Genomic DNA, 230,686 nt, shown 5'->3' with positions numbered 1-230,686 from the left:
GTCGTGGAGAACGCGCCGGAGAACCTGGAACTCAAGCAGGAACTCTTCGCCCGCATCGGCAAGGCTGCCCGGCCCGACGCGCTGCTCCTGTCGTCCACCTCCACCCTGAACCCGGACGACATGGGTGCCCTGATGGCCGACTCCGCCCGTCTGGTCGTCGGGCACCCGTTCAACCCGCCGCACGTCGTGCCCCTCGTGGAGGTCGTCGCCGGTGAGCGCACCTCCCCCGAGGCCGTGCGCGAGGCGGTCGCGTTCTTCGAGTCGGTGAGCCGGGTCCCGGTGGTGCTGCGCAAGCCGGTCCTGGCGTTCGCGGCGAACCGGCTGCAGTCCGCGCTGCTGCGCGAGTCGATCCACCTGGTGAAGGAGGGCGTGGTCTCCCTGGAGGAGCTGGACCGCGTCGTCACGCACTCCATCGGGCTGCGCTGGGCCACCGTCGGCCCCTTCCTCGCCTTCCACCTGGGCGGCGGCACCGGCGGTCTGCGCAAGTGGCTCGGCACGCTCGGCTCCGGCCTGGAGAAGGGCTGGGAGCTGCTCGGCCGCCCCACCCTGGACGAGGCGACGATCCAGTCCCTCATCGAGCAGGCCGAGCAGGTGTACGGCGGCTCGTCCTACGAGGACCTGGTGCGCGAGCGCGACACCCGGCAGACCGCCGTCCTCAGGGCGCTGGCGGAGGTCGGCGACCGCCAGTCCTGAACGACGGCCGCGCGGGCCGCACCGGCCCGCGCCCCCCACCGGCGGGTGCCACCACGGCACCCGCCGGTCCTGTTTCTCCCTGAGAACCCCAGGTCGTTCGCCGCGCCCCGACCTCGAGCCCCCTTCTACCGCCGTGCCGAATGCTGGCGGCACAGCAGCCGACCGGGAGGGCCCCACCGTGTTCCCCACTGTGTTCCGCTTCCGACAGACGTCGGAGTTCCTCGACTGGTTCGCCGAACGGAACCGCACCCACCGGCACCGCGTGACGCCCGTGCCGCTCGACGCCCTGGACGGCTGGGCGGCCGACCCCGAGACCGGCAACCTGCGGCACCGCACGGGGAGGTTCTTCACCGTCGAGGGCGTCGAGATCACCACCGGCCGCCGCGAGACCCGCTCCTGGACCCAGCCGATCATCGTGCAGCCCGAGGTCGGCGTCCTCGGCGTCCTCGTCAAGGACTTCGACGGCGTACGGCACTTCCTGCTCCAGGCCAAGATGGAGCCGGGCAACATCAACGTCCTGCAGATGTCCCCGACCGTGCAGGCCACCCGGTCCAACTTCACCCGCGTCCACCAGGGCGGCGCCGTCCCGTACCTGGAGTACTTCCTGGCGCCGCCCCGGCGGCGGGTCCTGTTCGACGCGCTCCAGTCCGAGCAGGGCTCCTGGTTCCACAGCAAGCGCAACCGCAACATGATCGTGGAGCTGCCCCCCGACGAGGACGTGCCGCCGCGTGACGGCTTCTGCTGGCTGACCCTGGAGCAGATCGGGGACCTGCTCGCCCTCGACAACATCGTCAACATGGACACCCGCACCGTCCTGTCGGGCCTGCCGCAGCCCTGGCCCGACGACTTCGGCGGGCCCGGCGCCGAGGACCGGGGCCGGCACTCGATGACCGAACTGCTCAGCTGGTTCACCGACGTCAAGGCTCCGCAGGACCTGCACCGGCGGCGCGTTCCGCTCGCCGAGGTGAAGGGCTGGACCCACACCGGGGACCGTATCGTCCACGAGGAGGGCCGCTACTTCTCGGTGATCGGCGTGGACGTCGAGGCGGACGGCCGCGAGGTGGCCCGCTGGTCGCAGCCGATGCTGGCCCCCGCAGGGCGCGGTGTGATCGCCTTCCTCACCCGGCGGATCGACGGCCGCCGCCATGTGCTGGTGAACGCCCGCACGGAGGCCGGCTCCCGCGACGTCGCCGAGATGGCGCCCACCGTGCAGTGCAACCCGGCCAACCACGACGGCCGCCCCGAGGAGGAGCGGCCCCGCTTCCTCGACACGGTCCTGACGGCGGACCCGTCGCGGATCCTGTTCGACGTGGTGCACTCGGAGGAGGGCGGCCGCTTCCACCACGCCGAGAACCGCTACCTGGCCGTCGAGGCCGACGACACCGTGCCGCTCGACGCGGGCGAGGACCACGTCTGGATGACGCCCGGACAGCTCGGCAGCCTCCTCAGGTACTCCAACCACGTCAACGTCGAGGCCCGCAACCTGCTGACCTGCCTGCGCTTCCTGCGGCAGCGGGACCGATGACCGGGCGCACCGTACGGCTCGGCCTGCTGGGCGCCGCCGACATCGCCGTCCGCCGGATCCTGCCCGCCGTGTCCCGCGCGCCCGGCATCACCCTGACCGCCGTGGCGAGCCGCGACCCCGACCGGGCGAGGACCCTGGCCGCCGCGTACGGCGCCGACGCGCTGCCCGACTACCGGGCGGTCCTCGCCGACCCCGGCGTGGACGCGGTGTACGTGCCCGTGCCGGCGGCGCTGCACGCCGACTGGGTGCGCGCCGCCCTGGAGGCCGGCAAGCACGTCCTCGCCGAGAAGCCGCTGACCACCGATCCCCGCACGACCGCCGAACTGGTCGCCCTGGCACGGCGGTCGGGTCTGGTGCTGCGGGAGAACTACCTGTTCGTCCACCACCCGCAGCACACGGCCGTCCTCGACCTGATCGCGCGGGGCGCCGTCGGCGAGGTCCGCGCGGTCTCGGCCGCCTTCACCATCCCCCCGCGGCCCCCGGCCGACATCCGCTACCGCGCCGACCTCGGCGGCGGCGCCCTCCTCGACGTCGGCGTCTACCCGCTGCGCGCCGCGCAGTTGCTGCTCGGTCCACGGCTGCGGGTCGCGGGCGCGGTGCTGCGCACCGATCCCGGGCGGGGCGTGGACGTGGCGGGCGCCGCCCTGCTGTGCCGGGACACGGACGGCGCCACCGCCCAGCTCACCTTCGGGATGGACCACCGGTACACGTCCCGCTACGAGGTGCTGGGCAGCACCGGCAGGCTCCGCCTCGACCACGCCTTCACCCCACCCCCCGACCACCGCCCCGTCCTGCTGCTGGAGGGCCCGGACGGCGTCCGGCGGCACGAGTTGGAGCCGTACGACCAGTGCCTCGGCGGGGTCGAGGCGTTCGCCCGCGCGGTCGGCGGCGCGAACGGCGAACCGACCGGCGTCCCGACCGGCGACGGCGCCGGGACCGGTACGTCCGGCGCGACCAGTACCCGACAGGCGGAGCTCACCGCCGACATCCAACGACAGGCCCAGTACGCCGTGGGAGGCGATGCACGATGACCGAGACCCTGGTGACCGGTTCCCCCGAGGCCAAGCGGGAACGGGCGACGGCCAAGGCCCGCATCCTGGAACAGGTCCGGGACTACCACGCCCACGGCGACCAGCACGGCGGCGGGGGAGGCGCGTTCGTGCCCGGCGAGACCGAGGTGTGGCCCTCCGGCGCCGTCTTCGACGCCGAGGACCGGGCGGCGCTCGTCGAGGCCGCGCTGGAGATGCGGATCGCGTCGGGGGTCAGCTCCCGCCGCTTCGAGCGGGAGTTCGCCCGCTACTTCAAGCTGCGCAAGGCGCACCTCGCCAACTCCGGTTCCTCCGCGAACCTGCTGGCGCTGTCCGCGTTCACCTCGCACCTGCTGGAGGACCGCCGGCTGCGGCCCGGCGACGAGGTGATCACCGTCGCGGCCGGCTTCCCGACCACCGTGAACCCGATCATCCAGAACGGCCTGGTGCCCGTCTTCGTCGACGTCGACATCCCGACGTACAACACCACACCGGAGCGGGTGGCCGCGGCCATCGGCCCGCGCACCCGGGCCATCATGATCGCCCACGCCCTGGGCAACCCGTTCGCCGTCGAGGAGATCGCCGCGCTCGCCGAGGAACACGACCTGTTCCTGGTCGAGGACAACTGCGACGCCGTCGGCTCGACCTACCGCGGCAAACTCACCGGCACCTTCGGCGACATCGCCACGACCAGTTTCTACCCGGCGCACCACATCGCGATGGGGGAGGGCGGCTGCGTCCTCACCAGCAACCTGTCGCTGGCCCGGATCGTGGAGTCACTGCGCGACTGGGGCCGGGACTGCTGGTGCGAACCGGGCGAGAACAACCGCTGCTTCAAGCGGTTCGACTACCAGATGGGCACCCTGCCGCACGGCTACGACCACAAGTACATCTTCTCCCACGTCGGTTACAACCTGAAGGCCACCGACCTGCAGGCCGCCCTCGGTCTGAGCCAGCTCCGCCGGCTGGACGCCTTCGGCGACGCCCGCCGCGCCAACTGGCGCCGCCTCAGGGAGGGACTGGACGGCGTGCCCGGCCTGATCCTGCCCGAGGCGACCCCCGACAGCGACCCCAGCTGGTTCGGCTTCGCCCTCACGGTGCGCCCCGAGGCCCGCTTCACCCGCAAGGACCTGGTGGACTTCCTGGAGGCCCGCAGGATCGGCACCCGCCGCTTCTTCGCCGGGAACCTCACCCGGCACCCCGCCTACCAGGACCGCCCCCACCGCGTGGTGGGCTCCCTGGAGAACAGCGACCTCGTCGCCGAGCACACCTTCTGGGTGGGCGTCTACCCGGGTCTGGACGAGCAGCGCGTCGACTGGATCGCCGAGAGTGTCCGCGACTTCGCGGCGAAGAGGTCCTGAGCCGCACGACTCCCCCCGACAGACGTCCGCCCCCGCCGGCCCAGGGCCGGCGGGGGCGGACGCGTTAAGGCGCTCAGGTGAAGACGGGCAGCCGCGCGGGACCCTGCGCGGTGTTCCCGGAACCGGAGTGCGGGGTCCCCCGCGTCCCGCCGTCCGATCGGGAACCGAGCAGTTCCAGCTGCAGCCGCTGGAGGTCCGCGGAGGGCTCCAGGCCCAGCTCGTCCGCGAGGATGCGCCGCAGGTTCTGGTACGCCTGCAGGGCCTCCGCGCGCCGCCCCGAGGAGCCCAGCGCCATGATGAGCCGGCTGTGGAACCACTCGTTGAGCGGGTAGTCGTTGACGAGCTTGCGCAGCTGCGGAATGGACTCGCGGTGCCGGTTCAGCCCGCCCTCCGCCTCGATCCGGATCTCCAGCGCCCGGATGCGCAGTTCCTCCAGGTGCACGATGTGGCCGGTGAGCAGGTCACCGGCGGGGATGTTGGACAGGGCGGGCCCCCGCCACAGCTCCAGGGCCGCGTCGATCCTGCGGACGGCCGACTCGTACCGGTGCGCGCCGAGGTCGCTGTGCGCCTCGGCGACCAGCCGCTCGAAGATCCGTATGTCCACCTCGTCGTCCTCGACCTGGACGGCGTAGCCGGGGGCACGGGTGACCAGCAGGGGCCGCTCGGCGGGGACGAGGTGCTCGGCCACGAACATCCGCCGGGCGTGGTAGACGTACGTCTGCAGGGTCGTGACGGCGCTGCGGGGCGGGCTCTCGCCCCACAGCTCGTGGATGAGGGAGTCGGACGTGACGATCTCGTTCGCCCGGGTCAGCAGCAACGCCAGTGTCTGGCACACCTTCGGCGTGCTCGGCAGATACGATCTGCCGTCCTGCGCGACGATCTCGAACGGGCCTATGAGGTTGAACCGCACCACGCTAGCTCCTCTTCAGGTGGGGGCGAAGAATGCCGGTTGCCGCGTTCTGTGAGGTGATGACCAGAACGGTAGGCGTGGTACGAGGTGCCCCCCTACGCCGACAGGGCGAGAGTGTCACTCTCGCCCTGTTCACCTTGCGCCGAGCATGTCTGACGACGCGTCAGGCGGCCGGGCGCCAGCCCGGCAGGGAGCGCGCGGTCCAGGCGGGCGCCGGGCGGCGCCCGGGGCAGCCGTCCCAGGACGCGCCGCGCCGCGGCGCCGCGGCGCCCTCGCCGCCCTGGGCGGCCCGAAGCCGGGCGGTCAGGACGACGGCCAGCGCGGCCAGTTCCTCCGGCGTGGGATCGCCGCGGGTGATCCGCCAGGACGCGCCGCCGAGAACGGCCCGTGTCCCCGCCTCCGGCCCGGTGGGCGTGCCGTCGGCGCTCACTGGGGCTGGTTCCCGTGCTTGCGGCTGGGCAGGGCGGCGTGCTTGGAGCGCAGCACCGCCAAGGTGCGGATGAGGACGGACCGGGTGTCGGCCGGGTCGATGACGTCGTCGACCAGCCCCCGCTCCGCCGCGTAGTACGGGTGCATCAGCTCCTCCTTGTACTCCTTGACCAGGCGGGCACGCATCGCCTCGGGGTCGTCGGCCTGCGCGATCCGCTTGCGGAAGACGACGCCCGCGGCGCCCTCCGCGCCCATCACGGCGATCTCGTTGATCGGCCACGCCAGCGACACGTCCGTGCCGATGGACCGCGAGTCCATGACGATGTAGGCGCCGCCGTAGGCCTTGCGCAGGATCAGCTGGACCCGGGGCACGGTGGCGTTGCAGTAGGCGTACAGCAGCTTGGCGCCGTGCCGGATGACGCCGCCGTGCTCCTGGTCCACGCCCGGCAGGAACCCCGGTACGTCCACCAGGGTCACCAGCGGAATGTTGAAGGCGTCGCACATCTGCACGAAGCGGGCGGCCTTCTCGCTGGCCTCGATGTCCAGCACCCCGGCCATCCGCTGCGGCTGGTTCGCGACCACGCCCACCACCTCGCCGCCCATCCGGATCAGCGCGCAGATCACGTTCGGCGCCCACCGCTCGTGGACCTCGAAGACCTCCCCGTGGTCCGCGATCTCCTCGATCACCTTCGCCATGTCGTAGGCCTGGTTCGGGTCGGCCGGCACCAGGTCCACCAGCGCCTCCACACGCCGGTCCGACGGGTCGCAGGTGGGCGCGCCGGGCGGCATCTCCCGGTTGTTCGAGGGCAGGAACGACAGCAGGTGCCGCACGTCCTTCAGACAGCACTCCTCGTTGTCGTACACGAACCCCGCGACCCCGGACCGCTCGGCGTGCACGTCGGCGCCGCCCAGCTCGTCGTGGGTGATCTGCTCGCCGGTGACCGCCTGCACCACGTCGGGACCCGTGATGAACATCTGTGACGTGCCGCGCACCATGAAGACGAAGTCCGTCAGCGCGGGGGAGTAGGCGGCACCGCCCGCGCAGGGCCCCATGATCACGCTGATCTGCGGGATCACCCCGGAGTTGCGCACGTTGCGGCGGAAGATGCCGCCGTACCCGGCGAGCGCCGTCACCCCCTCCTGGATGCGGGCGCCCGCGCCGTCGCACAGCCCCACGACGGGCGCGCCCGCGGACTCCGCCAGGTCCATCAGCTTGTGGATCTTCTGTGCGTGGGCCTCGCCGAGCGCGCCGCCGAAGATCCGGAAGTCATGGGCGTAGGCGAAGACCGGACGGCCGTCGACCGTGCCCCAGCCGGTGACCACGCCGTCCGTGTGCGGGCGGCGGTCCTCCAGCCCGAAACCCGTGGCGCGGTGCCGGCGCAGCCCCTCGATCTCGACGAACGAGCCCTCGTCGAACAGGATGTCCAGCCGCTCCCGTACGGTCAGCTTCCCCTTCGCCCTCTGCGCCAGGGTGGCCTTCTCGCCCGGCCCCGCGACCACCGCCGCACGCAGCGCGGCCAGCTCCTCCACCCGTGCCCGGGTGGTGCCGGCGGTGGCCGGCGCTTCCTCGGTCTCCTGGATGACACTCACTTCTGCCCCTTTCGGTCTCTCACGCGTGGCATTCGGGGAGCCGGCCGTGGAACTCGACCATTTCCGAGAACAGCAGTCCGATGTCGAGCGGGTGGCCGGGCGGCGCTCCGGCGGCCTCCGCGAACGCCCGGTGCAGGTTCGGCACCAGCCGTTCGCTGTCGAGGAGTTCCGCGTACGGGCCGAGGTCGGCCTCGCGCGCCGTCTCCAGGGGGGTCAGGCCCGCCGCGCGGCCCCGCCCCGCCAAGTCCTGCACCCAGCGCAGGTACTGCTCGGCGGTGTCCAGCAACTCCGGCCCGCCGACCGGTCCGTGACCGGGCACGACGACCCGCGGGCCGAGCGCCCGCAGCTTGCCGACGACGTCGATCGTGCCCGCGACCGACCCGGTCAGACAGAACGGCGTGGCCCCGTTCATCACCAGGTCGCCCGCGAACAGCACCCCCTGCTCGGGCAGCCACACCACGGTGTCGTTGGTGGTGTGCGCCACGCCCGGATGCGTCAACTCGGCCCGGACGTCGCCCAGATGCAGCGTCACCGGCTCACGGAACGTCAGGGTCGGCAGCTCCACGGCCAGATCACCCCAGCACACCTCGGGCCACAGCCCGGTCAGATGCAGCTGGGCCAGGTCCATCTCGGCACGGGTCGCCTCGTGGGCGATCACCACCGCCTCGTCGGCGAAGAACCGGTTGCCGAAGGTGTGGTCCCCGTGCGGATGGGTGTTGACCACATAGCGGGCGGGACCCGGTGCGACGGCCGCGACGGCCTCCCTCAGGGCCAGCGCCCGCGCCTCGGTCGCCGCCGTGTCGATCAGCGCGGGCCGGCCGCCGGCGGTGATCAGCCCCGAGTTGTTCAGGCACCAGCCGCCGTCGGGCTGGACGTACGCGTACACCCCGTCGCCGATCTCGACCATGCGGGCGTCCGCGGGGGAGTGCCCGTTCACGCGGGCCTCCCCGCGGTGCCGTCGCCGTCCCGGTCGGCGCCGGTGGTGGCCAGGGCGTCCTTGCGGGAGCAGGTCACCACCGCCCGCATCAGGCCGTCGTCCACCATCCCGGACGCGTCCACCGGTCCGGCGGCGGCCCGGGGCGCCGGCCCCACGGCCGCGCTGAGCGTGCACCGGTCGTCGACGGTGTGGGTCTCGAAGTGCCAGCCGCCGTCGTCGGCGGGCAGCCCGTCCGTGCCCAGCAGCCGCGGCGCGGCCGTCCCGGTCGACGGGGTGGTGAACCCGAACGAACGGAACGACAGGCGCGTCCCGAGGCCCAGCGCCTTCGTGTAGGCCTCCTTGAGCGTCCACATCCGGATCACCGCGGCGTTGCGGTCCTCCTCCGGCAGCCAGCCCAGGGCCGCCCGCTCGTGCGCCGTGCACACGTCCTCCTCCAGGCCCGTGCCGTACGCCGTCCGGCCCTGCGTTTCGACGTCCACGCCGACCGGGCCCAGCCGGCTCAGCCCCACCGCGACGACGTCGCCCGTGTGGCTGAGGCTCACGTCCAGCCGCCCGCACCCCCGCAGGTACGGGCGGCCGTTCGGGCGGCGGGCCAGCTCCAGGTCGGCCGGGTCCGCGCCGAGCACCGCGGCCGCCGCGTGCTTCAGCAGCAGGCGCGACACGGCGAACCGGGTGCGGGCCTCCTCGCCGTTCAGCGCCAGGTAGCGGCCGTGCTCGTGACCGAGGAGCGCGCGCAGCGCGGGACCGCGCGCCGCGGGCGCCCAATCGCCCGCCAGGCCGTACGCCAGCCCGTACCCGCCGTCGCGGACGGCGCCGCGCAGCGCCTCCCACGGACCGTCGGGGGAGGCGACGCGCAGCGGGGGCGGCCCTGCCAGACCACGGCGTACGGACATGCTCATCCCTTCTCGCGGTGCCGGGCCGGTGTGCCCAGCGCGGTGTCGTACAGATCGAGGCTGTGACCCTCGCGGCAGCGCCGTACGGCCTCGGCGAGCATCACGTCCTCGTGGTCGGACGCGGCGGCCGGCACCGGCAGCCCGAGCCGCACCGAGATCCGCCCCAGCGCGGTGAGCAGCCAGGCCTGCTCGGCGAGGAACCCGCCGGTGCCCGCGCGGCGGGCCGCACGCCACACCCCGAGGCAGGCGGCGGCCGCGGCGAGCAGCGCGTAGCGCTCGCCCAGGGCGAAGCCGCGCGGGTTGGCGAGCACGGCGGGGTCCAGCTCGGGCAGCCGCCGGCACCTCTCGCGCAGGGCGGCCAGTTCGTCGGAGAGCGCGACCGGCCAGTCCGCCATCCCCTCGTCGGCCAGCCCGTCCCGGGCCTGTGCGAGCAGCACCGTCAGGCCGTCGTCGGCCGCCGCCAGTTTCAGCCGCGCGCCCGCCAGGGGCGGCACCGGCCCGTCCGGCCGGAACAGCGCCTCCGGCGCCGGCCGCCCCCGCGCCGTCCAGGAGCGTCGCGCCAGGGTCGGCAGCTGCGGCAGCAGCGTGGCGAGGGCGGCGGCCGATCCGGCGGGGCCGGGCGGCATCCCCGCGAGATCGCGGACCTGCTTGTGGAAGGTGCCGAGCCCGTCCCCGTCCCGCAGCGAGTCGGTCCCCAGCACCGTCATCAGGTCGCCCACGCCCTCCTGGAGCAGCCGCAGCACCAGGTACCCGGCGGCGGCCGACCAGATGCTCGACCGTTCCGGCATCAGGTGCAGCGAGCGCAGCGTCACCAGCGACAGGCAGTCCGCGGCCAGCAGGTCCGCGAACGCGCTCACCACGGTGCGGCGCGTGACCCGGGAGCGCATGCGGCGCACCCCGCCCCGCTCCGTCAGCACCGCCGTCAGCACGGTGCGCAGGGCGGTGTCGGCGCAGCCGACCGCCATCGACGGCAGCAGCGGCAGACGGGCCTGCGCCACCCGGCGGGTGACCCACTGGCCGTCGCCCGCCTCGCCGATCACCGCCCCGGCCGGCACCGCCCAGTCCGCCAGCACCAGTTCACCGGCCGGGATGCGCGGGGGAACCGTGACGTCGTACGGCGACAGCTGCCCCACCGCGCCCGGCGGGAGGTCGCCGCGGCGCAGGAACAGCACCGACTCGCCGTCCGGGCCCGCGCCCGCGTGCCGGGGCACCACGACGAGTCCGGCGGCGCGGGGGGCGTTCACCAGCGCCGCCGTACGGCCGGTCAGCCGCAGCGGCGCCCGGTCGGCGGCGGTCGCGGTCAGGCCCTCCTCGACGGCCGCGCCGCCCGCGATCCGCTCGCCGGCCAGCAGCAGACGGGCCGCGGCGGCGCGCTGCCCGGCGGTGCCGAAGCACCACGCGTACAGCGCGGCGCCCAGGGACGCGGAGCCGTAGCCGCGGCCGAGCGCGGCGTCCCGCCGGAACACCGCCCGCAGCAGGGCGGCGGCCTCGTCCAGGCCCGCGAGGCGCCCGCCGTGCCCCTCGGGCACGAAGTCCTCGTGCAGCCCGAACGACGCGAGCGACGGCTCGCCGCCGAGCGGCAGGTCGCCGCGGCGCTCCGCCGCGAGCACCCCGGCGTCGCCGAGCGGGTTCGCCGCGTCGCCCGGGTCGCCGAGCACCGCCTCCAGGGCGGCCCGCCGGGCCGCCGGGGCGCGCGGAGGCGGGGCCTGCCGCGGGAGTCCCGCCTGCCGTACGGCGTCCGCCGGCACTCCCGCGACAGGCCCTGCCTCCGTCATCGTCGTCTCCTCGCCTCCGGTGCGTACGCAACCGTCGCGGAGGGGGCTGGAGGTCGGCTCGGGCTGGGCTCGAACACGCGGGGACCGGCCGGGGACAGGCGGGCGCCGGGTGCGTGTAGGGGCTGCGGGCGGGTGCCGGGGCGGGTCGAGGAGCGGCTCGGGGCGGGGGTGTGCCGGGGGGAACGGGGGGCGGTCGCGGTGGTGTGGGGGCAACGGGTCTGGGCCGGGCCGGGCCGGGCAACGGGTTTGCTTCGCGGCGGTGTCGGCGTGCCGGACGGATGCCGGGGTCGGGCGGAGGAACGGCTCGGGGGCGGGGCGTGCCGGGGCGACGGCCCGGCTTCGCGGCGGGGTCGGCGTGCCCCGCGAGGGCCGGGACGCTCGGCAGGCCCGGCCGGGGAACGGGCCGGTGCCGGACCGGGGCGCGGACCGGCGCACGGGTGCCGGGCGGACGCCGTGCGGCCCGGTGCCCCACTCCTCGGACGCCGGCCGACGGGCGGGACTATGCCGCGCGCACCCCGTGCCCGGCCCGGCGGTCGCTGAGCACCGCCGCCGCGTGCGCCGCCGACGCGAGGGTCATGTGCCGGTGCCAGCCCTGGAAGGAGCGCCCCACGAAGTCCCGTATCCCCGTCTGCTCGGACACCCGGCGGAAGGCCAGCTCCACGGTGTCGGCCAGCGCGGTGAGCGCGAGCGGGGCCTCGTCGGAACGGCGCGGCGCACCGGCGCTGGGCGCGCCCGGACCGGCGGCCGTGCCGACGCCCCAGGACGTGCCCGGACCGGACGCGGTGCCGAGGCCCGACGGCGTGCCGAGGTCCGGCGCGGTGGCCAGCCAGTAGCGGTCGGGGCCGCGGGTTCCGGCCGTCCAGCGGGCGAGGAGCAGCAGCGGCTGCCGTGGCGCGGCGGGCAGCACGACCGGGAGGGCGGCCCGCACCCCGCGGCCCTCGGCCGGCCGCCACAGCCACCGGCACCCGGCGACGAGCTGATCGGCCGTGGCCGGACGTTCGCTGTAGCTGTGCAGGACCGCGGGGTCGACCCGCAGCGGCGTCGACGCGGGCACCCGGACGACGGCGGGCACCCCGGCCGGCACGAGTACCCGCAGCATCCGCACGGGATCGAGGCCCTCCGCGTCGACCACGACGGGCCGCCGCGACGGCAGGCCGCGGGCCGCGTCGAGGGCGAGCCGGCCCGCGACCTCCTCGGGCCCGGAAGGCAGCGCGCCGGCCGGGATCTGCGCGCGGCGGCGCCGGTCGGGGTCGTCGAGCCAGGCGCGGGTCAGCAGCAGGGACCAGTCGCAGGGGACGGCCGTCTGCTCGGACGCGAGCCAGGCGCCGTACGCCTGCTGCCCGTGGACGGTCATGCCCAGGTGCGGCACGAACTGCTGGTCGACGCCCACGGAGTGCGGCCCCGCCTTGGGGATGACCAGGGGCCGCACCACCCACGCGCGGGGCGCGACGGCGTCCTCGACGTACCCGGCGAGCGCGTGCCGCACCCGTGTCCAGTCCCACGAGGAGTTGCTGATGAAGTGGTGGACGCTCTGCTTGGCGGGCTCCCGGTCGGCGGGCTCGCCCTCCATCCAGTCGGCGATGTTCCGCAGTGTCTTGCGTCCGGGCACCGACAGCAGGGCCCGGACGTACTGTTCCGCCTTGAGCCGCTGGCCGCGCCGCGGCATCGAGGCGAACAGTCTGGAGCAGAGATCTGCGACGTGGTCGCGATGGTCGTACATCGGCCTTCCCCCTCCGGACGGCGGCCGGAGCGGCTACTCCCGGCCAAAAAGCACACTGACCGTCGGCGGTACCGAGCCTTTCCCGACACGATTCCGCATCGGTCCCGCATGGCGGGAAGTCGCCGCTGTCACGGGCCAAGGGGGGCAGAACGGGCGGTCGGGAACGAGGGGTGGAAAATGGCCACCGGTTGACCCGGTGGACCGTCACGGGAAATAAGCGTTTACCGTGACACCGCGGTTGCGGAGCGTACAACTATCAATTGATGTGATCGAACAAGCCTGCATAGAATCGGGCAGCTGTCGATCAGACCTGAAAGATCGTCGACGGGGGGCTGTGCGAAGATGGCACATCGTGCTGCAGAAATTCGGAGCCCGAGATTCCGAATCCTTGGCGTTCTCGAAGGCTGGCACGAGGATTCACCGCTGAAACTGGGCGGGTCTCTCCGTTCGCGCACCCTGGTGATGCTGCTCCTGGAAGCGAACCGCGTCGTTCCCGTGCCACGCCTGGTGGAGGCCGCCTGGGACGACGATCCGCCGGTCAGCGCCTCGCACCAGATCCGCAAGGCCGTCGCCGAACTGCGCCAGCGCATCCCCGGCGGGGCCGGGATGATACTGACCGACGGGCCCGGCTACCGGGCGTCGGTGGGCGAGGACCAGCTGGACCTCAGCCAGTACCGGTCCCGGCTGCGCAGAGCGCGCACGGCCGTGGAGGAGGGCCGCCGGGCCCTGGCCGCCGAGGAGTTGCGGGCGGCGATGGAGCTGTGGCGCGGTCCCGTCATGGCCGGCTTCGGCGGTTCGGTCATCGACGCGGCCTCGGCGGCGCTGGAGGAGCAGCACCTGGCCGCCGCCGAGCAGCTGTTCAGCCTCCAGCTGTCGGCCGGTGAGGCGTCGTCGGTCGTCGGCGAACTGCGGGTGCTGGTCAACCAGCACCCGCTGCGGGAGACCCTGCGCGGGCAGCTGATGCTGGCGCTGTACCGCACGGGACGGCAGGCCGAGGCCCTGGAGGAGTACGGGCGCGTCCGGCACCTGCTCGCCGAGGAACTGGGCATCGACCCCAGCGGCGCCCTGACGAAACTGTACGAGGACATCCTGCGCCAGAGCCCCGAACTGGCCCTCCCCGAGCCGGTCCGGGAGCCGGCCGCGCCGCCCGTCACCGCCCCGCCGGCGGACGATCCCGGCCCGACCACGCCGCCCGCCCTCCCGGCCGCCCCGTCCGCCCTCCCGGCGCCGTCCGCGTCGACTCCCTCCGCCGTGCCCGCGCCGCCCCCGCCTGCCATGCCCGCGGCGCCGAGCACACTGCCGTACGCGCTGCGGGACTTCTCCGGCCGGGTCGCGGAGATGGACTGGATCCGCGAGACGGCCCTCGACAAGGACGGGGTCTGGGCGCACATCGTCGCCATCGACGGCATGGGCGGAAGCGGCAAGACCGCCCTCGCCGTGCAGGCCGCCCACCAGCTCGCCCCGTACTGGCCCGACAGCCAGCTCTTCGTCGACATGCGCGGATTCACCCCCGGCCAGGAGCCGTTGAGCTCCGCCGCCGCACTGGACGCGCTGCTGGCGTCGGCGGGGGTGCCCAGCGAGGAACTGCCCGACGACCCCGCGGCCCGTACCGCGCTGTGGCGTTCGATCACCGCGCAGCGCAGGCTGCTGATCGTCCTCGACAACGCCGCCACCGCCGAACAGGTCATGCCGCTGATCCCGGCCTCCCCCGACTGCCTCACCCTCGTCACCAGCCGCCCCCGCCTGGTGGACCTGGACGGCGCCCGCTGGCTGTCGCTGGACGTGCTGACCGACGACGACGCCACCGAACTGCTGGCCCGGACCCTCGGCCGGGAGTCGGTGGAGCGCGAACCGGAGGCCTGCGCCCAGCTGATCCGGCTCTGCGGCCGGCTGCCCCTCGCGATCCGCATCTCCGCCGCCCGCCTCCGCAACCGCTCCCACTGGACGATCCAGCGCCTCGTGGACCGGCTGCGCGACGAGACCCGCCGCCTGGACGAACTCAACTCCACCGGCCGCAGCGTCGCGGTCGTGCTGCGCATGTCGTACCAGGCGATGGACGACGGCAAACGCACCGCCTTCCGGCTGCTCGGCCTGCACCCGGGCCGCAACATCGACCCCGCGGACGCCGGGGCCCTCCTCGACTGCCACCCCCATGACGCCGAGGAGGTCCTGGAGCACCTGCTCGACGCCCACCTGCTGGAACAGCGCGAGCCCGGCTGGTACCGGATGCACGATCTCGTCCGGAGCTTCGCCCGCGGCCTCCTCGGCACCGAACAGGCCGGGGAGCAGGAGAACCAGGCGGTGGGGCGGCTCCTGGACCACTACGTGCTGACGGCGGAGAGCGCCTGCGACACGCTCTTCCCGAAGCGGCCCCGGTTCCCGGAGTTCCTGCCGCCCGGCCGCCCCCTCCACCCCGGCTTCGCCACGGCCGACGAGGCCCTGCAGTGGCTGGACCGGCAGCGGGACAGCCTGCTGTCCGCGGTGGACCTGGCCGTGGCCAACGGCCACCTCCTGCACGCCGCGTACCTGCCGCGCGCCCTCGGCTTCCACTCCCACATCAGGAACTACCCGCACGACCTCCAGGAGACCAACCGGGCCGCCGTCGCCGCCGCCCGCAGCCTCGGACAGCCGGTCCTGCTGCGCATCAGCCTGACCAACCTCGCGATGGGGCAGTGGCGCCTCGGCCTGTACGAGGAGTCCGCCGCGCACCTGCGGGAGGCGCTGGACGTCGCCCGCGGCGGCGACCGGCTCGGCGAGGCCGTGTGCATGAGCAGGCTGGGCCAGGTCTACAACAGCCTGGGCAAGTTCGCCGAGGCACTGGAACTGCTCACCGGCTCCGCGCACCTGCAGCAGGAGCTCGGACAGGTGCGGGAGGAGGCGGTCAGCCTCGGCCTGCTCAGCTCGGTCAACGCCCGCCTGGGCCGCTACCAGGAGTCGTTCGACGCGGCGGCCCGCTCGCTCGCGCTGTACCGGGAGATCGGGGAGATCAGCAACTCGATCGTCTCCCTGTCCACGCTGGCCCTGGCGCTGCTGGGCCTGCGAAGACCGAAGACCGCCCTGGAACGGCTCGACGAGGCGCTGCAGCTCTGCGACCGGCTGAACAAGCCCGCCAACACGGCCCTCATCCTGTCGTACTGCGCCGACGCCTGTGTGATGCTCGGCCGACCCGAGCAGGCCCTGCCCTACATCGAACGGGCCGCGGAACTCGCCGCCGCCGAGACCACCGCGCGCCGGGCCACGGTGGAGAACGCCGCGGGCCGCGTGCTGCGCGCGCTGGGGAAGTACTCCGAGGCCCGGGACCGGCACCGCAACGCCCACGACCTGGCCTCCGGCATCGCGTTCCGCTACGAGACGGCACAGGCGCTGCACGGCCTGGCGCGAGCCGGCGAGGAACTCGGCGACGTCGCGGGCGCCGAGGAGCACCGGCGCCGGGCCGACGAGCTGTTCGCCGAGATGGGCGTACCGCACGAGGCCCGCCACCTCGCCTGAACCGGCCCCGAACCCTCGCACCGGCCCCCTCGGACCGGCCCACGGCACCGGACGGCCGGTGCCGGAACGGACGTCGGGCCCCGGCCTCTTCCGAGGCCGGGGCCCGCAACGGCTCCCGTCTGCCGCCGCCCGTGCCCACCGGGAAACCGGCGGGCAAGCCCGCCCGTGACGCGGTGGCTGTCAGGTGGAACGACGTACAGGGTGGCTCACGCGGCCTGGAGCACGGGCGTCCGCCGCACCACCGACGGCCCGTGGTCGTCGTTCAGCGGGCCCGACGCGGACGCCACCGACGGCCCGTGGTCGTCGTTCAGCGGGCCGGAGGCGGACGCGACCGAGGGGCCGTGGTCGTCGAACGGCGCGACCGACGGGCCGTGGTCGTCGGCCAGGACGACTCGCGCGGACGGTCCGGAGGGCCCGTGGTCGTCCGCCAGAAGAGAGCCGACCGGACCTGTCACAGCAATCCCCCACATGCCAGCCGTAGCGATAACGCCGATCACGCCGGTCATCTTGCCGCGCATTCTCTGCCCCCTCGGTGGGTGTCATCTCCTCTGACACCACCGACATTTCCAGTACCTCCTCCCGTGCCGTTCCTCTCTCCCGACCTGCGTCTTCCTCGCCTCTGAGCTGGGAAAACCGCACCGTTACCGCCTCATTCCCGCGCCTCTTCCCGCCTTTCCGCCCGTCTTTCCCGCAGCACCCGCCCCGTTGCCTCCTCCGGCTTCCCGACCGCTTCGAAAACCGGTCCGTCGACCGGTTCCAAAACCGGTCCGTCGACCGGCTTTTCCTCCCGCACGTCGACGCGGAGGAGTTCCATCGCGTCGGCGCTGCGCCGAGCCGCCTCCCGCGCGGTCGCACCGGACACCACCACATATCCGTTGCCGGTGCCGTCCGGAAAAGGAACGGAGTCCCCAGGGGAATAGGGGAAATTGACCGCCTGGGTATATGGGAGGGCGCAGATGCTGTCGATTCCCGCGACCGTGCGCAGTCGCCCGGCGGGCACGCGGAAGAAATCGATCGCGGCGAAACAGGTGGGCTCGGGCACCGGCCCCAGCTCCTTGCCGAGGAGGGCGGCGAATACCGCCGCCTCCAGATCGAGGCCCTGCGCGACGTCCACGAGCAGCGGAATGCGGTCACCGCCGAGACCGGCCCGTGCCGCGAGGACACGAGGGCCGTCCGGGGTGGCCGCGACCTCGAAGTGCGCCGGCCCGAAGCGGTGTCCGGCCGCGTCCAGAGTCCGGCTGACCAGCCGGTCCACCGCGGCGCGCGCCAGGGCGGCGGCCGGGGCCGGGTGGAGATGGCCCGTACCGCGGCGGACGGTCACCCCGATGACTTGATGTCGCCCCTCCGTGGAGAACGCCTGAACGCTGAATCCCGGCCACTGCGGCACGGGGCCGGAGGGACCGGGACGGGGAAGCGGATCGGGCGGGGCGGGCCGGACACTGCTCAGGGCACGGACGGCGGACGGGGGGTTGGGGGCCCGGCCCAGCCGCCAGCCCTCCTCCAGCGCCGGCAGTACGAGGTCCAGCGGGTCGTCGGCGGACAGGTGCAGCACATGGCCGATGCCGTGCCGCCGCACGGTCGCGCGCACCAACGCACGCAGCCCCTGCTCGTCGGAGTGGTCCGTGAGCAGGAGCTCGTGCGAGGCCTCCTCGATCTGGCGCAGGCTCCGCGGGTCGGCGAGGCCGGGGTCCCACAGGGACCACACGTCGAATCCGGCGGCGACGGCCTTCCGGACGACCCGGTACCGGGGCAGCACCAGCAGCAGCCGCCGGTCGTCGATACGACCCGCCATCGTCACGAGCCCGCCTCTCTCTTGTTGTTGGGGAGGAACCGGAGCCGGAACCCGGTGGGCTGGTGCCGCGGCAGGCAACGGACGCCGCGACGGGGCGAACGTTGCCTGATGCGGCACTAGGCGGCCGCTTCCCGGGGAACGCCCGGGAGGTAGTCGGCGACCGCGTCGACCAGGACGTCGAGGGCCTTGACCACGGAGGGCTCGGTGATGACGCCCTCGGGCGTGCGGAGCTCGATCGCGTTGCCGACCGCCACCTGCTCGCAGTCGATGAGCGCGGCACCGCAGTTGCCGAGGATCTGACGGACGTGCGGCTGCACGTTCTCCCCGCCGGCCGGGCCCGGGGAGGCGCTGACGACGGCCGTGGGCAGGCCCTCCAGCGGCGCGCGGTCCGCGTCGCCCGGCCGGGACAGCCAGTCCAGGGCGTTCTTGAGGACGCCCGACGGGTAGCCGTTGTAGGCGGGGCTGCTGATGATCAGCGCGTCGGCGGACGCGACCTGCGCCTTCGCGGCGAGCAGTTCGGGTGTGCCGCCGTCGCTCTCCAGGTCCTCGTCGAACAGCGGGAAGTGACGCAGCGACAGCTCCGTCACCTCGTAGCTCTCGTCCCGCTGCTCCAGCAGCCGCCGGACGGTGGCGATCACTGCGGCGTTCGCCGACTCCCGGCGGATGCTGCCGGAGGCGAGCACGATCTTGGGCATGGGTGTGAGTCCTCTCCGAGGTTCCTTGGTTCCTTCCGGGCACGCGACCCGGCTGCGGTCATGGAATGCCGAGCATGCCGGGGCCCGTTCCCGTCCCGTTCCCGTCCCGTTCCCGCCCGTCTCCCGTGCGCTGCCGCGTGCGGCACGGCACGGGAGACGGGCGGGGCGGCCGGGGAGATCCCGGGCCCCGCGCCGAGACGGACGGGGGAGAACCGTCTCGCGCGGGACCCGGAGGCGGGGGGTGGGGCCCGGTTGCTCCGGGACTGCGGGGGTGAGGACCGCCGGCGTGGGGGGTGTGGTGCTCCGGCGGAGTACGGGCCCCGGCCGGCCGGGGGACCACCGGCCGGGGCGCCGGGGGCCGCGTCGGTGCCGTGGTGGCGCCGGCGGCCCGGCGGGGGCGTCGGCTCAGCCGGCGATCGGCGCCACCCGGGGGCGGGCGAGCACCTTGTAGTCCTCGGTCCGGATCGCGACCGAGAGGTCGAGGCGGCCCGCGGTGAAGAAGATCTCCTCGTGCTCCAGCAGCGCCGGATCGACCGCGAGCTCCAGCTCCGGGCCGCAGGCGAAGGGGAGGACCGCGCCCCGTGGGGTCCCGCTGAGCCGCTCGGCCTCCTCCGGCGGGGTGAACGAGGCCGCCGTGCCGCCGAACAGCCGGGCCACCGCGACCAGGTCGACCGTCCGGTCGCCCGGTACCACCGCGACGACGTCCCGGATGACACGGCGGCCGCGCCTGACCCGGACCATGAGGCACCGGGCCGACTGCTCCAGCGGGCTGCCCCGGAGCCTGCTGGCCTCCTCGACACGGTCCTCCGGCGCGTGCGGGACGACCCGGTAGCGGGCTCCCCGCAGGTCGAACGTGGTCAGCAGGCGCGGCCAGTCACGGGAGTGCTCCGTGGCGGGAGCGGTGGTCTCCGGGGCGGGCGCGGGCGACGCGCCGGGCGTCTCACCGCGTGAGCGGTCGGTGTCGAGCAAGGTAGGCACCGGATCCCTCTCCTTAGGTTCCTGGGGGTCGTCCCCCGGTTCGCCGTGTGCTTTCCGCCGGCACCCGAAAGGTCGCAGACCCGCCTCCCCTTTCCCTCCCGCCCGGTTCCCGCCCCGCCCCCGTCCGGCCGGAGGAGCGCTGGAGTCCGCCTCGACGGACGAGCGCACCCCCCGGTTGATCTCCGAACGGTCGCGAGGTGGTAGCGGCTTGGTCAGGGGTTGCCGGGGTCGCGGCGGGGAATCAGGGAGACGCGTAGCGTGTTCGATGACATGGCAGGGGAAAGATCCTCCTTGAGCACTAGAGTCAATCCCTTTGCCTACCTATTACTCTTGAGCCAAGGCCACGCAGGGTGGCCATGGAGGAGTGAAATGAGGAGCAGCAACCCGGTCTTCTCGCGACGGGGGTTCAGCCGCGACAACGGCTACGCGGGCTTCAACACCGCGCCGCAGGCCGGGGGAGCAGCTGTCGGCACGCAGGCCAACCCGTACGCCCCGCAGGGCGCCAACCCCTACGCGACGAACCCGTACGCCCAGCAGGACCTGCAGCACGGCGCCCCGCCGCAGGCACCGGTCACCGCCGGCCGTATGACGATGGACGACGTCGTCATGCGCACGGGCCTGACCCTCGGCACGGTCGTCGTCGGCGCCGTCCTCGCCTGGACCCTCCTGCCGGTCTCGCCCGGCAGCTACGGCCTGGCCATCGGGGCCGCGCTGATCGCGTTCGTCCTGGCGATGGTGCAGTCCTTCAAGCGCAAGGCCGCGCCCGCGCTGATCCTCGCGTACGCCGCCTTCGAGGGCGTGTTCCTCGGCGTGATCAGCGAGATGTTCAACAGCCAGTGGGACGGCGCGCCCTTCCAGGCGGTGCTCGGCACCATGGCCGTCTCCGGCGCCACCCTCCTGGTCTACAAGGCCGGCTGGATCCGGGTCACCGCACGGTACGCCCGTGTCGGTCTGACCATCGCGGTCGCGTTCATCCTGGTGATGGCGGTCAACCTGCTGCTGGTCGTGTTCGGTGTCGCCCCCGACGGCGGTCTGCGCAGCATGGGCCCGCTCGGCGCGGTCGTCGGCATCATCGCGATCCTGCTCGGCGCGTTCTTCCTGACCCTCGACTTCAAGCAGATCGAGGACGGCATCGCGTACGGCGCCCCGCGTGAGGAGTCCTGGCTGGCCGCGTTCGGCCTCACCATGACCCTCGTGTGGATCTACATCGAGATGCTCCGTCTGGTCGCCATCTTCAGCGGCGACGACTAGCAGCAGCAGGAGGCGGGCCCGCGCCCGCCCTCCCGCAGCAGCAGGGCGAAGGGCCCCCGGACCTCACGGTCGGGGGGCCCTTCGCGGTGTCTCGGCGCCCTCAGCGGAGCTTCCTCGCGGCCCTCCTCAGGTCGTACTCATGAACGATCGCTTTGGCGTGGCCGTACGCGAGGTCGTACTCGTGCCGGAGCCAGCTGACCTTCTCCTCGAAGTTGAAGAGAGCGGGGCCTTCATCGACTTTGCGCAGCCAGTCGGCGACTTCACGACCGGTGCATTGGGGGATGCGGGCGAGCAGGTTGCGATGGGTCTCCTCGGAGAAGACTTGGGACATCGGCGCCTCCGGACGAAAGGGAATGTAAGCCGGTCCTTCAGGTCACGTTGCCTGAGTGGCGGCGTGTTGGCAACAGTCCGGTTCGTGCGCGTACGCTCGCGGCGTGCTTGATACGACGCCGCTGACCCGTGCCGTGGACCATTTCGCCGACCGGTTGCGGGCCGCGCCGCAGAGCCGGCTGCAACGGGGCGCCGCCGCGGAGGCACTGGGGCTGGCCAGGGAACTGGCACTGCGTGCCCAGCGGCTGGAGACGCCCGGTCAGGAGCCCCGGGAGATGCCGGACGCGGGCATGTTCGCCGCTGCGGACCAGGTGATGGTCGCCGGGAACGATCTCGCGCTCGTGCTGGCCGACGAGGCCGGGCTGGCGGAGGCGGTGGCGCTGGTGGAGGAGGCCCAGAAGAGGGCGGGTGTGTGATCCCGCGGGGCGGCCCGCACGGGTCGCCTACAGGGAGGCTATGACCCGGTCCGCCAGGATGTAGACCATGTCGTCGCCGCACTCGAAGGTGAGGGTGTACGCACCCGACACGCCCGAGCCGCCCAGCAGGACCGGGGTGTCACCGCCCTGGAGAGCCCTGGCGAGGCGCTCGGCGGTCTCCCGGTGACCGGGGGTCATGCACAGCGTGGTGCCGTCGGCGAAGACGTACACGTCGAGGGTGCCGAGGGGACCGGGGCGGACGTCGGCCAGTTCCGTGCGGGAGGCGGCCAGGTCCTCCAGACAGGCGACGGTGCGCTCGTGGTCGTCGGTGACCGGGGACTGCACCGGCACGAAGTCGGGGTGCGAGGGGTGGCGGCGGCGGGCCGCGGCCAGCTCCGCCGACTCCCCGGCGAACTCGTCGCCCTCCAGGCTCGGCTCGGTCACCGGTTCCAGGTGCTCCATGCCCGCGAAATCGGACTGCCGGGGCAGATACAGCTCGTTGTCGGGCAGACCCAGCAGCGTGGGCGCGTCGGAGGCGTCACGCGCCTCCTGGGCGGCCCAGAACGCGCGGGCCTCGGCCAGCTCACGCTCCCGTTCCTCGGCGAGCGCCTCGGCCACGGCGGCGCGTATCTCCTCCGTGTCCGCGGCCGGACGGGCGGCGGGCACGGAGGCCCGCGCACCGGCGGGACGGCTCTGTGCCAGTTCCGTCCGCAGAGCGGCGACCTGACGGCGCAGCCCGGTGAGGCTGCGCAGGACGGCGACGCCCACGGCGGCGGTGGCGGCCGTGGTGAGCAGCAAGGCGATCGGCATGGCGCTCACTGACGTACTCCCGGTTCAAAGTCGACCCCCGACTTCCTACATCAGCTTGAAGGGCGGACTAACCAGCTGTCAGTGCGTAACGTCACGAAAGGGACAGGACTTTGCCCGGCTGTTTCGTGGTGAAACGGCTCTGACCTGCGTAAATCGCTCCCCGGGGGGAGATAGGTCACATCCTGGGGGAGATTGGATCACAAAACGGCCCGGAGCCCCGGGGATTCCGGGGACTCCGGGCCGCACCGTCACGGTGGGTCTCCGCGCGGCTACGGTCGAGGGGTCAGCTGAGGCGCTCGATGACCATCGCCATGCCCTGGCCGCCGCCGACGCACATCGTCTCCAGGCCGAACTGCTTGTCGTGGAACTGGAGCGAGTTGATCAGGGTGCCGGTGATGCGGGCGCCGGTCATGCCGAAGGGGTGGCCGACGGCGATGGCGCCGCCGTTCACGTTCAGCTTCTCCAGCGGGATGTCCAGGTCGCGGTAGGAGGGGATCACCTGGGCGGCGAACGCCTCGTTGATCTCGACGAGGTCGATGTCGTCGATGGTCAGGCCGGCGCGGGAGAGGGCCTGCTTGGACGCCTCCACCGGGCCGTAGCCCATGATCTCGGGGGACAGGCCGGACACGCCGGTCGAGACGATCCGGGCGAGCGGGGTCAGGCCCAGCTCGCGGGCCTTGGTGTCGGACATGATCACGAGGGCGGCGGCGCCGTCGTTGAGCGGGCAGCAGTTGCCGGCGGTGACCAGGCCGTCCTCGCGGAAGACCGGCTTCAGCCCCTGCACGGCCTCCAGGGTGACGCCGGCGCGGGGGCCGTCGTCCTTGGCGACCACGGTGCCGTCGGGCAGCGTCACCGGGGTGATCTCGCGCTCCCAGAAGCCCTTCTTGATGGCTTCCTCGGCGAGGTTCTGCGAACGGACGCCGAACTCGTCCATGTCCGCGCGGGTCACACCCCAGGAACGGGCCAGGTTCTCGGCGGTCTGGCCCATCGAGATGTAGGCGTCGGGGAGCAGGCCGTCCTCGCGCGGGTCGTGCCAGGAGGCGCCGACCGACTTCGACACGGCCTCCGTGCGGGCCTCCGCCTCGGCGAAGACCGGGTTGTGGGTGTCGGGCATGCCGTCGCTGGTGCCCTTCACGCTGCGGGACACCATCTCGACGCCGGCCGAGATGAAGACGTCGCCCTCACCGGCCTTGATGGCGTGCAGGGCCATGCGGGAGGTCTGCAGCGAGGAGGAGCAGTAACGGGTGACGGTGCAGCCCGGCAGGTGGTCCATGCCCATCTGTACGGCGACGATCCGGCCGAGGTTGTGGCCCTGCTCGCCGCCGGGCAGACCGCAGCCGAGCATCAGGTCGTCGATGTCCTTGGGGTCCAGAGCCGGGATCTTGTCCAGGGCCGCCTGGATGATGGTGGCGGTCAGGTCGTCGGGGCGCAGGTCCTTGAGCGAGCCCTTGAAGGCGCGGCCGATGGGGGAGCGGGCGGCTGAGACGATCACGGCTTCGGGCATCACGGCTCCATTGGCGTACAGACGGTGCCCCCTGGTCGCGCGGGGCAGGGCTGTGGGGGAAGTTACCCGTACGTATGGTCAAGGTCACGGGCATGGGGGTGTGACTCCGACCGCACTTTTCTAAGCGCTTGCTTTTTCGGGTCGGGCGCCTCATGGCTCGGGGGCGCGTGCGCTTGGGCGGGCGCGGGTGGGTGGGGGCCGTTCGCGCGGTTCCCCGCGCCCCCGAAAGCGCTCGCGGCTGCGCCCCGTGCTTTTCTAAGGGGGAGGGCGGGCCGCATGCCCGTCCCTCCAGGGGCGCGGGGAACCGCGCGAGAAACCAGAACGGACCCGCACCCGCCCCAACCGCACGCCCCCCCGAGTCGGTAGGCGCCCGGCGCTACGCGGACGGCTCCGCCGCCGTGGGGGCCGGGTCCGTCGCCGGGACCCGCCGGCGCCGGCGGCGCTTCAGGAGGGCCCACGGCCCCCGCGGCCCCGTCGGCATCGCGGCCGTCACCTCCGTGCCGGCCTCGGACGCGGCCTCGGCGGCGGCGCGGGCGACCGGCAGGAAGCCCTCGCGGCGGGAGGCGTCGGGGCGCTCCTCCTCCGCGGGCCACAGGTTGAGCGCCGCGCACACGGTGGGCAGGACGGCCATCGCCGCCGTCGCGTAGCCCTCCGCGGAGGGGTGGTAGTTGTCGGGGCCGAACAGTTCCCGCGGGTTCGCCTCGAACTCGGGGCCCAGCAGGTCGCCCAGCGACACCGTGCGGCCGCCCTGTTCGACGACGCCGATCGTCTGGGCTGCGGCCAGCTGCCGGGACGCCCGTCGGGCGATCCAGCGCAGGGGCTGCTGCACGGGCTCGATCGTGCCGAGGTCGGGGCAGGTGCCGACGACGACCTCCGCGCCGGCCGTGCGCAGCCGGCGTACCGCGGCCGACAGGTGCCGCACGGAGCGGGTCGGCGGCATGCGATGGGTGACGTCGTTCGCGCCGATCATGATCACGCAGACGTCGGGGACCCGGGACGGGTCCTCCAGGACCAGCGCGACCTGGCGGTCCAGGTCGTCCGACTGGGCGCCCGGCAGCGCGACGTTCCGCAGCTCCACGGGGTGTTCCGCCACCGCCGCGAGCCCCGACGCGAGGAGCGCGCCCGGCGTCTGGCGGGCCCGGTGGACGCCCTGCCCCGCGGCGGTGGAGTCACCCAGCATGACCAGGCGGATCGGCGGGCCGTCGGTGACGTCGTAGGTGCCGTCGTGCGGGGCGAACGGGCCGAACGGGCGGCCGTGGCCACTGCCGTAGGAACGGCCGTAGGAACGGCCGTAGAGGCCCTCCGCGCTCGGCGGATGCGGACTGCTGCCGTTGCCGACGACCCGCTTGGCCATCCGCACCTCGGTCAGCAGCACGCCGACGGCCGCCGCACCGACCAGTCCGATGCCGCCCCCGCCGTACGCCGCGCCCGCCGCGATGCGCCGGGCCACCCTCGCTCTGGACATGCTCGACATGCGTCGCCGCCACCTCCTCGTAGCCGTACAACCACTCCTTGCCCCGTAGCGGCCCTCGGCCAATCCCTGGGGGAAGTGAACAGTGAGGAGATCAAGAGGGGCGGGGCTTAGGCTGGCGGGATCACGACCATCACTTTTGCGGCTCCGGAGACAACGGTGCAATTCCACGACTCGATGATCAGCCTCGTCGGCAACACCCCGCTCGTGAGGCTCAACAGCGTGACCGAGGGCATCCAGGCGACCGTCCTGGCCAAGGTTGAGTACTTCAATCCCGGCGGCTCCGTGAAGGACCGCATCGCCCTGCGCATGATCGAGGCGGCGGAGAAGAGCGGAGAGCTGAAGCCCGGCGGCACCATCGTCGAGCCGACCAGCGGCAACACGGGCGTCGGGCTCGCGATCGTCGCGCAGCAGAAGGGGTACAAGTGCATCTTCGTGTGCCCCGACAAGGTGAGCACCGACAAGATCAACGTGCTGCGGGCGTACGGCGCCGAGGTCGTGGTCTGCCCCACGGCCGTCGCCCCCGAGCACCCCGACTCGTACTACAACGTCTCCGACCGGCTGGTGCGCGAGACGCCCGGCGCCTGGAAGCCGGACCAGTACTCCAACCCCAACAACCCCGAGTCCCACTACCACTCGACCGGCCCTGAGCTGTGGCAGCAGACGGAGGGGCGCATCACCCACTTCGTGGCGGGCGTCGGCACCGGCGGCACCATCTCCGGCACCGGGCGCTACCTCAAGGAGGTGAGCGACGGCCGCGTCCAGGTCGTCGGCGCCGACCCCGAGGGCTCCGTGTACTCCGGCGGGTCGGGCCGGCCGTACCTGGTCGAGGGCGTCGGCGAGGACTTCTGGCCGACCGCCTACGACCGGAACGTCGCCGACGAGATCGTGGCCGTGTCCGACAAGGACTCGTTCCAGATGACCCGGCGGCTGGCCAAGGAGGAGGGCCTGCTGGTCGGCGGCTCCTGCGGCATGGCGGTCGTCGCCGCGCTGCGCGTCGCCGAGCGGCTCGGCCCGGACGACGTCGTGGTCGTGCTGCTCCCCGACAGCGGGCGCGGCTACCTCAGCAAGATCTTCAACGACGAGTGGATGGCCGACTACGGCTTCCTGGAGGACGAGGGGCCGAGCGCCCGCGTCGCCGACGTCCTCACCCACAAGGAGGGCGGCTCCATCCCCTCGCTCGTCCACATGCACCCGGACGAGACGGTCGGTCAGGCGATCGAGGTGCTGCGCGAGTACGGCGTCTCCCAGATGCCGATCGTGAAGCCGGGCGCCGGGCACCCGGACGTCATGGCCGCCGAGGTCGTCGGGTCCGTCGTCGAACGCGAGCTGCTCGACGCGCTGTTCACCCAGCGGGCCTCGCTCGACGACCCCCTGGAGAAGCACATGTCGGCGCCGCTGCCGCAGGTCGGCTCCGGTGAGCCGGTCGGCGACCTGATGTCCGTGCTCGGCCGGGCCGACGCGGCGATCGTGCTGGTCGAGGGCAAGCCGACCGGGGTCGTCAGCCGGCAGGACCTGCTCTCGTTCCTCGCCAAGGACGGCGTCAAGAAGTAGGCCGGACGGGAGGAATCACTCCAAGAGGGCCGCAAGGGTGAAGATGCGCGGGGGTATCCCGCTCGACTTCGCAGAAGTGGTACGAGCGCGTCACGTCCGCGCAGCACCCGCTTAACACGGGTCGGGCAGATTGAGGGGTGTCGGCAGGGCGGGAGCGGCTCCCCGCCCCGGCCGGCACCCGAAACGGCGTCAAGGACCTCCGGAGCGGCTCCCGGACCTCCATGGACGCCACGGACGCGAAGCCCGGCCTGACCCGGCCCGCGTCCCCGCGGGGACCGCCGTCGTCCCGCCCCCCGTCGCACGGGGGTGCGGCGGTCCCCGCGCACATCCCTCGCGCCCGGCGCACCCCTACTCCCGCGAGTCCGGGTCACCGGACCTGCCGCGCCCGCCCAGGCGCGGGGAGGTGCGCAGCGCCCAGGCCAGGTTCACCGCGACGATGCCCGCCCAGGTGACGAACAGGCCGCGGAGCCCGGCCACGCCGCCGCCGATGCCGGAGAGCGGGATGGCGACGACGAGGGAGACGACGCCGAAGCCGTAGCGCTCGCCCCAGGAATCGGTCGACCTCGGCGAACGGGCGCCGCGGGCCACCACCATCTGCTGCTCCGCGACCTGGCGCCGCACCCGGCGGTCGACCGCGCCGTCGATGCGCTGGTCCACCTTCTCCAGGAACGACTCCACCAGCGCGGACTCGTAGTCCTCCCCCAACTCCCTGCGCGCGTGCAGGGTCGCGGCGAGTTCCTTCTTCAGCTCGGCGTCCCCGAGCTGTGCCTCACGGGCATCCATTCCGGTCATGCCCCTCACGCTAGGCAGCCGCGACCCCTCCGGCACTGGGGACAGCCCCCCTCTTTCACCCCGGACGGGAAACAGCCGGTCGCGGTTGTCCGACTCCAGCACTATTCGGCCCCAACTCCCCCTCCCTCCAAGGGTGGAGAAGGTCTGCCCCGTGGAGGGATCACTCCGTGCGCCGCGCTCGACAGGATGAGTGCGTCCCGTACCCGTCGACCCGAGGACCTCATGCGCGCGCGCACCAGTCGAACAGCCCTCCTCGTGGCGGTCAGCGCCGTCACCACGCTGATCCCCGCACTGACCCCCACCGCGGCGTCCGCCGCGACGGACCCCCTGCGCCCCTACCTCACGCAGAAGCCCTCCTGGCACCGCTGCGACAAGTCGCTGCCCGCCTCCCTGCAGTGCGCCACGATCAAGGTGCCGCTCGACTACCGCAAACCGGGCGGCAAGAAGCTCGACCTCGCGATATCCCGGATGCGGACGAGCACCAAGAAGGAACGTCGCGGCGTGCTCCTGCTCAACCCGGGCGGTCCGGGCGGGCCGGGCGTCGACATGCCGTACTACCTGGCCGGTCAGCTGCCGAAGTCGGTGAAGAGGACGTACGACCTCGTCGGCTTCGACCCGCGGGGCGTCGGCTGGAGCTCCCCCGTCGGCTGCGGCCTGACGTCCGGCGAGCGGAACTGGGACCGGCCGTACAAGCCCGAGACGTTCGGCAAGGACGTCAAGTGGGCGCGGACCGTCGCGGAGAAGTGCGACAAGAAGCAGGGCGACAGGCTGCGCCACCTCACCACCCGCAACACCGCCCGGGACATGGACGTCATCCGCGCGGTGCTCGGCGAGAAGAAGATCTCCTACCTCGGGTACTCGTACGGCACCTACCTCGGCGCCGTCTACACGCAGATGTTCCCCAAGCGTTCCGACCGCTTCGTGCTGGACAGCGCCGTCGACCCGGCCCGGATCTGGCGCGGGATGATCCAGGTCTGGGCGGAGGGCGCCGAGCCCGCCTTCACCCGGTGGACCGAGTGGACGGCCGCGCGGAACACCACCTACAAGCTGGGCGCCACGCCCGAGGCCGTCCGCACGACGTTCTACGACCTGATCGCCCGGGCCGACCGCAAGCCGATCGACCTCGACGGCACCCAGCTGACCGGGGACGACATCCGCTCCGGCCTGCGGGCCACGTTCTTCGGCGGCGGGCGCGACGCCGCCGAAGCGGTCGTCGAGCTGAAGAAGGCCGCGGACCGGACCCCGTCCTCCGCCACCCGCGAGCCCACGACGCCCGAGCCCGTTCCGCCGTCCTTCGGCCGGGCCGTGCCCGACGACAACAGCGACGCCGCCTTCTGGGCCGTGGTCTGCGCCGACACCCGCAACTGGCCGCGCGACCCCGAGCAGTACCGCGCGGACGCGATCCGGGACAAGGCCGCCTACCCGCTGTACGGCGACTTCGCCTCCTCCGTCAAGCCGTGCGCCTTCTGGAAGAAGCAGGGCAGCGAGCCCGCCACCAAGGTCGGCAACAAGGTGGGCGCGCTGATCCTGCAGAACGAGTGGGACTCCCAGACTCCGCTGGTCAGCGGCCAGGGCCTGCGCCGCGTCATGAAGGGCGCGAAGATGGTCACGGTCGCCGGGGGTGTCGGACACGGCATCTACGGCACCAAGTCGTGCGCCGACAAGACGGCCACCGCCTACCTGACCACCGGCAGGCTCCCCGCCAAGGACATCACCTGCAAGGCCCGTCCGGGCGCGCAGGAACGCGCCACCCCCAACCTGCTGCCGCTCCCCACGCCCCCGGGCATCCCGGGCCTGACCGGCCGCTTCTGATCACCACGGCCCCTGGGGCGCCACCCGCGTGCGGGCGCGCCCCAGGGGTCCGGCGTGTCCGCACGCGCGCAGGCGACCGGGAGCCGAGCGGACCGGAACGTACGGAACGCACGGCTCCGCGAGAAAGAAGATGCATAGGCTCATGCAGACTTCCCGGTGACTGAATAGGGTGGGTGCCGCACCGCGCTGATCGAGGGAGGCGTGTCCCGTTCCGGCGCGGGCGGGAACGCGGAAGGGGAGCGCGGTATGAGCGCCGAGCGGAACACCGGCGGCACGGGGGCGGCGAGCGGTGCGGACAGCCCCGCCGCACGCCTCCAGACCCTGTTCGAGGGACACCGGCTGACGCCCACTCAGCGGCGGATCGCGCACAGCATGGTGCGGCGCGCCGCGGACGTGCCGTTCCTGTCGAGCGTGGAACTGGCGGAACTCGCCGGGGTGAGCCAGCCGTCGGTGACCCGGTTCGCGGTGGCGCTCGGCTTCGACGGGTACCCGGCGCTGCGCCGTCACCTGCGCGAGGTCGCCCCCGCCGAACCGGCCTCGGCCGCCGCCGCCCTCAACGAGTACCAGCAGGCCGTCGAGGCCGAGATCGAGAACCTGCGGCATCTGGCCGAGGTGCTCGCCGACCCCGCCCCGGTGGCACGGGCCGGGCGGCTGCTCGCCGCGTCCAGGCCGCTGCCGGTCCTCGGCCTGCGGGCCGCCGCCGCCCAGGCGTACGGCTTCGCGTACTTCGCCGGCAAGGTCCACCCCGACGTACGGCTGCTGCACGAGGGCGGCAGCATGCTCCACGACCGGATCGACGCGGCGGTGCGCGCCGGGGCGACCGCGCTGCTCTGCTTCGCGCTGCCCCGGCACCCCCGCGAGGTCGTCGACATCCTCGCGTACGCCAAGGAGACCGGACTGACGGTCGTCACCGTCGCCGACTCCGCGTTCGCGCCCGTCGCCAAGGTCTCCGACCTGCTGCTTCCCGCCGCCGTCGGGACCGGCCTCGCCTTCGACACCGCCTGCGCGCCGATGCTGCTCGGGCGGGTGCTGCTGGAGGCCATGTGCGACGACCTGCCCGAGGCGCAGGCGCGGCTGGAGGAGTTCGACGCGAAGGCCGCGGCCCGCGGGCTGTTCGTGGAGTAGTACCTCTTGGGTTTCGGCCCGGTCGGTGGTATCCGCTTTCTCAGGCACGTTTCACCTTCGCTGGTTACCGTGCCTGGCGACTGAACGTACGACTGGAAACCGAACCTGGGACACGGGAGGCGGGAGAGTGGCGCGCGGAGGACAGGGGCTGGCTCGGGTGGCCGTCGTGGTACGGGCCGGGGCGGCACCGATGTGGTGGCTCGGAGTGGTCGCGGCGGGCGCCGGTGCGGTGCCGTCGGGGGTGACCGGACGGCGGATCGGGGTGCTCGGCGGTGCGGTGTTGTTCATCGTCGCCGCCGTGCTCGTCGCGGCGCTGCGACGGGGACGGTACGCGGAACTGGCGCGCGGGGCCGCGCGGGCGGGCAAGCACGATGTGCTGCAGGACCGTGCGGTGACCCTGCGGAACTGGCGGCGCGGACACCGCTGGTGGCTGCTGCTCGCGTTCGCCGCGGCACTCGCGTCGTCGTTCGCCGTCCCGGCGGCGGGCGGGATGCTGCTGGCCGGCGTCGGCACGGGTCTGTGGCTCAAGGCGGGCCGCCTCGGCCGCCGGGAACGCGCCGACGGACACCTGCTGTGGGTCCGCGTCGACTGGCTCTCGTCCCGCGGCGGCGCCCCGGCCGGCAAGCGCGTCACCGCCTACCGCTCCACGGGCGATGCCGCGGGCGACGCCCGCCCCGGCGGCGGCAGGCGCCCCGCGAGGACGACGGTGAGCGGACGGGCGTAGTACGCCTCCTCGGCTCGGCGGGCGGACACGGGCCCGCCCCGGTCCGGCGGTGCCTGACCGGGGCGGGTTCGACGCGGCGTCAGTCCTCGCCGCGTGTGCGGAGGACCAGCAGCTTCGGACCGAGCACGCGTGTGAGGCCGGGCTCCTCGGCGGGCGCGGAGGCCCCGGCGGTCGTTTCGGCGGTGGACAGGAGAACCTCCCCGGTCGGTGATTCCGTCCGAGGGACTCTGCCCTGTGCCGGGCCGGAAAAGCCTGCGGGGACGATTCGCGGAGCTTCGTCGGAGCTTCGCGGATGTCCGGCTCAGGTGGCGCGCAGCGTCCGCTTGGCCAACTCGTACGCGGGGAGCATGTCCTCGTGCTCCCCGGTGTCGAGCCCGCCGAGGTGGACGACGACGGGGCCCTCGTCTGTCACGGTGAGGAAGGCCCGCTCCTTCTTCGTCTCCTCCAGCGCCTCACTGGTGGAGAGGTACGCGACCTCGGCACCGAAGACACCGGAGTCCGAGGTGAAGTCGCTGTACCTCGCCTCGCTGGTGTCGCCCTCGGCCGTCACGAACTCCTTCAGCAGCGCCCGCGCGTCCCCGGCCCCGGCGCCCGCCTCGCCGGTCCACACCCGGATGAAGCCGATGTTCCCGGCGGGCTTGGCGTCGATCTCGCACGCGGCGGTGAAGGGGCCCTGGTGCAGCAGCGCCTCGGCCAGTTCGGCGGCTGCCTCGCCCCCGCCCTCCGCGGGGCCGGTGTCGACGGCCTCCGCCTTCCAGTGCTCCGCCGTGTCGAAGGCGACCGGCAGCGCGCAGGCGGAACCGGCCGCGCCCACCGAACCGCCGCGCGCGGCGACCTTGTCCCCCGTGCCGGAGCCGGCGGAGTCCGCCGCCCCGCCCGCCGAGGCCGACGGCCCGGCCCCCTCGCCCTGCGCCGGCTGCGAGCACCCCGCCAGCAGACCGGCCAGCACCACCACCTGGGCGAGCGCCGCCCCCCGTACCGCTCCGCGCACCGTCACCTTCTCCTCTCGACCCGAGGCGGACACGGTAGCGGAGGGGGACAGCTTGACGTTCGTACGGGTGTGCGGATGTGGGGGTGGTGGAGTGTTCCTGACCAGGCACCTGGGCCGGGACACGCCTGGGCGGCGCGCCCCGGCCGGGGTGCGCCGCCTCGTGGGTGGGCCTTCGGGGCGTCAGACCTCCAGTTCCGCCTCGATCCTCCGCAACTGGTGCCGCGCCATCGCCAGGTTGGCCCGCTTGGCGTCGAGCACCAGGTACAGGAAGAGGCCGTTGCCGCCGCGGCCGGTGAGCAGCCGGATCAGGTGGTAGGCGTCGGAGAGGGTGATCAGGATGTCCTCGATCTCGCCCTTGAGGCCGAGATGCTCCATGGTGCGCAACTTGGCGCGCACGACGTCCGTGTTGCCCGCGGCGGCGACGGTGAGGTCGAACCCCTTGCTGCCGCCGATCGTGCCCAGTGCCATGCCGCTGGTGTAGTCGACGAGGGCGGCGCCGGTCGCGCCCTCGATCGACGCGAGGGCCTCTTTGAGTGCGGTCTCGGTGTTGGCCATGGTGTGCGGTGTCCTTTCAGCTCTCTGACGTGGTGGGTGCGTGGGGAGCGGTACGGGGGGTGGATCGTGCGGTCGTGGCGCCGGGCGTCCGGCGGGGCATGGTCGACCTGACCGTGGCCCTGGACGGCGTCTGCGCCGGGGTCGGTTCGGTGCCCGGGGGCGTGGTCTGGGCGAGGGACCTGGCCGGGCTCCGCCCGGTCGCCTCGGCCGGGCCCCTGGCCGCGGCCCGCCCGGCGACCGGGTCGGCAGCGCGGCGGGGCGAGGCGTCCACCAGCTCCCCGATGCGGGTGCCGGTCCGCCGGCCCTCCAGGTGCAGCCGGCCCACGTTGACCCGGTCCTGGGCGAGCAGCGTGAGCACGGCGGAGCCACCCGCCGCGTACGTCGCCACATAGCCCTGCTCGCCGCGCAGCAGCAGTTCGCGCAGGTCGCCCCGGCCGCCCGCGTCGGTGATGCGTACGGCGACGCCCAGTGCGGCGGCGGTGAGTGCGGCCAGGCCCTCCGGCTCCACGCCGGGGGTGTCGTGGGCCAGCACCAGCCCGTCCACGCTGGCCGCGAGCGCCCCGGTCAGCTGGGGCACACGGGCCCGCAACCGGTGCAGTTCGTCGAGGACTTCCGCCTCGGCGGCCATGGGTGATCTCCTCTCGGCGGGGCGCTCCCGCTGCCGCTCAAAGGGCCTCCAGCGCATCCCTGAGCCTTTGCAGTAGGGCGATGTCGGGGTCGGCGGTGACCAGCGGCCACGGTGGTGCGGGGACGGGGGCGGGATCGAGGTGCGGCGGGGTGGTGCCCGGTGCGTCGGCCGACGCCGGCGGGAGGGGGCCGGCAGCGGTGGCCGCCCCGGCCGGGGAGCCGTCCGCGGGGCCGTCGGGGCTGTCGTACACGTCGGGGAGCGGGGCCGCGTACGGGGCGGCGGCCGGTGTCGGCGGGGTGGGGCCCGGTGGGGTTCTGGGCGGGCGGGGTGGTGCGGGGGAGATCAGGCCCGCCGCGGCCAGCCGGCGGACGGCCACCAGGGTGTGGAAGGTGGGGCGGCCGAGGGTCACGGAGATGTCGGCGGCGGTGCGGAAGCCGTCGATCTGGTCGAGCACGGCCCCCTGGCGGATCGGGACCGGCGGGGAGGAGGGACCGGCCGCCCGTATCAGCGGGGCGTCGTCCGCCGCCGCGTCGGGCCAGATGCGGTGCAGCAGGTCCCTGCGGCGCAGCGCCTCCCGCGTGATCGTGGCCACCGGCACCGGGCGGATCGGTCCCAGCCAGTGCGCGGCCCCGTAGCGGAAGCGGGCCGGGGCGCTGCTCGGCCCCAGCACGAAGTACGCCGCGTCGAACATCGCGCCGGCGTGGCACAGTTCCAGCGTGCCCTTGGCGACCCGGCCGCTGTCGACGAGGAACCGTCCGACCCGCAGCCCGGCCCCCGCCGTGTCGACGGCCTCCCGCCAGCCGTCGGTGTCGAGGACGCCCCCGGCGCTGAGCAGTACGTCCAGCCCGGGTGACCGGGGGCTCTCGGCGTGCACCACCTCGCCGTCGGACAGGTAGAGCGAGCCCGACTCGCGCAGCAGGACGCCGGTGGCCCGCTCGGCGGCCAGCCGGTGCAGCATGGGCGAGACGGCGTGCCGGGTGCGCTCGCCGCGCACGGGCAGCGGGGGAGCCGACGTGATGATCACGGTCATGCCAGCACCAGCCGCCCCGCCATCTCGCCGAGCCGGATCCGGGCCAGCGCGAGGTTGCCGTCCGCCCTCGCCAGCCACAGATGCAGGAAGACACTGCTGTCGAACGTCGTCCGCACGAACCGCAGCACGTGGTACGTGTCCCGGTTGCTGACGATCAGGTCCTCGACCGGGAGATCGGCCCCGGACCAGTCCGAACCCTCCTCCGGGGCGAACGCCCGGTGCTCCGCCGCGAGCCGGGCCAGCTCCGCGGCCTCGGCCGCGGTCGTCTCGTGGTCACCGCCGGGCGCCTCCCCGACCGTGCCCAGCGCCAGTCCGCTGGTCCAGTCGACCACCGCGGCGCCCAGGGCACCGGGCAGCCTCATGGCCTCCACCAGACACTCGTCGATTCCGGGCACCGTGGCTCCCCTCCTGCCTGCGGTTCGGCTGAGTGACGCAGACGCTACGCAACGTGTGCGCGAGGAGTGAGCGATCTGGCAATTCCCAGCGGAACATGCGGAGGGGGGACTAAGGTGGGTCGACTTGCCTCATTTTCCCCGCCGTCGCGGCCCGTGAGCGCGACCAGTGTGCTGACCTGGGGTTATGTGCTCGATCCGGACATGGACCCCGAGCGGACCGCCGGACGTCCTCCATGGTGGGGGGAGTGCGGGGTGCGCGAACTGAAGCATTCGGCATGGCGCGCGCCCCCGAGTGCGCGAAGACGCGGGCGACCACGCGACCGGCCGCCGGCGACGCACGGGACCTCCCCGGCGGTCGGCGGGTGTCAGAGCCCCAGGAGCCCCGACCGCTCCCCGCCGCCCGACTCGGCGACGATCTCCTCCGTCGTCTGCGCCCGCCGGACCACCGCGAAGCGCACCCCGCCCTCGCCCGCACCGGGCGCGTAGCCGTGTATCGCGGGCCTCGGCAGCGAGTTGTACCCGTAGTGGTGGGCGAAGTAGTACGCCCCGGTGTCCAACGCGGCCACGTAGTCCCCCGGTTCGAGGTGCGGCAGGGAGCGCCCCCGCGCCAGCAGGTCCCCGGCGAAGCAGGCCGGTCCGGCCACGTCCTGCACGACCGCCGGCCCCTCCTTCACCCGCCCCTTGCCGTCGTACGCGGCGATCCGCAGCGGCCACGCCCCCGGCGCGTACACCGTCCGCGCCGCCACCTGCACCCCCGCGTGGGTGACCGCCACGGCCCGCCCGCCGGCGCTCTTGGTGTACTCCACGCGCGCGACCACCGCCCCGTGCTTGGCGAGCAGCGACCGCCCGAACTCGGTGACCAGCCCGTACCGCCCGTCGAACAGTCCCGGCACCGCCTCGGCCAGCAGCCGCGCGTACTGCGCGTGCGTCGGTGTCGCCGCCTCCGACGCGAAGTTCACCGGCAGTCCGCCGCCGATGTCGATCGTGTCGATCTGCTGCCGTCCGATCCGCCGGTTGATCTCCTCGGCGAGGTCGTACGTCTCCGCGACGCCCCGGGTCATCAGGGACAGCGGCATGCCCTGCGACCCGGAGTGCGCGTGCAGCCGGCTCAGCCAGGGCCGCTCCAGACACGCCCGTACCACCCACTCCCGGGCGCCCTCGTCCCGTAGCGGCACCCCGAACTTCGAGGTGGCCGTCGCGGTGGACAGCGCGTCGATCGCACCCCCGCCGACCTGGGGGTTCACCCGGATGCCCAGGGGTGAGCGGGTGGTGGCCGAGCGGACGAGCGCGTCCAGGCGCTCCAGCTCCTGCGGATTGTCCGCGTTGACGGCGATGCCCAGCGCCAGTGCCTCCCGCAGCTCCGCCGGGGTCTTGGCGGGGGAGTCCAGCACGGTCTGCCGGGGCGGCACCCCGGCGGCCCGCGCCAGGGCCAGCTCGCCGGCGCTCGCGACCTCCGCGCCGATCCCCGCCTCGTGCAGCAGCCGCAGCACCGGCACCAGTGGTGTCGCCTTCACCGCGAACGCGTGCAGCACCGGCGTGCCCGGCGCCGTCACCTCGTCGAACGCGCGCCGCAGCGCCGCCGCCGACGCCCGGATCCCGGCGACGTCCAGCAGTCCGATCAGCGGCGTGCCGGGCCCGAGCAGCCCCTGCTCCACGGCCGCCCGCACGGCGTCGTCCCGCCGGGCCGCGCGCTCGTCGTCCGTCTCGGACAGGCGGAGCGTGCGCTCGCCGTCCGCCTCGGCGGACCCCGTCCCGCCGGCCCCGCGCGTCGCGTCTCCCATCTCGTCCCCCCGTGGTGGTGTCGTTCCCGGGCTCACGCACCCAGTGTGTCCAGCCAAACATCCGCGGCGCGCCGGCGCTGGCGTACGGGCGTATTGACTAGCTCTATTCATCGAGTCAGGATGTGAATAGTTGCTGTAAATCGAGGAGGCAGACCCGTGTCAGGACCACGCCCTGTTCGAGCCCCGCGCGGTACGGAACTGAGCACGCTGGGCTGGCAGCAGGAAGCCGCCCTCCGCATGCTGCAGAACAACCTCGACCCCGAGGTCGCCGAACACCCCGACAAACTCGTCGTCTACGGCGGCACGGGCAAGGCCGCCCGCGACTGGCGCTCCTTCGACGCCATGGTCCGCACGCTGCGGACCCTCAAGCAGGACGAGACGATGCTCGTCCAGTCCGGCCGCCCCGTCGGCGTCATGCAGACCCACGAGTGGGCCCCGCGCGTCCTCATCGCCAACTCCAACCTCGTCGGCGACTGGGCGAACTGGGAGGAGTTCCGCCGCCTCGAACAGCTCGGCCTGACCATGTACGGCCAGATGACCGCCGGCTCCTGGATCTACATCGGCACCCAGGGCATCCTCCAGGGCACCTACGAGACCTTCGCGGCCGTCGCCGCCAAGAAGTTCGGCGGCACCCTCGCCGGGACCATCACCCTCACCGCCGGCCTCGGCGGCATGGGCGGCGCCCAGCCGCTCGCCGTCACCATGAACGACGGCGTCGCGCTCTGCATCGACTGCGACCCGCGCGCGATCGAGCGCCGCATCGAGCACCGCTACCTGGACGTGCGGGCCGACTCCCTCGACCACGCCCTGCGGCTGGCCACCGAGGCCCGTGACGCCCGCCGCCCGCTGTCCATCGGCGTCCTCGGCAATGCCGCCGAGCTGGTACCGCAGCTCCTCGCCAGGGGCGCCCCCATCGACATCGTCACGGACCAGACCTCGGCCCACGACCCCCTGTCGTACCTCCCCGTGGGTGTCGACTTCGACGACATGGCCGCCTACGCCGCCAAGGACCCGGCCGGCTTCACCACCCGCGCCCGCGAGTCCATGGCCCGGCACGTCGAGGCCATGGTCGGCTTCCAGGACGCCGGCGCCGAGGTCTTCGACTACGGCAACTCCATCCGCGGCGAGGCCCAGCTCGCCGGGTACGACCGCGCGTTCGCCTTCCCCGGCTTCGTCCCCGCCTACATCCGCCCCCTGTTCTGCGAGGGCAAGGGCCCCTTCCGCTGGGCGGCGCTCTCCGGCGACCCCGCCGACATCGCGAAGACCGACAAGGCGATCCTCGACCTCTTCCCCGAGAACGAGTCCCTCCACCGCTGGATCAGGATGGCCGGCGAGCGCGTCCACTTCCAGGGCCTGCCCGCCCGTATCTGCTGGCTCGGCTACGGCGAGCGCGACAAGGCCGGCGAGCGCTTCAACGACATGGTCGCGAGCGGCGAACTGGCCGCCCCGCTGGCCATCGGCCGCGACCACCTCGACTGCGGCTCCGTCGCCTCCCCCTACCGCGAGACCGAGGCCATGCTCGACGGCTCGGACGCCATCGCCGACTGGCCGCTGCTCAACGCCATGGTCAACGTCGCCTCCGGCGCCTCCTGGGTCTCCCTCCACCACGGCGGCGGCGTCGGCATGGGCCGCTCGATCCACGCCGGCCAGGTCACCGTCGCCGACGGCACGAAGCTGGGCGGCGAGAAGATCCGCCGCGTCCTCACCAACGACCCCGGCATGGGCGTCATCCGCCATGTCGACGCCGGCTACGACATCGCCGAGTCGGTCGCCGACGAGCGCGGCGTGCGGGTGCCGATGCGCGAGGGCGCCGAAGCCGCGCACGGCGAGGGTGAGGACGCGTGACCCCGAGCCACGGCGGCCACGACGGCGGCTCCCCGGCGGGGGCCGCCCCCTCACCGGCACCCGCGGGCCCGGCCGGACCGGGCGGCGCCTCCTTCCACGAGATGTGGCGCGACCTGCGCCCGGTCGGACGGCACCCCGGCTCCGGCGGGTACCGCCGTTACGCCTGGACCGGCGCCGACGCCGAGTGCCGGGCCTGGTTCGAGGAGCAGGCCCGTGACCGGGGCCTGGACTACGAGGTCGACCGCAACGGCAACCAGTGGGCCTGGCTCGGCGACCCCCGCCGGGGCGACGCCGTCGTCACCGGGTCCCACCTCGACTCCGTGCCCGACGGCGGCGCCTTCGACGGTCCCCTCGGCGTCGTGTCCGCCTTCGCCGCGCTCGACGAACTCCGCGCCCGGGGCGCCCGGTTCGACAGGCCGCTCGGGATCGTGAACTTCGGCGACGAGGAGGGCGCCCGCTTCGGCCTCGCCTGTGTGGGCTCCCGGCTCAGCTCCGGGCAGCTGACCGTCGAACAGGCCCACCGGCTGACCGACGGCGACGGGATGACCCTGCCGCAGGCGATGGAGGCCGCCGGGTACGACCCGGACGGCATCGGCGCCGACCCCGAACGGCTCGCCCGGATCGGCGCGTTCGTCGAACTGCACGTCGAACAGGGCCGGGCGCTGGACCTGTCCGGCGACGCCGTCGGCATCGCCAGCGCGATCTGGCCGCACGGACGGTGGCGCTTCGACTTCCGGGGCGAGGCCAACCACGCGGGCACCACCCGGCTCGTCGACCGCCGCGACCCCATGCTGTCGTACGCGGAGACCGTGCTCGCCGCCCGCCGCGAGGCACGGCTCGCGGGCGCCGTCGCCACCTTCGGCAAGATCTCCGTCGAACCCAACGGCGTGAACGCCATCCCCTCCCTGGTCCGCGGCTGGCTCGACTCCCGCGCCGAGGACCAGCAGACGCTGGACACGGTCGTCGCCGCCGTCGAGGAGGCGGCCCGCGACCACGCCCGGCTCCACGGGGTCGAACTGGACGTCGTCCGCGAGTCCTTCACCCCGGTCGTCGAGTTCGAGCACGCCCTGCGCGACGAACTCGCCCGCATTCTCGGCCATGGCGCCGCCGAGCTGAAGGTGCCGGTGCTCGGGACCGGAGCCGGACACGACGCGGGGATCCTCTCCGGCCACGTCCCGACCGCCATGCTGTTCGTACGCAACCCCACCGGCGTCTCGCACTCCCCGGCCGAGCACGCCGCCGAGGACGACTGCCTGGCCGGGGTGACCGCGCTCGCCGACGTACTGGAAGGGCTGGCCCGCAGGTGACGCAGACGACCTACTGGCTGGAACACGCCTGGCTCGGCGCCGACGTCGAGTCGGGCGTCACCCTGACCGTGGACGGGCCGGGCGGCCCGCGGGCCGGACGCATCACCGCCGTCCGCACCGGCACCCCCGCCCCGCCCCCCGGCGCCGAACCCCTCAGGGGACTCACCCTCCCCGGACTCGCCAACGCCCACAGCCACGCCTTCCACCGGGCCCTGCGCGCCACCGTCCAGGTCGGCTCGGGCACCTTCTGGACCTGGCGCGAGGTCATGTACCAGGTGGCGCACCGGCTGACCCCCGACAGCTACCACGCTCTCGCCCGCGCCGTGTACGCCGAGATGGCGCTCGCCGGCATCACCGCCGTCGGCGAGTTCCACTACGTGCACCACGCGCCCGGCGGCACCCCTTACGCCGACCCGAACGCGATGGGCGAGGCACTGATCGCGGCCGCCGCCGAGGCCGGGATCCGGATCACCCTCCTCGACACCGCCTACCTCTCCTCCGGGTTCGGCCAGGCACCCGACCGGCACCAGCTCCGCTTCTCCGACGGCACCGCGGACGCCTGGGCCGAACGCTGCTCCGCCCTCAAGGAACGGGACCACGCGCGGATCGGGGCCGCCATCCACTCCGTACGGGCCGTGCCCGCCGGACAACTGGCCACCGTGGCCCGCTGGGCCGAGGAAAGGCGGGCCCCGCTGCACGTCCACCTCTCGGAGCAGACGGCCGAGAACGACGCCTGCGCGCAGGCGCACGGCCGCACCCCGACCCGGCTCCTCGCCGACCACGGGGTCCTGGGGCCCCGCACCACCGGCGTCCACAACACCCACCTCACCGACACCGACATCGCGCTGATCGGCGGCAGCGGCACCGGCACCTGCATGTGCCCCACCACCGAACGCGACCTCGCCGACGGCATCGGACCCGCCGTCGCCCTCCAACGGGCCGGCTCCCCGCTCTGCCTCGGCTCCGACAGCCACGCCGTCATCGACCTGTTCGAGGAGGCACGCGCGATGGAGCTGAACGAACGGCTCCGCAGCCGCACCCGCGGCCACTGGACGGCGGCGGCCCTCCTGCGGGCGGCCACCGCAGACGGCCACGCGGCGCTCGGCTGGGACGAGGCCGGCACCCTGGAGCCCGGAGCGCTCGCCGACTTCACGACGATCGCGCTCGACTCCGTCAGGACGGCAGGCCCGCTTCCACGGCTGGGCGCGGAGACGGCTGTATTCGCCGCGTCGGCAGCAGACGTGTCGCACACGGTCGTGGGCGGTCGGCACGTCGTGCGGGACGGGGCGCACGCCCTCGTACCGGATGTGCCGACGGCGCTCGCCGAGGCCGTCGCAGCCCTGCGGGGATGAGGCCCGCCCGCGCACCCGACCCCGATCCCGACCCGACCGCCGACCAGGCCACCAAGGACGCCATGAGCAGCCCGACGACCGACAGCCCCGCCCACTCCGCGAGCACCGCCAGCACGCTCATCACCAACATCGCTGCCCTGGTCACCAACGACCCCTCCCTCGGCGACGGATCCCCTCTCGGTCTGATCCGGGACGCGGCACTCGTCATCGACGGTCCACGCGTCGCGTGGACCGGTGACCGAAGCAAAGCACCCGCCACTGACAACCGGGTCGACGCCGGGGGCCGGGCGGTGCTCCCGGGCTTCGTGGACTCCCACTCCCACCTCGTCTTCGCGGGCGACCGGACCGAGGAGTTCAACGCCCGGATGTCCGGCCGGGCCTACACCGCCGGCGGCATCCGCACCACCGTCGCCGCCACCCGCGCCGCCACCGACGAGGAACTGGAGGCCAACCTCGTCCGCTACCTGCGCGAGGCACTGCGCCAGGGCACGACCACCTTCGAGACGAAGTCCGGCTACGGCCTGACCGTCGAGGACGAGGCGCGGGCCCTGCGCATCGCCGCCCGGCACACCGACGAGGTGACCTACCTCGGCGCGCACATCGTGTCCCCGGACCACGCCGAGGACCCGGCCGCGTACGTGGCCCTGGTCACCGGCGAGATGCTCGACGCCTGCGCCCCGTACGCCCGTTGGATCGACGTCTTCTGCGAGAAGGGCGCCTTCGACGGCGACCAGGCCCGCGCCGTCCTCACCGCGGGCAGGGCCCGGGGGCTGCACCCGCGCATCCACGCCAACCAGCTCTCGTACGGCCCCGGCGTGCAGCTCGCCGTCGAACTGGACGCGGCGAGCGCCGACCACTGCACCCATCTGACCGACGCCGACGTGGACGCCCTCGCCCACAGCCGCACGGTCGCCACCCTGCTTCCCGGCGCCGAGTTCTCCACCCGTGCCGCGTGGCCGGACGCCCGCCGCCTGCTCGACGCGGGCGTCACCGTCGCCCTGTCGACCGACTGCAACCCGGGCTCGTCCTTCACCTCGTCGGTGCCGTTCTGTGTCGCGCTCGCCGTGCGGGACATGGGGATGACGCCGGACGAGGCGGTCTGGTCGGCCACGGCCGGGGGCGCGCGGGCGCTGCGCCGGGACGACGTCGGCCGCCTCTCCCCGGGCGCGTACGCCGACCTGGTCCTGCTGGACGCGCCCAGCCATGTCCACCTCGCCTACCGGCCGGGCGTCCCCCTGGTCACCGGTGTGTGGCGCCGGGGTGTGCGCGAGGTCTGAGCCGGGGCCCGGACACGGTTCGGCCGGGTGCGGGAGGAACATGGCTCCCGCCGCACCCGGCCGAACCGTCTCGTCGTGCCCGACGCGGACTACTCGTCGAGGGTCAGCCCCTTGCGCAGGCGGACCAGCGTGCGGGACAGCAGCCGGGACACGTGCATCTGCGAGATGCCCAGCTCGTCCCCGATCTCGGACTGCGTCATGTTGGCGACGAACCTGAGGGAGAGGATCTTCCGGTCGCGTGGTGCCAGCCCGGCGATCAGGGGCTTCAGGGACTCGACGTACTCGATGCCCTCCAGCCCGTGGTCCTCGTAGCCGATGCGGTCGGCCAGCGTGCCCTCGGAGTCGTCCTCCTCGGGCTGGGCGTCCAGCGACGAGGCCGTATAGGCGTTCGACGCGGCCATGCCCTCGACGACCTCGTCGTTCGTGAGGCCCAGGCGCTCCGCCAACTCTGCCACTGTCGGAGCGCGATCGAGCTTCTGGGACAGCTCGTCGCCGGCCTTGGCCAGGTCGAGGCGGAGCTCCTGGAGTCTGCGCGGAACCCGCACGGACCAGCTCGTGTCACGGAAGAAACGCTTGATCTCGCCGACGATCGTCGGCATCGCGAAGGTGGGGAACTCGACGCCTCGGCTCAGCTCGAAGCGGTCGATGGCCTTGATCAGGCCGATCGTCCCGACCTGGATGATGTCGTCCATCGGTTCGCTGCGCGAGCGGAACCGGGAGGCGGCGAACTTCACGAGCGCGAGGTTCAGCTCCACCAGGGTATTGCGGACGTACGCGTAGTCGTGGGTGCCTTCCTCGAGCGATTCGAGACGCTCGAAGAGGGTCTTGGACAAGGCCCGTGCGTCCACCGGCCCCACCTCGTCGTACGGGGGGATCTCCGGAAGGTCGGCGAGCGGGTCGCCCGATGGGTGGGCGATGTCGTCGAGACCGTCTTCCGGAGAGGGTGTCGACGTCGCCCGCTGGGTATGCGATTCGTCGAGCCGGGGTGACATGATGTCCTCCATCGTTCTCGGCATATGGCCGCCGATGCCCATACGTGCACTGCGGTGTGCGGCGCCTCCGAAGCCGGCCGTGTCGATTGGTGTCACCACTAGGCCTACCCGGTTCCGGGACACCGTTGCAAGTTCCCACTGTGGCGAAATGTCCGTTTGCGGGTGATTGTTCGGGTGTCGGGGAGTGTGGAGAAGGCGTAGTGTTCGAGGGCGAGTCAGCAGCCACGACGGTCGGGAGAGATGACGGCATGGACCGTGGGACGGTCGGCAGCGCACAGTCGGGCCGGCTACGGGTCGAAGTGCGGGAAGAGGGCGCCAGCGCCGTCGTGACCCCGGCGGGTGAGCTCGATCACCACACCGCCGATCTGTTGCGCGAGCCGCTCGAAGGCTGCCTGGACAAGGGCTTCGCCCGCCTTGTGGTGGACTGCACACAACTGGAGTTCTGTGACTCCACCGGACTCAACGTCCTGCTGGGCGTCCGCCTGCGGGCGGAGGCCGCGGGCGGTGGGGTCCATCTGGCGGGGATGCTGCCGGCGGTCGCCCGGGTCTTCGAGATCACCGGAGCCGAGGCCGTCTTCACCGTCCACGACACCGTCGAGGCGGCCCTGTCCTCCTAGGTCCCGCACGCCGACCGCCCCGCGGTCGGCTGCCCCCCTGCCGGCCGGACCGTCCGCGGGGAGGGCCTGCGCGCGTGCCCCTCCTGACCGGCGGGTTACTGGCGTCACAGGTTTCGTGCCGAAAACGTGGGTGTTCTGACGGTTCGCTCGGGCAGGAGACATCCTGAACGGGTCGCACACGCCGGCCGACGGCCGGGCGGCCACGACGGAGAGACGGATGGCACACCGATGACTGCAGCGATAAGCACGTGCCGCGGGCCCCGTTCCCGCACTCTTGAGTCCTGATACATGAACTGGTGAATCGGTGAGGTGAAGCGCTGATGAGCACCACCCGGCCTGTCTCGCCGGGCGACCGCGGCCCGGAACCGGGCGTCGGCGGCGCTTCCGGAGCGCCCGGAGAGGACCGTCCCGCGGCCACGGCCGCCGGACGGTCCCGTCGGCTGGGCTTCGACGGCGAGAGCGGCGTGGTCCCGCTCGCCCGTGACTTCACCCGCCAGGCGCTGTACGAGTGGGGGTGGCTGCCGGCCGCCACCGCGGACCAACGGGCCGCCGCCGAGGACGTGCTGCTGGTGGTGTCCGAGCTGGTCACGAACGCCTGCCTGCACGCCGGGGGGCCCGCCGAGCTGCGGATCAGCTGCGACAACAAGGTGCTGCGCATCGAGGTCGCCGACCGGGGAGCGGGGAATCCGGCGCCGCGCACACCGCACCGGGCGGGACGGCCCGGCGGGCACGGCATGTTCATCGTGCAGCGGCTGTGCCTCGACTGGGGGGTCGTGCGCACGCCGGGCGCCTCCGGCAAGACCGTGTGGGCGGAGCTGGGCGCCCCGGCCTGAGCCGTCGCCGCGGCCCCGCGGCACCCGGGGGCGCGGAGCGCCGCCGGGCGCGCCCACACACATCCGACACCCGCGCGTGTCTTCCCTCCTCGGGACCCCCGGCGTACCTTGAGCGGCCGATCTGATGTTCCGTCAGAATGTGGGGTGCCGAGGTGTCGTACCGGACGTACCAGAAACGAACCGCCGCGCTCACGTCCCTCGTGGCCCTGGCCGGCTCGGCGGTGCTGATGGCCGCCCCGGTGGCCCACGCCGAGGTCGTCGACGTCACGTACAACTGCAAGACCCCGATCGGGGACAAGTCCGCCGTCTCGCCCATCGACATCAAGGGCGTGCAGCGGGGCGACGGTTACCGCATCACCATGTCGTGGCAGAAGGGCGTCTCCTCCAGCCCGGTGGAGCTGGGCAAGGGCGCGATGAACCCGAGCGCCACGATCAGGCTGAGCGGGGCCGAGAGCGGCACGCTCACGGTCACGGGACCGGCCAACCAGGAGGCCGTTCCGGCCAACACCCCCATCAAGATCAACGACTTGAGCGGGACGTACACCCCGAAGAAGACCGGCAAGGTCGACTTCACCGCCGGGGTGCTCACCATCAAGGCCCTCGGCACGGTCACCACCTGCACCCCGGGCAACGATCCGGGGCCGTCGCTGACGCTGGACGTCACCGCGGCGGGCGGGGGCGGGTCCGGCGGGTCCGGGGGCACGGCCTCCGGCGGGACGAACGGTGCCGGCGGGTCCGGCGGCGAACTGCCGCGGACCGGCCCCCTGGACTCGGCGGTCGCCCTCGGCACGCTCGGCGGCACGGTGCTGCTCGCGGGGGCCGCGGGGGCGCTGTGGCTGACCCGCAGGAACCAGACCGCGCGCCGCTGACGGGAGCGGTGACGTGAGGAGTACGCGGACGGCCGCCGTGGTGGCCGTGCTCGCGCTGGCTTTCGCGCTCGTCGCGCCGCTCGGCGGCGGGGCCGGCCCGGCCGTGGCGGCGGACGGGCCGGCCGTGACGCTGTCCACGTCGCAGGCGGGCACCGGCGGTTCCCTCACCGTCACCGGCGGCGGCTGGCGGCCGAGGGCGCTGCTGATGATCCTGATCTGCGGTCGATCCACGCCGTCACGAGGGGTGCCGGGCGGCACCGACTCCTGCGCCAACGCCGACGGCCGCGCCGTGACCGCCGACGCCGAGGGCGACTTCAGCCGGCGGGTGCCCGTGGCGGAGCCACCGGTGCCGTGCCCGTGCGTGGTGCGCGTCGCCACCATCACCGGGAAGAAGGCGGAGGCCTTCGCGGCCTTCCAGGTCGCCGGGCACTCGGTCGAACCGCTGCCCCCGGAGACCACCGGCGGACGGCTCTCGGTGCTGACCGACACGGAGTTGAGGGGCACGAGCGGGCTGCTGACCTGGTTCGGGGCCCCGGCCACCCGCGAACTCGTCCTCACCGTCGGCAATGTGGGCGCCTCCCCGGTCGACAACCCCGTCTTCCGGGTCGGCACCTCGCACGGGGTGTACGCGCCGCAGTGGGAGGACCACCAGTGGCGCGGCACGATCGAGCCCGGCCGCACGGCACGCGTGTCCCTGCCCGTCGAACTCCCCGCCGGGGCGCACGGCGACTACACCGTCTCCCTCACCTACGGCGGCAAGGTCCTCGCCGAGCACCCCTGGGGCGTCGGCCGCCCCTGGGGGGTCACCGTCTTCTGGCTCCTGCTCTGCCTCGTCGTGCCGGCCGCGCTGTTCCGCGTCGGGCTGGCCGTGGTGGACCGGTTCCGGCCGCGCCGTACGGCCGCCGGCCGGGGGTCCCGCAGGTCACCGCTGTCCGGGCTCACCCGCGGGCTTCCCCGGTGGGGCGCCTCGACGGGGGCGCACGCCGGACCCCGCCCGGCGCCGTCCGGGGCCCGCACCCCGTCTCGTTCGACCCCGGCCCTGCCGTGGTTCACCCCGGACTCCGGTCCGGGGGCCACGGCGGCCGGCGCGCTCTCCGCACCGAGGGAAGACAGCCCCACGACTCCGACCAGAGAGGGAAGCGCGTGAGAGCGCAGCGAAGAGCCAGTGCACTCGGGGTCGCCCTGATGCTCGGCGGGGCCGGTGCCCTGCTCGGGGCGGCGGCCGTGCCGGCGTACGCGGGCGAGGTGGCGTACGCGACGAAGTGCGTGCCGCCGCCGATCTCCGGGCTGCCGCCCGTCGAGGGCACGACCAAGGTGGAGATCAGCGCCCCGAGCACGGCGAAGGTCGGCGACGAGGTCGAGGTGGTGTGGACGTTCGTCCAGGCCGCGTCCAGGAACCCCGACCTCATCGACCTGCCCGCCGACTCGGTCCAGCCGAGCGGCACGCTCAGGGCCGCCGGGGCGCAGACCGCCGACATCGCCATGAAGGGCCCGCGGGAGAACCCCGCCATCCCCAAGGGCGCCCCCATGGTCCTCTCCACCATGAAGGGCACCCTGAAGCTCACGGCACCCGGCGCGGTGACCCTGACACCCGACGCGTACGCCATCGACGTCTACTCGACCGAGACCAGGTGCGCCCCGGCCGTGCCGGTGGCCGCCGGGGCGACGATCGACGTCACGGGCGGCGGCGGTACGTCGGGCGGCACGGGCGGCAGCGGCACGAGCGGCACCACCGGCACGAGCGGGAGCACGTCGTCGGGCGGGACGACGGAGGGCGGGACGACCGGCGGGACCACGACCTCGGGCACCACGTCCGGAGGCACCACGTCCGGCGGCACGACGGACGGTGGTACGACCGATGGCGGTACGACGGACGGCGGTACGGCCTCCGGCGGTACCGACGGCGGCGGCTCCGCCACGGGCGGCGGCGGTGGCGGGCAGACCGACTTCCCCGGCAAGGAGGTGCGGGTCCCGTACGACTGCGTGACGCCCATCGGCGACCGGAGCGTGGTCTCGCCGGTGCAGATCGACGCCACCAAGGACGGCGGGAGTTTCGACCTCACCGTGGGGTTCAGGAAGTCGGTGATGGACAGCCCCGCCGACATCCCCGCGGACTCGGTGAAGCCCGCCATGGAGATCGTCCTCGGCGGGGCCGACACGGGCTCGGTCCGGGTCGAGGGACCGACGAACGCCGAGCCGATCAAGGCGGGCGACCCCATGGAGATCCCCGACCTCACCGGCACCTACAAGCCGGGCGCGAGCGGTGAGTCCACGCTGGCCCCCGGCGTGCTGACGATCAAGGCGCTGGGGACGACCACCACGTGCACCCCGGCCGAGTCGCTGGTCTCGCTCACCCTCGACACGCAGGAGCAGCCGGGCGGCGCGGCGGGCGGCTCCTCGTCGCCGGGTTCCGTGGGCGGCGGCTCCGCGTCCGGCTCGGGAACGGCCTCCGGGGGCGCCACGGGCGGCGGCCTCGCGGACACGGGCGTGGACGTCGGTCAGGGCACGCGCAAGGCGCTGGCCCTCGTCGCCGGCACGACGGCGCTGCTCGGCGGGGCGGTCTTCACCTTCATGCCGCGCCGGTATCTGCGCTGAGCCCCACGCCCGGCGGCCGGGGCTGAGCCCCACGCCCGGCGGCCGGGGCTGAGCCCCAGACCCGGCGGCGGGGTCCGGACAAGCCCACGGGGCGGCCGGGGCGGCCGGGGCGGCCGGGGCGGCCGGGGCGGCCGGGGCGGCCGGGGCGGCCGGGCTCAGCGCACGTCGCCCATGAGCCGCTTGACCTTGTTGCGGTACATGTACAGCGCGACACCGGCGAGCGCGGCCAGGGCGGCCTCGACGGCGACGAAGCCCGCGCGGTCGAGGTTGACCCCGCCGACGGCCTCGTTGGAGAGCAGCGCGGTGACGGAGTCGCCCGCGCTGACCGCGAGGAACCAGACGCCCATCATCTGGGAGGCGTACTTCACCGGCGCCATCTTCGTCGTGACGGACAGGCCCACCGGGGAGAGCGTCAGCTCACCGAGGGTCTGCACGAAGTAGATCCCGGCGATCCACAGCGCGGCGGCCTTCTCGCCGTCCCCGGCGACCGCCAGCGGCGCCAGGAAGAGGAAGAACGACGCACCGATCAGCAGCAGCGCCGCCGAGAACTTCACGATGGTGCTCGGCTCCTTGCCGCGCCGGTTCAGCCACACCCACAGCCAGGCGAAGACGGGCGCCGCCGCCATGATCATCAGCGGGTTCAGGGACTGGTACCAGGAGACGGGGAACTCCCAGCCGAGCACGCTGTTGTCGGCCGACTCGCTGGCGAAGACGGCCAGCGTCGAGGCGCCCTGGTCGTAGATCATCCAGAAGATCGCCGCGGCGACGAAGAACCAGACGAACGCCGACATCTTCGACTGCTCGGTGGTGTCCAGGTCGCGGTCGCGCTTGATCCGGGCGATCACCCAGATCGGCACGATCAGACCGATGAGGGTGACCGGGATCACCGCCCAGTTCACGGTGTAGTGGCCGGACAGGGCGAGGACGCCGTAGAAGACGACCGGGACGGCCAGCCACAGCAGGGCCTTGCGCAGGACGGCCGACTTCTCGGCGGCGGGCATCGGCGTGGGGACGATGTCGCTGCGCGCGCTCAGGTGGCGGCTGCCCAGCAGGAACTGCGCGAGACCCAGCGCCATGCCGACCGCGGCCATGCCGAAGCCGAGGTGCCAGCTCACCTTCTCGCCGACCGTGCCGATGGCCAGCGGCGCGGCGAAGGCGCCAGCGTTGATGCCGATGTAGAAGACGGTGAAGCCGCCGTCGCGGCGCGGGTCGTTCGGGCCGTCGTAGAGGTGGCCGACCATGGTCGAGATGTTGGCCTTCAGCAGGCCCGAGCCGATGGCGACGAGGGCGAGGCCCAGGTAGAAGACGCCGGCCGACGGCAGGGCCAGGGTCAGATGGCCGAGCATGATGACGACGCCCGCGACGGCGACCGTCCTGCGGGGGCCGAGGAAGCGGTCCGCGATCCACCCGCCGGGGAGGGTGAGCAGGTACACCATCGAGCCGTACACCGCGGTGATGGTGATCGTCGCCGCCGCGCCGAGGTCCAGGCCGTTCGGCGCGACCAGGTAGAGCGGCAGAAGGGCCTTCATGCCGTAGTAGGAGAACCTCTCCCACATCTCGGTCATGAAGAGAGTGGCCAGTCCTCGGGGGTGGCCGAAGAAGGTGCGCTCGTCGCCGGGGGTCCCCCGGTCGGCCGAGTCCTTCGTCAGGCTGGACGCCATGGTCGTTCCTTGCGCTTCGGGACGCCGCACACGGGGGTGCCGCGCCCGGTCGGAGGGGCGGCCGGCACCACCGGGGATCCACGCCCTCTACGCGCGTCGACGGCAGGGGGTCTCCGTCGGCGTGCGGGCCGGCCACAGGTCATTCCCGCGGGGCCGGAGAATCCGGCCCCGCGCACAAAAGAGACCTTCAGCGCAGATATGCCGCCAAAGGTCCCCACGTGTCGCTACAGGCGTTCCATCACCATACGTCAGAGTAGGCAAGGAAAAGAAAGGGATTGAGAGGCGGATCACAGGTAAGAATGCGATAGCGCTCGCGCATTCGAAGGTGTGTCCGGGAATTGGCTCCCCGCGGCTCAGTGCGGCCGGTCCGGGCGCGGAGCCGCCCCGGACATCCGCACGAACCGTCCCCGATCTCCACGGACCCTCGACGGCCGCGGCGGGATCCTCACCGGACGGGGGGCGGAATGCCCGACCTATTCGATCATGGCCGTCCAGGGTGAGAATTCCGCCGGACAGCGGTGTGAATCAGGCTTGCCGATCACCCTCCACCTGCGGTTCTCGGCGGACTACCATCAGCCCATGACCCGTGTACTGCTCGCCGAGGACGACGCGTCCATCTCGGAGCCGCTGGCCCGCGCACTGCGCCGGGAGGGGTACGAGGTGGAGGTCCGCGAGGACGGCCCCACCGCGCTGGACGCCGGAATGCAGGGGGGCGTCGACCTGGTCGTCCTCGACCTGGGGCTGCCCGGCATGGACGGTCTGGAGGTCGCCCGCCGGCTGCGCGCCGAGGGCCACACCGTGCCGATCCTGATCCTGACCGCGCGCGCCGACGAGGTCGACACCGTCGTCGGTCTCGACGCGGGCGCCGACGACTACGTCACCAAGCCGTTCCGGCTCGCCGAGCTGCTCGCCCGGGTACGGGCGCTCCTGCGGCGCGGGGCGGCCGAGCCGCAGCAGCCGCCCGCCACGCACGGCGTCCGGATCGACGTCGAGTCCCACCGGGCCTGGATGGGCGACGAGGAGCTCCAGCTCACGGCGAAGGAGTTCGACCTGCTGCGGGTGCTGGTGCGGGACGCGGGGCGGGTCGTCACCCGGGACCAGCTGATGCGCGAGGTGTGGGACACCACGTGGTGGTCCTCCACCAAGACGCTCGACATGCACATCTCCTGGCTGCGCAAGAAGCTGGGCGACGACGCGGCGAACCCCCGGTACATCGCGACCGTACGGGGCGTCGGCTTCCGGTTCGAGAAGAACTGAGCGACCCGGACGGGCGCCCGACGGCCCGGGGGCCGGGCGCCGCCCGGTCCCCGGGCCGGGTGCCGCACAATCGAAGGTCCCAGAACACCCCGCCCCGTCCGGAGGGCAGCCGTGCGTCGCCGTCTCATCCAGTCCACCCTCGCCGTGGTCCTCGTGGTCATCGCGGTCTTCGGTGTCTCCCTCGTCATCGTCGAGACGCGGACGATCAGCAACAGCGCCCAGGAACGCGTGGAGTCCGAGGCGGTCCAGCTGACCAGCATCGTGGACAGCCGCATCATCGGGGACGAGCGGATCACCGCCGAGGTCCTGGAGGACCAGGTCGGCGACGACCGCTACGCCCGCATCCAGATCCCCGGCCAGCAGACCATCGAGATCGGCGCGAAGCCCGTCGGTGACGTCATCCGCCACGAGGCCAAGGGCGAGAAGGACGAGGTCGTCACCGTCGAGGAGTCCCGCTCGGCGGTCAGCCGCGAGGTCGGCCGGACGCTGCTGATCATCGCGGCGGTCGCCCTGCTCGCCGTCGTCGCCGCGGTCCTCCTCGCCGTACGGCAGGCGAACCGCCTCGCCTCCCCGCTCACCGACCTCGCCGAGACCGCCGAACGCCTCGGCTCCGGCGACCCCCGCCCCCGGCACAAGCGCTACGGCGTCCCGGAGCTGGACCGGGTCGCGGACGTCCTGGACGCCTCCGCCGAGCGCATCGGCCGCATGCTGACCGCCGAGCGGCGGCTCGCCGCGGACGCCTCGCACCAGCTGCGCACGCCGCTGACCGCGCTGTCGATGCGGCTGGAGGAGATCACGCTCACCGACGACCCGGCCACGGTGAAGGAGGAGGCACACATCGCGCTCGCCCAGGTCGAGCGGCTCACCGACGTCGTCGAGCGGCTCCTGACGAACTCCCGCGACCCCCGCAACGGCTCCGCCGTCGCGTTCGAGCTGGACGAGGTCATCAAGCAGCAGCTGGAGGAGTGGCGCCCCGCCTACCGCAGCGCCGGCCGCGCCATCGTCAGCTCCGGCAAGCGGCACCTCCAGGCCGTGGGCACGCCCGGCGCGGTCGCCCAGGTGCTGGCCGCGCTGATCGAGAACTCGCTGATGCACGGCGGCGGCACGGTGGCGCTGCGCACCCGCGTCACCGGCAACCAGGCGGTCATCGAGGTCACCGACGAGGGGCCCGGCGTCCCTGCCGACCTCGGGGCGCGGATCTTCGAGCGGGCGATCAGCGGGCGGAACTCCACGGGGATCGGGCTGGCCGTCGCGCGGGACCTCGCGGAGGCGGACGGCGGACGTCTGGAGATGCTCCAGGCGCAGCCACCGGTGTTCGGCCTGTTCCTGTCGCGGACACCGGGGAGGACGCCGCCGGGCGACGACCGTCCCGTTCGGTAGGGACGGCGGAGGGCGGCGCGGCGGGGGCGGTGACACGAGTTCGGTGCCGCAGCCGGACGCCGGCCCGATCCGAACAGCAGACCCTAGCGACGGCCCCGCGGGCGCTCGACCGGGCCGCCGCCGCTCAGCGCCGGCGGATGGGCGGCCCCCGCCTCCAGGAACGACTCCGCGCTCGCCACCGCCTCCCGGGCGGGCAGGGCGCGGAACACCCAGGTGCGGTAAGACCAGAAGCGGAAGAGGGTCGCGACGCCGATGCCGAGGAACTTGAAGACGTTGCTCTGCAGTGGGCTGTCCCAGCCGAAACCGTAGGTCGCGGTGTACAGGACGCCGTTCTCGACGACCAGGCCCACCACGCTGAACAGCAGGAAGAGGCTCAGCTCCTTGGTCCGGCCGCTCTTGTCGCGGTCCCGGTAGGTGAAGTGGCGGAACCCCACGTAGTTGAAGGCGATGGCGACGACCGTGGCGATCACACTGGCCCGGACGACCTGGAGGTCGGTGGTGTGCCGGACGAGGTTGAACACGGCGAGGTTCACCAGCAGCCCGGCACCGCCCACCGCGCCGAACTTGGCGATCTCCCGGACGAGGAGGTCGATCCGTCGGCGCAGGGCGCCGCGGGGCTTCGGGTGAGGCCCCGAGGTGGTGCTTCCCATCGTCTGCCGGCCCCCGTCGCTCGGTGGTCTGTTCGGACCTCGGTCGGTACCTGGCCGGTACCGGGTCGGTCCCGTCGGTCCGAAATCAGTTGATCTTCGATCGAAATCCACTGGTTCCGCCATGCTAACCAGCGCCTCTGGGCGCTGCCTGTGCAGCACCTCACAGGCCCTGCCGGGACGCCGGGAGGGGGCGGAAACCGGACACCGGGGAGTGGCCGATTCCATGGCCGATACTCTGGTGGTGTGACGTTCCCGGTAGTCGGCATGGTCGGCGGCGGTCAGCTCGCTCGTATGACGCACGAGGCTGGCATCCCGCTCGGCATCAGGTTCAAGCTCCTCAGTGACACCCCTCAGGACTCCGCGGCCCAGGTCGTCGGTGATGTCGTCGTCGGCGACTACCGCGATCTGGAGACGCTGCGTGCGTTCGCGCGGGGCTGCGACGTGATCACCTTCGATCACGAACACGTACCCACCGAGCACCTCCGGGCGCTGGAGGCGGACGGCATCCCCGTGCGCCCCGGCCCGGACGCCCTCGTGCACGCCCAGGACAAGGGCGTCATGCGGGCGAGGCTCGACGCGATCGGCGTGCCCTGCCCGCGGCACCGCATCGTCGCCGACCCGGCGGACGTGGCGGCCTTCGCGGCGGAGGGCGAGGGATTTCCGGTCATCCTCAAGACCGTCCGCGGCGGCTACGACGGCAAGGGCGTGTGGGTGGTCCACTCCGTGGAGGACGCCGCCGAGCCGTTCCAGGCCGGCGTCCCGGTCCTCGCCGAGGAGAAGGTCGACTTCGTACGGGAGCTGGCCGCCAACGTCGTACGGTCCCCGCACGGGCAGGCCGTCGCCTACCCGGTCGTCGAGTCCCGGCAGGTCGACGGGGTGTGCGACACCGTGATCGCCCCGGCGCCCGACCTCGACGCGGCCCTCGCCCTCCAAGCGGAGGAGATGGCCCTGCGCATCGCCAAGGAACTGGGCGTCGTCGGCCACCTCGCCGTCGAGCTGTTCCAGACCCGCGACGGCCGGGTCCTGGTCAACGAGCTGGCCATGCGCCCCCACAACTCCGGCCACTGGAGCCAGGACGGCGCGGTCACCTCCCAGTTCGCCAACCACGTCCGGGCCGTCCTCGACCTCCCGCTCGGCGACCCGCGCCCCCGCGCGCCGTGGACCGTCATGGTCAACGTCCTCGGCGGCGATTTCCCGGACATGTACTCCGCGTACCTGCACTGCATGGCCCGCGACCCCCAACTCAAGATCCACATGTACGGCAAGGACGTGAAGCCCGGCCGCAAGGTCGGCCACGTGAACACCTACGGCGACGACCTCGACGACGTGCTGGAGCGCGCCCGTCACGCCGCCGGATACCTGAGAGGCACGATCACCGAATGAGCCCGGTCGTAGGCATTGTCATGGGGTCGGACTCCGACTGGCCCGTCATGGAGGCCGCCGCGCAGGCCCTCGACGAGTTCGAGATCGGCTACGAGGTCGACGTGGTCTCCGCGCACCGCATGCCGCGCGAGATGGTCGCCTACGGCGAGGAGGCCGCGGACCGGGGCATCAAGGTGATCATCGCCGGCGCGGGCGGCGCCGCCCACCTGCCCGGCATGCTCGCCTCCGTGACTCCGCTGCCGGTCATCGGTGTCCCCGTACCGCTGAAGTACCTCGACGGCATGGACTCGCTGCTGTCGATCGTGCAGATGCCGGCCGGGGTGCCCGTCGCGACGGTGTCCGTCGCCGGCGCGCGCAACGCCGGACTGCTCGCCGCCCGCATCCTCGCCACCCATGACGAGGAACTCCTCGGCCGCATGCGGGAGTTCCAGCAGGAGCTGAACGACCAGGCCACCGAGAAGGGCAAGCGCCTGCGCAACAAGGTCGACGGCGCCGGCAACGGCTTCGGCTTCGGCAAGTGACGCACCACTGACCACGAGGGCCGCGACGACCCGGGCGACCGGGAGGACGGGGGAGTACGGCAAGTGACGGGGACGACGGGGGAAGAGGAAGTGACCGGGATGACGGGGACGAGTTCGCTGGAGGAGGCCCGGGAACTGCTGCGCGAGTTCCCGGTCGCCGACGGGCACAACGACCTGCCGTGGGCGCTGCGCGAACAGGTCCGCTACGACCTGGGCGCCCGCGACATCGCCACCGACCAGAGCGCCTATCTGCACACCGACCTAGCCCGGCTGCACGCCGGCGGCGTCGGCGCCCAGTTCTGGTCGGTGTACGTGCCCTCGGACTCCGCGTTCCTGCCGGGCGCCGTCCCCGCCACCCTCGAACAGATCGACTGCGTACGGCAGTTGATCGACCGTTACCCGACGCGGCTGCGGTCCGCGCTGACCGCCGCCGACATGGAGGCGGCCCGCGCCGAGGGCCGCATCGCCTCCCTGATGGGCGCCGAGGGCGGTCACTCCATCGACAACTCCCTCGCGACGCTCCGCGCGCTGTACGCGCTCGGCGTCCGCTACATGACGCTCACCCACAACGACAACATCGCCTGGGCGGACTCCGCGACCGACGAACCGGCGGTCGGCGGCCTGTCCGCCTTCGGCCGCGCCGTCGTCCGGGAGATGAACCGCGAGGGCATGCTCGTCGACCTCTCCCACGTGGCCGCGACCACGATGCGCGACGCGCTGGACACCTCGGCCGCGCCGGTGATCTTCTCGCACTCCTCGTCGCGGGCCGTCTGCGACCACCCCCGCAACATCCCGGACGACGTCCTCGAACGCCTCCCCGCCAACGGGGGAGTGGCGATGGTGACCTTCGTCCCCAAGTTCGTCCTCCAGGCCGCAGTCGACTGGACCGCGGCCGCCGACGAGAACATGCGCGCCCACGGCCTCCACCACCTGGAGACCACCCCCGAGGCCATGCGCGTCCACCGCGAGTTCGAGGAGCGCAACCCGCGGCCCGTCGCCACGGTCGCCACGGTCGCCGACCACCTCGACCACATGCGCGAGGTCGCGGGCGTCGACCACCTCGGCATCGGCGGCGACTACGACGGCACCGCCTTCACCCCCGACGGCCTCAACGACGTCTCCGGCTACCCGAACCTGATCGCCGAACTCCTCGACCGCGGCTGGTCCCGCACCGACCTCGCCAAGCTCACCTGGCAGAACGCGGTACGGGTGCTGGGCGCCGCCGAGGACGTCGCCCGCGACCTGAAGTCCCGTACCGGCCCGTCGAACGCGACCCTGGAACAGCTGGACGGGTGACACCGGGCCGGCGGTACGGCCCCCTCCGGCGGTGGCGGGCGGCCGTACCCCCGAACGCCCCACCCACCAGGAATCCGGGCGGCCCCCGTGGCACGGTGACGGTAACTGCGTTCACCGACCGGCTACGGAGGTCCGCCATGGCAGACCTGCAGGACGAACTGCAAGCGACAGCGGAGGCGGGACGGCTCGACGGACGGCCCGCCGCTCCCCCGAAGCGGAAGCCGAAGCCGAGCCGTCGCTTCCAGGCCGCGCACCCGACGACCCCGCAGGACGGCCCGCCAGGCCCCGCCGACGGTGCCGAGGACCCCGTGTCCGTACCCCCCGGTGCGTCCGGTGCGTCCGGTGCGTCCGGGTCCGCCGGGCGGCTCGCGGACCCGGAGGGTGCCGAGCAGTCGGACGGACTGCGGGAGGCGCACGCCTTCCTCGCCGACCACCCCGTGGCCGACGGCTACAGCGGACTGCCGTGGGTGCTGCGCCACCTGCCCTGGTACGACCTGGAACTCGGCGAGGGCGGCGTGGACACGGACGTGCCCCGGATGCGCGAGGGCCACATCGGCGCCCTGTTCTGGTCGCTGCACCTGTCCGAGCCGCTGACCGGCGACCGGGCCGTCGGCGCCACCCTGGAGCAGCTGGACCTGGTCCACAAGGCCGTCCGGGCCCACCCCGAGGGCCTGCGACTGGTCCGCACCGCGGGCGAGGTCACCGACGCCCACCACTGCGGCCGGGTCGCCATCCTGCCCGGCCCCGCCGGCGCTCCCGCCCTCGGCGACTCCCTCGCCATCCTGCGCGCGCTGCACGCGCTCGGCCTCAAGGCCCTCACCCTCGCCGGCGTCTCCTGGGCGGGCGAGTCCGGGCTCACCAGATTCGGCGAGGAGGTGGTCCGCGAGATGAACCGCGTGGGCGTCCTCGCCGACCTCTCCGGCGCCTCCGAGCAGACGATCCGCCGGACCCTCGCGGTCTCCCGCGCCCCGGTCCTGTGCACCCGCTCCGCGGCCCACGCCCTGCGCCCGCATCCCGCGAACCTCACCGACGACCTGCTGACCGCGCTGGGCGAGGCCCACGGCCTGTGCATGGTGCCGCTCACCGCCGAGCAGACCGGCCCCTCCGTCGGCGACGTCGCCGACCACCTCGACCACGTCCGCTCGATCGCCGGACCCGAGAGCGTCGGCCTCTCCGGCACCTACGACTCCGGCGCCGCCCACCCCGAGGACCTCACCGACGCCTCCTGCTACCCCCACCTCGTCGCCGAGCTCCTGCGCCGCGGCTGGTCCCCCGCCGACCTCGCCCTGCTCACCTGGGGCAACGTCCAACGCGTGCTGCGCAGCGCCGACTTCACGGCGCGGGCGGCCCGGGACCGCCGCGAGCCCTCGACAGCGCGGATCACCGACCTGGACGGCTGACACCGGGGCCGAGGGCCCGACCGGACGGCAGCCCTCGGGCCCTCACCACGCGCCCCCGGAACCGGACGCTGCGGCCGGGCCGACGCACCGGCCCGCCCGACGCACCGCCCCCGACGCACCGGCCGGTGTCAGACCCGGCCTCAGGCCCGGCACAGGCAGAACGGATGCCCCGCCGGGTCGGCGTACACCCGGAAGCCCCGCTCGCGGTCCGCCGTGTCCAGCGGCTTCGCCCCGAGGGCCAGCACCTCCTTCTCCGCCGCGTCCATGTCCGCCACGTTCACGTCGAGGTGGAACTGCTGCGAACGCGACGGCGAGGGCCACTCGGGCGGCACGAAGTCCGGCGCCTGCTGGAACGCCAGCCGCACACCCGCGTCCGGCACCCTCAGATCCACCCAGTCGCCCTCTCCCGAGACCTCCCCGCCCACCAGCTCGGCGTAGAACCCGGCGAGCGCGGCCGGGTCGGGACAGTCCACGACGACGACGTCCAGTTTGGCGATGGCCATGACGGCTCTCCTTCGCTCTGCGATGTGGTTACCTGTAGAGGCGAGTAACCGGTAACGGTTACTGCATGCTGCCCCATGGGCGGTAACGTCGCAAGCATGAGGTCGCACGATGACTGAAAGAGCGCCCGCGCCCGGCGGCCTGGCCCTCATCGAGAGCCTGGTGAACACGCTGGACCTGGAGTCGGGTGCCGACGCCCTCGACACCTCGGAAGGCCGGGCCCGTCTCGCCCTGACGGCGGCCGAGGACCTGGCGGACGTACGGGAACTGCGCGAGTCCCTCCGCGCCGTCTGCCTCGCGCACGCGGGACACCCGCCGCACCGCGCCGTGACCCCGCTCGGCGACCTGCTGGCCGCGGCACCGCTCGTCGTCGACGTCCGCGCCGACGACGGCTCGGCGCGCCTGCGCCCCGCCGCCGACCCCGCACCCCTCCTCGCCCGCGTCGCCGCGGCCGTCGCCGAGGCCCTCACGGCGGGCACCTGGCAGCGCCTCAAGGCGTGCGAGGCCGCCGACTGCCACTGGGCGTACTACGACCGCAGCCCCGCCGGACGCGGCCGCTGGTGCTCGATGCAGGTGTGCGGGGCCCGCGCCAAGATGCGCCGCTACCGCGCCAGGTGAGCCCGGTGAGCCGGACATCACCTCACGCGTCACCGGCGAAGTAAGCGCTTCGCACCCACGGGGGGTCACAACGGTGGAGAATGAGCGCAGACGCCGTTCCGGCCGACTGAGCCTCGGCCGGAACGGCGTCGCCTGCCCCGGGCCCGGTCGCGTCCCGGGCCCCTCACGGCACGGAGGGGGGCCGCTGCCCCCTGGATCAGGCGGTCGGCCGGCCCATCGCGCGGTACGTCCAGCCGGCCCGTCGCCACAGCTCCGGGTCCAGCGCGTTACGGCCGTCCAGCACCAGCCGCCGGGACGCGACCTCGCCCAGCGCCTGCGGGTCCAGCTCCCGGAACTCCCGCCACTCCGTCAGGTGCAGCACGATGTCGGCGCCCCGCACGGCCTCCAGCGCCGAGTCGGCGTACCCGAGCGTCGGGAACAGCCGGCGCGCGTTGTCCATGCCCTTCGGGTCGTAGACGGTGACCTGTCCGCCCTGGAGGTGGATCTGACCGGCCACGTTGAGCGCGGGGGAGTCCCGTACGTCGTCGGAGTCCGGCTTGAAGGTCGCGCCCAGCACCGCCACCCGCCGGCCCAGGAAGGGGCCGCCGCCCAGCGCCTGCCGGGCCAGCTCCACCATCTGACCGCGCTGGCGCATGTTGATGGAGTCGATCTCGCGCAGGAACGTCAGCGCCTGGTCGGCGCCCAGTTCACCGGCGCGCGCCATGAACGCCCGGATGTCCTTCGGCAGACACCCGCCGCCGAACCCGATGCCCGCCCGCAGGAACTTCCGCCCGATCCGGTCGTCGTACCCGATGGCCTCCGCCAGCTTCGCGACATCGCCCCCGGCGGCCTCGCACACCTCGGCCATGGCGTTGATGAAGGAGATCTTGGTGGCGAGGAAGGAGTTCGCGGAGGTCTTCACCAGCTCGGCGGTCGGGAAGTCGGTGACGACGAAGGGGGACCCCTCCTCGACCGGCGTCGCGTACACCTCGCGCAGCAGCTTCTCCGCCTTCTCGCTGCGCACGCCCACCACGATCCGGTCCGGGTGCAGCGTGTCGTTCACGGCGAAGCCCTCGCGCAGGAACTCCGGGTTCCAGGCCAGCTCGGCGTCCGCCCCCGCCGGGGCGTGCTCGGCGAGATACCCGGCCAGCCGGTCCGCGGAGCCCACCGGCACGGTCGACTTGCCGACGACCAGGGCCGGACCCCTCAGATGCGGGGCGAGCGAGGCGAAGGCCGCGTCGACGTACGACATGTCGCAGGCGTACTCGCCGTGCCGCTGCGGGGTGTTCACACACACGAAGTGCACGTCGCCGAAGGCCGCGACCTCGGCGTAGTCCGTGGTGAAGCGCAACCGCCCGGTGGAGCCCTCGATCCCGGCGACGTGCCTGCGCAGCAGCTCCTCCAGGCCCGGCTCGTACATCGGGACCTCGCCCCGGCGCAGCATGTCGATCTTCTCTTCGACGACGTCGAGCCCGAGCACCTCGAATCCCAGCTCGGCCATGGCCGCGGCGTGGGTCGCGCCGAGATAGCCGGTGCCGATCACGGTGATCTTGAGGGCCATGGATGCTCCTGGGACGTACGGCCGGGGGTGCGCCGCGTCGTGCGCGGCGCGTGCGCTGCCTGAGCATAGTCGGGGCGTGTCCGGCCCCCTCACCGGGCAGATTCCCCCTGGAGCCGGGACCGGGTCCGGACCTGTCGCCAAGCTCACGTATCTCTCGGGTGGGCAGTCCCTTTAAAATTTGAGTTACTTAACGGTAGTTAGCATCGGGAGCGTGAGAGACCTTGGCCGGATCGGCTGATTTCGACCTGTACCGCCCGTCCGAGGAGCACGACATGCTCCGTGACGCGATCCGTTCCCTCGCCGAGGCGAAGATCGCGCCCCACGCCGCCGCGGTCGACGAGGAGGCCCGCTTCCCCCGCGAGGCGCTCGAAGCGCTCGTCGCGAACGACCTGCACGCCGTGCACGTGCCCGAGGAGTACGGCGGCGCCGGCGCCGACGCGCTCGCCACGGTCATCGTGATCGAGGAGGTGGCCCGCGTCTGCGTCTCCTCCTCCCTCATCCCGGCCGTCAACAAGCTCGGCTCGCTCCCGGTCATCCTCTCCGGCTCCGAGGAGCTGAAGAAGAAGTACATGGCCCCGCTCGCCAAGGGCGAGGGCATGTTCTCGTACTGCCTCTCCGAGCCCGACGCGGGCTCCGACGCGGCCGGCATGAAGACCAAGGCGGTCCGCGACGGCGACCACTGGATCCTCAACGGCGTGAAGCGCTGGATCACCAACGCCGGCGAGTCCGAGTACTACACGGTGATGGCCGTCACCGATCCCACGAAGCGCTCCAAGGGCATCTCCGCCTTCGTCGTCGAGAAGTCCGACGAGGGCGTCTCCTTCGGCGCCCCGGAGAAGAAGCTCGGGATCAAGGGCTCCCCGACCCGCGAGGTCTACCTCGACAACGTCCGCATCCCCGCCGACCGCATGATCGGCGAGGAGGGCACCGGCTTCGCCACGGCGATGAAGACCCTGGACCACACCCGCATCACCATCGCCGCCCAGGCCCTCGGCGTCGCCCAGGGCGCCCTCGACTACGCCAAGGGCTACGTCCAGGAGCGCAAGCAGTTCGGCAAGCCCATCGCCGACTTCCAGGGCATCCAGTTCATGCTCGCCGACATGGCCATGAAGATCGCCGCCGCCCGCGCCCTGACCTACCAGGCCGCCGCCGCCTCCGAGCGCGGCGACAGCGACCTCACCTTCCAGGGCGCCGCCGCCAAGTGCTTCGCGTCGGACGTGGCGATGGAGGTCACCACCGACGCCGTCCAACTCCTCGGCGGCTACGGCTACACCCGCGACTACCCGGTGGAGCGCATGATGCGCGACGCCAAGATCACGCAGATATACGAGGGCACCAACCAGGTCCAGCGGATCGTCATGGCCCGCAACCTGCCGTAACTCCTCCGGCGCAACCCGTCCACGGCCCCCGGCACCCTGCCGGGGGCCGTTGAGTTGTGGGGTGAATGGTGTGGATTGTTTGCTTCCGCCCGATGGCGGCCGGGGGCAGGGGGGCGTAGGACGGTAGTGCACGGGGTCCGCCCCGGACCCCCGCTCCCACCCCTGGAGGAGCCATGCAGGAGACCGGATCCATGACCGCGATGAGCAAGGAGATGCAGGACTGCGTCAACGCGTGCATGACGTGCCACACCGTGTGCGAGGAGACCATGAGCTCCTGCATGCAGGCCGGCGGTCAGGCCCAGATGCAGATCATGCGCACGCTGATGGACTGCGCCGAGATGACCCGCATGTGCGCGGACATGATGATGCGCCGCTCCCCGATGAGCGCCGAGATGTGCGCGATGTGCGCCCGCGCCTGTGACATGTGCGCCGAGGCGTGCATGTCCATGCCGGACGATCCCCAGATGATGCGCTGTGCCGAGGCGTGTCGCCGCTGCTCCGAGATGTGCCGGGCGATGGCGGGCGCGACGGCCTGAGCCGAGCCGGGCCGGGCCCACCCGACCCGCACGACCGAGGGGCACCCCGTCACGGGATGCCCCCCGGTCACGTCGTCCGCCGGGTCAGTTGTCCGAGACGGTCACCGTCTCGTCGTTCTTCAGCTCCTCCACCAGCTTCTTCACCTTCGCGGTGTCCCACTGGAGGTTGCCGTTGGCGGCGTTGCCCGAGATGGGCATGTTCATCGACCTGCCGTCGCCGCCGGTGACGCCCTTCATGGCCCAGAACATGTCGGCCAGGTCGAACAGGCCCATGTCCTTGTCGACGATCAGCGTGTCGAGGCCGGCGCTCATCGTCGGGTACAGCTTGAAGGGGTTCAGGACCGTGCTCGGGGTCGCCGTCTGGTTGGCGAGGGCCGCGAGGAACTTCTGCTGGTTCTTCGTGCGGTCGAGGTCGCTGCGCGCGAGGGCGTAGCGGGTGCGGACGAACGCCAGGGACTGCTCGCCGTTCAGGGTCTGCTTGCCCGCCTCGAAGTTCGCGCCGGACTTGGTGTCCTTCAGGCCGCCCTTGGGGATGTCGATCTCCACGCCGCCGACCGCGTCGACGATGTTCGCGAAGCCGGCGAAGCCGATCTCCACGTAGTGGTCGATGCGCAGCCCCGTGTTGGCCTCCACGGTCCGGACCAGCAGTTCCGGCCCGTCCTCGGCGTACGCGGCGTTCAGCTTCACCTGGCGGCCGGTGCCCTTGTACGTCTTGCCGGACTCGGAGCCCACGAAGCTGGGGATCTCCACGTTCGAGTCGCGGGGCAGCGAGATCAGCGTCGGCCCGGCCGACCCGGTGTGCAGGATCATCATCGAGTCGGTGCGCTTGCCGTCGGCGGACCCGGTGTGGAGTTCCTTCTTCTGCGCGTCGGACAGGCCCTCGCGGCTGTCGGAGCCGACGATCAGGTAGTTGGTGCCCTCGCCCTCCTCCGGCCGTTCGATGACCTTCGACAGGTCGACCTCGCGGTTCAGCTTGGAGTCGGCCCAGAAGTAGGTGCCGATCGTGGTGCCGAGGAGGACGACGGTGACGGTGATCGCCGTCCACTTGATCCGGCGCCGCCAGTCCGGCGCGGGACGCTCACCCCGGCCGCCGTGGCCACCGGCACCGCCGCCGCCGTACACCTGGCCGGTGTTGTAGCCGCTGTCGTACTGGCCCGCGCCCTGGTTGTCGTACACGTCGCCGTACGCCGGCTGCTGCGGCACACCGCCCTGAGGGGGCGCCGACGGACCGCGGCGGACCTGTCGCATCACGCGCGCCCCGTCGGGGTGTGCGCCGGCGCTTCCCTGTCCGTACCCGCCGCCGCGGTTGCTGTCGGACCATCCCTCGGGCCAATCGTTCATGCGCCCCAGTGTGCCGGGCTCCCCTGTGGGCCGTACAAGGGTCGCCGGAATTTCGCAGCGCGGCTGTTGCCAAGCTGATGCAAAGCGGACCTGACGAGGTCACGCATAAGGTGGACGCCATGACAGAGCAGGCCCCCGCAGCGGAATCCGATATACCCGGCAAGCCGACCTCGGCGTCCCGGACCACCCTGAGCCACATCATGACCCACAACGACACCAACCTGCTGGGGACGGTGCACGGTGGTGTGATCATGAAGCTCGTCGACGACGCGGCGGGCGCGGTGGCCGGACGTCATTCCGGTGGCCCGGCGGTCACCGCCTCCATGGACGAGATGGCCTTCCTGGAGCCGGTCCGGGTGGGCGACCTGGTCCATGTGAAGGCCCAGGTGAACTGGACGGGGCGGACGTCGATGGAGATCGGTGTCCGGGTGCTCGCGGAGCGGTGGAACGAGTCGACGCCGCCGCAGCAGGTGGGGTCGGCGTACCTGGTGTTCGCGGCGGTCGACGCCGACGGCAAGCCGCGCCGGGTGCCGCCGGTGCTGCCGGAGACCGAGCGGGACCGGCGGCGCTGCCAGGAGGCGCAGATCCGCCGGACGCACCGGCTGGCCCGCCGCAAGGCGATCCTGGAGCTGCGGGAGAAGCGGATCGCGGAGGGCCTGGGCGACTGAGCCGCCCCCGGCGACCAGCAGCGGCCGCGCCCTTCAGGGGCAGGTCACCTCGTCGCCCCTGACCACGCCGAACTCGCCCTGGTCGGGGTCCTCGGCCCGTACCTTGCGGACCTTCCTGAAGTCAGCTCCGGCGATGACCCGCAGGACCGGGCCCTGCCCCGGGGCCTTCCGCAGCTCCGCGCCCGGCAGGGCGGTCGCCAGGGACCGGGCCGAGCGGTCCCAGCGCGGGTCGTGCACGACGACCGTGCGGCGGACGTCGGTGCGCCCGGCGTTCACCGGGGTGCCGGTGGTGCGGAAGCCGGTGGCCGCCAACTGGCGGTCGACCGTGCGGCCGAGGCCGGCGACGGGCGTGCCGTTCTCGACCTGGACGCGGATCTGCCGCGGGGCCACCTCGACGAGGGCGCGCTTGCCGCGGGTCCGGTAGGGGGCGAGGGGGCGGTCGTCGCGCAGGGCCCGGAACAGGCGGCGCGACTTGGCGGTGTCCCACAGGAGGGTCGAGCCGAGTCCTTCGACGACGTGGCCCATGCGGCCGATGGGGACGGTGGTGAACTCGGAGGACGCGGGCGTGAGGTTGCGCATGGCGCGGCCGAGGTCGATCAGCTCGCCGGCGCCGAACTCCTTGTCGGCGCGGACCGAGCCGAGCACGGCGCGGGTGATGTCGCGGAACTTGATCGGGTTGAGGAGCACCCCGGAGGACGTGGCCTGCGCCATGAGGGCGGCCATGAAGCGCTGCTGGCGCTTCATGCGGCCGAGGTCGGAGGAGCCGTCGGTGTGGCGGGCGCGGACGTACTGCAGGGCCTCGCCGCCGTCGAGGTCGTGGGAGCCCGCGGCCAGGTCGAGGCCGGTGTAGGAGTCCTTCAGCGGCTGGGCGGTGCAGATCCTGACGCCGCCGAGGACGTCCACGGTCCGCATGAAGCTGGTGAAGTCGACCTCGACGTAGTGGTCGATCTTCACCTTGGTCATGTGCTCGACCGTGCGGACGGTGAGCGGGGGGCCGCCCTCCGCGTACGCGGCGTTCAGCTTGATCGGGTGGGCGGCGCGGGTCTTGCCGGTGGTGCGGTCGGTGTGCGCGGGCGCCTCGGCGTAGGAGTCGCGGGGCAGGCTCACGACGCTGGCCCGCTCCCTGTCCTCCGAGATGTGGACGATCATCATGGTGTCCGTGCAGTGGCAGGGGGCGCCGCCGAGCCGGTAGGCGCGCCGCTGCTCCTCGCTGACGCGGTCGCGGCCGTCGGTGCCGACCAGCAGGACGTTCATGCCGTTGCCCGCCTCGGGGCGGTTCTTCATGTCCTTGAAGGGGTCGACGCGGGCGATCCGGTCGTCGAGGCTGGTGACCACCGCGTGCCCGATGCCCGCGGCGGCCAGCACCACCACCGACAGCGTGGTCGCGACCCGCATGGCCCAGCCGCGTTTCCTCGGGCGTACCGGGGGCCTGGGCTGCTGCGGCCGTGCGGGGCGGCGGGGCGGTGCGGGCATGGCGGACACCTCCGCGTGACCGGTCGGGGAGACGGGGGGAACGCTGAGCACCGTAGGCGCAGTCGCCGCGCGGCCCGTTCCGGCGACCGGGCGGCGCGCGTCGCTGTCCCCCGTTCGCGGTAACGTGAGCCCCCTATGAACGCCAAGCCCGACGTGCGGCTCCCCGCCGTGTCTGTGATCATGCCCGTCCTCAACGAGGAGCGGCATCTGCGCGGGGCCGTCCAAGCGATCCTCGCGCAGGAGTACGCCGGCGAGATGGAGGTCGTGATCGCCCTCGGTCCGTCCACGGACCGTACGGACGAGATCGCGGCCCAGCTCGTGGCCGAAGACCCGCGCGTGCACACCGTGCCGAACCCCACCGGTCGTACGCCCGCCGCGCTGAACGCCGCGATCGAGGCGTCCCGCCATCCGATCGTGGTCCGCGTCGACGGCCACGGCATGCTCTCGCCGAACTACATCGCCACCGCGGTACGGCTCCTGGAGGAGACCGGCGCGCAGAACGTCGGCGGCATCATGCACGCCGAGGGCGAGAACGACTGGGAGCGGGCCGTCGCCGCCGCCATGACCTCGAAGATCGGTGTGGGCAACGCCGCCTTCCACACGGGAGGGCAGGCCGGTCCGGCCGAGACGGTCTACCTGGGTGTCTTCCGGCGCGAGGCGTTGGAGCGGCAGGGCGGCTACAACGTGGAGTTCATCCGCGCCCAGGACTGGGAGCTGAACTTCCGGATCAGGGAGGCCGGCGGCCTCATCTGGTTCTCGCCGGAGCTGAAGGTGTCCTACCGGCCCCGGCCCAGCGTGAAGGCGCTGGCCAAGCAGTACAAGGACTACGGGCGTTGGCGGCACGTCGTCGCCCGCTACCACCAGGGCTCCATCAACCTGCGCTACCTCGCCCCGCCGACCGCCGTGTGCGCGATAGCCGCCGGTCTGCTGGTGGGCGCACTGCTCACGCCGGTCGGGTTCGTCGTCCCCGGTGGCTATCTCGCGGCGATCGTCGCGGGTTCGGTCCCGGCGGGCAGGGGCCTGCCGCTGAAGGCGCGGCTGCAGATCCCCCTCGCCCTCGCCACGATGCACATGTCGTGGGGCTTCGGCTTCCTGACCAGCCCGAAGTCGCTGGCGAAGAAGGTCATCGCGTCCCGCCGTCCGGCCGTGCTCACCGAGAGCTGAACCAGTCCGATGCGAACGTGTGGGGCGCCTCCCGGGCTTCGGGAGGCGCCCCACACGTGTTCCCGGACTACCAGGTGAAGTTGGGGTCGACCTTCATGCAGGCGTCCTTGTCGGCGCCGTTCAGCGCGTCCGCCGACTTGGGGGTCTTGTCGTCCTCCTTCTCGGCCTTGTACGTGTCGCCCTCGCGCCAGTCGGCGCCGACGACGAGCGTGACGCCGCTGACGTTCGTCGACTTCTCCACCTGGCCGAGCGGGATGCCGAGCGCCTTGGCGACCGCCTGCGCGTCGCCCTCCAGTTCGGCGCTCGGGTAGCGCACGACCGTCTTGTCCTCGGTGGTGGCGGTGGTCGAGTCCGCCGAGGCCCTGGTGAAGCCCTCCTGGACGAGGAGCTGGGAGACGGCGTGGGCCCGGCCGGGGGCGGCGCCGAGGGAGGACGTCAGGGTGCCGTTGCGCACCAGTACGCCGATCTCGTCGTCCGCCGCCGCGGGGTCGTCGGAGACCGGGTCCTCGGCGGTGTCCTTCCTCGCGTCCTTGCCGTCGAGGGCGATGTCCTCGCGCACCAGCCGGAACAGCTTCTCCGCGTCGCCCTCCTTGGGCACCACGCGCGCGCCGACGTAGGTGAACGGCATCGTCGTCATCGTGATCCGGGCCGGCTCGACCTTGCGCAGTTCCTTGCTGAGGTCGTAGAGCGCCGCCACGTCACCGAGGCCGGGGTCGACGGTGAGGGCCTGTGTGGCCTCCTCGGCGAGCTTGCGCAGCTTGTTCGGGTTGGTGATGGTGGCGTTCTCGCGCAGTTCGCGGACCATCGAGTTCATGTACATGTGCTGCGCCTTGGCGCGGGCGATGTCGCTGCCGTCCTCGAAGCCGTACCGGGTGCGCAGCCACTGCAGGGCCTGCTTGCCCTGGATGTAGGTGGTGCCCTTCTCCAGCTTCAGGCCGGAGCCGTGGCCCTGGCTGTCCCGGGACTCGATGTTGTCGGTGACGCAGACGGGTACGCCGCCGATGGCGTCGGCCATCGAGACCACACCGGCGAAGTCGACCATCATGAAGTGGTCGATGTGGATGCCGGTCAGCTCCTGCCAGGTGGCGACCGTGCAGCCGGGTCCGCCGCGGCCGAGCGACTCGTTGGTCATCGACCGGGTGGTCGCCGCGTACACCTTGCCGTCGTCGGGGTCGGTGCACTTGGGGATGTCGAGCAGCGTGTCGCGGGGCATGCTGATCACCGACATGTTGCTGCGGTCGGCGGACAGGTGCAGCAGCATCTGTACGTCGGCGAGCGGGGTGCCGCCGAAGGTCTCGCGGGCGCCGCCGAGTTTCTGGTTCTCCTTGGTGTCCCGCGCGTCGGAGCCGATCAGCAGGATGTTCAGCGGGGTCTGGCCCGCCGCGTTGGGAGTGGGCTCGGCGATCTTGGTGTCGCCGAGATTGAGCTTCTCCTTCTTGATGTTGCCGTTCAGGTGCCGGTAGTAGACGTAACCGGCTCCCGCGGTGCCGAGTATGACCACCGCGAGCAACGTCGCCGACCAGCGCAGCGCCCGCCTGCGCCTGCGCGGTGTGGCCGTACCGGCCGGCCCGCGTCCCTCTGCGCCGCCGCGTTTGCGCGGCTCGGGGACTCTGGCGCTCCCGTCGTCGCCGGACGAGCCGTCCGGCGACGTGAGGCCCTCGCCCCGCTCGCCGGGTTCCTCGACGCGCGGCTGCCCCCCGTCCCCGCGCACGTCGCTCCGTACCATCTCCCTGCCCCTCCCCACCCTGCTGTGCCGACGGGGCCGACCCCGCCTCCTGTTGGACGTCCGAGACCCCGACTGGGATGTACGCATGCCCACTCGAACGCGTCATGTGCCCTGCCCGGATGACATCGGCCACCCACGTGTACGACCGGTACCGCGTCTGTGCGTCCGGTCGAACACCGGACGTGGACGCGGACGCGGCGCGGTGCGGCGGCGGGTGCCGCCGGACGATCGTCGGAACCGCCGGGCGCCCGCCTCCTCGCGCCCGCCCGGCGTCTGTGCTCCGTGTCGCGTCCTGTCAGACGCGAGAAGACCCCGTCAGGTCATCAGCCGGCGCACTTTTCCTTGTCCGCCGTGTTCTTCTCGACGTCCAGGTCGGCCGCCGACGACGAGCCGCTGATCTTCACCCCGGCGCCCTTGAAGTCCTCGCCCAGGGTCAGCACCATCGCGGGCAGCCCCTGGGAGTTGGTCTCGCTGTTGCCCTCGCCGGGCTTGAGCGCGGACGCGGACAGGCCCATGAGGTCGGCCAGTTTGCGCGCCTGGTCGGCCTGGTCCGGGTCGTACTCGAGGGTCGTCTTCGGCAGCGTCTTGCCGGCGTTGCCGAGCTGGCTGGACTTCGTCACGCCGACATCATTCTGCAGCCAGTTGAGAGTGGCCTGTGCGCTGCCGGCCTCGGCACCGCCGTTGTAGACGTTGACCCGGACCTCGGAGGCGTCGGCGCGCTCGCCCTTGAGCTTCGCGGCCTGCTTCTCCTTGGCCTTCTTCTTCACCTCGCTGAGCGACACGTCGTCGCGGATGAGCTGGAACAGCTCCTCCGCCTTGCCCGGCGTGGGCAGCACGGTGGCGCGGTCGGTGTTGTCGACCACCGGCACCGTGGTGAAGGTGATGTTCTTCGTCTTCACCTTGCCGACCTCCTGGCCGAGCGAGGCGAGCTTCTTGATGTCGGCGATCTTCGAGTCGACGGACAGCGCCTCGGTGGCCGCCTCCGCCAGGTCGATGACCTTGCCGGCGTCGGTGAGGGTGTCCTCGGACTTCATCTGGCGGATCATCGAGCTGAGGAACTGCTGCTGCAGCTTGATCCGGTCCAGGTCGCTGCCGAAGCCCACGCTGTAGCGGGTGCGCAGGAACGCCAGCGCCTGCTCTCCCTCGATGACGTGCTTGCCCTCGGACAGGTCCAGCTTCGACTTGGTGTCCTTGATGGGCTTGGCGAGGCAGACCTCGACGCCGCCGATCGCGCTGGAGAGCGTCTTCACCGCGTTGAAGTCGGCGACCATGAAGTGGTCGGGGGTGATCCCGGTGAGTTCCGTCACGGTCCGCATCGTGCAGCTCGGGGTCCGGCCGCCCTGGCCGAGACTGGTGTTGAACCGGACGTCGTTGGATCCGGCGATGACCTTCTTGGTGCCGTCGTCCTGTGTCGTCTCGCAGTCGGGGACGTCCACGATCATGTCCCGCGGAATGCTCATCGCGGTCGCGTTCGTCCGGTCCTTGGAGACGTGCAGCAGGATCGTGGTGTCGGCGTGGCCGACGCTCTCCTTGTCGCCGTACGACTCGTTGCCCTTGCCGGTGCGTTTGTCCGTGCCGATCACCAGCAGGTTGATCGCCCGGTCCTTGCTGAAGCCGCCGGTGCCGGCGCCGTCGTCGGGGATGGCGGTGATGTTGTTGTTCAGGTGCCGGTAGTACAGGTAGCCCGCGGCGCTCACCCCGACCAGGACGAAGGCCAGCGTGCCGCCGGTCCACACCAGTATCCGCTTGCCCGTGGACTTGTTCTTGGGCTTGGTCTTCCCCCGGCCGCCGCGACGGCCCGGCAGCGGCTCCTCCTCGGGTGCCCCGCGCCGGCGCCGGGGCCCCGGAACCACCTCGGGGATCTCCCGGGTGTCGGGCGTCGCCGTCGCCGACCGCCCGGAGGCGCCGCCCGCTCTGGCCCCCGCCGCCGCGGGCGCGGCCCGGCGGGGCCTGGGTACGCCTGACTGCGGTGCGGAAGGGGCCAGTCGCAGTTCGTATTCACCGGTGGTCGGGTTGAGTACCCACTGGTCTGCGGGGTCGATGTCGTCCGCCCGCCCACGGCCTTGCGCGTCCACGGTTGTCTGATTCCTCCGTCGGGGCCACGCGGCGTCTTCCCCCTCAAAAGACGCTCGGGTCTCGCTGCAAGTGGTGCGTGACCGGGAAGGCCTGACACACCGGATCGCTCACACTAGCTGCCCGATCAGGCGTCAAGCGACGGCGGTGACAGATTGCACGTCCCTACAAGTGGGCAATCTGCCCATTTCCTAGAGCATTTGTTCCTCGTGTTGACGTGCGTTTTACCTGAGGGGACCGGCTCCGGTCACTCACAGGCCCCCTCGGCGGCCGTGCGGCCGCGGAAAGTGGGCACCGGATCGGGGGTGAGGGGAGGTCCGCCCGCACGTTCGTGCGCGTGCCCTTCGGGTCCCCCTTCCGGGAGTTCCCGGGCCACGGCCACGGGTGCGTCGGAGCGCAGCCGGGCGAAGAGCCGGTGTGCCGCCGGCTCGACGAGCTGGTCACGATTGGCGTCGTGGGTGTACGACTTCCTGGGAACTGTCAGGAACTGCACCCTTTCCATGGGAATGGTGCGCATCCCGCGGACGAGGTCGTAGAGGCCGCGCAGACTCGCCAGACCGGGGTCTGTGGTGAGCGAGGACGTGGCCGCGTCGAGCACGGGATAGAGCTTCACCGGATTCAGCAGGACGCCGTTGCTGCGTACCTTCGCGGCCAGGGCCGCGAGGAAACGCTGCTGGCGGTCCATCCGTTCGGTGTCGCTGCCGTCGCCCAGCGTCTTGCGGGCCCGTACGTAGCCGAGCGCCTGTTCGCCGTCGAGCGTCACCCTGCCCGCGGGCAGCCGGAGCTTGGCGGCCTTGTCGTGGATGGGGGCCTCGACGCACACCTCGACCCCGTCCACGGCGTCCACCATGTCCTTGAAGCCGCTGAAGTCCACGACGACGTGGTGGTCGACGCGGATGTCGGTCATCTTCTCGACCGTCCGGACGGTGCAGGCCGAACCCCCGGTCTGGAACGCGTAGTTGAACATCGCGAAGGTCGGCTCGGACCGGGTGCCGTCCGCCCTGCGGCAGCCGGGCACGTCCACCATCAGGTCCCTCGGCAGGGACACCGCCGTCGCGCTGCGCCGGTCGGCGGCCAGGTGCAGCAGGATGGTGGTGTCGGACCGCTCGGTGCCCGAGTCCCGCCCGTACCTGCCGTTCTCGTTCCCCGACCGGGAGTCCGACCCGATCATCAGGATGTTCTGCGCGCCCCGCACCAGCGCGGTGGGCCGCTCCCGCTCGTACCGGGCCAGTTCGTCGGCCGCCCTCGTGTCCGACGTGATGTTCCCGTCCAGCTTCCGGTAGGCCGCCCACCCCACCGCCACACCCCCGACGAGCATCGTCGCGGCGCCCGCCGCGGTCCAGCGCAGCCACCGCCGCCGACGGCGGCGCTGGAGCCCGTCCCCGGTGGCGGAACCACCCGCACCGGGCCCGAGCACCCCCGTCCTGCCTCCGGCGTCGTTCACTGTCGGCCACCCCTCACGGCGTACGAGGCACGAGCGAGCTGTGCTCCTACGACGATGGCGCGAGAGGGGGGAGGGGGCGGCCGGGGGTAGGCCGAACGGGGGACGGGCGGTGTGCTCCGCGGCCCGCTGGTGCCGCGGCAGGCAACGTTTGCCCGTCGCGGCACTAGCGGGAGACGGTCGAGACCCGTTCGCTCTCGATCCGCTTGGTCAGGGCGTCCTCGCCCAGCCGGTCCAGGTTCCGGCACAGCACCACGGACCCCCCGGTCGCCAGCGGCCCGTACAGCCCCGCCAGCAGGCCCTCCCACGTGTCGTACCCGGCCCCGGACAGCAGCCGCGACCCCGGCCCCGTGAGCCCGATGGCGCCCGCCTCGGCGCGTGCCCGCTCCACCACCTCCGCGCCGCTGAACTCGCGCCCGGCCACGATCAGCGCCGGCTCCTCGGGGTCCACCGGCGCGAACGGCGCGAACCGGTCCCCCTGCGAGGGCACCTCCACTGCGTAGTCCACGAACCCCGCCGGGGTCTGCGGGAACCTCCCGCCGAGCGGCCGCAGCGCGAGCGCCACCCGCTCCCCGGAGCAGGCCCGCGCCTCCTCCAGGGTGTCCGGCCCGCTCACCACGAGATCGGCCGCGCCGGGGTCGCCGGCGACGTCGGCGACGACGCCCACCGACGAGCACGCCAGCAGCCACACCGCCGTCTGCCAGTGCGCCGGCAGGAGCAGCGCGAGCCGGTCTCCGGGCTCCGCGGCCAGGTCGCCCTGGAGCAGGTTGGCCGTCTTGGCCACCCAATTGGCGAAGGTGGCCACGGACAATTCGACGCGTTCGCCCGTGGCGTCGTCGTAGAAGGTCACCAGGGGGCGCGCGGGGTCCGCGGCGAGCGCGGATCGCAGCAGGTCGGCAGGGGTGCGGTCGGTGGCGTTCATCCGCGTAAGGGTACGCGGGGCCGGGCGCGGGGCGGGGGCGGGGCGCCATGCGGCGGCCACCGGTTCGGCCCAGTGCCGCCCACCTGTTCGGCGGAGCGGAGCCGACGGCCCGTCAGTTCCCCGATGGACAGATATGTATGACTATGTCCAAGATCGGGCGTATGCGTAGCTCTCGTTTCCTCGCCTCCTCGATCGGTGTCGCCTGCGCTGCGGTCCTCGCCCTCCCGGCCGCACTGCCCGCCGCGGCCGCGACGCCCGCCGCCCCGGTCCTCGACACGACCTCCGCCTCCGCACCGTCCGTGCTCCCCGCGCCGGCCGCCCCGGTCGGGGCCCCGGCCGTCGACGGAGCGACCGCTTCGCCCTCCGGTCGCACCCAGTCGCTCCGCCTGGTCCCGCGCGCGACCGACCGCGGCCTCGGCCCGACCGTCGCCGAACGGGGCCTCGGGCGGCGGGACGTACGGTCCTTCTCGCTGGTCGGTGTCGTGTGGGACGACCCGGACACCGAACTGCACGGCCGCGTCCAGGTCCGCACCCGGGCGCGCGGCACCACCCACTGGTCCGGCTGGCAGGACGTCGAGACGCACAACCACGAACACGCCGCCGACCCGGACACCGCCGAACGCGCCTCCAGTCGGGTACGCGGCTCCACCGCCCCGCTGTGGGTGGGCGAGTCCGACGGCGTCGAGGTCCGCGTCCGGGCCGAGGCCGGCGGCCGTACGGCCGCGCCGGGCGTCCAGACGCTCCCGGACGGCCTACGCCTCGAACTGGTCGACCCCGGCTCCGGCGTCCCGGAGGCCGTGTCCACGCAGGCGGCCACCCCTGCGGCCGGGCCGGGCCTCGACCCCCCGCCCGTCGGCACACCCGTGGACGCCTCGCGCCTCGGCGCGCTCACCGTGGAGTCGGCCGCCTCCTCCGCCGTCAACGCCGATCTCGCGCCGCTCGGCGCCACCGTCATCCCGGCGCTGTCGCGCACGGCGACGGAGGCCGGACTGGCCGACCTGGAGCCGGGGATGAAGCCCTACATCGGGCCACGGCCGCGTATCGTCACGCGCCGCGGCTGGGGCGCCGACGAGAAGCTCCGCGAGCGGGACTTCCTCTACACCAAGAAGGTCCAGGCGGCGTTCGTGCACCACACCGCCTCCGGCAACAACTACAGCTGCGGCGAGGCCGCTTCCGTCATCCGCAGTATCTACCGCTACCACGTGGTGAGCAGCGGCTGGCGGGACATCGGCTACAACTTCCTCGTCGACAAGTGCGGAAACATCTACGAGGGGCGCGCGGGAGGCGTCGCGAAGGCCGTCATGGGCGCCCACACCCTCGGGTTCAACACCAACAGCATGGGGATTGCGGTCATCGGCAGCTTCGGCACCACCAAGCCGCCCACCGCCGCTGTGACGGGCGTCGCGCAACTGACCGCCTGGAAACTGGGTCTTTACCGGGCGAACCCCAAAGGCAAGACCACCCTCACCTCCGGGGGTGGCAATCTGTACGCAAAGGGTACGAAGGTGCGAATGAACGTGATCTCCGGTCATCGTGACGGGTTCGCGACCGAGTGCCCGGGGGGGCGCCTTTACGGAAAGCTCGGTACGGCCCGCTCGGAATCCGCCCGGTACCAAGGGCGGTAGGACTGCGGCGGGTTGAAGGGGGGAACCGGGGGCGCGACCGCCCGGCCGCACACCGGCGGGCCGGCCGGAGGCCCACCGCACGGCAGCACGGCACGCGGGGGCGCGCCCGTCGGGCCCTCCCGAACCACCCCGCCGACCTGCGAAGTGGCAGGCCGGCGGGGTTCCGTACGTCCATGAAGGCGCCATCGAACGGTCTGCATACACTGGCCGGCCGAAAGACAGTTCGGCCGGTCCCGGCAGGAAGCAGAGACGACAGGTGACAGAAGCGATCCTCCTGGTCGGCGGCAGAGGCACCCGACTGCGTCCGCTCACGGTGCACACTCCGAAGCCCATGCTCCCGGCGGCCGGAGTCCCCTTCCTCACGCACCAACTGGCGCGGGCGAAAGCGGCCGGCGTCGACCACATCGTCCTGGCCACCTCGTACCTGGCCGAGGTCTTCGAACCCCACTTCGGCGACGGCTCCGCCCTCGGCCTCCACCTCGAGTACGTCACCGAGGAGGAGCCCCTCGGCACGGGTGGTGCCATCCGCAACGCGGCCGCGCACCTCCACTCCGCCCCAGAGGACCCCGTCCTCGTCTTCAACGGCGACATCCTCACCGGCCTGGACATCCGCCGCCTGGTCGGCACCCACCGGGCGACCGGCGCGGACGTCTCGCTCCACCTGACCCAGGTGACCGACCCGCGCGCCTACGGCCTGGTCCCCACCGACGGGACGGGCCGCGTCCTCGCCTTCCTGGAGAAGCCGCAGACGCCAGAGGAGATCGTCACCGACCAGATCAACGCGGGCGCGTACGTCTTCCGCCGCTCGGTCATCGACACCATCCCGGCGGGCCGCCCGGTCTCGGTGGAGCGCGAGACGTTCCCGGACCTGCTGGCGGCGGGCGCCCACCTCCAGGGCATGGTCGACTCCACGTACTGGCTGGACCTCGGCACCCCCGCGGCCTTCGTCCGGGGCTCCGCCGACCTCGTCCTGGGCCGCGCCCCGTCCCCGGCGGTACCCGGCCGCTGCGGCGACCGCCTCGTCCTGCCCACCGCCCGGGTCGCCGGCGACGCCAAGCTCACCGGCGGCACGGTCGTCGGCGAGGGCGCGTTCGTGGGGGAGGGCGCGCGGGTCTTCGGCAGCACGGTGCTCGCCGGCGCCGTCGTCGAACCCGGCGCGGTCATCACCGACTCCCTGATCGGCGCCCGCGCCCGCATCGGCGAACGCTCCGTCCTCACGGGCACGGTCGTCGGCGACGGCGCGGTCATCGGCGCGGACAACGAACTCCGCGCGGGGGTGCGGGTCTGGTGCGACGCCCGGATCCCCACAGGGGCGCTCCGCTTCTCGTCGGACGAGTAGGGCGCCTGGTAGCTCGGGGGCGTGCTGTGGTCGGGCGACTGCGGGTGAGCGGGGGCTGTTCGCGCAGTTCCCCGCGCCCCTGAAAAGCGACCGGGGCTGCGCCCCGCGCTTTTCAACGGCGCCATGGGATGAAGGCCGGGCCGCAGGCCCAAGCCTTCAGGGGCGCGGGGAACTGCGCGAGAAACCACGAACCACCCGCACACGCCGACGAACCGCGCACCCCCGAGTTCATAGGCGCCCGATGTCCCAGCGAGGCATCTTCGGCGTCCGCCGCCCCGGCACCCGCCCCGACAGCAGGATGAACCGCGCCGCCCGGTGCCGCTGCCCCGCGTACGGCTCCAGCAGCGACAGCATCACGGAGTCGTCCGCGTCCCGGTCGCCCGCCAGCGCGTAGCCGACGATCCCCGGCAGATGCAGATCCCCCGTGGTCACCGCGTCCGCCGCCCCGTGGCTGCGTTGCACCGTCTCCGCCGACGTCCACGGTCCGACGCCCGGCACCAGCTCCAGCCGCGCCCGCGCGTCCTGCGGTGTCATCCCGGCGGCCTCCTCCAGCCGCCCCGCCACCCGGACCGCCCGCAGGATCGTCGACGCCCGCTTGTCGTCGACCCCGGCCCGGTGCCACTCCCACGACGGGATCAACGCCCACTCGCGGGCCGTCGGCGGCACGGACATCCCCGCGGGCGCGGGCCCCGGCGCCGGCTCCCCGAACTTCCGCACCAGCAGCCGCCACGCCCGGTACGCCTCGTCCGTGGTGACCTTCTGCTCCAGGACCGACGGGATCAGCGACTCCAGCACCAGACCGGTCCGCGTCAGCCGCAGTCCCGGATGCCGCCGCCAGGTGGCCGCCACGATCCGGTGCCGGGGCACGAACGCGTCGGGCTCGTCCGACGCCCCCAGCAGGGGCGGCAGCCGGTCGAGCAGCCACTCGCCGCCGGGGCCCCAGGCCTCCGCCTCGACGGCCCCGCCGCGCACGGCGACCCTGAGGGTCCCGGCCCCGGCAGGCGTGCGGCAGACCCGCCACACGGCCCCGTCGGCGGTCGCCCGGAACGTCGGATCGCCGGGCCCCCGCTTGAGCGGCCCGAGCACCAGCCCCAGGTCGAACGGCCCCACGGGTGTCCACGTCCGCCGCAGCCCCCGCGCCGCCGCGGGCCGGGGCACCCCACCGGGCACCACGACATGCCCGCCTCGCACGGTCGTACGAGTGGGCCGGGGGGAGAAACGTCCAGCCACGATGAGGTCCTAGGAAGATATGGGGCGCCCTACGAGCATAGGAGGCGGTGGTTCCGCCGAGGCGTCGGTTCCCCGGCGGGGGAGGTCCCCGGTCCCCTCACCGCACCTCGATGAACGCCCCCGCGTCCCGCTCCCCCCGGGCGGGCGGCTCGGCTGCCGGGTGCCCGACGGCCACGGCACCCATGGGGTCCCAGTCCTCCGGCAGCGCCAGCACGTCCCGTACGACGTCCCGGCAGAACATCGTCGAGGACACCCACGCGGATCCGAGCCGCTCCCCGGCCAGCGCGACCAGGAAGTTCTGCACCCCGGCCCCGGTGGCGACGACGAACATCTCCCGCTCGGCGCCGTCCCGCCGCGCGTCGCCGTAGGTGTGCGACCCGTCCATCACCAGACACGGGACGACGAGGTACGGGGCGTTGCGCAGTACGTCCCCGCGCCGCACCCGCTTCGCGATGGACTCCTCGCTCTTGCCGTCCCGCCGCAGGTCCGCGATCCACGCCTCCCGCATCGCGTCGAGCAGCCGCGTCCGCGACTCCTCCGACTCCAGCAGCACGAACCGCCACGGCGTCGTGTGGTGCGGCGCCGGCGCGGTGACCGCGGCGGCCACGGCGCGCCGGACCGCCCCGGGGTCGACGGGCTCGTCGGTGAACGCGCGCACGGTGCGCCGCTGGGTCACCGCCAGCCGTACCGCCTCCGAGGTGCCGAGCCGGAACATGTCGTCGCGGGCGCCCCGGACCAGGGCCTTCGTGCCCTCGCCGGAGTCCTCGGCGACGACGTGCGCGAGCCCTCGCACGACGGCCACCGGCAGCCCGGCGGCCTTGCCCTTCACCAGGTCACCGGCGGCCGCCAGTTCGTCGGCGGTGGCGACGACGGTCGCGCTGAGCGGATTGCCGTGCGCGTCCGTGCCGCCGCGCAGGTCGTCGAGGACCCGCACCCCGGCCGCGCCGATGGCCACGTCGGTGAGCCCGCTGCGCCAGGGCCGCCCGAAGGTGTCGGTGACGACGACCCCGACCTCGACGCCGAGCGCGTCCCTGATCCCGTCCCGGACCGCCCGCGCGGAGGCGTCGGGGTCCTCGGGCAGCAGCAGGACCGTCCCGGCGGGGGTGTTGGAGGCGTCGACGCCGGCGGCGGCCATCACCAGGCCCTGCCGGTTCTCCACGATCCGCAGGGCACCGCGCCGGGCCACGACCCGGACGGTCTCCGCGTCGATCGCGGCCTCCCGGTCGGCCGCCTCGACGGTCCGGCCCTCGGCCTTGGAGACGACCTTCGAGGTGACGAGCAGCACGTCCCCGTCGCGCAGCCCGGGCTCGGCCGCGGCGATCAGCTTGGCGAGGTCGTCCCCGCGCTGGACCTCGGGGATCCCGGCCACGGCCCACACCCGGTACCCGGCGGCCGGCGACGCCTCTGTCGCGGTCTGCTCGCTCACGCGGCCCGCACCTCCTCGGCGAGCGCCAGCGCCGCCCGGGCCATCGCCGCGGCGGCGTCGAGGTCGGTCATCATCAGGGGCACCGCCCGGCAGCGGATGCCCGCTGCCTCGACACGCTCCACGGTGCCGGCGTCGACCGTGTCGACGAGCCAGCCGTCGAGCAGCCCGGAGCCGTAGTGCTCGGCGACGGCCGCGGCGGTGGACTCGACGCCGACGGCGGCGAGGACCTTGTCGGCCATGCCCCGCACGGGCGCGTCCCCGACGATGGGGGAGAGCCCGACGACCGGCACCCCGGCCTCGGCGATCGCCTCCCTGATGCCGGGCACGGCGAGGATGGTGCCGACGGAGACGACGGGGTTGGACGGCGGGAAGAGGATCACGTCCGCCGCGGCGAGCGCCTCCAGGACGCCGGGCGCGGGCTTCGCCTGCTCGGCGCCGACCGGCACGATCGCCTCGGCCGGCACGGAGGCCCGCAGCCGCACCCAGTACTCCTGGAAGTGGACGGCCTTGCGCTCGCCGTCGAGGTCGACGGCGACATGGGTCTCGACCCGGTCGTCGGTCATGGGGATGAGCCGCACCCCCGGCTGCCACCGGTCGCACAGCGCCTCGGTGACCGCGCTCAGCGGGTACCCGGCGCCGAGCATCTGCGTCCGCACGATGTGCGTCGCGAAGTCCCGGTCGCCCAGGCCGAACCACTCCGGTCCGACGCCGTACGCCGCGAGCTCCTCCTTCAGGTGGAAGGTCTCGTCGGCCCGGCCCCAGCCCTGCTCCTCGTCGATGCCGCCGCCGAGCGTGTACATCACCGTGTCGAGGTCCGGGCAGACCTTCAGGCCGAAGAGGTGGATGTCGTCCCCGGTGTTGCCGATGACCGTGATCTCCGCCTCCGGAGCGGCCCGCTTCAGGCCGCGCAGGAACCGGGCACCACCGATGCCACCCGCCAGAACCACAATGCGCATGGGAGCCAGTCTCGCAGGCCCCTACGACAACGGACCGCGCGCCCGTCCCGACCCGGAACGGTTTCGGCCGAGGGTCGCCGGTGCGGGTGAGGGCGGCCGGGGTCCGCCGTGGCCGGGCGGTGGCGCGCGTCGGCCGACGGTGACGGCGGCCCCGGCGTCAGGCGTGGGCTGCCGCCGTCCGCGTGGCGCCGGCCCTGGGGTGCATCGGCATGTCCGTCAGGCCCGGGTGGTAGATGTGCAGGCTCACGGCCGGCTCCAGGGTGTCGTTGACGATCTCGTGGGCACGGCCCGGCGCGAGGACCCGCTGCGCGCCGGGGGCCAGCACCCGCGTGCCCCGGTCGGTGTGCTCGGTCAGCGCGCCGTCCAGGACGGTGAGCACCCCGGACGAGTCGCCGTGGTCGTGCAGCCCGGTGCCCTGGCCCGGCAGCCAGGACAGCAGCCACACCTCGTACCCGGGGCCGGTGCGCAGCCGGTGGTACCAGCGTGTCGTCGCGTCGTACTCGACGAGGCGCTCCCACTGGGCGCGGTCCTCGGCGATGGAGCGGGCGAGACCGGCGAACTCGGCCACGGTGACCGGGTGTCGGCGCGGTGCCCGCAGCAGGTGGGGGACTTCGAGGAGATCGCCGGCGATCTGGAGGTCGCTGTCGCTGTTCATGGGGTGAGGTGGTCCTCGGCGGAGAGTGCGGGGGGATGGCCGGGTGTCGCGTGCCGTCCGCCCGGGTCGCGGGCGGGGGCGGTGGCCCGGGTGCGGGCGGAGGGGAACAGCAGCCGAGCCGCGATGGGCTCAGTGGCAGCCGGAGCGCGTTGGGCTCAACAGCTGGGACAGCAACAGCTACAGCGAGCGCGGGCAGCACCGAGGGACCCGGCGGAGCGGGTCGAGGTGAGCGCCAAGTTCCCGAGCATGCCCACTAGGACAGCGGTTCACACCTCTGCTGTCAACTTCACGTCCGCCATGTGGAGGTCACTTCACCTCTTCCGGTGCATCGCCGCGGTGAAAGGTTTGTGCTCGGGGAGTCGGGGACACAAGGCGCACAACCCGATACGGGTGAGTCCAAGCGGGCCGGAACGAGATCGAACTCCCGGACGTCTTCCCTCGTAAGAGAGGGTGACCGTCCGGGACGTCCGCCCACCACCAGACTGCTGTCACGTTTATGCCGATTTGAACACTTTCCGCATAGCCTTGGTTCCGCAGAGTGAATAAGGGGCCCAATAGCAGATCTCGGCTTGACTCGCCCGTAGCAGCACACTTGTAATTTCACTCGTGTCGTTCAGCCGACATCGGTAACGGCCGCACGACGGGGACGCGAAAGACGGACGAGGGGCGCACATGACCGAGCTCGTGCAGCAACTGCTGGTCGACGACGCGGACGAGGAACTCGGCTGGCAGGAGCGCGCACTGTGCGCCCAGACCGACCCCGAGTCCTTCTTCCCCGAGAAGGGCGGCTCGACCCGCGAGGCCAAGAAGGTCTGCCTCGCCTGCGAGGTACGCTCCGAGTGCCTCGAGTACGCCCTCGCCAACGACGAGCGCTTCGGCATCTGGGGCGGCCTGTCCGAGCGTGAACGCCGCCGCCTGAAGAAGGCCGCCGTCTGAGCGCGCGCCGCACTCGCCGCAGGCGGCCTCCGCAGAGCGCACACCTCAGGAAGCCGGCAGTCCGCAGCACGTCCCAGCACCACCGGGTGACCAACGGCCCGTCGCAGGTGGCTTGTCCACAGGCGGCGGGCCGCCGTGCCCGCCCGTCTCCCGGCCACCGCCCCTCACCGAGGCGCTCCGCGCCGCCCCCTCCTGCCTTGCCATTAGTGTGGGCCCTCGTCCGAGACGTCCCGCTGTCCCCGCCGGACACAGACGTCCACCGCAGTCCATCGAACCGGGGCCCGTACCTCGATGTCCGTGCACAGCCACACCACAGCCCACGACGCTGCCACCCCTGAGTTCCCACGCCATGTGGTGACCGCGGTCCTCGTCGCGCACGACGGCGCCCGCTGGCTGCCCGACGCGCTCGCCGGACTGCTCGGCCAGGAGCGCCCCGTGCAGAGCGCCATGGCGGCCGACACCGGCAGCGCGGACGACTCCGCCCAGCTCCTCGCCGACGCCCTCGGCGCCGACCGCGTCCTGCACCTCGCCCGGCGCACCGGGTTCGGCCAGGCCGTCGAGGAGGCCAACCGCACCGCGGGCGTGCTCACCGAGGACGACCTGGCCTACCTCCGCCGCCCCAGCGGCTGGGACCCGGTCACGCGCACCTGGCGCGACGACGCGTACGACATGCCCGAGCTCCCGCACGGAGAGCCGGTGCAATGGCTGTGGCTGCTGCACGACGACTGCGCCCCCGAGCCCGACGCCCTCGCCCAGCTGCTGCGCGTCGTGGAGAACGAACGCGAACTGGGCCGCGACGACGTCGCCGTCGTCGGACCCAAGCTGCGCGGCTGGTACGACCGCCGGCAGCTCCTGGAGGTCGGCGTCACCGTCGCGGCCTCCGGCCGCCGCTGGACCGGCCTGGACCGCCGCGAGCAGGACCAGGGCCAGCACGACCACGTCAAGCCCAGCCTCGCCGTCTCCACCGCCGGGATGCTGATCCGCCGCGACGTCTTCGAGGAACTCGGCGGCTTCGACCGCCGGCTGCCCCTGATGCGCGACGACGTCGATCTGTGCTGGCGCGCCACCGCCGCCGGCCACCGCGTCCTCGTCGCCCCCGAAGCGGTCGTACGGCACGCCGAGGCGTCCTCCCGCGAGCGCCGCACCGTCGACTGTGTGGGCCGCTCCGCCGCCTCCCCGCACATGGTCGACAAGGCGGGCGCCGTCTACACCCTCCTCGTCAACTCCCGCACCGCACAGCTCCCCTGGGTGCTGTTCCGCATCGTCCTCGGCACCCTGCTGCGGACCGTCGCCTACCTCGTCGGCAAGGCCCCCGGCCAGGCCGTCGACGAGATCCGCGGTCTGCTGAGCGTGCTGCTGCGGCCCGAGCGGATCATCGCCGGCCGCCGCAGGAGAGGCGCGCCGCGGATCGACAAGGGCGAGCTGCGCCCGCTGTTCCCGCCGCCCGGCGCGACCGTCCGCGCCACCGTCGAGCAGGCCGCCGGCGACCTGTTCGGCAGCGCCGACACCGAGACCTCCTCGGCCGGACGGCACGGCGGCGCCGTCGAGTCCGGGCCCGGCGACGACGACGCCGACTTCCTGGAGGTCGAGCAGTTCGCCCGGCTCAAGCGCGTCGCGCGCAAACCGGGCCCGCTGCTCTTCCTCGTGCTGGCGCTCGCCTCGCTCGCCGCGTGCCGCGCGCTCCTCGGCGGCGGCGCCCTCGCGGGCGGCGCCCTGCTGCCCGCACCCGCCGACTCCGCCGACCTGTGGTCGCGCTACCTCGACGCGTGGCACCCCATCGGCGCGGGCGGCGCCGGGTCCGCGCCGCCCTACCTGGCGATCGTCGCGATGCTCGCCTCCCTGCTGTTCGGCTCGACCGGCCTCGCGGTCACCGTGCTCCTCGTGGCCTGCGTGCCGCTGGCCGGATGCACCGCGTACTTCGCCTCACGGCCCCTCGTCCCGTCCCGGCTGCTGCGCGCCTGGGCGGCCGTCGTCTACGCCTTCCTGCCCGCCGTCACCGGCGCCCTCGCCGGGGGGCGCATCGGCACCGCCGTCCTCGCGATCCTGCTCCCCCTGATCGCCCGCGCGGGCGCCGCCGCGGCCGGGCTCACGAACACCACGGGGGCGCGCGGCAGTTGGCGTGCAACCTGGGCGTACGCGCTGCTGCTGACGATCACCACCGCGTTCACCCCGATCGTGTGGCCCATCGCGCTGCTCCTCGGCCTGGCCGTGCTCGGGGTGCGCCGCCGCGAGCTCACCGCCTACGGCCCGCGCTTCCTCGCCCAGCTGGGCACCCCGCTGCTGGTCCTCGCGCCCTGGTCGCTCACCCTGCTGCCGTTCGGCTTCTTCCAGGAGGCCGGACTGGAGTACGGAACCGGCGCGGCCTCCCCGACCGATCTGCTCGGCATCAGCCCCGGCGGCCCCGGCACGGTCGGCGGCCTCACCCTCGTCGGCGTCGTCCTCGCCGCGCTCGCCGCCCTGCTGCGCGCGGAACGCCGACTGGCGATCGGCACCGCCTGGACGGCGGCCCTCGTGGGACTCGTCTTCGCCGTCCTGTCCAACAACTCCGCCTGGGCGGGCCCCGCGACCCTGGTCTACGGCATCGCCCTCCTGGCCGCCGCCACCGTGGGCGCCGACGGGGCACGCGCGCGTGTGGCCGAGCAGAGCTTCGGCTGGCGTCAGCCGGTGGCCGCGCTGATCGCGCTCGCCGCCGCCGTCGGCCCGTTGCTGGCCGCCGCCGGCTGGGTGATCGGCGGCGCCGACGGCCCACTGGCGCGCCGCGACCCCGTCCAGGTCCCCGCGTTCGTCGCCGAGGAGAGCGGCACCCGCGACCAGGCCCGCACCCTCGTCCTCGACAGCGACTCGGCCGCCGAGGTCTCCTACACCCTGGTCCGCGGCTCCGGCGTCCGCCTCGGCGACGCCGAACTCACCGCCGCCGCCGGGCGGAACCCGCAGCTCGACAAGGTCGTCGCCAACCTCGTCGCCGGCTCCGGCGCCGACCAGGCCGACGAGCTCGGTGGCTTCGCCGTGCGCTACGTCCTCGTCCGGCCGGGCGCCCCCCGCGACATGAGCCGCGTGCTGGACGCCACGCCCGGCCTGAGCCGGCTCAGCCAGCAGGACGGCAGCGCCCTGTGGCGCGTGGACCGCGAGGTCGCCCGCGTCACCGTCGAGGCCGGTTCCGGCGACCCGAAGTCCGTCGCGGCCGGCCCCGTCGAGGTGCACACGACCCTCCCGGCCGGCGGCGCGGGCCGCGTCCTGCGCCTCGCCGACACCGCCGACGCGTCCTGGACCGCCACTCTCGACGGCAAGCCGCTCACCCCGACCACGGTCGACGGCTGGGCCCAGGGCTTCCGGCTCCCCGCCGGGGGCGGCCGCCTGGACGTCACCTTCGACGAGCCCGTGAGCCACACCGGCTGGCTGTGGGCCCAGGGGTCGCTCGCGGTCGTCCTCGTGGTCCTCGCCCTGCCGGGCCGCCGCCGCGACGTCGACGACGACCTGCCCGACGAGCCGGTCACGGTACCCGCCCAGGACGTCACCGGCGACGGCCGCCGCGCCCGCCGTCTGCGCGCCCAGGCCGAGGCCGAGGCGGACCGGTCGGCGGACACCCCGCCCCCGCCCGCCGAGGAGGCCCCGGTGGCCGTTCCCGTCCCGGAGCTGCAGGCGTACGGCGAGTGGGACACCCCGAGTCACACGGGCGCCGAGTACGGCCAGTACGACCAGGCGGCCCAGCAGTACCAGCCCGCCCAGCAGTACCCGGTCGGCGCCTACGACCAGCAGCACTACCAGGCCGACCCCTACCAGGGCGGCCAGTACGACCCGTACGCCTCCTACGGGGGCGACGCGGCCTCCTACGACCAGACGTACACCCAGGGCTACGACGCGACGTACGACCCGTCGCACGGCACCGGCGCCGACCCCGAGCGCCCCGACGGGAGCCAGCAGTGAAGCGCACGACCCTGTCCCTGATCGCCGGCACGACCGCCCTCGCCGCCGTCACCGGCTTCGCCGTGCTCAGCGCGCCCGACGCCTCCGGCGGCGACACCGCCGTCGAGGCGGCCGCCCAACTCCCCGTGGAGCGCACGAGCCTGCTCTGTCCGCGGCCCAGCTCCTCGGACATCGCCGAGACCGCGTACACGTCGTTCACGCCCGTCACCGAGGGCGCCTCCGGCAAGGGCGGCGCCCAACTGGTCGCCGCGGGCGAGGAGTCGGCGGACAGCGGCGGGAAGGGCAAGACCGCCAAGCCCTTCCTGGAGCCGAAGGAACCGGGCAGGCCGGTCACCGCGAGCACCGACGGCGGTGACGCGCCCGCGCTGATCGGCCTGGCCGAGGGGAAGTCCGCGCCCGGCTGGACCGTCCAGGAGACCACCGAGGTCGCCGCCGGCACCGGCCGTGGCCTGCTCGGCGTCAACTGCACCGCCCCGGACACGCAGTTCTGGTTCCCCGGCGTCAGCACGGCCGCCGGCCGCACCGACTACGTCCACCTCACCAACCCGGACGACGCGGCGGCCGTCGTCGACATCGAGCTGTACGGCAGGGACGGCGAACTGAAGTCGACGGTGGGGGAGGGCATCACGGTCCGGCCCCGCTCCACCGAACCCGTCCTGCTGTCGACGCTCACCACGGAGAAGCAGTCCGACCTCACGATCCACGTCAGCGTCCGCAGCGGCCGCGTCGGCGCCGCCGTGCAGGCCCTCGACGACAAGCAGGGCGGCGACTGGCTGGCCGCCGCCGCCGACCCGGCCGGCACCGCGGTCCTCCCCGGCATCCCCGAGGACGCCACGTCCGTCCAGCTGATCGCCTTCGCGCCCGGGGACACCGACGCCGACCTGAAGCTGCGGCTCGCCTCGCCCTCCGGGACGATCACCCCGGCCGGCAGCGAGACCCTGCACGTCAAAGCGGGGATGACCGCCACGGCCGACCTCGGCGCCATCACCCGCGGCGAGGCCGGGTCCCTCCTGCTGAGCCCCACCGACGAGTCGGTCCCGGTGGTGGCCGCCCTGCGTGTCGTCCGCGGCAAGGGCGCCAACCAGGAGACGGCGTTCATCCCGGCCACCCGCCCCGTCGGCAAGCGCGCCACGGTCGCCGACAACCGCGCCAAGGGCACGACCCTCGCCCTGACCGCCCCCGGCCGCACCGCCGAGGTCAAGGTCACCGCGTCCGCGGGCGGCACCGCGGGCAAGGCCGCGACCAAGACGTTCACGATCAAGGCGGGCACCACGCAGAACGTGGAGTTCCCCGTCCCGGCGGGCCTGAAGGGCCCCTACGCCCTCACCGTGGAACCCCTCACCGACACTCCCGTCCACGCCTCACGCACCCTGGAGTCCAAGGTCGACGCCGTCCCGGCCTTCACCATCCAGACCCTCCCCGACGACCGGGGAAAGGTGGCGGTTCCCCAGGCCCGCGAGGACGTGGCGGTACTCCAGGACTAGGGGGAGTGCTCGGGGGCTCGGGGGCTCGAGGGCTTTCGGGGGCGCGGGGACCTGCGCGAGGGCGCGCCCCCTCCTGGGCTCCCCCCCGGCGGTGTCAGTCCTCCCCGTACCGGGGATCCACGGTCTCCGGATTCAGCCCCAGCAACTCGGCGACCTGCTCCACGACCACCTCGTGCACCAGTGCCGCCCGCTCGTCGCGCCCCTTCGTCCGGATCTCCACCGGCCGCCGGTACACGACCACCCGCGCGACCCGTCCCTCCCGCGCCGGCACGATCCCGCCGAGCGGCACCGCCTCGTCGTTCCACACCCCGTCGCCCGGCCCGTCCAGCCGCGGCACCTCCAGGACGAGGAAGTCGATGTCGGCCAGCTGCGGCCACCGCCGCTCCAGCCGCTCCACGGAGTCCTGCACGAGGTCGGCGAAGACCTCCCCGCGACTCGCCGCGAGCGGCACCTGCGGCGGCGCGATGGGGCCGCGCATCCCCCGGCCGTGCCGATCACGACGACGGGGCCCTGGCGCGGAGGCGGCGGGCGGCGGTACGAGGTTGTCCATCACCTGTGAAGCGTAGTCCTCACGCGGTCCCCACGCCCGGCTCCACACCCCGCGCCGCACCACCGCTCCGACATCGCTGACCTGGTACGTCCAACCGGCGCGCCGAACACGGGTGCGCCGCAGGGCCGTACGGCATGACGCCGGATGACCGATCCAGCCAAGGTTGGGCTCGAATCCGTTCTCTCCCGGACCGGCGAACTCGCATCAAATGACCTGGTTTGTAAGGAAAATTGAGCGCCTTTCGAGTCGTTCGGCATTCCGGACGAGGGGTTACTCGCAGGTCAGCGAGGGGGGCTCGGAGAGGTCTGTGGGGCGTCTCACACCGCGACACGGTGGAGTGACCTCGTGGAGAGTCGTCGCGGCCCGCTCAAGAGTGCGGTACCGTCCAACATCGTGAGCCCTGTACGTCGCTGTTCGCGCACCGCTTGCGGCCGTCCCGCCGTCGCGACGCTGACGTACGTCTACGCCGACTCGACCGCGGTCCTCGGCCCGCTCGCCACCTACGCCGAACCCCACTGCTACGACCTGTGCGCCGAGCACTCCGAGCGCCTCACCGCCCCGCGCGGCTGGGAGGTCGTCCGCCTGCTCGACGGCTCGGCTCCGGCCCGCCCCAGCGGTGACGACCTCGAAGCGCTCGCCAACGCCGTGCGTGAGGCCGCCCGCCCGCAGCAGCGCGCCGCCGAGGGCGGCGGCGGTGCCCGGACGGCCGACCCGATGGAGGTCGCCCGCCGCGGCCACCTCCGCGTCCTGCGCTCCCCCGACAACTGACACTCCGTTCGGCGGCGTCGCCGCCGCCCCGCGGTGTCCCGCGTCCGTCGCTCCCTCCCGGCACCCTCTCTCCTCCGCCGTTCTCCGCCGGAGCCCGGTCCTGCGCGTGGTCCGCGGCTCCGTCCGACGCCGCACCGGGCACCGCCTCCTGGCAGGGGCCCGCATCCTCGGAGGTCACGCGGTCGGCCGTCACACCGGCCGGGTAGTTTGGGGCGATCCGGTGAGGACTTCAGGAGGGTTTGGCCGTGGCTGCTGATCTGTCGACGATCGTGAAGGCGTACGACGTACGCGGTGTGGTCCCGGACCAGTGGGACGAGCCCCTGGCCGAACTCCTCGGCGCCGCCTTCGCCCGGATCACCGACGCGGACGCCCTCGTCGTCGGCCACGACATGCGGCCCTCCTCGCCCGGCCTCTCCCGCGCCTTCGCGCGCGGCGCCGCGGCAGGCGGGGTGCACGTGACCGAGATCGGCCTCTGCTCGACCGACCAGCTCTACTACGCGTCCGGCGCCCTCGACCTGCCCGGCGCGATGTTCACCGCCTCCCACAACCCCGCCCAGTACAACGGCATCAAGATGTGCCGCGCGGGCGCCGCCCCCGTCGGCCAGGACACCGGTCTCGCCGAGATCCGTGCCCTGGCCGAGGAGTGGAGCGAGACCGGGGCGCCGCGGCCCGCCGCGACCCCGGGCACGATCACCCGCCGCGACACGCTGGAGGACTACGCGGCGTACCTGCGCGGCCTGGTCGACCTCACCGCGATCCGCCCCCTGAAGGTCGTCGTCGACGCGGGCAACGGCATGGGCGGTCACACGGTCCCCACGGTCTTCGCCGGCCTGCCCCTCGACCTCGTCCCCATGTACTTCGAACTGGACGGCACGTTCCCCAACCACGAGGCCAACCCCCTCGACCCGGCCAACATCGTCGACCTGCAGCGGCGCGTCCGCGAGGAGGGCGCCGACCTCGGCATCGCCTTCGACGGCGACGCCGACCGCTGCTTCGTGGTCGACGAACGCGGCAACCCCGTCTCCCCCTCCGCGATCACCGCCCTGGTCGCCTCCCGCGAACTAGCCAAGCGCGGCGGCACGGGCACGGTCATCCACAACCTGATCACCTCCTGGTCCGTCCCCGAGGTCGTCCGGGAGTGCGGCGGCACCCCCGTGCGCACCCGTGTGGGCCACTCCTTCATCAAGGCCGAGATGGCCCGCACCGGCGCGATCTTCGGCGGCGAGCACTCCGCCCACTACTACTTCGCCGACTTCTGGAACGCCGACACGGGCATGCTGGCCGCCCTCCACGTGCTCGCGGCCCTCGGCGGCCAGGACGGCCCCCTCTCCGGCCTCGTCGCCCAGTACGACCGTTACGTGGGCTCCGGCGAGATCAACTCCACCGTCGCCGACCAGGCCGCCCGCCTCGCCGCCGTCAGGGCCGCCTACGAGGGCCGGGAGGGCCTGACCCTGGACGAGCTGGACGGCCTCACCGTGTCCTGCGACGACTGGTGGTTCAACGTCCGCCCCTCCAACACGGAGCCCCTCCTGCGCCTGAACGCCGAGGCCCGCGACGAGGCGACCATGGCCAAGCTCCGCGACGAGGTCCTGGCGATCATCCGGGGGTGAACCGCGCCGCCCTCGCGGGGGCGCCGCCGCCCCCGCACCGGGCGCCTCACCGGCAAAGGACCCGCCCCGCACGGCCCGACGCCCCGCCCAACCCCGGCGCAGCCCCCCTCCCGGCGGTACGCTGACGAGGCCGCACCGCACCACCCCGCACGACAGAACCCCGCCCCCGAAGGGACCCCGACATGCCGCTCGAAGCCGGCCTCCTGGAGATCCTCGCCTGCCCGGCGTGCCACGCGCCCCTCACCGAGGAGGACACCGAGCTGACCTGCACCGGTCAGGACTGCGGCCTCGCCTACCCCATCCGCGACGGCATCCCCGTGCTCCTCGTCGACGAGGCCCGCCGCCCGGCGTGACCCCCCGCCCGGGCCTCGGCCCCGGGCACACCGCAACGCGTCATCCCGCCCGGGTGGACAAACCCGCGCGAAGGCGAAAAAGGGCACCCGGCGAATCGGAGGCTGCCGCCCATGCTCGACGAATCGCTGCTAGACACCCCCGACGCCCTGTCGGAGGCCGACCGGGGCGGTCTGCTCCGCGGCGCCGCCGAGGCCGGCGCCCGGGTCCGCACGGCCATCCGCCTCGGCACCGAGGCCGGTATCGGCGACCTCAAACCCGACGGCCGCCCCCGCGCCCTGATGGTCGCGGGCCCCGGCATGGCCCCCGCCGGCGTCGCCGACCTGCTCGGCGCCCTCGCCGGCTCCAGCTGCCCGATCACCCGCATCCACCCCACCGGCGTGGCTCCCGCCCCGGGCGCCCTCCGCTGGGACCTCCCGGGCTGGGCCGGCTCGGTCGACCTCCTCCTGATCGCCACCGCCGACGGCACCGAGCCCGGCCTGTCGCTCCTGGCCGACCAGGCCTACCGCCGCGGCTGCACCGTCGTGGTCGTCGCCCCGCCCCGCACCCCCGTCGCCGAGGCGGTGGCGGGCGCCCACGGCCTGTTCGTACCGATGGCGACCGCCCCGTACGAGCTGGAGGTGCCCCTCGGCGCCGCCGCCCCCGGCATCCTGTGGGCCCTGCTCACCCCGATGCTGGCGCTCCTCGACCGCACGGGCCTCGTCGCAGCCGACCCGGACGCCCTCGCGAAGGTCGCCGACCGCCTCGACCACGTCGCCGAACGCTGCGGCCCCGCCATCGCCACGTACAGCAACCCCGCCAAGACACTCGCCGCCGAGTTCGCCGACGCCCTCCCGCTGATCTGGACCGAGGGCCATGCCGCGGGCCCCGTGGGCCGCCGCTTCGCCTCCGCGCTCGCCGAGCTGGCGGGCCGCCCCGCGCTCGCCGCCCAGCTCCCCGAGGCCCTCGCCTCGCACGCCGTGGTGCTGTCCGGCCCCCTCGCCGCGAGCGCCGACCCCGAGGCCTTCTTCCGCGACCGCGTCGAGGAGCCCCCCGCCCTCCACGCGCGCGTGCTCCTCCTGCGCGACCGGCCCACCGGCGGACTCAGCGCGGCCCCCGCCGCCCGCGAACTCGCCCTCGGCCACGACACCGCGATCAGCGAGCTGGAACCCGAGGAGGGCAGCGACCTGGAGACCCTCGCGGAGATGATCGCCATCACGGATTTCGCCGCCGTTTACCTGTCGCTCGCCACGGGAGCCTGATCCTTACCCGGGCCTCCCGGCACACCCCCGAACGGCGTACGGAGAAGAACACACACATGGACCGCCTCGACAACACCATCCGCCCCTACGCCTGGGGCTCGACCACCGCCATCCCGCACCTCCTCGGCGTGGCCCCCACCGGCGAACCGCAGGCGGAGATGTGGCTGGGCGCCCACCCCGGCGCCCCCTCACGCACCCCGCGCGGTCCCCTCACCGAGGTGATCGACGAGGCACCCGAACGCGAGCTGGGCCCGCGCACCGTCGCCAAGTTCGGCCCCCGCCTGCCGTTCCTGCTGAAGATCCTCGCCGCCGGCGCCCCCCTCTCCCTCCAGGTCCACCCCGACCTCGAACAGGCCAGGGAGGGCTACGCCGACGAGGAACGCCGCGGCATCCCGATCGACGCGGGCCACCGCAACTACAAGGACGCCAACCACAAGCCCGAACTGATCTGCGCCCTCACCGAGTTCGACGGCCTCTGCGGCTTCCGCGACCCGCTGCGCGCCGCCGACCTGCTCGCCGCCCTCGACGTCGACTCCCTCAAGCCGTACGTCGACCTCCTGCACGCCCACCCCGAAGAGGCCGCGCTGCGCGAGGTGTTGACGGCCGTCCTGAGCGCCGACCCCGCGGCGATGGCCGAGACGGTCACCGAGACTGCGGCCGCCTGCGCGCGCCTCGGCGGCGACCACGCCCCGTACGCCGGCATCGCCCACCACTACCCCGGCGACCCCGGCGTCATCGCCGCCATGCTGCTCAACCACGTACGCCTGCAGCCCGGCGAGGCCCTCTTCCTCGGCGCCGGCATCCCGCACGCCTACCTCGACGGCCTCGGCGTCGAGATCATGGCCAACTCCGACAACGTCCTGCGCTGCGGCCTCACCCCCAAGCACGTCGATGTCCCCGAACTCCTGCGCGTCGTCCGCTTCGAGGCGACCGACCCGGGCGTCCTGCGCCCCGAGGCGGCCCCCGACGGCGAGGAGGTCTACGCGACCCCCATCGACGAGTTCCGCCTCTCCCGCTACGTCCTGCCCGAGGCCACCGCCCCGCACGACCTCACCCTCCCGACCCCGCAGATCCTGCTCTGCACGGCCGGTTCGGTACGGGCGGGTGACCACACCCTCGCCCCGGGCCAGTCCGTGTTCGTCCCGGCGGACGAGAAGGCCGAGGTGTCCGGACCGGGCACCGTCTTCCGCGCCACGGTGGTCGCGTGAACGGCGTGACCCCCGCCTGATCCACGACCCGGCGCACCGGCACCGGACCGGGCTGCAACAATGCCCCCTGCAAAAGGCGGGCAAAGCCCGGCCGGTGACGGACGGAAGCGTGGGTACCCATGCCCATGCACGGACACATGCGTAGGCGAAGGGACACCCCGGACAGATGAGCGCGTCAGGCGGCACCAAGGCGATCGTGGCGGCACTCGGCGCCAACCTCGCCATCGCGGCAGCGAAGTTCGTGGCTTTCCTTTTCAGCGGCTCGTCCTCGATGCTCGCCGAGTCCGTGCACTCCCTCGCCGACTCCGGCAACCAGGCCCTGCTCCTCCTCGGCGGCAAGCGGGCCAAGCGCGAGGCCACCCCGCAACACCCCTTCGGCTACGGCCGCGAGCGCTACATCTACGCCTTCCTCGTCTCCATCGTCCTCTTCTCCGTCGGCGGCATGTTCGCCCTGTACGAGGGCTACGAGAAGATCAAGCACCCGCACGAGATCGACCACTGGTACTGGCCGGTCGGCGTCCTCGTGTTCGCGATCATCGCCGAGTCGTTCTCCTTCCGGACCGCCATCAAGGAGTCCAACACCCTCCGCGGCAAGAAGTCCTGGACGGAGTTCGTCCGCCACGCCAAGGCCCCCGAGCTGCCCGTCGTGCTCCTGGAGGACCTCGGCGCGCTCGTCGGCCTGATCCTCGCCCTCGGCGGCGTCGGCCTGGCCCTGCTCACCGGCGACGGCGTCTGGGACGGCATCGGCACCCTCTGCATCGGCGCCCTGCTCATCCTCATCGCGCTCGTCCTCGCCGCCGAGACCAAGTCCCTCCTCCTCGGCGAGTCCGCCGGCGTGGAGGACGTCGAGAAGATCGCCGCGGCCGTCGTCGACGGCGACACCGTCACCCGCGTCATCCACATGCGCACCCTCCACCTCGGCCCCGAGGAACTCCTCGTCGCCGCCAAGATCGCCGTCCGGCACGACGACACCGCCGCCGAGGTGGCGAACGCCATCGACGCCGCCGAGGCCCGTATCCGCGAGGCCGTCCCGATCGCCCGCGTCATCTACCTCGAACCCGACATCTACAGCGAGGCCGAGGCCGCCAAGGGCCCCGACGCCGAGGCCACCCCCGGCGGCCCCGCCCCGACCGCCGGGCACTGACCTCTCGTACCTCCTCGTACCTCCTCGTAGTCCGAGCTGGACCGGGCCCGCCGCAGCACGCGGCGGGCCTTTTCCCGTCACACCCCACGTACCGTCGCACCGTCGACACCCCAGGCCAGGACGCCTACGAGCCTCCACCGGCTCCCGGCGAAGACTTGATCCTTCCCCGGGTGGACTGGGGCCGCACGGGTCGACCGGTGTAGCTTGGGACGGAGCCAGACGTCGCTGCTGATGGCGGTCGGGCGGTCCCACCGAGGACCGGCCGAGGGAGAGAGGGCCTCCGACGGACTGCGCTGCGCGCACGCGGGCATGCCTGTGTCCTCTTCGGACACCCCTGTGTCCGCCGCCGCGCAGACCAGCCCTACCCACCCTCGACCCGACACCGAGGAGCAGCTCGTCATGACGACTGTCGACCAGCGACAGGACTTCAAGGTCGCCGACCTCTCCCTGGCCGAGTTCGGCCGCAAGGAGATCACCCTCGCCGAGCACGAGATGCCCGGCCTGATGGCGATCCGCAAGGAGTACGCCGAGGCCCAGCCCCTCGCCGGCGCCCGCGTCACCGGCTCCCTGCACATGACCGTGCAGACCGCCGTCCTCATCGAGACCCTGGTCGCCCTCGGCGCCCAGGTCCGCTGGGCCTCCTGCAACATCTTCTCCACCCAGGACCACGCCGCCGCGGCCATCGCGGTCGGCCCGAACGGCACCGTGGACAACCCGCAGGGCGTCCCGGTCTTCGCCTGGAAGGGCGAGACCCTGGAGGAGTACTGGTGGTGCACCGAGCAGGCGCTGACCTGGCCGGACAGCCCCACCGGCGGCCCCAACATGATCCTCGACGACGGCGGTGACGCCACCCTCCTCGTCCACAAGGGCGTCGAGTACGAGAAGGCCGGCGAGGTCCCGGCCGTCGACACCGCCGAGAACGACGAGCACCGCGTCATCCTGGAACTCCTCCACCGCACCATCACCGAGGGCTCCCAGAAGTGGACCCAGCTCGCCTCGGAGATCCGCGGCGTCACCGAGGAGACCACCACCGGCGTCCACCGCCTGTACGAGATGCAGCGCGACGGCGTCCTCCTCTTCCCGGCGATCAACGTGAACGACGCCGTCACCAAGTCGAAGTTCGACAACAAGTACGGCTGCCGCCACTCCCTGATCGACGGCATCAACCGCGCCACCGACGTCCTCATCGGCGGCAAGACCGCCGTCGTCTGCGGCTACGGCGACGTGGGCAAGGGCTGCGCGGAGTCCCTGCGCGGCCAGGGCGCCCGCGTCATCGTCACGGAGATCGACCCGATCTGCGCGCTCCAGGCCGCCATGGACGGCTACCAGGTCACGACCCTCGACGAGGTCATCGACAAGGCCGACATCTTCATCACCACGACCGGCAACAAGGACATCATCATGGCCTCCGACATGGCCAAGATGAAGCACCAGGCCATCGTCGGCAACATCGGCCACTTCGACAACGAGATCGACATGGCCGGCCTCGCCAAGGTCCCCGGCATCGTCAAGGACGAGGTCAAGCCGCAGGTCCACACCTGGACCTTCCCCGACGGCAAGGTGATCATCGTCCTGTCCGAGGGTCGTCTGCTGAACCTGGGCAACGCCACCGGCCACCCGTCGTTCGTGATGTCCAACTCGTTCGCGGACCAGACCCTGGCCCAGATCGAGCTGTTCACCAAGCCGGACGCGTACCCGATCGGTGTCTACACGCTGCCCAAGCACCTCGACGAGAAGGTCGCCCGCCTGCACCTCGACGCGCTCGGCGTGAAGCTCACGACGCTCCGTCCGGAGCAGGCCGCGTACATCGGCGTGGAGGTCGAGGGCCCCTACAAGCCGGACCACTACCGCTACTGATCACGCACCCGCGCCGACGCACCAGCGCGCCGGTTCACAGGCAGGCCCCCGCACCCCCGTGCCGGGGGCCTGCCCGTTCGGCCGGCGGCTCGCCCGCCGGCCCGATCAGCCCGTCACGACCCAGGACGCCCATGCCCCGCGGCCGGTATTCGCTTCACGACCCGCACGACCACACCCTCCTCGCCGAAGAACACTTCCACTGCGCGCCGGGTCCCTCCGGCTGGCGCTATGTGTCCCAACTGACCGCCCCTTCCGGTGACCACGCCGGCTCCGTCGACCTCGCCCTCGACGACCTCGGCCGCCCGCTCCGCCTCGAACTCCACGCCGCGAGCTGGCAGGTCCGCGGAGCCGCTCTCGACGGCGTCACCTGGGTCCGTACCGACCCCACCGGTACGCAGGCCACCGAAGGCAACGTCCGCGCCCACGCCTTCACCGGCACCTCCCCGGCGTTCCTCATCGCCACCGCCCGTCTGCTGCGCCTCACCCCCTCCGAGTCCGCGACCCGCGTACGCCTCGTCGCCTTCACCGACCCGGTCCTCGCCCCGCGCACCGTGGACCAGTCCTGGGCCTTGATCGCAAGAGAAGCACACGCCACTGACAACGGCCCCCTGACCGTGGACGAATACCAGGTCACAGCCCTGGACACCGGTGAGCAGCACACCGTTCACCTCTCCGGCGACGTAGTCCTGGCGGCCCCTGGGGTGGAGCTGGAACACCTGGAATCACCGCCGTCGACGTTCGACTGACGGAGAGCCGCCAGAAGGATGCGGCCGGGGGAGACCGGCCGGAGGAGTCCGGCCGAGAGACACGGGGCGGGCCGCAGCCGACCCGGTACGGCGTTCCTATGCGGGTGGCGCGAACCCGTTGCTCGGCCGCTCGGCAGGCTGCGGCTGCTGCGGTGGTTCCCCCGGAGCGGCGGCCCCGGGAGCAGCCGGCCCCGACGGGGGCGCGAAGCCCTCGGCAGCCGGCACCGCCTGACCGGGCCCCAGCGGCGGCCCGGCCGCCGGCCCGGCGGGCCACCCGGCACCCGAGCCCTGTCCGCCCGGCACCGGTCCGGGAAGGCTCGCACCACCGAAGGCGCGGCGCGCCTCACGCGCCTGTCGTTCGTGCACCACGGCCGCCAGGTACGCGCCCGGGGGCACACCGTACGGCGCGGGCGTCCCCGTACGCGCCGCGAGGTCCGAGGCGAGACGTTCCGCCATCGCCGCCCCGACGTGCGGATCGAGCTGTCCCATCCGCGTCAGGTACTGGCGGACGGCCAGCCACAGCGCATCCGGGACGGCGGACAGGTCGAGCCCGGAGAACTGCCCGGCCAGCCAGGGCGGCGGCGCAGGCACGAACGGCGACCGTCCCGCCGGCACTCGCTCCCGCACGACCAGCGTCCCCGCGAACACGTCCCCCAGCCGCCGCCCCCGCGCCGACACCAGGGAAGCGACGCACGCGACGACCCCGAAGGTCATCAGGATCTCGACGACGCCGACGGCGCCGCGCACCAGGGCGTGCCGGAACCGGATGGGCCCACCGTCGTCCCGCACGACCCGCAGCCCGAGGGCCAGCTTCCCCAGCGATCGGCCGTGGGTCAGCGTCTCCACCGCGATCGGCACACCCACCAGCAGGAGCAGAAAGGTCGCGACGGCGATCGCCATCTGCGCCGCCTCGTCGAGACCGGCCGTGGCGAGGGCCAGGAGCAGGGTCACCACGACGTAGAAGACCACCGCTGCGACCAGGTCGAGCAGCACGGCAAGCGCACGGCTCGGCAGTTTCGCGGGACGCAGTTCCAGCGCCACCGCCTCGCCCGTCACTAGCTCACTCACACCCGTGGTCCTTCCGGTTCCATCCCCTGACCCGCCCCGAGACCGGCCAGTCTGCCAAGCTGAAGGCACATCGCGCCGCAGTACGACCTGTAGGACAAGCTGACACGCAGTTCGAGAGGGACGAGGAGCAGCAAACCCGATGGACCTCGATGTCTTCGTGTCCGCCCATCGTGCCGAATGGGACCGCCTCGACGCCCTGCTCCGCCGACAGCGCCGCCTGAACGGAGCCGAGGTCGACGAACTGGTCGCCCTCTACCAGCGCACGGCGACCCACCTCTCCCTGATCCAGTCCAGTGCCCCGGACCCCCAGCTCACCGGCCGCCTCAGCCAACTCGTGGCACGCGCGCGCAGCGCGGTCACGGGCACCAGGCGCTCCTCGTGGCGCGATGTCGCCCGCTTCCTGACCCACGGTTTCCCCGCGGCGGTCTACCGCTCCCGCCACTGGTGGGTCCCCACCGCACTCCTCTCCACCCTCGTCGCCGCCGTCCTGGGCTGGTGGATCGGCACCCATCCCGACGTCCAGGCGTCGATCGCGGCGCCCGATGCCCTGCGCGAGATGACCCGCCCCGGCGGCCAGTACGAGACGTACTACTCCAGCCATCCCGCGGCGTCCTTCGCCGCCCAGGTGTGGACGAACAACGCCCAGGCCGCCGCCATGTGCCTGGTCCTGGGCATCTTCCTGGGCCTGCCGGTCCTCTGGATCCTGCTCCTGAACATGCTCAACCTGGGCGTCGGCATCGGCTTGATGGCCTCGGCGGGCCGACTCGACGTCTTCCTGGGGCTCGTCCTCCCCCATGGACTGCTGGAGCTGACCGCGGTCTTCGTGGCCGCCGGTACGGGTCTCCGCCTCGGCTGGACCGTCATCGACCCCGGCCCCCGCACCCGTCGCTCGGCGCTGGCCGAGGAGGGCCGGGCCGCGGTGGGGATGGCGATCGGCCTGGCGCTGGTCCTGTTCGTCTCCGGTGCCATCGAAGGGTTCGTCACCCCCTCCGGCCTGCCTACCTGGGCCCGCATCAGCATCGGCGTCCTCGCCGAACTCGCCTTCCTCGCCTACGTCTATGTCCTGGGCGGACGCGCGGCCCGCGCCGGCGAGACGGGCGACGTCGAGGAGCACGAACGCAGCGCCGTGGTGCCCACTGCCGCCTGATGTGCATCCCACCCCGTCGGGCTGTTACTGTCTTCCTCGTTCCCACAAGAGCCGTTGACACGGCCCTCGTGGGGAGGTAGGTTAGAACAGTTGCCTAGAGGTGGATATGCCCCGGGCGGCAGTGAACATCTACCGGTTCCTCGTGGACGAGATTCACGAGTGGACCCGCCCCGATGAATCAGAAAGAACGGCCGGTAAGGCCGGTCGAAAACTTCTGATAAAGTCGGACTCGCCGAAAGGGAGCCGCAAGGCGAACAAATAGGTAAAAGCCCTCCAACGGCTACGAGAAACGAATTCCGACCGGAAACGGAACGGAAAACGGATCTGGTAAGGTTGGAAACACCGAAGGGAAGCGCCCGGAGGAAAGCCCGAGAAGTTGCTCGGGTGAGTACAAAGGAAGCGTCCGTTCCTTGAGAACTCAACAGCGTGCCAAAAATCAACGCCAGATATGTTGATACCCCGTCTCCGGCCGGTTGGTCGGGGCGAGGTTCCTTTGAAATAAACACAGCGAGGACGCTGTGAACCATCGGATCATTCCTCCGGTGGTTCCGCTCTCGTGTGTGTGCACCGGATGACCGGTAAACATTCACGGAGAGTTTGATCCTGGCTCAGGACGAACGCTGGCGGCGTGCTTAACACATGCAAGTCGAACGATGAAGCCCTTCGGGGTGGATTAGTGGCGAACGGGTGAGTAACACGTGGGCAATCTGCCCTTCACTCTGGGACAAGCCCTGGAAACGGGGTCTAATACCGGATACGACGCGCTCGGGCATCCGATGTGCGTGGAAAGCTCCGGCGGTGAAGGATGAGCCCGCGGCCTATCAGCTTGTTGGTGAGGTAACGGCTCACCAAGGCGACGACGGGTAGCCGGCCTGAGAGGGCGACCGGCCACACTGGGACTGAGACACGGCCCAGACTCCTACGGGAGGCAGCAGTGGGGAATATTGCACAATGGGCGAAAGCCTGATGCAGCGACGCCGCGTGAGGGATGACGGCCTTCGGGTTGTAAACCTCTTTCAGCAGGGAAGAAGCGAGAGTGACGGTACCTGCAGAAGAAGCGCCGGCTAACTACGTGCCAGCAGCCGCGGTAATACGTAGGGCGCGAGCGTTGTCCGGAATTATTGGGCGTAAAGAGCTCGTAGGCGGTCTGTCGCGTCGGATGTGAAAGCCCGGGGCTTAACCCCGGGTCTGCATTCGATACGGGCAGACTAGAGTGTGGTAGGGGAGATCGGAATTCCTGGTGTAGCGGTGAAATGCGCAGATATCAGGAGGAACACCGGTGGCGAAGGCGGATCTCTGGGCCATTACTGACGCTGAGGAGCGAAAGCGTGGGGAGCGAACAGGATTAGATACCCTGGTAGTCCACGCCGTAAACGGTGGGAACTAGGTGTTGGCGACATTCCACGTCGTCGGTGCCGCAGCTAACGCATTAAGTTCCCCGCCTGGGGAGTACGGCCGCAAGGCTAAAACTCAAAGGAATTGACGGGGGCCCGCACAAGCAGCGGAGCATGTGGCTTAATTCGACGCAACGCGAAGAACCTTACCAAGGCTTGACATACACCGGAAACATCCAGAGATGGGTGCCCCCTTGTGGTCGGTGTACAGGTGGTGCATGGCTGTCGTCAGCTCGTGTCGTGAGATGTTGGGTTAAGTCCCGCAACGAGCGCAACCCTTGTTCTGTGTTGCCAGCATGCCTTTCGGGGTGATGGGGACTCACAGGAGACTGCCGGGGTCAACTCGGAGGAAGGTGGGGACGACGTCAAGTCATCATGCCCCTTATGTCTTGGGCTGCACACGTGCTACAATGGCAGGTACAATGAGCTGCGAAGCCGTGAGGCGGAGCGAATCTCAAAAAGCCTGTCTCAGTTCGGATTGGGGTCTGCAACTCGACCCCATGAAGTCGGAGTTGCTAGTAATCGCAGATCAGCAGTGCTGCGGTGAATACGTTCCCGGGCCTTGTACACACCGCCCGTCACGTCACGAAAGTCGGTAACACCCGAAGCCGGTGGCCCAACCCCTTGTGGGAGGGAGCTGTCGAAGGTGGGACTGGCGATTGGGACGAAGTCGTAACAAGGTAGCCGTACCGGAAGGTGCGGCTGGATCACCTCCTTTCTAAGGAGCACCTGGCCTCTTTCGGGGGGTCCAGACGCCAGAACATCAGCGAATGTCTGATGCTGGTCGCTCATGGGTGGAACGTTGATTATTCGGCACGGTCGGGATGGATGAGAGCGCTAGTACTGCTTCGGCGTGGAACGCGAAGCTCATCGGTTGATCGTGTCGGGCACGCTGTTGGGTGTCTGAGGGTGCGAGCGTTGCTCGTCCTTCGGTGCCGGCCCCAGTGAACTCGAACCGGGTGGTTCGGGGTGGTGGGTGGTTGGTCGTTGTTTGAGAACTGCACAGTGGACGCGAGCATCTGTGGCCAAGTTTTTAAGGGCGCACGGTGGATGCCTTGGCACCAGGAACCGATGAAGGACGTGGGAGGCCACGATAGGCCCCGGGGAGTCGTCAACCAGGCTTTGATCCGGGGGTGTCCGAATGGGGAAACCCGGCAGTCGTCATGGGCTGTCACCCTTGCCTGAACACATAGGGCAAGTGGAGGGAACGCGGGGAAGTGAAACATCTCAGTACCCGCAGGAAGAGAAAACAACCGTGATTCCGGGAGTAGTGGCGAGCGAAACTGGATGAGGCCAAACCGTATGCGTGTGAGACCCGGCAGGGGTTGCGTATACGGGGTTGTGGGATCTCTCTTTCACAGTCTGCCGGCTGTGAGGCGAGTCAGAAACCGTTGATGTAGGCGAAGGACATGCGAAAGGTCCGGCGTAGAGGGTAAGACCCCCGTAGCTGAAACATCAGCGGCTCGTTTGAGAGACACCCAAGTAGCACGGGGCCCGAGAAATCCCGTGTGAATCTGGCGGGACCACCCGCTAAGCCTAAATATTCCCTGGTGACCGATAGCGGATAGTACCGTGAGGGAATGGTGAAAAGTACCCCGGGAGGGGAGTGAAATAGTACCTGAAACCGTGTGCCTACAAGCCGTGGGAGCGTCGCGTTGAGTGCTTGCACTCAACGTCGTGACTGCGTGCCTTTTGAAGAATGAGCCTGCGAGTTTGCGGTGTGTTGCGAGGTTAACCCGGGTGGGGTAGCCGTAGCGAAAGCGAGTCCGAACAGGGCGTTTGAGTAGCACGCTCAAGACCCGAAGCGGAGTGATCTAGCCATGGGCAGGTTGAAGCGGAGGTAAGACTTCGTGGAGGACCGAACCCACCAGGGTTGAAAACCTGGGGGATGACCTGTGGTTAGGGGTGAAAGGCCAATCAAACTCCGTGATAGCTGGTTCTCCCCGAAATGCATTTAGGTGCAGCGTCGTGTGTTTCTTGCCGGAGGTAGAGCACTGGATAGGCGATGGGCCCTACCGGGTTACTGACCTTAGCCAAACTCCGAATGCCGGTAAGTGAGAGCGCGGCAGTGAGACTGTGGGGGATAAGCTCCATGGTCGAGAGGGAAACAGCCCAGAGCATCGACTAAGGCCCCTAAGCGTACGCTAAGTGGGAAAGGATGTGGAGTCGCAGAGACAACCAGGAGGTTGGCTTAGAAGCAGCCACCCTTGAAAGAGTGCGTAATAGCTCACTGGTCTAGTGATTCCGCGCCGACAATGTAGCGGGGCTCAAGCGTACCGCCGAAGTCGTGTCATTGCGATATGTACCCCCAACGGGGATCGTGATGGGTAGGGGAGCGTCGTCTGCCGGGTGAAGCAGCCGTGTAAGCGAGTTGTGGACGGTTGACGAGTGAGAATGCAGGCATGAGTAGCGATACAAACGTGAGAAACGTTTGCGCCGATTGACCAAGGGTTCCTGGGTCAAGCTGATCTGCCCAGGGTAAGTCGGGACCTAAGGCGAGGCCGACAGGCGTAGTCGATGGATAACCGGTTGATATTCCGGTACCCGCTGTGAAGCGTCAAACATCGAACCAGGCGATGCTAAGTCCGTGAAGCCGCCCCGGAGCCTTCGGGTGAAGGGGAGTGGTGGAGCCGACGAACCAGACTTGTAGTAGGTGAGTGATGGGGTGACGCAGGAAGGTAGTCCATCCCGGGCGGTGGTTGTCCCGGGGTAAGGGTGTAGGACGTCGGGTAGGTAAATCCGCCTGGCATGCAGTCTGAGACCTGATGCCGAGCCGATTGTGGTGAAGTGGATGATCCTATGCTGTCGAGAAAAGCCTCTAGCGAGTTTCATGGCGGCCCGTACCCTAAACCGACTCAGGTGGTCTGGTAGAGAATACCGAGGCGTTCGGGTGAACTATGGTTAAGGAACTCGGCAAAATGCCCCCGTAACTTCGGGAGAAGGGGGGCCACGCCTGGTGAGAGCACGTGCTGCTTGAGCTGGGGGTGGCCGCAGAGACCAGCGAGAAGCGACTGTTTACTAAAAACACAGGTCCGTGCGAAGCCGTAAGGCGATGTATACGGACTGACGCCTGCCCGGTGCTGGAACGTTAAGGGGACCGGTTAGCTCACTTTCGGGTGGGCGAAGCTGAGAACTTAAGCGCCAGTAAACGGCGGTGGTAACTATAACCATCCTAAGGTAGCGAAATTCCTTGTCGGGTAAGTTCCGACCTGCACGAATGGCGTAACGACTTCTCGACTGTCTCAACCATAGGCCCGGTGAAATTGCACTACGAGTAAAGATGCTCGTTTCGCGCAGCAGGACGGAAAGACCCCGGGACCTTTACTACAGTTTGATATTGGTGTTCGGTTCGGCTTGTGTAGGATAGCTGGGAGACTGTGAACTCTGGACGCCAGTTCAGGGGGAGTCGTCGTTGAAATACCAGTCTGGTCGTGCTGGATGTCTAACCCGGGTCCGTGATCCGGATCGGGGACAGTGTCTGATGGGTAGTTTAACTGGGGCGGTTGCCTCCTAAAGGGTAACGGAGGCGCCCAAAGGTTCCCTCAGCCTGGTTGGCAATCAGGTGGTGAGTGTAAGTGCACAAGGGAGCTTGACTGTGAGACCGACGGGTCGAGCAGGGACGAAAGTCGGGACTAGTGATCCGGCGGTGGCTTGTGGAAGCGCCGTCGCTCAACGGATAAAAGGTACCCCGGGGATAACAGGCTGATCTTCCCCAAGAGTCCATATCGACGGGATGGTTTGGCACCTCGATGTCGGCTCGTCGCATCCTGGGGCTGGAGTCGGTCCCAAGGGTTGGGCTGTTCGCCCATTAAAGCGGTACGCGAGCTGGGTTTAGAACGTCGTGAGACAGTTCGGTCCCTATCCGCTGTGCGCGTAGGAGTCTTGAGAAGGGCTGTCCCTAGTACGAGAGGACCGGGACGGACGAACCTCTGGTGTGCCAGTTGTTCTGCCAAGGGCATGGCTGGTTGGCTACGTTCGGGAGGGATAACCGCTGAAAGCATCTAAGCGGGAAGCCTGCTTCGAGATGAGGACTCCCACCCACTTGATGGGGTAAGGCTCCCAGTAGACGACTGGGTTGATAGGCCGGATCTGGAAGCACGGTAACGTGTGGAGGTGACCGGTACTAATAGGCCGAGGGCTTGTCCTCAGTTGCTCGCGTCCACTGTGTTGGTTCTGAAACCACGAACAACCCCGCGTTTGTCACAGAGCGTGGTGCGGTTGATTGTTTCATAGTGTTTCGGTGGTCATAGCGTGAGGGAAACGCCCGGTTACATTCCGAACCCGGAAGCTAAGCCTCACAGCGCCGATGGTACTGCAGGGGGGACCCTGTGGGAGAGTAGGACGCCGCCGAACAATTGTTGAGAAAGCCCCTGCCGGGAAACCGGCGGGGGTTTTCTGCGTTTACGGCGCCCTTTCGGGGAATGCCGAGCCAGTCCTCAAGACCGTTCCGGGCGAATTACAGGCGTCCAGCTGCCTTCAGCGCCAAGTAGGCGTCTGCCAAGGCCGGCGCCAGCTCCTCCGGGGGTGCGTCCACCACCGTGACTCCGTGACGCCGGAGTTGTCCGGCGGTGCGGTGGCGCTCCGACTGGGCCTGGGCCGCTGCCGCCGCCTCGTAGACGGCGTCCGTGGTGCCCCGTGCGGTCGCCATGCGGGCGATGTGCGGGTCGGAGACGGAAGCCACCAGGACCGTGTGGCGCTGGGTGAGGCGGGACAGCACCGGGAGGAGGCCCTCTTCGACGGGGGCCGCGTCCAGGCTCGTCAGCAGGACGATCAACGAACGACGGGGGGCCGTCCGTAGCGCGGTGGCGGTGAGACCCCGGAAATCCGTCTCGACGAGCTCCGGCTCGAGCGGAGCCATCACGTTGACCACGGAGGGAAGGACGTCGCCCGCCGAACGACCCTGCACGAGGGCCCGCACACGGCGGTCGTAGGCCATCAGGTCCACGCGGTCGCCCGCGCGGGAAGCGAGGGCGGCCAGCAGGAGAGCGGCGTCCATCGAGGCGTCCAGGCGCGGGATGTCGCCCACACGGCCCGCCGAGGTCCGGCCCGTGTCCAGGACGAGCAGGATGTGGCGGTCGCGTTCGGGACGCCATGTGCGTACCGCCACCGCGGACTGGCGGGCCGTGGCGCGCCAGTCGATCGAGCGGGTGTCGTCGCCGGGGATGTACTCGCGGAGGCTGTCGAACTCGGTGCCCTCACCCCGCGTCAGGACACTGGTGCGACCGTCCAGTTCGCGGAGACGGGCCAGCTTGGACGGCAGGTGCTTGCGGCTCGTGAACGGAGGAAGGACCCGCACCGTCCAGGGGACCCGGTGGCCGGCCTGGCGCGTGAACAGGCCCAGAGGACCGTACGAGCGGATCGTGACCCGGTCGGCCTGGCGGTCGCCCCGGCGCGTGGGACGCAGCAGAGTCGTGACACGGCGTCGCTCCCCGGCGGGGACCGCGAGTCGGTGGCGGGAGGCGGCCACCTCACTGCCGGGCAGCCAACTGCTCGGGGGCCAGGCGTCACGGAGACGGGCGCGCAAGGGGCGCCGGGAGGGATTGGTGACCGTCAGCGTGACCTCCGCTGTCTCGCCGAGGCGCGTCGAGGTGTCCCCGGAGCGCGTGAGGCCCAGACGGCGCACGGGGGCGGCCAGGGTGTAGTCGCAGGCGCACGCGAGGGCCAGCGGGGCGTTCACCGCGAGGATGCCCGTCCAGCTGGGCTCCCAGATGCCGACCGGGAGAGTGCCGAGGGCCGCGAGGAGCGCGGCGCGTCCGGTGGGGGCCATCAGCGGGGCACGGGGACGTGGGCGAGGATCGCGTTGATGACCGAGTCCGCCGTCACGCCCTCCATCTCCGCCTCCGGGCGGAGCTGGACGCGGTGCCGGAGGGTCGGGAGCGCGAGTGCCTTGACGTCGTCGGGGATGACGTAGTCGCGGCCCGTCAGCCAGGCCCAGGCCCGGGACGCCGCGAGGAGGGCCGTGGCGCCTCGGGGTGAGACACCCAGGGTGAGGGAGGGCGACTCGCGAGTGGCGCGGCAGATGTCGACGACGTAGGCGGTGATCTCGGGGGAGACGGTCGTCTTGGCGACGGCGGCGCGGGCGGCTTCGAGGTCGGCGGCGTTCGCGACGGGGCGTACGCCGGCGGCGCGCAGATCGCGCGGGTTGAAGCCGGCGGCGTGCCGGGTGAGGACGTCGATCTCGTCCTGACGGGACGGCAGCGGAACCGTCAGCTTGAGCAGGAAGCGGTCGAGCTGGGCTTCCGGGAGGGGATACGTGCCCTCGTACTCGACCGGGTTCTGGGTCGCGGCGACCAGGAACGGGTCGGGGAGGGGACGGGGGGTGCCGTCGACCGTGACCTGGCGTTCCTCCATGGCCTCCAGCAGGGAGGACTGGGTCTTCGGCGGGGTGCGGTTGATCTCGTCCGCGAGGAGGAGGTTGGTGAAGACCGGGCCGGGCTGGAAGGAGAACTCGGCGGTGCGGGTGTCGTAGACGAGGGAGCCGGTGACGTCGCTCGGCATCAGGTCCGGGGTGAACTGGACGCGCTTGGTGTCCAGTTCGAGTGCGGACGCGAGGGCGCGGACAAGCAGGGTCTTGGCGACCCCGGGGACTCCTTCGAGGAGGACGTGTCCGCGGCAGAGGAGGGCGACGACGAGGCCGGTCACGGCGGGGTCCTGGCCGACCACGGCTTTGGCGATCTCGGCGCGCAGGGCCTCCAGGGAGGCACGGGCGGCGCCCGGGTCCCCGGTGGTCCCGGCGTTGTCAGTGGTCGGGTCCATCATGAACGGCGTACCTCTCTTTCGAGGGCGTCGAGTCGGTCGGTGAGGGCGATGAGTGCCTTGTCGTCGCCGGGCGGCGGGCCGAAGAGGAGGGTGTGCAGGGTCCGGCCGTCGCCGTGGAGGTGGGCGGACAGAGCGGGGATCAGGGCCTCGGGCGCGTGCGCCCGGGAGACGGGGACACCCACGAGAGGGGCGAGGCGCGTGCGGGTGGTGGAGCGAAGAGCGGCGGCCGCGCGGTCACGGGCGTCCGCCTTGCGGTAGAGACGGGCGCGGCCTTCGACGGTCTCGGAGGCGCGGATCGCGACGGGGAGTTTCTCGGGTACCAGGGGTCCCAGTCGGCGTGCCCGCCAGAGGGCGGCGATCAGAGCCGCGACGAACAGTTGCAGGCCGCCCCAGAGCCAGCCCGAGGGGAGCAGGTCGAAGAAGCTGCGGTCGCCGGTGTCGCGGACGGAGTCGTCGGCGAGCGAGGGGAGGTACCAGACCAGATGGGGGCGCGAGCCGAGGAGTTGGAGGGCGAGGGAGGCGTTGCCCTGCTCGTCGAGGCGGTCGTTGTAGAGGATGTCGGGGGCGCCGATGACGACGGTGTCACCGTCCCCTTCGGCGCCCGGGAGGAGGACGAGGCCGGGCAGACCGCTCTCGGGGTAACAGGTGTCGGCGTCGCGGACGGTGACCTGGTAGCGGATGCCGCCGAGGTCGGCGGTGCCCGCACGGCGGGCGGCGGGCAGGTCGCAGCGGGGCGCGAGTGCGGAGTCGAAGCTCGGGGCGGGGTCGGCGGTGACGCCGGGGACGAGGGTGCCGACGGACGGGGCGCCGGGGGCGACGAGGACCGTACGGCCGCCGGACGCGGTGGTCGCCGTCCGCAGACGGCGCTGCTGGGGCTCGTTGAGCAGGTCCGGGACGGCGATGAGCAGAGTCGTGTCGGGGGCCGCGGCGGCGGTCGCCTCGTCGAGGGTGGTGACCACGCGCGTGGAAACGCCGTTGTCGTCGAGGAGCTGTTCGATCGCACGGCTGCCGTTGCCGTCGGCGGAGCGCGGGTCGAGACGGCCGTGCTCAGCGCCGGAGCGGACGACCGCGATCACGACGGCCGCGGTCAGGAGGATCACGAAGGCGATGACGACTCCTCGTGCGTGCCCCCACAACTGACGGGCGGTGGGCGAGGCCGAGGTGTGCGAGGGGGTGGCCTCGGCGGTCATTCGTCGGCCCCCTGGCGGCTGTGGTCGGTCGTGCTCGTCGTGCTCGTGGTGCTTCGGACGCTGCCGCCGGTCAGGGCTGGCTTGGCGCGCTCCAGGTCGTCGTCGAGGGCGGCGAGGTGGCGGTACGTTCCTTCGGCCGCGGTTCGGCCGCCGTACGTGACGTCGTCGAAGTCGCGGGCGGCGGTGCGGAGCCGGTCCGCGTGGGCGGGAAGGACGCGGCCCGCCTCGGAGGCGGCCTCGTCGGCGGTACGGCCCGGGCGCGCGTCGAGGAGGGCGCGTTCCTCCAGTGAGCGGACCACGGCACGCATGCGTTCCTGGACGGCCTGGTTCCAGTGGCCCTGGGCGGCCTGCGCCTCGGCTGCCGCGCGGTGTTCGGCGGCGCTGCGGGGGCGGTCGTCGAAGAGCCGAGCGGAGGAGGCGGGGGTGCGGTGCGGGGTGCCGAGACGCCACCACAGGGCGCCGACGAGCGCCAGGACGGCCAGGACGATGACGACGAGGCCGATCGCGCCGCCGGGGGTGGCGGCGGAGGCAGCGCCGAACAGCTTGTCGATCCAGTCCCAGAAGGCGTCCATGGCGCGCTCGTACCAACTGGGGTCGTTCTGGTGGTACACGCCCTTGGACAGCTCGCGCCGGGCCGCCTCCCGCGCGGGGTCGCGCGGGAGGGTGACCGGTGGTTCGTCCGCCGAGCGCCAGCCGATGGGGACGGCGGTCAGAACTCCCCCCGAGAGTCTCACCGCATCAGCTCCCGGGAGTGCCGGCGGAGGCGTTGCCGCCGTAGTCCTGGACCCCGGCGGCGCGGGCCAGTTCGAGGTCGAGGGCCTCGCGGCGGATGCGCTGGTCGATGTAGAGGAGCACGGTGACGCCGGCGCTGATCGGGAAGGTGATCGTGGACCCGATGACCGAGCCGACGCCGCTGATGACGAGGTACGTCCAGCCGAACGCGGTGCTGCCGGTGAGGAGGCCGGAGAAGCCCTCGCCGTCCAGGGCCGTGCCGAGGACGGCGAAGGGGATCACGACGATCGACGCGACGACGTAGGCGATGATCGCCGCCAGCAGCTGGATGCCGAGGACCCGCCACCAGGAGCCGCGCACCAGCTTGACGGAGCGGCCCAGGGACTTGCGGACGCCCTGCTTCTCCAGCATCAGCGCGGGCGAGGCGAGCGAGAAGCGGATCAGCAGCCACACGGTGAGGACGAAGCCGCCGAGTCCGCCGAACACGGCGAGGGCGGCGCCCGCGCCTTCCGCGCCGCCGGCGACGAGGAGGATGCCGGGCAGGATGCCGACGGTCATGACCACCACGGCGATCAGGGGCAGCAGGAGGGTGAGGCCGCCCAGCCTGAGGAGCTGCGGGCGGGCGTCCCGCCATGCCTCGCCGGTGGTCACCTTCCTGCCGAGGACGGCTCGGCTGGTCACGGTCGTGAGCAGGGCGGTGGCGATGACGGTGCCGAGCAGGGAGATCACCAGGACGGCGGAGGTGCTCAGCAGGGTCTCGCCGAGGGCGCGGCCCAGCTCGCCGGGGGTGGCGCTGGGGTCGTCGAGGACGTCGGTGTTCGCTGCGTCGTTGAGGACGAGGCCCTGGAGCAGGATGACCGCGATCTGGGTGACGACGGCGACGGCCAGGGAGATGCCGAGGACCGTGCGCCAGTGGGTGCGCATGGTGGACACCGCGCCGTCGAGGATCTCACCGACGCCGAGGGGGCGCAGCGGGATCACACCGGGCTTGGCCGCGGGCGGAGGGCCGCCCCAGCCACCGCCCCAGCCCGGGGCGCCGTGGCCGGGATGTCCGCCGGGGGCTCCGTGGGCACCGGGCGGGCCGTAGCCGCCCGGTCCGGGGTACGGGCCGCCGGGGTGGCCGCCCCAGCCCGGGGTGGGCTGCGGAGGTGGCGGGGCCTGGCCGGGGCCCTGCGGGCTCGGGTTGCTCCACTGGGCGGGCGGGGGCTGCTCCTTGGACCACTTGGACGGCGGCTGCGTCTGGTCCGCGCCGCTCTGGTCGGCCGGCTGCGGAGTGTCCTGCCGGCCCGCGTCCTGACCGTCCGAGGGGGTCGATCCGGGCGAGGCCCAGCCCGGAGTGTCCTTCATCGTCGCTCCTTCACGGTGCTCGTCCGCGGTCGCGGCGGCAGGTTGGCGCCCATCGTGCCACGCGGTGTCCGGGAAGGGACGGGCGGCCGTAGGGGCTGCGCACCTTCAATTGTCCGTCGGATACGGGGCAGACTGGCCGCATGGCTGATCAGTACGCGCGAACCGGCGACGACACCCGGCCGACCGAGATCCCTGCGATCCGATGGGAGGAGCCACCCGAGGGCCCCGTCGTGGTCCTGCTGGACCAGACGAGACTGCCGGCCGAGGAGGTCGAGCTGGTGTGCACGGACGCCTCCGCGCTGGTCGAGGCGGTACGTTCGCTCGCCGTGCGCGGGGCGCCGCTGCTGGGCATCGCCGGGGCGTACGGCGTCGCGCTCGCCGCCGCGCGGGGCTTCGCCGTGGAGGAGGCCGCCGAGGCGCTGGCCGGTGCCCGGCCGACCGCGGTGAACCTCTCCGTCGGGGTGCGGCGTGCGCGGGGCGCGTACCTGGCCGAGCTGGGCCGGACCGGTGACCAGAAACTGGCCGCGGATGCCGCCCTCGCAGCCGCGCGGGCACTGCACCGGGAGGACGCCGAGGGCAGCGCCCGGATGGCGGCGCACGGGCTGGCGCTGCTCGACGAACTGATGCCGGGCGGCGGGCACCGGGTGCTCACGCACTGCAACACCGGGGCACTGGTGTCGGGCGGTGAGGGCACGGCGTTCGCGGTGGCGCTGGCGGCGCACCGGGTGGGGCGGCTGCGCAGGCTGTGGGTGGACGAGACGCGGCCGCTGCTGCAGGGTGCCCGGCTCACGGCGTACGAGGCGGCGCGCAACGGGATGGCGTACACCTTGCTGACGGACAACGCCGCGGGATCGCTGTTCGCGGCCGGGGAGGTCGACGCGGTGCTGGTGGGGGCCGACCGGATCGCCGCCGACGGTTCGGTGGCGAACAAGGTGGGGACCTATCCGCTCGCGGTGCTCGCCCGGTACCACCACGTGCCGTTCATCGTGGTGGCGCCGGTCACGACGGTGGATCCGGACACCCCGGACGGAGCGTCCATCGAGGTGGAGCAGCGCGCGAGCCATGAGGTGACGGAGATCACAGCGCCTCAGGTGCCTGCGGCGGGGGCGGAACCGGGCGGCGGGATCCCGGTGGCGCCCCTGGGGACCCAGGCGTACAACCCGGCGTTCGACGTGACGCCGCCGGAGTTGGTGACGGCGATCGTCACCGAGGAGGGGGTCGTGTCGCCGGTGACGGCTGGTGCGCTCGCGGAGCTGTGTGGCAGGTCACGACAGGTAACGATTTAGTTAATGGGATGATGTCGTTTATGAAGGGACGAGTCCTTGTCGTCGACGACGACACCGCACTGGCCGAGATGCTCGGCATCGTGCTGCGTGGTGAAGGTTTTGAGCCGTCTTTCGTAGCCGACGGCGACAAGGCGCTGGCCGCGTTCCGTGAGGTCAAACCGGATCTGGTGCTGCTCGATCTGATGCTGCCGGGCCGGGACGGGATCGAGGTGTGCCGCCTGATCAGGGCGGAGTCCGGGGTGCCGATCGTGATGCTCACAGCGAAGAGCGACACCGTCGATGTCGTCGTGGGCTTGGAGTCGGGCGCGGACGACTACATCGTGAAGCCGTTCAAGCCGAAGGAACTGGTGGCCCGGATCCGGGCCAGGCTGCGGAGGTCGGAGGAGCCGGCACCGGAGCAGCTCGCCATCGGAGACCTGGTCATCGACGTGGCGGGGCACTCCGTGAAGCGGGACGGACAGGCGATCGCGCTGACGCCGCTGGAGTTCGATCTCCTGGTTGCGCTGGCGCGGAAGCCGTGGCAGGTGTTCACTCGAGAGGTCCTGCTGGAGCAGGTCTGGGGCTACCGCCATGCGGCGGACACCCGTCTGGTGAACGTTCATGTGCAGCGGCTGCGTTCCAAGGTCGAGAAGGACCCGGAGCGGCCGGAGATCGTGGTGACTGTCCGTGGTGTCGGATACAAGGCAGGACCCAGCTGACATGCCCGGGGACAGCGCCGCTTCGGCGCCCGGCCAGTCCGGGACCCGCACGGAGCGGCCTGTCGGCCGGAAGGCGTCGGGTTCTCGCTGGGGGCGTCTCCTCGAGGGCGGGTTGCCGCGGGGCGGAGTCCAGGGCAGCCCGGTCCTGAGGCTCTTCATGCGCTGGGTGCGCCGTCCGCTGCTGCCCGTGATGCGGCTGTGGCGGCGCAACATCCAGCTCAGGATCGTCGTCACGACGCTGCTGATGTCGCTCAGCGTGGTGCTGCTCCTCGGCTTCGTCGTCATCGGGCAGGTGCGCAACGGGCTGCTGGACGCCAAGGTCAAGGCCTCGCAGAGCCAGGCCACGGGCGGCTTCACGGTGGCCCAGCAGCGGGCCGACAGCGCGGCGAGCGTGGCCGGGAACGACAGCGCGGCGGAGCTGGACGGCGAGCGGGTGCAGAACGTCGTCGAGTGGATGACCAACCTGGTGAACTCGCTGTCCAGCGGTGGGCAGGGCGCGTTCGACGTCGTGACGCTCAGCCCGGCCTCCGCGGACGGCGAGACCGGGGGGCTCGGACCGCGTGCCTCCGGCGGCGTGGCCTGGGACCTCAGCGTGCCCGAGGCGCTGCGCGACCGCGTCGACGACGGCACCAGCGCCGTCCAGAGCTACACGCGGATCTTCTACACCAACGGCCAGGAGCCGCAGCCGGCGCTGATCATCGGCAAGCAGGTCAACGACCCGACCGGCAGGCCGTACCAGCTGTACTACCTGTTCCCGCTCACCCAGGAGGAGAAGTCCCTCAGCCTGGTCAAGGGCACGCTGGCGACGGCCGGGCTGTTCGTCGTCGTCCTGCTCGGGGCCATCGCCTGGCTCGTGGTGCGCCAGGTCGTCACGCCCGTGCGGATGGCGGCGGGGATCGCCGAGCGGCTGTCCGCCGGGCGCCTGCAGGAGCGGATGAAGGTCAGCGGCGAGGACGACATCGCGCGTCTCGGTGAGGCCTTCAACAAGATGGCGCAGAACCTGCAGCTGAAGATCAGCCAACTGGAGGACCTGTCGCGGATGCAGCGGCGGTTCGTCTCCGACGTGTCGCACGAGCTGCGGACACCGCTGACGACGGTCCGGATGGCTGCGGACGTCATCCATGACGCGCGCGTGGACTTCGACCCGGTGACCGCGCGGTCGGCCGAGCTGCTCGCCGACCAGCTGGACCGGTTCGAGTCGCTGCTCGCGGACCTGCTGGAGATCAGCCGGTTCGACGCGGGCGCGGCGGCCCTGGAGGCCGAGCCGATAGACCTGCGCGAGGTCGTGCGGAAGGTCGTCAGCGGGGCCGAGCCGCTCGCCGAGCGCAAGGGGACGCGGATACGGGTCCTCGGCGACCAGCAGCCCGTCGTCGCCGAGGCCGACGCCCGGCGGGTGGAGCGGGTGCTGCGCAACCTCGTGGTCAACGCCGTGGAGCACGGCGAGGGCAAGGACGTCGTGGTCAAGTTGGCGGCGGCGGGCGGGGCGGTCGCGGTCGCGGTCCGCGACTACGGCGTGGGCCTCAAGCCGGGCGAGGCGACGCGGGTGTTCAGCCGTTTCTGGCGGGCCGACCCGGCACGCGCGCGTACCACCGGCGGCACGGGACTGGGACTGTCCATCGCGCTGGAGGACGCCCGCCTGCACGGCGGCTGGCTCCAGGCGTGGGGTGAGCCCGGCGGCGGTTCGCAGTTCCGGCTGACGCTGCCGCGGACGGCCGACGAGCCGCTGCGCGGCTCCCCGATACCCCTGGAACCGAAGGACTCCCGGCGCGGGCGCGGCGGGAGTGACGGCGCTGTGCGGCACGGCGGCGGCAAGCTCGCCACGGTGCCGGTGCAGGCGGTGGAGCACACGGCCACCCGGGCGCCCATAGGGCCGCTGCCGGGCGGTGGGCAGGTGCCCACGGCCGACCCGACGGCGCTGCCCGGCAACGGCGCGCGCGTGGTGTCCCGGGCCGGCGTGTCGCCCGCGGCACCGCCCGCGCAGCGGAGCAGTGAGGACGCGGGCCAGACGGAGGAACGGCTCCCCGAGGACGGCTCCGAGGAGCAGCAGGGGAAGCAGGAGCAGCAGGGGGAGGCATTCCGTGGGCGCTGACCGCGCGAATCGCGGCCGCAGGCGTCCGGTGCGGGCGACGGCGTACGCCGGCATCGGAGCCGTACTGCTGGCGGGGTGCGCCTCGATGCCGGACAGCGGGGACATGCGTGACGTCGAGTCGACGCCGCGGCAGGACACCCAGGTGCGGGTGTTCGCGCTGCCGCCGGCGGACGACGCCCAGCCCCGGGAGATCGTGCAGGGCTTCCTGGAGGCCCTGACCAGCGACGACCCCAACTACGAGACGGCCCGCACGTATCTGACCGGGGACGCGCTGAAGAAGTGGGACCCGAACACCTCGACGATGGTCCTCGCGGAGGCGCCCACGCCGTTCACGCAGGTCACGGGGAACGAACCGAGCGGCGGCGACTACCGGTACCAGCTGAGCGGCGAGAAGGTCGCCCGCGTGGACGGGCAGCACGCGTACACACCGGCCGGCGGTGAGTACGAGGAGACCGTGCACCTCACGAAGGTGAAGGTCAAGGACACGCAGCAGTGGCGCATCGACAAGCTGCCGCAGGGCGTGGTGCTCGGCAGGTCCGACTTCGAGCGCAACTACAGGTCGATCAACAAGTACTACTTCACGTCCGCCGCGCAGTCCGGTGAGGCGGGCAGGGTCGCCGACCCGGTGTACGTGCGCAGCCAGGTCGACCCGGTGACCCAGGTCGTGCGGGACCTGCTGAAGGGCCCCACCCGCTGGCTGAACTGGGTCGCGAGGACCAGCTTCCCCTCGGGTACGGCTCTGCGGAAGGGCACCGCCCATCTGACGCCCGACGAGCAGAACAAGCTGGTCGTGCCGCTCAACGCGAAGGCCGACCGGGTCTCGGCGAGCAGGTGTCAGGAGATGGCCGCGCAGCTGCTGTTCACGCTTCAGGACTACATGCCCAACGGCGTCGACGAGGTGGAGCTGCAAGGGTCGACCGGGGCGCAGCTCTGCACGCTCGGCGAGGACCAGGCCGACGCCGCGAGCCGGCCCGGCAAGGGCATCGAGTACGAGTACTTCATCGACGGCGAGCACCGGCTGGTGCGGCTGTCCGCCCGGGAGAGCACGCCGACTCCGGTGCCGGGCGACCTCGGTGAGGGCGTGAAGCAGCTGCGGTCGGCCGCCGTGTCGCGGGACGAGGAGCGGGCGGCCGGGGTGTCGGTCGACGGGAGCGAGCTGTACGTGGCGCCGCTGACGTCGAGCGGCACCGTCGGCGAACCGCTGCTGCGCAGTGCGGGTGCCACAGCCAAGGACCGGCTGACGACCCCCAGTTGGGACGGACGGGGCGACCTGTGGGTGGCCGACCGCGATCCGAAGAAGCCGCGTCTGCTGGTCCTCGCGGACGGCAAGGGCGAGCCGTTGGAGGTGCGGACGACGGGGCTCGACGGCCGTATCGAGGCGGTGCGTGTGGCCGCCGACGGGGTGAGGGCCGCGCTGATCGTGGAGAAGGGCGGCAAGCGGTCGCTGTTCATCGGGCGCGTCGAGCGGGAGGCGGACGCGGACGGCACCACCGTCTCCATCGTCGATCCGCGGTCCGTGACACCGGACCTCGAGGACGTCGCGGCCATGTCGTGGGCGGGTGACAGTCGGCTCGTGGTGGTCGGCCGGGAGTCCGGCGGTGTCCAGCAGACCCGGTACGTGCAGGTCGACGGCTCCACGGTGCCGGGGCCGACGCCTTCCGCGCTGACCGGTGTGGAGGAGATCGCGGCGTCCGAGAACGAGAACCAGCCGCTGCTAGCCCATTCGGCGGACGGCATCGTCCGGCTCGCCCCCGGGGAGCAGTGGCAGACGGTGGTCAAGGAGGGGACGGCTCCGGTCTATCCGGGGTGAGCGGCTCCGATCCGTCCTGGGGAGTCCGTGCTGCGGGTGAGGCGCTGTGGGCGAGTCGCTGCCGGTGGGCCGGTGCGGGTGGGCCGCCGTGGCCGACGCGCTGCGGTCGCGGCGTCGCGGTCGGGGCGTCGCGGTCGGGGCGTCGGCCTTGGGTCTCTCCGCCGCTCTCGGTTCCCTCCACAGCTCTCGGGTTCCTCCACCGCTCTCGGGTCCCTCCAACGGGAGTTTGGTGAGCCTTGGCGGCCTTCGGCCTGCCGTCCACCCAGCGGCTGACTCGTGTGGGTGACAACCGTGTTGGTGTTTCCCGGGTTGTCCACAGGCGGTTTTCCACAGGGGTGGCGGGGTTTCGTGCGCGTGGGCACAGTGGTGGGCATGCGGGCATGGTGGCAGGACCTCACGGATCTGGTGCTGCCGGCCGAGTGCGGAGGCTGCGGGAGGCCTCGCGAGGTGCTCTGCCCGGAGTGCCGCGCCGCCCTCATGGGGGCCGCACCGGGCCGGGTGCGACCTGCGCCGGAACCGGTGGGGCTGCCCGAGGTGCACGCGGCGGCCCCATACCAGGACGCGGTACGGGCGGCGCTGCTCGCGCACAAGGAGAGGGGCGCCCTGGCCCTCGCCGAACCGCTCGGCACAGCCTTGGCGGGGGCCGTACGGGCGGGGCTGGGCGGGCCGGGGGCGGAGGGTGCCGAGGATCTCCCATGGGGGCGCGGCGCCTCGGCGGCCGGTGACGGGAGAGGGGGCCGTGAGGATGTGCTGCTCGTTCCGGTGCCGTCCGCGCGGCGGGCGGTGCGGGCACGGGGGCACGACCCGGCGCGGCGGATCGCCCTCGCTGCGGCCCGGGTGCTGCGGCGTGCCGGGACGCCGGCCCGGGTGCTCGCGGTGCTGCGGCAGCGGCGTGCCGTGGCCGATCAGTCGGGGCTGGACTCCCGGCAGCGGCTGGACAACCTCGCGGGCGCCCTGGAGGTGGCCGCCGGGGGCGCCCCGCTACTGGGCGGCGGCCGGGTCGTGCTCGTCGACGACCTCATGACGACCGGGGCCTCGCTGGCGGAGGCGGCGCGGGCCGTCCGGGTGGCGCACGACGGTTGGGTGGTGTCGACGGCGGCATACGGGAAAGACGCTGGGCGAACGGTGGAGGAGGCGGTCCGGATCCGAGGCGTCGAGGGAATGCGCGGGGGCTCCCCCGCAGGTGAGGGACTGTGCGCGGCGGTCGTCGCCGCGCCGCCGGACGCTTTCCGTATAAACCGGAACTGACAGAGAACTTGCATCGTTGCAGGTAATGAGAGGGTCAATTCACCTGAACGGAGGTACGTCTCAGTAGAGGGTGACGACATCCGTCCGGGCGAGATATGTTCGGTTGTGAGGGAATGGCCCCGGCCGTTCACCACATATCCGGATGCCGTACTGCGGGATTTCTGCAATCACCCGCAGCGATGGGGTGGAGATCTTGTCCGCGGGGGAGGAGGAGGTGGAGTCACCGAGTCCGCGGTTCCGGAAGTAGCCGGAACCTGGTGCACAAGGGAGACGCTCCGCCAGTGGAGCGGAGTGATCCGGGAACGGAGTTCTGCGTGGACATCGTCGTCAAGGGCCGCAAGACCGAGGTGCCCGAGCGGTTCCGCAAGCACGTGGCCGAGAAGCTGAAGCTGGAGAAGATCCAGAAGCTCGACGGCAAGGTGATCAGCCTCGACGTCGAGGTGTCCAAGGAGCCCAACCCCCGACAGGCCGACCGCTGCGACCGAGTGGAGATCACGCTCCGCTCCCGCGGACCGGTGATCCGGGCGGAGGCAGCGGCGAGCGACCCCTACGCGGCGCTCGACCTGGCGGCGGACAAGCTCGAGGCCCGGCTGCGCAAGCAGCACGACAAGCGTTACACGCGCCGGGGCGCGCGCAGGCTCACGGCCGCGGAGGTCGCCGACCACGTCCCGGGCGTGGCGACTCTCAACGGCAACGGATATGTCGCCGAGGAGGAGAAGGCCGACGGCGTACCCACCAAGCGGATCGGCTCGCTCGAAGTGAAGGGCGAAGGCCCCCTCGTCGTCCGCGAGAAGACCCACGTCGCGTCCCCGATGACCCTCGACCAGGCGCTCTACGAGATGGAACTGGTCGGGCACGACTTCTATCTGTTCGTCGACTCCGAGACCAAGGAACCGAGCGTCGTCTACCGCCGGCACGCCTACGACTACGGCGTCATCCACCTCAGCACGGACCCGATGGTCGCCGAGGTGAACTCCGACGCCGCGGGCGGAACGCTCGGCGGCTGATCACGCCGGGTGACGGCTCAGCCGGTGCCCCTGGAGCGCGCGTGCGCCCCCAGGGGCACCGGTGTGCGACCCCCAGAGACCCGCTCTGTCACCGCACTGTCGCCCCGGCATGAAATCATGGCCGAACCGGCCCCAACCGGCGGGTCGTTGCCTTGGGTTGGCGATGGCACAGAAAAACAGGCCACGGCCTTCAGGGGGAGGAACGATGGCGGACAGCAGCTTCGGACCGATGCGTGACGCGACGGCCGACGAGGGTTCCGTCGGCATGGGCCCCGCGGCGGGCTCCCGCAAGGAACCCATCAGAGTCCTCGTCGTCGACGATCACGCGCTCTTCCGCCGCGGTCTGGAGATCGTGCTCGCCGCCGAGGAGGACATCCAGGTCGTCGGCGAGGCCGGCGACGGGGCCGAGGCGGTGGACAAGGCGGCCGACCTGCTCCCCGACATCGTGCTGATGGACGTCCGGATGCCCAAACGCGGCGGGATCGAGGCGTGCACCTCCATCAAGGAGGTGGCCCCCAGCGCGAAGATCATCATGCTGACGATCAGCGACGAGGAGGCCGACCTCTACGACGCGATCAAGGCGGGGGCGACGGGCTACCTCCTCAAGGAGATCTCCACCGACGAGGTGGCCACGGCGATCCGCGCCGTCGCCGACGGGCAGTCGCAGATCAGCCCGTCCATGGCCTCGAAGCTGCTCACCGAGTTCAAGTCGATGATCCAGCGGACCGACGAGCGCCGCCTCGTGCCGGCACCCCGACTGACGGACCGGGAACTGGAAGTCCTCAAGCTCGTGGCCACCGGGATGAACAACCGCGACATCGCCAAGGAGTTGTTCATCTCCGAGAACACCGTGAAGAACCACGTGCGCAACATCCTGGAGAAGCTGCAGCTGCACTCCAGGATGGAGGCCGTGGTGTACGCGATGCGGGAGAAGATCCTCGAGATCCGCTGACCCCGGTTCAGGCCAGGGCGCGGGTGAGTTCCCCGACCAGACGATCGCGCAGCTCGGGAGCGTCCACTCGCTCCACACGGACATGCGTGCAGTCCACCCAGCTCGCCGCCTCCAACAGGGCCTGGACGACCGCCGGGACCGCCTTCGGGCCGTTCAGGGTGACCTGCTTGGCGACCAGGGTGCGGCCGTCGCGGGCCGGGTCGACACGACCCACGAGGTGGCCGCCGGCCAGGACCGGCATCGCGAAGTAGCCGTACACCCGCTTCTGCTTGGGGACATAGGCCTCCAGGCGGTGGGTGAAGCCGAAGACGCGTTCCGTGCGGGCCCGCTCCCAGACCAGGGAGTCGAAGGGGGACAGGAGCGTCGTACGGTGGCGGCCCCGCACCGGTGTGGCCAGGGCCGCCGGATCCGCCCAGGCGGGCTTGGACCAGCCCTCCACCGTCACCGGGACCAGACCCGAGTCGGCGACCACCGCGTCGAACTGCTCGCCCTTGAGGCGGTGGTAGTCGGCGATGTCCGCGCGCGTGCCGACACCGAGGGCCTCGCCGGCCAGGCGGACCAGACGGCGCAGGCACTCCGTGTCGTCCAGCTCGTCATGGAGCAGCTCGGTGGGGACGGCGCGCTCGGCGAGGTCGTACACCCGTTTCCAGCCCCGGCGCTCCACACAGACCACCTCGCCGTACATCAGGGCCCGTTCGACGGCGACCTTCTCGCCGGACCAGTCCCACCACTCGCTGGTGCGCTTCGCGCCGCCCAGTTCCGTGGCGGTCAGGGGGCCCTCGTCACGGAGCTGTTTGATGACGCGGTCGTAGGCGCCGTCGGGCAGTTCATGGCCCCACTGGGGGCGGGCGCGGTAGGCGCGGCGGCGGAACGCGAAGTGGGGCCACTCCTCGATGGGGAGGATGCAGGCGGCGTGGGACCAGTACTCGAAGGCGTGCGGACGCGCCGGGTGCGCGCCGTCGGGGGCGGTGGCCCAGTAGGCCCTGTCGACCGTGGCGCGGCCTATGGCACCGAGGCGGGCGTACGGGACGAGTTCGTGGGACCGGGCGAGGACCGAGATGGTGTCGAGCTGGACCGCGCCCAGGTGGCGGAGCACGCCGCGGACGCCGGACCTGCGGTCGGGGGCGCCGAGGAAGCCCTGGGCCCGCAGGACGATGCGGCGGGCCTCGTCCGCGGTGAGTTCTGTCGAGGGGGGCGGCAGGGGTGTCATGGTCCGCAGGGTAGGCCAGGGCACTGACATCGCTGCCGGTACTCAGGTTCAAGTGGCCGTGACTCGGGCACTGACCGACGTCCTGCCGGGCTGAGCCGGGAGAACCGGCGGCCGGCCGGACACGGCGGGGACGGTCCGCCGGGTGGGCGGAGGCGGCGGGGACGTGCGTCAGTGCGGGGACGGGAGATAGGGGTACGTCGACGGGAGGCTCAGGTCGGAGGGGAGGAGGGAGCCCACCCAGCAGTCGCGGAGGGTGCCGTTGTTGTGGAGGGCGGAGCGCAGGGTGCCCTCCACGGTGAAGCCCGTGCTCTCGGCGACCGCGCGGGACGCGGTGTTGCCGACCTCCGCGCGCCATTCGAGGCGGTCGACGGCGAGCGCGGTGAACGCCCAGCGGGCGGCGACCCGGGTCGCCTCGGTGGTGTAGCCCTGGCGGCGGTGCTCCCTGGCCGTCCAGAAGCCGATCTCGGCGGTGCCGAGCGACCGCATCGTGATGCCGAGCATGCCCGTCAGCGCCCCGGAGCGCAGGAAGACCCCGAAGGTGAACAGGGAGGCGTTGACCCAGCCCTCGGGGACCGCGTGCTCCACGAAGCTCACCGCGTGCTCGCGCAGATACGGCGAGGGGATCGTGGTCCAGCGCTGGATGTCCGGGTCCTGCGCGGCGGCGTACACCGTGTCGGTGTCGCGCGCGTCCACGGTGCGCAGCAGCAGACGCTCGGTGGTCAGGGTGACGGGGTCCATCGGCCGATTGTGCTCGGGGCGGCGGAGGGACGCCATCGTGTTCGCGCCCGTTCTGTGCGCGGGAGCGTGACGCGGGTGGGGCGAGGCGGTCACAATTCGTGCATTTCGTGGGCGCAGCGCGGCACCATCGGCCACGCCCGCCCGTTGTCCTAGTGGCTGTCAGCGCCAGACCTCCCGGCGCGGCGGGGTCCTCGCTTACGATGGCCGTTGCTCAAGCTGTGATTTGAATCTGTCATTGAAACCGACCGTCCCAGGCCCGACCGGCAAGGAGACAAACCCCCGTGTCCGTCCTCTCGAAGATCATGCGTGCAGGCGAAGGCAAGATCCTGCGCAAGCTGCACCGCATCGCGGACCAGGTCAACTCCATCGAAGAGGACTTCGTCGACCTCTCCGACGCCGAGCTGCGTGCCCTCACCGATGAGTACAAGCAGCGGTACGCCGACGGTGAGAGCCTGGACGACCTGCTCCCCGAGGCGTTCGCGACCGTCCGCGAGGCCGCCAAGCGCGCCCTCGGCCAGCGTCACTACGACGTGCAGATCATGGGCGGCGCCGCCCTCCACCTCGGCTACGTGGCCGAGATGAAGACCGGTGAGGGCAAGACCCTCGTCGGCACCCTGCCCGCGTACCTGAACGCGCTGTCCGGCAAGGGCGTCCACCTCATCACGGTCAACGACTACCTGGCCGAGCGCGACTCCGAGATGATGGGCCGCGTCCACAAGTTCCTGGGCCTGACCGTCGGCTGCATCCTCGCCAACATGACGCCGGCCCAGCGCCGCGAGCAGTACAACTGCGACATCACGTACGGCACGAACAACGAGTTCGGCTTCGACTACCTGCGCGACAACATGGCGTGGTCCAAGGACGAGCTCGTCCAGCGCGGCCACAACTTCGCGATCGTCGACGAGGTCGACTCCATCCTCGTCGACGAGGCCCGTACGCCGCTGATCATCTCCGGCCCCGCCGACCAGGCCACCAAGTGGTACGGCGACTTCGCCAAGCTGGTACGGCGGCTGAAGAAGGGCGAGCCCGGCAACCCCCTCAAGGGCATCGAGGAGACCGGCGACTACGAGGTCGACGAGAAGAAGCGCACGGTCGCCATCCACGAGTCCGGCGTCTCCAAGGTCGAGGACTGGCTGGGCATCGACAACCTCTACGAGTCGGTCAACACGCCGCTGGTGGGCTACCTGAACAACGCCATCAAGGCGAAGGAGCTCTTCAAGAAGGACAAGGACTACGTCGTCATCGACGGCGAGGTCATGATCGTCGACGAGCACACCGGCCGTATCCTCGCCGGCCGCCGCTACAACGAGGGCATGCACCAGGCGATCGAGGCGAAGGAAGGGGTGCCGATCAAGGACGAGAACCAGACGCTCGCCACGATCACCCTCCAGAACTTCTTCCGCCTTTACAAGCGCCACGACCACAACGGCAAGGAGCAGCCCGGTCTCTCCGGCATGACCGGTACGGCCATGACCGAGGCCGCCGAGTTCCACCAGATCTACAAGCTCGGCGTGGTCCCGATCCCCACCAACCGGCCGATGGTCCGCAAGGACCAGTCCGACCTCATCTACCGCACCGAGGTGGCGAAGTTCGAGGCGGTCGTCGACGACATCGTCGAGAAGCACGAGAAGGGCCAGCCGATCCTCGTCGGTACGACGTCGGTCGAGAAGTCCGAGTACCTCTCCCAGCAGCTCAGCAAGCGCGGCGTCCAGCACGAGGTGCTGAACGCCAAGCAGCACGACCGTGAGGCGATCATCGTCGCCCAGGCCGGCCGCAAGGGCGCCGTGACCGTGGCCACCAACATGGCCGGCCGTGGTACGGACATCAAGCTCGGCGGCAACCCCGAGGACCTCGCCGAGGCGGAGCTGCGCCAGCGCGGGCTCGACCCCGAGGAGCACATCGAGGAGTGGGCCGCGGCCCTGCCCGAGGCCCTCGCGAAGGCCGAGGCCGCGGTCAAGGCCGAGAAGGAGGAGGTCGAGGCGCTCGGCGGTCTCTACGTCCTCGGCACCGAGCGGCACGAGTCCCGCCGTATCGACAACCAGCTGCGCGGTCGTTCCGGCCGTCAGGGCGACCCGGGCGAGTCCCGCTTCTACCTCTCCCTCGGTGACGACCTCATGCGCCTGTTCAAGGCACAGATGGTCGAGCGTGTGATGTCCATGGCGAACGTGCCGGACGACGTGCCGATCGAGAACAAGATGGTCACCCGTGCCATCGCGTCCGCCCAGTCGCAGGTCGAGCAGCAGAACTTCGAGACCCGCAAGAACGTCCTCAAGTACGACGAGGTCCTCAACCGGCAGCGCGAGGTCATCTACGGCGAGCGGCGCCGCGTCCTGGAGGGCGAGGACCTGCACGAGCAGATCCAGCACTTCATGGACGACACGATCGACGCGTACATCGCCGCCGAGACCGCCGAGGGCTTCGCCGAGGAGTGGGACCTCGACCGGCTCTGGGGCGCGTTCAAGCAGCTCTACCCGGTGAAGGTCACCATCGAGGAGCTGGAGGAGGCGGCCGGCGACCGGGCCGGGCTGACCCCCGAGTTCATCGCCGAGTCCATCAAGGACGACATCTACGAGCAGTACCAGGCGCGTGAGGAGCAGCTCGGCTCCGAGATCATGCGTGAGCTGGAGCGCCGGGTGGTCCTGTCCGTCCTGGACCGCAAGTGGCGTGAGCACCTCTACGAGATGGACTACCTCCAGGAGGGCATCGGCCTGCGCGCGATGGCCCAGAAGGACCCGCTGGTCGAGTACCAGCGCGAGGGCTTCGACATGTTCACCGCGATGATGGAGGGCATCAAGGAGGAGTCCGTCGGCTACCTGTTCAACCTGGAGGTCCAGGTCGAGCAGCAGGTCGAGGAGGTCCCGGTCGAGGACGCCAGGCCGTCTCTCGACAAGGGCGAAGCGGTGCCGGCCCAGGCGGGTGCGTCGCGCCCGGAGATCCGCGCGAAGGGCCTGGAGGTCCCGCAGCGCCGGGACCGTCTGCACTTCTCCGCGCCGACCGTCGACGGCGAGGGCGGCATCGTCGAGGGCGACCTCCCCGAGGACGAGCCCATCCGCTCCGAGGCCGACGGCCTCACCCGCGCTGAGCGCCGCAAGCAGCAGGGCAGGGCGGGCGGCCGCCGCCGCAAGAAGTGAACGGGCCGCTCCGCGCGGAGCGGGGCGGTGCGAGAGGCGGTACGGGGCCTTGCGCCCTCGCCGGTGCGGGTGCCGTCGCGGCGGTGCCTGCGGGCGGTGAGAGGGTGGACCCCTGGCCGTGAGGCAGGGAGGGGCCGGGCATCTTCGGGTGCCCGGCCCTTCTGCGTGCGGGTGCGGGTGGGGGGCGCGAAGCGCGGTGTGTGCGGGTGGGGCCGCGCCGTGCGGGCCCGGCGGACGGGGTCTCAGTCGTCGGTCGTGTGGGGGCGCCTGGGGCCGCCCAGTTCCACCGCTGTGCAGCGCCAGCGGTGGTCCGGGCCGTGTTCCAGGCGGAAGGCCATGGCGCTGAGGCGGTCGCCCGCGCCGATGCGGGCGAAGACCTCCAGGGCGCCGGGAGCGGCCACGTAGTAGCCGATGTCGCGGACGACCGGGTCCGTGCCGTGGACGGCGCGCAGAGGGCCCCGTTCGGCGAGCCAGGCCAGTTCGTCGTAGGCCCGGCCCGCGGTGTGGCGCAGCATGCTGTGGACGGGGCGGCGGCCGCTCAGGACGGCCAGGAGGAGGTCCGCGAAGCGGTCGGTGGGGCGGGGCCGCTGGGCGGCGGGAGGTGTCGGGACCTCGGGGAGGAGGGCGGCTGCCGTGCTCCGCGCGGCGGGCGTGGTCCGGGTGCCGAGGGGCGTGCGACCGCCGCCGGGTGTCGTGCGGGCGGGGGTGCGGCCGGGGCGGCGGGTGTCGTGGCGGACGGGCGGGCGGCTGCCGGGGCGGCGCTGGGTCCTGGTCATGACCTTGTTCATCGGGTCCCCGTTCCTCGGAGTAGGTGAGCGAGCCACTGGTACCACTCGGTAACTTCGCGTTGGGGATCTTGTACGAGGCGGGAGGCCGGCGCCGCAAGGAACGACGGCGAGCGACGGAGGGCCCGGAATGTTCACCTATCAGGGTGACGAGGGCGGGGTCCCGGCCCGGTGCGGCGGGGATGTGCCGGGTGAGACGGTGGGCGCGGGGTGGACGGGGCAGGAGGGGCGGGCGGGGGCTCGATAGGGGACGCCGCACGTATCCTGAAGGACCGTCGGTACTGACTCCTCATACCGCCCCGGGCGCCTTCCGGGGTGCGGGAGCGAGCCCCGCGGGGTACGGATCGTTCCCGGCGGTGGTGGACCCCTCGTCGGAGCCCTCCGCGGAGCCTTGACAGCGAACACGACTACGAAAGCGGCCTGCCATGCGCGTCTACGTCCCCCTGACCCTTCCCGGGCTCGCCGAGGCGTACAAGACCGGGCAGTTGGGAGAGGGGCCGTTCGTCGCGTACGCCGTCACGCCGGCGCTGCGCGAGTGGTACCTGTCCGACGACATCGAGGAGTTGGAGTACGCCGCGCTGAACCGCGCCGCGCTCGCGTCGTTGCGGCTGGTCGCCGTCGAGCCGGGGGCTGCCCGGCGCAGGGTCGTGGTGGCCGTGGACGTGGCCGACCGGGACGCGGTCGCCGACCCCGACCGGGGGCTCGATCCGTCGGCGCTCGGCGAGGTGCGGGTCGCCGGGCCCGTGCCGCTGTCCAAGGCGGCGGCCGTGCACGTGGACTCGGCGGAGGCCGAGGCCGAGGTGGCCGAGGCGGCGGACGCGCTCGGCGCGGCGGACCAGGGCGACGACGACGCCCAGTTCATCGTCGACGGCGCGGACGACCACGAACTGCTGTGGTACGCGACGCAGGAGATCCCGAACCTGGTGGGCCTCGGGGAGTGACACCGGCGTCGGTGCGGTGTGGCCCGTGTGACCTGTGGCCCGTGTGACCCGTGGCCCGTGTGACCTGTGGCCCGGTGCCCGGTCAGGTGGGCCGTACGCGTTTGCGGGGTGCGTACTCAAGGTCACGGTGCGTTGTCAGTGGTGAGGGGTAGTTTCTTCGTATGGGGAAGCACGGATCTGGGGCGCACATCGTCTGGGACTGGAACGGCACGCTGTTCCACGACAACGAGGCGATCATCGGGGCGACGAACGCGGCGTTCGCCGAGCTGGGCATCGAGCCGCTCACCTTGGAGCGGTACCGGGAGCTGTACTGCGTGCCGGTGCCGAAGTTCTACGAGCGGCTGATCGGGCGGCTGCCCACCGATGAGGAGTGGGACGCCATGGACGCCGTCTTCCATCGGTACTACGCCGAGCACCGGGTCGCGTGCGGCCTCACCGACGGGGTACCCACGCTGCTCGCCGACTGGCGCTCCGAGGGGCACAGCCAGTCGATCCTCAGCATGTACGTGCACGACGAACTCGTGCCGCTGGTACGGGGCTTCGGGATCGAGCCGCACTTCGTACGGGTCGACGGGCGGCACGGCCCGTCCGGGGGCAGCAAGGCCGAGCACATGGTGCGGCACCTGCGCCGGCTCGTCGGGGTGGAGCCGGAGCGGACCGTCGTGATCGGCGACGCCGCCGACGACGCCGTCGCCGCCCGGCACGTCGGGGCACGGGCCGTCCTCTACACCGGGGGGTCCCACAGCCGGGCGAGTCTGGAGACGGTGCCCGGGGTGCCCGTGGTGGACACCCTGGAGGAGGCGGTCGCGGAGGCCGAGCGGCTGGCCGCGTAGCGCGCCGCCGACCCGGACGACGACCGGCGCGCGGGCTCCGCTCCGGAGGGCGGCCCTGGCTCCCGCCCCGGCCGCCCACCGGCCGCACGTCGGCCGCCCAGCGGGCGACCGGCTTGGCGGTGCGGCGGTGCGGCGGTGCGGCGGTGCGGCGGTCGGGCTTTTCGCCACCTGCTTGGCGGCACCCCACCCTCCGATTCTCGCCACGGCCCGCCCCCTGGCGCATTCTGGTCACCCGCGTGCGCCCGGCCCTGAGGAGGCCCAGGCCGCGGGCCGGGCACGGAGCACAGGCCGCGCGCCCTTAACACCGGCCATGACTCCGCCCGTGCCACCTGCCATGCCCCCCGCCCGTGCCACCGGCCATGACTCCGCCCGTGCCACCGGCCATGCCCCCGCCCGTGCCCCGGCCCCGGGCACGACCCCCGGTGCTGCCCCTGTGCCCCCGATGCGTCCCGCAAGCGAAAAGCCCCGTTCGTGCCCTGTCCAGGCGGCACAGTTGAGCGGGAGTATGCTCTGGTGGGCGGCGTGAGTGTGGAGGTCGGGTGGTTGTCTCTGTGCGGAATGTCAAAGTTCTGGCCCCGGTTTTGTACACATACGGCTCATGACGGGGGCCCTGTAAGGAGCGATAGCCTTGGTGGCGTGATCAGCGCGATAGTTCGCGGGGACGTCGCCGTCCCTGCCCCGCGCCCGGTGAACACGGACGACAACCGTGACCGGGCGGCGGTCGCTGGTCCTTGCGGGCGGGTGGGGGTCCTGAGCACCCCGAAGACGCCGAACGACGCCACCTGGTGGACGCCGAGAGCAGCGTCACACCCCTGTTCGGCGGCCAGAATGGCCGATTACCTCCCGCTCATCTCACCCCGCGGCATAGCGTCGAAGCAGACCGGACACCCCGTGTTGTGCCGTCGCGGCGGAGGGGACGAGGCAGTACTTCCTTCTACGTCACGCAACGGCGCGCGACAGGAGCCAGAGGACAATGCAGACCAAGCTGGACGAAGCCAAGGCCGAGTTGCTCGAGAGGGCTGCCCGGGTAGCTGAGAACAGCCCGGTCGGGGGGCACCTACCGACTGGGACGACGAGCGAGAGTGCCGCGGGTGCACCGGACACCCCGGACCACGACACGGTGCTCGCGTTCCTCCAGCGCTACTACCTGCACACCGCCCCGGAGGACCTGAGCGGCCGTGACCCGGTCGACGTCTTCGGAGCCGCCTACTCCCACTACCGACTGGCCGAGAACCGCCCCCAGGGCACGGCCAACGTGCGGGTGCACACCCCGACCGTGGAGGAGAACGGCTGGACCTGCAGCCACTCCGTCGTCGAGGTCGTCACCGACGACATGCCCTTCCTCGTCGACTCCGTGACGAACGAGCTGTCACGACAGGGACGCGGTATCCACGTCGTCATCCACCCGCAGGTCGTCGTCCGGCGCGACGTGACCGGCAAGCTCGTCGAGCTGGTCAGCGAGCCGTCCGCCGTCGCCGCCGCCGCGGCGGCCGTGGCCGCCGGCGAGACGCTTCCGCACGACGCGCACATCGAGTCCTGGATCCACGTCGAGATCGACCGCGAGACCGACCGGGCCGACCTCAAGCAGATCACCAACGACCTGCTGCGCGTGCTGTCCGACGTGCGGGAGGCCGTCGAGGACTGGGAGAAGATGCGGGACGCGGCGCTGCGGATCGCCGACGGACTGCCCGCCGAACCCACCGCCGGCGACCTGCGCGACCAGGAGGTGGAGGAGGCCCGCGAGCTGCTGCGCTGGCTCGCCGACGACCACTTCACCTTCCTCGGGTTCCGCGAGTACGAACTGCGTCCCGACGACACCCTCGCCGCCGTGGCCGGGACCGGACTCGGCATCCTGCGGGCCGACCCGCACCACGCCGGGCCCGACGACCACCCCGTCAGCTCCTCCTTCGAGCGGCTGCCCGCCGACGCCCGCGCCAAGGCCCGCGAGCACAACCTCCTCATCCTCACCAAGGCCAACAGCCGCGCCACCGTCCACCGGCCGTCCTACCTCGACTACGTGGGCGTGAAGAAGTTCGACAGCGAGGGGAACGTCGTCGGTGAGCGGCGCTTCCTCGGCCTGTTCTCCTCGGCCGCCTACACCGAGTCCGTCCGCCGCGTCCCCGTCATCCGGCGCAAGGTCGACGAGGTCCTCAGGGGCGCCGGGTTCTCGCCCAACAGCCACGACGGACGCGACCTGCTCCAGATCCTGGAGACCTACCCGCGCGACGAGCTGTTCCAGACGCCCGCCGACGAGCTGCGGTCCATCGTCACCTCCGTGCTCTACCTCCAGGAACGCCGGCGCCTGCGGCTCTACCTGCGGCAGGACGAGTACGGACGCTACTACTCCGCCCTCGTCTACCTGCCGCGCGACCGGTACACCACCGGCGTGCGGCTGCGGATCATCGACATCCTCAAGGAGGAACTCGGCGGGACCAGCGTCGACTTCACCGCCTGGAACACCGAGTCGATCCTCTCCCGGCTGCACTTCGTGGTCCGCGTCCCGCAGGGCACCGAACTGCCCCAGCTGACCGACGCCGACAAGGAGCGCGTCGAGGCCCGCCTGGTGGAGGCCGCCCGCTCCTGGGCCGACGGCTTCGGAGAGGCGCTCAACGCCGAACTGGGCGAGGAGCGCGCCGCCGAGCTGCTGCGCCGCTACAACAACGCGTTCCCCGAGGGCTACAAGGCCGACCACAGCCCCCGCTCCGCCGTCGCCGACCTCGTCAACATCGAACAGCTCGACGAGGAGGAGGACTTCGCGCTCAGCCTGTACGAGCCCGTGGGCGCCGCGCCCGACGAACGGCGGTTCAAGATCTACCGCAGGGGCGGCTCGGTCTCGCTCTCCGCGGTGCTGCCCGTCCTCAACCGGCTCGGTGTCGAGGTCATCGACGAGCGGCCCTACGAGCTGCGCTGCGAGGACCGTTCGACCGCGTGGATCTACGACTTCGGCCTGCGCATGCCCCGGTCGGCGGCCGGCGACTTCCTCGGCGGTGACGCCCGCGAACGGGTGCAGGAGGCGTTCGCCGCCACCTGGACCGGGCAGGCCGAGAACGACGGGTTCAACGCGCTGGTGCTGAGCGCCGGCCTCACCTGGCGGCAGGCCATGGTGCTGCGGGCGTACGCCAAGTACCTGCGGCAGGCCGGGTCCACCTTCAGCCAGGACTACATGGAGGACACCCTCCGCAACAACGTCCACACCACCCGGTTGCTGGTGTCGCTGTTCGAGGCGCGGATGTCGCCGGACCGGCAGCGCGCCGGACGCGAGATCGTCGACGCGCTCCTCGAAGAGGTCGACGCCGCGCTCGACCAGGTGGCCTCCCTCGACGAGGACCGCATCCTGCGGTCCTTCCTCACCGTCATCAAGGCGACGCTGCGCACCAACTTCTTCCAGGAGGCGGCCGGCGGCAAGCCGCACGACTACGTCTCCATGAAGTTCGACCCGCAGGCCATCCCCGACCTGCCGGCGCCGCGCCCGGCGTTCGAGATCTGGGTGTACTCGCCGCGTGTCGAGGGCGTGCACCTGCGGTTCGGGAAGGTCGCCCGCGGTGGTCTGCGCTGGTCCGACCGGCGTGAGGACTTCCGCACGGAGATCCTCGGCCTGGTCAAGGCGCAGATGGTCAAGAACACCGTGATCGTGCCCGTCGGCGCCAAGGGCGGCTTCGTCGCCAAGCAGCTGCCCGACCCGTCGGTGGACCGCGACGCCTGGCTGGCCGAGGGCATCCGCAGCTACCGGACCTTCATCTCCGCGCTGCTCGACATCACCGACAACATGGTCGCCGGGGAGGTCGTCCCGCCCGCCGACGTCGTCCGGCACGACGAGGACGACACCTATCTCGTCGTCGCCGCCGACAAGGGCACCGCGACCTTCTCCGACATCGCCAACGAGGTCGCCGAGTCGTACAACTTCTGGCTCGGGGACGCCTTCGCCTCCGGCGGCAGCGCCGGCTACGACCACAAGGGCATGGGCATCACCGCCCGCGGCGCCTGGGAGTCCGTCAAACGGCACTTCCGGGAGCTGGGCGTCGACACCCAGAGCGAGGACTTCACGGTCGTCGGCATCGGCGACATGTCCGGTGACGTGTTCGGCAACGGCATGCTGCTCAGCGAGCACATCCGGCTCGTCGCCGCCTTCGACCACCGGCACATCTTCATCGACCCCACCCCCGACGCGGCGACCTCGTACGCCGAGCGGCGGCGGATCTTCGAACTCCCGCGCTCCAGCTGGGAGGACTACGACGCCGACCTGATCTCCACCGGCGGCGGCGTCTTCCCGCGCACCGCCAAGGCCATCCCGATCAACGGCCACATCCGGGACGCCCTGGGCATCGAGGAGAAGATCTCCAAGATGACCCCGGCCGACCTGATGAAGGCGATCCTCAAGGCGCCGGTCGACCTGCTGTGGAACGGCGGCATCGGCACGTACGTCAAGTCGAGCGCCGAGTCCCACGCCGACGTCGGCGACAAGGCCAACGACGCCATCCGCGTCGACGGCGGCGACCTGCGCGTCCAGGTCGTCGGCGAGGGCGGCAACCTCGGCCTGACCCAGCTGGGCCGGATCGAGTTCGCGCAGAACGGCGGACGGGTCAACACCGACGCCATCGACAACAGCGCGGGCGTGGACACCTCCGACCACGAGGTGAACATCAAGATCCTGCTCAACGGCCTGGTCACCGAGGGCGACATGACCGTCAAGCAGCGCAACAAGCTGCTCGCGGAGATGACCGACGAGGTCGGCCGGCTGGTCCTGCGCAACAACTACGCGCAGAACACGGCCATCGCCAACGCCCTCGCCCAGTCCAAGGACATGCTCCACGCCCAGCAGCGCTTCATGCGCCACCTGGTCAGGGAGGGCCACCTCGACCGGGCGCTGGAGTTCCTGCCGAGCGACCGGCAGATCCGTGAGCGGCTGAACACCGGGCACGGCCTCACCGGCCCCGAGACGGCCGTCCTCCTCGCGTACACGAAGATCACCGTCGCCGAGGAGCTGCTGCACACCTCGCTGCCGGACGACCCCTACCTGCGCTCCCTGCTGCACGCGTACTTCCCGACCGCGCTGCGCCAGCAGTTCTCCGAGCACATCGACAGCCACCCGCTGAGCCGGGAGATCGTCACCACCCTGCTCGTCAACGACACGGTCAACACGGGCGGTACGAGCTTCCTGCACCGGCTGCGGGAGGAGACCGGGGCCTCACTGGAGGAGATCGTCCGGGCGCAGACCGCGTCCCGCGCGATCTTCGGGTCGGGTGCGGTGTGGGACGCCGTCGAGGGCCTGGACAACAAGGTCGACGCCGACGTCCAGACCCGGATCCGGCTGCACTCCCGCCGCCTCGTCGAGCGCGGTACGCGCTGGCTGCTCAACAACCGGCCGCAGCCGTTGCAACTGAGCGAGACCATCGCCTTCTTCAAGGACGGCGTGGACCTCGTCTGGGGAGAGCTGCCCAAGCTGCTGCGCGGCGCGGACCTGGAGTGGTACCAGCAGATCTACGACGAACTGGCCGGCGCAGGCGTCCCCGAGGAACTGGCCACCCGCGTGGCGGGCTTCTCCTCGGCGTTCCCGACGCTCGACATCGTCGCCGTCGCCGACCGGGTCGGCCGGACGCCGATGGAGGTCGCCGAGGTGTACTACGACCTCGCCGACCGGCTGCGCATCACCCAGCTCATGGACCGCATCATCGAGCTGCCGCGCGCCGACCGCTGGCAGTCCATGGCCCGAGCGGCGATCCGCGAGGACCTGTACGCGGCGCACGCCGCCCTCACCGCCGACGTGCTGTCCGCCGGCAACGGCTCGTCCACGCCGGAGCAGCGGTTCAAGGTGTGGGAGCAGAAGAACGCGCCGATCCTCAGCCGCGCCCGGACGACGCTGGAGGAGATCCAGGGTTCCGACGCGTTCGACCTGGCCAACCTGTCGGTGGCCATGCGCACGATGCGCACCCTGCTGCGCAGCCACTCGTAGCGCACACGCGAGGGGCACGACAGAAGGGGGGCGCCCCCGGGTTCGTCGGAACCCGGGGGCGCCCCCCTCTTCTGCCGGACCCGTCAGGTGGTGATCTTCCAGACCGTGACGGTGCCGCGGATGTCGGGCATGTAGTCCTGGTCCTGCGGCGACTTCACCTCGCTGATCTCCCACAGGGCGAGGTTGCCGTCGCTCGTGATCGTGCAGAGGTAGTCGCCCTTGGCGATCTGCTCGTCCCGGTTGATGGACTCGGCGGACAGGCTGTCCGTGTACGGGTTCTGGTCCGCCCCCGCACGGCACTCCTTGTCCGTGGAGCCGCTCGCCTCGCCCATGGAGGTGCCGAAGGACACCGCCGAGCCGTCGACGCGCAGTTCCGCGTCCTCGTAGTCCATCTGGGAGCTGGTGGGGTCCACCAGCGGCTGGTCGAGGTCCACGTACGTGCTGTCCAGCCCGGAGTCCGGGCCCCGGACCGTGATCGGCACCCGGTCGACGATCTTGGTGTACTTGGCGCCCTCGGCGGGCGGAGCGGAGCCCGTGGGGACGGTGCCGGTGCCGCCGGTGGTGTCTCCCTGACCGTCGTCCGTGCCCGTCCCTGTCCCTGTCTCCGACTCGGTCGGTGTCGGGCTCGGCTTGTCCTTCTCCTCGTTCTTGGCCTTGTCGCCGCTCGCCGCGCTGCTGGAACCCTTGTCGTCGCCCTTCTCGCCCATCAGGTACACGGCGGCCGCCGCGCCCGAGCCGACCGCCAGGACGAGGACGAGCGCGATGAGGCCGGCCTTCAGGCCCCGGCGGCTCTTCCCGGGCGGCGTCGGCGCGGGGGCGGGGGCCTGCGGGGTGAGGTTGTACGTCTGGGCGGCGGGCGGCGGGTAGCCGTAGCCCGGGGCGGGGCCCTGGGCGGCGGGCCCGAAGCCGGGCAGGGGAGCCGCCTGCGGTACACCCTGGGTGGTGCCCGCCGCCGGGTCGTGCGGCGGGGGCGTCGGGGCCGCGCCCGGCGCCGTGGTCGGGGGCGCCGTCGGGGGTGCCGCGGGCATCTGGGGCGCCGTCGGCGGCGGCGGGGTCTGCGCGGACTGCTCGCGCCGGGCGATCTCGGCGGTGAGCGGCTCCGGCAGCCACCCGTTGAAGTCGCTGAGGCCGCGGCCCGCCAACTCCTGGCAGAGCGCGGCCAGTTCCTCCGTACCGATGCGCTCGGCCGGGTCGGCGGTCAGGCAGCGCTCCAGCAGGGGGCGCAACTGCTCGTCGTAGCCCGCCAGTTGCGGCGGACGCTGGGCGGTGTTGGCGATCTGCGCGGCGATCGTGATGGCGCCGCCGTCGCCGTACGGGTGGCGTCCGGTGGCGGCGACCGCCGCGATCAGCCCGAGGGAGAACACGTCGGTCGCCGGGGTGACCTGCTCACCGAGCGCGTGCTCCGGCGACATGTACTGCGGGGTGCCGATCAGGCCGCCCGACTGGGTCAGCTGGGTGGCGTCGGCGGCACGCGCGATACCGAAGTCGATGACGTACGGGCCCTGGGTGCCCAGCAGGATGTTGCTGGGCTTGAGGTCGCGGTGGATGACGCCGGCCGCGTGGATCGACGTCAGGGCGCGGGCCGCGCAGCCGACCAGCTGGAAGACGGCCGGCAGGGGCAGCGGCCCGAACGCGACCAGGGCGTCGTGCAGGGGGATGCCGGCGATGAACGCGGAGGCCAGCCAGGGCAGTTCACCGGTGGTGTCGTGGTCGACGACCGGGACGATGTGGTAACCCTGGACGCGGCGGGCGGCCTGGACCTCCTGCTCGAAGCGGCGGCGGAAGTCCGCGTCCTGACCGTACTCCCGGCGGATGACCTTCAGGGCGACCGGCTGACCGCCGCGGGTGTGCGACAGATAGACCGTGCCCATGCCGCCCTCGCCGATGCGGGCCTGCAGGTGGTAGCCGGCGGTCTCTCGTGGATCCTGCGGTCCCAGAGGGCTCAGGATGTCGCCAGTGCTGGTGGTAATGGGAGCCTCCCCCGGTACGGTGCCGAACTCCTGTGCCCGTGCGGGCACTTGAAGCGGTTCCGAAGCTTATACGGCACTTATGACACCGGGAGTCGGCGTTACGGTTCCGTGGGGGTACCGGTACGAAGTGCCGCGGGAGGCCCTATGGTTCGCGCCGCACCCGGCGCCGCCACTCCTCGTCCCGCACCGTGATCGGCGCCGTCGCCGGGAGCCCGCGGACCGTCGGGGCCTCCGCCGTTCGCGGGGGGACCGGCGCCGTCGGGGCCTCGGCGAGCGACAGGGTGTGGAACGCCGTCTCGATGATGGCCACCGACGTCGCGAACGCCGCCGGGAGCCAGCCGGTGAAGTCGCGGACGTCCCTGCGGGCCGCTCCCGCGCAGTGCGCGGCGACGTCGGCGGCCGACGGGCGGGCCACGGGGTCGGCGGTCAGGCAGCGGCGGACGACATCGAGCAGGGGCCGGTCGATGCCGTCGAGGGCGGGCGGGTCGACGTCGGTCGCGGCGATGCGCGTGGCGATGGCGAGCGGGTTGCCCCGGCCGTACGGGTGGCGTCCGGTGGCGGCGACCGCGGCGACGAGACCGAGGGCGAACACGTCCGACGCGGAGGTGACCCGGCGGCCCAGCGCGTGCTCGGGCGACATGTAGCGCGGGGTGCCGACGAGGCGGCCGGCGGTGGTGAGCGTGGCGGCGCCCGCGGCCCGTGCGATGCCGAAGTCGAGCAGCCAGGGCCCGTCGGTGGCCAGCAGCAGGTTGGCGGGCTTGATGTCGCGGTGGATGATCCCGGCGGTGTGCACGGCGTCCAGCGCGTGGGCGGCGCAGGCCAGCAGCTGCAGCACCGTCGGCACGGGCAGCGGGCCGTGGGTCTCCAGGGCCTCGCCGAGCGGGACGCCCGGGACGTAGCGCGTGGCCAGCCAGGGGCGCCGCGCTCCCGCGTCGTGGTCGACGATCGGCACCAGGTGGTAGCCGGAGACCCGGCGGCCGGCGGCCACCTCGCGGGCGAAGCGTTCCCGGAAGGCCGGGCTGTCGGCGTACTCCGGACGGACCAACTTCAGCGCGACGGGCTGGCCGCCCCGGCTGCGGGAGAGGTACACGGTGCCCATGCCGCCCTCGCCGATCCGCGCGGACAGCGGGTACCCGGAGATCTCCCGAGGATCGTCCGTCCGCAGCGGCCCAGGCACCACCCCGCGCATCGACCGGCCCCCTCTGCTCCCGCTCCCACGTCCCCTCGGAGGGTATCGCGGGGGACGCGGCCCCACCCCGCCCCCGACGCAACCCGGGCACCTCCCACGGCCTCTACCGGAGTGGACCTCAACGGCGTGATGCCTTATAGAGGGAGCAAACGTGATGTTTGGGGTGAACGTGGAGCAGCAGCCGCAATCAGCGACAGCCGGGCCTGCCGTACCCGCCGGGCCGGCCGTGTCCGTCGTCGTCATCGTCTACAACGACGAGGCCAGGCTGCCCACGGCCGTCCGGTCGGTCCTGGAGCAGACGCTGCGGAGCGTCGAGGTCGTGATCGTCGACGACCACAGCTCGGACGGCTCGTACGAGGTGGCCGCCCGGCTCGCCGCCCTCCACCCCGACCGCGTACGGGCCTACCGGCTGCCCGAGAACAGCGGCGGCTGCGGCGCGCCCCGCAACGAGGGCGTCCGGCGGGCCCGCGGCGCGTACGTCCTGTTCCTCGACAGCGACGACGTGCTGGAGCGCAACGCCTGCCGGAACATGCTGGAGGCGGCCGAGACGACCGGCGCCGACCTCGTCTCCGGGCTCTGCGTCCGTGTCCACGTGGACACCCGTGCGCGCAAGGAGGTCAAGTGGTATCCGTGGCTGTACTCCCGCACACGGACGCTCGAATCCGTCTCCGAGCTGCCCGACCTGCTGGTCTACGACACCCTGTCGACCAACAAGTGCTACCGGCGTGACTTCCTGGTCGAGGGCGGCCTGGAGTTCCCCGTCGGCATCCACTACGAGGACCTGTTCTTCTCCGCCCAGGCGTACGCGGCCGCACGCCGGATCACGCTCATCCCCAACCGGGTCTACGACTGGAACGTCGTCGAGCGGCCCGGGGCCGAGTCGATCAGCAACCGGCGGGCCGAGATCGCCAACTTCGCGCACCGCATGGAGATCCACCGCCGCGTCGACCGGCTCCTCGCCGACCGGGGGCTGCCGGAGCTGAAGTTCGCCAAGGACGTCAAGTTCCTCAAGCACGACCTGGTGCTGCACCTGCGCGACCTGCCGTTCCGCGACGCCGCCTACCGGCAGGAGTTCGCCGCGCTGGCCAACGCCTATCTGGCGTCGATCGACCCGGCCGCGTACGACGAGGTCGAGCCCATCCACGCGATCTGCGCCTATCTGCTGCGCGAGCGCGACTGGGACAACCTGCTGCCCGCCGTGGACACCCTCACCAACCGCGACAAGGTGTCCGCCCCGATGACCGAGCGCGACGGGCGGATCTACTGGTGCGCCGAGCACATCGAGGAGGACCCCTTCGCGCGGCGGATTCTCGACGTCACCGAACTCGGCTACCACGCACGGCCGGTCGGGAGGATGTTCCTGCGCAACGAGCTGACCGAGTACTCCCGGCCGGGGCGCGGCGGAGTCGTCCGGCTCGCCGGCCGCGTCACCAACCCCCTCGGGGTCGTCCCGCCCGGTGCCCCGCTCACCGCCGAGCTGGAGTTCTACGCCCGCCGCCCCGGCGTCCGCTTCCGGACCTTCCGGGTGCCGGTGGCCGTCGTACGGCACGAGGGCCCGTACGTGACGTGGGAGGCCACCGCCGACATCGAGAAGGTCCTCAGGCCGCTCGGCATCGTGGACGCCGTGTGGGACGTCCGCCTCCATCTCGACGTCGACGGCGAGCGGACGTCGACGCGGCTGACCGCCGCCGAACCGGGCCTCGCGACCGGGGAGCTGCCGGTCCGCCCCCGTCTGACCCGGCTGGTCGCCGACCGCGTCGAGCCGCACGTCTCCGCCCGCGGCCACCTCGCCTTCCGGCTCGTCCCGGACAAGAAGGCCAACGACCTCGTCGTCCGCGGTCTGCGCGGCACCCCCGGACGGCTGGCCAAGACCGGCTACCGCAAGGCCAAGGCCTGGCGCAAGAAGGCCACGTCCGGGGACACGAAGGTCCGCCTCTACCACGAGGCGTTCCTGCGGCTGCCCGTGCGCCGTCGCCTGGTGGTCTTCGAGAGCCACCTCGGCCGGCAGTACAGCGACAGCCCCCGGGCGATCTACGAGGAGATGCGTCGCCAGGGCCTCGACTTCGAGGCGGTGTGGTCGTACGCGGGACGCCCGGACGGCTTCCCCTCCGACGCGACCCTCGTGCGCCGCTGGTCCCTGCCCTACCTCAGGGCGCTGGCCCGCGCCGAGTTCTGGATCGACAACCAGAGCTACCCGCTGAAGCTGACCAAGCGGCCCGGCACGACGTACCTCCAGACCTGGCACGGCTCCGCCCTCAAACGCATGGGCTTCGACGAGCCGAGCTGGAAGCTCAAGTCCCGTGCCGCGCAGGCGGAGCAGCAGCGCACCCTGGACCGCTTCGACCGCTTCCTGATCCGCTCCGAGCACGACGTGCGCACCCTCGCCAAGGCGTTCCGCCTCCGCGAGAAGGCGCTGCTGCGGGTGGGCTACCCCCGCAACGACATGCTCGTGCAGGCCCGAGGCGCCACCGAACGCCCTCTCCTGGCCGCCGAGTTGGGCATCCCGGCGGACAGGAAGGTCCTGCTGTACGCGCCGACGTTCCGTCAGTCGGGGCAGAAGCGGTTCGCGCTGCCCTTCGACGTGGAGCGCTTCGCGGAGACCTTCGGCGACCAGTACGTCCTCCTCGTGCGCGCCCACTACCTCAACCACGTCGTGCTCCCGCCCTCCGTGCGGGGCCGCGTCCTCGACGTGTCCGCCCACCACGACGTGACGCCCCTGCTCGCCCTCGCCGACGCGCTCATCACGGACTACTCGTCGGTGATGTTCGACTACGCGCTCCTGGACCGCCCGATGCTGTTCTTCACCTACGACTACGACGCGTACGTGCACGAGGGCCGGGGCACCTACTTCGACCTGATGGAACGGGCGCCGGGCCCGGTGGTCCGCACGGAGGACGAACTGCACGCGGTCCTCGCGGGCTCCTCGCTGGAGGAGCAGTCGGTGAAGTACGCGGCCGCGCGGGAGCGCTTCACGGCCGACTTCGGCGAGTACGACAAGGGCACGGCCGCGCGGCGGATCGTCGACGAGTTCTTCTCCGACTGGAGGCACAGGTGACCGGGCAGCGTAACGGGCGGCGGGACATCTTCCTCGTCGCCAACAGCGTCGACGAACTGGGCGGGGTGACCAGCTGGACCCACCAGATGGCCCGGCTGTTCACCGAGCGGGGCCACCGCGTCCACGTCATCGGCATCGCCACACCGGAGGACCCGCACGACCTCGGCGCGCTGCCCTACCCCACGACCAGGCTGTACGACGGCCAGCCGCCCGCCCCCGGCCGGGCGCGGGACGCGGGCATGCGGGACCGGGCCGCCCGGCTGACCCGGATCTTCGGTGCCGCCCGCCCGGGCGCGGTCGTCGTCGTCACGCAGGTGTGGGCGATGGAGTGGGTGCGGCTCGCCGACACCCGTGGACTGACCGTCATCGGCATGAGCCACGAGTCGTACGAGACCGCGCGGGCCAGCTCCCGCTTCCGCCGCGTCCTGAAGTACTACGCGGACGTCGACCGCATGCTCGTCCTCACCCGCGAGGACGCCGACCGGTGGATCGGCGCGGGCCTCAACAACGCCTCGTTCATGCCGAACGCCGTGCCCTGGCTGCCCGACGTGCCCTCGCCGCGCACCGGGAGGGCCGTCGTCAGCATCGGCCGGCTGAGCGACGAGAAGGGTGTCGACATGCTCCTCGACACCTGGGCGGAGGTCGCCCCCGCCCACCCCGACTGGTCCCTGCGGATCTACGGCTCCGGGGAGGACGAGGAGCTGCTGCGCAAGCAGTGCACGGCCCTCGGCCTCGACGGCTCGGTGGTCTGGATGGGCCGCACCGCCGACGTCCCGGCCGCCCTCCGGGAGGCCTCCGTCTTCGCGCTCTCCTCGCGGGGCGAGGGCTTCCCGCTCGCCCTCATGGAGGCGATGGCGATGGCCGTCCCGTGCGCCGCGTTCGACTGCGCGCCCGGCGTCCACGAGATCGTCACGGACGGCGAGGACGGCCTGCTGGCACCCCCCGGCAACACCGCCGAACTGGCCCGCAAGCTGGACCTGTTGATGTCGGACAGGGAACTGCGGGACCGCATGGGCGACCGGGCGAGGGAGAACGTACGGCGTTACGGGACGGCCGAGATCGTGGACAGGTGGGAGAACCTCTTCGCGTTCCTGGAGAGGTGACGGCGGGCGGACCGGAGGGGCCCGGGCAGTCGCGGGCCAGGGCCGGAAGGGGCGGCGGTCAGGCGGTTACTTCTTGCCGCCGGTGAACTTCTCGTACTCCTTCAGCACCTCGTCCGTCGGCCCGTCCATCCGCAGCTCGCCGCGCTCCAGCCACAGCACCCGGTCGCAGGTGTCCCGGATCGACTTGTTGTTGTGGCTGACGAGGAACACGGTGCCGGCGTGCTTGCGCAGCTCACGGATGCGTGCCTCGGACCGCTTCTGGAACGATCGGTCGCCCGTCGCCAGCGCCTCGTCGATCAGCAGCACGTCGTGGTCCTTGGCCGCGGCGATGGAGAACCGGAGCCGCGCCGCCATTCCGGAGGAGTACGTCCGCATCGGCAGCGTGATGAAGTCGCCCTTCTCGTTGATGCCGGAGAAGTCGACGATCTCCTGGTACCGCTCACGGACCTGCTCGCGGGACATTCCCATCGCGAGCCCGCCGAGGTACACGTTGCGCTCGCCGGTGAGGTCGTTCATGAGCGCGGCGTTCACCCCGAGCAGGGAGGGCTGGCCGTCGGTGTAGATCCGGCCGTTCTCCACCGGCAGCAGCCCCGCCACCGCCTTGAGCAGCGTCGACTTCCCGGACCCGTTGGTGCCGATGAGCCCGATGGCCTCGCCCCGGTACGCGGTGAAGGACACGTTCCGCACGGCGTGCACCGTGCGCACTCCGGCCGCCTTCTCGCTCTTCCTCCGCCGGAGCATGCGGTTCAGCGCGGCCGTGGCGCTGCCGCGCCCGGCTCCGGTGCCGTTGACCCGGTAGACGATGTCGACGCCGTCGACGACGACGGTGGGTACGCGCTCGTGCTCGACGGCGGGAGCGTGCTCGCGCTCGGGGGCGGGCGCGGGCGCGCCGGTGGCGTCCGGTGTGCTGCGTCGCGTGCCCGGGAGGATGTCGGTGTCAGCCACGGCCGTACGTCTCCTCAGCCTTCCAGAAGTAGATGAATCCGCCGACGCCCGCGAGGAGCGCCCAGCCCGCGGCGACCGCCCAGACGTGGTGGGGGAGTTGGCCTGCCTCGAAGCTGTCGATGAGCGCGAACCGCATGAGGTCGATGTAGAGAGCCGCCGGGTTGTACTCCAGCAACAGGTGCACGGCGTACGGCAGGTCGCGGTCGGCGAGCATCCGGTCGATGCTGAACATCACGCCCGACGCGTACATCCACGTGCGCAGCACGAACGGCATCAGCTGGGAGATGTCGGGGGTCTTGGCGCCGATGCGGGCCATGACCATCGCGACGCCGGCGTTGAACACGAACTGCAGGGCCAGGGCGGGCACGATCAGCAGCCAGGACAGGGTGACCGGCACCCCGAAGGCCAGCAGGATCACGGCCAGCGCGGCCATCGAGAACAGCAACTGCTGGAGCTGCTGGAGGCAGTACGACACGGGCAGCGAGGCCCGGGGGAAGTGCAGGGCGCGGACCAGGCCGATGCTGCCGGATATCGCCCGGGTGCCCGCCATGATCGAGCTCTGGGTGAACGTCCACACGAACACGCCGGTCACGAGGAACGGCACGTAGTCCGGGACGCCGTGCTTCGTGCCCATCAGGACGCCGAAGATGAAGTAGTACACGGCCGCGTTCAGCAGCGGGTTGGCGATCTGCCAGACCTGGCCGAGTTTCGCCTGGCTGTACTGCGCGGTGAGCTTCGCCGTGGCGAAGGCCGTGATGAAGTGCCGCCGCGCCCACAGCTGCCGCACGTACGCGCCCAGCGTGGGGCGGGCCCCGCTGACGGTGAGGCCGTGGCGCGCGGCGAGCTGCGCGGGGGTCTCGGCGGGGGCCGGGGCGCCGGTGCTGGTCGGTGCAGTGGTACTGGTCGGGGGCGGCGTGTCGAGGACCTGGCTCACATCCGCTGCTTTCGGTGGGAGGGGGCGGGCGACGGGGGCGGGGCGGGTGCCGCTCCTGCTTCTCTCGGTACCGCCGTTGCTTCTCTCGGTACCGCTCGGTTCCGGTACGTCCCCTGCCCGGCTCTTACGTCGGGACGGGACCGTATCGTCGTGACGTGAGCGTAATCCGATATGACGTCGGAACGCAACCGTTCCGTCGTGACGCCCCTATGCTGGTCCGCATGACGACGAACGCCGACCCCTCCGCGGCCCAGCCGCCGCCCCGGCCGCGCCGCCGGGCGCCCGCCGGGGCGGCCGTGCTCCGCGAGGACGTGACGGAGGCGATCAGGGCGGCGGTGTTCGAGGAACTGGCGGCCGTCGGCTACGCCCGGATGTCCATCGAGGGGATCGCACGGCGTGCGGGCGTCGGCAAGACGGCGGTGTACCGCCGCTGGCGCTCCAAGCTGCACCTCGTGCTCGACCTCGTGTCGGCGGTGGCGGTCCAGGGGCTGCCGACGCCGGACACGGGGTCCCTGGAGGGCGACCTCCGGCTGCTCTACGAGGTCACGTCCCGCGCCCTGCGGCACCCCGTGGCCGGGCAGATCATCCCCGACCTCCAGGCGGAGGCCGCCCGCAACCCCGACATCGCCGAGGCCATGCAGAAGGCGCTGAGCGAAGGGCAGCAGAGCGTCGCCACGGGCATCGTCGCGGCGGCGGTCGCGCGGGGCGAGGTGCGCGAGGGCGTCGACGAGAACCTCGCGCTGGACCTGATCTCCGGCCCGCTGTACTGGCGGTCGGTGGTGGTGCGCACGGCGAAGCTGCCGAAGGGGTACCTGGAGGGGCTGACCCGGGCGACGGCGGCGGCGTTGCGGGCGCTGTAGACGGCGGCTGTCTGCCGGGCCGGGGAGCGGCGGGGCCGGTACGCGGGCTTCCGCTGCCTGCGGCCGCTCGGGGAACGCCGGGGCTACTCGGTGGCGAGCTGGTGGTCGGCCCAGACGTAGCTCTCGGGGAGCAGGGCGCTGACGGGGACGGCGCGGAGGCGGTCGGCCCGGCCGACGATGACCTTGAGCGTGGGGAAGTAGTCGAGCAGGACCTGACGGCACCGGCCGCACGGCGGCACGACCCCTCGGTCCCGGTCCCCGACGGCGACGATCGTCTCCAGCTCGTAGGCGCCCTGGGAGGCCGCCGCCCCGATGAGGACCAGCTCGGCGCAGGGACCGCCGGTGAAGTGGTACGCGTTCACCGCGGTGACGATCCGGCCGTCCCGGGCGCGGGCCGCCGCGGCCATGGTGTGGTTGTCGCCCTGACAACGGGTACGGGCGATGTGCGCCGCCGCCTCGATGAGCTCGTGGTCGATGTCGTCGGTCTGCACGGGCTTCCCCCCTCTTCGCCAGGTCGCCCTCGAACGTCTCCCGACAACCGGCCCGGGCAGGAGAACACCGGTGGATCCAGCTGCCGGGGGACGGTGGATTCGGCGTGGCACCGCTGTTGACGCTCGTCCGTCACGACGCGGACGTGGTGCGCCGAGCGTGGTCACGATCTCGGTCGCCCGCCCGACAGCGGCAGCACGCGGATGTCCCCGTCCCGGGCGCGCACCCATTGCTCCGGCTCCGCCCCTCCGACCTCCCGGCCCCGGTCGCCCTGCCCGTCGACCAGGCGGGCCGGGCCGAAGACCGTCCCGGAGAGTCCCTCGACCTTCGTGGCGTGATCCAGGGTCACCTTGAAGGTGTTCTCGTGGAGCACGGCGTACGACAGGTCGGCGCCACGCAGGTCCACGTCGAGCAGGGACGCGCCCATGAACCGGGTGCCCCGGAACGAGGCCCCGGAGGCGTCCACGTCGCACAGCGACGCCTTCACCAGGTCCGCGCAGTCGAGGACCGCGCCACGGAGTACGGCACCGTCCAAGACGGCCCGGACGAGCGAGGCGCGCGACAGGTCCGCCCCGGAGAAGTCGGCGTCCTGGGCATCTGCCCGGTACAGGTCCGCGCCGATGAGCCGGGCCCCCGCGAGGTCCCTCACCGCACGCCGATCACAGCAGGTCGGTCAGGTCCGGGCCGCGGCCGTCGATGATGTCGGGCGTCCTGACGCCGTAGCCCTCGGCCCGGCCGAAGTAGGTGGGCTCACCCGGCTCCGCCGCCACACCCAGCAGTATGTCGAGGGACTGGAGGGCCGCCGCCAGACGCGGGGCGTTGTGCTTCTCGATGTCCGGGTGCGGGAAGCCACGGAAGTCGAAGTGGCCCCAGATGTCGTGGTGGACGGCCACTTCGGCGGAGAGCCCAAGCGGGTCGGGGGAGACGGACAGCTCGACCAGACGGTGCTCGCGCCGTTCCGCGCCCGCCGCGTCGATCCAGGTGCCGTAGCCCGAGACCAGGAGGTCGGCGATCTGGGCGTCGGGGAAGCCGGCGGGACGCGTCGACAGCAGACGCCCGGGCAGCTCCGAGTCGTCGAGCGGGCCCTGGAGAGCCAGCTGCGTCGTCACGCCGATGCCACCGGTGCCGTACACGTACCAGTGCCATTCGAGGCCGCCGGGGACCAGCAGACCGTGCTCGCGCAGGACACCGGACATCCGGGCTGCCACCGACAGCGCGGACTCCAGACCGGGCGGCGCGTAGTCATCGAGCTCCCAGCTCCAGGACGCGCACTCCCGCGGAGCGCGCAGCAGAGACGACATGAGTGTTCCTTATGGGTAGACCGGACCGTTGGCGGGGAGGGTGATGGAGCCGTCCTCGAACCGCAACTCGAAAGTGGCGTTGCTGCGCCTCGCATGCCCCTCGACGCGCCTCAGGATGTCATCCGTGACGTTGGCCTTCAGATCGTGGATGTCCAGGATCGCCACCTTCTGGCCCGCGATCGGTCCGGCGAGCTGCTTGGCGGCGATCTTCTTGGCCGCGGAGTTGATGCCCGACACCGATTGGACGTCCTTGAGCTGGACGCCGTACTCGATCCGGTCCCCGGACTTGATCAACACGTCCAGGTCCAGCTTGACGTCCGGGTCCTTCAGCTCCAGTGCCAGGTTCTTGTGCCCGCGCGCCTGCAGCTCGGTCGCGTGTTCCATGGCCATGTACACGGCCGGTGTCATGTCTCCCTGCTTGCACTGGGAGAGCAGATCGCCGTAGCCGGGCAGCTCTGCCAGGTGGCCGCGGGCGATGTGCTCGGCGATCCCGGACCCGTAGTCGCTCTTGCGCAGCTGGACGAGCAGGCGCTGCTGGTCGTGCACCTGCATCTTCGCTTTGCCGAGCTGGTCCACTACCGCGGCTTCCTGCCCGGGGGTCATTCCACCCGTGGGCGGAGAGGGCGTCGCGTCGCCCTCACTGAAATCGGGCCGGTCTCCATCGCCGGGGCCATTTCCGCCGCCAGGCCCGTCGCCTCCACCCGGTCCGTCGCCGTGACCGCCGCCGGGTCCGTCGCCGTGACCGCCGCCGGGACCGTCACCGTGACCTCCGTGCGGGGTGTCCGAGTAGCCGCCGCCCGGCGTCTCATGGTTCCCGGACGGCCCGAGGCCCGGGTCGTCGGTGTGTCCGCCGGGCTGGTGGTCGGTACGGTCACCCGGCAGGTCGTCCGCGCGACCGCCCGGCAGTCCGTCGTCCCCGACACGTCCGGTGCCGCCGAGGCCGTCGCCCAGGCGGCCCGTGCCGCCGAGGTCGTCCCCGACCCGCCCCACGGCCCCCGCACCGTCGCTCGTCCTCGCGCCCGCGCCCACCAGGTCGGGCTGCTGCTGGTGGACGTCGGCGCCCCGCTCCGCCGCCGTCGCCTCGTGGCGGATGCCGTCGAGGGATTCGCGGACGGTGCCGTCGGCGTTGTGCATGACCAGGGTTTCGGTGTCGAGGTAGACGATCTCGCCCTGGGGGGTTTCCATGCGGACGCTGTTGTCGGGGGTCAGGCCCGCGGGGAGGTCGTCGGTGAGGTTCGGGGTGTCGGCGATGCGGTAGGTGCCCTCGCCGAGGCGGATGTGGGTGCCGTCGGTGATGCCGCGCAGGCTCGCCATGACGTCGCTGATCTTCACGGCGGTCGCGCCGACGCCCTTGGTGATGTACGTCATCGGGTCGACGATCCTGCCGGCCTTGCCGGCGAAGGAGATGGCCTTGGCGATGGCGCCGGCCTTGCCGGCTCCGGAGACCGCGCCGCCGGCTCCGCCGGTGAAGATGGTGGTGACGACGTTGAAGGTGACCGCCCCGGCGGCGCGGGAGGGGTTCTTGCCCCACTCGTCGTAGGCGATCAGCGCCTTGCCGGTCTCCACGACGGCGGTGCGGGAGTCACGCAGCCAGGAGGGCAGCTTGTCCGCCGGGGTGAGCCAGTACGCCGCGCCCAGCGGTGTCGCGGTGATCGCGATGCCGGTCAGGAGTTTGCCCAGGCCGGTCCATGCCTGGCCTGCCGCGTCCCAGCCGTTGAAGCCGACGAGGGTGCCCAGGCCCTTGATGGTGCCCCAGACGCCGTCGACGACGAAGCCGACGGCGAAGTCCCAGACGTGTTCGTGGATGTAGTACCAGGGGTTGGACTCCTCCACCGGGTCGCCCCAGGGCAGTCCGCCGGCGTGGTCGAGGTCCTCGCCCCGGTAGCCGTACATGTTCTCTTTGTTCGAGCCGTCGTTGACGATCAGCGGCTCACCGCCCACCAGCGCGACGATCTTGTTGTAGCAGTCGCGCTCGGCCGCCTGGAACGCGGCGTAGGCGGCGTTGATGTCCGACCGGCGGTTGTTGTTCTCCTCGACGAGATCCCCGTCGGCACGCCACTCGTCATCGTCCGCGATCTTCCCGCGGAAGGCGATGGCGTCCTGGCGGAGCTGCTCGAACTTCTGCTTGAGGGGGCCGACCGCCGCCGCGTAGGCGTCGAGGGCGGAGGCCACGGTCCCCAACTCGGTGGAGAACTCCTCGCCCTTCGCCGCGACCGGCGCCGTCGTCGCGAACAACTGGTCGGCCTCCGGCGCCTTGTAGTACGCCGACAGGCCGCCGAAGCGGGTGTCGATCGCCGAGCCCGAGTCCTTCAGCGAGGTCCCGGCCGACCGGATGCCGCTGATGTGCTGGTCCAGCAGCTCCAGATCGCCGGTGAACTCGGGGACCTCCTCCGGGATGACGGGGATGTCGTCGCTCACTTCGGCCCCCGCCCGCCGTCACCGCCGACGCCGGGCGGCGGGGGCACCACCGTCGCCTTGAGGGCGTTGGCCTGGTGCTGGGCGGCCATGTCCAGGTCGCCGGTGACGTACGCGTTGGTGGCCTTGGCGGCGCCCTGCACGGAGTCGATGGTCCGCTGCGCCATGAACGCCAGCTTGTTCTGCCGTTCCTCCAGGTACTTGCTCAGCGCCGCCGCCACCGGGCCGACCGGCACGCGCGGGGTGCCGGCGGCGACCGGTCCGATCATGGGGCCGCTGAACTGCCCGCCGGGCACGGCCGTTCCGGCCGACTCGGCCGCGCTCGCCATGTTCGTCACCAGTGAGTTGGCGGCCTTCTCCAGATCGCCCGCCGCCTCACCGGTCGAGTTCAGTGTGCTCTGCACGTTGACCGGATCGATATCCCAAGCCGGCATCGTCGTTACCCCCGTAACGTTCGCTTCCCTCAGTACACACGCGCAACCGGCACCGTTCGGTTCCCGCCGTGGGGCGGGACTTCACGGCCGTCGCACGGACGCGCACGTCAATCGTTGGTACCAAAGGGGTGGTTACGGACGCAACGCCGAAGCGGTGAGGTGACTCACGGGCCGGCCCGGTCGGGGCTGTCCGCGCGGCCCTTCACCGGGCAGGGTGGTGGTGCATCCAGCCCTCCCACGCGGAGGCGATCATCTCGTCGACGCCGTGCCGGGCCTTCCAGCCGAGTTCGGTGGCGGCTCGGTCCGCCGAGGCGACGACGCGGGCCGGGTCGCCGGGGCGCCGGTCCACGACGACCGGCGACAGGGTGTGGCCGGTGTGGGCGGTGATCCGGTCGATCATCTCCCGTACCGAGACGCCCTCGCCGCGGCCGATGTTGAGGGTGAGGTCGGTGCCGGGGGCCTCCCGCAGCCGGCGGGCGGTGGCCACATGGGCCTCGGCGAGGTCGACGACGTGGATGTAGTCGCGGACGCAGGTGCCGTCGGGGGTGGGGTAGTCGGCGCCGAAGACCCGCGGCGCGGACCCCTCGGTGAGCTTCTCGAACACCATGGGGACGAGGTTGAACACGCCGGTGTCGGCCAGGGCGGGCGCCGCCGCCCCCGCGACGTTGAAGTAGCGCAGCGACGCCGTCGACAGTCCCGTCGCCCGGCCGGTGGCCCGCACCAGCCACTCCCCGGCCAGCTTCGTCTCGCCGTACGGGCTCATCGGCGCGCACGGCGTGTCCTCCGTGACCAGGACCACGTCGGGCATGCCGTACACGGCCGCCGAGGACGAGAACACGAACGACGGGACACCGGCGTCCGTGACGGCTCCGAGCAGGGTGCGCAGTCCCTCGACGTTCTCCCGGTAGTAGCGCAGGGGCTGTTCGACGGACTCGCCGACCTGCTTCTTCGCCGCGAGGTGGACGACGCCGGTGACGCCGTGGCCGCGGATCACCCGCGCCAGACGCTCCCCGTCGAGGGTCGAGCCCACCTCCAGCGGCACGTCCCGCGGCACCCGTTCGGCGATCCCCGTGGACAGGTCGTCGTAGACGACGGCGCCCTCGCCCGCGTCGAGCATCGCGCGCGCCACGTGGGCTCCGATGTAGCCGGCGCCACCGGTGATCAGCCAGGTCATGGACGACTGTCCTCTCGTCGATGGACCCGCGGGTCCTGCCGGGGGTGGGCCGCGCGCGTCGGGTGACGGGCGCGGGTGCGACCAGGTCGGTCATTCAGTGAAGCAGGCGTCGGAGGCGACGGCGCACCACCTCGGTCAGACCGCGCCAGCCGGGCGCGAGCCGTAGCGCGAGCGCCCCCGCGTGGGTCGCGTACGGCTGCACCAGGAGCACTCCGTGCCGGGTGCTCGGGAGCGCACGCCGGCACAGCAGCCCGGCGCCCGCGACCGCGTGGGCGGTGGTCTCGCGCCGGCTGCCGTCCCGGAAGCGCAGCCTCAGCCGCAGGTCCCAGGTGCCGCTGCCCAGCGCGGCGAGGTCCAGCGGGACCTCGGCCGTCCAGTGCTCGGACCCGGGGCGGGCGGTGAGGGGCACCGTGCCCGCGAAGCCCACACGGCCGTCGTCGCGCTCGGTGAACTCCACCTCCACCGTCTCCGGGCCCGCGTCCGCCATCCGCCCGTACAGCTCGTGCAGGCGCAGCCGGAGGACGGTGCCCCGCGCGCGGGGCCGCAGTTCCGCGTCGACGGCGGCCGGCAGCAGGTGCACGGGCCGGACGAGGAGGTGCTCCAGCTCGACCTGCGGCAGGTCCGCCGACCAGACGGGCGTGCCGTCGGCCCCGCGCGCGTAGGGCGGGTTGAGCCGGGCCGGACGGGCCGCCATCTCCTTCAGGCGTCCCAGGTCGCGCGGTTCCTCGGCGGCGAGGATCACCCGGGCGACGACCCGGCCCGGCGCGGGCGCCGGCGTGAAGTCGCCCTCGTCGAAGCAGTTCAGGTACGCGCGGGTGAGGTCCCACCATGCGCGCCGGTAGTGCGCGCCGCGCAGGTCCAGCTCGCGCGCGTACATGCGCAGCGAGTGGTCGAGGAAGCGCGTCCGGGTGGCCCGCGCCAGACGCTTCTCGCCCGCGCCGAGGAGGATGTCGTACGACAGCCGGTCGGCCTCGATGCGGGCCTGCCAGTTGGCGATGTCGGCGCGGTCGAGGGAGAGCGAGAGCCGGGCCGCCGAACGGCGGACCTGCCACACGTACACGGGATCGGGGACGAGCGCGACGCGCGGCCCGGCGGCCAGCACGCGCGCGACGAACACGAAGTCCTCGTACGGGAAGCGTCCTTCGGGGAAGCGGATGCCGTGGTCGCGCAGGAAAGCGGTCCGGTAGAGCTTGTTGACGCAGAGTGTGTCGTGGACGAGGCGCTCGCGCCGGGCCGGATGGGGGACCAGCGCGCGCCGGGCGTACACCTCGGGCTGCCAGGGCGTCTCGCGTCCCGAGGGCAGCTCCCTGCGTACGCACAGCCCGGCCGCCACCGGCGCGTCGTCCTCCTCTGCCGCGTCCAGCAGCGCGGTCACGGCGCCGGGCGGCAGGACGTCGTCGCTGTCCAGGAACATCACGTACGGGGTGGTCGCGGCGTCCAGGCCGTCGTTGCGCGGGGTGCCGCAGCCGCCGCTGTTGGCCCGGCGCCGGACGACCCTCAGGCGGGGTTCGGCGGCGGCCAGGTCCTCCAGCAGGTCGCCGCTGCCGTCCGTCGAACAGTCGTCGACCGCGATCACCTCGTGGACGGCGGGACCCTGGGCGAGCGCCGAGCGCACCGCGTCCGCCACGTGAGCGGCGTCGTCGTACCCGATGACGACGACGGTGACCTGCGCCTGCTGAAGAAGCATGGTTGCCCCGAACCTATGAGAGGTCTGTGTGCAATTTTCCCTTAAGTGGGACTTCGTGGCCCCGGGGGGAAGATGGCCCGCGCGGAGTCCGGGTTCCGTTCGGCGGTGGGATTCCGCCGGATCGTCGCCGCGCCGGGCGAGGTCAGAAGGGGCCCGGCTCCGGGGGAGAGGGGCGGGCCGAGGCGGTGCTGCGCGAGTACGGCGTCGGGGCAGGGGTGGGCCGGCCGGCAAGGAGAGATCTCATCGGCCGGATCGTAAGGCGCGCGAAAGGCGGGAATGCGGCGATACGCCGTTCAGAGCCGTCAAGACGGATCAAGTCCGACCATCCGACCAATGGGTGATATGACGGTTTCGGCGGTAGTGGGTCCGGAGTCGCTGGGCCCGGCAGCAGCGGTCCCGGCGGCAGGGGGAGCTCCGGAGGCAGGGGTGCCGGAGGTGGTGGCCGCGGGGGACGGTGGCCGGGTGCGTCGGCCGAGGGTGCGTCAGCGGGGTGCGGGGTCCTGGAGCGCCGCCTCGTCCAGGGCGGCCGTGAGGCGGTCCAGGCGGTCGCGCAGGTCGCGGATCTCGTCGACGTCGAACGAGGTCGCGGAGACGATCCGGCGTGGCACGGCCAGGGCGCGCTCCCGCAGGGCGGTGCCCTCCTCGGTGAGCCGCACCTCGACGGACCGCTCGTCGCGCGCGCTGCGCTCCCGGCGGACGAGACCGGCCGCCTCCAGGCGTTTCAGCAGCGGCGACAGGGTCCCGGAGTCGAGTCGCAGGTGCTCGCCGAGCTTCTTGACGGGCAGCTCGCCCTGCTCCCACAGCACCAGCATCACCAGGTACTGCGGATAGGTGATGCCCAGGTCCTTGAGGACCACCCGGTAGACGCCGTTGAAGGCGCGCGAGGCGGCGTGCAGGGAGAAACAGATCTGCCGGTCCAGGCGGAGGAACTCCTCCTCGGAGACCCCCTCGGGCGATGGGATGGCGCTGCTCATGCCCCCAGAGTACCGCGCCGCCCGCCATTTAGTTGTGCCCAATTGAATTGTGTGCTCTACTTATGGCCGTGAACGGCGGTCGGACGGACCGCCGGACGTGACGTGAACCGTGAAAGGGATGGGTTTCCCATGGACGCGCTCTACACCGCTGTCGCCACCGCCACCCACGGCCGCGAGGGCCGCGCCGTCACCAACGACGGCAAGCTCGACCTCGACCTCGCCCTCCCGGTGGAGCTGGGCGGCAACGGCCAGGGCACCAACCCGGAGCAGCTGTTCGCCGCGGGCTACGCCGCCTGCTTCGCCAGCGCCCTCGGCCTGGTCGGCCGCGCCGCCAAGGTCGACGTCAGCGAGGCCGCCGTGACCGCCGAGGTCGGCATAGGCAAGCAGGGCGAGGGCTTCGCCCTCAAGGCCACCCTCCGCGTCGAGCTGCCCGACAGCGTCGACGAGGCCACCGGCCGCAAGCTCGTCGAGCAGGCCCACCAGGTCTGCCCCTACTCCAACGCCACCCGCAACAACATCCCGGTCGAGCTCGTCATCGAGTAACCCGCTTCCGCGCGGACCGTCGCCCGCGGATCGCTCCGCACCACCCCTACGGAGCGATCCGCGCCAGCACCTCCCCGGACCGCGGATTCCAGTCCACGACCACCGCTTCCTCCGGCACCGCGCGCCACCGGGTGAGCAGCAGCCACCGCACCCCGTACCGCCGGGCGATCTCCGTACGCTCCGCGCGCGTCGCCGCCGGGTCCAGATACGCCCCGACGTCCGCGTACCGCCGCCTGCGCGCCGCCTCGTCCAGCGCCGGATCGGGCCAGGGGGGCGCCGCCATGTTCACCCCGTACCCGGGGAGCGCCCGCTCCGCGACGTACCCGTCGGTGAGCAGCACCTCGCCCGCGCCCACATGCCGCGCCGCCCAGGCGTACGCCGGCGGGCGCGGCGGCTGCTCGAAGCCGACCGGGTCCAGCGACCGGGGCACGACCGCCCCCGCCTGCACGGTCAGGAACCCCACGCAGACACCCGCCGCGGCCACGGCGCCCAGCACCCGCCGCCCCCGCCCCCACGGCCGGGGCGCCGCCAGCTCCACGGCCAGTGCGACCTGCGCGGGCACCGCGGCGAGCCCCAGGACCCCGCCGTACGCGTAGTGACCGCCGACCCAGCCGTACGCCACCACCAGGCACTGCGCCCCGAACATCAGCACCAGCGGATCCCGCGGCGACCTGCGAGCCCGCGCCCACAGCGCCGGCAGCCCCAGCAGCGCCAGCCACAGATGCCCGCCCATGCCCGTGTACAGCAGCCGGTGCGTGCCGTCCCCGCCCGCGCCCCCGGCCGGCGCCGGGACGCCGTGGTACGGCCACGCCACCGCGACCGCCAGGGCGACCGCGCCGGTCAGCGCCCAGCGCCCCACCACCGGCCCCCACCAGCCACGCTGCCACGCCCCCACCAGGGCGACCGCCCCGGCCGCCGCGGCCACGGCCGTGACCTGGTGCGTCAGCACGATCAGCCCGTACAGCGCGCCCAGCCCCGCGTACGCCCAGGCGCTCCCCAGGCCGCTCGGGCCGACGTACCGCACGCCCCGCGACAGACCGCCGCCCCGCGCGCGTGCCCCCGTCCACGCCCACGCCCAGAACGTCAGACCGATCGTGAACGTCGACGGATGGCCGAGGTTCGTCGTCATCGACATCAGCCCGAGGTGGCCGCTCCACACGATCCGCTCGGTGCCCCACAGCAGGGTCATGAACAGCAGCGCGAGAACCGGCGCCCACGGCCGGGGCGTCAGCACCCGGACGAACCGGCCGACCCCGGTCAGCAGCACCAGCAGGTTCAGCGGCCCGGCCAGTTCCACCAGCGCCCAGCCGCTCAGGCCGGTCAGCCGGGCGGCGACACCCTGGACGACCGCGTACGGGGAGTAGGCCGGGCTGCCCGCGCCCGGCAGGTCCGCCGTCGGATGGGCCGGGTGCCACAGGTCCCAGCGCAGGCGTTCGATCACCGCCGCGTACCGGCCGCTGTCGCAGCACGGCGACACCCGCCAGTACGCCAGGGTCAGCACCACCCAGAACAGGCCGCCCAGCACGACGTACGGGCTCGGCCGTCGGGTCAGCCAGGTACGGCCGCCGCGGAGCGCGGTGGCGCCGAGCGCGCCACGCGGGCGGCGCCGGGCGCGGGCGCCGCCGTCCGGGGAGACGGAACCAGATCCGCTGTAGGGCACCTGCCGTCCCTTCCCGGATCGCGTCGTCCGCTTAGCCGGCCATCACCCCATCGAGTGAAGCGCGAGGAGCGGCCCAGTCCGCCGACGCGCCCCGGCCCCACCCGGACCGGTGAACGCGCCCCCTCACGACGAGACGAGGGACGAGGCGCGGCGGGCGCTCGGGGCGGGCACCGTCGCCACGGCCTCCCCCAGCATCAGCGTCCGCACGACCCGCTCGGCCGCCTTCCCGTCGTCGAACTCGCAGTACCGCTCCCGGAACGCCGCCCGCAGCCGCGCCGACTCCGCGTCCCGCCACTGCCCCGAATCGAACAGCCGGACCAGCTCACGGTACGAACGGGACACCGGGCCGGGGCCCTCGGCGGTGATGTCGAGACAGGCGCCCCGGCTCGCCGTGAACGCCCCCCAGTCGTCCGCGTGGATCACGATCGGCCGGTCCAGGTTGGCGTAGTCGAACATCAGTGCCGAGTAGTCCGTGACCAGTGCGTCGGAGGCGAGCATCACCTCCTCGACGTGCGGTTCGTCCGTCGCGTCCACCAGCACGCCCCGCCGGTGCAGCTCCGCGAGCCCGAACCCGCGCGCCGGCCCGTCCGCGAGCGACGGATCCAGCCGTACGACGAGGGTGTGCCGTTCCCCGAGGCAGCGGCGCAGGTCGTCCGCGAAGCGGGCCAGGTCGAAACGCTCGACGTGCCCGCCCCGCCGGCAGTCGCGCGGCGAGGGCGCGTACAGCACGACCGTGTGGTCCGCCGGGACACCGAGCCGCTCGCGGACCTCCGCCCCGCTGTCCGGCCCGGCGTTCACCAGCACGTCGTTGCGCGGGCTGCCGGTGCGCAGCGACACGAACCCGCACGGGAACGCCCTGCTCCACACCAGCTCCGAGTGGCGGTTGGCGACCAGGCTGTAGTCCCGGTGGTCGGCGGTCCGGCGCAGCATCCGCGGCACGTCCACCCCGGGCCGCGCCCCCGGCGGGTGCGGATCGGCGGCGGCGAACTTCAGGGGCGTGCCCTGATGGGTGTGGACGCGCACACTGCCCGGCCGCCTGCGCAGGGTGGACGGCCAGGCGACGTTGTTGACGAAGAAGGTGGCCCGCGCGGCCGCCCGCAGGAACTCGGGCGAGCCCGGCGTCACGTACTCGACGTCCACGGGCAGGGTCCCCACCAGCTCGGGCCGCACCACCCACACGCCCCGGATGTGCGGGGCCAGGTCACGTGCCGCCCGGTAGACCGCCGCCGGGTCACCGAGCATGCCCCGGTGCGCGAACGCCGAGTACAGCGCCAGCCGCGGGTCCAGCGGCAGCCGCTCGTGCACCAGCGACCGGCTCCGCCGGATCCGCTCGGCACCCGCCGCGCGCACCCGCTCCCCGCGCGCGGTCAGCGCGGTACGGAGCCGGGCGGCCTGCCGCCGGGCCCGGCAGGCCGCCCAACTGCCCTCCAGGACCCGGAACTCGGGCGCCACCGGCACCTCGTCCGGAGCGCGGTACTTCTGGTACAGCCCCGCCGTCCGGCGGAAGAACTCGCCCTTGTCCCGCGGTGGCACCCGGTGCGGTGCGGCGAGGATGTCCAGGCAGTGCTCCGCCATCCTGTGCCGCAGGAACGGCCGCCAGCGCGCCAGCTCCGGCCGCGCGTCCAGGAACGTGAAGACCCGCTCGTACTGGTCGTGCACATCGAAGTGCCGGCGGCTCGTGGTGGACAGGATGCTGCCCTGCCGCCGCTGCCGGTACGCCACGCAGATCCGGTCCAGGGTCGCGATCCGCCGGGCGCTCAGCAGCACCGGGAACGTCCACGGCGTGTCCTCGTAGTAGCCCGGCGGGAACCGGAAGCCGTGGGCCTGCACGAACTCCCGCCGGTACGCCTTGTTCCACACCACCATCAGCAGGTCGAGGATCTGCGGGTGCTCGCCGACCGCGAAGGTCCCGGCCCCCGCGTCCCGCAGCACGTGCGCGAGGGAGTTGCGGCGCGTGCCGCCCCACCAGTACGTGCGGACGTAGTCGAAGACCAGCACATCCGGGTCGCGGGCCTCGTCCAGCCGGTCGGCCAGCGCGCGCAGGGCACCCGGGGTGAGGGTGTCGTCGCTGTCGAGGAAGAGGACGAAGTCCCCGGTGGCGTACGGCAGTCCCGCGTTGCGGGCGCGCCCGAGGCCCAGGTTCGCCGGCAGGTGCAGCACCCGCACGCGCGGGTCGCGGGCGGCGTACGCGTCGAGGATGTCCCCGCTGCCGTCCGGGGAGCAGTCGTCGACGGCGATGACCTCCAGGTCCCGGTACGACTGCTCCAGCACCGAGTCGAGGCACTCGCGCAGGAAGCCCCGGACCTCGAACACGGGGACGATGACACTGAAGCGGGGCACGTCCGTCAGCTCCTAACGAGGGTGGCCGTGGGGCGGGGCGCCGGGGTGCGCGCGGCGGCCCTTTCGTCGTCGGACTGGCGGAACCGGTCGCGGAGGGCGGCCCGCGTCTCGCGGGGGACGTCCCGGTCGTCGGCGTGGATCAGGAGGGACCGGTCGGGGGTGGCGTGGTCGAACATCACGGAGGCGTGGTCGGTGATCAGGGGTCGGCGGTGAGAGGGAGGTCCTCGGTGGAAGCGGTGCCCGGTGACGGTGCCCGGTGACGGGGTCCGGGCCCGCGGCCCGGGTCCTCGCCCCCGACACGTACGGGGCGGCGGCCCGGTCGCTGCTCGGCGGTGCGGGGAGCCGCGCGGGGAACCACGACCCACCCGCGACCGCCGACGGACCCGGACGTGGCGGCTACGTGCGCAAGGGGTCCTCCACCCCCGTCCGGCACTGACCCGGTACGGACGCCAGCGGCGACGCGTCGCGGCCGGCCGTCGCCGACGGCGCGGGGCGACGTTCGTCGAGCGGCACGACCGGCGGGACCTCCGCCTCCCCGAGCACGACCCGCCGCACCACCCGCTCGGCCGCCCTCCCGTCGTCGAACGGGCAGAAGCGCTCCCGGAACGCCGCCCGCAGCTGTGCCGACCGCGACCCCCGCCAGTGCCCCGTCGCGAAGATGTCGATCAGTTCGTCCTCACTGCGGGCCACCGCGCCCGGCGGGAACGACCGCAGGTCGAAGTAGGTGCCCCGGGCCGCCTCGTACGCGTCCCAGTCCTCCCCGTGGATCACGATGGGCCGGTCGAGGTTGGCGTAGTCGAACATCAGCGACGAGTAGTCGGTGACGAGCGCGTCGGACGCCAGGCACAGGCCCTCCACGCTGGGATAGCCGGTGACGTCCAGCAGCCGCCCGTGGGCGAGGTCCGTCAGCGGCGCGCCGTACGCGTGGTGCGCGCGGGCGAGGACCACGAAGCGCGGCCCGAGCTCGCGCAGCAGCCGCTCCAGGTCCAGGTGGGCGCGCTGGGAGTGGCGGTAGTCGCGGTGCGTGGGGGCGTACAGCACGGCGACCGCGCCCTCGGGGATCCCCAGGTGCTCGCGGATCCGCGCCACGTCCGCGGACGTGGCCCGCAGCAGCACGTCGTTGCGCGGCGCACCGTACTCCAGGGTCGTGTACGGCGACGGGTGGACCCGCTCCCAGACGAGCGTGGAGTGGCGGTTGCCGGACAGTACGTAGTCCCACTGGTCGCTGCCCCGCAGCGCCGCCTCGAAGTCCGTGCCGCGCGCGGCCGCCGGACGGTCCCGGAGGTCGAGCCCCATGCGCTTGAGCGGGGTGCCGTGCCGGGTCTGCACCAGCACCTGCCCGTCCCGTTTGACCAGCCGCCGGTCGAAGTCGACGTTGCTGACGAGGTACGTGGAGCGGGCCAGCGCCGTCCAGTACGCCATCGAGCCGGGCAGCACCCGCCGGGTCGCCACCGGCAGGGTGTGGTGGTGCTCCGGCCGGGCCACCCACGAGGTGCGCATGCCCGGCACGTACGTGCGGAACGCGTTCTCCAGCGCCGCCGGACTGCACACGTAGCCGTGGCCGTCGTAGGCGGCGAACACCGCCCGGTCGGCCCGCAGCGGCAGCAGCCGCTGCACCCGGTAGTGCAGGCGGAGCCCACCGCCCCGGACCAGCCGGCCCAGGCCCCGAGCCGGCCCGGCCGCGCCCCGGCCCGCGCGGGCCGCCGCCCCCAGCGCGCCGTACAGGCGGGGGCTGCCCGACCGCAGCAACTGCCGCAGCCGGACGCGGGCGCGCGGCGGGGTGCCCGGGACGCGGTAACGGGCGCGGTACGCGCGGACCGTGCGCAGGAACTCGGCGCGCGCGGCGCGCGGGAGCAGGTCGCGCCGGGACGCCACCGCGGTGAGGTGGTCGACCATGCGGCGGAACAGCAGCGGACGCCACGCGGCCAGTTCCGGCCGCTCGGCGACGTACGCGAACAGCCGGTCGTACTGCTCGAACACGTCGAAGTGCGCGCGGGTGGTCCGGTCGAGGAGACCGCCGTGGCGGCGCCCGCGGACCTGGACGCAGGCCCGGTCGAGCGTGGCGACGGACTCGGCGGCCATCAGCACCTGGTACGTCCACACGGTGTCCTCGTGGATCCCGGGCGGGAAACGGAAGCCGTGGTCCTCCACGAACTCCCGGCGGTACGCCTTGTTCCAGGCGGCCGGGCGGACGCCCAGCAGACCGGGGCGGTCGTCGAGGCGGAACGGCGCCGGGCCCGCCTCGGTGAGCCGGCGGTCGGGTGCGGTGCGGACGGGCGGCCCCGTCCAGGTCGTGGCGGCGAAGTCATGGACGAGGACGTCGGGTTCGCCGGTCTCCTTGAGGCGGTCGGCGATCGACCGGAGCGCGTCCGGCGCGAGCGTGTCGTCGCCGTCGAGGAAGAGGAGGTAGTCGCCCCCGGCGAGTTCCATCCCCTTGTTGCGGGCGGCACCCGGCCCGGCGTTCCGGAGCAGTCGCACGGGGCGCCGGACGCGGGGGTCACGTGCGGCGACCTCCTCGGCGATCTCCCCGCAGCCGTCGGGGGAGGCGTCGTCGACGACGATCAGTTCGAGGTCGGTGAAGGACTGGGACAGCACGGAATCCAGGCACTCGTGCAGGTACGCCTGAACCTTGTACGCGGGGACGATGACACTGAACCTGGGCAAGGGGGACATCCATGGGTCGGCGCGGGCATACTGCCCGGAAACGGCCGATGGGATGATTTGGTTACGGTGTGTGTTCCATACGGGGGAATCCGCCGGGGGGCGGGGCGCGTCGGTGTGTTCGCGGGCGCGCGGGGCGCGGGGAACCGCGTGACAAGCCCTCCACGCACCCGCACCAGCCGACCCACCCGCACCCGCCGACGCACCCCCGGCCCACGAAGCGGAGGTGGCGGTCTACTTCACCGCCCCGGCCATCACCCCGGACACGAACTGCTTCTGGAACGCGAAGAACACGGCCAGCGGGATCACCATCGAGATGAACGCGCCGGGCGCGAGGACCTCGATGTTGCTGCCGAACTGCCGTACCTGCTGCTGGAGTGCCACCGTCAGGGGCTGGGAGCCGGAGCTGGAGAACACCAGCGCGACCAGCATGTCGTTCCACACCCACAGGAACTGGAAGATGCCGAGCGACGCGAGCGCCGGTGCCGCGAGCGGCAGGACCACCGTCGCGAACAGCCGTACCTCACCCGCCCCGTCCAGCCGCGCCGCCTCCAGCAGTTCGCGCGGGATCTCCGCGAAGAAGTTCCGCAGCAGGAAGATCGCGAACGGCAGCCCGAATCCCACGTGGAACAGGACGACACCGACGACGTCACCGAAGATCCCGAGGTCCCGGAAGAGTCCGGACAGCGGGATCAGCGCCACCTGCACCGGCACCACGAGCAGCCCCACCACGACCATGAACCACCAGTCCCGGCCCCTGAAGTCCATCCACGCGAAGGCGTATCCGGCCATCGCGCCGATCAGGACGACGAGGAGGGTCGCCGGGACCGTGATCCAGACCGTGTTGAACAGGGCGTCGGTGATGCCCTCGTTCTCCAGGAGCGACTCGTAACTCCTCGTGGTGAGCCGGGCGGGTGCCGAGAACACCGTCCACCAGCCCGACCCCGCGATGTCGGTCGGGTCGCGGAAGGACGACACCAGCAGACCGAACGTCGGCACCAGCCAGAACAGCGCCACCAGCAGCAGGAAGATCCGCAGCGCGCCCCCCGCCACACCGCTCGCCACCCGGGCGGCGACCGAACGCCGGGCCCGTGCGGGCGCCTCCTCGACGGGGTTCCTCGGGGCCGGCGCCGGGGCCGGGGTCTTGAGGGCGGTCACCGCTGGCGCTCCTTCCGCAGTCGCCGGATGTTGACCCACATCACCGGCAGCACGAGCAGCAGCAGCACCACACCGATCGCGCTGCCCAGCCCGAAGTCGCCTCCGCCGCCGTACGACGCCAGGTACAGCTGCAGGGCGAGGACGTTGGCCTCGTCCTGGGTCGGCTGCGGCGCGATGATGTAGACGAGGTCGAAGATCTTCATCACGTTGATCATCAGGGTGACGAGGACGACCACCAGGACCGGCGCGAGCAGCGGCACCGTGATCCGGCGGAACACCTGCCACTCGTTCGCGCCGTCCACCCGCGCCGCCTCCAGCAGGTTCCGGTCGACACCGGCCAGCCCGGCCGCGATGAGCACCATCGCGAACCCGGCCCACATCCAGACGTACGAGCCGATGACGGCCGGGGTGACCAGGGTCGGGCCGAGCCAGTCGATGCCGTTGTACGGCGCCGCGAAGTTCGAGCCGGGCAACCGCAGCCGGGACCCGTCGGCCGACTCCGGCAGACGGAACGTGCCGTCGGCGCCGCTGGTCGCGGTGGCGACGACCTTCCCGTCCTTCACCGCCTCCACCGTGACGCCCTCCAGCGCCTTCTCGCCCCGGTCGACGGCGCCCTTCTCACCGCCGCCGCCGAGCCGGAAGTCCAGCCAGACCGTGCCGGTGACACCGTTCCCGGTGGGTGCCTTCGCGTCCTCGGGGTCGCCCGGCAGCCGGTTCGGGGCGATACCGACGAGCGGCAGCAGCGCCGGGATGCCGGCGCGGACGGTGCCCTCCGTGGTGAACGACCCGCCGCCGGACGGCCGCAGATCGCCGGCCTGGGCGTTGGGGCGCGCCTTCGGGTACACGGACGCGTCGGTGAACAGGTCGTGCACGGACGTCACGACCGCGTTCGCGACGCCCTGGTCCGGGTCCTGCTCGTACACCAGCCGGAAGATGATGCCCGCGGCCAGCATCGAGATCGCCATCGGCATGAAGACGACCAGCTTGAACGCCGTTCCCCAGCGCACCCGTTCCGTGAGCACGGCGAAGATCAGACCGAGCGCGGTGACCAGGGCCGGGGCCACCGCCACCCAGATCGCGGTGTTGCGGACGGCGACGAGGGTGGCGTCGTCGGTGAAGATCTCCGCGTAGTTGTCGAGGCCGACGAAGCCCGAGCCGCTCGCGTCGAACAGGCTCCGCCAGACCGAGTACCCGATCGGGTAGACCACGAGCGCGCCGAGCAGCACCAGCGCGGGCAGCAGGAACAGCGCCGCCACCCACGGCCGGGTGCCCGTCACGCCCTTGCGCGGTGCGGCGGGAGGTGCCGGCGGCGTGCCGGCACTCCCCGCCGTCTTCGCCACGGCGGACGGCATGACCGGCGTCAGCCCTTCCCGTAGGCCTTGGCCGCGCTGGTCTCCAGCTTCTTCTGGGCGCCCGCCACGTCGTCGGGGTTCTTCAGGAAGTCCTGGAGGTCCTTCCACTCGCCGACGCCCTGGGTGCCGCCGAACGCCGCGGGTGCCTGGTCGGACATGTCGAAGCGGAAGTCGTCGCCCGCCGCGAGCAGCGCCTTGGCGATCTCCCGGGTGACGTCGTCCTTGTAGGTCCCCTGGTCCATCTCCTTGTTGGGGGAGAGGAAGCCGCCCTGCGCCGCCCAGATCTCCGCCGCGTCGGTCGAGGCGAGGAAGGTCAGCAGCGCCTGCGCGCCCTTGCCGTCCTTGAGCGCCACCGCCGCGTCGCCGCCGGTGACCACCGGGGAGTCGTCGCCGACCGCCGGGAACGGGAAGACCTTCGCGTCCGTGCCGATCTTCGCGTCGGTGTCGCCGTTGATGGTGACCGCCACGAAGTCGCCCTCGAAGACCATCCCGGCCGGGGTGTCACCGCTGAACGTCTGCGTGATCGACTTCGGGTACTCCGTCTGCAGCGCGCCCGAGGCTCCGCCCGCGATCAGCTCGTCCTCGCCCCACAGTTCGGCGAGGGTGGTGAGGGCCTCTTCGACGGAGGGGTCCGTCCACTTGATCTCGTGCTTGGCCAGCTGGTCGTACTTCTCGGGGCCGGCCTGGGAGAGGTAGACGTTCTCGAACCAGTCGGTGAGCGTCCAGCCGTCGGCGCCGCCGATGGAGACGGCCGGGGACCCCGCGTCGGACAGGGTCCGAGCGGTGCGGAGGAACTCGTCCCAGCTCTTGGGCTCCTCGGTGATGCCCGCCGCCTCGAAGGCCGCGCTATTGTACCAGACGAGGGACTTGTTGGCGGCCTTCGCGTACACGCCGTACCGCTTGCCCTCGTACGCGCCCAGGTCCTTCCAGCCGTCCGAGAAGTTCTTGTCGAGCTGCGCCAGGGCCTCGCTGCCGAGCGGCTTGATCCAGCCCTTCTCGGCGAACTGGTGCAGGACGCCGACCTGGGGCAGGAACGCCACGTCCGGCGGCTTGCCGCCCTCGATCTTCGTGCCGAGGAACGTGGAGGTGTTGTTGCCGGTCGGCACGAAGGTCACCGTGGCGCCGGTGCGTTTCTCGAACTCGTCGAGCACCTTCTGGAAGTTGTCCAGCTCCGGGCCGGTGAAGACGGCCGCGACCTCCAGCTCCTGGCCGTCGAGCCGGGGGAGTTGGACGGTGGGCCTGCCGCCGGCGTCGCCGGTTCCCTGGTCGCCGTCGTTCCCGCCGTCGTCCCCGCCGCAGGCGGAGAGGGTGACGGCGAGGAGGCCCGCGGTGAGCGCGGCGAGGGCTCTGGCCGCCGGCCTCGGCCTGGGTGTGGGTGAGGGATGGTGCTCGGTCGTCGCGTTGCGTGTACGAAGCATGCTGCGCATCACTGACCCCGTTCTCCGTGCGTCGTCGAACGTAGCGGCGCTGTCCCGTGCGCTCTGGTCTACGCCGCACGCCCGGGGGCGGCAAGAGCGCCTGCCCCCTCAACTCCCCGATCGTGACCGCGTCGTGACCATGAGTAGGGTCGGGGAGAGGTGGTCGCCCTAGGACACCCGACGACGCCCGAGGACTACAGCAGGGACGGCATCCCCGTCGCCGACACCTCTTTCGCCGCGCGGTCGAGGGCGCTGGCGAGGAGGGCCAGGTCCGTGGGGCCGTTGCCCAGTTCGCGGACGGGGCGGCGGGCCGGCGGGTCGCCCATGCGGGCCCAGTCGACGGGGACGACGGTGGGCCGCAGGGTCGCCGTGCGGGGGATGCGTCCCGTCACCCGGCCCGCCTGGAACGGGGTGGGCGTGGTGCGCCCCTGGGTGACCAACTCGCCCCGGCCGGGCGACGGTTCGTCCGGCCCCGGCAGCGGGGCGCTGAGGACGATCCGGCCCCCGGCCGCCCGCCCCAGCTCGCTCTCGCCGACCCGGCCCCCCGTACCGGCGGCCACGAGATGCACCCCGAGCCGCTCGCCCTCCCGGGCCACGGCCTCCAACGCCCGTACCACCGACCCGGCGGCGGGCCGGCCCGTGGAACCCAGCGGCGGCGACAGCAGCGCGTCGAGGTCGTCGACTATCACTATGAGCCGCGGCAGCCCGGTGCCCCTCCCGCCCGGCTGTCCCTCCCGCTCGGCGGCCCTGCGTCCCGCGCCGGGCCGCAGCCGCAGCGTGGAACTGGACGACGAGTCGAGATCGGCGGCACCCCTGGCGGCCGACACCCCGCCGGCGAGGCCGGCGCCCCCGGCCGGGCCACCACTCCCGATCGCGCCGCCGGCTACCGGACCGCCGCCGGTGGACCCGGCGCCCGCGGTCCCTCGGCCGGGCGAACCCGCGCCGTCCGGGCCCCCGCCCGGCGCCCCGGCCGCCGCGGAACCCGGGGTGCCCGGCACGGAGCGGGAGACCGACCGCGCCGAGCGCTGGGGGACGATCCGGCCCGACACCTCGCGCCGGGTGTGCCACTCCGCGAAGCCGAGCGCGCCCAGCAGCTCCGACCGCCGTTTCAGCTCGGCGCTCAGCGACTGGGCGAACTCCCGCATCCGGACCGGGTCGTTGGCCGTGAGGTGGGTGCCCACGTGCGGCAGGTCCGTACAGACGCCGAGCCCTTCTCCGGCGCGTCCGGCCGTCCCGCCGGGGGCGCCTCCCCCGTCCCGCCCGTCCACCAGGGCTATGCAGAGCCGGTCGGGCCGTTCCGCGGCGGCGAGGGACGCGGCGACGGACCGCAGCAACTCGGTGCGGCCGCTGCCCACGGGCCCCTCGATCAGCAGATGCGGGCCCTCGGCCACGAGGTCCACGGACACCGGCCCGCGCGGTCCCGCGCCGAGCACGGCCCAGGCCCGGCCGCCGAGCGCCGTCGTGTCGTCCGCGGCGTCCGCCCAACGGGCCATCAACGACGCCGGAGTGGCCCGCGCCAGCCCCAACTCGTCCAGCAGCCGCGCCGACTGCGGCAGCGGCGCCGACACGCGCGTCTGCCGGTCCCCGGCCGCACCGTCCGTGCGCAGCGGCGCCAGCGCCCGCGCGAACCGCTCCGCCCACGCCGCGGACACCGCGTCCAGCGTGGCGACCGTGCCGTGGTTGAGCAGTCCCGGCGGGTTCGGGTCGGGTGCGGGCAGGTCGTGGCCGCCGGGGCGCCCGCCGCCGTCCACGACGGACCCCACGGTCCCCGTGAGGGCGAGGTGCGGGTGCGTACGGCCCGTGGAGGCGGAGTCCGCCCCGCCGGTGCGGCCGGAGTGCTCGGCGCGGGCCGTACGGCCGGCCCGGCCCGGGTCACCGGGGCCTTCGGACCGGGAACGGCCCGGCACGGCCCCGGAACCGGTCCGGCCCGCGCGCGCGGGCCCCACCGGGTCGGGGCGCTCGGCCGCGCCCCGCGCCGGTGCCGGGGCCGGGGCCTCAGCCGCGACACCGGCGGCGGGGGCGCTCGCGGTGGTCTGTCCCGGCGCGACCCGCAGCAACCGCAGCGCCGTGGCGACGTCACCGCTCAGCAGGGCGACGGCCCCGCACGCGCGGAACGCGGGCGCGATCGCGCAGGCGGCCCCGTACGTCTCCGCCACCGGCGAGGCGGGCGACGCCGCCTCCGCCTCGGCGAGGCACACCACATGGATCCCGGCGGCCGGCCCGTCCTGCGCCAGCCGCACCACCGCCTCCCGCACATCGGCGCCACCGGGGTCCCCGTCGACGACCACCACCGTGTACGGCCCCGGGAAGCCGCCGGCCGCCCGGTCGTCCCTGGCCCACGCCGGCCGCCGGGCGGAGCGTCCGCCGGGCAGCTCGCCGGCGCCGGGGCCGGCGCTGCCCGCCGGGCCCGCCGTGTCCGCCGCGTGGTCCTCCAGGCGGCGCAGCAGTTCGTCCAGCCGGGCCGTGGCCTGTTCGCGGTCGTAGGCGAGGAGGAGGCGGCAGTCCTGGCCGTGGGCGGGGCGCAGATGGGGGAGCCAGCCGAGCCAGGACCAGTCGGCGGTGCGCTCCTGCGCGGACCGGGAGCGGTCGGCGCTGATCAGGATCAGTTCGAGGGTGTCGGGGGAGTGCAGCGCGGCGAGCTGGGCCACGACGGCGCGGGCCAGGCCCATCAGCCGCGGGCGCGGCCCGGCCAGCCCCAGTGCGCCGACCTCGCGCAGCCCGGTGGTCACGGGCACCGCGGGCAGCAGCCCCGAGCCGTCGGGCGTCGCTCGGTCGGCCGTGCCCAGCCGCACCGACAGCGCCTCCGGATGGCCCGGCCCCCGCTCCCACAGCCGGGGCCCCGGCCCCAGCGCGGTCAGCAGCAGCGCGGCGGGATCCGGCCAGGTCTCCGGCAGCCGCTCGCCCCCGGCGGGCAGCAGCGACGCCAGGGCGCCGCGCTCGTCCTCGTCGTACTCCGTGTCGTACTCGTACGGGTCGTGCTCCGCCCCGGTCGGCCCGCGCCCCCCGGTCAGCCGGCGCGCCCAGGCCCCGAACCCGCCCCGCTTGCGCACCCCACGCGGCACCTCGGTGCCCCGCAGGGGAGTGCCCTTGCGACTGCCGGAACCGGCGGGCCCCAGGTCGTCGGCACCGTCGCCGAGGTCGCCGGACGCCCCGGCCGCACGGGCTGCGCCGCCCGCTCCGGCTGCCCCGGACCCGTGGAGGCCGTCGGAGTCGTCGTACCCCCGCTGACCCGGCAGGCCGGCGGCGCCGCCCCCGCCACCCGGTCCCTCGTGACCGCCGGGCCGGTGCGCCGCGCCGCCGGGCCCCCGGGATGCGCCGTGCCCGTGGGAGCCCCGAGCGCCGTCGGCACCGCCGAAGCCCCCCGCCGCGCGCTCCTGCCCCGCACCCCGGCCACCGGGTCCGGAGTCGGCCCCGGAGCCGCCCGCGACTCCCGCGGCTCCCGTCGCCCGCTCGATGCCGGGTGCCCCGCCCTGGCCGGGCACCAGCCTCTGCTCCGTACGGCTCTGCTCCGCGGCCCGTGCCGTCTCCCCCGACTCCGGGGAGACGCCTCCGGGGCCGGTGTCGCTCCCGGCCCCCACGGCCACCCGGACGTGGCCCTCGCCGTCGGGTGTCGTCGCGACGCCGCGGGTGCCCGAGGAGGAGGCCAGGCGGAGGGCCGACTCGCCGATCCGCAGCAGCGCGCCCGGCGCGAGACGGACGGGGCGGTCGCCGACGTGCTCGCCGTCGAGCGTGGTGCCGTTGGTCGAGCCGAGGTCGACGACGGTGACGCGGCCGTCGGAGGAGAGGGTGACCGCGCAGTGGAGGCGGGAGACGTCGGGGTCGTCCAGGGGGACGTCCGCGTCGGCGGAGCGGCCGATGTGGATCTTGCCGCCGTGCAGCAGGTGGACGCCGCCGGCGTCGGGCCCGGCCACGACATGCAGCTGGGCGGCGGCCTCGTCGACCTCGGGGCCCGGCTCGGAGGGGGCGCCGAGGGAGAGCACGGCGCCGTCGATCAGGGGCGGTTCGCCGAGGGTGCAGCGCTGCACGTCGAGCCGCTCCGCGCCCGCGTACAGCACGACCTGGCCGCCTGTCTCCCGGCCGCGCTCCGGCTGCGCGGCGGCGCCGTCACCGACCGCGGAGGCGAGGCCCGACGCCACGGCGGCCAGAGCCGTCCCCGCGGGCGCCGTGACCAGCACGTCGCAGGCCGTGGCGCGTCCTCGCGGCTCCGAGGTCGGTCCCAGCGGGTCTACGACGGTCAGCCGGATCTGCATCGCCGTCAGCGGTCCCTTCCGCGCGGGCACCCGCGACGACGAGGACGAGACTGCGCGGTCCCCACCGCAGACTTCCCCCACCGCTCACGGGCACGTCGGCCAGTACTGGAGGCATCCTCGCACCTGCCGCCGACAACACGCCCGCCGCCCGCCGCCAAGTGATCTTGATTGGTCGGCTCTGCCCCCAAAAGTGCCTGACCACTGCCCGTCATTTGATCACTTGAGATCGGTCACGTCTGTCCCGTGCCCGATTTGGGCAACCGAGGGCCTGGGGGAGAGCGTCTTTCCATCGAACGCACGGGGGAACCCGTACGTATCCGCGTACGCGGGACGGCAGGGAACACAGGCAGGCCGAAACAAGCCACAGCAGGCGCAGGACGACAGGACCCCTGGTCCCGGGGACGGCCGCACTACAGTGGGTCGGAAACACCCGCGGGACGGGGTCGGGCAAGCAAGCAACAGGGAGCGCATGACGTGCGGCCGGTAGGGAGCAAGTACCTCCTTGAGGAGCCGCTGGGACGCGGCGCCACAGGCACCGTCTGGCGGGCCCGCCAGCGGGAGACGGCGGGCGCCGAGGCGGCCGTGCCGGGCCACCCCGGGGAGACCGTGGCGATCAAGGTCCTCAAGGAGGAGCTCGCCGGCGACCCGGACATCGTGATGCGGTTCCTGCGGGAGCGCTCCGTCCTCCTCAGGCTCACCCACCCCAACATCGTCCGGGTGCGCGACCTCGTCGTCGAGGGCGACCTCCTGGCCCTCGTCATGGACCTCATCGACGGCCCGGACCTGCACCGCTACCTGCGCGAGAACGGCCCGTTCACACCCGTCGCCGCCGCGCTGCTCACCGCGCAGATCGCCGACGCGCTCGCCGCCAGCCACACCGACGGCGTCGTGCACCGCGACCTCAAGCCCGCCAACGTGCTGCTCCAGCAGGACGCGGGCCAGATGCACCCGATGCTCACCGACTTCGGCATCGCCCGCCTCGCCGACTCCCCGGGCCTGACCCGCACCAGCGAGTTCGTCGGCACACCCGCGTACGTCGCCCCCGAGTCCGCCGAGGGCCGCCCGCAGACCTCCGCTGTCGACATCTACGGCGCCGGCATCCTGCTCTACGAACTGGTCACCGGACGCCCGCCGTTCGCCGGCCAGAGCGCCCTCGAAGTGCTGCACCAGCACCTCAGCGCCGAGCCGCGCCGCCCCTCCACCGTCCCCGACCCGCTGTGGACGGTCATCGAGCGCTGTCTGCGCAAGAACCCCGACGAGCGGCCCAGCGCCGTCAACCTCGCCCGCGCGCTCCGCGTCGTCGCCGAGGGCGTCGGCGTGCACGCCAACTCCCTCCAGATCGCAGCCGCCGACGGCGTCGGCCACCTCCTCACCCCCGACCCGGCCCCCGCCCCGGTACCGGGCGGCGCCCCGGAGCCGTTCGGTTCGTCCGACGCGACCCAGGTGCTGCCGCACGGCGCCGGCTCGTACGACCCGAACGCGGCGACCAGCGTGCTCCCGCACACCTCGGGTCCGGGCGGCGGCCCCGCGGGCGCGGCCGACCCCACCGCCGTCCTCCCGCAGACCGGCGGCGCCGACCCGACCTCCGTCATGCCGCCCGTGCCGCCGCACGACCCGGCCGGGCCGCGCCCGGAGGACCCGCACCCCTGGCAGAACCAGCTGCGCGCGGCCCGCGACCGCAACGAACAGACCCAGATCCAGTACCTCGACCCCGGCGAGGACCCGCTGCGCCGCCGCCCCCAGCGGCAGGCCCAGCGGCCGCAGCAGGCCCCGCAGCCGCAGCAGCCGCCGCGCGGGCAGCAGCGCCAGCAGCGCCGCCCCCAGCAGCCCGCCCCCGGCTACGGCCAGCCGCAGCAGCAGCACCAGCCGTACGCCCCGGCCCCGCAGCACCAGCAGCCGCAGCGGTACGCGCCCGCCCCGCAGCCGCAGCAGCCCGCGCCGCGCCCGCAGCGCGAGCCCAGGCCGCCGCGCGAGCCGCGCCGGCGCAGCGCCAACCCCGTGAGGATCCCGGGGCTCGGCTGCCTCAAGGGCTGCCTCGTCATGGTCGTCCTGCTGTTCGTGGGCGGCTGGCTGATCTGGGAGTTCACCCCGCTGCAGGGCTGGATCGGCACGGGCAAGGGCTACTGGGAGCAGCTGACGGACTGGTTCGACACGGCGACCAAGTGGATCGGGCAGCTGGGCGACTCGGGCTCCGGCTCCGGAGGCACCGGCTCCGGCCAGTGAGGACCGCGCCGGTCACGACCGGGGCGGTCACAGCCTGTGTTTCGAGAGCGGCGTCGTCTGCCCGAAGGGCAGGCCCGGCGGCGTCCGGTGCGTGCGATCGCAGGGCGGAGGGTCGCCCCGATACTTCTGGTGTCGGGGCGATCCCGACAACGCGGCGAGCGTGCGTGCCGGACGCCGCCGGGCAGACGGGACTTTCGCAACACGCCCTAGTACTGCAACGGTGTTTGCCGTGACTGTTGGCCAGCTTGTTCGTTGGTGTGGTCATGGGTGGGGACCTTGCTGATGTCAGGCTGTGGGCGGGTGAACTGAGCACTCTGCATGAGCGGTTCGTGCACCGGTTCAACCGGGAGGAGCCACGGCAATCCGCTTTGGCGTACATGCGAGGGCTGATCGCGCCGCTGGAGCGGAAGAACGGCTGGACGCTTGCGGAAGAGGCCGGGCATGCGGGTCCCGACCGCATTCAGCGGCTGCTGAACCGGATCGAGTGGGACGCCGACGAGGTCCTGGAGGACGTGCGCGACTACATCGTGGAACACCTCGGAGACCCGGATGCCGTCCTGATCGTCGATGACACCGGGTTCCTGAAGAAGGGCATCCGCTCGGCCGGCGTCCAGCGGCAGTACTCCGGCACCGCCGGACGCACCGAGAACAGCCAGATCGGCGTGTTCCTCGCCTACGCCACGAGCCGCGGACGCACCCTGATCGACCGCAGGTTGTATCTGCCCACCTCCTGGACGGACGACCGGGACCGCTGCCGTCGGGCGGGCATCGACGACACGGTCGGCTTCGCCACGAAGGTGGCCATGGCCAAGGCGATGGTCCGCCGCGCGATCGCCGAGAAGATCCCGTTCGGCTGGGTGACAGCGGACGCCGCCTACGGCTTCAGCAAGGGCTGGCGCTACGAACTCGAGCAGGCGGACGTCTTCCACGTCATGGCCACCACCCGGCACGACACCGTCGTCACCCGATGGGCACTCGACCACCCCGTCCACGACCTGTTTCCCGGCCTGCCGAGGCAGAAGTGGAAACGCCGTTCCTGCGGTGAAGGGGCCCACGGCCGGCGGATCTACGACTGGGCCCGCGTCGAGGTGCGGCCCTGGCACCGCGCCGACCGCCGGCACTGGGTGCTGGCCCGCCGCAGCGTGAGCAGGCCCGAGGAGATCTCCTACTACATCGCCTACTGCCCCGCCGGCACCACCCTGGATCAGCTGATCCGCATCGCGGGCAGCCGCTGGGCGGTCGAGGAATGCTTCCAGGCCGCGAAGCAGGAATGCGGCCTGGACGACTACCAGGTCCGCCGCTATCCCGGCTGGCACCGCCACATGACCCTGGCCATGGCCGCCCACGCCTGCCTGACCGTCCTGCGGGCCCGCCAGCTGGACGCGGAGAAAGCAGAAACGGATCCTCCCAGCTCATCCACCTCAGCCTCGCCGAGATCAGACGCCTGATCACCCGACTCACCAACCGCCGGCCCACCCCGGTCGATCACATCCTGCACTGGTCGACCTGGAGACGACGACGCCAGCACCAGGCCCGCATCAGTCACTACAAGCGACGCGGACACAGTCCCTGAACTGGTCAGCAATCAGCACAAGCACCGTTGCAGTACTAGCTGCCCGCGTTGGGGATTTGTCGATATCCGAGGGGTGATTTCCGCCTCGGCGGTGAAGGTTGGCTCCCGGGGCGCGTAGCTTTGTCGCCAACACGCGGCCTGTAGGAGCAGTCTTGGGACGGAAGATCGGAAGCCGGTACACCGCGAACCAGATTCTGGGGCGGGGCAGCGCCGGCACGGTGTGGCTGGGTGAGGGCCCGGAGGGCCCCGTCGCCATCAAGCTGCTGCGCGAGGACCTCTCGTCCGACCAGGAGCTCGTCAGCCGCTTCGTCCAGGAGCGCACGGCGCTGCTGGGTCTCGACCACCCGAACGTGGTGTCCGTGCGCGACCTCGTCGTCGACGGCAACGACCTCGCCCTCGTCATGGACCTCGTCCGGGGCACCGATCTGCGCACCCGGCTGGACCGGGAGCGCCGCATGGCCCCCGAGGCGGCCGTCGCCGTCGTCGCCGATGTCGCCGACGGCCTCGCGGCGGCCCACGCGGCCGGGATCGTGCACCGCGACGTCAAGCCGGAGAACGTGCTGCTGGACATGCAGGGCCCGCTCGGCCCCGGCGGCTCCCACCCGGCCCTGCTGACCGACTTCGGCGTCGCGAAGCTGATCGACTCACCACGGCGCACCCGCGCCACGAAGATCATCGGAACCCCGGACTATCTCGCGCCGGAGATCGTCGAGGGCCTGCCGCCCAGGGCGGCCGTGGACATCTACGCCCTCGCGACGGTCCTGTACGAGCTGCTGGCGGGCTTCACCCCGTTCGGCGGGGGCCACCCGGGAGCGGTGCTGCGCCGCCACGTGACCGAGACGGTCGTCCCCCTGCCCGGCATCCCCGAGGAGCTGTGGCAACTGCTCGTGCAGTGCCTGGCCAAGGCCCCGGCCTCGCGGCTGCGGGCGTCGGAGCTGGCGGCCCGGCTGCGCGAGCAGCTGCCGCTGCTGGCCGGGATGCCGCCGCTGGACGTCGACGAGCCGGGCACGCAGGCACAGGCCGCGTACGAGGAGGCGCAGGCGCCCGCCCCGCGGGAGCGGGTGCGGCGCGGCGCCGTGCCGCTGGTGCCGGGCGCGAAGCCGGACTCCAACCGGGACACCCACACGTCGATGCGGGTGCCCGCGCCCGACGAGCTGGCCGGGGGTGCGCGGGGGACCGCGCGGGTGCCCCGGGCGGCGGGGGCGCCCCGGCCGGGCTCCGCACGGAACCGGGCCACCGCGCGTCGCCGCCGGATCACGCTCGGTGCGGCGGCGGTCGCGCTGATCGCCGCGGTGGGGGTGGGGACGTGGGCGGTCACCTCCGGGGACGAGGAGGGCGGCGCGCCCTCCGACACGAAGAACTCGGTGCCGGACACTCCCTGACCGCGGCCGCCCGACGGCTCCGGGGCCGCTGTCGTCGGGCGGCCGCGGTGCGTGGGGGGCGTCCGCGCAGTTCCCCGCGCCCCTGGAGGGGCCGGCCCGCGGCCACTGCGGCCCGCCCTGCCCGGGAAGGGCGCCGCGTGGGCGCGTACGACCCCCACCCCGCCCGCGGCCGCCTGACGACCGCGGCCCCGGGCCGCGAGGCCGCTCGCGGGCACCCGGGAGGGATACGTTGCCGCAGCCGTTACGCTGGGGGCGTGGCAGTCGTCGATGTATCCGAAGAGCTGAAGTCCCTCTCCTCGACCATGGAGTCGATCGAGGCCGTTTTGGACCTCGACAAGCTGAGGGCAGAGATCGCCGTGCTCGAGGAGCAGGCGGCCGCGCCGTCCCTGTGGGACAACCCGGACGAGGCGCAGAAGATCACCAGCAAGCTGAGCCACCTCCAGGCCGAGGTCAGGAAGGCGGACGCGCTCCGTGGTCGTATCGACGACCTCGGTGTCCTCTTCGAGATGGCCGAGGAGGAGGACGACCCGGACACCCGCGCCGAGGCCGAGGCGGAGCTGGCCTCCGTGAAGAAGGCCCTCGACGAGATGGAGGTCCGCACCCTCCTGTCCGGCGAGTACGACTCCCGTGAGGCGCTCGTCAACATCCGCGCCGAGGCCGGTGGCGTCGACGCCGCCGACTTCGCGGAGAAGCTCCAGCGCATGTACCTGCGCTGGGCCGAGCAGCACGGCTACAAGACGGAGATCTACGAGACGTCGTACGCGGAGGAGGCCGGCATCAAGTCGACCACCTTCGCCGTGCAGGTGCCGTACGCGTACGGCACCCTCTCCGTCGAGCAGGGCACGCACCGCCTCGTCCGGATCTCGCCCTTCGACAACCAGGGGCGCCGGCAGACCTCCTTCGCCGGTGTCGAGGTGCTCCCCGTGGTCGAGCAGTCCGACCACGTCGAGATCGACGAGTCCGAGCTGCGCATCGACGTCTACCGGTCCTCCGGCCCCGGCGGACAGGGCGTCAACACGACCGACTCCGCCGTCCGCATCACGCACCTGCCGACCGGCATCGTCGTCTCCTGCCAGAACGAGCGGTCGCAGATCCAGAACAAGGCCACGGCCATGAACGTCCTCCAGGCGAAGCTGCTGGAACGGCGCCGCCAGGAGGAGCAGGCCAAGATGGACGCGCTCAAGGGCGACGGCGGCAACTCCTGGGGCAACCAGATGCGTTCGTACGTCCTGCACCCGTACCAGATGGTCAAGGATCTGCGGAACAACTTCGAAGTCGGCAACCCCGAGGCCGTGTTCAACGGCGAGATCGACGGCTTCCTGGAGGCCGGAATTCGCTGGCGCAAGCAGCAGGAGAAGTAAGGGACGCGACCGGGTTCCCGCCCCCGGACAATCTCAGCGCTTTGTCGATAAGGCAACTGTCATCCACGCGATGGCAGTTGCCTTGTCTGTAGGGTGATGTCTGGGTTCTACGTCACACTCACACGCCACTGCCTCGGTCAAACCCGATCAACGGGACATCGCGTACGCAACGACCTTGACGTTGCTTCGAAAACTGGGAAGGCTGGCGCATGGCATGCGCATTACTGGGACGCATGTGAACCGGGGGGATCGCAAGCTACCGACTGCCCCCGTTGATCGCGGCCCCGGGCGCTGCTCCAATGACTGATGAGCTACTGGGGGTAGCAGCCATATGACGAAGAAGACGCGGATCCGCGTGGCGCGAATCGCCGCGGGTGCCGTGATCGCCGCCGGTGCGTCGCTGACCGCCGCGGGTGCCGCTTCCGCGCTCGACCTCGGCGTCGGTATCGGCGTCAACACCGGTAACGGCGTCTCCGCCGATGTCGGTGTCTCGGTCGACACCGAGGGTGACACGGACGGCACGTCCATCGGTGCCACGCAGGGCACGACCGGCACCGCCGGCACGACGGGTGACACCGGCACGACGGGTGACACGGGCACGACCGGCGACACCGGCACCACCGGGGACACCGGCACCACCGGCGACACGGGCACCACCGGCGACACGGGCACCACCGGGGACACGGGCACGACCGGGGACACGGGCACGACCGGCGACACCGGCACCACTGGGGACACCGGCACTACCGGCACCACCGGTACCGATGGTGGCAACGGCAACTCCGGTGGCAACGGCAACTCGGGTGGCAACGGCAACTCCGGTGGCAACAGCTCCACCGGCGGCACCGGCACCTCCGGCGGCAGCGGCTCCACCGGTGGCGACTCCACCTCGGGCGGCGGTTCCTCGACCACCGGCGGCGGTACCTCGACCACCGGCGGTGACGCCACCTCCGGCGGTACCGAGCCCGACGGCGGCAACGACGAGGTCGTCCAGGAAGAGGGCTCCTCGCAGCTGACCGACACCGGTTCCGCGACCGAGGCCCAGGGCTCCGGGAGCGGTGAGCTGGCCGAGACGGGCGCCGCCGAGACCACGTTCCTGCTGGTCGGCGCCGCCACGATGATCGTCGGCGGTATCGGCTTCCGGCTCCTGCCGCGCCTGATGGACGGTCGCGGCGCCGCCGCCTGATCCCTCGCGGTCACGCACGGCACCCACACACGCTCGAAGGCCCGGGGCGGCAAGCCCCGGGCCTTCGTCGTGTCCGGTCGCGCCGACGGGGCGTCCCGCCGGTCGCTCACGCGTCCGCCGGCGTCGCCTACGCCGTCGTCTGGTGCGCCAGCAGCGCCAGAGCCGTTATCAGGATCGCCAGGAGGGCGATCAGGGTCATCGGGCTCAGCCCCGCGAACGGGTTCTCCTGCTGGAGCCGCTCGCGGCTGGCCCGGCACACATGGCAGCGGCCCTCGGCGACGGGCGACGCGCAGTTCGCGCACACCAACCGGTCGTACGTCATGCGCCTCGCCCTCCTTGCAATGGCCTCACACACACCCCAACGCTTCGCGGAACCGATGCGTTCCGCTGATGGGCCCGATGCCTCCTCCTCCACTGTGCCAGGTTCCACCGGAGCGTGCGCGGGCGCCGGTGAAAGGGGCGGGTGCCGTTCGTCGCACGACGCCGGGATCGCCGCGGCCGCTCGCGCAGTTCCCCGCACCCCTCACGAGGACGGGTAGCGGTACAGTCTCGACCATCCATTCCCCGACGGCCTGTGGTGCATCCGTGATCCGATTCGACAACGTGTCCAAGGTCTACCCGAAGCAGACCCGCCCCGCCCTCAGGGATGTGTCCCTGGAGGTCGAGAAGGGCGAGTTCGTGTTCCTCGTGGGGTCCTCCGGCTCCGGAAAGTCCACCTTCCTGCGGCTGATCCTCCGGGAGGAGCGGTGCAGCCAGGGTCAGGTGCACGTGCTGGGCAAGGATCTCGCGCGCCTGTCCAACTGGAAGGTGCCGCAGATGCGCCGCCAACTGGGGACGGTGTTCCAGGACTTCCGGCTGCTGCCGAACAAGACGGTCGGTGAGAACGTCGCCTTCGCGCAGGAGGTCATCGGGAAGTCGCGCGGCGAGATCCGCAAGTCCGTCCCGCAGGTGCTGGAGCTGGTCGGCCTCGGCGGCAAGGAGGAGCGGATGCCGGGCGAGCTGTCCGGCGGTGAGCAGCAGCGCGTCGCCATCGCGCGGGCCTTCGTGAACCGGCCCAAGCTGCTGATCGCCGACGAGCCCACGGGCAACCTCGACCCGCAGACCTCCGTCGGCATCATGAAGCTGCTCGACCGGATCAACCGGACGGGTACGACCGTGGTCATGGCCACCCACGACCAGAACATCGTGGACCAGATGCGCAAGCGCGTCATCGAGCTGGAGAAGGGCCGCCTCGTCCGCGACCAGGCGCGCGGCGTCTACGGCTACCAGCACTGACCACTGCTCGACGACCGTCCACGGAAAGGCTTGACCAGACGCCATGCGCGCGCAGTTCGTCCTGTCGGAGATCGGTGTGGGTCTCCGCCGCAATCTCACGATGACTTTCGCGGTCGTCATCTCGGTGGCCCTCTCCCTCGCCCTGTTCGGCGGCTCCCTGCTGATGCGGGACCAGGTCAGCTCGATGAAGGGCTACTGGTACGACAAGGTCCAGGTGTCGATCTTCCTGTGCAACAAGGCGGACGCCGAGGCGGACGCCAACTGCTCCAAGGGTGCCGTGACCTCGGAGCAGAAGCAGCAGATCAAGAGCGACCTGGGCAAGCTCGACATCGTCGAGCAGGTCTACTACGAGTCGGCAGACGAGGCCTACAAGCACTACAAGGAGCAGTTCAAGGACTCCCCGCTGGCCGCCTCGCTCACCCCGGACCAGATGCAGGAGTCGTACCGGATCAAGCTGAAGGACCCCGAGAAGTACAAGGTCATCGACACCGCGTTCTCCGGGCGGGCCGGTGTGCAGTCGGTCGAGGACCAGCGGGACGTGCTGGAGAACCTGTTCAACCTGCTCGGCGGCATGAACGTCGCGGCGCTCGGGGTGATGGGTCTGATGCTGGTCGTGGCCCTGCTGCTGATCGTCAACACGGTGCGCGTCTCGGCGTTCAGCCGCCGGCGGGAGATCGGCATCATGCGGCTCGTGGGTGCGTCCGGCTTCTACATCCAGGCGCCGTTCATCATGGAGGCCGCGATCGCGGGCCTGATCGGCGCGGGCTTCGCCGGGACGCTGATCGTCGGCGGCAAGTACTTCCTGGTCGACCAGTGGCTCGCGGAGAAGATCCCGCTGGTCAACTTCATCGGCTGGGACGTCGTGCTGACCAAGCTGCCGCTGGTCCTGGCGATCGGACTGCTCATGCCGGCCATGGCCGCGTTCGTCGCGCTGCGGAAGTACCTCAGGGTCTGACGGGTGGCGCGCGGCGACGGAGAAGTGTGCCGCACGTCACGGCATGATCCGGGGGTGTGACGCACGCCAACGGGGCCGTACCGGCAAGGGCCGCTACGGCCCCCGTCGTTGTCCTAGACTCGCCGACATGTCGGGCCGTGACCTGTTCTCCCAGCCCCGCCGCATCCGCCGCGGGGCGGCCCTGACATTGGTCTTCGCGAGCGTGCTCGCCACCGGCGCCGCGACCGGCTCCTTCGACGACCCGTACCGCAAGGACGACGCCACCGGCGCACCCCGCTCCACCCCCGCCGCCCGGCAGCAGGACGTCGCCGAGGCCGCCGCCGAGGCCATGGCCGAAGGCAAGTCCCCCGTGGAGGCCGCCGAGCGGGCCGTCAGCCGCAGCGGCGACCGCTGGGGCGCGGTCTACTCCGAGGGCGAGTACGAGGAGTTCCAGGAGGCCCTCGACGGCGAGTACACCGGCGTCGGGCTGTGGGCACGGCTGCGCCGCGACGGCCGGGTCGAGATCACCCGCGTCCAGGACGGCTCGCCCGCCGCCGACGCCGGGATCCGCGCCGGGGACCGGCTTGTCAGCGTCGACGGCGAGAAGGTCGACGGGCGCCCCGTCACGGACGTCGTCTCCTTACTGCGCGGCGACGCGATCGACGGGAAGGACGACACCGCCGAGGACGCCGCCGCCGGTACGAAGGTGTCGCTGGTCCTGCGGCGCTCCACCCGGACCTGGCAGGAGACCCTCCGCAGGGCCCGCCTGTCCACCGAGGACGTCACCGTCAGCAGCCTCGCCGACGGGATCACCGTGATCAAGGTCGACGCGTTCACCAAGGGCTCGGGCGACCAGGTGCGCGCGGCCGTCGAGCAGGCCGCGGACGCGACCGGGTTCGTGCTCGACCTGCGGGGCAACTCCGGCGGCCTGGTCGCCGAGGCCGTCACCGCCTCCTCCGCCTTCCTCGACGGCGGCCTCGTCGCCACCTACGACGTCAACGGCGAACAGCGCGCCCTGCACGCGGACACCGGCGGCGACAGCACCAGACCGCTGGTCGCGCTGGTCGACGGCGGCACGATGAGCGCGGCCGAACTGCTCACCGGAGCGCTCCAGGACCGGGGCCGCGCGGTGGTCGTCGGCTCCCGCACCTTCGGCAAGGGCTCCGTGCAGATGCCGAGCCGCCTCCCCGACGGGTCCGTCGCCGAGTTGACCGTCGGCCACTACCGCACCCCCTCCGGCCGCGGTGTCGACGGCCGGGGCATCACCCCCGACCTGGACGCCGGCGACGACGCCCTCCAGCGGGCCGGGACGGTGCTGGGCGGGCTCGGCGAGTACCGGTAATGCCTTTCCCCGGCACCCCCGCGTAGTGCGAAAATGGACGGCACTATGAGCAAGGGAATGTACGTACCCAAGGAGTCGCAGCCCAAGCAGGGCGGGGCGGCCGCCAAGGCGAGGGACGGCGAGAAGGGCGGCAAGCGCAAGATCGTCGCCCAGAACAAGAAGGCCCGCCACGACTACGCGATCATCGACACCTACGAGGCCGGGCTCGTCCTGACCGGCACCGAGGTCAAGTCGCTGCGTGAGGGCCGGACGTCGCTGACCGACGGCTTCGTGCAGATCGACCGGGGAGAGGCGTGGCTGCACAACGCGCACATCCCCGAGTACCACCAGGGCAGCTGGACCAACCACTCGGCCCGCCGCAAGCGGAAGCTGCTGCTGCACCGCGAGGAGATCGACAAACTGGAGTCCAAGGCGCAGGAGACGGGCCACACGATCGTGCCGCTCTCGCTGTACTTCAAGGACGGCCGCGCCAAGGCGGAGATCGCGCTCGCGCGGGGCAAGAAGGAGTACGACAAGCGGCAGACCCTGCGGGAGAAGCAGGACCGGCGGGAGTCGGACCGCGCCATCGCCGCGGCGAAGCGCAGGCAGCGCGCGTAGCCGCGGTGACGCGCGCGTGGCCGCCGGGAATACGGTGGCATGCGCTCGCGTTGGTCACGTACGATGGCATCCGCACCTCACAGCGGGTGCGAGCGCCCTCCTCGGAGGGTTGACAACACAACATGGGGATGATCGGTTTCGACAGCGGATGTCGAAGCAGGGGAAGCGTGTCGAGGAAGCGGCCATGATCTCGTAAACCACAGGCCGAAAAAAATAATCGCCACTGTTAAGAGCGATTCTCCCGAGCAGCGCTTCGCTCTCGCCGCCTGATCTCAGGTAGCGAGACCGAACCTCTCATTCAAAGGGAGTGTCAGCCCGGGGCTGTTCCCGACCCGGATCCTGGCATCAGCTAGGGGACTAAACCTTGATCCCGGTCACGGGGTGAAGAGGGAAACCAAACAGTGACTGAGCCCGTCGGCGACTTGTTCGCGTGATCGCCGGGGCTGAGAAAATCACAGCGAACTGCACACGGAGAAGCCCTGGTTCCGCACCGTTGGACGCGGGTTCGATTCCCGCCATCTCCACAATTCCCATGTGAAGCACGAACAGCGGGGCCCGGCGGTCGACCAGACCACCGGGCCCCGCTGCGTCGTACGCCCGGCCCTCTCTTTGGTCCTCAGCCCGTCAGGCGGTGGGCCGTGCTCGCCCGTGGGGTCAGGCGGGCGGGGAGCAGGGTGGCTTCGGGGACGGGGGCGCCGTCGAGCTTCCTCATCAGCAGGTTCACGGCCTGCTCGCCCAGCTCGGCGGACGGGATGGCGATCGACGTCAGGGGGACCCGCAGGGACGTGGCCAGGTCGTCGGGGCACAGCGCCGTGATCGAGAGGTCCGCCGGGATGCGCAGGCCGAGGTGCTCGAACGCGTCCAGCAGGGGGTCGAGGACGGCCTCGTTGTGGACCACCACGCCGGTGAGGGCGGGGTGTTCGCGCAGCAGTCGCTCGGCGACCTCGCGGGCCGCGGCGGGCGTGGCCTCGCAGGGGTGGACCGTGGACGTCATGCCGTGGCGGGTGGCGGCGGCGGTGAAGCCCTGGAGGACGCGCTGCGCGAACGACGTCTGGCGGACGTACACCTCGGGCGGCGAGCCGATCAGGCCCACGACCCGGTGGCCCAGACCGGCCAGATGGTCCACGCACACCTCGCCCGCCGCCCGGAAGTCCAGATCGATGCAGGTCATTCCGTCGGCCGCGGAGGGGAAGCCGATCAGCACGGACGGCCGGTCCAGGGTGCGGAGCAACGGCAGCCGTGGATCGTCGAGTTGGACGTCCATCACGATCAGCGCGTCGACGAGGGCCGACTCCGCGACCCGGCGCAGCCCCTCCTCGCCCTCCTCCTGCGTCACCAGGAGCACGTCGTGGTCGTGCGCGCGGGCCGACGTCACCACCGACACCGCGAAGCCCATCACCACCGGCACATGGATCCCGGCCCGCAACGGCACCACCATCGCCAGCACGTTCGACTTGCTGCTGGCCAGGGCGCGGGCCCCCGCGTGCGGGCGGTAGCCCAGCTCGCGGATGGACGCCGCCACCCGTGCCCTGGTCTCCGCCGAGATCGGGCGCTTCCCGCTCAGCGCGTACGACACGGTGCTGGGGGAGACCCCCGCGTGCCGCGCCACATCCGTGATCTTGACCGTCACCGCGCTCCACCGCCTTCCGGGCCCGGCTCCACGTCCATCGTCAGGAAGCCCGTGCCGGGCTCCGCCCGGACCTCCCGCCCGTCCGTCCACAGACCCCACGGTGCTCTCGGGTCGCCGCAGGATGCCCGCAGGACGTTGCCCTCCCGCACGACGGTGAACGTCACGTCGCCCACCCGGACGGTCACCTGCGCGCCGTGGGCGAGGCCGTACGCGCGCAGGGTGACGCCGTCGGCGTGGTCGTAGTCCGGGCGGTCCGTCACCGCGCCCACCGGGATCACCGCGCCCGGACGCACCAGCAGCGGCAGGCTCAGGAAGCCGTGGCGTTCGCGGACCCAGCGGGGGCCGGTGACCGTCCCGCCGGCCAGGTAGTGGGTCCAGGTGCCCTCGGGGACGTAGTACGAGACGTCGCCCTCGTCGCTGAAGACGGGCGCCACGAGGAGGTCCGGGCCCAGCATGTACTGCCGTTCCAGATGGGCGCAGCCGGGGTCGTCGGGGAACTCCAGCACCATCGCGCGCATCATCGGCACGCCCTCGCCGTGGGCGGTGCGCGCGGCCTCGTACAGGTAGGGCATCAGGCCGAGCTTGAGGTGGGTGAACGTCCGCAGGACGTCCACCGACTCGTCGTCGAAATGCCAGGGGACCCGGTACGACGACGAGCCGTGCAGCCGGCTGTGGGAGGACAGCAGACCGAAGGCGATCCACCGTTTGAACAGGGCGGGCGTCGGGGTGCCCTCGAAGCCGCCGATGTCGTGGCTCCAGTACCCGAAGCCCGACAGCCCCAGCGACAGACCGCCCCGCAGCGACTCGGCCATCGCCTCGTACGTCGACTCGCAGTCGCCGCCCCAGTGGACGGGGAAGCGCTGGCCGCCGGTGGTCGCGGAGCGGGCGAAGAGGACCGCCTCGCCCTCGCCGCGGTGCTTGCGCAGCACGTCGAAGACGGTGCGGTTGTAGAGGTAGGTGTAGTAGTTGTGCATCCGCTCGGGGTCCGTGCCGTCGGACCACGCCACGTCGAGCGGGACCCGCTCGCCGAAGTCGGTCTTGAAGCAGTCGACGCCCTGGGCGAGCAGCGCCTCCAGCTTCGCGGCGTACCACTCCCGGGCGGCCGGGCTGGTGAAGTCGACGAGGGCCATGCCGGGCTGCCACAGGTCCCACTGCCAGACACCGCCGTCGGGTCTGCGGAGCAGATGGCCGAGCGCCCTGCCCTCGGCGAACAGCGGTGAGCGCTGGGCGATGTACGGGTTGATCCACACGCAGATCCGCAGGCCCCGCTCCTTGAGGCGGGCCAGCATGCCCTCCGGGTCGGGGAAGACCCGCGGGTCCCACGCGAAGTCGCACCACTGGAACTCCCGCATCCAGAAACAGTCGAAGTGGAACACCGACAGCGGCAGCCGGCGTTCCCGCATGCCCTCGATGAAGGAGGTCACCGTCTCCTCGTCGTAGGAGGTGGTGAAGGAGGTCGACAGCCACAGACCGAAGGACCAGGCGGGCGGCAGGGCCGGACGGCCGGTGAGGGCCGTGTACTTGCGGAGGATCTCCTTCGGGGTGGGGCCGTAGATGACGTAGTACGTCAGCCGCTGCGTCTCCGCGCTGAACTGGACCCTCGACACGACCTCGGAGGCCACCTCGAACGACACCTTGCCGGGATGGTCCACGAAGACGCCGTAGCCCGCGTCGGTCAGGTAGAACGGCACGTTCTTGTAGGCCTGCTCGGTGGCCGTGCCGCCGTCCGCGTTCCAGACGTCGACGACCTGGCCGTTCTTCACGAGCGGGCCGAAGCGTTCGCCGAGGCCGTAGACGCAGGTGCCGACGCCGAGGTTCAGCTGCTCGCGCAGATGGTGGGCGCCGGAGCCGTCCCGCATGATGCCCATGGACTTGGGGCCGCTGGTGGTGAGGGTGCGGCCGTGGGCGAGGAAGTCGACGTGCCAGGGGCCGGTGCGGGCCACGCGCACGGAGAGGGCGCCCGCGGTGAGGGTGGCGTGCTCGTCGTCGTACGCGGTGTGCGGGGTGAACTCCTCGGTGGTGAGCTCGAACTCGGGGCCGCGGGGCGGCTCGCCCTCGAAGTGGGTGAGGGTGACGCCGATGACGTCGGGCATCGGGGCGTGGGCGCTGACCGTCACGACCGGTCCCTTCAGCAGGTCGCCGCGGTGGCGGACGGGCCGGGTGGGGGCGTGGATCTCCAGGGCGCCCGCGTCGGTGGCGGTGACGTCGAGGGCCTGGACCGGGTGGGCCGCGGTGACGCCCTCCCGCAGCAGCCAGTAGCCGTCGGTGAACTTCATGTGGGGGCCTCTCCTTACGTCACGGCCTACTTCACGGCTCCCACGGCGATGCCGCGGGTGAGAGTGCGCTGGAAGACGAGGAAGAAGACGAGCGCGGGCAGGACCCCGAGGAGGGCCGCGGCGTTGGTCATCGTGGCGTCCATCAGCCGCTGGCCCTGGAGGACGCCGAGGGCCACCGACACCGTCTGGTTGTCGTTGGAGATCAGCATCACCAGCGGGAGCAGGAACTCGTTCCACGTCCAGACGAAGAAGAAGACGAGCAGCACCCCGAGGGTGGGGCGGCTGACCGGCACGACGATCCGCCAGAGCATCTGCCACGCGTTCGCGCCGTCGATCCGGGCCGCCTCGACGATCTCGCGCGGGAAACGGCCGAGCACCGAGGCGAGGAGGTACGTGCCGAACGCGGCCTGGAGGGCCGTGAAGACGATGACCACGCTGAGGCGGGTGTCGTAGAGGCCGGCCTCCTTGGACAGGTGGTAGACGGGGTAGACGAGCGCCTCCTGCGGCAGCGTGTTCGCGAGGACGAAGAAGGCGAGCACCCAGGCGCGGCCCCGCACCCGGCCGATGCCGATCGCGTACGCGTTGAGGACGGACAGCACGACGGCGAGGACGGCGACCGAGCCGCTGATCAGCACCGAGTTCAGGAGCTTTCGGCTGTAGTCGACCCGTTCCCAGAAGTCCTTCAGGCCGTCCAGGTAGAGGCCCTCGGGGAGGCTGAGGGGCCCGTTCGCGGAGTACTCGGCGGGGGACTTGACCGCGTTCATCGCCACGATCACGAACGGGACGACCATGAGCAGGGCGGCCAGGCACAGCGCCACCAGCACCGGGTAACGGTGTACGGCCGACCTCATCGGACGCTCCCCTCCTCGTCGTCCTCGGCACGCGTCTGGAGCTTCAGCCCGATCACCGCCAGCACGAGGATGAGCACGGTCAGCACCGTGGAGACGGCGGCGCCGTAGCCGACCTGGGTCTTCTCGAAGAACGTGGTGAAGGAGAAGTACGACGGCACGTCGGTGGCGCCGCCGGGGCCGCCCTTGGTGAGCACGTACACCGCGCCGAACACCTTCAGCGCGGCGATCGTGCACCACAGCAGCACGACATGGATCTCGGGGCGGATCTGGGGCAGGGTGACGTGCCGGAAGCGGCGCCACCAGTCGGCGCCGTCCAGCTCGGCGGCCTCGTACAGCTGCGGGTCGACGCGTTGCAGGCCCGCCATGAAGACGACCAGCGGGAAGCCCAGCTGCACCCACACCATCACGGCCATGACGGTGTAGAGGGCCAGGTCCGGGTCGCCCAGCCAGTCCCGCTGCCAGCCGTCCAGCCCGACCGCCTTCAGCAGCTCGTTCAGGGAGCCGTTCTCCGGGTCGAGGATCCAGCTCCAGACGATGCCGGCCACCGCGATCGGCAGCACCTGGGGGAGGTAGAAGCAGGCCCGCAGGACCGCGGTGATCCGGCCGCCGTGCCGGCCGGCGACGTCGAACAGGGCGGCGGCGAGGACGAGTCCGACGGCCGTCGGTACGGCCGCCATGGCGACCACCATGAACAGGCTGTGCCGGAACGACGCCCAGAAGGCGGCGTCGCCCCACAGCTCGCGGTAGTTGGCGAGCCCCGACCAGGTGGGTGTCCCCACCCCCCGCCAGTCGGTGAAGCTCACCCCGGTGTTCATCAGGAACGGCACGACCACCACGGCGAGGAAGGCGAGGGCGCCGGGGAGGAGGAACAGGGCGTGGGAGTCGCGGGCGCGGCTCCTCATCGCTTCGGCGCGTCCTTCGCGTACGCCTCGCCGATCGCGTCGAGGAACTCGTCCGGTGACGCATCGCCCGTGATCAGCTTCTGGGTCTCGGAGACCAGGACGTCGTAGAAGCCGGCGACGGGCCAGTCCGGGTAGTAGGCCAGGCCGTCGTCGCGGGCGAGGGCGGTGAAGTCGTCGATCAGGGCCTTGGCGCGCGGGTCGGTGACGGCGGCCGGGTCGGCGGCCACCGGGACGCCGCCCTTGTCGCCGAGCAGGTTCTGGATCTTCTCCGACAGGGTGATGTCGATGAAGTCGTAGGCGAGTTCCTTGTTCCGCGCGCCCTCGGGGACCACCCAGAGGTTGCCGCCGGAGCCGAGGGTCAGCGCGCTGTCGGGCCACAGGAACGTGCCCCAGTCGAAGGACGCCTCCTCGGTGAACCGGCCGTACCACCAGCTCCCCGAGAACAGGATCGGCGTCTTCCCCCGGATGAAGGAGACGCCCGCGTCCTCGGACTTCGTCCCGCTGGACTTCTCGCTGATGTACCCCTTCTCCACCCACTCGGCGAAGGTCTCCGCCCCGTACGTCCAGGCCGCGTCGTGGAAGTCCGGCTTCCCCCGGTAGAGCTGGTAGGCGTCCACCCAGGCGCGGTCCGCCCTGCTCAGCGCCAGCTGGTACAGGTACTGCTGCGCCATGTACTCGGCGCCCGCGTTCGCCAGCGGGGTGATGCCCGCGTCGACGAACTCGTCCATCGCGGCGGTGAGTTCGGCGAGGGTGGTGGGCTCGTCGATGCCGTGCTCGGCGAACAGGTCCTTGTTGTAGAAGACCATCGTGTACTCGGCGTAGTTCGGCACGCCGAACCACTTCCCCGAGCCCATCACGCCGTTCGCGTCGTACCGGCTGGTGGTGCGCACGGTCGCGCCGAGCTTCTTGTCCCAGCCGCGCTCGGCGACCTCCGGGCCGAGGTCGGTGAGCAGGCCCTGCCGGGACAGCAGGCCCGCGCTCGCGTTGCCCTTGTTGTACTCCATCAGGTCAGGTGCGTCGGAGGAGTTGAGAACCATCGGGGCGGTCTTGCGGATCTGCTCGAACCCCTTCTCCTCGAACTCCACCCGCACGCCCGGATGGGTCCTCTCGAACTCCTCGACCGCCGCGTTCCAGGCCACGCCCATCGCGCTGTCGGGGCCCTCGTAGTGCCACAGCCGGAGGGTTCCACCGTCCGCACCGCCGTCCGAGCCGCCGCAGGAGGCGAGGAGCAGCGCGCCGCCCAGGGCGGCCGCGGCCACGGCCGTGCGGCGCCGTCGCGCCGCCCCGGCCGGGGGCGTTCGAGGGCTTCTCCGGTCCGATCCGCGCCGTCCCGCCGTCGTCGTACGCCGTCGTGCCGTCAACATCCAGTGCCTCCGGGGGAGTCGGATGGTTCTCGGTGCGCTGCGCAGTCGAATCGTTTCGACGGGCCATGTCGAAGCGCTTCGACGGGGGAAGGTAAAGGTGGGGCGTGGACACGTCAATGGGATGGGCGGAAAACGGCCGGACGCCGCCTCGGCGCGGCCAGGGCCAGCACCAGGGCCAGCGTGGCGGCCGCCACCGGCACCGCGAAGCCGGTGGTGGCCGGGCCCGGACCGTGGTCCACCATCCAGCCGCCGAGCGCGGAACCGCCCGCGATGCCGCCGAGGAGGCCGGTGACCGCGAGCGTCATGCCCTCGTTCAACTGGCCCTCGGGGGTGCGCTCCTGGATCAGGGACATCGCCGTGACCATGGTGGGCGCGGTGGCCATGCCGGCCACCAGGAGGGCGCCGGCGAGGGGCAGGAGCGAGCCGGTGGACGAGGCGGTGAGCCACGGCAGGGTCATCAGCGCCGCCATGGCGGCGAGGCAGAGCGGGAAGCGGCGGTCGGCGGGACCGGTCACCCGTATCGCCCCGAACGCCAGGCCCGCGGCGCAGGAGCCGGCCGCCTGGAGGCCGAGGACCAGGCCCGCCGCGGAGGCCTCGCCGTGGGTGTCGGCGTGGGCGATCGTGACGACCTCCAGGGAGCCGAAGACGGCGCCCATGGCGAGGAAGACGGCGAGGAGGGAGGGGACGCCGGGGGCGCGGACGGGCGACCTCGCGGCCGTACGGCCGCTCGGCGGGGGCTCGGTGGCGCGCTGGGCGGCGAGGACCAGCACGCCGGTCAGGAGGACGAGGCCGCCGACCAGGGTGCCCGCCTCGGGGAACAGGGAGGTGCAGAGGAAGGCGGCGAGGACGGGGCCGACCATGAAGCACAGTTCGTCCACGGCCTGTTCGAAGGAGTTCGCGGTGTGCAGGGCCGCCGGGTCGTCCTTCAGGAGGTGGGCCCAGCGGGCGCGGGCCATGCCGCCGGTGTTGGGTGCGGTGGCGGTCGCGGCGTAGGAGACGAAGAGGGTCCAGGCCGGGGCGTCCGCGTGGACGCAGGCGACCAGGGCGAGGCCGCCGACGAGGGCCAGGGCGGTGGCGGGGACGGCGACGCGGGCCTGGCCGTGGCGGTCGACGAGACGGGCCGTGAGGGGGGCGACCAGGGCGGTGGCGGCGAGGCCGGTGGCGACGACGGCGCCGGCGAGGGCGTAGGAGTCGCGGGCGGGGGCGATCATCAGGATCGCGCTCACGCTGAACATGCCCATGGGGAGCCGGGCGAGGAAGGCGCCGAGCGCGAAGGCGCGGCTGCCGGGGATGTGGAAGAGGCGGCGGTAGGAGGGTGTGCGGGTGCGCGGGCGGGCCCGGGTGGGTTTCCGGGCGCCCGAGGGGGTGGGCGTACCGGTGCGTCGGCGGGTGCGGGTGCGTCGTGGCTGGTCGCGCTGTTCCCCGCGTCCCCGGGGCCGGCTGGGGCGGACGTCGGCTGGCATGGGCCCAAGCCTGCTGTCGCCCTTGATCCACCGTCCAACACCTACTCGGTGGTGATTGACGCACTCTGGTTGTAGGTTCGGCGGATGTCCCTCGCCCCCGACGCCGTCGCGCCGCGGCTGCTGCGCGCCTTTCTCGCCGTCGTCGACGAACTGCACTTCACCCGCGCCGCCGCCCGGCTCTACGTCGCCCAGCAGGCGCTGAGCCGCGATGTGCGGCGGCTGGAGCGCGAGCTGGGCGTGGAACTGTTCGTGCGGACGACCCGGCAGGTGGCGCTGACGCCCGACGGGGAGCGGCTGGTGCCGTACGCACGGCGTGTGCTGGAGGCGCAGGACGCGCTCGTGGAGGCGTTCCGGCAGGCCCGGCCGTTGCTCGTGGACCTGAACTCGCCGGGGCTCGCCACCGGGGTGCGGGTGCTGCGGCGGGCCCGCGAGCTGGTGCCCGACGTGGAGCTGCTGGCGCGGTACGAGAGCGGGCTCACGCATGCCGCCGCCGAGATCCTCGCCGGGCGGCTGGACGTGTCGTTCGGGAGGTTCGCGGGGCTCGACCCGGCGGTGCGGGCCGGGCTGGAACAGCAGCCCGTGCGGTACGAGCCGATGGCGGTGATCCTGCCCGACGACCACCGGCTGGCCGCCCTGGACGCCGTGCCGCTGGCGGAGCTGAGGGGCGAGACCGTGTACGCGGGGGCCGGCAACCCCCGCACGCCGGAGTGGACGGAGCTGGCGCGGGAGCTGTTCGCCGGGCGGGGGATCGAGCTCGCGCCCGCGGCGCCCCTCGTCGTGGGCGAGGAGGAGTTCGCCCGGTTCATGGCCAAGACGCGGACGCCCGTGCTGGCGGTGGTGGACTTCCCGCCCATGCCGCGCAGCGTGCTGCGACCGCTCGTCGACCCCGTCCCGCTGTCGCCCGTCTCGCTGGTGTGGCGCAAGGGGCTCACGCACCCCGGGCTCGACGCACTGAGGCGGGCCGCCGTCGAACACGCGAAGGCGGAAGTATGGCTATCACATCCGCAGGACGGGTGGATTCCGGCCGCAGATGCACTCGTCATGATGACTTTCACCAGATAGTACGCATAGTGCCTCTCGCCCCCCTCTAGATTCGGGCCTCCGGGTGCGTGTGATGGGCGGGGCGCCCCGGATCGGGTGGGGGCCCGGTCCGGTACAGGAAAGTGCGAGAGTCCGGCATCGAACACGCATCCGCAACCCGTGGGGGGAAGCGCGTGCACGTGGAGAACTGGCCGAAAGGCACCCAGCCGGAGCGGCCCGACGGCGACAGCCGTGACGAACACCGAGGTGACATCGAGGGCGGGCCCGGTACCGACCCGTTCGCCCGGACCGGCGCCGCCGGTGACGAGGTGGTGTGGCCCGAGGCCGTCGGCAGAACGAGGTCCGTGCCCCGGCCGTCGACCGCCTTCGCCGGGGTGCCCCGGCAACCAGGCGCCGCCGCGCGCGAGGCCGGCCGGCCCGGCGCCGCGGCGTCCCCCTGGGAGCAGCCCGACCAGCCCGGCCGCACCCACGACCCGCACGAGGTGACCGTCCAGCTCGACGGCCTCGGACGGCAACTGGACGGGCCGGGACGGCACGCCGGCCAGGACCCGGGCAAGGCGGCCGGGAGCCGGCCCGACGGACCGGTCTTCGTCGACGAGTCGGGGCGCCGCCGCAACCGGTACCGCAAGCTCGGCATCGCGGTCGGCACGGTCTGCGCCGCGTACGCCGTCGTCATCGTCGGCACGCTGATGTCGGGCAACTCCGACGCGCCCTGGCTGCCGGTGCCCATGCAGAGGGACGAGGCACCGGCGGACAAGGTGGACACCCCGCCGCAGCCGGCCGAGTCGGGCGACGTCGCCGACAGCGCCGAGGGGGTCGTGCCGCCGCCGAGCGCGGGCGCGGTCCCCCCGGGCGCGACGCCCGCGCCGGGCCGCGGCGGCTCACGCGGCGACGCCCGCGAGGACGGGAAGAAGAAGGCGCCGGAGGCGTCCGCGAGCGCCCGGCCCACCGGCGGCGCGAGCGCCGGCCCGCAGCCGAGGCCGACCACCGGGGTGAAGGAGCCCGAGCCCTCGGTCCCCGCGTCCCAGCCGGCCGGCGGCGGCTCCAGCCCCACGCCCACCCCGACGCCCACACCCTCCGAGTCCGGTGCCCCCGATCCCGGCCCGGGAACCGGCACGGACACCGTCGCCGGCGGCCCGCCGGCCCCGGCACCGGTCGAGCCCGCCACGGCGGCGCCGGAGAACTCGCAGGAACCGCAGGAACCGCAGACCACGGAGACTCCCGTCTGATGACCCGCCCCAGGCGCGGCGGCACATCCTCACGTGCCGCCGCCGATCGCCGTACCCGCACGCCCCGACCGCCCGAGGCCGCCGACGGCACGGCCGAAAGCCCCTCGAAGGGCTCGAAGAAGGGCGCGAAGAAGCGCTCGCCGAAGCGCCGGACCGTGCGGCTGCCGCTCCGCCACATCCTGCCGTGCCTCGTCCTCGTCGCCCTGATGGCGATGCTGATGCTGCGCGGCTACGTGCACAGCGAGATCCTCGCCGACCACCGCGTCCGGCCGCCCGTGGCGAACGACCGGGTGCCGCAGCGGATCCTCGACGGCGGACCGGTCATCGACACCCGTTCGGGCCGCGAGACCAGCCTCGACGTACCCGACCGCGAACTCGTCCTCACCTTCGACGACGGCCCCGACCCCACCTGGACGCCCAAGGTCCTCGACGTGCTGAGGAAGCACGACGCGCACGCCGTCTTCTTCATCACCGGCACCATGGCCTCGCGCTACCCGGACCTGGTGCGGCGCATGGTCGACGAGGGCCACGAGATCGGGCTGCACACCTTCAACCACCCCGACCTCTCGCTGCAGTCCAAGCGCCGCATCGACTGGGAGCTGTCCCAGAACCAGATGGCGCTCGCGGGCGCCGCGGGCATCCGGACCTCGCTGTTCCGGCCGCCGTACTCGTCGTTCTCGGGCCGGATGGACGACGAGTCCTGGCCGGTGACGAAGTACATCGGCAGCCGCGGCTACCTCACCGTCGTCAGCGACACCGACAGCCAGGACTGGAGCAGGCCCGGCGTCGACGAGATCATCCGCCGGGCCACACCGAAGGGCGGCGAGGGCGCGGTCGTGCTGATGCACGACTCCGGCGGGGACCGCTCGCAGACCGTCGCCGCGCTCGACCGGTTCATCGTCGGACTGCGCGACCAGGGCTACGCGTTCCACACCCTCACCGGGGCGCTCAAGGCGCCCAGCGCGCACACCGAGGTCACCGGCGTCGGCCTGTGGAAGGGCAGGGCGTGGGTGGCGCTCGTGCAGGCGTCGGAGCGGATCACGGGCATCCTCGTCGTGGCCCTCGCGGTCGTCGGCGTCCTCGTCCTCGCCCGCTTCGGCCTGATGCTGATCCTGTCGGTCCTCCACGCCCGCAAGGTCCGCCGCCGCACCTTCCGCCGGGGCCCCGACGGACCCGTCACCGAACCGGTGTCCGTCCTCGTCCCCGCGTACAACGAGGCCAAGTGCATCGAGAAGACGGTCCGTTCGCTGGCGGCCAGTGACCATCCCATCGAGGTCCTCGTCATCGACGACGGGTCCAGCGACGGCACCGCCCGGATCGTGGAGGAGCTGAGCCAGGAGCTGCCGGACGTCCGGGTCGTGCGGCAGCTGAACGCGGGCAAGCCCGCCGCCCTCAACCGGGGCATCGCCAACGCCCGGCACGACCTGATCGTCATGATGGACGGCGACACCGTCTTCGAACCGTCCACCGTCCGCGAACTGGTGCAGCCCTTCGCCGACCCGCGCGTCGGCGCCGTCGCCGGGAACGCGAAGGTCGGCAACCGGGACACCCTCATCGGCGCCTGGCAGCACATCGAGTACGTGATGGGCTTCAACCTCGACCGCCGCATGTACGACGTCCTGCGCTGCATGCCCACCATCCCCGGCGCCGTCGGCGCCTTCCGCCGCGAGGCCCTCGAACGGGTCGGCGGCATGAGCGAGGACACCCTCGCCGAGGACACCGACATCACCATGGCCATGCACCGCGACGGCTGGCACGTCGTCTACGCGGAGAACGCCCGCGCCTGGACCGAGGCGCCCGAATCCGTGCAGCAACTGTGGTCGCAGCGCTACCGGTGGTGCTACGGCACCATGCAGGCGATCTGGAAGCACCGCCGGGCCCTCTTCGAGCGGGGCCCCTCGGGCCGCTTCGGACGGGTGGGCCTGCCGCTGGTGTCGCTGTTCATGGTGGTCGCGCCCCTGCTGGCCCCGCTCATCGACGTGTTCCTCCTGTACGGGCTGGTGTTCGGCCCCACGGAGGAGACGATCGGCGCGTGGTTCGGCGTCCTGGCCGTCCAGGCCGTGTGCGCGGCGTACGCCTTCCACCTCGACAAGGAACGCATGACCCACCTGATCTCCCTGCCGCTGCAACAACTCCTCTACCGCCAGCTGATGTACGTCGTCCTGCTCCAGTCGTGGATCACCGCCCTGACCGGCGGCCGGCTCCGCTGGCAGAAGCTGCGGCGCACGGGCGCGGTGGGACTGCCGGGTGATCCCGGCGGCGCGGGCACGGCGACCGCCGGGTCCCAGCCGCGCGAAGGGAGCCCGGTCGGATGAGCACCCTGACGCAGACCTCCTCCCAGGAGACCCCGAAGGCGCCGTCCGCGCCCGCCCGCGACCGCTACTTCGACTTCCTGCGGGCCCTCGCCATCTTCCGCGTGGTCCTCTACCACCTCTCCGGCTGGGCCTGGCTGCCGCTCGTCTTCCCATCCATGGGCGTGATGTTCGCGCTCGCCGGCAACCTCATGGCCCGCTCGCTGAAGCGTCCGGCCCTCCAGGTCGTCAAGGGCCGGCTCCGCCGGCTGCTGCCGCCGGTGTGGCTGCTGGGCGTGGTCGGCGTGACCGGCATGGTGGCCCAGGGCTGGGGACCCGACGCGCAGGGGCACCCCGCCTGGTGGTGGTTCCACCTCACCTTCTGGATCCTCCCGGTCAGCGACCCGCCGTACGCCGAAGGCCTGCCCGGCGTGCACGGCTTCATCGGCGCCGACTGGGCCGTGGAACTCGCCGGGCCCCTCTGGTACGTCCGCGCCTACCTCTGGTACGTCGTCCTGTCCCCGGTGCTGCTGCGCGCGCTGCGCGCGGTGCCCGTGGTGACGCTCCTCTTCCCGGTCGTCCTGTCGGCCGTGTTCCAGCTGGGCTATCTGTCGCTGCCCGGCGAGCGGTTCGCGTCGGGGCTCACGGACTTCAGCACCTTCGGCGCCTGCTGGATCCTCGGCATGGCCCACCAGGAGGGCATCCTCCGGCGCCTGCCCCGCTACCTCGTGCCCTCCGTCGCCCCGGCCGTGGCCCTCACCGGCCTCTGGTACGCCCTGCACCACGACTTCGGCACCGGCAACGACCTGGACGCCATGCCGTTCGCCCAGGCCCTGTGGTCCCTCGGCACGGTGGCGCTGCTGCTCCACCTCAGCCCCTCGTGGTCCGCGTGGCCGCGCCGGCTGCGCCGCTGGGACGGGGTGATCACCTTCCTCAACTCCCGCGCGGTGACGATCTACCTGTGGCACAACACGTGCATCCTCGTCGCCGCGACCCAGTGGGACCGGCTGTGGTCCGTGGTGGTCCTCGAACAGAACGTGCCCTGGCTGCTGGAGAGCGTCTGGCCCGTGCTCGTGCTCACCTGGCTGCTCATCGTGGGCTGTGTCGTCGCCTTCGGCTGGGCGGAGGACCTGGCGGCCCGGCGACGGCCGCGACTGTGGCCGAACGGCGGCCGGGCCGGGCGGAGCGCCCGCAGGCACTGACCGGCGCCGGGGGCGGCCGTGGCGCGACCGCCCCCGGCCGGTCGTGTACTGACCCCGTAACCAACCGGGATACGCACTTGCGTACGACTGAGCCGGTGATGGATGTTGGGCTCGCTTGAGGCAGGCGTTCCTTGCCTCGCCGAAGCGACCCGAGGAGTGACACCCGCCGATGACCCAGCCTCCCGGCCCGCCGCCGTACGACGGTTACGGGGCCCAGCAGCCGCAGCAACCGCCGTACCCGGGGCCGTACGGGCCCCCGCCGGGGGCCTCCGGTCAGGCTCCCGGTCAGCCCGGCCCCCCGCCGAACCCCTACGGCACGCCCCCGCAGCAGCCCTACGGCGCGGGTCAGCCGTCCTACGGCGCGCCGGGCATGCCGCCCGGAGCACCCGGCGTCCCGAACTACGGCCAGCAGTACGGCGGCTACCCGCCGCCCCCGCCCTCCGCCGGCAGCGGCGGCAAGGTCGCGCTCATCGTGGTCGCCGCCGTGGCGGCCCTCGCGGTGATCGGCGGCGGGATCTTCCTGCTCACCGCCGACGGCGGCGACGACGCGGCGGCGAAGCCCCGGCAGAGCGTGTCGGCGCGGGCCGACGAGTCGACGTCGCCGACCTCCGAGCCCACCGAGGAGTCCTCCCCGACCCCCGAGGACACCGACGCCGGCGGCGACGCCTCCACGGCGCCCCGCACGGGTGTCGAGGGCCAGTGGCAGGACGACGAGGCCCGGACCCTGACGATCGGCAAGGAGCAGTCCTCGGGCGACCTCCAGGGCCAGCACCCGCTGTCCTACATCGACATGGTCGGCGGCAAGGGCATCCTGACGGGCGTCGGCAAGTACCGCGACGAGAACAGCTTCCGCATGGCACTGCGGCCGATGGCCTCGGAGAACGTGGACGACAAGGACATCACCTTCGCCACGGTCCGCCGCTCCGGCGACGACGTCGTCATCACCTGGGAGGACGGCGGCAGCACGGACAGGCTGAGCTACGTGGGCGAGGCGTCGGGCTGACGGCCACGCTCCGCCTTGAGCGCGCGTACGGGAGGTTCCCGAAGGCGGGCGGGCAGGCGGTGGGCCCTTGGGGGGAGGCTGCGTGAGGGCCTCGGGGCCGGTCGACGTGCGGGCGGTGGCCCGCCGGGTCATCGTGGGGTCAGAGGCGAAGGATTCCCCGCCGCCACCCGTCTCGGGAGGGCAACGTGGAGCAGTACGACCTGACAGAGGCCCAGCAGAAGGCCTTCGAGGACAACCGCACCGAGTTCCGTAAGTTCGAGGACCAGCTGGACGGCGTCCGGGAGGCCGCCCGGTCGCGGCTGAGGGACAGCGGCTGGCATCCCGATTCCGTCGGCACTTTTTCCTGTCTGTCCTGCCCGTGCCCGCACTTCCAGCCCGGCGGACCGCAGGGGGAGTGCAAGCGGGGCAGCTGTCGGCATGCCCTGCTCGACCACGACCGGGCGATCTGACGGCTCCGTCCCCGGTGGGAGGGCGGTGGCGCCGCCGCCCTCCGGGATCCGCGGTCCGTCGCCTCCCCTGTCAGACGGTGGCCGACGGGGACCGCTTGTCGGTGTTCTGCGGGAGGGGCGTGCCGCCGGCGAGGGGGATCGTGGCCAGGTACCCGGGCGGGAGGGCGAAGGCATCGACCAGGGTGGTCATGTGAGGGGCCAGGTCGGCGATCACCGTCTCGATGGTCCTGGGCAGTCCGCGTACGTGATCGGCCGTCATGAGCCCCTCCGCGAGCAGGTCGCCGGTGTGCTCGCCGACCTGCTTGAGGAGGAACAGCCGGCACAGGCTGTGCAGCAGGAACCGGGTCGTCGGCCGGGTCGCCTGCGCTGCCGTCGCGAGGAAGGCGTCCGCGGCCTGGAGGCGGGCGTGGGCCGAGACCACCTCCAGGGCGGCCGTCGACGCCTCGTTCCAGCGGCCCACCGGATCCCCGGCGGGGCCCTCGCGCAGCGCGGTGCGGGCGCGGGCCTGCCAGATGGACTCGGCCTCGGCGAGCAGACCCCGCAGGAACGCCAGGTCGGCGAGTTCCTGGTCGGGGGAGAGCGGACCCAGGTGGCCGCGTTCGACCGCGTCGTGCCCGAAGAGCATCTCGCCGCCGGCCTTGAGCCAGACGACCAGGTTGTCGCCCTCGGCGGTGATCGCGCCCTCCAGGTCCTGCTGCAGCTCGGACAGGCCGTTGACCCGGAACAGGCCTTGCGCGCCGCAGCGTTCCCGGCACTCGACCGTGATGTCCCGCGCCTCCCAGGTGATCCACCCCTTGGCGATGGCCACCAGGCGCTCCGCCTCGGCCCGGTCCTCCGGGGTGTGCTCGGTCCACCGGGTCACCACGTGGCGGTGCAGGAACGTCATGGCGTAGCCGGTGGCGAGGGCGTGCAACAGCCGTCCGTGGTGGCTGCGGTGGGCGGCGAGCGGCAGCAGCTGCCCGGCCTTCGGCCCGCTGACGTGCCGCCGGTGGGCATGCCGTACGGCGATGGCGAGCGCCGCACGGGACACCCCGATCGCGGCGGCGCTCATGCACAGCTTGCCCGTGGTCACCCGGCCTATGGAGCGCAGGAACCGCTTGCGCCGGCTGCCCACGCTGCTGGTCACCGTGCCCTCGGGGGAGAGCTGCCCGTGCTCGGCCTCCAGCAGCGCCTCCCGCGGCAGCCAAACACGGTCGAAGGAGGTGAGGCAGTGGTCGACGGGACTGCCGAGCTTGGGCGGCAGCGCGCGGACCGTGATGCCGGGCAGGTGGCCGACCTCGTCGCTGAGCGGCACCAGGAAGAGGAAGACCCCCATGTCCTTGCCCTCGACCAGCAGCCGCGCGGCCACCAGGGCGCTCTTGGGGCCCCCGGCCAGGCTGGTGTTGGGCATGAACTTCTGGGCCCCGGGGTGCGGGGTGTCGAGGACGAAACCGCCGGTGGCCGGGTCCAGCGTCGCGGTGGTCTCCAGGGCGGCCGCGTCGTTGCCGTGGTCCAGTTCCGTGCAGAGGAACGTGCCCGTCCGGTTCATCGACACGTACTCCGACAGATCGTGCCGACCGCCGTCGTGGTCGAGGAGACTGCCCAGGAACAGGTTGTAGTGGATGCCCGCCAGGGTGCCCAGCGCACCGTCGACGAAGCCCGTCCACTCGTGCAGGCCGGCGAGCATCCGGGGGTCGGCGGCCAGTGCCTCCGGGTCCTCGACCGCGTCGTTGACCAGTCGGAGCCGGTCGTACGACAGCGCCGCGCGCTCGTCCGGTGAGAGGCCCGGTCGGTAGGCGAACGCCTCACCGCTGACGAGGGTGCGCCAGATGTCGTGGACACGCGCCCGGTCCTGCCGGTCGAAGAGCAGGTGGGTCAGTTCCTCGGCGGCCGTCCCTTCGCCGTCGCAGCCGACCGGCGGCGGATTCGAGGCAACGCCGTCGGTTTGCTGTGCGTCTGCCGTGGCAGAACCAGACGTGTGGAGCGTGAGCAAGGTCTTGGTCACGACCTCTTCCCCCTGATCAGAGCCCATGGTTGGGATCACAAGGTTCAGAAGATACGAACCAGCCGGTTTTTATTCAAGACGTCCTCTGTCGGTCTCGTCGGTCGGCGGCGAGGCCGGTCGTGCGGCTCCGCGGGCACCGGAGCCCCGAACTCCGGCCGAACCGCCGCAAACCCTGCGGCTTTCACGGGTGCTACAGAGCGTTACCCGCTGATATCATACGTACCTGACGGTATTTTTTCGCTTTCGGGGGGCGTACGGAGGTGTGTGGTGGCGCGGCAGGAACGAGCGATCCGGACCCGGGAGAAGATCGTCGTCGCGGCCGCCGCGGTGTTCGACGAGGTCGGATACGAGGCGGCGACCATCTCCCAGATCCTCAAGAAGGCCGAAGTCACCAAGGGGGCGCTGTACTTCCACTTCGCCTCGAAGGAGGAACTCGCGCAGGAGGTCCTGGCCCAGCAGGTCAGCGCCGTGCCCGCCGTGCGGCAACAGGACCTGACGCTCCAGTCGGCCATCGACGAGGCCCTGCTGCTGGCGTACCTCCTCGGCGCCGGTGACCCGCTGGTGCGCGGCAGCGTCCGGCTCACGGTGGAGCAGGGGGCGCTGGACGGCCTCCACCGCGAAGTGCCCATGCGGGGCTGGGTGGAGCGCTCGGAGGCGGTGTTCGCCCGCGCCAAGGCGGACGGCGAACTGCTGCCCGACACGGATGTGGCCGCCGTCGCGAGGATGTTCGTGGGCTGCTTCACCGGAGTCCAGGTGCTGTCGCACATCCTGACGCGGCACCAGGACATGGTGGAGCGGGTCTGCGACCTGTACCGCCACCTGATGTCCTCCATCGCGGTCCCCGGCGTGCTCGTCCGCCTCGACTTCTCGCCCGCGAGGGCGGAACACGTGTGGAACACCGCGCGGGCACAGGCCCGCGCGGGAGAGGAAGTCGCGCTCGGCTGAGCGCGCACGATGCGCGGCGTGCCACGACGTCGTCGTTCAGCCGGACGCGGGAACCGCCCAGTGCGAAACCGACCGAACGGAGAGCACCGTCCGATGGAAACGACCGCCTGCCCCTACGCCCTGGACCCCGCGGCACGAGACCTGGCCGGAGAGGCCGCCGCGCTGCGGGAACGGGGATCGGTCGCCCGCGTGAGCCTGCCCGGCGGAGTGCCGGCCTGGGCCGTCAACCGCCACCGGTACATCAGGCAACTCCTCGCCGACCCCCGCGTCTCCCGTGACCCCCGGCAGCACTGGCCCGCCTACCGCGACGGGCTGATCACCGAGGAGTGGCCCCTCTACCCGTGGGTGTCCGCGACGACCATGCTCTTCTCCTACGGGGCCGAGCACACCCGGCTGCGCAGACTGATCGCCGGCGCGTTCACGAGCCGGCGGACCGAACTGCTCAGACCGTGGGTGCGGGAGATCTCCGCCGGGCTCACCGACGACCTGGCCGCCCTGCCCGCGGGGCGGGAGACCGACCTGCTGACCTCGTACGCGGCCCTGCTGCCCATGCGGGTGATCTGCGAACTCTTCGGCGTGCCCGACGAGTCCCGGCACCCCCTGGCCGCCGCCATCAGCGCCTCGGTCAGCGCCTCGGCCGCACCACAGGAGATCGACGCCGCACGGATACGCATCGGCGAGATGCTGGCCGCACTCGTCGCCGCCAAGCGGGCCCGGCCCGCGGACGACCTCACCTCCGCGCTGATCGCCGCCCGGGACGACGACGACCGGCTCAGCGAGAAGGAACTGGTCGACAGCCTCTACCTCATGATCGCCGCCGGCCAGGAGACCACGACCGGCGTGATCTGCAACGCCGCCGCCGCACTGCTCGACCACCCCGACCAGCTCGCCCACATCCGGTCCGGCCGTGCGAGCTGGACCGACGCCGTCGACGAGACCGTCCGGGTGCACAACCCCGCCGCGTACATCCCGCTGCGGTTCGCCGTCGACGACATCACCCTCGACGACGGCGTCACCATCGAGCGGGGCGACGCGATCATCGTCAACTTCGCCGCGCCCGGTCTCGACCCCGAGCGCTACGGCGACGACGCCGCGACCTTCGACCTCCTGCGTGCCGACCGTGACTCCCTCGCCTTCGGTCACGGCGTCCACCGCTGCCTCGGCATGCCCCTCGGGCGGATGGAGGCGGCCATCGCCCTGGAGGCGCTCTTCGGCAGGTTCCCCGGGATGCGGCTCGCCCGCCCCGTCGCGGACCTCCACCCCATGCCGACCTTCCTCTTCAACGGGTACGCCGCCCTGCCGGTGGTACTGCGACCCGAGTGAACCCGTCCCCCCGAGGCGGGTGTTGACGCGGAGCGAACGCGATGCGCCCCGTGGCCGGCTCCGGCTGCGGGGCGCCGTCGTGCGGCTGCGGGGCGCCGTCGAGTGCGGCGCCGCGCGAGCTGGTGCCGATGGGATCCGGGCACACACCGTCACGATCGGTGGACCCACGGTCGACTTCGCTTCGGGAGGCGTATAGAAACCGCTGTGGCGGTTTGATAATCTGCCCACGCGCGGGAACGGCCGGCAGGCCCAGCGGGGGCATCCCGGGCACGGTCACCGGTCCCCTGCGGAGTGACGGAGCGCCCCATGGCCAAGCAGGAGCGAGCGGTGCGGACACGCAACGCGCTCATCGAGTCCGCCGCCGAGCTGTTCGACCGGGAAGGCTTCGAGACGGCCTCCCTGTCCATGATCAGCGCCAGGGCCGGGGTCAGCAGCGGTGCGTTGCACTTCCACTTCGCCAGCAAGGCGGACCTCGCCGACGCGGTCGGCCAGGCGGCGGCCCTGCGGCTGGGCCGGATCACCTCCCAGGACACCACCGACACGTTGCAGTCCCTCATCGACGCGACCTACGCCCTCGTGCGGGCGCTCGGCCAGGACGCGGTCCTGCGCGCCGGGTTCGATCTCGGTGACGGGGCCGGCCGGATGCGCTCCGGCGCCGGGCTGCGCCGCGCTTGGCAGGAGTGGGTGGAGCAGGTGCTGACCAAGGCCGACAGCGAGGGCGCCCTCGCGCACGGGGTCTCCGCGCAGGACGCGGCCGCGGCGGTCGTCGCCGCGACCGCCGGCCTCGAATCCCTCGGCCGGCACGATCCGCGCTGGCTCACCGCGGACGCCCTGACCCGCTTCTGGCGGCTGCTGCTGCCCCGGGTGGCGGGCACGGCCACGCTGCGGACACTGCGGCCGTCGGGGAGCGGGGGGATGTGGCGGGGCGGTGAGGGGATGAGCGCGTAGGGGGTCGGCCGGGGCGCCTGATGACTCGGGGGCGGGTGTCGTCCGCCGGGTGCGGGGTCTCGGTGGCTGGTCGCGCCTGCGCGGCGGAGCCGCGTGTGTCACCGCCCCGCCGCGCGGACGCGCACGTGCCGTGCAGCACCCGCCCCCGAGCTGCCAGGCGCCCCGCTCACCGCCCCGGCGCCGCCGGCCGGGTGAGCGCTTTCCTCACCGGGGGGCCCACGGCGGCGTGAGAGCAAAGTTCCTTCGCGGTCACCCGGTGCCACAGCGCGGAAACGCGCCCTCCCTACCTTCGGACGCATCAGCCATCCCCCAGCACGTCCGAGCCCGGAGAACCGTGGAGGCGTCATGACAGCCCCGAGCACAGCCCCCGCTGCCAGTAGGGGAGGCCGCTGGATCCATCACTGGGATCCGGAGGACGAGACCTTCTGGAACACGACCGGCGAGCAGGTCGCCCGCCGCAACCTGTTCTTCTCCGTCCTCTCCGAGCACATCGGCTTCTCGGTCTGGACCGTCTGGTCGGTGATGGTCCTCTTCATGGGACCCGAGTACGGGCTCACCCCGGCCGACAAGTTCTTCATCGTCTCGATGGCCACCCTGGTCGGCGCCCTCGCACGCATCCCCTACACGTTCGCGGTGGCGGTCTTCGGCGGCCGCAACTGGACGGTCGTCTCGGCGAGTCTGCTGCTCATCCCGACCGTCGCCGCCTTCGCCGTGATGGAGCCGGGCACGTCGTTCACCACGTTCCTGGTCTGCGCGATGCTCGCCGGCATCGGCGGCGGCAACTTCGCCTCCTCCATGACCAACATCAACGCCTTCTTCCCCCTGCGGAAGAAGGGGTGGGCGCTCGGCCTCAACGCGGGCGGCGGCAACATCGGCGTCCCGGTCGTGCAGCTCATCGGCCTCGCCGTCATCGGCGCCGGCGGCGGCCCGCGTGTCCTGCTCGGGATCTACATCCCGCTCATCGTGATCGCCGCGGCCCTCGCCTGGCTCAAGATGGACAACATCGCGTCGATGAAGAACGACACCGGCGCCGCCAGGGAAGCCGTCAAGGACGCCCACACCTGGATCATGTCCTTCCTCTACATCGGCACCTTCGGCTCCTTCATCGGCTACAGCTTCGCCTTCGGCCTCGTCCTGCAGACCCAGTTCGGCCGGACGCCGCTGCAGGCCGCGTACGTCACCTTCATCGGCCCGCTGCTCGGCTCGCTGATCCGGCCCGTGGGCGGCGCCCTCGCCGACAAGTACGGCGGCGCCAGGATCACCCTGTGGAACTACGTGGCCATGGCCGGCGCCACCGGGGTCATCGTCCTCGCCTCCATGCAGAAGTCGCTGCCCCTGTTCACCACCGCGTTCATCGCGCTGTTCGTCCTCAGCGGCCTCGGCAACGGCTCCACCTTCAAGATGATCCCGGGCATCTTCCAGGCCAAGGCCCTCGCCAAGGGGCTCCGGGGCGAGGAGGCCGCAGCCTACGGACGCCGCCTGTCCGGCGCCACCATGGGCATCATCGGCGCGGTGGGCGCGCTCGGCGGCCTCGGCATCAACCTGGCCTTCCGCCAGTCCTTCCTCACCGTCGGCTCCGGCACCGGCGCCTTCGTCGGCTTCCTCGCCTTCTACGGGCTCTGCTTCGCGGTGACCTGGGCCGTATACCTTCGCCGGACGGCCGCCAAGGCGGTCACCGCGACGGCCGAGACGGGGACGAAGGCGCAGCTCAGCTACGCCGAGGTGTGACCTCGCCCAGGGCGTGACACGTGTGACGTAACACCAGCGACATCAACCCGAACCGAGCCTGTCACGCGGCGTTGACAGGCTCGCTCGGCATGCAGGTGCCAGAGCCAGGTACGACGACTCGGGCGGGACGAGAGCCATGTACGACAAACAGCAGCAACCAGACCACGGCCCCCTGGCGGGGTTCACGGTGGGCGTGACAGCCGCGCGCCGCGCCGACGAACTGGGGGCCCTGCTCCAGCGTCGCGGTGCGTCCGTCCTCCACGCGCCGGCCCTCCGCATCGTGCCGCTCTCCGACGACAGCGAACTGCTCGCCGCCACCAAGGACCTGCTCGCCCAGGCACCCGACATCGTGGTGGCGACCACCGCCATCGGTTTCCGCGGCTGGATCGAGGCGGCCGACGGCTGGGGCCTCGGCGAGGCACTCCTGGACTGCCTCCGGGGCGTCGAGGTCCTGGCGCGCGGACCGAAGGTGAAGGGAGCGGTGCGGGCCGCGGGCCTCACCGAGGAGTGGTCCCCCTCCTCCGAATCGATGGCGGAGGTACTGGACCGGCTGCTGGACCACGGGGTGGAGGGCCGCCGCATCGCCGTCCAGCTGCACGGCGAACCCCTGCCCGGCTTCGTGGAGTCGCTGCGGGCCGCCGGGGCGGAGGTCGTCGGCGTCCCCGTCTACCGCTGGCTGCCGCCGGAGGACCTCACCCCGGTCGACCGCCTCCTCGAAGCGACCGTCGGCCGCGGCATCGACGCCCTCACCTTCACCAGCGCCCCCGCCGCGGCCTCGCTGCTGTCCCGCGCCGAGGACCGGGGGCTCCTGCCGGACCTGCTCGACGCCCTCCGCCACGACGTACTCCCCGCCTGCGTCGGCCCGGTGACGGCCCTTCCCCTCCAGGCCCACGGCATCGACACCGTGCAGCCCGAACGGTTCCGCCTCGGCCCCCTCGTCCAACTCCTGTGCCAGGACCTCCCCACCCGCGCCCGCGCCCTGCCCGTCGCCGGTCACCGTGTGGAGATCCGCGGCCACGCGGTCCTGGTCGACGGCGCCCTGCGCCCCGTCCCGCCCGCCGGCATGTCCCTGCTCCGCGCGCTGGCCCGCCGCCCCGGCTGGGTCGTCCCCCGCTCCGAACTCCTCAAGGCGCTCCCCGGCGCCGGCCGCGACGAACACGCCGTGGAGACGGCGATGGCCCGTCTGCGCACGGCGTTGGGCACGCCGAAGCTCATCCAGACGGTGGTGAAACGCGGGTACCGGCTGGCGCTGGACCCGGCGGCGGACACGAAGTACGGGGCACCGGGCGCCTCGTAGCCCGCGGGCGCGCTGGTGCGTGGTTTCTCGCGCGGGGCGGTGACACCTGCGGCTCCGCCGCGCGGGCGCGACCAGCCACGACGCACCCGCACCCGCCGACGCACCCGCGCCGCCGGGCCATCAGGCGCCCGGCCACGTGCGACACGGCGCCGTAGCGGGTACGAACACCTGAGCGCCCCCCGACGCGGTGACCCCTAGGCGGTGACAGGCCCATGTCCTACACCCCCCGCTTCGACTGCGGCCGTCGCTGCCTGGACCTCCTGGCCACCAGCCATCCCGAGGAGCACCTCACCTCCCCCGGGGACCTGCGCCGCTGGATCACCGCCGCCGCCCTCGTGCCCGAGGACACCCCGCTCGACCACGTCACCCCCGACTGGCTGCCCGCCTTCCAGGAACTGCGCGGTCACACAGCCCGGTTGGTGCACCCGGTGGCATCCCCCACCACCCGGTCCGACCCCGACGCGTACGAGGCGTCCCTCGCCAGGGTCAACGACCTGGCGAGACCCGCGCCCCCCGCCCCCGTGGCCGTCCGCACGGACACCGGTGTCCTCACCCGCGCCCTCGCGCACACCCCCGACCGGGCCGCCCTCCTCGCCGTCGTCGCCCGGGACACCGTCGAGTTGCTCACCGACCCCGTCGCCTGTGCGGGCCTGCGCCAGTGCGCCGGGGACAACTGCCCCATCGTGTACGTCGACACGTCCCGGGGACGCCGCCGCCGCTGGTGCTCCAGCGAGATCTGCGGCAACCGCGAGCGGGTGGCCCGCCACCGCCGCCGTACGGCCCTTTCACGCGCGTAGACCGGGTACCTTCCGCCCCGCTTCCCCCCGTTTGGCGCCGTATTGCCCATCTGGCCTGCTGGGCTTGGCAGTTGGGCGGCCGTTCGGCCCGCGTGAAGAAGTGGTAGTGCTCTTTTTCACACCGCGGGATCCGCGTCTTCACAATTCCCGCCCTCCCGTGCGGGTTTTGAAACCGTTTTGGGATCTCTTGTCCCTCGGTGGCCCCACCAACCACACGTTTAATCGAGAAAGTTGTGGCTCGACTCTGAACACACAACTGGTTACCTACGTATCCCGATGTGAGCGACCGACTGGGGGAACCCCCGGACACCGGAGGTAGCCGTGCGCAAGGATTCCGCTGTGGCCGATGACCGCCCGCACAGGGCACGACATCGCGCATCACAGCCCTCAGAGCCAGACGAGGAGCTGATGCGCGCGCTGTACCGCGAGCACGCTGGACCCTTGCTCGCGTACGTGCTGCGTCTGGTCGCGGGCGACCGCCAGCGCGCCGAGGACGTCGTGCAGGAAACTCTCATCAGGGCCTGGAAGAACGCCGGTCAGCTCAATCGAGCGACCGGATCGGTACGCCCCTGGCTGGTGACGGTCGCACGCCGCATCGTCATCGACGGCCACCGCAGCCGGCAGGCCCGGCCGCAGGAGGTCGACCCGTCGCCGCTGGAGGTCATCCCCGCGGAGGACGAGATCGACAAGGCGTTGTGGCTGATGACACTGTCGGACGCGCTGGACGACCTGACCCCTGCACACAGGGAAGTCCTGGTCGAGACCTATTTCAAAGGGCGTACGGTCAATGAGGCGGCCGAGACGCTTGGCATCCCCAGTGGAACCGTCCGCTCACGGGTGTTCTACGCCCTGCGGTCGATGAAGCTGGCTCTGGAGGAGCGCGGGGTGACGGCATGAGCAACATCTACGGGGGGTATGGACCGGGAATGCCCGGGTCTGTGCAAGGAGCCCAAGGTTCCGGCGACAACATCCACGAAACCGTCGGCGCGTACGCCCTCGGAATACTGGACGACGCCGAGGCCACACAATTCGAGGCCCATCTCGCCACGTGCGAGTGGTGCGGTCAGCAGCTCGACGAGCTGGCCGGCATGGAACCGATGCTGGCCGCCCTCGCCGACCTGCCCGCGGCCCAGGGGACACCGGCGATCGGTGAGTCCCTGGCGGCGAAACCGAGCCCGAAGCTCTCGGACCGGCTGGTCGGCGAGGTCGTCCAGCACCGGGCCAAGAAGAGCCGGCGCAACTTCTTCATGCTCGCGGCCGGTATCGCCGCGATCGTCGCGGGTCCCACCGCGGTGTTCGCGACGACCGGCGGAGGCGACGACGGCAAGACGGCGGCGCCGCTGGCCGCCAACCCGGCCAAGGACGCCTTCATGGGGATCAAGTCCGCGGACAAGGTCTCCTCCACGGACGCGGCCAGCCAGGTCAGCGCCACGGTCGCCACCCAGGAGAAGGCGTGGGGCACCCACGCGGTCCTGGAGCTGAAGAACGTCAAGGGCCCGGAGAAGTGCTCGCTGATCGCCGTCGGCAAGAACGGCGAGCGGGAGACGGTCACCTCCTGGTCCGTCCCGACCTGGGGTTACGGCATCAAGGACGCCAAGACGGAGCAGGCCAGGAACCCGCTCTACGTCGAGGGCGGCGCCGCCTTCACCCCGGACGAGATCGACCACTACGAGGTCCTGACCTTCTCCGGCAAGAAGCTGGTCCAGGTCGAGGCGTAACCGACCGGTGCCCCGCGTCCCCGCGTCTTTCGGGGGCGCGGGGCACCGGCTGTTCCCCCCGAGGGCTACCGTCGCGTACGGTGGACGGCTGCCCAGCACGTCAGAAGGGGGCCCGGGTGGCCGCTCAGGTTCAGCAGGAAACGCTCGACTCCGCTCACGACTCCGTCCGTGAGCGGGAGATCGGCGTCGAACAGGAACATCTGGACCGGGTGTACCGGCGTCTCGAGGAGAAGATCCACGAGGCGGAGTTCCTGATGAACGACGCGGCCCAGCGCGGTCAGGTCGGCACCCCCGGCGCACTCGCCGAGCGGGACGCCCAGGTCTTCCGCGCGGGCATCCACCTGAACCGGCTGAACAACGAGTTCGAGGACTTCCTCTTCGGCCGTATCGACCTCCTCCTCGGCAAGGACGGCAAGAAGGGCCCGGACGGCGCGTACACCGCCGTCGAGCCCGCCGAGGGCGCGGTCCGCCCCGACAACACCGCCGACATCGCCGAGACCCTGCACATCGGCCGCATCGGCGTCCTCGACGCCGAGTACGCGCCGCTGGTCATCGACTGGCGGGCCCCCGCCGCCGCACCCTTCTACCGCTCGACCCCCGTCGACCCCGGCCGGGTCGTGCGCCGCCGCGTCATCCGCTCCAAGGGTCGCAAGGTGCTCGGCGTCGAGGACGACCTGATGCGCCCCGAGCTGACGGCGCGCCTCGACGGCCGCGAGCTGGCCGTCGTCGGAGACGGCGCCCTCATGGCCGCCCTCGGCCAGGCCCGCAGCCACACCATGCGGGACATCGTCGCCTCCATCCAGGCCGAGCAGGACCTGGTGATCCGTGCCCCCGCCGCCTCCGTGACGTACGTCGAGGGCGGGCCCGGCACCGGTAAGACCGCCGTCGCCCTGCACCGTGCCGCGTACCTGCTCTACCAGGACCGGCGCCGGTACGCGGGCGGCATCCTCATCGTCTCCCCGACCCCGCTGCTGGTCGCGTACACCGAGGGCGTCCTGCCCTCGCTCGGCGAGGAGGGGCAGGTCGCCATCCGCGCGATCGGCTCCCTCGCCGAAGACGCGGGCGGCGCGGAGGCCACCCTGTACGACTCCCCGGCGGTGGCCCGCGCCAAGGGTTCGTACCGCATGCTCAAGGTGCTGCGGAAGGCGGCCCGGGGCGCGCTGGAGCGGAGCGACGCGCCCACCCGGCTCCGCGTCGTCGCCTTCGGCCGCCGGCTGGAGCTGGAGGCCGAGGAACTGGACCGCGTCCGCCGTACCGCGCTCGGCGGCACCGCCCCCGTCAACCTGCTGCGCCCGCGCGCCCGCAAGCTCCTCCTCGACGCCCTGTGGGACCGCTCGGGCGCCGCGGGACGCCACACCGACCCCGAACTCGCCGCAGAGCTCCGCTCCTCCTTCGACGAGGACATCACGACCGAGGACGACTTCCTCGCCTTCCTCGACGCATGGTGGCCCGAGCTGACGCCGCGCGCGGTCCTCACCGCCATGGCCGACGAGCGCCGCCTCGGCCGCTGGGCCCGGCGCGTCCTCAACCCGGGCGAGATCCGCCGGGTCGCCCGCTCCCTCAAGCGGGACGGCCTGTCGGTCCACGACGTCGCCATGCTCGACGAGCTGCAGGCGATCCTCGGCATGCCCGCCCGCCCCCGCAGGAAGCGCGAACTCGACCCGCTCGACCAGCTCACGGGCCTGGAGGAACTGATGCCCGTGCGCGAGGAGACCCAGCGCGAGCGCGCCGAGCGGCTGGCCCAGGAGCGCACCGAGTACGCGCACATCATCGTCGACGAGGCGCAGGACCTGACCCCGATGCAGTGGCGCATGGTGGGCCGCCGCGGCCGGCACGCCACCTGGACGGTCGTGGGCGACCCCGCCCAGTCCTCCTGGTCCGACCCCGACGAGGCGGCCCAGGCCCGCGACGAGGCGCTGGGCACCCGCCCGCGCCGGCGCTTCACCCTGACCGTCAACTACCGCAACCCGGCCGAGATCGCCGAGTTGGCGGCGAAGGTGCTGGCGCTGGCGATGCCGGGCACCGAGTCCCCGTCCGCGGTCCGCTCCACCGGCGTGGAGCCCCGCTTCGTCACCGTCCAGCGCGACACCCTGGCCCGCACGGTGCGCGCGGAGGCCGCGCGGCTGCTGGACCTCGTCGACGGCACGGTCGGCGTGGTCGTCGCGATGAACCGCCGGGAGGAGGCCGCCCGCTGGCTGGCCGGCCTCGGCGACCGCGTCGTCGCCCTCGGCAGCCTGGAGGCGAAGGGCCTGGAGTACGACGCGACGGTGGTCGTCTCCCCGGCGGAGATCGCCGACGAGTCCCCGGCGGGCCTGCGGGTGCTGTACGTGGCGCTGACGCGGGCGACACAGCAGCTGACGGTCGTCTCGGCGGAGCGGGACGACCCGGACGCGAACGGCGTACCGGACCTGCTGCGCGACTGAGACGGGAACCTCGAAAACAACTCCCGTGCGGGAATGGCCTTACGGGATCTGTTTGTTAGCCTGGGTGATGGCACCGGCTCGATCCAAGCCCCCGGGCCCAACCTTCGTCGCTGAGAGCGACCACTTGCCGCGAGGCGAGCATGGCGGGTCGGTGCCACTGGACATGAGCAGTACGCGAAGAGGTCCACGTCCTTGTGACGTGGACCTCTTTCTGTTGAGAACACAACGTTCTCAATCCCGCCGGGCTAACGCCTACTCGGCGGTAGGTGCGACGATCGGACGGCAAAACGCAGTAAACGCAGTAGCGAAAGCAGAGGAAGTCGGCCATGGCAACGGCGCCCAGCGTCTCCTACTCGATGACGGTCCGCCTGGAGGTGCCCGCGAGCGGAACCGCGGTCTCCCAGCTCACCACGGCCGTCGAGTCCAACGGAGGCTCGGTGACCGGCCTCGACGTGACCGCCTCCGGCCACGAGAAGCTCCGTATCGACGTCACCATCGCGGCCACCTCCACCGCGCACGCCGACGAGATCGTCGAGCAGCTGCGCCACATCGAGGGCGTCACGCTCGGCAAGGTCTCCGACCGTACCTTCCTGATGCACCTCGGCGGCAAGATCGAGATGGCGTCGAAGCACCCCATCCGCAACCGTGACGACCTCTCCATGGTCTACACGCCCGGTGTGGCCCGCGTCTGCATGGCGATCGCCGAGAACCCCGAGGACGCCCGCCGCCTCACCATCAAGCGCAACTCCGTTGCGGTCGTGACGGACGGCTCCGCCGTCCTCGGCCTCGGCAACATCGGCCCCAAGGCCGCTCTGCCCGTGATGGAGGGCAAGGCGGCCCTCTTCAAGCGGTTCGCCGGCATCGACGCCTGGCCGATCTGCCTCGACACCCAGGACACCGACGCGATCGTCGAGATCGTCAAGGCGATCGCCCCCGGCTTCGCCGGCATCAACCTGGAGGACATCTCCGCGCCCCGCTGCTTCGAGATCGAGGCCCGGCTGCGCGAGGCCCTCGACATCCCGGTCTTCCACGACGACCAGCACGGCACCGCGATCGTCGTCCTCGCCGCCCTCACCAACGCGCTGCGCGTGGCGGGCAAGGGCATCGGCGACATCCGCGTCGTCATGTCCGGCGCCGGCGCGGCCGGCACGGCCATCCTCAAGCTGCTCATCGCCGCGGGTGTGAAGAACGCCGTCGTCGCCGACATCCACGGTGTCGTGCACTGCGACCGCGCGGACCTGGTCGACGCCGCCGCCGACTCCCCGCTGCGCTGGATCGCCGACAACACCAACCCCGAGGGCCTCACCGGCACGCTGAAGGAGGCCGTGCACGGCGCGGACGTCTTCATCGGCGTCTCCGCCCCGAACGTCCTCGACGGCGACGACGTGGCCGCCATGGCCGACAACGCGATCGTGTTCGCGCTCGCGAACCCGGACCCCGAGGTCGACCCCGCGGTGGCCCGTCAGACGGCGGCCGTCGTGGCCACCGGCCGCTCCGACTTCCCGAACCAGATCAACAACGTGCTGGTCTTCCCGGGCGTCTTCCGCGGCCTCCTCGACGCCCAGTCCCGCACCGTGAACACGGAGATGATGCTCGCCGCCGCGAAGGCCCTCGCCGACGTCGTCAGCGAGGACGAGCTGAACCCGAACTACATCATCCCGAGCGTCTTCAACGACAAGGTCGCGGGAGCGGTCGCCGGGGCGGTCCGCGAGGCCGCGAAGGCCGCCGGCGCCACGGCCTGACCCCGGCCGCGGGGCGGCCGTGCGGCGGCTCCGGCCGACTGTGACGGTCACCACGATGGGCCCGGATCCCGGCGCGTCGCGGGGATCCGGGCCTGTCGTGCGCCTAGGGTGGCGGCCAGTCCGCCGTCGTGGCGGGCCCGAGCGGGACCGGCGTGGACATGGCGCTTTTCGTGTGACTCCCTTGGGTGTTCGTGTGACTCCCATGGGTGCCGGATTGGCTTTCCCGCCGCAGGTGAGTGCAGGATGCGTCCCTGGGCGCGAGGGTCTGACGACGGACCCGGGTCCGCCTCAACGGCAAGAAGAACACGGGAGTAACAACATGAACCGCAGTGAGCTGGTGGCCGCGCTGGCCGACCGCGCCGAGGTGACCCGCAAGGACGCCGACGCCGTGCTGGCCGCGTTCGCCGACGTCGTCGGTGACATCGTCTCCAAGGGCGACGAGAAGGTCACCATCCCCGGTTTCCTGACCTTCGAGCGCACCCACCGTGCCGCTCGCACCGCGCGTAACCCGCAGACCGGCGACCCGATCCAGATCCCCGCCGGCTACAGCGTGAAGGTCTCCGCGGGCAGCAAGCTCAAGGAAGCCGCCAAGGGCAAGTGATCCCGCCGCCCGTGCGCCGTGGGACGGCGCACGAGGCCCGGTGACACCAGTGGGGCGGTCTCCCGACACCGGGAGACCGCCCCACAGACGTTCTCGGGCAGCGCCGCGGCCGAGCGCCCTGCCCGGCGGGGAGCGGCGCTGTCGTGTGCGGCGTGGGGCTGCTGGGCCGCAGCGTCAGCCGAGTGCCTTGCCCGGCAGTTCCACCTTCGCGCCCAGCTCCACGAGCTTCTCCATGAAGTTCTCGTAGCCGCGGTTGATGAGGTCGATGCCGTGGACACGGGACGTGCCCTGGGCCGCGAGGGCCGCGATCAGGTACGAGAAGCCGCCGCGGAGGTCGGGGATGACCAGGTCGGCGCCCTGGAGCTTCGTCGGGCCCGACACGACCGCCGAGTGCAGGAAGTTCCGCTGGCCGAAGCGGCAGTCGGAGCCGCCGAGGCACTCGCGGTAGAGCTGGATGTGCGCGCCCATCTGGTTCAGCGCGGACGTGAAGCCCAGCCGGGACTCGTAGACCGTCTCGTGGATGATCGACAGACCCGTGGCCTGCGTCAGGGCCACGACCAGGGGCTGCTGCCAGTCGGTCTGGAAACCGGGGTGGACGTCCGTCTCCAGGGCGATCGACTTCAGCTGGCCGCCGGGGTGCCAGAAGCGGATGCCCTCGTCGTCGATCTCGAACGCGCCCCCCACCTTCCGGTAGGTGTTCAGGAACGTCATCATCGAGCGCTGCTGGGCGCCCCGCACGTAGATGTCACCCTCCGTGGCCAGCGCGGCGGACGCCCAGGAAGCGGCCTCCAGCCGGTCCGGGAGGGCCTTGTGGGTGTAGCCGCCGAGCGAGTCCACACCGGTGATGCGGATCGTGCGGTCGGTGTCCATCGCGATGATGGAGCCCATCTTCTGCAGGACGCAGATCAGGTCCTCGATCTCCGGCTCGATCGCCGCGTTCGACAGCTCCGTCACGCCCTCGGCGAGGACGGCCGTGAGCAGCACCTGCTCGGTCGCGCCGACCGAGGGGTACGGCAGCCGGATCTTCGTGCCCCGCAGCCGCCGCGGGGCCTCCAGGTACTGGCCGTCCTCCCGCTTCTCGATCTTCGCGCCGAACTGCCGCAGCACCTCGAAGTGGAAGTCGATCGGCCGGCCGCCGATGTCGCAGCCGCCGAGACCGGGGATGAAGGCGTGGCCGATCCGGTGCAGCAGCGGACCGCAGAACAGGATCGGGATGCGCGAGGACCCGGCGTGGGCGTCGATGTCGGCGACGTTCGCGCTCTCCACGTTCGTCGGGTCCATCACCAGCTCGCCCGGTTCGTCCCCCGGGCGTACCGTTACGCCATGGAGCTGCAGCAGCCCGCGCACCACCCGGACGTCGCGGATGTCGGGGACGTTGCGCAGCCGGCTCGGACCGCTGCCGAGCAGCGCGGCGACCATGGCCTTGGGTACGAGGTTCTTCGCACCGCGGACACGGATCTCGCCACTGAGCGGGGTGCCGCCGTGTACAAGCAGTACGTCGTCAGAGCCGTTGACGGTCATGAATCTCGCGTTCCGTGGAGTAGGGCAGAGGGTTTCACGGCGTGGGGGACCGACCGGTTTTCCCGTGGTGCGGGAGCCGTTTCGGCGTGGGCCGGAAGGGCTAGCGTAAACGCCGCCCACCCCCCTTCCGTAAGCCCGAGTACTTCTCAGCCACGTCATGAGTTCGCCACAACACGAACCGTTGACCGCCGGGTACATGGGGTCACCGAACCGGATGTGCGCGGGGGCCGCACCGGTGCGCCCTGAACTGCGTTCACCCCGCTCCCGGGATTGGCTCCCCGTACACGGGCAGGATGCGGGATCATGTCTGGCATGACCGAGGTGTCCTCGCTCACAGGGCGGCTGCTCGTGGCCACGCCCGCCCTGGCGGACCCGAACTTCGACCGCGCTGTGGTGCTGCTCCTCGACCACGACGAGGAGGGCTCGCTCGGGGTGGTCCTCAACCGCCCCACCCCGGTGGACGTCGGGGACATCCTGGAGGGCTGGGCGGAACTCGCCGGCGAACCCGGGGTCGTCTTCCAGGGCGGCCCGGTGTCCCTGGACTCGGCGCTCGGCGTCGCGGTGATTCCCGGCGGCGGCCCCGTCGACCGGGCGCCGCTCGGCTGGCGGCGCGTCCACGGCGCGATCGGGCTCGTCGACCTGGAGGCCCCGCCGGAACTCCTCGCCTCGGCGCTCGGCTCGCTGCGCATCTTCGCCGGCTACGCGGGCTGGGGCCCCGGCCAGTTGGAGGACGAACTGGTCGAGGGCGCCTGGTACGTCGTCGAGTCGGAACCCGGCGACGTGTCGTCCCCGTCGCCCGAACGGCTCTGGCGGGAGGTCCTGCGCCGCCAGCGCAGCGAACTCGCGATGGTGGCCACGTACCCCGACGACCCTTCGCTCAACTGATGCGGGTGAGCCCCAGTACCCTTGGCGTCATGAGCACTCTTGAGCCCGAGCGCGGTACTGGTACGGGGACCCTCGTCGAGCCGACGCCGCAGGTGTCGCACGGCGACGGTGACCACGAGCGCTTCGCCCACTACGTCCAGAAGGACAAGATCATGGCGAGCGCGCTCGACGGCACGCCCGTCGTGGCGTTGTGCGGCAAGGTGTGGGTACCGGGGCGCGACCCGAAGAAGTACCCCGTGTGCCCCATGTGCAAGGAGATCTTCGACTCGCTCGGCGCGGGCGGCGGGGACGACGAGGGCGGCGGCAAGAAGTAGCGGCCGGCCGCGCGACCGCGGTGCCCGGGAGCGGGTACCGCGGTCTTTGCTGCGTCGCCGCCCGGCCCGGCGCCCGAGAACAGTGGCCCCCGAGTCACCGGGCGCCCGGTCTTGGTCATAAGTGGTCGAGACCTCTTGTGGTCATGTTCATGTGCTCCATAGCCTCCGGTGTGTTGCAGAGAGCAGAACGCCCGTTGCAGAGAATGCAACACTCCGCTCCCCCCTCCGGAGGACCCCGCGCCATGAAGCTCGCCGCCCGACTCGTCGCCCCCATGGCGGCTCTCGCTCTCGCGGGGCTCACCGCCTGCGCCCCCGGGACGTCCGACAACTCGTCCGCAGCGAAGGACGACAGGACCGGCACCCTGCGGCTCTGGCTCTTCCGGGAAGTGAGCAACGAGCCGAAGGAGAAGGTCGTCGACCAGGTCGTCGACGCCTTCGAGAAGGCACACGACGGCGCGAGGGTCACGGTCGAGTACATCCCCGTCGAGAGCCGCGCCGAACGCATGAAGGCCGCCTTCAACGACCCGAAGAGCGCCCCCGACGTCGTCGAGTACGGCAACACGGACACCGCCGGCCACGTCAAGGACGGCGGACTCGCCGACGTCACTGCGGAGTTCAACGGCTGGTCCGACGCCAAGGACTCCGACCCGACCGCCCGGACCTCCGTCACCGTCGACGGCAAGGTCTACGGCGCCCCCTTCTTCGTGGGCGTCCGCGCCCTGTACTACCGCACGGACGTCTTCGACGAACTCGGCATCGAGCCGCCGAAGACCCTCGACGAGGTGAAGACCGCCGCGCAGCGGATCCGCGCGGCCAGGCCCGAGCTGTACGGGCTCGTCGTCGGCGGCGCCTACACCTACGGCGCGATGCCCTTCGTCTGGGCCCACGGCGGCGAGATGGCCGAGGGCCGGGGCGGCTCGTACGCCGCCACCATCGACAGCGACGCCGCCCGCGAGGGCATCGAGGCGTACACCTCGCTGTTCGGCGACGACAACTGCCCCGCCGCCAAGTGCGCCGGCATGGGCGGCAACGACACGGTCACCGCGTTCGCCGCGGGCAAGGCCGGCATGGCCATCGGCGGTGACTTCAGCCACGCGGCCATCGAGGCCGGCAAGGTCAAGGGCGCGTACGCGGTCGTGCCGCTGCCGGGCGTGAAGTCCGGTTCGGTGGCCCCGGCGTTCGCGGGCGGCAACAACATCGGCGTACTCAGGAGCACCACGCACCGCACGCTCGCCGTCGACCTGATGAAGCGGCTCGCGTCCAAGCGGACCCAGAGCGCGCTCTTCGACGCGATGGGCTTCCTGCCGACGTACACCGACGTCCGGGCCGAGGCGGCGAAGAAGGAGCCGTTCATCGCGCCGTTCGTGAAGACGCTGTCCTCGGGGACCAGGTTCGTGCCGGTCTCGCCCGCGTGGGCCCGGATCGACGCCTCGCTCGTACTGCCGACGATGTTCCAGGAGATCGTCAGCGGCAAGAAGGACGTGGACGAGGCGTCCGAGGACGCTGCGGACCGGATGAACGACGCGTTCAGCTCCGTCGGGTGACGCCGGTGGCCACCGGCCCGCGTTCCCGGGGTGCCGCCGGCTGGACTCCCTGGCTCTATCTCGCCCCCGCGCTGGTCGTGCTCGGCGCGCTGCTCGTCCACCCCGTCGGCCAACTCGGCCTGATCTCCCTGCTGGAGTACACCCAGGCGCAGGCCAGCGGCGGAGAGCCGACCTCCTTCCGGGGAGCCGGCAACTACGCCGAACTCTTCGCGGACGACCGGTTCCGGCAGGTGTTGCTGACCACCGTCGGCTTCGCCGCGGCCTGTGTGGTGTCCACGCTGGCCGTCGGCTGCGCCCTGGCCGTGCTGCTGACCCGGGTGCGGGCCGTGCCACGGCTGGCGCTGATGCTGGCCGCGCTGGGCGCGTGGGCGACCCCGGCGGTCACCGGCTCGACGGTGTGGCTGCTGCTGTTCGACCCCGACTTCGGCCCCGTCAACCGGGTGCTCGGGCTGGGCGACCACTCGTGGACGTACGGGCGGTACAGCGCCTTCCTGCTCGTCCTGCTGGAAGTGGTCTGGTGCTCCTTCCCGTTCGTGATGGTGACGGTCTACGCGGGCATCCGGGCCGTCCCGTCCGAGATCCTGGAGGCGGCGGCCCTCGACGGTGCCTCACAGTGGCGGATCTGGCGGTCGGTGCTCGCCCCGGTGCTCCGCCCGATCCTCGTCGTCGTCACCGTCCAGTCGATCATCTGGGACTTCAAGGTCTTCACCCAGGTCTATGTGATGACGGGCGGCGGCGGTATCGCCGGGCAGAACCTCGTACTGAACGTGTACGCCTACCAAAAGGCCTTCGCCGCCTCCGAGTACGGTCTCGGTTCGGCGATCGGCGTGGTGATGCTGGTGATTCTCCTGGCCGTCACCCTGGTGTATTTGCGGCTGCTCCGCGGACAGGGGGAGGAGTGGTGAATTCGACGGGATCACCGCGCCGTCCGAGGCAGCCCCGGCGGCTCGTCGCGGAGGCGTCCGCCCTGCTCATCGCGGCGGTGGTGGCCTTTCCGCTCTACTGGATGGTGTTGAGCGCCCTCAGACCGGCGGGGGAGATCGAGTCGGCCGAGTCCCGGCCCTGGACGCTCGCGCCGACCCTCGATTCCTTCCGCCGGGTCCTCGGGCAGCAGGAATTCGGCCGCTACTTCCTCAACAGCCTTGTCGTCGCCTGCGCCGTGGTGATCGCCTCCGGGCTGATCGCCTTTCTCGCGGCGACGGCGGTGACACGATTCCGCTTCCGTTTCCGGACCACCTTGCTGATCATGTTCCTGATCGCCCAGGCGGTGCCCGTGGAGGCGCTCACCATCCCCTTGTTCTTCCTCATGCGGGACACCGGCCAACTCAACACCCTGGGTGCGCTGATCCTGCCCCACATCGCTTTCTCCCTGCCCTTCGCGATCTGGATGCTGAGGGGCTTCGTGAAGGCCGTACCGGAGTCCCTGGAGGAGGCCGCGCAGCTCGACGGCGCGAGCCGTTCCCGATTCCTGTGGCGGATCCTTTTCCCGCTCGTCCTGCCGGGCCTGGTCGCCACCAGCGTCTTCTCCTTCATCTCCACCTGGAACGACTTCCTGTTCGCCAAGTCGTTCATCATCAGCGACACCTCCCGGTCGACGTTGCCGATGGCCCTGCTCGTCTACTTCGAGCCGGAAGAACCCGACTGGGGCGGCGTGATGGCGGCGTCCACGGTGATGACGATCCCGGTGCTGGTCTTCTTCGTACTCGTCCAGCGACGACTGGTCTCCGGACTGGGCGGAGCGGTCAAGGAGTGATGTGAGCGAACCCGACGGAACCGAACTGATTCCGGCGCCCCGGCGCCTCGTGCGCGACGGCGCCCGCCGCGGCCGGCTGCACCAGGGGACCCGGCTGGTGGCCGGTCCCGGCACCGAGGGCGTCGCGCGCTGGCTGCGGGCGACGCTCGGCGCGGCGACCGGACTCACCTTCCCGGACGGCGGCGGGGCCGCGCCCCGGCTCACGCTGAGCGTCGAGCCGGACCTGCCGCCGGAGGGCTACCGCGTCGTCACCGGCGCCGCCGACCACCTGATCCAGGGCGGCGACGCGGCCGGCGTCCTGTGGGGCGCGCAGACCTTCCGGCAGCTGCTCGGGCCCGACGCCCACCGGCGGGCGCCCCTGCGGCCCGGCCGCGCCTGGGACCTCCCCGCGGTCACCGTGGAGGACGCCCCCCGCTTCGCCTGGCGCGGCCTCATGCTCGACGTCGCCCGGCACTTCCTGCCGAAGGACCAGGTGCTGCGCCATCTCGATCTGATGGCCGCGCACAAACTCAACGTCCTCCACCTCCACCTGACGGACGACCAGGGCTGGCGGATCGAGATCGAGCGGTACCCGAGGCTCACGGAGATCGGTTCATGGCGGGCCCGCACGAACTTCGGTCACAGGGCGTCACCGCTGTGGGAGGAGAAGCCGCACGGCGGTCACTACACGCGTGACGACCTCCGCGAGATCGTCGCCTACGCCGCCGAACGGCACATCACCGTGGTCCCCGAGATCGACATCCCGGGACACAGCCAGGCCGCGATCGCCGCGTACCCGGAACTCGGCAACACCGATGTCGTCGACACGAGCGCCCTCACCGTCTGGGACACCTGGGGCGTCAGCGAGAACGTCCTCGCGCCCACGGACCACACCCTGCGCTTCTACGAGGGGGTCCTGGAGGAGGTCCTGGACCTCTTCCCCTCGACGTTCGTGCACCTCGGCGGCGACGAGTGCGTCAAGGACCAGTGGAAGCGGTCGGCCACCGCGCAGGCGCGCATCCGGGAGCTCGGACTGGAGGGCGAGGACGGTCTGCAGGCGTGGTTCGTGCGGCACTTCGACAACTGGCTGACGGCGCGCGGGCGTCGCCTGATCGGATGGGACGAGATCCTGCAGGGCGGCCTCGCGCCGGGTGCGGCCGTGTCGTCCTGGCGGGGCTACGCGGGCGGTGTCACGGCGGCCCGCGCGGGCCACGACGTGGTCATGTGCCCCGAGCAGCACGTGTACCTGGACCACCGTCAGCACGACGGCCCCGACGAGCCGGTCCCGATCGGCTACGTGCGCACCCTGGAGGACGTCTTCCGGTTCGAGCCGGTTCCACCGGAGTTGACGCCCGAGGAGGCGCGGCACGTGCTGGGCACCCAGGCCAACGTGTGGACCGAGGTGATGGAGGACCCCGCGCGCGTGGACTACCAGGTGTTCCCGCGGCTCGTGGCCTTCGCCGAGGTGGCCTGGAGCCGGCTGCCCGCGTCCGCCGAACGGGACTTCGCCGACTTCGAGCGGAGGATGACCTCTCACTATCGCCGACTTGACGCCCTGGGGGTCGGTTATCGGCCGCCCGGCGGGCCCCGCCCGTGGCAGCGGCGACCCGGTGTACTCGGACGCCCGATCGAGGGGGCGCCCCCGAACGTGTGAGGCGGCGGCGCCCGCGCGCGTCCGAAAGCCGATGCCCCGCGCGACGACCCTCACCTGGAACAAGAGCCGCAAGAATCGCCGAAGGATGGCAAAAAGCACCTGTGGGAGATGTCTTGCCAAACCGGACCATCGCCGGGGTGAGGTGGGCGAATGCCTCCTAGCGGACCCCCGCGTTCGGGCCTCGCGAGAATGTGCCAGAGTTGCCACGTCCGCCCTGTCAGCACGTACCGTACGGCCAACACAGGCGGACCAGGTGGGGCAGCGGGAAGGGGCAGCCGGTTTGACCACGCACGCACCGCAGGCGGCGCAGGCCGTGACCCTGCCCGGCTCGCTCGACGAGGCCGTGGCGGCCCTCGCCGCCATGCCCTGGGCGGTTCCGGTGGCGGGTGGCACGGACCTCATGACCGCGGTCAACTCCGGGCAGCTCAGGCCCGCCGCGCTGGTCGGGCTGGGCAGGATCAGCGAGATCCGCGGCTGGCAGTACCAGGACGGGCACGCGCTGCTCGGCGCCGGACTGACGCACGCCCGGATGGGGCGCCCGGACTTCGCGGCGCTGATTCCGGCGCTCGCCGCCGCCGCGCGCGCCGCCGGACCGCCGCAGATCCGCAACGCGGGCACCCTCGGCGGCAACATCGCGACGGCCGCCCCCACCGGGGACGCGCTGCCGGTACTGGCCGCCCTGGAGGCCACGCTCGTCATCGCGGGCCCGGGCGGGGCCCGCCGTGAGATGCCCGTCTCCCACCTGCTGGCCGGCATGGAGATGCTCCGCCCCGGCGAGCTGATCGGGTACGTGCGCGTGCCGCTGCTGCACGCCCCCCAGGTCTTCCTGAAGGCCACCGGGCGGACCGGCCCCGGCCGCGCCGCCGCCTCGGTCGCCCTCGTGCTCGACCCCGCCCGGCGCGGCGTGCGGTGCGCCGTCGGCGCCATAGCGCCGATGCCGCTGCGCCCGCTGGACGCCGAGGCGTGGGTCGCCGGGCTGATCGACTGGGACGGCGAGCGCACCCTGGTCCCCGAGGCGCTGCAGGCCTTCGGCGAGTACGTCGCCGCCGCCTGCATCCCGGACCCGGCCCCCGAGGTCGACGGCTCCGTGACACCGCTTCCGCCCGCCGTACTGCACCTGCGGCGCACCGTCGCCGCGCTGGCCCGACGAGCACTGGGGAGGGCGCTGTCGTGACCGACGACCAGCACGGAGAGGGCACCCCGCAGCAGGGGGGCCAGAGCGGCTGGGAGCGACTGCCGCAGGGCGACTACGACGACGGCGCCACCACCTTCGTTCAGCTCCCCGAGGGGGGCATCGACGCGCTGCTCGCCGCCGACAGCCCGCTCGCCGCGCCCGGTCACGGCTATGTGCCGCCGCCCATAGCGGCCAACCCGCACGGCGGGGCCGGGACCGACCCGTCCGGCTCGGGCTCCTGGGCGATGCCGTCCGAGGGCACCCAGTGGCACGACCCGAACGCTGGGCGGCAGCAGCCCCCGGCGCAGGACGGGTTCACGTACGAGCCCGGCTCGACCGGGCAGTGGACGTTCGAGGAGCCCGCCGCGCGGGAAGGCGCCGCGCCCGGTCACGACGTGACCGGCGAGTGGTCGATTCCGGTCGCCGGGGGCGACCTTCCGGACGAATCGGGCGAGTTCAGTGCCTCGGCCCTGGTCGAGCAGTGGGGCGGCACCCCGCCCGCCACCCTGCCCGGCGGCGCCCCCGCGCCCTGGGCGACCGAGCAGATCGGCACCGCGTGGACCGCGCCGCCGCCCGCGGCGCGCGCCGAGGAGGGCGCCGCCGAGGAGGCCCCGGCCGACGCGCCCGCCGAGGCCCCCGACGAGCCCTCCGACGCCTCTGAGGAGCCCTCCGGCGCCCCTGTTGAGGCACCGGCCCCCGAGGCGCCCGAGGAGGCCCCCGAGGCCGCCCGGGAGCCCGCCGCGGACTCCGGGACCGCCACCGGGGCCGACGGCGACCCCACGGGCCCGCAGGAGCCGGGGACGCCCGCCGAGGGGTCCGGCGCCGAGGCACCCGGCACCGAGGGTGCGGACGCCGCGGACCCGGCCGCCGAGCCCGCCCCGCCCCCGCACGACGACCACCCCCTCGCCTCGTACGTCCTGAGCGTCAACGGCGCCGACCGGCCCGTCACCGACGCCTGGATCGGCGAGTCGCTGCTCTACGTGCTGCGCGAGCGGCTCGGCCTCGCGGGCGCCAAGGACGGCTGCTCGCAGGGCGAGTGCGGCGCGTGCAACGTCCAGGTCGACGGCCGGCTCGTGGCCTCCTGCCTGGTGCCCGCCGTCACCGCCGCGAGCAGCGAGGTGCGCACCGTCGAGGGCCTCGCCGTCGACGGACAGCCCTCCGACGTGCAGCGGGCGCTCGCCCGGTGCGGCGCCGTGCAGTGCGGCTTCTGCGTGCCCGGCATGGCGATGACCGTGCACGACCTCCTGGAGGGCAACCCGGCGCCCACCGAACTCGAGGCCCGCCAGGCGCTGTGCGGCAACCTCTGCCGCTGCTCCGGCTACCGCGGCGTGCTGGCGGCCGTCCGCGAGGTCGTCGCCGAACGCGAGGCGCGCGCGGCCGGCGACGGCGACACCGGCGCCGACACCGACGAGGCACGCATCCCGCACCAGGCGGGCCCCGGCGCGGGCGGCGTCAACCCGGCGGCCTACGAGGCCCAGGGCGCTCCGCCCGCGGCCCCGCACGACCCCGGCTCGTCGTACGGCGGCCAGGGGCTGTCCTTCGGCGGCCAGGACGACACGTACGGCGGTCAGGGGCAGTCGTTCGGCGGTCACGGCGACACGTACGGCGGTCAGGGGCAGTCGTTCGGCGGCCAGGACCAGTCGTTCGGGGGTCAGGACCAGTCGTTCGGGGGTCACGACGACTCCTACGGCGGTCAGGGGCAGTCGTTCGGCGGCCCTGGTGACACCTACGGCGGTCAGGGCCAGAACTTCGGCGGCCACGACCAGTCGTTCGGGGGCCAGAACCAGTCGTTCGTCGGTCAGGGCGACACGTACGGCGGTCAGGGGCAGTCGTTCGGCGGCCCTGGTGACACCTACGGCGGTCAGGGCCAGAACTTCGGCGATCAGGACCAGTCGTTCGGCCAGGACGGAGGCCAGGCGTGAGCAACGACGCAGCCACCGCGACGCCCGCGGTCACCGGCACCGCCGGCACCGCCGGGGACGCCGCGCCCGCACCGGAGGCGCTGCCGCACGGACTGGGCGTGTCCCTGCCGTCCGCCGACGCCCGCGCGAAGTCCGAGGGCACCTTCCCGTACGCGGCCGACCTGTGGGCCGAGGGCCTGCTGTGGGCCGCCGTCCTGCGCTCACCGCACCCGCACGCGCGCATCGTGTCCATCGACACGTCGCACGCCCGCGAGATGCCCGGCGTCCGGGCCGTCGTCACCCACGAGGACGTGCCGGGCACCCCGCTGCACGGCCGCGGCAGGATCGACCGGCCGGTGTTCGCCTCCGAGGTCGTGCGCCACCACGGCGAGCCCATCGCGGCCGTCGCCGCCGACCACCCGGACACCGCGCGGATGGCCGCCGCCGCCGTCATCGTCGAGTACGAGGTGCTCGACCCGGTGATCGACCCGGAGCAGGCCTTCGAGGCCGAGCCGCTGCACCCCGACGGCAACCTGATCCGGCATATCCCGCTGCGCCACGGCGACCCCGAGGCCTCCGGCGAGGTGGTCGTCGAGGGGCAGTACCGCATCGGCCGCCAGGACCCGGCCCCCATCGGCGCCGAGGCCGGCCTCGCCGTGCCCCGCCCCGACGGCGGTGTCGAGCTGTACATCGGCTCCACCGACCCGCACACCGACCGCGACACCGCCGCCGCCGTGTACGGCCTGGCCCCCGACCGCGTGAAGATCGTCGTCACCGGGGTGCCCGGCGCCACCGCCGACCGCGAGGACCAGGGCTTCCAGCTCCCCCTCGGTCTGCTGGCGCTGAAGACCGGCTGCCCGGTCAAGCTGACCGCCACCCGCGAGGAGTCCTTCCTGGGCCACGCGCACCGGCACCCGACACTCCTGCGGTACCGCCACCACGCGGACGCCGAGGGCAGGCTCGTCAAGGTCGAGGCCCAGATCCTGCTGGACGGGGGCGCGTACGCCGACACCTCGTCCGAGGCCCTGGCGGCGGCCGTGTCGTTCGCCTGCGGCCCGTACGTGGTCCCCAACGCCTTCATCGAGGGCTGGGTGGTCCGCACCAACAACCCGCCCTCCGGCCATGTCCGCGGCGAGGGCGCCATGCAGGTGTGCGCCGCGTACGAGGCGCAGATGGACAAGCTCGCCAAGAAGCTGGGCCTCGACCCGGCCGAGCTGCGCATGCGCAACGTGATGTCCACGGGTGACGTGCTGCCGACCGGGCAGTCCGTGACCTGCCCGGCCCCGGTCGCCGAACTCCTCGAAGCGGTCCGGGAGTTCCCGCTCCCGGCACTGCCGAAGGACACTCCCGAGGAGGAGTGGCTGCTGCCGGGCGGCCCCGAGGGCGCGGGCGAGCCGGGCGCGGTCCGGCGCGGCGTCGGCTACGGCCTCGGCATGGTCCACATGCTCGGCGCGGAGGGCGCCGACGAGGTCTCCACCGCCACCGTGAAGGTCCACGACGGCATCGCGACCGTGCTGTGCGCGGCCGTCGACACCGGCCAGGGCTTCTCCACCCTGGCCCGGCAGATCGTCCAGGAGACCCTCGGCATCGACGAGGTCCACATCGCCCAGGTCGACACCGACCAGCCCCCCGCGGGCGCCGGCTGCCGGGGCCGCCACACCTGGGTGTCGGGCGGCGCGGTGGAACGCGCGGCGAAGATGGTCCGCACACAGCTGCTGCAGCCCCTGGCCCACAAGTTCGGCATGTCCACGGAGCTGCTGCAGATCACCGACGGCAAGATCACGTCGTACGACGGTGTCCTGTCGACGACGGTCGCGGAGGCCCTCGACGGCAAGGAACTGTGGGCCACCGCACAGTGCCGCCCGCACCCCACCGAGCCGCTGGACGGCGCGGGCCAGGGCGACGCGTTCGTGGGCATGGCCTTCTGCGCGATCCGCGCGGTCGTGGACGTCGACATCGAACTCGGCTCCGTACGGGTCGTGGAGCTGGCGATCGCCCAGGACGTGGGCCGGGTCCTCAACCCCGCCCAGCTCGCCGCCCGGATCGAGGCGGGCGTCACCCAGGGCGTCGGTATCGCGCTGACGGAGAACCTGCGCACCCCGCGCGGTCTGATCCGCCACCCCGACCTCACCGGCTACTCCCTGCCGACCGCGCTCGACGCCCCCGACATCCGGATCGTCAAGCTGGTGGAGGAGCGGGACGTGGTGGCTCCCTTCGGCGCGAAGGCGGCCAGCGCGGTGCCGGTGGTCACCTCCCCGGCGGCCGTCGCCTCCGCCGTCCGGGCCGCGACGGGCCGTCCCGTGAACCGCCTGCCGATCCGCCCGCAGGCGGCGGTCGTGACGGGGGCCTGAGCGGTCCCCGTCCGCCACGACCGGTCCCGGGCGGTCCCCGGGTGAGCGCGCCGTGGCCGGTGTTCGCGGGTACGGCGGGCGTTGTCGGTGGGGCGGCGTAAGGTTCTGGGAGTGGGACGGCAACGGCCGCTGGGCGGCGCGGTGTTGTCCCCTGCCGGGGGGAAGCGCGCCGCGCACCATGTGCTGGGGGAGCCGAGAGCACGATGACGATGGGGACCATGGGCCTGACGGACCTGAACGACCTGACGGACCTGACCGTGACCGCCGGACCGGCGACACTGTCGGGACTGGCACTGGACCTGCCCGCCCTGCTGCTGGACGAGGAGTTCGGCCGGAGCAGGGTGTGGCGTTTCGAGGACTTCGACTTCCCGGCGACGCTCACGCACGAGCCGACCCGCCGCTTCCTGCGCGACATGGGCCTGCCCGAGGAGCACGCCCTGTTCCAGTTCGACACGGACGTCCCGCTGCCGACCCTCGCCGAGTACTACGCGCACGAACGCCCCGCGTTCCCCGCCGGCCGGCTTCCCGCCGAGGCGGACCGACTGATCCGTCTCGGCCACTTCGTCGAGGGCAACAGCATCGTCCTCGACGGCACGACGGGCGCCGCCCACAACTGGAGCGAGCCCGAGTCCACGCTCTGCCCGCTGCACGCCGACATCTCCACGTTCGCCTTCACCCTCTGGCTCCTCCAGCGGGAGAAGCGCGAGAGGACGGCGACGGGCTGCTGGGTGGAAACCCTCCGCAACGAGGCCTGCGCCGGCGGCTGACCCCCGCCCCGCCCCCGCCCCACGGCGAACACGACCATGGCCGGCCGCTGTACAGCGGCCGGCCATGTCTCACCTGGAGGCCATGGCGGGATTCGAACCCACGTAACTCGCTTTGCAGGCGAGCCCCTGAACCACTCGGGCACACGGCCGGGACGGTGCGATCGTGGTGCTTCGGGTGATTGCTCCGTGCGCGATGAGTCGACCATAGGCGGGGGAGCGGGCGGGGCTCAAGGCGTGGGCGGGGGCTGCAACGGGACTGCCATACGCCGTTCATGAAAGGGCGTGGCATGGGGTGCCTGGGGTGCTCTGGAGTGCCCGGTGTTCGTGGGGGTGCGTGGGGGTTCGTGGGGAAGTAGGGGCGGGGGCGTACGACCAAGGTCGGACGGGGGCCGGGACTCCGGACAGGGGTCAATGTCGGGCACGCCCCTTACGCTGGCGGGCATGAGTGCTCTGAGGCCGCGTGGCACGGACGTCGCGAGGGACGCTGATCCGGTGGTTGTCGGCGAGCGGGCGGAGGGGGTGCTGGGGCGCTCCTACCGGGCGCTCAGCGTCGGCATCGTCTCCGTCGTGCTGCTGATCGCGTTCGAGGCGATGGCGGTCGGGACGGCCATGCCGGTCGCCGCACGGGAGCTGGACGGGGTCTCGGCGTACGGCTTCGTGTTCTCGGCGTACTTCACCACCAGCCTGTTCGGCATGGTGCTGTCCGGGCAGTGGTCGGACCTGCGGGGGCCGCTCGGGCCGCTGACCGCGGGCATCGCCGCGTTCGCCGCAGGACTGCTGCTGTCCGGCACCGCGGGCGCGATGTGGCTGTTCATCCTCGGCCGGGCCGTCCAGGGACTCGGGGGCGGCCTCGTCATCGTCGCGCTGTACGTGGTGGTGGGCCGGGCGTACCCGGAGCGGCTGCGGCCGTCCATCATGGCGGGGTTCGCCGCGAGCTGGATCATCCCCTCCGTCGTCGGTCCGCTCGCCGCGGGCGCGGTCACCGAACAGCTGGGCTGGCGCTGGGTCTTCGTGGGCATCCCGGTCCTGGTTGTGCTGCCGCTGGGGCTGGCGCTGCCCCAGATACGGCGCCGGGCGTCGGGACCGGTCGGCGGCCCGGCGCCCGGCCCCGCGCCCCGGCCCGACGTCCACCCCGCGGTGTCGCCGTCCCCGGACGGCTCCCCGTCACCGGACGGCGCCCCCTCCGGGGCGCACCCCGCCCCGTCCCCGGCGCCTGCCGCCGCCACGGCCGCTGCCTCCGCTCCGGTCCCACCCCCACCCCATCCCCCGTCCCTCTCCCCGCGCCCCTCCTTCGACCGCCGCCGCATCCGGCTCGCCCTCGGTATCTCGGTGGGGGCCGGGCTCCTGCAGTACGCGGCGCAGGACCTGCGGTGGCTGTCGGTCCTGCCGGCGGCCGTCGGGGTGGCGCTGCTGGTCCCGGCCGTGCTGGGGCTGCTGCCGAGGGGGACGTACCGGGCGGTGCGGGGTCTGCCCTCCGTGGTGCTGCTGCGCGGGGTGGCGGCGGGGTCGTTCGTCGCGGCCGAGTCGTTCGTGCCGCTGATGCTGGTCACCCAGCGGGGGCTGTCGCCGACGCTCGCCGGGTTCTCGCTCGCGGCGGGTGGCGGGGCCTGGGCGCTGGGGTCGTGGGTGCAGGCGCGGGCGCGCGTGGAGCCTTACCGGGAGCGGTTGATGACGACGGGGATGGTGGTGGTCGCGGCGGCGATCGTCACCGTGCCCAGTGTGCTGATCGAGACGGTGCCGGTGTGGACCGTGGCCGTCGCCTGGGCCTTCGGGTGCTTCGGGATGGGCCTCGTCATCTCCTCCACCAGCGTGCTGCTGCTCAAGCTCTCCGCCCCGGAGGAGGCCGGCACGAACTCCGCCGCGCTCCAGATCTCCGACGGCCTCTCCAACGCGCTGCTGCTGGCGGCCGGCGGCGCCGCCTTCGCCGCGCTCGGCGGCGGCGCGGCCGGCCACACGGTCACCACGGCCGGCGGCAGCGGCTCCCACCCGGCCGCGTTCGTCGCCGTGTTCCTGCCGATGGCGGCCGTGGCGCTCCTGGGGGCGTGGGTGACGACGCGACTGCGGGAGCGGACCTAGGTGGTACCACTATGACCCCATCGAGTGGTACTGTTTTGGTATGGCTATGAACCTGCGTCTCCGTGATGACCAGACGGAAGCACTCAAGCTGCGCGCCGAGGAGGAGGGTGTCAGCATGCACGCCATAGTGCTCAGGGCCGTGGACGACTACCTTGCTCGGACCGCTCATGAGGCGCTGGTCCGCAAGGCGGCCAAGGAACAGACCGCGAAGTGGGCCGAACTGCTGGAGCGGCTCAAGTGACGTATGTCTACCTGTCGGCAGAGGACGTCCTGGCCATCGCCGAACTCGCGGTCGATGACCAGGACGTCGTCATTCGTGACGCGGGTCTGCTGGAGTCGGCCGTGCACCGGCCCTCCGCCTCGATGTTCGGACAGGAGGCGTACGGCGACCTGTTCGACAAGGCGGCGGCGCTCCTGCAGTCACTCACGATCAACCGTCCCTTCGTCGACGGGAACAAGCGCACGGCGTGGACGTCCTGTGCCGTCTTCCTGGCCATGAACGGTGCGCAGCTCCGACCGGACATCGAGGCCGCCGAACGTCTGGTGATCGCCGTGGCCACCGGGGACATGGATGAGGTCAAGGCGATCTCCGAGGTGCTGCGAGGGCTGGCCGGGCAGCCGGTGTGAGGTGGATCCCATCGCCGGGGGAGCGGGTGTCGTACGCGCGTTGACGAGGTGCCGCCGCCGGTAGGGTGGCCCGGTTGTCATACGTAGCCGAGCCGGCCGAGCCGCTGTGGCAGGGCCGCTCGCCGCTACCCCACCGAGCCGCCCGACCACAGATCACAGACCGGAGACCGTGACTACCTCCCGCCCGTCGCCCAACGCCACCCTCAACGGAGGGCCCTCCGGGCCCGCGCCCATGACCGCTTCCTCGAACCACCACCTCTCACCCGCCTTCCCCGGCCGCGCCCCCTGGGGTACCGCCAGCAAGCTGCGTGCCTGGCAGCAAGGGGCGATGGAGAAGTACATCCAGGAGCAGCCGCGGGACTTCCTCGCGGTCGCGACGCCCGGCGCCGGGAAGACCACCTTCGCGCTGACGCTCGCGTCCTGGCTGCTGCACCACCACGTCGTGCAGCAGGTGACCGTCGTGGCGCCGACCGAGCACCTGAAGAAGCAGTGGGCGGAAGCGGCGGCGCGGATAGGGATCAAGCTGGACCCCGAGTACAGCGCGGGGCCGCTCGGCCGGGAGTACGACGGGGTCGCCGTCACCTACGCCGGTGTCGGCGTGCGCCCCATGCTGCACCGCAACCGCAGCGAACAGCGCAAGACCCTCGTCATCCTCGACGAGATCCACCACGCCGGCGACAGCAAGTCCTGGGGCGAGGCATGCCTGGAGGCGTTCGAACCGGCCACGCGGCGGCTCGCCCTCACGGGTACGCCCTTCCGGTCCGACACCAACCCCATCCCGTTCGTGACGTACGAGGAGGGGCAGGACGGCATCCGGCGGTCCTCCGCCGACTACACCTACGGTTACGGCAACGCGCTCGCCGACAACGTCGTGCGGCCCGTCATCTTCCTCTCCTACAGCGGCAACATGCGCTGGCGCACCAAGGCCGGCGACGAGATCGCGGCACGGCTCGGCGAGCCCATGACCAAGGACGCCATCAGCCAGGCGTGGCGCACCGCGCTCGATCCGCGCGGCGAGTGGATGCCGAGCGTGCTGCGCGCCGCCGACCAGCGGCTCACCGAGGTCAGGAAGGCCATCCCGGACGCGGGCGCCCTCGTCATCGCCTCCGACCAGGAGTCGGCGCGCGCCTACGCCAAGCTCATCCGGGAGATCACCGGCCACGCGGCGACCCTCGTCCTGTCCGACGACTCCGGCGCCTCGGACCGCATCGACGAGTTCAGCCACAGCACCGACCGCTGGATGGTCGCCGTCCGCATGGTGTCCGAGGGCGTCGACGTGCCGCGGCTCGCGGTCGGGGTGTACGCCACCACCATCTCCACGCCTCTCTTCTTCGCGCAGGCCGTCGGGCGTTTCGTGCGGTCCCGGCGGCGCGGCGAGACCGCGTCCGTGTTCCTGCCGACCGTGCCCGACCTGCTCGGCTTCGCGAACGAGATGGAACGCGAACGCGACCACGTCCTCGACAAGCCCAAGAAGGGCGGCGAGGAGGACCCGTACGCCGAGGAGGACAAGCTCCTCGCCGAGGCGGAGCGGCAGCAGGACGAGGACACCGGCGAGCAGGACATGCTGCCGTTCGAGGCGCTGGAGTCCGACGCGGTCTTCGACCGGGTCATGTACAACGGCGCCGAGTTCGGTATGCAGGCCCACCCGGGCAGCGAGGAGGAGCAGGACTACCTCGGGATCCCGGGGCTCCTCGAACCCGACCAGGTGCAACTGCTGCTGCAGAAGCGGCAGGCCCGGCAGATCGCGCACAGCCGCCGGAAGCCGGACGCGGAGGCCGACCTCGTCGAGCTGCCCGCCGACCGCCGGCCCGTCGTCACCCACAAGGAACTCCTCGAACTGCGCAAGCAGCTCAACAGCATGGTCGGCGCGTACTCCCACCAGAGCGGCAAGCCGCACGGCGTCATCCACACCGAGGTACGGCGGGTGTGCGGCGGACCGCCGAGCGCCGAGGCCACCGCGGGGCAACTGCGGCAGCGCATCGCCAAGGTGCAGGAGTGGGCCACCCGCATGAAGTGACGGCGGCACGCGGCCGGACCGTCGGCCGCGCGGGGTACGGGGCGTGGGGGACGACGGCCGCCCGTACGGCGCGCGGGGGTACGGGGCGTGGGGGACGACGGCCGCCCGTACGGCGTGTGGGGATGTCCGCGCGCCGGGCGGCACGCGGTGCGTGTCCGGTGAGGTGCGCCCCTACATTTTGCGACAAATCGAAGTAGTCCGTACCGCTCCTTGACCGGATTCTGGACGGAGTCTTCCGCTCAGCGAACCGGCTCGTCTACTGTCCCGCTACGCAAACGCCCCGTGGCAGCGCCGCCGCGGAGCGCAGCCGTGAAGCGACTCCGCCCGGAAGCCAACCGGGTCCAGCCGATCGGCGGCCTCTGTAGCGCGTCGCCGACGGGACCGGTGACGCATCCCTCGCGAAGGGGGCCGCCGCCCTCACCACGAAGGAGTGGGCGTCGTGACCGCGGAGACCTCTCAGACGCTGGATCGGGGACTGCGTGTCCTCAAACTTCTCGCCGACACCGACCACGGGCTGACCGTCACCGAACTGTCCAACAAGCTCGGGGTCAACCGGACCGTCGTGTACCGCCTGCTCGCCACCCTGGAGCAGCACTCTCTCGTACGGCGTGACCTGGGCGGACGTGCCCGGGTCGGGCTCGGTGTGCTCCGCCTGGGCCGCCAGGTGCACCCGCTGGTGCGGGAGGCCGCGCTGCCGGCGCTGCGGTCGCTCGCGGAGGACATCGGTGCCACCGCGCACCTCACCCTCGTCGACGGCACGGAAGCGTTGGCCGTGGCCGTCGTCGAGCCGACGTGGACCGACTACCACGTCGCCTATCGGGCCGGATTCCGTCATGCGCTGGACCGGGGGGCCGCCGGACGCGCGATCCTGTCGGCCCGTCAGCAGCCGGGGGACTGGCCCGGGTACGCGCTCACGCACGGTGAGCTGGAGGCCGGGGCGAGCGGCGCCGCGGCACCCCTGCTCGGCGTGACCGGCGTCGAGGGCAGCGTCGGGGTCGTCATGCTGGCGGACGCGGTGCCGGAGCGGGTGGGGCCGCGTGTGATGGACGCGGCCCGAGAGGTGGCCGACGCGCTCCGCTGACGCGGGCGGCGGGCCGACAGCGGGCCGAGAGGGCGGGCGGCGCTCCGCTGACACGTGCGGCGGGCGCCCGGCGCCGGGCGGCGGGCCGAGCCGAGGCACCCCCGTGACCCCGGCTCCCCGTGCCCCGGCCCCCTGGCGTCGGCTCCCCGCGACCAGGATTCCGGGGACTCCGCCCGCCCTACGCTCGGCGCTCGCCCCGCGCTGCCTCCAGGGTGCCGGGCGCCTCCAGTGTCTCCAGCCACTCCAGGACCAGCTTCGCGAAGGTCTCCGGCTGTTCCATGGCGGCGTAGTGGCCCGTGCCCTCGATGGCCGTGGCGCGGCCCGGACCGGCGACCGTGGTGGTGAGGCGTTCGGCCATGGCGACGATGTCGGGGGCGTCGAGGGCGCCGTTGACCGCGAGGACCGGGACGGTGATGCCCGCGGCGCGCGCCCAGGTGTCCGTCACCGGGACGTGCCAGTCCGTCTCGCCGAGGCTGTGCTTGGAGACGGTGGCGCGGTTCATCTCCCGCACGCGGCGCACCAGCTCGGCGTCCACGTCGTCCACGGTCCGGTACGGGCCCACGACGGCCTCGGTGGCGACGTCGAGCCAGGTCTCGATGTCCCCGGCCATCAGGGCGCCGTAGTAGCGGGTGACCGAGTCCTTCGTCCAGGGGTCCGTGAACTCGGGCTCGCTGGTGCCGACGTTGCTGACGACGAGGGCCCGTACGAGGTCCGGATGCTCCAGCGCGGTGTCGACCGCGATACCCCCGCCCATCGACATGCCGATCAGTACGGCGGGTCCGGTGTCGAGGTGGCGCAGCAGCGCGGCGAGGTCGTCGGTGAACCGGAACGGCCTGCTCGCGTTGGCCGAGGCGCCGTGGCCGCGCGCGTCCGGTGTGATCACGCGGTGGTGGGCCGAGAGCGGCGGGACGAGATCGCGCCACATACGGCGGTCGGCGAAGCCGCCGTGCAGCAGGACCAGGGGGAGGCCCGTGCCGGTGTCGCCGTAGGCGAGCGGGCCGTCGTCGGATGCGAACGTGTGTACCTGCCATACCTGCGAGGCATCAGTCATGACAACTAAGGTGTCATCTTGCGAGTGGAATGG

177 protein-coding genes, 1 tRNA gene, 3 rRNA genes and 1 other RNA gene (1 of these 182 running past the window's edge) are annotated in these 230,686 nt (G+C 72.3%); 105 read left to right on the top strand and 77 right to left on the bottom strand.

Features of this window, described 5'->3' with window-relative positions; genetic code table 11:
* The 4 genes from GSY65_RS14935 to rfbH all read left to right on the top strand — a co-directional run.
* A protein-coding gene (locus GSY65_RS14935; protein ID WP_159768380.1) for a 3-hydroxyacyl-CoA dehydrogenase NAD-binding domain-containing protein crosses the window boundary here: on the top strand, positions 1 to 693 show its 3' portion. It extends 258 nt beyond the left edge of the window; 693 of the gene's 951 nt are visible here — the last part of the coding sequence; its start codon lies off the left edge, out of view; its stop codon occupies positions 691 to 693.
* Positions 694 to 871: 178 nt separating this feature from the next.
* Positions 872 to 2,218 (top strand): NDP-hexose 2,3-dehydratase family protein, encoded by a 1,347-nt coding sequence (locus GSY65_RS14930; RefSeq protein WP_236579796.1) that lies wholly within the window; start codon positions 872 to 874, stop codon positions 2,216 to 2,218.
* Complete coding sequence (locus tag GSY65_RS14925) at positions 2,215 to 3,249, top strand: Gfo/Idh/MocA family protein (protein ID WP_159768377.1); 1,035 nt, start codon at positions 2,215 to 2,217, stop codon at positions 3,247 to 3,249. The genes GSY65_RS14930 and GSY65_RS14925 overlap by 4 nt, the downstream gene beginning before the upstream one ends.
* Complete coding sequence (rfbH, locus tag GSY65_RS14920) at positions 3,246 to 4,607, top strand: lipopolysaccharide biosynthesis protein RfbH (protein ID WP_159768374.1); 1,362 nt, start codon at positions 3,246 to 3,248, stop codon at positions 4,605 to 4,607. Before GSY65_RS14925 ends, rfbH begins: the two co-directional genes overlap by 4 nt.
* Before the next feature lie 73 nt (positions 4,608 to 4,680).
* On the opposite strand, the gene GSY65_RS14915 is transcribed toward rfbH, so the two are convergent.
* The 7 genes from GSY65_RS14915 to GSY65_RS14885 all read right to left on the bottom strand — a co-directional run bounded on the left by GSY65_RS14915 (position 4,681) and on the right by GSY65_RS14885 (position 12,861).
* A complete protein-coding gene (locus GSY65_RS14915; protein ID WP_236579795.1) occupies positions 4,681 to 5,520 on the bottom strand; it encodes an AfsR/SARP family transcriptional regulator in 840 nt (279 codons plus the stop codon).
* Between the two features lie 160 nt (positions 5,521 to 5,680).
* Positions 5,681 to 5,947 (bottom strand): acyl-CoA carboxylase epsilon subunit, encoded by a 267-nt coding sequence (locus tag GSY65_RS14910; protein WP_159768371.1) that lies wholly within the window; start codon positions 5,945 to 5,947, stop codon positions 5,681 to 5,683.
* Complete coding sequence (locus GSY65_RS14905) at positions 5,944 to 7,536, bottom strand: acyl-CoA carboxylase subunit beta (RefSeq protein WP_159768368.1); 1,593 nt, start codon at positions 7,534 to 7,536, stop codon at positions 5,944 to 5,946. The genes GSY65_RS14910 and GSY65_RS14905 overlap by 4 nt, the downstream gene beginning before the upstream one ends.
* Positions 7,537 to 7,555: 19 nt before the next feature.
* The gene (locus GSY65_RS14900; protein ID WP_328707494.1) at positions 7,556 to 8,473 is read right to left on the bottom strand and encodes an MBL fold metallo-hydrolase; all 918 of its coding nucleotides are present in this window, start codon (positions 8,471 to 8,473) and stop codon (positions 7,556 to 7,558) included.
* Positions 8,470 to 9,366 (bottom strand): 4'-phosphopantetheinyl transferase family protein, encoded by an 897-nt coding sequence (locus tag GSY65_RS14895; protein ID WP_159768365.1) that lies wholly within the window; start codon positions 9,364 to 9,366, stop codon positions 8,470 to 8,472. Before GSY65_RS14895 ends, GSY65_RS14900 begins: the two co-directional genes overlap by 4 nt.
* Before the next feature lie 2 nt (positions 9,367 to 9,368).
* On the bottom strand, positions 9,369 to 11,141 hold the full coding sequence (locus GSY65_RS14890; RefSeq protein WP_159768362.1) for an acyl-CoA dehydrogenase family protein: 1,773 nt from the start codon (positions 11,139 to 11,141) through the stop codon (positions 9,369 to 9,371).
* Between the two features lie 499 nt (positions 11,142 to 11,640).
* Positions 11,641 to 12,861 (bottom strand): IS701 family transposase, encoded by a 1,221-nt coding sequence (locus GSY65_RS14885; RefSeq protein ID WP_159768359.1) that lies wholly within the window; start codon positions 12,859 to 12,861, stop codon positions 11,641 to 11,643.
* 462 nt (positions 12,862 to 13,323) lie between these two features.
* Between GSY65_RS14885 and GSY65_RS14880 the strand changes: the two genes are divergently transcribed.
* A complete protein-coding gene (locus GSY65_RS14880) occupies positions 13,324 to 16,350 on the top strand; it encodes an AfsR/SARP family transcriptional regulator (protein WP_236579794.1) in 3,027 nt (1,008 codons plus the stop codon).
* 206 nt (positions 16,351 to 16,556) lie between these two features.
* Here the strand turns inward: GSY65_RS14880 and GSY65_RS14875 are convergent, their stop codons facing one another.
* The 4 genes from GSY65_RS14875 to GSY65_RS14860 form a co-directional block, all read right to left on the bottom strand.
* On the bottom strand, positions 16,557 to 16,805 hold the full coding sequence (locus tag GSY65_RS14875; protein WP_159768353.1) for a hypothetical protein: 249 nt from the start codon (positions 16,803 to 16,805) through the stop codon (positions 16,557 to 16,559).
* A 194-nt stretch (positions 16,806 to 16,999) separates the two neighbouring features.
* The gene (locus tag GSY65_RS14870; protein WP_159768350.1) at positions 17,000 to 18,142 is read right to left on the bottom strand and encodes a phosphoribosylglycinamide synthetase; all 1,143 of its coding nucleotides are present in this window, start codon (positions 18,140 to 18,142) and stop codon (positions 17,000 to 17,002) included.
* 116 nt (positions 18,143 to 18,258) lie between these two features.
* Positions 18,259 to 18,837 carry an NADPH-dependent FMN reductase gene (locus tag GSY65_RS14865; protein WP_159768346.1) on the bottom strand — a complete coding sequence of 193 codons (579 nt, stop codon included), beginning with the start codon at positions 18,835 to 18,837 and terminating at the stop codon, positions 18,259 to 18,261.
* Positions 18,838 to 19,242: 405 nt separating this feature from the next.
* A complete protein-coding gene (locus GSY65_RS14860) occupies positions 19,243 to 19,815 on the bottom strand; it encodes a YbaK/EbsC family protein (protein ID WP_236579793.1) in 573 nt (190 codons plus the stop codon).
* A 369-nt stretch (positions 19,816 to 20,184) separates the two neighbouring features.
* Between GSY65_RS14860 and GSY65_RS14855 the strand changes: the two genes are divergently transcribed.
* The gene (locus GSY65_RS14855) at positions 20,185 to 21,066 is read left to right on the top strand and encodes a Bax inhibitor-1/YccA family protein (protein WP_159768343.1); all 882 of its coding nucleotides are present in this window, start codon (positions 20,185 to 20,187) and stop codon (positions 21,064 to 21,066) included.
* Positions 21,067 to 21,166: 100 nt separating this feature from the next.
* On the opposite strand, the gene GSY65_RS14850 is transcribed toward GSY65_RS14855, so the two are convergent.
* Complete coding sequence (locus tag GSY65_RS14850; protein WP_159768340.1) at positions 21,167 to 21,397, bottom strand: DUF4287 domain-containing protein; 231 nt, start codon at positions 21,395 to 21,397, stop codon at positions 21,167 to 21,169.
* 103 nt (positions 21,398 to 21,500) lie between these two features.
* Here GSY65_RS14850 and GSY65_RS14845 point away from each other — a divergent pair, with 103 nt between their 5' ends.
* Positions 21,501 to 21,812 carry a hypothetical protein gene (locus GSY65_RS14845; RefSeq protein WP_201452545.1) on the top strand — a complete coding sequence of 104 codons (312 nt, stop codon included), beginning with the start codon at positions 21,501 to 21,503 and terminating at the stop codon, positions 21,810 to 21,812.
* A 27-nt stretch (positions 21,813 to 21,839) separates the two neighbouring features.
* Here the strand turns inward: GSY65_RS14845 and GSY65_RS14840 are convergent, their stop codons facing one another.
* From GSY65_RS14840 to GSY65_RS14830, 3 genes are all read right to left on the bottom strand, one after another.
* The gene (locus GSY65_RS14840) at positions 21,840 to 22,622 is read right to left on the bottom strand and encodes a hypothetical protein (RefSeq protein WP_159775974.1); all 783 of its coding nucleotides are present in this window, start codon (positions 22,620 to 22,622) and stop codon (positions 21,840 to 21,842) included.
* 283 nt (positions 22,623 to 22,905) lie between these two features.
* Positions 22,906 to 24,126, bottom strand: a complete 1,221-nt coding sequence (locus tag GSY65_RS14835) for an acetyl-CoA C-acetyltransferase (RefSeq protein ID WP_159768337.1) — start codon at positions 24,124 to 24,126, stop codon at positions 22,906 to 22,908.
* A gap of 376 nt (positions 24,127 to 24,502) precedes the next feature.
* Positions 24,503 to 25,600, bottom strand: a complete 1,098-nt coding sequence (locus GSY65_RS14830) for an SGNH/GDSL hydrolase family protein (protein WP_201452544.1) — start codon at positions 25,598 to 25,600, stop codon at positions 24,503 to 24,505.
* A 156-nt stretch (positions 25,601 to 25,756) separates the two neighbouring features.
* Here GSY65_RS14830 and GSY65_RS14825 point away from each other — a divergent pair, with 156 nt between their 5' ends.
* Positions 25,757 to 27,151 (top strand): cystathionine beta-synthase, encoded by a 1,395-nt coding sequence (locus GSY65_RS14825; RefSeq protein WP_159768334.1) that lies wholly within the window; start codon positions 25,757 to 25,759, stop codon positions 27,149 to 27,151.
* A 348-nt stretch (positions 27,152 to 27,499) separates the two neighbouring features.
* Here GSY65_RS14825 and GSY65_RS14820 read toward each other — a convergent pair whose 3' ends face one another.
* Positions 27,500 to 27,943: a hypothetical protein gene (locus tag GSY65_RS14820; protein ID WP_159768331.1), complete on the bottom strand. Its 444-nt coding sequence runs from the start codon at positions 27,941 to 27,943 to the stop codon at positions 27,500 to 27,502.
* A gap of 222 nt (positions 27,944 to 28,165) precedes the next feature.
* On the opposite strand from GSY65_RS14820, the gene GSY65_RS14815 reads away from it, so the two are divergent.
* The 3 genes from GSY65_RS14815 (at position 28,166) to GSY65_RS14805 (ending at position 31,604) form a co-directional block, all read left to right on the top strand.
* Positions 28,166 to 29,755 carry an alpha/beta hydrolase gene (locus GSY65_RS14815; protein WP_159768328.1) on the top strand — a complete coding sequence of 530 codons (1,590 nt, stop codon included), beginning with the start codon at positions 28,166 to 28,168 and terminating at the stop codon, positions 29,753 to 29,755.
* 246 nt (positions 29,756 to 30,001) lie between these two features.
* Positions 30,002 to 30,880: a MurR/RpiR family transcriptional regulator gene (locus tag GSY65_RS14810; RefSeq protein WP_159768325.1), complete on the top strand. Its 879-nt coding sequence runs from the start codon at positions 30,002 to 30,004 to the stop codon at positions 30,878 to 30,880.
* Positions 30,881 to 31,007: 127 nt separating this feature from the next.
* Entirely contained in the window at positions 31,008 to 31,604 is a 597-nt protein-coding gene (locus tag GSY65_RS14805; RefSeq protein WP_159768322.1) for a hypothetical protein, read from the top strand.
* Between the two features lie 301 nt (positions 31,605 to 31,905).
* Here GSY65_RS14805 and GSY65_RS14800 read toward each other — a convergent pair whose 3' ends face one another.
* The 6 genes from GSY65_RS14800 to GSY65_RS14775 all read right to left on the bottom strand — a co-directional run bounded on the left by GSY65_RS14800 (position 31,906) and on the right by GSY65_RS14775 (position 36,984).
* The gene (locus GSY65_RS14800; protein WP_443043225.1) at positions 31,906 to 32,601 is read right to left on the bottom strand and encodes a lipoprotein; all 696 of its coding nucleotides are present in this window, start codon (positions 32,599 to 32,601) and stop codon (positions 31,906 to 31,908) included.
* A 174-nt stretch (positions 32,602 to 32,775) separates the two neighbouring features.
* Complete coding sequence (locus GSY65_RS14795) at positions 32,776 to 33,150, bottom strand: hypothetical protein (protein ID WP_159768319.1); 375 nt, start codon at positions 33,148 to 33,150, stop codon at positions 32,776 to 32,778.
* 16 nt (positions 33,151 to 33,166) lie between these two features.
* Entirely contained in the window at positions 33,167 to 33,778 is a 612-nt protein-coding gene (locus GSY65_RS14790) for a roadblock/LC7 domain-containing protein (protein ID WP_159768316.1), read from the bottom strand.
* A gap of 37 nt (positions 33,779 to 33,815) precedes the next feature.
* On the bottom strand, positions 33,816 to 34,808 hold the full coding sequence (locus GSY65_RS14785; RefSeq protein ID WP_159768313.1) for a hypothetical protein: 993 nt from the start codon (positions 34,806 to 34,808) through the stop codon (positions 33,816 to 33,818).
* On the bottom strand, positions 34,805 to 35,203 hold the full coding sequence (locus GSY65_RS14780) for a hypothetical protein (protein WP_159768310.1): 399 nt from the start codon (positions 35,201 to 35,203) through the stop codon (positions 34,805 to 34,807). The genes GSY65_RS14785 and GSY65_RS14780 overlap by 4 nt, the downstream gene beginning before the upstream one ends.
* Positions 35,204 to 35,568: 365 nt before the next feature.
* On the bottom strand, positions 35,569 to 36,984 hold the full coding sequence (locus tag GSY65_RS14775) for a diaminopimelate decarboxylase (protein WP_159768307.1): 1,416 nt from the start codon (positions 36,982 to 36,984) through the stop codon (positions 35,569 to 35,571).
* Positions 36,985 to 37,140: 156 nt separating this feature from the next.
* On the opposite strand from GSY65_RS14775, the gene hutU reads away from it, so the two are divergent.
* The 4 genes from hutU to hutI all read left to right on the top strand — a co-directional run bounded on the left by hutU (position 37,141) and on the right by hutI (position 42,765).
* On the top strand, positions 37,141 to 38,829 hold the full coding sequence (gene hutU, locus GSY65_RS14770; RefSeq protein WP_159768304.1) for a urocanate hydratase: 1,689 nt from the start codon (positions 37,141 to 37,143) through the stop codon (positions 38,827 to 38,829).
* A 101-nt stretch (positions 38,830 to 38,930) separates the two neighbouring features.
* Positions 38,931 to 40,136, top strand: a complete 1,206-nt coding sequence (locus tag GSY65_RS14765) for an allantoate amidohydrolase (protein ID WP_159775969.1) — start codon at positions 38,931 to 38,933, stop codon at positions 40,134 to 40,136.
* Positions 40,133 to 41,488, top strand: a complete 1,356-nt coding sequence (locus tag GSY65_RS14760) for a formimidoylglutamate deiminase (RefSeq protein WP_159768301.1) — start codon at positions 40,133 to 40,135, stop codon at positions 41,486 to 41,488. The genes GSY65_RS14765 and GSY65_RS14760 overlap by 4 nt, the downstream gene beginning before the upstream one ends.
* The gene (gene hutI / locus GSY65_RS14755; RefSeq protein ID WP_159768298.1) at positions 41,485 to 42,765 is read left to right on the top strand and encodes an imidazolonepropionase; all 1,281 of its coding nucleotides are present in this window, start codon (positions 41,485 to 41,487) and stop codon (positions 42,763 to 42,765) included. Before GSY65_RS14760 ends, hutI begins: the two co-directional genes overlap by 4 nt.
* A gap of 89 nt (positions 42,766 to 42,854) precedes the next feature.
* Here the strand turns inward: hutI and GSY65_RS14750 are convergent, their stop codons facing one another.
* Entirely contained in the window at positions 42,855 to 43,769 is a 915-nt protein-coding gene (locus tag GSY65_RS14750) for an RNA polymerase sigma factor SigF (protein WP_201452543.1), read from the bottom strand.
* A gap of 236 nt (positions 43,770 to 44,005) precedes the next feature.
* Between GSY65_RS14750 and GSY65_RS14745 the strand changes: the two genes are divergently transcribed.
* The 5 genes from GSY65_RS14745 to GSY65_RS14725 all read left to right on the top strand — a co-directional run bounded on the left by GSY65_RS14745 (position 44,006) and on the right by GSY65_RS14725 (position 48,671).
* On the top strand, positions 44,006 to 44,374 hold the full coding sequence (locus GSY65_RS14745; protein ID WP_159768295.1) for an STAS domain-containing protein: 369 nt from the start codon (positions 44,006 to 44,008) through the stop codon (positions 44,372 to 44,374).
* 320 nt (positions 44,375 to 44,694) lie between these two features.
* Positions 44,695 to 45,207 carry an ATP-binding protein gene (locus GSY65_RS14740; RefSeq protein WP_159768292.1) on the top strand — a complete coding sequence of 171 codons (513 nt, stop codon included), beginning with the start codon at positions 44,695 to 44,697 and terminating at the stop codon, positions 45,205 to 45,207.
* Positions 45,208 to 45,344: 137 nt separating this feature from the next.
* Positions 45,345 to 46,076, top strand: coding sequence for a peptidase (locus GSY65_RS14735; protein WP_159768289.1), 732 nt, complete (start codon positions 45,345 to 45,347; stop codon positions 46,074 to 46,076).
* A gap of 13 nt (positions 46,077 to 46,089) precedes the next feature.
* Entirely contained in the window at positions 46,090 to 47,223 is a 1,134-nt protein-coding gene (locus GSY65_RS14730; protein ID WP_159768286.1) for a hypothetical protein, read from the top strand.
* Positions 47,224 to 47,261: 38 nt separating this feature from the next.
* Positions 47,262 to 48,671, top strand: a complete 1,410-nt coding sequence (locus GSY65_RS14725; protein WP_159775965.1) for a hypothetical protein — start codon at positions 47,262 to 47,264, stop codon at positions 48,669 to 48,671.
* 155 nt (positions 48,672 to 48,826) lie between these two features.
* Here the strand turns inward: GSY65_RS14725 and GSY65_RS14720 are convergent, their stop codons facing one another.
* The gene (locus GSY65_RS14720) at positions 48,827 to 50,332 is read right to left on the bottom strand and encodes a peptide MFS transporter (RefSeq protein WP_159768283.1); all 1,506 of its coding nucleotides are present in this window, start codon (positions 50,330 to 50,332) and stop codon (positions 48,827 to 48,829) included.
* 579 nt (positions 50,333 to 50,911) lie between these two features.
* Here GSY65_RS14720 and GSY65_RS14715 point away from each other — a divergent pair.
* On the top strand, positions 50,912 to 51,589 hold the full coding sequence (locus GSY65_RS14715) for a response regulator transcription factor (protein WP_048819934.1): 678 nt from the start codon (positions 50,912 to 50,914) through the stop codon (positions 51,587 to 51,589).
* A 111-nt stretch (positions 51,590 to 51,700) separates the two neighbouring features.
* On the top strand, positions 51,701 to 52,969 hold the full coding sequence (locus GSY65_RS14710) for an ATP-binding protein (RefSeq protein ID WP_159768280.1): 1,269 nt from the start codon (positions 51,701 to 51,703) through the stop codon (positions 52,967 to 52,969).
* Positions 52,970 to 53,052: 83 nt separating this feature from the next.
* Here GSY65_RS14710 and GSY65_RS14705 read toward each other — a convergent pair whose 3' ends face one another.
* Entirely contained in the window at positions 53,053 to 53,619 is a 567-nt protein-coding gene (locus tag GSY65_RS14705; protein ID WP_159768277.1) for a GtrA family protein, read from the bottom strand.
* 243 nt (positions 53,620 to 53,862) lie between these two features.
* Between GSY65_RS14705 and GSY65_RS14700 the strand changes: the two genes are divergently transcribed.
* The 4 genes from GSY65_RS14700 to GSY65_RS14685 all read left to right on the top strand — a co-directional run bounded on the left by GSY65_RS14700 (position 53,863) and on the right by GSY65_RS14685 (position 58,219).
* Positions 53,863 to 55,002 carry a 5-(carboxyamino)imidazole ribonucleotide synthase gene (locus GSY65_RS14700; protein ID WP_159768274.1) on the top strand — a complete coding sequence of 380 codons (1,140 nt, stop codon included), beginning with the start codon at positions 53,863 to 53,865 and terminating at the stop codon, positions 55,000 to 55,002.
* Complete coding sequence (gene purE, locus GSY65_RS14695) at positions 54,999 to 55,523, top strand: 5-(carboxyamino)imidazole ribonucleotide mutase (RefSeq protein ID WP_159768271.1); 525 nt, start codon at positions 54,999 to 55,001, stop codon at positions 55,521 to 55,523. The genes GSY65_RS14700 and purE overlap by 4 nt, the downstream gene beginning before the upstream one ends.
* A gap of 99 nt (positions 55,524 to 55,622) precedes the next feature.
* A complete protein-coding gene (locus GSY65_RS14690; RefSeq protein ID WP_159768268.1) occupies positions 55,623 to 56,819 on the top strand; it encodes a dipeptidase in 1,197 nt (398 codons plus the stop codon).
* Positions 56,820 to 56,956: 137 nt separating this feature from the next.
* The gene (locus tag GSY65_RS14685; RefSeq protein ID WP_236579792.1) at positions 56,957 to 58,219 is read left to right on the top strand and encodes a dipeptidase; all 1,263 of its coding nucleotides are present in this window, start codon (positions 56,957 to 56,959) and stop codon (positions 58,217 to 58,219) included.
* Positions 58,220 to 58,359: 140 nt separating this feature from the next.
* Here the strand turns inward: GSY65_RS14685 and GSY65_RS14680 are convergent, their stop codons facing one another.
* Entirely contained in the window at positions 58,360 to 58,722 is a 363-nt protein-coding gene (locus GSY65_RS14680; RefSeq protein WP_159768265.1) for a VOC family protein, read from the bottom strand.
* Positions 58,723 to 58,831: 109 nt separating this feature from the next.
* Between GSY65_RS14680 and GSY65_RS14675 the strand changes: the two genes are divergently transcribed.
* Positions 58,832 to 59,338, top strand: coding sequence for a CGNR zinc finger domain-containing protein (locus GSY65_RS14675; protein WP_159768262.1), 507 nt, complete (start codon positions 58,832 to 58,834; stop codon positions 59,336 to 59,338).
* Between the two features lie 196 nt (positions 59,339 to 59,534).
* Here the strand turns inward: GSY65_RS14675 and GSY65_RS14670 are convergent, their stop codons facing one another.
* A complete protein-coding gene (locus tag GSY65_RS14670; protein ID WP_159768259.1) occupies positions 59,535 to 60,878 on the bottom strand; it encodes a UDP-glucose dehydrogenase family protein in 1,344 nt (447 codons plus the stop codon).
* 221 nt (positions 60,879 to 61,099) lie between these two features.
* Here GSY65_RS14670 and GSY65_RS14665 point away from each other — a divergent pair, with 221 nt between their 5' ends.
* Together GSY65_RS14665 and GSY65_RS14660 are read left to right on the top strand one after the other, a co-directional pair.
* On the top strand, positions 61,100 to 62,257 hold the full coding sequence (locus GSY65_RS14665) for an acyl-CoA dehydrogenase (RefSeq protein WP_159768256.1): 1,158 nt from the start codon (positions 61,100 to 61,102) through the stop codon (positions 62,255 to 62,257).
* 173 nt (positions 62,258 to 62,430) lie between these two features.
* Complete coding sequence (locus tag GSY65_RS14660; RefSeq protein ID WP_159768253.1) at positions 62,431 to 62,793, top strand: four-helix bundle copper-binding protein; 363 nt, start codon at positions 62,431 to 62,433, stop codon at positions 62,791 to 62,793.
* Between the two features lie 84 nt (positions 62,794 to 62,877).
* Here the strand turns inward: GSY65_RS14660 and GSY65_RS14655 are convergent, their stop codons facing one another.
* Positions 62,878 to 64,134: an LCP family protein gene (locus tag GSY65_RS14655; protein WP_159768250.1), complete on the bottom strand. Its 1,257-nt coding sequence runs from the start codon at positions 64,132 to 64,134 to the stop codon at positions 62,878 to 62,880.
* Positions 64,135 to 64,253: 119 nt separating this feature from the next.
* Between GSY65_RS14655 and GSY65_RS14650 the strand changes: the two genes are divergently transcribed.
* Positions 64,254 to 64,802, top strand: a complete 549-nt coding sequence (locus GSY65_RS14650; RefSeq protein WP_201452542.1) for an acyl-CoA thioesterase — start codon at positions 64,254 to 64,256, stop codon at positions 64,800 to 64,802.
* Between the two features lie 33 nt (positions 64,803 to 64,835).
* Here GSY65_RS14650 and GSY65_RS14645 read toward each other — a convergent pair whose 3' ends face one another.
* On the bottom strand, positions 64,836 to 66,275 hold the full coding sequence (locus GSY65_RS14645; RefSeq protein ID WP_201452541.1) for an LCP family protein: 1,440 nt from the start codon (positions 66,273 to 66,275) through the stop codon (positions 64,836 to 64,838).
* Positions 66,276 to 66,410: 135 nt separating this feature from the next.
* Here GSY65_RS14645 and GSY65_RS14640 point away from each other — a divergent pair, with 135 nt between their 5' ends.
* Positions 66,411 to 67,439, top strand: a complete 1,029-nt coding sequence (locus tag GSY65_RS14640; protein ID WP_159768244.1) for a glycosyltransferase family 2 protein — start codon at positions 66,411 to 66,413, stop codon at positions 67,437 to 67,439.
* Positions 67,440 to 67,506: 67 nt separating this feature from the next.
* Here the strand turns inward: GSY65_RS14640 and GSY65_RS14635 are convergent, their stop codons facing one another.
* The 4 genes from GSY65_RS14635 to GSY65_RS14620 form a co-directional block, all read right to left on the bottom strand.
* Complete coding sequence (locus GSY65_RS14635; protein ID WP_159768241.1) at positions 67,507 to 69,165, bottom strand: LCP family protein; 1,659 nt, start codon at positions 69,163 to 69,165, stop codon at positions 67,507 to 67,509.
* Positions 69,166 to 69,488: 323 nt separating this feature from the next.
* A complete protein-coding gene (locus tag GSY65_RS14630; RefSeq protein WP_159768238.1) occupies positions 69,489 to 71,240 on the bottom strand; it encodes an LCP family protein in 1,752 nt (583 codons plus the stop codon).
* Between the two features lie 245 nt (positions 71,241 to 71,485).
* A complete protein-coding gene (locus tag GSY65_RS14625; RefSeq protein ID WP_159768235.1) occupies positions 71,486 to 72,682 on the bottom strand; it encodes an LCP family protein in 1,197 nt (398 codons plus the stop codon).
* A 163-nt stretch (positions 72,683 to 72,845) separates the two neighbouring features.
* Positions 72,846 to 73,601 carry a TIGR03089 family protein gene (locus GSY65_RS14620; protein WP_159768232.1) on the bottom strand — a complete coding sequence of 252 codons (756 nt, stop codon included), beginning with the start codon at positions 73,599 to 73,601 and terminating at the stop codon, positions 72,846 to 72,848.
* 143 nt (positions 73,602 to 73,744) lie between these two features.
* Here GSY65_RS14620 and GSY65_RS14615 point away from each other — a divergent pair, with 143 nt between their 5' ends.
* Positions 73,745 to 75,226, top strand: coding sequence for an N-acetylmuramoyl-L-alanine amidase (locus GSY65_RS14615; protein WP_159775959.1), 1,482 nt, complete (start codon positions 73,745 to 73,747; stop codon positions 75,224 to 75,226).
* 256 nt (positions 75,227 to 75,482) lie between these two features.
* On the top strand, positions 75,483 to 76,565 hold the full coding sequence (locus tag GSY65_RS14610) for a nucleotidyltransferase family protein (RefSeq protein WP_159768229.1): 1,083 nt from the start codon (positions 75,483 to 75,485) through the stop codon (positions 76,563 to 76,565).
* Between the two features lie 228 nt (positions 76,566 to 76,793).
* On the opposite strand, the gene GSY65_RS14605 is transcribed toward GSY65_RS14610, so the two are convergent.
* The 4 genes from GSY65_RS14605 to GSY65_RS14590 form a co-directional block, all read right to left on the bottom strand.
* Positions 76,794 to 77,795, bottom strand: a complete 1,002-nt coding sequence (locus GSY65_RS14605; RefSeq protein ID WP_159768226.1) for a DNA-3-methyladenine glycosylase family protein — start codon at positions 77,793 to 77,795, stop codon at positions 76,794 to 76,796.
* Positions 77,796 to 77,892: 97 nt separating this feature from the next.
* A complete protein-coding gene (locus GSY65_RS14600) occupies positions 77,893 to 79,221 on the bottom strand; it encodes a coenzyme F420-0:L-glutamate ligase (protein ID WP_159768223.1) in 1,329 nt (442 codons plus the stop codon).
* On the bottom strand, positions 79,218 to 80,177 hold the full coding sequence (cofD, locus tag GSY65_RS14595; protein ID WP_159768220.1) for a 2-phospho-L-lactate transferase: 960 nt from the start codon (positions 80,175 to 80,177) through the stop codon (positions 79,218 to 79,220). Before cofD ends, GSY65_RS14600 begins: the two co-directional genes overlap by 4 nt.
* A 157-nt stretch (positions 80,178 to 80,334) precedes the next feature.
* Positions 80,335 to 80,832: a cysteine dioxygenase gene (locus GSY65_RS14590; RefSeq protein ID WP_159768217.1), complete on the bottom strand. Its 498-nt coding sequence runs from the start codon at positions 80,830 to 80,832 to the stop codon at positions 80,335 to 80,337.
* Positions 80,833 to 81,504: 672 nt separating this feature from the next.
* On the opposite strand from GSY65_RS14590, the gene GSY65_RS14585 reads away from it, so the two are divergent.
* The 3 genes from GSY65_RS14585 (at position 81,505) to GSY65_RS14575 (ending at position 87,176) form a co-directional block, all read left to right on the top strand.
* The gene (locus GSY65_RS14585; RefSeq protein ID WP_003975777.1) at positions 81,505 to 81,768 is read left to right on the top strand and encodes a WhiB family transcriptional regulator; all 264 of its coding nucleotides are present in this window, start codon (positions 81,505 to 81,507) and stop codon (positions 81,766 to 81,768) included.
* A gap of 291 nt (positions 81,769 to 82,059) precedes the next feature.
* Complete coding sequence (locus tag GSY65_RS14580) at positions 82,060 to 85,692, top strand: glycosyltransferase family 2 protein (protein ID WP_159768214.1); 3,633 nt, start codon at positions 82,060 to 82,062, stop codon at positions 85,690 to 85,692.
* On the top strand, positions 85,689 to 87,176 hold the full coding sequence (locus GSY65_RS14575; protein WP_159768211.1) for a DUF5719 family protein: 1,488 nt from the start codon (positions 85,689 to 85,691) through the stop codon (positions 87,174 to 87,176). Before GSY65_RS14580 ends, GSY65_RS14575 begins: the two co-directional genes overlap by 4 nt.
* 94 nt (positions 87,177 to 87,270) lie before the next feature.
* On the opposite strand, the gene GSY65_RS14570 is transcribed toward GSY65_RS14575, so the two are convergent.
* Positions 87,271 to 87,726 (bottom strand): metallopeptidase family protein, encoded by a 456-nt coding sequence (locus tag GSY65_RS14570; protein ID WP_159768208.1) that lies wholly within the window; start codon positions 87,724 to 87,726, stop codon positions 87,271 to 87,273.
* Positions 87,727 to 88,071: 345 nt separating this feature from the next.
* On the opposite strand from GSY65_RS14570, the gene GSY65_RS14565 reads away from it, so the two are divergent.
* The 8 genes from GSY65_RS14565 to GSY65_RS14530 all read left to right on the top strand — a co-directional run bounded on the left by GSY65_RS14565 (position 88,072) and on the right by GSY65_RS14530 (position 96,651).
* The gene (locus GSY65_RS14565) at positions 88,072 to 88,494 is read left to right on the top strand and encodes a DUF3499 domain-containing protein (RefSeq protein ID WP_159768205.1); all 423 of its coding nucleotides are present in this window, start codon (positions 88,072 to 88,074) and stop codon (positions 88,492 to 88,494) included.
* Positions 88,495 to 88,739: 245 nt separating this feature from the next.
* A complete protein-coding gene (locus tag GSY65_RS14560; protein WP_159768202.1) occupies positions 88,740 to 90,104 on the top strand; it encodes a phosphomannomutase/phosphoglucomutase in 1,365 nt (454 codons plus the stop codon).
* A 182-nt stretch (positions 90,105 to 90,286) separates the two neighbouring features.
* Positions 90,287 to 90,457, top strand: coding sequence for a Trm112 family protein (locus tag GSY65_RS14555; protein WP_099963864.1), 171 nt, complete (start codon positions 90,287 to 90,289; stop codon positions 90,455 to 90,457).
* Between the two features lie 111 nt (positions 90,458 to 90,568).
* The gene (locus GSY65_RS14550) at positions 90,569 to 91,696 is read left to right on the top strand and encodes an SIS domain-containing protein (protein ID WP_159768199.1); all 1,128 of its coding nucleotides are present in this window, start codon (positions 90,569 to 90,571) and stop codon (positions 91,694 to 91,696) included.
* A 56-nt stretch (positions 91,697 to 91,752) separates the two neighbouring features.
* The gene (manA, locus tag GSY65_RS14545) at positions 91,753 to 92,904 is read left to right on the top strand and encodes a mannose-6-phosphate isomerase, class I (protein ID WP_159768196.1); all 1,152 of its coding nucleotides are present in this window, start codon (positions 91,753 to 91,755) and stop codon (positions 92,902 to 92,904) included.
* Positions 92,905 to 93,070: 166 nt separating this feature from the next.
* On the top strand, positions 93,071 to 94,048 hold the full coding sequence (locus tag GSY65_RS14540) for a cation diffusion facilitator family transporter (RefSeq protein ID WP_159768193.1): 978 nt from the start codon (positions 93,071 to 93,073) through the stop codon (positions 94,046 to 94,048).
* A 399-nt stretch (positions 94,049 to 94,447) separates the two neighbouring features.
* Positions 94,448 to 95,905 (top strand): adenosylhomocysteinase, encoded by a 1,458-nt coding sequence (ahcY, locus tag GSY65_RS14535; RefSeq protein WP_159768190.1) that lies wholly within the window; start codon positions 94,448 to 94,450, stop codon positions 95,903 to 95,905.
* Between the two features lie 131 nt (positions 95,906 to 96,036).
* Positions 96,037 to 96,651 (top strand): hypothetical protein, encoded by a 615-nt coding sequence (locus tag GSY65_RS14530; protein ID WP_159768187.1) that lies wholly within the window; start codon positions 96,037 to 96,039, stop codon positions 96,649 to 96,651.
* A 96-nt stretch (positions 96,652 to 96,747) separates the two neighbouring features.
* Here the strand turns inward: GSY65_RS14530 and GSY65_RS14525 are convergent, their stop codons facing one another.
* Positions 96,748 to 97,719, bottom strand: a complete 972-nt coding sequence (locus tag GSY65_RS14525) for an RDD family protein (protein WP_201452540.1) — start codon at positions 97,717 to 97,719, stop codon at positions 96,748 to 96,750.
* Between the two features lie 139 nt (positions 97,720 to 97,858).
* Between GSY65_RS14525 and GSY65_RS14520 the strand changes: the two genes are divergently transcribed.
* From GSY65_RS14520 to rrf, 4 genes are all read left to right on the top strand, one after another.
* Positions 97,859 to 98,866 carry a stage II sporulation protein M gene (locus GSY65_RS14520; protein WP_159768184.1) on the top strand — a complete coding sequence of 336 codons (1,008 nt, stop codon included), beginning with the start codon at positions 97,859 to 97,861 and terminating at the stop codon, positions 98,864 to 98,866.
* 585 nt (positions 98,867 to 99,451) lie between these two features.
* Positions 99,452 to 100,978, top strand: a 16S ribosomal RNA gene (locus GSY65_RS14515).
* Between the two features lie 305 nt (positions 100,979 to 101,283).
* Positions 101,284 to 104,407: ribosomal RNA gene (locus GSY65_RS14510) — 23S ribosomal RNA — on the top strand.
* A gap of 89 nt (positions 104,408 to 104,496) precedes the next feature.
* Positions 104,497 to 104,613, top strand: a 5S ribosomal RNA gene (rrf, locus tag GSY65_RS14505).
* The 16S, 23S and 5S rRNA genes sit together here, the layout of an rRNA operon.
* Positions 104,614 to 104,716: 103 nt before the next feature.
* Here the strand turns inward: rrf and GSY65_RS14500 are convergent.
* From GSY65_RS14500 to GSY65_RS14480, 5 genes are read right to left on the bottom strand one after another with little or no spacing between them, the layout of a single operon-like run.
* The gene (locus tag GSY65_RS14500; protein WP_159768181.1) at positions 104,717 to 106,027 is read right to left on the bottom strand and encodes a DUF58 domain-containing protein; all 1,311 of its coding nucleotides are present in this window, start codon (positions 106,025 to 106,027) and stop codon (positions 104,717 to 104,719) included.
* Positions 106,027 to 107,016: an AAA family ATPase gene (locus tag GSY65_RS14495; protein ID WP_159775956.1), complete on the bottom strand. Its 990-nt coding sequence runs from the start codon at positions 107,014 to 107,016 to the stop codon at positions 106,027 to 106,029. Before GSY65_RS14495 ends, GSY65_RS14500 begins: the two co-directional genes overlap by 1 nt.
* Positions 107,016 to 108,209 (bottom strand): DUF4350 domain-containing protein, encoded by a 1,194-nt coding sequence (locus GSY65_RS14490; RefSeq protein WP_159768178.1) that lies wholly within the window; start codon positions 108,207 to 108,209, stop codon positions 107,016 to 107,018. The genes GSY65_RS14495 and GSY65_RS14490 overlap by 1 nt, the downstream gene beginning before the upstream one ends.
* On the bottom strand, positions 108,206 to 108,943 hold the full coding sequence (locus GSY65_RS14485) for a DUF4129 domain-containing protein (RefSeq protein ID WP_201452539.1): 738 nt from the start codon (positions 108,941 to 108,943) through the stop codon (positions 108,206 to 108,208). Before GSY65_RS14485 ends, GSY65_RS14490 begins: the two co-directional genes overlap by 4 nt.
* Before the next feature lie 4 nt (positions 108,944 to 108,947).
* On the bottom strand, positions 108,948 to 110,288 hold the full coding sequence (locus tag GSY65_RS14480) for a glycerophosphoryl diester phosphodiesterase membrane domain-containing protein (protein WP_159768175.1): 1,341 nt from the start codon (positions 110,286 to 110,288) through the stop codon (positions 108,948 to 108,950).
* A gap of 140 nt (positions 110,289 to 110,428) precedes the next feature.
* On the opposite strand from GSY65_RS14480, the gene mtnA reads away from it, so the two are divergent.
* The 7 genes from mtnA to GSY65_RS14445 all read left to right on the top strand — a co-directional run bounded on the left by mtnA (position 110,429) and on the right by GSY65_RS14445 (position 119,378).
* Complete coding sequence (gene mtnA / locus GSY65_RS14475; RefSeq protein WP_159768172.1) at positions 110,429 to 111,574, top strand: S-methyl-5-thioribose-1-phosphate isomerase; 1,146 nt, start codon at positions 110,429 to 110,431, stop codon at positions 111,572 to 111,574.
* Between the two features lie 8 nt (positions 111,575 to 111,582).
* Positions 111,583 to 112,272, top strand: coding sequence for a two-component system response regulator MtrA (gene mtrA / locus GSY65_RS14470; protein WP_201452795.1), 690 nt, complete (start codon positions 111,583 to 111,585; stop codon positions 112,270 to 112,272).
* Position 112,273: 1 nt separating this feature from the next.
* The gene (mtrB, locus tag GSY65_RS14465) at positions 112,274 to 114,361 is read left to right on the top strand and encodes an MtrAB system histidine kinase MtrB (RefSeq protein WP_159768166.1); all 2,088 of its coding nucleotides are present in this window, start codon (positions 112,274 to 112,276) and stop codon (positions 114,359 to 114,361) included.
* Positions 114,351 to 116,171, top strand: a complete 1,821-nt coding sequence (locus GSY65_RS14460) for an LpqB family beta-propeller domain-containing protein (RefSeq protein WP_159768163.1) — start codon at positions 114,351 to 114,353, stop codon at positions 116,169 to 116,171. Before mtrB ends, GSY65_RS14460 begins: the two co-directional genes overlap by 11 nt.
* A gap of 372 nt (positions 116,172 to 116,543) precedes the next feature.
* Positions 116,544 to 117,419: a ComF family protein gene (locus tag GSY65_RS14455; protein WP_159768160.1), complete on the top strand. Its 876-nt coding sequence runs from the start codon at positions 116,544 to 116,546 to the stop codon at positions 117,417 to 117,419.
* A 314-nt stretch (positions 117,420 to 117,733) separates the two neighbouring features.
* Positions 117,734 to 118,426: a ribosome hibernation-promoting factor, HPF/YfiA family gene (gene hpf / locus GSY65_RS14450; protein WP_236579789.1), complete on the top strand. Its 693-nt coding sequence runs from the start codon at positions 117,734 to 117,736 to the stop codon at positions 118,424 to 118,426.
* 205 nt (positions 118,427 to 118,631) lie between these two features.
* Positions 118,632 to 119,378, top strand: a complete 747-nt coding sequence (locus tag GSY65_RS14445) for a response regulator (RefSeq protein WP_159768154.1) — start codon at positions 118,632 to 118,634, stop codon at positions 119,376 to 119,378.
* Between the two features lie 7 nt (positions 119,379 to 119,385).
* On the opposite strand, the gene GSY65_RS14440 is transcribed toward GSY65_RS14445, so the two are convergent.
* The gene (locus GSY65_RS14440; protein WP_159768151.1) at positions 119,386 to 120,588 is read right to left on the bottom strand and encodes a winged helix-turn-helix domain-containing protein; all 1,203 of its coding nucleotides are present in this window, start codon (positions 120,586 to 120,588) and stop codon (positions 119,386 to 119,388) included.
* 168 nt (positions 120,589 to 120,756) lie between these two features.
* The gene (locus GSY65_RS14435) at positions 120,757 to 121,326 is read right to left on the bottom strand and encodes a GNAT family N-acetyltransferase (RefSeq protein ID WP_159768148.1); all 570 of its coding nucleotides are present in this window, start codon (positions 121,324 to 121,326) and stop codon (positions 120,757 to 120,759) included.
* 281 nt (positions 121,327 to 121,607) lie between these two features.
* Between GSY65_RS14435 and secA the strand changes: the two genes are divergently transcribed.
* Positions 121,608 to 124,457: a preprotein translocase subunit SecA gene (secA, locus tag GSY65_RS14430; protein ID WP_159768145.1), complete on the top strand. Its 2,850-nt coding sequence runs from the start codon at positions 121,608 to 121,610 to the stop codon at positions 124,455 to 124,457.
* 242 nt (positions 124,458 to 124,699) lie between these two features.
* Here secA and GSY65_RS14425 read toward each other — a convergent pair whose 3' ends face one another.
* Complete coding sequence (locus GSY65_RS14425; RefSeq protein WP_159768142.1) at positions 124,700 to 125,245, bottom strand: Rv3235 family protein; 546 nt, start codon at positions 125,243 to 125,245, stop codon at positions 124,700 to 124,702.
* Positions 125,246 to 125,667: 422 nt separating this feature from the next.
* Between GSY65_RS14425 and GSY65_RS14420 the strand changes: the two genes are divergently transcribed.
* The 3 genes from GSY65_RS14420 (at position 125,668) to GSY65_RS14410 (ending at position 132,966) form a co-directional block, all read left to right on the top strand.
* Complete coding sequence (locus tag GSY65_RS14420) at positions 125,668 to 126,183, top strand: DUF6912 family protein (protein ID WP_159768139.1); 516 nt, start codon at positions 125,668 to 125,670, stop codon at positions 126,181 to 126,183.
* Positions 126,184 to 126,344: 161 nt separating this feature from the next.
* A complete protein-coding gene (locus GSY65_RS14415; protein ID WP_159768136.1) occupies positions 126,345 to 127,016 on the top strand; it encodes an HAD family hydrolase in 672 nt (223 codons plus the stop codon).
* A 973-nt stretch (positions 127,017 to 127,989) separates the two neighbouring features.
* Positions 127,990 to 132,966, top strand: coding sequence for an NAD-glutamate dehydrogenase (locus GSY65_RS14410; RefSeq protein WP_159768133.1), 4,977 nt, complete (start codon positions 127,990 to 127,992; stop codon positions 132,964 to 132,966).
* 83 nt (positions 132,967 to 133,049) lie between these two features.
* On the opposite strand, the gene GSY65_RS14405 is transcribed toward GSY65_RS14410, so the two are convergent.
* Together GSY65_RS14405 and GSY65_RS14400 are read right to left on the bottom strand one after the other, a co-directional pair.
* Positions 133,050 to 134,984, bottom strand: coding sequence for a serine/threonine-protein kinase (locus GSY65_RS14405; RefSeq protein WP_328707493.1), 1,935 nt, complete (start codon positions 134,982 to 134,984; stop codon positions 133,050 to 133,052).
* 94 nt (positions 134,985 to 135,078) lie between these two features.
* Entirely contained in the window at positions 135,079 to 136,125 is a 1,047-nt protein-coding gene (locus GSY65_RS14400; RefSeq protein WP_201452538.1) for a serine/threonine-protein kinase, read from the bottom strand.
* A gap of 154 nt (positions 136,126 to 136,279) precedes the next feature.
* Between GSY65_RS14400 and GSY65_RS14395 the strand changes: the two genes are divergently transcribed.
* Together GSY65_RS14395 and GSY65_RS14390 are read left to right on the top strand one after the other, a co-directional pair.
* Entirely contained in the window at positions 136,280 to 139,180 is a 2,901-nt protein-coding gene (locus GSY65_RS14395; RefSeq protein ID WP_159768130.1) for a bifunctional glycosyltransferase/CDP-glycerol:glycerophosphate glycerophosphotransferase, read from the top strand.
* Positions 139,177 to 140,283, top strand: coding sequence for a glycosyltransferase (locus GSY65_RS14390; RefSeq protein ID WP_236579788.1), 1,107 nt, complete (start codon positions 139,177 to 139,179; stop codon positions 140,281 to 140,283). The genes GSY65_RS14395 and GSY65_RS14390 overlap by 4 nt, the downstream gene beginning before the upstream one ends.
* 66 nt (positions 140,284 to 140,349) lie before the next feature.
* Here the strand turns inward: GSY65_RS14390 and GSY65_RS14385 are convergent, their stop codons facing one another.
* Complete coding sequence (locus GSY65_RS14385; protein WP_159775948.1) at positions 140,350 to 141,087, bottom strand: ABC transporter ATP-binding protein; 738 nt, start codon at positions 141,085 to 141,087, stop codon at positions 140,350 to 140,352.
* Between the two features lie 133 nt (positions 141,088 to 141,220).
* Complete coding sequence (locus tag GSY65_RS14380) at positions 141,221 to 142,162, bottom strand: ABC transporter permease (RefSeq protein ID WP_159768127.1); 942 nt, start codon at positions 142,160 to 142,162, stop codon at positions 141,221 to 141,223.
* Positions 142,163 to 142,383: 221 nt separating this feature from the next.
* Here GSY65_RS14380 and GSY65_RS14375 point away from each other — a divergent pair, with 221 nt between their 5' ends.
* Positions 142,384 to 143,022 (top strand): TetR/AcrR family transcriptional regulator, encoded by a 639-nt coding sequence (locus GSY65_RS14375; RefSeq protein WP_236579787.1) that lies wholly within the window; start codon positions 142,384 to 142,386, stop codon positions 143,020 to 143,022.
* 83 nt (positions 143,023 to 143,105) lie between these two features.
* On the opposite strand, the gene GSY65_RS14370 is transcribed toward GSY65_RS14375, so the two are convergent.
* From GSY65_RS14370 to GSY65_RS14335, 8 genes are all read right to left on the bottom strand, one after another.
* Positions 143,106 to 143,513 (bottom strand): cytidine deaminase, encoded by a 408-nt coding sequence (locus GSY65_RS14370; RefSeq protein ID WP_159768121.1) that lies wholly within the window; start codon positions 143,511 to 143,513, stop codon positions 143,106 to 143,108.
* A gap of 161 nt (positions 143,514 to 143,674) precedes the next feature.
* Positions 143,675 to 144,160, bottom strand: coding sequence for a pentapeptide repeat-containing protein (locus GSY65_RS14365; RefSeq protein ID WP_159768118.1), 486 nt, complete (start codon positions 144,158 to 144,160; stop codon positions 143,675 to 143,677).
* Positions 144,161 to 144,170: 10 nt separating this feature from the next.
* Positions 144,171 to 144,812, bottom strand: a complete 642-nt coding sequence (locus GSY65_RS14360) for a hypothetical protein (RefSeq protein WP_201452537.1) — start codon at positions 144,810 to 144,812, stop codon at positions 144,171 to 144,173.
* Between the two features lie 9 nt (positions 144,813 to 144,821).
* Complete coding sequence (locus tag GSY65_RS14355; protein WP_159768115.1) at positions 144,822 to 147,230, bottom strand: hypothetical protein; 2,409 nt, start codon at positions 147,228 to 147,230, stop codon at positions 144,822 to 144,824.
* The gene (locus tag GSY65_RS14350) at positions 147,227 to 147,661 is read right to left on the bottom strand and encodes a DUF6507 family protein (protein ID WP_159768112.1); all 435 of its coding nucleotides are present in this window, start codon (positions 147,659 to 147,661) and stop codon (positions 147,227 to 147,229) included. Before GSY65_RS14350 ends, GSY65_RS14355 begins: the two co-directional genes overlap by 4 nt.
* 202 nt (positions 147,662 to 147,863) lie before the next feature.
* On the bottom strand, positions 147,864 to 148,835 hold the full coding sequence (gene galE / locus GSY65_RS14345) for a UDP-glucose 4-epimerase GalE (RefSeq protein WP_159768109.1): 972 nt from the start codon (positions 148,833 to 148,835) through the stop codon (positions 147,864 to 147,866).
* A gap of 94 nt (positions 148,836 to 148,929) precedes the next feature.
* On the bottom strand, positions 148,930 to 150,522 hold the full coding sequence (locus GSY65_RS14340) for a glycosyltransferase family 2 protein (protein WP_159768106.1): 1,593 nt from the start codon (positions 150,520 to 150,522) through the stop codon (positions 148,930 to 148,932).
* A gap of 482 nt (positions 150,523 to 151,004) precedes the next feature.
* Positions 151,005 to 151,496 carry a MarR family winged helix-turn-helix transcriptional regulator gene (locus tag GSY65_RS14335; protein WP_159768103.1) on the bottom strand — a complete coding sequence of 164 codons (492 nt, stop codon included), beginning with the start codon at positions 151,494 to 151,496 and terminating at the stop codon, positions 151,005 to 151,007.
* Between the two features lie 129 nt (positions 151,497 to 151,625).
* On the opposite strand from GSY65_RS14335, the gene GSY65_RS14330 reads away from it, so the two are divergent.
* Positions 151,626 to 152,039, top strand: a complete 414-nt coding sequence (locus GSY65_RS14330; RefSeq protein ID WP_055516810.1) for an organic hydroperoxide resistance protein — start codon at positions 151,626 to 151,628, stop codon at positions 152,037 to 152,039.
* A gap of 46 nt (positions 152,040 to 152,085) precedes the next feature.
* Here GSY65_RS14330 and GSY65_RS14325 read toward each other — a convergent pair whose 3' ends face one another.
* From GSY65_RS14325 to GSY65_RS14295, 7 genes are all read right to left on the bottom strand, one after another.
* Positions 152,086 to 153,699, bottom strand: coding sequence for a hypothetical protein (locus tag GSY65_RS14325; protein ID WP_443043224.1), 1,614 nt, complete (start codon positions 153,697 to 153,699; stop codon positions 152,086 to 152,088).
* Between the two features lie 123 nt (positions 153,700 to 153,822).
* Positions 153,823 to 156,039 carry a bifunctional glycosyltransferase/CDP-glycerol:glycerophosphate glycerophosphotransferase gene (locus GSY65_RS14320; protein WP_159768100.1) on the bottom strand — a complete coding sequence of 739 codons (2,217 nt, stop codon included), beginning with the start codon at positions 156,037 to 156,039 and terminating at the stop codon, positions 153,823 to 153,825.
* Positions 156,040 to 156,435: 396 nt separating this feature from the next.
* A complete protein-coding gene (locus tag GSY65_RS14315) occupies positions 156,436 to 158,712 on the bottom strand; it encodes a bifunctional glycosyltransferase/CDP-glycerol:glycerophosphate glycerophosphotransferase (protein ID WP_159768097.1) in 2,277 nt (758 codons plus the stop codon).
* A gap of 222 nt (positions 158,713 to 158,934) precedes the next feature.
* The gene (locus GSY65_RS14310) at positions 158,935 to 159,858 is read right to left on the bottom strand and encodes a carbohydrate ABC transporter permease (protein ID WP_159768094.1); all 924 of its coding nucleotides are present in this window, start codon (positions 159,856 to 159,858) and stop codon (positions 158,935 to 158,937) included.
* Complete coding sequence (locus tag GSY65_RS14305; RefSeq protein WP_236579786.1) at positions 159,855 to 161,210, bottom strand: carbohydrate ABC transporter permease; 1,356 nt, start codon at positions 161,208 to 161,210, stop codon at positions 159,855 to 159,857. The genes GSY65_RS14310 and GSY65_RS14305 overlap by 4 nt, the downstream gene beginning before the upstream one ends.
* An 8-nt stretch (positions 161,211 to 161,218) precedes the next feature.
* The gene (locus GSY65_RS14300) at positions 161,219 to 162,637 is read right to left on the bottom strand and encodes an ABC transporter substrate-binding protein (protein ID WP_443043222.1); all 1,419 of its coding nucleotides are present in this window, start codon (positions 162,635 to 162,637) and stop codon (positions 161,219 to 161,221) included.
* 185 nt (positions 162,638 to 162,822) lie between these two features.
* A complete protein-coding gene (locus GSY65_RS14295; RefSeq protein ID WP_159768088.1) occupies positions 162,823 to 166,878 on the bottom strand; it encodes an FHA domain-containing protein in 4,056 nt (1,351 codons plus the stop codon).
* Between the two features lie 474 nt (positions 166,879 to 167,352).
* On the opposite strand from GSY65_RS14295, the gene GSY65_RS14290 reads away from it, so the two are divergent.
* The 5 genes from GSY65_RS14290 to GSY65_RS14270 all read left to right on the top strand — a co-directional run bounded on the left by GSY65_RS14290 (position 167,353) and on the right by GSY65_RS14270 (position 174,603).
* Positions 167,353 to 169,101 carry a serine/threonine-protein kinase gene (locus tag GSY65_RS14290; protein ID WP_159768085.1) on the top strand — a complete coding sequence of 583 codons (1,749 nt, stop codon included), beginning with the start codon at positions 167,353 to 167,355 and terminating at the stop codon, positions 169,099 to 169,101.
* Positions 169,102 to 169,364: 263 nt separating this feature from the next.
* The gene (locus tag GSY65_RS14285; protein ID WP_159768082.1) at positions 169,365 to 170,549 is read left to right on the top strand and encodes an IS701 family transposase; all 1,185 of its coding nucleotides are present in this window, start codon (positions 169,365 to 169,367) and stop codon (positions 170,547 to 170,549) included.
* A gap of 277 nt (positions 170,550 to 170,826) precedes the next feature.
* Positions 170,827 to 172,056 carry a serine/threonine-protein kinase gene (locus tag GSY65_RS14280; protein ID WP_159768080.1) on the top strand — a complete coding sequence of 410 codons (1,230 nt, stop codon included), beginning with the start codon at positions 170,827 to 170,829 and terminating at the stop codon, positions 172,054 to 172,056.
* 254 nt (positions 172,057 to 172,310) lie between these two features.
* The gene (gene prfB / locus GSY65_RS14275; protein ID WP_159768078.1) at positions 172,311 to 173,417 is read left to right on the top strand and encodes a peptide chain release factor 2; all 1,107 of its coding nucleotides are present in this window, start codon (positions 172,311 to 172,313) and stop codon (positions 173,415 to 173,417) included.
* A 331-nt stretch (positions 173,418 to 173,748) separates the two neighbouring features.
* Complete coding sequence (locus GSY65_RS14270) at positions 173,749 to 174,603, top strand: hypothetical protein (RefSeq protein ID WP_159768076.1); 855 nt, start codon at positions 173,749 to 173,751, stop codon at positions 174,601 to 174,603.
* Positions 174,604 to 174,730: 127 nt separating this feature from the next.
* On the opposite strand, the gene GSY65_RS14265 is transcribed toward GSY65_RS14270, so the two are convergent.
* A complete protein-coding gene (locus GSY65_RS14265; RefSeq protein WP_055518486.1) occupies positions 174,731 to 174,925 on the bottom strand; it encodes a hypothetical protein in 195 nt (64 codons plus the stop codon).
* Between the two features lie 263 nt (positions 174,926 to 175,188).
* Here GSY65_RS14265 and ftsE point away from each other — a divergent pair, with 263 nt between their 5' ends.
* The 5 genes from ftsE (at position 175,189) to ssrA (ending at position 179,278) form a co-directional block, all read left to right on the top strand.
* Positions 175,189 to 175,878, top strand: coding sequence for a cell division ATP-binding protein FtsE (gene ftsE, locus GSY65_RS14260; protein WP_009320785.1), 690 nt, complete (start codon positions 175,189 to 175,191; stop codon positions 175,876 to 175,878).
* Between the two features lie 43 nt (positions 175,879 to 175,921).
* On the top strand, positions 175,922 to 176,833 hold the full coding sequence (ftsX, locus tag GSY65_RS14255; RefSeq protein WP_159768074.1) for a permease-like cell division protein FtsX: 912 nt from the start codon (positions 175,922 to 175,924) through the stop codon (positions 176,831 to 176,833).
* Between the two features lie 127 nt (positions 176,834 to 176,960).
* Entirely contained in the window at positions 176,961 to 178,154 is a 1,194-nt protein-coding gene (locus tag GSY65_RS14250; RefSeq protein ID WP_159768072.1) for a S41 family peptidase, read from the top strand.
* A gap of 57 nt (positions 178,155 to 178,211) precedes the next feature.
* On the top strand, positions 178,212 to 178,751 hold the full coding sequence (gene smpB / locus GSY65_RS14245) for an SsrA-binding protein SmpB (protein WP_159775938.1): 540 nt from the start codon (positions 178,212 to 178,214) through the stop codon (positions 178,749 to 178,751).
* Positions 178,752 to 178,875: 124 nt separating this feature from the next.
* Positions 178,876 to 179,278: a transfer-messenger RNA gene (ssrA, locus tag GSY65_RS14240) on the top strand.
* An 89-nt stretch (positions 179,279 to 179,367) separates the two neighbouring features.
* Here ssrA and GSY65_RS14235 read toward each other — a convergent pair.
* The 6 genes from GSY65_RS14235 to GSY65_RS14210 form a co-directional block, all read right to left on the bottom strand.
* On the bottom strand, positions 179,368 to 180,381 hold the full coding sequence (locus tag GSY65_RS14235) for a LacI family DNA-binding transcriptional regulator (RefSeq protein ID WP_159768070.1): 1,014 nt from the start codon (positions 180,379 to 180,381) through the stop codon (positions 179,368 to 179,370).
* On the bottom strand, positions 180,378 to 182,657 hold the full coding sequence (gene yicI / locus GSY65_RS14230) for an alpha-xylosidase (protein WP_159768068.1): 2,280 nt from the start codon (positions 182,655 to 182,657) through the stop codon (positions 180,378 to 180,380). Before yicI ends, GSY65_RS14235 begins: the two co-directional genes overlap by 4 nt.
* Before the next feature lie 26 nt (positions 182,658 to 182,683).
* Positions 182,684 to 183,508, bottom strand: a complete 825-nt coding sequence (locus GSY65_RS14225; RefSeq protein ID WP_159768066.1) for a carbohydrate ABC transporter permease — start codon at positions 183,506 to 183,508, stop codon at positions 182,684 to 182,686.
* Positions 183,505 to 184,410, bottom strand: a complete 906-nt coding sequence (locus GSY65_RS14220) for a carbohydrate ABC transporter permease (RefSeq protein ID WP_159768063.1) — start codon at positions 184,408 to 184,410, stop codon at positions 183,505 to 183,507. The genes GSY65_RS14225 and GSY65_RS14220 overlap by 4 nt, the downstream gene beginning before the upstream one ends.
* Complete coding sequence (locus GSY65_RS14215) at positions 184,407 to 185,669, bottom strand: ABC transporter substrate-binding protein (RefSeq protein WP_236579785.1); 1,263 nt, start codon at positions 185,667 to 185,669, stop codon at positions 184,407 to 184,409. The genes GSY65_RS14220 and GSY65_RS14215 overlap by 4 nt, the downstream gene beginning before the upstream one ends.
* Positions 185,670 to 185,887: 218 nt before the next feature.
* Entirely contained in the window at positions 185,888 to 187,237 is a 1,350-nt protein-coding gene (locus tag GSY65_RS14210; RefSeq protein WP_159768057.1) for an MFS transporter, read from the bottom strand.
* Positions 187,238 to 187,321: 84 nt separating this feature from the next.
* On the opposite strand from GSY65_RS14210, the gene GSY65_RS14205 reads away from it, so the two are divergent.
* The 6 genes from GSY65_RS14205 (at position 187,322) to GSY65_RS14180 (ending at position 194,452) form a co-directional block, all read left to right on the top strand.
* A complete protein-coding gene (locus tag GSY65_RS14205) occupies positions 187,322 to 188,299 on the top strand; it encodes a LysR family transcriptional regulator (RefSeq protein ID WP_159768054.1) in 978 nt (325 codons plus the stop codon).
* Positions 188,300 to 188,457: 158 nt separating this feature from the next.
* Positions 188,458 to 189,507, top strand: a complete 1,050-nt coding sequence (locus GSY65_RS14200; RefSeq protein ID WP_236579784.1) for a hypothetical protein — start codon at positions 188,458 to 188,460, stop codon at positions 189,505 to 189,507.
* Positions 189,507 to 191,822, top strand: coding sequence for a glycosyltransferase (locus GSY65_RS14195; protein WP_443043220.1), 2,316 nt, complete (start codon positions 189,507 to 189,509; stop codon positions 191,820 to 191,822). The genes GSY65_RS14200 and GSY65_RS14195 overlap by 1 nt, the downstream gene beginning before the upstream one ends.
* Complete coding sequence (locus tag GSY65_RS14190; RefSeq protein ID WP_159768051.1) at positions 191,819 to 193,000, top strand: acyltransferase family protein; 1,182 nt, start codon at positions 191,819 to 191,821, stop codon at positions 192,998 to 193,000. Before GSY65_RS14195 ends, GSY65_RS14190 begins: the two co-directional genes overlap by 4 nt.
* Positions 193,001 to 193,169: 169 nt before the next feature.
* Entirely contained in the window at positions 193,170 to 194,003 is an 834-nt protein-coding gene (locus GSY65_RS14185; RefSeq protein ID WP_159768048.1) for a hypothetical protein, read from the top strand.
* A 185-nt stretch (positions 194,004 to 194,188) separates the two neighbouring features.
* Positions 194,189 to 194,452, top strand: coding sequence for a hypothetical protein (locus GSY65_RS14180; RefSeq protein ID WP_159768045.1), 264 nt, complete (start codon positions 194,189 to 194,191; stop codon positions 194,450 to 194,452).
* Positions 194,453 to 194,522: 70 nt separating this feature from the next.
* On the opposite strand, the gene GSY65_RS14175 is transcribed toward GSY65_RS14180, so the two are convergent.
* Complete coding sequence (locus tag GSY65_RS14175; RefSeq protein ID WP_328707492.1) at positions 194,523 to 196,436, bottom strand: acyl-CoA dehydrogenase family protein; 1,914 nt, start codon at positions 196,434 to 196,436, stop codon at positions 194,523 to 194,525.
* Positions 196,437 to 196,703: 267 nt separating this feature from the next.
* Between GSY65_RS14175 and GSY65_RS14170 the strand changes: the two genes are divergently transcribed.
* The 11 genes from GSY65_RS14170 to GSY65_RS14120 all read left to right on the top strand — a co-directional run bounded on the left by GSY65_RS14170 (position 196,704) and on the right by GSY65_RS14120 (position 209,958).
* Positions 196,704 to 197,381: a ScbR family autoregulator-binding transcription factor gene (locus GSY65_RS14170; RefSeq protein WP_159768039.1), complete on the top strand. Its 678-nt coding sequence runs from the start codon at positions 196,704 to 196,706 to the stop codon at positions 197,379 to 197,381.
* A gap of 93 nt (positions 197,382 to 197,474) precedes the next feature.
* Entirely contained in the window at positions 197,475 to 198,704 is a 1,230-nt protein-coding gene (locus tag GSY65_RS14165) for a cytochrome P450 family protein (protein WP_159768036.1), read from the top strand.
* A gap of 306 nt (positions 198,705 to 199,010) precedes the next feature.
* Positions 199,011 to 199,652 (top strand): ScbR family autoregulator-binding transcription factor, encoded by a 642-nt coding sequence (locus tag GSY65_RS14160; protein WP_159768033.1) that lies wholly within the window; start codon positions 199,011 to 199,013, stop codon positions 199,650 to 199,652.
* 345 nt (positions 199,653 to 199,997) lie between these two features.
* The gene (locus tag GSY65_RS14155; protein WP_159768030.1) at positions 199,998 to 201,380 is read left to right on the top strand and encodes a nitrate/nitrite transporter; all 1,383 of its coding nucleotides are present in this window, start codon (positions 199,998 to 200,000) and stop codon (positions 201,378 to 201,380) included.
* A 136-nt stretch (positions 201,381 to 201,516) separates the two neighbouring features.
* The gene (locus tag GSY65_RS14150; RefSeq protein WP_159768027.1) at positions 201,517 to 202,677 is read left to right on the top strand and encodes a uroporphyrinogen-III synthase; all 1,161 of its coding nucleotides are present in this window, start codon (positions 201,517 to 201,519) and stop codon (positions 202,675 to 202,677) included.
* A 212-nt stretch (positions 202,678 to 202,889) separates the two neighbouring features.
* Positions 202,890 to 203,474, top strand: a complete 585-nt coding sequence (locus tag GSY65_RS14145) for a CGNR zinc finger domain-containing protein (RefSeq protein WP_159768024.1) — start codon at positions 202,890 to 202,892, stop codon at positions 203,472 to 203,474.
* A gap of 321 nt (positions 203,475 to 203,795) precedes the next feature.
* A complete protein-coding gene (locus GSY65_RS14140; protein ID WP_079049401.1) occupies positions 203,796 to 204,371 on the top strand; it encodes a sigma-70 family RNA polymerase sigma factor in 576 nt (191 codons plus the stop codon).
* Complete coding sequence (locus GSY65_RS14135) at positions 204,368 to 205,192, top strand: zf-HC2 domain-containing protein (protein WP_328707491.1); 825 nt, start codon at positions 204,368 to 204,370, stop codon at positions 205,190 to 205,192. Before GSY65_RS14140 ends, GSY65_RS14135 begins: the two co-directional genes overlap by 4 nt.
* Before the next feature lie 116 nt (positions 205,193 to 205,308).
* Entirely contained in the window at positions 205,309 to 207,615 is a 2,307-nt protein-coding gene (locus tag GSY65_RS14130; RefSeq protein ID WP_159768018.1) for a HelD family protein, read from the top strand.
* A 326-nt stretch (positions 207,616 to 207,941) separates the two neighbouring features.
* Complete coding sequence (locus tag GSY65_RS14125; RefSeq protein ID WP_159768015.1) at positions 207,942 to 209,357, top strand: NAD-dependent malic enzyme; 1,416 nt, start codon at positions 207,942 to 207,944, stop codon at positions 209,355 to 209,357.
* 319 nt (positions 209,358 to 209,676) lie between these two features.
* The gene (locus GSY65_RS14120; RefSeq protein ID WP_055512725.1) at positions 209,677 to 209,958 is read left to right on the top strand and encodes an HU family DNA-binding protein; all 282 of its coding nucleotides are present in this window, start codon (positions 209,677 to 209,679) and stop codon (positions 209,956 to 209,958) included.
* Positions 209,959 to 210,132: 174 nt separating this feature from the next.
* Here GSY65_RS14120 and murA read toward each other — a convergent pair whose 3' ends face one another.
* A complete protein-coding gene (murA, locus tag GSY65_RS14115) occupies positions 210,133 to 211,479 on the bottom strand; it encodes a UDP-N-acetylglucosamine 1-carboxyvinyltransferase (RefSeq protein ID WP_159768012.1) in 1,347 nt (448 codons plus the stop codon).
* A gap of 312 nt (positions 211,480 to 211,791) precedes the next feature.
* On the opposite strand from murA, the gene GSY65_RS14110 reads away from it, so the two are divergent.
* The 10 genes from GSY65_RS14110 (at position 211,792) to GSY65_RS14065 (ending at position 223,801) form a co-directional block, all read left to right on the top strand.
* Positions 211,792 to 212,364: a YqgE/AlgH family protein gene (locus GSY65_RS14110; RefSeq protein ID WP_055512729.1), complete on the top strand. Its 573-nt coding sequence runs from the start codon at positions 211,792 to 211,794 to the stop codon at positions 212,362 to 212,364.
* A gap of 29 nt (positions 212,365 to 212,393) precedes the next feature.
* Complete coding sequence (locus GSY65_RS14105; RefSeq protein WP_079054731.1) at positions 212,394 to 212,678, top strand: DUF3039 domain-containing protein; 285 nt, start codon at positions 212,394 to 212,396, stop codon at positions 212,676 to 212,678.
* A gap of 242 nt (positions 212,679 to 212,920) precedes the next feature.
* Positions 212,921 to 214,222 carry an extracellular solute-binding protein gene (locus tag GSY65_RS14100; RefSeq protein ID WP_159768009.1) on the top strand — a complete coding sequence of 434 codons (1,302 nt, stop codon included), beginning with the start codon at positions 212,921 to 212,923 and terminating at the stop codon, positions 214,220 to 214,222.
* A complete protein-coding gene (locus GSY65_RS14095) occupies positions 214,219 to 215,127 on the top strand; it encodes a carbohydrate ABC transporter permease (RefSeq protein ID WP_159768006.1) in 909 nt (302 codons plus the stop codon). The genes GSY65_RS14100 and GSY65_RS14095 overlap by 4 nt, the downstream gene beginning before the upstream one ends.
* Positions 215,124 to 215,975, top strand: a complete 852-nt coding sequence (locus GSY65_RS14090; protein WP_159768003.1) for a carbohydrate ABC transporter permease — start codon at positions 215,124 to 215,126, stop codon at positions 215,973 to 215,975. Before GSY65_RS14095 ends, GSY65_RS14090 begins: the two co-directional genes overlap by 4 nt.
* A 1-nt stretch (position 215,976) precedes the next feature.
* The gene (locus tag GSY65_RS14085; protein ID WP_159768000.1) at positions 215,977 to 217,608 is read left to right on the top strand and encodes a beta-N-acetylhexosaminidase; all 1,632 of its coding nucleotides are present in this window, start codon (positions 215,977 to 215,979) and stop codon (positions 217,606 to 217,608) included.
* A gap of 280 nt (positions 217,609 to 217,888) precedes the next feature.
* Positions 217,889 to 218,782, top strand: coding sequence for an FAD binding domain-containing protein (locus GSY65_RS14080; protein ID WP_159767998.1), 894 nt, complete (start codon positions 217,889 to 217,891; stop codon positions 218,780 to 218,782).
* Complete coding sequence (locus GSY65_RS14075) at positions 218,779 to 220,704, top strand: 2Fe-2S iron-sulfur cluster-binding protein (protein ID WP_159767996.1); 1,926 nt, start codon at positions 218,779 to 218,781, stop codon at positions 220,702 to 220,704. The genes GSY65_RS14080 and GSY65_RS14075 overlap by 4 nt, the downstream gene beginning before the upstream one ends.
* Complete coding sequence (locus GSY65_RS14070; RefSeq protein WP_159767994.1) at positions 220,701 to 223,034, top strand: xanthine dehydrogenase family protein molybdopterin-binding subunit; 2,334 nt, start codon at positions 220,701 to 220,703, stop codon at positions 223,032 to 223,034. The genes GSY65_RS14075 and GSY65_RS14070 overlap by 4 nt, the downstream gene beginning before the upstream one ends.
* Before the next feature lie 203 nt (positions 223,035 to 223,237).
* Positions 223,238 to 223,801: an SUKH-4 family immunity protein gene (locus GSY65_RS14065; RefSeq protein ID WP_236579783.1), complete on the top strand. Its 564-nt coding sequence runs from the start codon at positions 223,238 to 223,240 to the stop codon at positions 223,799 to 223,801.
* Between the two features lie 74 nt (positions 223,802 to 223,875).
* Here GSY65_RS14065 and GSY65_RS14060 read toward each other — a convergent pair.
* A tRNA-Cys gene (locus GSY65_RS14060) sits at positions 223,876 to 223,950 on the bottom strand.
* 292 nt (positions 223,951 to 224,242) lie between these two features.
* On the opposite strand from GSY65_RS14060, the gene GSY65_RS14055 reads away from it, so the two are divergent.
* From GSY65_RS14055 to GSY65_RS14035, 5 genes are all read left to right on the top strand, one after another.
* Entirely contained in the window at positions 224,243 to 225,877 is a 1,635-nt protein-coding gene (locus GSY65_RS14055) for an MFS transporter (protein WP_159767992.1), read from the top strand.
* Between the two features lie 40 nt (positions 225,878 to 225,917).
* Entirely contained in the window at positions 225,918 to 226,118 is a 201-nt protein-coding gene (locus GSY65_RS14050; RefSeq protein WP_159767990.1) for a ribbon-helix-helix protein, CopG family, read from the top strand.
* On the top strand, positions 226,115 to 226,504 hold the full coding sequence (locus GSY65_RS14045; protein ID WP_159767988.1) for a type II toxin-antitoxin system death-on-curing family toxin: 390 nt from the start codon (positions 226,115 to 226,117) through the stop codon (positions 226,502 to 226,504). The genes GSY65_RS14050 and GSY65_RS14045 overlap by 4 nt, the downstream gene beginning before the upstream one ends.
* 232 nt (positions 226,505 to 226,736) lie before the next feature.
* Positions 226,737 to 228,521, top strand: a complete 1,785-nt coding sequence (locus GSY65_RS14040; RefSeq protein WP_159767986.1) for a DEAD/DEAH box helicase — start codon at positions 226,737 to 226,739, stop codon at positions 228,519 to 228,521.
* Positions 228,522 to 228,960: 439 nt separating this feature from the next.
* Positions 228,961 to 229,602, top strand: coding sequence for an IclR family transcriptional regulator (locus GSY65_RS14035; protein ID WP_055715537.1), 642 nt, complete (start codon positions 228,961 to 228,963; stop codon positions 229,600 to 229,602).
* A 178-nt stretch (positions 229,603 to 229,780) separates the two neighbouring features.
* Here GSY65_RS14035 and GSY65_RS14030 read toward each other — a convergent pair whose 3' ends face one another.
* Positions 229,781 to 230,653 carry an alpha/beta fold hydrolase gene (locus GSY65_RS14030; protein WP_159767984.1) on the bottom strand — a complete coding sequence of 291 codons (873 nt, stop codon included), beginning with the start codon at positions 230,651 to 230,653 and terminating at the stop codon, positions 229,781 to 229,783.
* Positions 230,654 to 230,686: the final 33 nt, after the last annotated feature.

The organism is Streptomyces sp. HM190 (assembly GCF_009857135.1).
Taxonomy (GTDB): domain Bacteria; phylum Actinomycetota; class Actinomycetes; order Streptomycetales; family Streptomycetaceae; genus Streptomyces; species Streptomyces heilongjiangensis.
The sequence above is the reverse complement of the archived record's forward strand: the minus strand, read 5'-3'. Positions and strand labels throughout refer to the sequence as shown.

Coding starts and splice junctions, on each gene's coding strand:
- GSY65_RS14925 (WP_159768377.1), top strand. CDS start 2,215: ATGACCGGGCGCACCGTACGGCTCGGCCTGCTGGGCGCCGCCGACATC.
- rfbH (WP_159768374.1), top strand. CDS start 3,246: ATGACCGAGACCCTGGTGACCGGTTCCCCCGAGGCCAAGCGGGAACGG.
- GSY65_RS14895 (WP_159768365.1), bottom strand. CDS start 9,366: ATGTCCGTACGCCGTGGTCTGGCAGGGCCGCCCCCGCTGCGCGTCGCC.
- GSY65_RS14890 (WP_159768362.1), bottom strand. CDS start 11,141: ATGACGGAGGCAGGGCCTGTCGCGGGAGTGCCGGCGGACGCCGTACGG.
- GSY65_RS14885 (WP_159768359.1), bottom strand. CDS start 12,861: ATGTACGACCATCGCGACCACGTCGCAGATCTCTGCTCCAGACTGTTC.
- GSY65_RS14880 (WP_236579794.1), top strand. CDS start 13,324: ATGCTGCTCCTGGAAGCGAACCGCGTCGTTCCCGTGCCACGCCTGGTG.
- GSY65_RS14870 (WP_159768350.1), bottom strand. CDS start 18,142: ATGGCGGGTCGTATCGACGACCGGCGGCTGCTGCTGGTGCTGCCCCGG.
- GSY65_RS14865 (WP_159768346.1), bottom strand. CDS start 18,837: ATGCCCAAGATCGTGCTCGCCTCCGGCAGCATCCGCCGGGAGTCGGCG.
- GSY65_RS14855 (WP_159768343.1), top strand. CDS start 20,185: ATGAGGAGCAGCAACCCGGTCTTCTCGCGACGGGGGTTCAGCCGCGAC.
- GSY65_RS14850 (WP_159768340.1), bottom strand. CDS start 21,397: ATGTCCCAAGTCTTCTCCGAGGAGACCCATCGCAACCTGCTCGCCCGC.
- GSY65_RS14840 (WP_159775974.1), bottom strand. CDS start 22,622: ATGCCGATCGCCTTGCTGCTCACCACGGCCGCCACCGCCGCCGTGGGC.
- GSY65_RS14835 (WP_159768337.1), bottom strand. CDS start 24,126: ATGCCCGAAGCCGTGATCGTCTCAGCCGCCCGCTCCCCCATCGGCCGC.
- GSY65_RS14830 (WP_201452544.1), bottom strand. CDS start 25,600: ATGTCGAGCATGTCCAGAGCGAGGGTGGCCCGGCGCATCGCGGCGGGC.
- GSY65_RS14820 (WP_159768331.1), bottom strand. CDS start 27,943: ATGACCGGAATGGATGCCCGTGAGGCACAGCTCGGGGACGCCGAGCTG.
- GSY65_RS14815 (WP_159768328.1), top strand. CDS start 28,166: ATGCGCGCGCGCACCAGTCGAACAGCCCTCCTCGTGGCGGTCAGCGCC.
- GSY65_RS14810 (WP_159768325.1), top strand. CDS start 30,002: ATGAGCGCCGAGCGGAACACCGGCGGCACGGGGGCGGCGAGCGGTGCG.
- GSY65_RS14795 (WP_159768319.1), bottom strand. CDS start 33,150: ATGGCCAACACCGAGACCGCACTCAAAGAGGCCCTCGCGTCGATCGAG.
- GSY65_RS14790 (WP_159768316.1), bottom strand. CDS start 33,778: ATGGCCGCCGAGGCGGAAGTCCTCGACGAACTGCACCGGTTGCGGGCC.
- GSY65_RS14785 (WP_159768313.1), bottom strand. CDS start 34,808: ATGACCGTGATCATCACGTCGGCTCCCCCGCTGCCCGTGCGCGGCGAG.
- GSY65_RS14775 (WP_159768307.1), bottom strand. CDS start 36,984: ATGGGAGACGCGACGCGCGGGGCCGGCGGGACGGGGTCCGCCGAGGCG.
- GSY65_RS14765 (WP_159775969.1), top strand. CDS start 38,931: ATGTGGCGCGACCTGCGCCCGGTCGGACGGCACCCCGGCTCCGGCGGG.
- hutI (WP_159768298.1), top strand. CDS start 41,485: ATGAGGCCCGCCCGCGCACCCGACCCCGATCCCGACCCGACCGCCGAC.
- GSY65_RS14750 (WP_201452543.1), bottom strand. CDS start 43,769: ATGGAGGACATCATGTCACCCCGGCTCGACGAATCGCATACCCAGCGG.
- GSY65_RS14745 (WP_159768295.1), top strand. CDS start 44,006: ATGGACCGTGGGACGGTCGGCAGCGCACAGTCGGGCCGGCTACGGGTC.
- GSY65_RS14740 (WP_159768292.1), top strand. CDS start 44,695: ATGAGCACCACCCGGCCTGTCTCGCCGGGCGACCGCGGCCCGGAACCG.
- GSY65_RS14735 (WP_159768289.1), top strand. CDS start 45,345: ATGTGGGGTGCCGAGGTGTCGTACCGGACGTACCAGAAACGAACCGCC.
- GSY65_RS14725 (WP_159775965.1), top strand. CDS start 47,262: ATGCTCGGCGGGGCCGGTGCCCTGCTCGGGGCGGCGGCCGTGCCGGCG.
- GSY65_RS14720 (WP_159768283.1), bottom strand. CDS start 50,332: ATGGCGTCCAGCCTGACGAAGGACTCGGCCGACCGGGGGACCCCCGGC.
- GSY65_RS14715 (WP_048819934.1), top strand. CDS start 50,912: ATGACCCGTGTACTGCTCGCCGAGGACGACGCGTCCATCTCGGAGCCG.
- GSY65_RS14705 (WP_159768277.1), bottom strand. CDS start 53,619: ATGGGAAGCACCACCTCGGGGCCTCACCCGAAGCCCCGCGGCGCCCTG.
- purE (WP_159768271.1), top strand. CDS start 54,999: ATGAGCCCGGTCGTAGGCATTGTCATGGGGTCGGACTCCGACTGGCCC.
- GSY65_RS14690 (WP_159768268.1), top strand. CDS start 55,623: ATGACGGGGACGAGTTCGCTGGAGGAGGCCCGGGAACTGCTGCGCGAG.
- GSY65_RS14685 (WP_236579792.1), top strand. CDS start 56,957: ATGGCAGACCTGCAGGACGAACTGCAAGCGACAGCGGAGGCGGGACGG.
- GSY65_RS14680 (WP_159768265.1), bottom strand. CDS start 58,722: ATGGCCATCGCCAAACTGGACGTCGTCGTCGTGGACTGTCCCGACCCG.
- GSY65_RS14675 (WP_159768262.1), top strand. CDS start 58,832: ATGACTGAAAGAGCGCCCGCGCCCGGCGGCCTGGCCCTCATCGAGAGC.
- GSY65_RS14670 (WP_159768259.1), bottom strand. CDS start 60,878: ATGGCCCTCAAGATCACCGTGATCGGCACCGGCTATCTCGGCGCGACC.
- GSY65_RS14660 (WP_159768253.1), top strand. CDS start 62,431: ATGCAGGAGACCGGATCCATGACCGCGATGAGCAAGGAGATGCAGGAC.
- GSY65_RS14655 (WP_159768250.1), bottom strand. CDS start 64,134: ATGAACGATTGGCCCGAGGGATGGTCCGACAGCAACCGCGGCGGCGGG.
- GSY65_RS14650 (WP_201452542.1), top strand. CDS start 64,254: ATGACAGAGCAGGCCCCCGCAGCGGAATCCGATATACCCGGCAAGCCG.
- GSY65_RS14645 (WP_201452541.1), bottom strand. CDS start 66,275: ATGCCCGCACCGCCCCGCCGCCCCGCACGGCCGCAGCAGCCCAGGCCC.
- GSY65_RS14640 (WP_159768244.1), top strand. CDS start 66,411: ATGAACGCCAAGCCCGACGTGCGGCTCCCCGCCGTGTCTGTGATCATG.
- GSY65_RS14635 (WP_159768241.1), bottom strand. CDS start 69,165: ATGGTACGGAGCGACGTGCGCGGGGACGGGGGGCAGCCGCGCGTCGAG.
- GSY65_RS14620 (WP_159768232.1), bottom strand. CDS start 73,601: ATGAACGCCACCGACCGCACCCCTGCCGACCTGCTGCGATCCGCGCTC.
- GSY65_RS14615 (WP_159775959.1), top strand. CDS start 73,745: ATGTCCAAGATCGGGCGTATGCGTAGCTCTCGTTTCCTCGCCTCCTCG.
- cofD (WP_159768220.1), bottom strand. CDS start 80,177: ATGCGCATTGTGGTTCTGGCGGGTGGCATCGGTGGTGCCCGGTTCCTG.
- GSY65_RS14590 (WP_159768217.1), bottom strand. CDS start 80,832: ATGAACAGCGACAGCGACCTCCAGATCGCCGGCGATCTCCTCGAAGTC.
- GSY65_RS14585 (WP_003975777.1), top strand. CDS start 81,505: ATGACCGAGCTCGTGCAGCAACTGCTGGTCGACGACGCGGACGAGGAA.
- GSY65_RS14580 (WP_159768214.1), top strand. CDS start 82,060: ATGTCCGTGCACAGCCACACCACAGCCCACGACGCTGCCACCCCTGAG.
- GSY65_RS14570 (WP_159768208.1), bottom strand. CDS start 87,726: ATGGACAACCTCGTACCGCCGCCCGCCGCCTCCGCGCCAGGGCCCCGT.
- GSY65_RS14555 (WP_099963864.1), top strand. CDS start 90,287: ATGCCGCTCGAAGCCGGCCTCCTGGAGATCCTCGCCTGCCCGGCGTGC.
- GSY65_RS14550 (WP_159768199.1), top strand. CDS start 90,569: ATGCTCGACGAATCGCTGCTAGACACCCCCGACGCCCTGTCGGAGGCC.
- manA (WP_159768196.1), top strand. CDS start 91,753: ATGGACCGCCTCGACAACACCATCCGCCCCTACGCCTGGGGCTCGACC.
- GSY65_RS14540 (WP_159768193.1), top strand. CDS start 93,071: ATGAGCGCGTCAGGCGGCACCAAGGCGATCGTGGCGGCACTCGGCGCC.
- ahcY (WP_159768190.1), top strand. CDS start 94,448: ATGACGACTGTCGACCAGCGACAGGACTTCAAGGTCGCCGACCTCTCC.
- GSY65_RS14530 (WP_159768187.1), top strand. CDS start 96,037: ATGCCCCGCGGCCGGTATTCGCTTCACGACCCGCACGACCACACCCTC.
- GSY65_RS14520 (WP_159768184.1), top strand. CDS start 97,859: ATGGACCTCGATGTCTTCGTGTCCGCCCATCGTGCCGAATGGGACCGC.
- GSY65_RS14500 (WP_159768181.1), bottom strand. CDS start 106,027: ATGGCCCCCACCGGACGCGCCGCGCTCCTCGCGGCCCTCGGCACTCTC.
- GSY65_RS14495 (WP_159775956.1), bottom strand. CDS start 107,016: ATGGACCCGACCACTGACAACGCCGGGACCACCGGGGACCCGGGCGCC.
- GSY65_RS14490 (WP_159768178.1), bottom strand. CDS start 108,209: ATGACCGCCGAGGCCACCCCCTCGCACACCTCGGCCTCGCCCACCGCC.
- GSY65_RS14480 (WP_159768175.1), bottom strand. CDS start 110,288: ATGAAGGACACTCCGGGCTGGGCCTCGCCCGGATCGACCCCCTCGGAC.
- mtnA (WP_159768172.1), top strand. CDS start 110,429: ATGGCTGATCAGTACGCGCGAACCGGCGACGACACCCGGCCGACCGAG.
- mtrA (WP_201452795.1), top strand. CDS start 111,583: ATGATGTCGTTTATGAAGGGACGAGTCCTTGTCGTCGACGACGACACC.
- mtrB (WP_159768166.1), top strand. CDS start 112,274: ATGCCCGGGGACAGCGCCGCTTCGGCGCCCGGCCAGTCCGGGACCCGC.
- GSY65_RS14455 (WP_159768160.1), top strand. CDS start 116,544: ATGCGGGCATGGTGGCAGGACCTCACGGATCTGGTGCTGCCGGCCGAG.
- GSY65_RS14445 (WP_159768154.1), top strand. CDS start 118,632: ATGGCGGACAGCAGCTTCGGACCGATGCGTGACGCGACGGCCGACGAG.
- GSY65_RS14440 (WP_159768151.1), bottom strand. CDS start 120,588: ATGACACCCCTGCCGCCCCCCTCGACAGAACTCACCGCGGACGAGGCC.
- GSY65_RS14435 (WP_159768148.1), bottom strand. CDS start 121,326: ATGGACCCCGTCACCCTGACCACCGAGCGTCTGCTGCTGCGCACCGTG.
- GSY65_RS14425 (WP_159768142.1), bottom strand. CDS start 125,245: ATGAACAAGGTCATGACCAGGACCCAGCGCCGCCCCGGCAGCCGCCCG.
- GSY65_RS14420 (WP_159768139.1), top strand. CDS start 125,668: ATGCGCGTCTACGTCCCCCTGACCCTTCCCGGGCTCGCCGAGGCGTAC.
- GSY65_RS14415 (WP_159768136.1), top strand. CDS start 126,345: ATGGGGAAGCACGGATCTGGGGCGCACATCGTCTGGGACTGGAACGGC.
- GSY65_RS14410 (WP_159768133.1), top strand. CDS start 127,990: ATGCAGACCAAGCTGGACGAAGCCAAGGCCGAGTTGCTCGAGAGGGCT.
- GSY65_RS14400 (WP_201452538.1), bottom strand. CDS start 136,125: ATGCGCGGGGTGGTGCCTGGGCCGCTGCGGACGGACGATCCTCGGGAG.
- GSY65_RS14395 (WP_159768130.1), top strand. CDS start 136,280: ATGTTTGGGGTGAACGTGGAGCAGCAGCCGCAATCAGCGACAGCCGGG.
- GSY65_RS14375 (WP_236579787.1), top strand. CDS start 142,384: ATGACGACGAACGCCGACCCCTCCGCGGCCCAGCCGCCGCCCCGGCCG.
- GSY65_RS14360 (WP_201452537.1), bottom strand. CDS start 144,812: ATGTCGTCTCTGCTGCGCGCTCCGCGGGAGTGCGCGTCCTGGAGCTGG.
- GSY65_RS14350 (WP_159768112.1), bottom strand. CDS start 147,661: ATGCCGGCTTGGGATATCGATCCGGTCAACGTGCAGAGCACACTGAAC.
- galE (WP_159768109.1), bottom strand. CDS start 148,835: ATGACCTGGCTGATCACCGGTGGCGCCGGCTACATCGGAGCCCACGTG.
- GSY65_RS14340 (WP_159768106.1), bottom strand. CDS start 150,522: ATGCTTCTTCAGCAGGCGCAGGTCACCGTCGTCGTCATCGGGTACGAC.
- GSY65_RS14335 (WP_159768103.1), bottom strand. CDS start 151,496: ATGAGCAGCGCCATCCCATCGCCCGAGGGGGTCTCCGAGGAGGAGTTC.
- GSY65_RS14330 (WP_055516810.1), top strand. CDS start 151,626: ATGGACGCGCTCTACACCGCTGTCGCCACCGCCACCCACGGCCGCGAG.
- GSY65_RS14315 (WP_159768097.1), bottom strand. CDS start 158,712: ATGTCCCCCTTGCCCAGGTTCAGTGTCATCGTCCCCGCGTACAAGGTT.
- GSY65_RS14305 (WP_236579786.1), bottom strand. CDS start 161,210: ATGCCGTCCGCCGTGGCGAAGACGGCGGGGAGTGCCGGCACGCCGCCG.
- GSY65_RS14300 (WP_443043222.1), bottom strand. CDS start 162,637: ATGCGCAGCATGCTTCGTACACGCAACGCGACGACCGAGCACCATCCC.
- GSY65_RS14295 (WP_159768088.1), bottom strand. CDS start 166,878: ATGCAGATCCGGCTGACCGTCGTAGACCCGCTGGGACCGACCTCGGAG.
- GSY65_RS14285 (WP_159768082.1), top strand. CDS start 169,365: ATGGGTGGGGACCTTGCTGATGTCAGGCTGTGGGCGGGTGAACTGAGC.
- GSY65_RS14270 (WP_159768076.1), top strand. CDS start 173,749: ATGACGAAGAAGACGCGGATCCGCGTGGCGCGAATCGCCGCGGGTGCC.
- GSY65_RS14265 (WP_055518486.1), bottom strand. CDS start 174,925: ATGACGTACGACCGGTTGGTGTGCGCGAACTGCGCGTCGCCCGTCGCC.
- ftsX (WP_159768074.1), top strand. CDS start 175,922: ATGCGCGCGCAGTTCGTCCTGTCGGAGATCGGTGTGGGTCTCCGCCGC.
- GSY65_RS14250 (WP_159768072.1), top strand. CDS start 176,961: ATGTCGGGCCGTGACCTGTTCTCCCAGCCCCGCCGCATCCGCCGCGGG.
- smpB (WP_159775938.1), top strand. CDS start 178,212: ATGTACGTACCCAAGGAGTCGCAGCCCAAGCAGGGCGGGGCGGCCGCC.
- yicI (WP_159768068.1), bottom strand. CDS start 182,657: ATGAAGTTCACCGACGGCTACTGGCTGCTGCGGGAGGGCGTCACCGCG.
- GSY65_RS14225 (WP_159768066.1), bottom strand. CDS start 183,508: ATGAGGTCGGCCGTACACCGTTACCCGGTGCTGGTGGCGCTGTGCCTG.
- GSY65_RS14220 (WP_159768063.1), bottom strand. CDS start 184,410: ATGAGGAGCCGCGCCCGCGACTCCCACGCCCTGTTCCTCCTCCCCGGC.
- GSY65_RS14210 (WP_159768057.1), bottom strand. CDS start 187,237: ATGCCAGCCGACGTCCGCCCCAGCCGGCCCCGGGGACGCGGGGAACAG.
- GSY65_RS14205 (WP_159768054.1), top strand. CDS start 187,322: ATGTCCCTCGCCCCCGACGCCGTCGCGCCGCGGCTGCTGCGCGCCTTT.
- GSY65_RS14195 (WP_443043220.1), top strand. CDS start 189,507: ATGACCCGCCCCAGGCGCGGCGGCACATCCTCACGTGCCGCCGCCGAT.
- GSY65_RS14190 (WP_159768051.1), top strand. CDS start 191,819: ATGAGCACCCTGACGCAGACCTCCTCCCAGGAGACCCCGAAGGCGCCG.
- GSY65_RS14185 (WP_159768048.1), top strand. CDS start 193,170: ATGACCCAGCCTCCCGGCCCGCCGCCGTACGACGGTTACGGGGCCCAG.
- GSY65_RS14165 (WP_159768036.1), top strand. CDS start 197,475: ATGGAAACGACCGCCTGCCCCTACGCCCTGGACCCCGCGGCACGAGAC.
- GSY65_RS14160 (WP_159768033.1), top strand. CDS start 199,011: ATGGCCAAGCAGGAGCGAGCGGTGCGGACACGCAACGCGCTCATCGAG.
- GSY65_RS14155 (WP_159768030.1), top strand. CDS start 199,998: ATGACAGCCCCGAGCACAGCCCCCGCTGCCAGTAGGGGAGGCCGCTGG.
- GSY65_RS14150 (WP_159768027.1), top strand. CDS start 201,517: ATGTACGACAAACAGCAGCAACCAGACCACGGCCCCCTGGCGGGGTTC.
- GSY65_RS14145 (WP_159768024.1), top strand. CDS start 202,890: ATGTCCTACACCCCCCGCTTCGACTGCGGCCGTCGCTGCCTGGACCTC.
- GSY65_RS14135 (WP_328707491.1), top strand. CDS start 204,368: ATGAGCAACATCTACGGGGGGTATGGACCGGGAATGCCCGGGTCTGTG.
- GSY65_RS14125 (WP_159768015.1), top strand. CDS start 207,942: ATGGCAACGGCGCCCAGCGTCTCCTACTCGATGACGGTCCGCCTGGAG.
- GSY65_RS14120 (WP_055512725.1), top strand. CDS start 209,677: ATGAACCGCAGTGAGCTGGTGGCCGCGCTGGCCGACCGCGCCGAGGTG.
- murA (WP_159768012.1), bottom strand. CDS start 211,479: ATGACCGTCAACGGCTCTGACGACGTACTGCTTGTACACGGCGGCACC.
- GSY65_RS14110 (WP_055512729.1), top strand. CDS start 211,792: ATGACCGAGGTGTCCTCGCTCACAGGGCGGCTGCTCGTGGCCACGCCC.
- GSY65_RS14105 (WP_079054731.1), top strand. CDS start 212,394: ATGAGCACTCTTGAGCCCGAGCGCGGTACTGGTACGGGGACCCTCGTC.
- GSY65_RS14100 (WP_159768009.1), top strand. CDS start 212,921: ATGAAGCTCGCCGCCCGACTCGTCGCCCCCATGGCGGCTCTCGCTCTC.
- GSY65_RS14065 (WP_236579783.1), top strand. CDS start 223,238: ATGACGATGGGGACCATGGGCCTGACGGACCTGAACGACCTGACGGAC.
- GSY65_RS14055 (WP_159767992.1), top strand. CDS start 224,243: ATGAGTGCTCTGAGGCCGCGTGGCACGGACGTCGCGAGGGACGCTGAT.
- GSY65_RS14050 (WP_159767990.1), top strand. CDS start 225,918: ATGGCTATGAACCTGCGTCTCCGTGATGACCAGACGGAAGCACTCAAG.
- GSY65_RS14040 (WP_159767986.1), top strand. CDS start 226,737: ATGACCGCTTCCTCGAACCACCACCTCTCACCCGCCTTCCCCGGCCGC.
- GSY65_RS14030 (WP_159767984.1), bottom strand. CDS start 230,653: ATGACTGATGCCTCGCAGGTATGGCAGGTACACACGTTCGCATCCGAC.